Consider the following 170,182-nt stretch of genomic DNA (forward strand, 5'->3'; position numbering starts at 1 on the left):
CGTCGCGGGCCAGTCCGCCCTCGGCATCGTCACGTCGATCACCACCGGGTTCGGCAACACGCTGGCCTCGATCGGCATCGTGATCGGGCTCGGCGTCGCGATCGGCAAGATCCTCGAGGTCTCCGGGGCAGCCACCGCACTGGCGAAGGCGTTCCTCAAGGTCTTCGGCAAGGGCCGCGAACCGTGGGCCATGGGCACCGTCGGGGCCCTGGTCTCCATCCCGGTGTTCTGCGACTCCGGCTACGTGATAATGAACCCGCTCGCCCGGTCGATCGCCCGCGTCAAGAGGGCTGGCTATGTCACCCTCGCCCTTGCGCTCGGTTGTGGCATGACCCTGACGCACCACCTCGTGCCGCCCACTCCCGGGCCGCTCGCAGTGGCGGGAATCCTCGGCGCCGATCTCGGTGCCCTCATCCTCACCGGGCTCGCGTTCACCGTGATCCTGCTGCCGATCGTCGTGCTCTACGCCCGCTGGATCGGCCCGAAGCTCGAGTCCTCGGTCTCCGAGGAGGTGCAGCGAGCCGTGTACGGAAAGGTGCGCACCGCCCGCAGCGGCGGCTCGGTCGACGGCAGCCGTTCTTCGGTGGCGGTCACCGAACGCACCACGACCGCCGATGACGACGACAACGACGACATAGCCGACCCGATCGTCGACCTCGGCACGCCGCCCGCCGGAGCGAAGCCGCACCGCGTCGGCGCGCTGCTCGGCTCGGTTCCCCTGGTGCTTCCGCTGCTGCTCATCGTGCTCAACACGGTCACCGGCGCCATCGACCAGAGCAACCAGGGCGTGATCGGCGGCGAATACACCCCGTCCGACTGGGTCGTACCGTTCGCCTTCCTCGGCAACCCCGTCGTCGCCCTCATCATCGGCGTTCTGCTCGCCGTCTACCTGCTGCTGCCGAGGTGGACTCCCCGCACCAAGGTGCAGGGCTGGTTCGCGGATGCCGCGGCATCCGCAGGCCTGATCCTGCTGATCACCGGGGCGGGCGGTGCCCTCGGGCAGGTACTGCGCGACTCGGGCGTCGGCGACGCGCTTGCCGAGGCCATCGCCGCGACGCCGCTTCCGGCATTCCTCGTGCCGTTCCTCGTCGCCACCCTCGTGCGCCTCGCCCAGGGCTCCGGAACCGTCGCAATGATCACGGCCGCATCGGTCACGGCCCCGCTGGTCACCACCCTCGGCATCGACCCGATCGTCGCGGCCATCGCCTGCACCGCTGGTTCGATGGTGTTCAGCTATTTTAACGACTCCTACTTCTGGGTCGTCACCCGCTTCACCGGGCTCAGCGGCACCGCCGCCCTCAAAGGCTGGTCGGGCATCACGACGGCGGTCTGGGCAGGGTCGATCCCGCTGCTGTTCCTCACCAACCTCATCCTCGGGTGATCCGGAATCACCGGCATTCCTCGCGAACTCGACGTATGTCGTGTAACGTAAGGCGGTCGGCTCTTGACACCGCGATCGTGCGGATGGGTTTGTAAGTCACTGTGGGCCGGTACCTCACCGAACGGATATGGACTCCGGGCGTGCGCTGATCAATAGCGTGGTGAGTTTTCACAATGTGTGTGAAACGGCCCCGAACGGTTCTGTTCAGGTGTGCGCTCGTGTTACGAGACACCTGTTCGATCTCTGACTGCTTGGGTTCTAGCAGCACGGGTCTACACCGGACCCTGCGTTGCCATGCAATGACAACAACCCAGAATCCCTTACCTATGGCTAATTTCAAGAAGCCCTACAACTCTGACTCCCGCGGTTCCGCGCCTCGCGGCGGTGGCCCGTCGTCGGCACCGAAGAAGCGCTGGACCCCGGATGACCGTGCTGCTCGCACCGGTGACCGCCCCGCCAGCGGCGGCCCCGCGACCGGTGGCCGACGTCCGAACTGGACCCCGGCCGAGAACCGTCCCGCGCGCGGCGAACGCCCCCAGCGCGGCGCATACGGCGACCGCCCCAACCGTGGAGACGACCGTCCCTCATACGGCGACCGTCCGAACCGCGGCGGCGACCGCACCGAGCGTCCGTCGTACGGCGACCGCAACGACCGCCCCCAGCGCACCGAGCGTCCCTCCTACGGCGACCGCAACAACCGCGGCACCGACCGTCCCTCGTACGGCGACCGCAACGACCGCTCGTCGAACGACCGCCCCGCATACGGCGACCGCCCGCAGCGCACCGAACGCCCGTCGTACAACAACGACCGCCCGCAGCGCACCGAGCGTCCGTCGTACAACAACGACCGCCCGTCATACGGCGACCGCAACAACCGCGGCACCGACCGCCCTTCGTACGGCGACCGCAACGACCGTGGCTCAGACCGTCCGTCCTACGGCGACCGCAACGACCGCTCGGCGAGCGACCGTCCCGCATACGGCGACCGCCCCGCATACGGCGACCGCCCGAACCGCGGTGCAGACCGCCCGGTGTACAACGACCGCCCGCAGCGCACCGAGCGCCCGTCCTACGGCGACCGCAACGACCGCACGTCGAGTGACCGCCCCCAGCGCACCGAGCGCCCGTCGTACGGCGACCGCAATGACCGCACCTCGTCGTACGGCAACAACCGTCCGGCCCGCGACGACGGACGCCCCTCCTACAGCGACCGCCCGACCCGTGGTTTCGAAGAGCGCCGCGCCCCGCGCAGCTCCGACATGTACCCGTCGCGCGACGCCAAGAGCGGCCCGCACGAAGACGTCGTGCTCGAGCGCCTCGAAGCCAAGGTGATCACCGCCAAGGACATCGAGGGCAAGACGTTCGGCGACCTCGGCCTCGGTGACAACATCACCCGCCAGCTCGCCACCATGGGAGCGGAGTCGCCCTTCCCGATCCAGGCCGCCACCATCCCCGACGTACTCGCCGGACGCGACGTGCTCGGCCGCGGAAAGACCGGATCCGGCAAGACCATTGCCTTCGGTGCACCGCTCGTCGAGCGCCTCATGGAGAACAACGGAGCCAAGGGCCGCAAGCCCGGCCGCCTCCCGCGTGCCCTGATCCTCGCCCCGACCCGCGAGCTGGCGATGCAGATCGACCGCACCATCCAGCCCATCGCGCGCTCCGTCGGCCTGTTCACCACCACGATCGTCGGTGGCGTTCCGCAGTACAAGCAGGTCTCCGCCCTCCAGCGCGGCACCGACATCATCATCGCGACCCCCGGTCGCGTCGAAGACCTCGTCGAACAGGGTCGCCTCGACCTGAGCAAGGTCACCACGACCGTGCTCGACGAAGCCGACCACATGTGCGACCTCGGGTTCCTCGAGCCCGTGCAGCGCATCCTCAAGGAGACCCAGGACGGCGGCCAGAAGCTGCTGTTCTCGGCCACCCTCGACAAGGGCGTCGCAACCCTGGTCAAGCAGTTCCTCGTCAACCCGTCGGTGCACGAAGTCGCCGGTGAAGACCAGGCCTCGTCGACCATCGACCACCGCGTGCTCCTCATCGAGCAGCGCGACAAGCGCTCCATCATCACCGAGCTCGCCTCGGGCGCCGGCAAGACGCTGATCTTCGCCCGTACCCGTGCGTTCGCAGAAGAGCTCGCCGACCAGCTCGAAGACGCCGGCGTTCCCGCCACGTCGCTGCACGGTGACCTCAACCAGTCGCGCCGCACGCGCAACCTCCAGCTGCTGACCAGCGGCCGGGTCAACGTGCTCGTCGCGACCGACGTTGCGGCACGCGGCATCCACGTCGACGACATCAGCCTGGTGATCCAGGCCGACGCCCCCGACGAGTACAAGTCCTACCTGCACCGCGCCGGCCGCACCGGTCGCGCCGGCAAGACCGGAACCGTCGTGACGCTCGTCTCCAAGTCGCGCAAGCGCCGCATGGACGAGCTGCTCGACCGCGCCGACATCGAGGCATCGTACGTTCCGGCTCGTCCGGGCGACCACGTGCTCACCGAGCTCGCCGCGCTGTAGCAAGCACCAGCCACGTCAGGCGTCCACTCTCGCGAGTGGGCGCCTGTCGTGCGTTAACCCGTGGGGTGCGAGGGCGAGTGGATGCTGCCGCCACCGTCCCTCGACGATGCGCGTCAGCGGTGCTGGTGAGCCTCGTGCTCCGCGTGCTCGGAGGGCTCGAGCTGGAACGTGGAGTGCTCGACGTCGAAGTGCCCGGCGAGACACTCCGACAGCTCGTCGAGCAGGCGGCCCGTGTCACCGGTCGCGAACACCTCGGGCGCGACAACGACATGCGCCGAGAACACGGCGACCCCCGGCGTGATGGACCAGACGTGAACGTCGTGCACGCCGACGACGCCGGCCGTGCCGAGCACGTGGTCGCGGATCATCGCCACATCTGTTCCCCGCGGTGCCGACTGGCTCAGCACCCGCATCGCGTCGCGCAGCAACAGCAGGGCGCGCGGAAGGATGAGGCCGGCGACCACGAGTGACGCGATGCCGTCTGCCGCGACGAACCCGGTCAGCAGGATGACCACTGCCGAGATGATCACGGCGATCGACCCGATGAGGTCGCCCAGCACCTCGAGGTACGCGCCGCGCATATTGATCGAGTCGGCGGCGCCCCCGCGCAGCACGAGCAGGCTCGCCACGTTCGCGGCAGCACCCACGACCGCCACGACGAGCATCGGCAGCGCGAGGATCTCGACCGTCGAGGGGTCGACGAGCCTTCGCACCCCCTCGACGGCGACGAATCCGACGATTCCGAGCAGCAGGGCGCCGTTCACCACGGCCGCGAACACCTCGACCCTGCGATTGCCGTAGGTGCGGGTATCGGTCGCCGGCCGCGCCGCGATGCCGAGCGCCACCAGGGCGACGACGAGGCCGGTCAGGTCGGAGAGCATGTGACCGGCATCGGCGAGCAGGGCGAGGGAGCCGGATGCCACGGCCCCGACCACCTCGACGACCAGCACGACCGCGACGATGCAGATCGCGATCACCAGGCGTCGACGGTTGGTGAGGCCACCACCATCGTGTCCGTGCGCATGCCCCATTCCGCCCAGTGTAGGAACCCCGGATGGGACTGGCTAGGGAGTCGGCGCTGTCGGGAATGACCACCGTTCTCAGCATGGCCGTGGTTCTCGCCACACACTGCCCGAGTTAACGCCACGTGAAAGATTCGACATTTGCTGGAGCGCAGCGACCTTCGCGGGATAAGGTCACCGGGTGCCCCCCGAATGGGGGCGATCACGCCGTCGACCCCCACGAAGAGGCCACACCTATGCCAGCTGCCCCGCCCCCCGTGTTCCGCTCCACCCGACGCCGCCGCGGTCGCACCGCGGTCGCGACCGGTGTCGCCGCCGCCGTCGCGCTCTCCGGATTCGGCGCGTCCGCGGCATCCGCCGTCGTCATCGAGCCCGAGGTCACCGAGATCGACATCGTGTCGATCAATGACTTCCACGGCCGCCTCGAGGCGAACGGCGCCGCGGCCGGCGCCGCGGTGCTCGGCGGTATGGTCGACTTCTACGAGGCGCAGAACCCGAACACGATCTTCGCGTCGTCGGGCGACTCGGTCGGCGCGTCGACGTTCACCTCGTTCATCCAGAACGACGAGCCCACGATCGACGCGCTCAACAGCATCGGCCTCGACGTGAGCGCCTTCGGCAACCACGAATTCGACCAGGGCCAGGACGACGTCAACGACCGCCTCATCCCGCGCTTCGGCGCCGGGTTCGTCGCCGCCAACATCTACGCGGCAGGCACCACCACCCCGGTCTACGACGAATACGAGATCATCGAGGTCGACGGCGTCAGTGTCGGGTTCATCGGGGCCCTCACCACGAACATGCCGTCGCTGGTCTCGCCCGACGGAATCACCGGGCTCGAGTTCGGACCGGTCGTTCCCGCGGTCAACCGCGTAGCCGACGAGCTGAGCGACGGTGACGACGCCAACGGCGAAGCCGACGTTCTCGTGCTCCTGGTTCACGAGGGAGCGAACAGCCCCGAGCTTGCGGCATCCACCGACGCCTCCGCATTCGGGGACATCGCTACCAACACCAGCTCCGATGTCGACGCCATCATCTCCGGCCACTCGCACTTCGAGTACGACTTCGACATCGCCGGCCCCGACGGAACCCCCCGGCCGGTCATCCAGTCGGGTGAATACGGTGAGGGGTTCGCCCACACCTCCATTCAGGTGGATGCCGCGACCAACGAGCTGATCAGCATCAGCTCGACCCGCGAGCCACTGGCCAGCGCCGCCCGCACCACGGCGGGACTCACGCCATTCGCGCCCGACCCCGCGGTCGAGGCCATCGTCGCCGCAGCCGTCGAGGTGGCTGCCGTGGAGGGTTCCGTGCCGCTCGGCGTCATCACCGACGACGTCAACCGCGCGCAGCAGCCGGGCACCGGTGACCGCGAGGGAACCCTCGTCGAGAACCGCGGAGGGGAATCCACCCTCGGCAACCTCGTCGCCGACGTGCAGGCATGGGCGACGCAGGAGGCGGGGGCAGAACTCGCCCTGATGAACCCGGGCGGCCTGCGCACCAACCTCGAGGCCGGTGACGACGGTGTCGTCACCTACGCGGAGGCCGCCGGCGTGCAGCCGTTCGCCAACACCCTCGTCGCGATGGACCTCACGACCGAGCAGCTCACGGCAGTGCTCGAGGAGCAGTGGGCGCACGGCACCCGCACCGCGTTCCTCAAGCTCGGTGTCTCCGACGCCCTCGGCTACACCTACGACCCGGCCGCCCCCTACGGCAGCCACATCACCGCCATCTTCAAGGACGGCGTCGAGGTGCTGCCGGGCGAAACCCACCGCGTCACGGTGAACTCCTTCCTCGCGAGCGGAGGCGACCTGTTCAGCACGCTCGCCGAGGGAACCAACCGCGTCGACACCGGACAGGTCGACCTGCAGGCGTTCGTCGACTACTTCGAGGCATTCGAGACCATCTCGCCGTCGACCCCGCAGCGTTCGGTCGGCGTCACCCTCCCCGCGGGAGGACTGGTCGAAGGAACCGAGGCGACGATCGAACTGTCCTCGCTGCTGTTCAGCGGCGGCGAGTCGTTCAACTCCGGAGTCGTGCAGGCCGCCATCGGCGACACCGTGCTGGGCTCGGCCGAACTCGACCCTGCCGCTGTGCCAGGAACCGACGAGGTCGGGCGCGCGTCGCTCACCTTCACCGTGCCGGCCGGGCTGAGTGGCGACCAGTTGCTGTCGCTCACCGTCGCCAGCACCGGGACCCAGCTCGCGGTTCCGGTGACCATCACCGCCGCCGCGGTCGTTCCGCCCGTCGTCCCCCCGGTCGACCCGCCGGTGGCCCCGGCCCCCGGCGCGGGAACCGGCGCCGGATCGGGAGCAGGAACGGGAGCGGGCACCGCCCCGATCGTGGTGCGGGTGGACGCCGACGAGCTCGCCGCAACGGGAGCGAGCACCGAGGGTCTCGTCGCCCTCATGGTGCTGCTGCTGGGTGCCGGTGGCATGCTCGTCGGTGCCTGTCGTCGCATGACCCGCGACGGCGTCACCGCCGAGTAGCACGAGGCGGGCGTCGCGAGACGCCCGCCAGAACGACACAGGGATCCGCCTCCGCGCGGGTCCCTGTGTCGTTGCGGCGGGAATATTCGCCCAGATCCAGGCCTTCCCCATAGGAGATGCGGTCCCGCACGGGGCAGCGTCGCCGCACGCGGTGCCGCCGTCGGTACCGCCGCCATAAGCTGGACCACCATCGACCGCTCCGAGCCCAGAAGGACTTCGACCATGGCCAAACGAATCTTCTCGAACATGACCGAGCTCGCCGGGAACACCCCGCTCGTGCGCATCAACCGCCTCGCCGAGGGCCTCGACGCCACCATCCTGGGCAAGTTGGAGTTCTACAACCCCGCGGCCAGCGTGAAGGATCGCATCGGAGTCGCCATCATCGAGGCCGCAGAGAAGTCGGGCGAGCTCAAGCCCGGCGGCACGATCGTCGAGGGCACCAGTGGAAACACCGGTATCGCCCTCGCCATGGCTGGCGCGGCCAAGGGATACAAGGTCGTCATGACCATGCCGGAGACGATGAACAAGGAACGCCGCACCATCCTGCGCGCCTACGGCGCCGAGATCGTGCTCACACCGGGCGGCGACGGTATGCGCGGGGCCGTCGAGAAGGCGCAGGAGATCGTCGCGAACACTCCCAACTCCATCTGGGCGAAGCAGTTCGCGAACGCCGCCAACCCGCAGATCCACCGCGAGACGACGGCAGAGGAGATCTGGGCAGACACCGACGGGGAGGTGGACATCTTCGTAGCGGGCATCGGCACGGGAGGCACCATCACCGGCGTCGGCCAGGTGCTCAAGGAGCGCAAGCCCGACGTGCAGATCGTCGGGGTCGAACCGCTCGACTCGCCACTCCTCACCGAGGGCAAGGCTGGACCGCACAAGATCATGGGCATCGGCGCCAACTTCGTTCCCGAGATCCTCGACCGCGATGCATACGACGAGATCATCGACGTGAGCCTGGCCGACTCTCTCGACCTCGCCCGGCGCATGGCCACCGAGGAGGGGATTCTCGCCGGCATCTCCTCCGGTTCCATCATGTGGGCAGCAATCGAGCTGGCCAAGCGCCCCGAGAACGCGGGCAAGACCATCGTCGCCATCGTGTGCGACACCGGGGAGCGCTACCTCTCCAGCGTGCTGTTCGAGAACCTGCAGGACTGATCTCCGCGGGTGCCTGCACTGACGACCGGTCTCGCCTCCCGCGTATTCGCGGCGATGCGTGAGGATATCCGCACCGCGCGCCGCCGCGACCCGGCGGCGCGCTCGAACCTCGAGGTGATGCTCGCGTACCCCGGAGTGCATGCCGTCTGGGGCTACCGGGTAGCCCACCGCATGTGGCTGGCCGGGGCGCACCTGCCCGCGCGCCTGCTCTCCCAGGGGATCAGGGCCGCGACCGGGGTGGAGATCCATCCTGGCGCGACCATCGGGCGGCGCCTGTTCATCGACCACGGCATGGGCGTCGTGATCGGCGAGACCGCCATCGTCGGCGATGACGTCATGATGTACCACGGGGTCACCCTCGGTGGCCGGTCGTCGGACCGAGTCAAACGGCACCCGACGATCGACGACGGCGTCACCGTGGGTGCCGGCGCGATCGTGCTCGGCGCAGTTACCGTCGGGGCGGGCAGCATCGTCGGAGCGCAGGCCGTCGTCGTGCATGACGCCCCTCCGGGGTCGGTCCTCACCGGCGTCCCTGCCCGCGTGCTTCCCCAGTCCGATCCCGAAACCGTCGACGGTGGTTTCTTCTCGATTTGACTCGAGTTGACCGTTGTTTCGGGGTTTTTGTGCCCCCTACTGGGGGCGTTTACCCCCGCCTCAGTTAACCTCCCGTTAACATAAGACCCCGGATACCCCCGTAGTCTCGAAGCACCCTAGTTACACAAGCCGCCTCGAAGGCGCCTTTGACCGCTCTCCCGAGCCTGGTCTACACACCCCCCGCCCAACTCCCGACGCATTACCCGAAGCAACACCAGCACCACCGGACGCCCCCAGGCCGGTGCCACAATCCCCGTCGTGCACATAACGCCGCGTCCGCACCACAGGATCGCCTGAGCTAGCCGGCTACCCCGCCGCCAGCCGACAGCATCCTGACGCCCCCCACCCGGCATCGATGCCACGCCCCAGCTGCCGTCCCGTGTCCCCGGATGACAAACCTGGGCACGCGCATCCACTGCACCCTGGAGTTCCCCCATGTCCTCAGTCCATCCCGTTGTCCCGCGGTCGGAGAATGTCGAGGCGCCCGCGGCGTTGATGATCGTTCCGACCTATAACGAGGCGAAGAACATCGTCCCCCTGTTGGAGGCGCTGTTCGCGCTGCCGATGGTGGAGGAGACCGGCTGGCAGCTGCACGTGCTGGTTCGCGACGACTCGTCCCCCGATGGCACCGGCGACATCGTGCGCGACCTGATCGAGACGACCTACCCCGGACGCCTGATCCTGTCGACGGGTACGAAGGACGGCCTGGGCAAGGCCATGAAGGCCGCCTTCGACGAGTCGCTCGAGCTCGGGTACGAGGTCATCATGACGATGGACGCGGACTTCTCGCACTCGCCGCTGGATGTGCCGAAGCTGGTCGCCGCGATCAACGACGGGGCAGACGTCGCCATCGGATCCCGGTACGTCGACGGCGGCCTCATCCCCGGCAACTGGCCGCTCGGATACATCGTGCGCACCCGGGTCGCCGGAGCCGTCGCCCGCCTGCTCGGCGGTGTCGACCCGAGCATCCGCGAGCTGACCACGAACTTCAGGGCCATGCGCCGTTCGGTTCTCGGCGCGATCCCCTACGGCACCGTGGACGCCAAGGGATACGGATTCATGATCTTCCTCGCCAACGCCTTCGTGATGGGTGCGTGGACGGTGAAAGAGGTGCCGATCAGCTTCTACAGCCGCGCGAACGGCAGCTCGAAGGCGCGCCTGAGCGACATCTTCGAATTCTTCAAGATCGCGTACCGGCTCAACGACGACTCCCCGTTCAAGCAGGTCGCGAGGTTCCTGACAGTCGGTGCCAGCGGCACGGTGGTCAACCTCTTCGCGCTGTGGCTGCTGCGCCGGGTGGTGCCCGAGGACGCATCGGTCATCTGGCTGTCGATCGCGGCGATCCAGATCAGCATCCTGTGGAACTTCATCCTGCACGACCGGTTCACCTTCAAGTCCTACCGCAAGGCATGGAAGGGCCAGTCGACGCTCAAGCAGTACGGCAAGAACTTCCTCCGCTACGAGGGCACCAGTGCGCTCACGCAGACGGTGATCTTCACCGCGTTCGTGCTGCTGTCGAACCTGGGCGTGTTCTACCTGCTGGCACAGCTGCTCGGCATCGGCATCGCGTTCATCGTGAACTACTACGTCTCGAGCACCTACATCTGGGTCTTCCGCAAGAGCACCCCCCTCACCCTCGTCGACGCCCCCGTCGATGCCCCGACCGCCACGCGCACCGTACGGCCGGCCCATGCTCGCTAGCGTCCTCTACGCCGTCATCGTCCTCAGCGCCCTCGTCCTCCTGATCCAGAGCATCGTCAGCATCCAGCAGACCCTCTATATCTGGAACGACCCCGACCGCATGAAGGCCTCCGGCGTACCCGACACCTTCGAGCAGCCCGAGCTCGGCTTTACCGTGCTGCTGCCCGCCCGACATGAAGCGGCGGTGATCGGAGAGACGCTGCGCAAGCTCGGCGCCGCGCACTACCCGAAGGACAAGGTCGAGCTGATGGTCATCTGCTCCGAAGACGACCTCGAGACCATCGCCGCCGCCGAGGCGGCCAAGTTCGAGCACAAGCTCATTAACGTCACCGTGCTGGTCTTCGATGGCGCGCCCGGCAAGTCGAAGGCCATGAACCTCGGCCTCGCCGCTGCCAAGCACCCCATCGTCACGATCTTCGACTCCGAAGACGACGTGAGCCAGGACATCTTCACGATCGTCAACACCATCTACCTCCGCCGCAATGTCGACGTCCTGCAGTGCGGCGTGCAGCTCATGGACTACAACAGCCACTGGTTCTCGGCGCACAACGTGCTCGAGTACTTCTTCTGGTTCAAGTCGCGCATGCACTACTACGCCAAGCTGCAGGCCGTACCGCTCGGCGGCAACACGGTGTTCTTCCGGGCCGACGACCTGAAGGAGGTCGACGGCTGGGATGAGGTCGGACTCACCGAAGACGCCGACATCGGCATCCGTCTCAGCCTCAAGGGCAAGGTCTTCGACGTCATGTACGACCCGCGCCACGTGACCCGCGAAGAAGTCCCGCACACCACGAAAGCATTCGTGAAGCAGCGCACGCGCTGGAACCAGGGCTTCCTGCAGATCCTCCGCAAGGGCGACTGGCTCAAGCTGCCCCGCCCCGAGCAGAAGCTGCTCGTCGGCTACGTGCTCACCGCCCCCACCTACATGGCCCTCGTGATCGCCTCGGCTCCGCTCCTGGTGCTGCTCGGTGCGACCACCAAGCTGCCCGTCGCGGTGAGCCTCTTCACCTTCGTTCCGCTGTTCCTCGCCGTCGTCATGCTCATGGTGAGCCTCCTCGGGCTCCACGAGTTCGGCAAGGACCAGAAGATCAAGGTCAAGCCGTGGAGCTACGCGTTCCTCGCCATCACCTTCATCCCGTACCAGGTACTGCTGCTCGTCAGCTCGGTGCGTGCCATGATCCGTGAGGCCCGCGGCAACCGCGGGTGGGAGAAGACCGTGCACCTCGGCGGACACCGCACCGCAGAGCACGCGCAGCCCGTCTTCGCGCCCGTGGGCATCGCCGCGAGCGAAGTCGCATGAGCGTCGCACACCGCGCCAAGCCGAGGCCGCTGGCGACCTGGCTGAACACGCGCCGCGGCGAGGTCATCCTCGTCGCCCTCGTTGTCATCGCCGGCGGCATCATGCACGCGTGGGGCATGTTCTCCTACCCCTACCTCGAGAATGACGAGGCGACCTACGTCTCCCGCGCCTGGGCGTTCGTCACCGAGGGTCGACTCGACGTCTACACCTACCGCTACGACCACGCACCCGTCGGCTGGATGGCCATCGGTGGGTGGCTGTTCCTCACCGGCGGTGACGCCTTCTTCGGATCCATGCTGGAATCCGGGCGCGTCTTCATGCTCGTCGTCCACCTGATCAGCACCGTGCTCGTCTACCTGATCGCCAAGCGCTTCTCCAACGGAAGCATCACGGCCGGCGTCATCGCGGCCCTGATCTTTTCGGCCTCGCCGCTCGGCATCTACTTCCAGCGTCGCATCCTGCTCGACAACCTGATGGTCATGTGGCTGCTGCTGAGCATCCTGCTCGCCGCACGCAAGCGCGCCACCCTCGGCAACTACGTCGCGAGCGGCATCTTCTTCGGCATCGCCGTGCTCACCAAGCTCAACGCGGTTTTCTTCGGACCGGCATTCCTGCTCCTGCTGTGGTTCGGCGCCGCCGCACACCAGCGCAAGCACGCGATGGCCCACTGGCTCGCCTTCGGCGGCGGTACCGTGCTGCTCTTCTTCATGTACGCGCTGCTGAACTCCGAACTCTTTCCCGCGCCCCTCGGTGCCGACGGCGAACCGCTCCGCGTCAGCCTGATCGACACGTTCGCGCTGCAGCTCGGCCGCGGCGACTTCGCCTGGCCATGGGACCCCGCCGGAAGCTTCCTTACCGCGCTCGGATCGTGGGCGGTGAAGGACTCGTTCACCCTCGCACTCGGCCTGGTGTCGACGGTCGCCGTGGCGATCATCGCCATCGTGCAACGCAAGAAGACGGTCTACCCGCTCGCGCTGCTGACCTTCATCCTGTTCTACGTCTTCTTCCTGGCCCGCGGCAAGATCGTGCTCGACCTCTACGTCACGCCGCTCCTTCCGCTGCTCGCCATCGCCGGCGGTGTCATGGTCGGCTACGCACTCAAGGTCACCCCGAAACGGGTGGAGAAGGTCGTGCGGCCCGCCCTCGCGGTCGTCGCCGTCGGATCGCTCGCCGCGACCTATGCGGTGCTCGTGCCCAACCGCCCCTATGTGATCGACGAGGTCGGAAACCAGAACCTCGCCCTCGACTGGGTGACAGACAATGTGGCATCCGATGCCGTCATCGCCACCGACAACTACATCTACCCGGCGCTGGCGCAGGAGCGCGACTACGACAACACCATGTACTTCTTCAGCGCTGAGTACGACCCCGAGTCGCAGACCAAGTACGGCGACGACTGGCGCAACATCGACTACCTGGTGCTCACGCACGAAGTGATCGCGCAGATCTACGCAGGCACCGTGCCGAAGATGCGGGAGATACTCGACCACTCCGAGCTGCAGGCGAGCTACACCGAGGGCACCACCAGCTTCCTCGATATTCCGAAGTACATCTCGACCAACGGCGACTGGGTGCAGGTCTACAAGACCAAGTCCCGCAACGACATCGTGCTGCAGGACACCTGGGACCACTACCGCGGCGAGTTCGTCATCGACTACGGCCAGGTCATCGACACGGTCAACGACAACACCACGTCGACCGGCCAGGCCGACGGCATGACCCGGGCGATCGAGGAGGACGACGAAGCGACGTTCCGCGGCATCTGGCAGTGGACGCAAGACCACCTACAGCACCGCTCGACCGACTCACTCATCTCCTGGTTGTGGGCGAAAGACGCGACCGGCACGTTCGGAGTCGCGAACAGCGACACCGTCTGCGGCGCCGACCAGCGCATCATCGGATCCCTGCTGCAGGCCGGCGAGAAGTGGAACGACCCCGAGCTCACCGCCGAGGCCACCACGATGGCCGGCGACTGGTGGGCCGCGTGCACCTTCGTCGCCGACGACGGCAAGCGCTACATCGACTCCTCGGCCGACGGTTCGCAGGACGACCAGCTCGTCAACCCGTCGTTCTTCGACCCCACGTTGTACCGCTACTTCGAGACCACCCTGCCGCAGTACCCATGGGCCGAGGTCATCGACGGCGGCTACACGCTGCTCGAGCGCCTCATCGCCGAACGCGGCACCGTACCCGACTGGGCCGTGGTGTCGGAAACGAACGAACTCGAGCCGGCTACCAGCCTCATCGGGCCGGGTGCCGACTCCCTCGGGCAGGACACCCTCCGGCTCGTCCCCAATCTCCTCCTCGAAGAGGTTGCGGGAGAAGCCCGCAGCACCGCCATCCTCGACGTACTCGAGCCGCAAGTCATCGCCTACGCCGACGCCGCCCCCGGCATGGGCGCCAGCGTGACCTCCGCAATCCTGAGCCAGCTGCGCGACACCGGCCTCGACGGCCAGACCATCTACGAGAACGACATCTTCGGCAACTACGACGCCGAAGCGGGCTACTGGTTCGACGGAGTCAACTTCGTCGACCAGACCTGGGCGTGGTCGTGGCACGAATTCCAGTCACAGCTGCCCGAACAGCTGCAGATGCCCCTCGAATAGGACACGCACATGACCACTCCACACTCGACATCGGCGGCCAGCAAGGTGCGCGGCCTGCTGCACCGCTACCGCAGGTTCCTGATCTACGGCATCATCGGCGGCGGCGCTGTCGTCATCGATGTCGCACTGTTCTGGGCCTTCACCCACTACACCGACCTCGGCACCGTGCCTGCGAACGCCCTGTCGACCGGCATCGCGCTGGTCTACAGCTTCCTCACGAACACCTTCTTCAACTTCAAGGTGCGCAGCCGCCTCTGGCTGCGGTTCCTGAGCTTCGCCATCGTCAGCGGGTTCGGGTTCGTCGTCAGTTCCCTCATGCTCTACGTGCTCGCCGACCGGATGGGCTTCGACCCGATCCTCATCAAGGTGCTCTCCCTTCCCGTCGTGCTCGTCGTGCAGTTCTTCCTCAACAGCCGCATCACCTTCGCAACCCGAACACCCGATACAGCGATTACCCCAGAGCCGCTGTCGCAAAGGAGCACAGTATGACCGAGACACGCATCACCCCGACCGTCGCCGTGGTGGGAGGAGGCTTCACCGGCCTCACCGCCGCATACGAGCTCGCCAAGCAGGGCTACTCGGTCGACGTGTACGAAGCCGCACCGCAGGTGGGCGGGCTCGTCGCCGGATTCACCCTCGACGACGGGTTCCCGCTCGAGAAGGCGTACCACTTTCTCTACACGACCGACAACCACATCATCGACATGGCCAAGGAACTCGGCGTCGACGACAAGCTCGACTTTCACCCGAGCTCCATCAAGGCGTTCTACAAGGGCGAGAAGTACGGCTTCACCACGCCGCTCGAGCTGCTCTCGTTCACGCCCCTGTCGTTCATCAACCGGGTGCGCACCGGCGTCACCGGCCTCGTGCTTCTGCGGCTCAAGAACTGGAAGCCGCTGACCACCATCACGGCCTACGACTGGCTGTGCAAGGTCAACGGCAAGAAGGCCACCGACCTGGTCTGGAAGCCGCTGCTGCAGGGCAAGTTCGACATCTACTGGGACAAGATCACCATGGCATGGCTGTGGACCCGCATCCACGTGCGCCAGACCTCGAAGATCAAGGGCGAGCGCACCGAACGCCTCGGCTACTTCAACGGCGGATTCCGCATCGTCGTCGACCGCTGGCTGCAGGAACTCGAGAAGCGCGACGCCCGGGTCTATACGAGCTCGCAGATCACCTCCTTCGACGAGAAGGACGGCAAGCCCATGATCACGGTCGGCGGAGAGCAGAAGCAGTACGACGCCGTGCTCGCCGCGCTGCCGAGCAACGCGTTCGCGCGCATCGCGGGTGACCACCCGTCGATGACGCCGACCTACCAGAAGCAGCTGCTCGACATCGACTACCTCGCTGCCGTGCTGCTGGTCGTCACCACCACGAAGCCCATCACCGACACCTACTGGCACCAGATCCACGATTTGGATGCCCCGTTCCTGGTGTTCCTGAGCCTCGACAGCCTCATCGGCACCGAGAACACGGGCGGGCGCTACATCTACTACATCGGCGACTACACCCAGAACGACAGCGAGCTGATGGGCCTCACCGACGACCAGATCCGTGAGCGCTGGTATGCCGGCGCGAACCGCCTGTTCCCGGAGTTCAGCGAGGACATCGTGGTCGAGTCGCACGTGTTCAAGTTCAAGAACGCGCAGCACATCGTCGACGTGACCTACGAGTCCCGCCTGCCGGAGATGCGCACCGACCTGCCCGGGTACTACCTCGCCAACTTCTCGCAGATTTTCCCCGAAGACCGCGGAACCAACTACGCGGTACGCGAGGGCCTCAAGGTCGCCGAGATGATCACGAAGGACCTCGGACGCGCCGGCCTGGCCATCGAGGACAGCTCATCGTCGGGCCTCACCATCGCCGACCTGGCCGCGGAGACCGCGGGCCTCGACAGCGACGGTAGCGACCGCCAGAAGGGTCTCGTCGGCTGACGCCAGCATCACCCCGTGGGGTCCGTCGGTCACCGCCGACGGGCCCCACGCCCTGTTAACCGGGTCGCGCTACTCGCCGCCGAACGCCGACAGCTCGGCCTCGTACGAGTCCGCGTAGACGCCGCTCTCGTTGCCGTCCCAGTAGTGGTGCGCCTCGTACCTGAAGTTGTCGGCCGGGTCGTCGATCCAGCCGTCGGGGTGGTTCGTCGACCAGCGGGCGAGGCTCGAGTAGTCGTAGCCGCCGACCATGACCAGCGTTTCGTCTCCGCTCTCGCGGATGGCCGTGAGCACCTCCTGCGACACGTCTTCCCACAGGCCGGCCGCGGCCTGCTGGTCACCCTCGAAGCCGAACGGCTCGTTCATCAGGCCGTACGCCAGCAGTGCCGGGTGGTCGCCGAACTCGGCCGCGAGCTTGAGCCATACGTCGGACAGCGCGCTCGCGGGCAGGGCATCGGTGCCCACCTGCAGCTCGCCGGATTCGGTGGCGTACTTGCCGTAGTTGTGCAGGTCGAGCACGACGTCGACGCCGTTCGCCTCGGCGGCATCCAGCGCGTCGCGCACCAGGGCCACGTCCTCCGGTCGGAGGTCGCCGTACGGTTCGGCCTGCAGGCGCTCCCACATCACCGGGAGCCGCACCAGGTCGACGCCCCGGTCGGCGAGGAACGAATACGACGCGGCAGGCTCGTCGAAGTAGGTCTGGCCGAGAACACCGGGGGCGACGTTGCTGTATCCGTCACCGGTGCCGAAGTCGAGGCCGGAGAGGTTGACGCCGACCCGGACATCGGTGGATGCCGCGAACTCCTCGACCACGGAGGCCTGGGGCCCCGCGGCGTCGAGACCGCTGAGCCGCTCACCGCCGTAGACGGTGAGCGGGTAGTCGTCCGACCAGCTGCTGCCCGCCGCCCACGTGGTCGACCAGAGGCCCTTGTCTTCGGCCACGGTGTACCACTTCTCGGCGAGGGCGTTCCAGGCGTCGGCATCCACCTCGTTCTTCGGCCACCCCATCTCGCCGACGAATGCGGTCGCGCCGTTGTCGTCGAGCCACTCCGAGTAGTCGAGCAGTTCGCCGATGCGCTGCTGTTCGAGGAGGTTGAGGTCGACTCCGTCGAGCGCCGACGGCGAGGGCGACGGCCTTCCGCTGGGATCGCTGCTCGCACCCGGCTGCTGCGGGCCATCCGGGCCGGCGTCGTTCTGGCCGAACACGATGACCGCGAGAATGACGGCCGCGACCAGCGCCACGACAGCGGCGATGATGATGGCACGCCTGCGACGGCGCTTCGTGGTGTCCATTCGGAGAGACCCCCTGCTTACGGTGCAGTTCCCATAACGACAGAACGTGCGCGTACGGGTGGTACATCGGAACACGGACCGCGACGACGCGCCGTTCGTCCATGCTACCGAATGGATCGGCCGGCCCTTTCGCTACCCGATCCGTCGTGCCAGCGCCTCGAGCCTCGCACCTCGCTGCAAGGGGAGCGCCCTAGGCTCGCCTCGTGAACTTCGCCTACCACCGCCTCGCCCGCTCCTGGCCGAAATATCGCTGGTGGAAGGCCCTCGTCACTGGTCTCATCGCCGTCGCCCTGTACCTGGGATTCAGCATCGCCGCCGTCGTGGTGTTCATCGTTCTCTCCGTCGCGCTGCCCGACACGTTCGGGGCCAGCGTCGAGTCGATCGCGGCGGTGGAGCTCGACCTCTCCGACCCGATCGTCTTCTCGTTCGCGCTCGGGTCGATCGCGCTGATGCTGCCCTCGGTGCTCATCGCGGCGCTGATCATGGGACCACGGCCGCTCGGGTTGCTGTCGTCGGTCGAGGGACGCCTGCGCTGGGGATGGCTCGGACGCTGCATCCCACCGGCCCTGGTCATCTACGGCGTAGTGTTCGCCGCATCGTTCCTGCTGGAGCCCGCAACCGGGGGAGAGGCCGCTCAGCCGGTGATCACCGCCGCGACGTGGGCGCTCATCGTGTTGGCGCTCGTACTCACGCCCCTGCAGGCGACGGCGGAGGAGTACGTGTTCCGGGGATACCTGATGCAGGCCATCGGCGGCTGGCTGAAGCATCCGGCCTGGGCGATCCTGCTGCCCGTTCCGCTGTTCGCCATCGGGCACGACTACGACGTCTGGGGGCTCCTCGACGTGTCGGTGTTCGGGGTGGTCGCCGCGTGGCTGACCTGGCGCACCGGAGGACTCGAGGCCGCGATCGTCGCGCATGTCGTGAACAACACCGCGCTGTTCCTGCTGGGGGCGGTCGGGCTGGTCGACATGAACGCCGACACCGGGTCTGCGGTCGGGCTGCTGTCGACCGTCGTGATCCTCGGCGCATATTCGTGGTGGGTGGTGCGCATGGCGAAGCGGACCGGCCTGCGCACCGAACGCACCATGCAGCCGGTGGAGGAACCCGCCGGTGCCCCTTACGGGCCCGCGCCGACCGGTGCTCCCCAGTACGCGCCGCTCGACGATCCGCCGTCACCGGCTCCTCGTACAGTAGGGTCATGACTCAGCCAGACTTCGGATCGTCCGTCGTACCCAGGGCAGTCGCCACCGAACCCGTCGCGCGCGTGACGACGGGGGCGACCCCCGCCGAGGCGCTGCACCGGGTATTCGGGTACGACGAGTTCCGCGGCAACCAGGCCGAGATCATCGACCACGTCGCCGGCGGCGGCGACGCCCTCGTGCTCATGCCCACGGGCGGCGGAAAGTCGCTGTGCTACCAGATCCCGTCGATCGTGCGACAGGGCACCGGGGTCGTCATCTCCCCGCTGATCGCCCTCATGCAAGACCAGGTCGATGCCCTGTCGCTCGTCGGAGTGCGCGCCGCGTACCTCAACTCGACCCAGAGCGTCGACCACCGCCGGGCCGTCGAGCAGGCCTACCTCGCGGGCGAGCTCGACATGCTCTACCTCGCCCCTGAGCGGCTGCGCGTCGAATCGACTGCGGCCCTCCTTGACCGCGGAACGATCGCGCTGTTCGCCATCGACGAGGCGCACTGCGTGTCGCAGTGGGGGCACGACTTCAGGCCCGACTACCTGCGGCTGTCGATGCTGCACGAGCGCTGGCCGACCGTGCCGCGCATCGCGCTCACCGCGACCGCCACCGAGAAGACCCACGCCGAGATCGTCACGCGGCTGCAACTCGAGGGCGCCCAGCACTTCGTGGCCAGCTTCGACCGGCCCAACATCCAGTACCGCATCGCGCCGAAGAACCAGCCGCAACAGCAGCTGCTGCAGCTCATCCGCACCGAGCACCCCGGCGACGCCGGCATCGTCTACTGCCTCTCGCGCGCGTCGGTCGAGAAGACGGCCGAATTCCTCGCCGACAACGGGGTGCCTGCGCTGCCGTACCACGCCGGCCTGCCGACCCACGTGCGTGCCGCGAACCAGTCACGGTTTTTGCGCGACGACGGCATCGTGATGGTCGCGACGATCGCCTTCGGCATGGGGATCGACAAGCCAGACGTGCGGTTCGTGGCGCACCTCGACCTGCCGAAATCGGTGGAGGGCTACTACCAGGAGACCGGGCGGGCTGGGCGCGACGGCCTGCCGTCGACGGCGTGGCTCGCCTACGGGCTGCAGGACGTGGTGCAGCAACGCCGCATGATCTCGGAGTCCGAGGGCGACGCGGCCCACCGCCGCACGCTCAGCGCCCACCTCGACGCGATGCTCGCGCTGTGCGAAACAGTGCAGTGTCGACGGATGCAGCTGCTCGGCTACTTCGGAGAGACCTCGACCGCCTGCGGCAACTGCGACACGTGCCTCTCGCCTCCCGAGTCGATCGACGGCACCGTGCCGGCGCAGAAGCTGCTCTCGACCGTCGTGCGCCTCCAGCGCGAACGCAACCAGAAGTTCGGCGCCGGCCAGCTGATCGACATCCTGCTCGGCAAGCGCACGCCGCGGGTCGAGCAGAACCAGCACGACAGCCTGAGCACCTTCGGCATCGGAACCGAGCTCAGTGAGCAGGAGTGGCGCGGCGTCGTCCGACAGCTGCTCGCGCAGGGCCTGCTCGCCGTCAGTGGCGAATACGGCACCCTCGGCATCACCGACGACAGCGCCGCGGTTCTCTCCGGCCAGCGCCCGGTCGCGCTGCGCCGCGAACCTGAGCGGGCGGCCAAGCGGTCGACCCGGCGCGCGGCGGGGGCGACGTCCGACCTCGCCCCGGCGGCGGCCCCGGTGTTCGAAGCGCTGCGCGCGTGGCGCGGCGCCCAGGCGAAGGAGCAGGGCGTGCCCGCCTACGTGATCTTTCACGACGCGACGCTGCGTGAGATCGCCACCGTGCGACCGACCGACCGCGCGACCCTGGCGACCGTTACGGGCGTCGGCGAGGCGAAGCTCGACAAGTACGGCGACTCGATCCTCGAGACGCTGGCTGCGGCGGGGTAGCCGCGGCGCCGTAGCCCGCGGCGCCGTAGGCTGCGGTGCCGTAGCCCGCGGCGTCCCAGGCCGCGGTAGCCGGGCGTCACCCGTGCCCGGCGGCTTTCATTATTCAGGAGGGTGTTGGGGTGGGGTAAGAGAGGGGCGGTGGATGCCGCGTGCGGAACGCAGCATCCAATCGATATCTATGCCGCGACGCACGATTCGTGCACGCGTGCCCCTGCCAGCTCGCCCAACTCCTGAATGATGCGAGAAACCGTAGACCTGCTCCTGAATGATGAAAGCTAGCGCGGCCCGCTGCGACCCGTGTTGGCCGAACTCCGAGCGGAACGGGGTGTTGGCCGCACCACGCAGAAGCGGCCCGCACGTGGCGGGCCGCTCCTGTACTGGCGTGATGCTGTACTGCCGTGGTGCTGTACTGCTGTGTTGCCGTGCTATTCCGGTCGCACCGGCGCGTCATCCCGAATATCGATGCGGGTCACGCCGTTCGGGCGTTCCGTCACCTCGACACGGGGAGCCGCATCCGCCTCGGTCGACTTCGGCGCGGTCGTGAGCTGGTCATGCCGCTTCTCGTCGAAGTCGTCGGGGCGACCCGAGTCAGCGCCCGTCACGGGGTGGGCATTCCACCGTTGACGTTGAGGGTCTCGCCGATCACGTAGCTCGACTCACCTGACGCCAGGAACACGTACGCCGGCGCAAGCTCGGCAGGCTGTCCCGGACGGCCGAGGGGGGTCTGCTCGCCGAACTCGGGGAGCGCCTCGGTGGGCTGTCCGCCCGCGGTCTGCAGCGGGGTCCAGATCGGGCCGGGAGCGACCACGTTCACGCGGATGCCCTTCGGCGCGAGCTGCTGCGCGAGTCCCTTGGAGAACGCGTTGATGGTCGCCTTGGTCGACGCGTAGTCGACGAGGGTCTCGGAGGGCGAGTACGCCTGGATCGACGAGGTGTTGATGATGCTCGATCCCGGGGCGAGGTGGGGCAGTGCCGCCTTGGTGATCCAGAACATGGCGTAGACGTTGGTCTTGAACGTCTCGTCGAACTGCTCGTCGGTGATCTCGAGCAGGTCGGGCTGCGTCTGCTGCTTGCCCGCGTTGTTCACGAGGATGTCGAGTCCGCCGAGTCCCTCGACGGCGTCGGCGACCAGCTTGCGGCTGAACGCGGCGTCGGTGATGTCTCCGGGGAGCGCGACGGCGGTGCGGCCGGCCTCCTCGATGAGCTTGACGACGCCCTTGGCGTCTTCTTCTTCCTCGGGGAGGTACGAGATGGCGACGTCCGCACCCTCACGGGCGTAGGCGATGGCGACGGCGGCGCCGATTCCGGAGTCTCCGCCGGTGATCAGTGCCTTGCGGCCCTCGAGGCGGCCGGTGCCGCGATACGAGGTCTCGCCGCGGTCGGGGGTGTTGTCGAGGTCGGCGTCGAGGCCGGGGCCGCCCTGCTTCTGCGCGGTCGGCTTGATGTCGTCGTACTTGGTAACGGGATTCTCGAATACGTACTGGTCGTTGCTCATGTATCCATGCAAACAGTCGGCTCGAATATCGACAACCCGCTTCCGCTGAGGCCCGGGGAGCGCTACACGGACCTTCGACGTGGTGGATGCCGCGGCATCCACGACATCATGGGGCATGCTCACGACCGACCGTCTGCTCCTGCGCGACTGGACCACCGACGACCTCGCACCCTTCGCCGACCTCAACGCCGACCCCGACGTCATGCGGTACTTTCCCGCCCCGCTCGACCGGGCGGCAAGCGACGCGCTCGCCCGGCGGATCCGCGACCGCCTCACCCGGTCGGGCTGGGGGCTGTGGGCGGTGGAGGTGGCCGACCCGGGGTCGGAGCTCGACGGGGAGTTCATCGGGTTCACCGGGCTGATCCGCCAGGACTTCGCGGCCCACTTCACCCCCGCGATCGAGGTGGGCTGGCGACTGCGCAGGGCGGCGTGGGGCCACGGCTACGCGACGGAGGCGGCGCGGGCGGTACTGCACCACGGCTTCGTCGACCGGGGGTTCGACGAGATCGTGTCGATGACCGCCAGGGGCAACGCGCGCTCCCGCGCGGTGATGGAGCGCCTCGGCATGACGCGCGACCCCGCAGACGACTTCGACCACCCCTCGGTGCCCGCAGACAGCGACCTCGTTCGGCACGTGCTGTACCGGCTGCCGCGGCCGACCTGGCAGGCGGCCGCCGTGGCCCGGCCGTAGTGGCCTAGCGCGCCCGGTTCAGCCAGGGCTGCAGGGCGCGCGTCACGAACGGCAGCACCCAGTAGGCCATGATCGGCGTCAGCACGATCGTCGTGATGAAGACCTTGGCGAGCGTCCACAGGTCGTCCCAGCCCGGAACGACAGCGACCGCGAGCAGGGTGAAGGCCAGGTTGACCGGAAAGAAGCCGAGCCAGATGCTGATCGCCTGCTTCCAGCGCGGCGGGCGCACCTGCGGCTCGGGTTCTGTGGAGCCCAGCTCGGTGGTCGCCGACGGGGCGTCGAACCAGCCCTCGATGCCGGTGCGCCGGTTGACCCGGCGCTCCTCGACCATCCCGCGGCCGAGGTCGAGCCATGCGCTGCGTTCCCCCGAGTTCTCCCACGCGTCGAGGGTCTCGGCGTCGTCGAAGCGGTAGAGCATGTGCCATTCGTCGGAGGACGCCGATTCGCGCACCCACCCCGACCCGAGAAAACCCGGCCAGGTGTTGGCGAGGTTCACTCCGGACTGCACCCAGCGGGTGACCTCCGGAACGCGATCGGGGTCGACGGCACGCGTGATGGAGACGGTGACGGGAGCGCTCATTGCTCCAGTATCGGCGGTCGCCGCTGATCGGATGGTTTCGCTGGTTTCGCGAGCTCGCGCGCATGGGCCGCGAGGCGGTCGGCGGCACCGCGAAGGTAGCGGCTGATCACCTCGCGCTCGGCCTCGGTGAATTCGAGCGACAGGTCGTCGAGGGCCACGAAGAGCGGGCCGAGTTCGCCGAGGATGCGGCCGACGGCCTCGCCGCGCGGCACGAGCGACACCCGCCGCCGGTCCTGCACGTCACGCGTCCGCGAGATGTGCCCGGCCTGCTCGAGGCGGTCGGCGAGTTCCGTCGCCGAGCCCGTGCTGATGCCCAAGCGCTGGCCGAGCTGGGCGGGCCCGAGCTGCGTGCCCTCCTGGTCCATGATGTGGCCCATCGCCGCGTAGTCGAGGTGGCGCAGGCCGACCCGGGTGGCGAGGGCGTGGTCGAGGGAGACCGACGCACGGTTCACCGAGCGCAGCGCCCACGAGAGTTCCTCGGCCGACATGCGCCCGCGCTCGACGGCTTCCGCCCTGTCGTCGCCTGCCCTGTCGTTGCCTGCCCTGTCGTTGCCTGCCCTGTCGTTGCGTGCCGTGTCGTCGCCTGAGCTGTCGGTGCCCGTTCCGGTGCCCATCGCCGCGTCATCCATGCCCACATACTACTTGACAATTACCTCCGCAATGGAGAAACTCGGAAACGGAGCTACACGTCTTCACCACCCATCTCGATCCATCCCCTCACCCCGGTTCGACCAGGAAGGCGACACCATGACCACCCCGTCCACGCCGGCAATGGATGCTGCGCCCCCCGCGTCCTCCGCTGCCCCCGCCCTCACCGCGGCGCAGCTGCGCTCCCTGCTCATCGTGCTCTGCGCCGGCCTCGCGCTCGTGGTGGCCGGCAACTCCGCGCTCGCCATCGCGCTGCCCGATATCGCCGCAGACCTCGGAGCCGACCAGTCCGAACTCACCTGGATCATCGACGCCTACGCGCTCACCTTCGCCGCGCTGCTGCTCACGGCGGGCATCGCGGCCGACCGGGTGGGCAGGCGCACGATCCTCGTCATCGGGCTCGTGATCTTCGGCGCAGCGTCGCTCGCGGCGGCGTTCTCTCCCGACCCGGCCTGGTTCATCGGGCTGCGCGCCCTCTCTGGCATCGGTGCCGCCGCGGTCTTTCCCGTGACGCTGTCTGCCCTCGTCGACGCCTACCCGGAGGAGCGCCGCACCTTCGCCATCGGGGTGTGGTCCGGCGTCAGTTCGGCCGGCGCGGTGGCTGGCACCATCGTGGCCGGCGCCATGCTCGAGGTGTTCTGGTGGGGGAGCGTGCAGCTGCTGTTCGGCGGCGTCGCGCTGCTGCTCATCGTGCCCGTGCTGCTGCTCGTCGCCCAGAACCGCAATCCCGCGCTGTCGCTCGACCCCCTCGGTGCGCTGTGGTCGGTCGTGGCGCTCGCCGGCCTCGTGCTGGGCGTGGTCGAGGGGCCGCAGCGGGGTTGGCTCGATCCGGTGACGGTGGTGGCGCTCGTCGTCGGCGTGATCGGATTCGTGGCCTTCGTGGTGCACCAGCTCCGAGCATCCATACCGTCACTCGACGTGCGGCTGTTCACGAACCGTGGCCTGGCCGCGGGGTCGGTGATCGTGACCGTGCAGTTCTTCGCGTCGCTCGGGTTCTTCGTGCTGTCGCCGCAGTACCTGCAGATCGTGCTGGAGTACACGCCGCTGGGTGCAGCACTCGCCCTGCTCGTCGTGCCGGTCGGAGTCGGCGCGGGCATCGGCGCTGCCGCTGCGCTGAGCAGGAGGTTCGGCGCGAGGGTGCCAGGCGCGGTCGGCCTGCTGCTCATGGGCGTCGGGTTCGTCATCTTCGGCGTCGGCGTCACCGGCGGGCTCGATCCGTCGCTGTGGATGCTGGGGGCCGGCGTTCTCGTGTTCGGGGTGGGCTTCGGCATGGGAATCACCCCCGGCACCGAGCTCATCATCGACGGCCTTCCGGCGGACCGCCGCTCGGTCGCGAGCGCCGTGAACGACATCACCCGCGAGGTCGGCGGCGTGCTCGGCATCGCCGTGCTCTCCAGCGTGCTGGTCTGGTTCTACCGCGACGACATCGCACCCGTGCTCGGCGGGTTGCCCACCGAGCTACAGGAGGTGGTCGACGCGGGGGCGGGCGCTGCCCTCGGCGTCGCGGGCTCGCTCGGGCCAGGGGGAGAGGCGCTCGCCGACGCCGCACGCGAGGCATTCGCCGTGGGGCTCAGCGCGTCGATGTTCGTCGGCGCCGTCGTGCTGGCGGTCGCCGCGGTCATCACGGCGGTGGTCGCCCCTCCGCGGACGCGCGAGGGGAAGGCGACATAATCGAAGGGTGGAGTTCTTCGAGAGGCTGCGGCGACCGGCGACCACGCCCCTCCACGTTGCGATCGACGAGGGGTCGGGACCGGTCGTCGTGCTGGTGCACGGCATCGCGTCATCGGCCGTGACGTTCGAGAACCTCGTTCCGCTCATCGTCGACCGGCACCGGGTTATCGCCGTCGACCTGATGGGCTTCGGCGAGTCGGTCGCCCCGGACGACGCGACGTTCACGATCGAGGAGCACGTCTCGGCGCTCGAGGACACCCTCGACACGCTCAGGCTGCGCGACCCGTTCGTGCTCGTCGGCCACTCGATGGGGTCGCTCATCGCGAGCCGGTACGCGGCCACCAACCGCAGGCGCATCTCGAAGCTGGTGCTGGTGAGCCCGCCCATCTACGTCGCCCCGACCGCGATCGGCGATCCGATCGAGCGGGCAGCGATGGGCCTGTACCTCAGGGCCTACGAGTACCTGCGCCTGAACAAGACGTTCACGATGCGCAACGCGGCGTTCCTCGCGCGAATGTCGCCGATCAAGAACGTGCTCGAGGTCAGCGAACGCAACTGGACGGCGTTCGTGCAGTCGCTGCAGCAGTCCATCGAGTCGCAGACCGCGGTGAGCGACATCGCGTCGGTGCGGGTTCCGGTCGAGGTGGCCTACGGAACCCTCGACCCGTTCATCTTTCCCGCGGGGCTGCGCATCGTCGAGCAGATGCGGCACGTCACGGTGCACAAGGTCGACGCCGGCGACCACCTCGTGCGCAAGCGCCTGGCGCGGGTGGTCGCGGCCGCCATCGGCTAGCTGCCCTCCGCGAGACGCGGCTCACGCGAGGTGCGGTGCCCGCACGCGCAACACGACGGTGACCGCGACGACCGCCACCACCGCGACGATGGCGGCGACGGCGGCCGGTGTCGACAGCAGGTCACCGCTGAGGCGGGCGACGGCCACCCAGGCGAGGCCCCAGCACAGTGACGCGGTCGGCGCGAGGCGACCCCGGCCGTAGACGGCGAGCAACAGGCCAACGAGTCCGGCCACGGCGATGATGACGACGGCCCAGGCATCCATGCCCAGTCCGAAACCGTCGAACCCCTGCGCGACGAGCAGCGCCGTGGTGTTCGCGGCGGTCGCGACGCAGACCCAGCCGAGGTACAGCCCGACCGTGCCGTCGGCCACGATCGCCTCGACGATGCCGCCGGGGCGGGTCTCGACGGTGATGAGGAACGCCCATACCAGCACGGCGAGCAGCAGCACGATGACCGGCACGCTCAGGGGCAGCAGGTCGAACTGGATGGAGAGGATCCACGCGGCATTGAGGATGAGGGAGGCGGCGATCGGGTAGCCGAGGCGCCGCTGTCGGGGGGCGCTCTTCTGCGCGGGCAACAACTGCCAGATCGCGTAGGCGATGAGGCCGAGGTAGATGACCGACCAGATGCCGAATGCGGGGCCCCCCGGCGCGATCGGGGTCGCGTCCGCCGCGAGCGCCCCGCCCGCGGCATCCTGGATAGGGGTTCCCCCGGCGGCGCCCGAGCCGATGAACGACCCGACGATCGCGACAACCGCGCTGGCCAGAACGGTGAGCTGGCGCGCCAGGTCGTTCGGGGCGGTCGTCACGTCGGGGTTCGTCGGGTTGAGGTTCGTCATGGCGCCGATCGTAGCGGTGTACCCCGTCTGAGTACGCGCCGACCGGCGCCGTGGCGCTACTCGGCTGCGGGGGCCTGCTTCTTCTGCTCGGCGATCTTGGCGTGCACGTCGTCCATGTCGAGGGCCTTCACGGCGTCGATGACCTGCTCGAGGGCGGGTGCCGGCAGAGCGCCGGGCTGCGAGAACACGAGCACCCCATCGCGGAACGCCATCAGGGTGGGGATCGAGGTGATGCCTGCGGCGCCGGCGAGCTGCTGCTCGGCCTCGGTGTCGACCTTCGCGAAGGTCACGTCCTGGTGCTGCTCGCTGGCGTTCTCGTAGATCGGGGCAAAGGCCTTGCAGGGGCCGCACCAGTCGGCCCAGAAGTCCACGAGGGTGATTCCGGGTGCGGTGACGGTCTCTTCGAATGCTTCGGTGGTCAGGGTGACGGTGCTCATGGTGCCTTCCTTTCGTAGGGGGCGCTGGGCTCGCACGTGCCGTCGGGCTCGGTGCCCGTGACTGCGATGCCTGTGGGGGTCAACGCGTGACCCGGCCCGAAAAGTCCCTGACTGCTCAGCCGACGGTCAGCAGGTCGGTGAGCGGAAGGCGGGTGCGCGGGGCGATCTCGCGCTGGCGCGCGGGTTCGGCGAGGGCGTCGGCGGGCCCGACGACCCCTACCGCCGAGATCGACATCGGCGCGAAGCGGTCGGGGAGTCGCAGGGCGACGCCCAGGCCGGTGGCGTCGAACCCGCCGATCTGGTGCACGTGCAGGCCGTCGTGGTGCGCCTGGATGGTGAAGTGGGCGACGGCGCCGCCGAGGTCGTAACGGGCCCACGGGCGGGCTGAACCGTCGGCGCCCTCGAGCTCGGCGATGTTGACGACGAGCAGGGCGGCGGAGCCGGCCCACGCGGCATTGAAGCCGACGAGGTGGGCGACGATGGTGTCGAATTCGGGCGTTCCGCGGCGGGCGACGATGAACCGCCATGGCTGGCTGTTCGAGGCCGACGGCGACCAGCGCGCCGCCTCGAGCGCCGCAGTGACCTGCGCGTCGGTGACGATCGCGTGCTGGTCGAACGACCGGGGGCTCCAGCGCTCCGCGAGCACGGGGTGGATGGGTTCGCTGGTGTGGGCGGTACGGGGAGCGGGAGCCGGAGCGGGGGCGGCCTGGGCGGCCTCGGTAGCGGCGGGTGCAGCAGTAGACACGGTGATGTCCTTCCGTCAGAGCGATCGATGCGGAGCCACCGACGTCATTGGGGTCACGCTCCGCTGCGATCAAACTGCGTGGGAGACCGGTGTATTCCTTTGCATGAGAATATTCGCCGGGGTCAGGCCGTGCCGATGACCGACAGCCAGCCGGCCAGTGCGAGCAGGCTGATCGCCAGCACGGGAATGGTCAGCACGATGCCGACCCGGAAGTACTTTCCCCAGCCGATGTGGATGCCCTTCTTGTCGAGCACGTGCAGCCACAGCAGGGTCGCGAGACTGCCGATCGGGGTGATCTTGGGCCCGAGGTCCGATCCGATGACGTTGGCGTAGATCATCGCCTCGTGCGTGAGGCCGGTCGCCCCTGCGGCGCCGATGGCGAGGGCGGCGATAAGCACGGTCGGCATGTTGTTCATCAGCGACGCGAGGATCGCGACGACGAAGCCGACGCCGAGCGCGGTGGCGAGCACGCCGTTGTCACCGAAGATGCTGAACAGCTCGGCGAGGCGGTCGGTCAGGCCCTGGTTGCGCAGGCCGTAGACCACCAGGTACATGCCGATGCTGAAGAGCACGATCTGCCAGGGGGCTTCCCGGAGTATCCGGCCGACGGCGATGGGCCGGTACGCGGTCTGGGTCGCGGTGGGGCTGGAGATCGAGGTGCTGTCGGTCGCGTCCGCGGCCGCGGTCGTCGCCATGGCGTCCCTGGCGGCACGTCGCTTCGACATCGACCGGGGCCCCGAACCGCCACGCCCCGAACCCGCGTGCCCCGAACCCGCGCGCCCGGAGCCACCGCGCCTCCGGAACAGGATCGCGGGCTGTCGCGATGCCACGACGATGAGCCCGAGCGCCGCCACGCCCGTCACGACCGAGAGGGGAACGTGCAGCGGGTCGGCCGCGAAATACCCGACAAGCAGGAACCCCAGAACGACCCACCCCGCGCGAAAGGTCACCCGATCGGTGATCGCGGTGGCGGGGAGCGGGAGCGCTGAGGCGTCGTAGGTGCGGGGGATGCTTTTGAAGAAGTACAGGAACAGCACTCCGAGGCTCGCGAGCACGGTGACGATCCCGACCGGCACCATCACCATGGCGTAGCGCGCGAAGCTGATGTCGAAGAAGTCGGCCGACACGATGTTGACGAGGTTCGAGACCACGAGCGGCAGGCTGCCGGCGTCGGCGATGAAACCCGTCGCGATGACGAAGCCGAGCGACGCCTTCGTCGAGAACTTGAGGGCGAGGAGCATCTGGATGACGATCGGCGTCAGGATGAGGGCCGCGCCGTCGTTGGCGAACACCGCCGCGATCACGGCACCCAGCAGCACGATGAGCATGAACAGCACCCGGCCGCGTCCGCGACCCCAGCGGGCGACGTGCAGGGCGGCCCATTCGAAGAACCCCGACTCGTCGAGGATCAGCGAGATGATGATGATCCCGATGAACGCCAGGGTCGCGTTCCAGACGATGTCGAACACCGTCGGGATGTCGGAGAACTGCACGATCGTGGTGGCAAGGGCCAGCACAGCACCGCCGAGTGCGCTCCAGCCGATGCCGAGCCCGCGGGGCTGCCAGATCACCAGCGTCAGGGTGACCACGAAGATGAGGACGGCGACGATGGTCATGCGGGCAGTCTCCCTGGGTGGATGCGGCAGCAAACGGCGCGTGCCGATATTGTCATACCGAAACCATAGATGATCACCTATGCTTACCTCATGACCGACAAGCCCACAGTCCTCTTCGTCTGCATCCACAACGCCGGCCGCTCGCAGATGGCCGCCGGCTACATGCGCGAACTCTCCGGCGGAGCCGTCGAGGTTCGCTCCGGCGGGTCAGAGCCCGGCGACCAGATCAACCCGATGGCGATCGAGGTGATGGCCGAGGAGGGCATCGACATCTCGCAGGCCATTCCACAGCTGATGACCACCGAGCAGGTACGCGACTCCGACGTCGTCATCACCATGGGGTGCGGCGACGTGTGCCCGATCTTCCCGGGCAAGCGCTATGAGGACTGGGAGCTCGTCGACCCCAAGGACAAGAGCGCCGACGAAGTGCGCCCCATTCGCGACGACATCAAGTCGCGCATCGAGAAGCTGCTCGCCGAGCTCATCCCCGCGAAGGCCTGACCGTGGACGTCAGCGGGGGTGCTGTTCGTGTGCAAGCGGAACGCCGGCCGGTCGCAGATGGCGGCGTCGCGGTGGTCAGGACTCGCTAGCAGTTCGGCTGCGCGCCCGCATCACCTCTCGTGGTGCGGGTGCAGTTCTGCCCGCATGCGAGCGATCTCTGCGGGACCGACCCGGCAGCACCCGCCCACCAGGCTGGCACCCTCAGCCCACTGGCCGGCGGGTGCGAGGCCCGGGCGTCCGTGCCAACGCCGTGCCGCCGCATCCCATCGTTCACCGGAATTGGGGTAGACGACGATCGGCCGGTCGGTGACGGCCGCGGCGGAAGCAATCGCCTGCGGCACTTCGTCGGGATGCGAGCAGTTGATGCCGACCGCAACGATCTCGTCGGCAGAGTTGGCGAGCGCGAACCCCTCGGCCATCGGCTGGCCGGAACGCAGCCGCCCGTTCTCGACGGTGAACGACAGCCAGGCCGGGTGACCGGAGCCGCGCACGAGGTCGACCAGCGCGGTGCCCTCGTCGAGGGACGGCACGGTTTCGAGGGCGAGGAGGTCGGCCCCGGAGTCGGCGAGGATGGCGAGGCGTGGCTCGTGCCAGCGACGCAGCTCGTCGAGGGTCAGTCCGGACGACCCGGAGTACTCCGACCCGTCGCCGAGCGTGGCACCGTACGGCCCGACCGAGGCGGCGACCCACAGCGGAGTCTCGTCTTCAGTGGGGTTAGTGCCGGTGCCGGCTGAACCGGTGATGGCTGCAGTGGAAGAGCGGGCGAATGCCGCGAGCTGCACGCTTCGCCGCAGCAATGCCTCGGTGTCTGCGCGAGAGAACCCGTGCCGCTCGAGCAGCTCGAAGCCCACCTGGTACGAGGCGGTGATCGCCACCTGGGCGCCGGCCGCGAAGTACTCGGCGTGTGCCGCCTCGATCGCACTGGGGGACTCCGCGAGCAGTCGGGCGCTCCACAAAGAGTCCGAGAGGTCGTGGCCGCGCGCCTCGAGCAGGGTGCCGAGGCCCCCGTCGAGCACGACCGGAAAGCGGGAGAAGTCCATCGATGCAGTCTGCCCCGGATGGACCTAGAAGGGCGGTGGGTCGTCCGCGTTCGGCGTGCACTGGCGTGCACGGGCGGGGTCCCGACCAGAGCGCGGCGGCCCCGCTGCCAGCGTCAACCCGTGTTCTGCAGCCCTGCCGCGACCCCGCTGACCGAGAGCAGCAGCAAGCGCTGCAGCTCGGGATCGACGGTTGAGCCATCCGGTGCTTCGCGCAGGCTGCGCAGCGCGCGCAGCTGGAGCATCGACAGCGCATCGACGTAGGGGCTGCGCATCTTGACGGCCCGCTGCAGCACGGGGCGGTTGGCGAGCAGCTCGCCGCCGCCGGCAATGCGGATCACCCACGATCGCGTGAGGTCCATTTCTTCGAGCACCAGGGAGGCGAGATCGTCGCGGTCGCCGAGGGCCAGGAAGAGACGCGCGATGCGGCCGTCTGACTTGGCGAGGCCCATGGCGACGTTGTCGATCATGGTGCGGAAGAGCGGCCATTCCGAGTACGCAGAGATAAGGAGTGCCTCGTCGCCCACTGCATCCAGTGCGCTTCCCAGGCCGAACCAGCCTGCGAGGTTGATGCGAGCCTGGGTCCACGAGAAGACCCACGGGATGGCGCGCAGGTCTTCGAGGGACGAGACCGACAGGCCACGGCGGGCCGGGCGTGAGCCGAGCGCGAGGAGTCCGACCTCCTCCATCGGCGTGACGGTGGCGAACCACGACGCGAACTCGGGGGCGTGCACGAGCTCAAAGAAGCGGGAGCGGGAGACCTCGTCCAAGGTGGCGGCGACGCCCGCGAAACGGGTGGCGGCATCCTCGTTGCGCTTCTCGATCGACGGGGCGGAGGCGAGCAACACGGCCGCAGCGACCTGGTCGATGTGCCGCATGGCGATGTCGTGGTCGCCGTAGCGGGCGAAGATGACCTCGCCCTGTTCGGTGAGCTTGAACTTGCCGTCGACGGAATGCGGCGGCTGCGCGAGGATGGCCGAGTTGGCGGGACCGCCACCGCGGCCCAGGGCGCCACCGCGACCGTGGAACAGCGTGAGGGTGATGTCGTTGTCGATCGCCCACCGGGAGATCTCGCGCTGCGCCTCGTACAACGCCAGGGTCGCGCCGACGGGGCCGACATCCTTCGAGGAATCCGAGTAGCCGAGCATCACCTCGAGGCGACGGTCGGTGGCGTCGAGCCTGGCAGCGAACTCGGCATGCTCCACTATCTCGGCGAGGATGCGCGGCGCCGCCTGCAGGTCGGCGAAGGTCTCGAAGAGCGGGATGACGTCGAGCACGGGCGGAGTGCCGTTCGCCCCGACAGCGGCGCGGGCCAGCCGGTGCACATTCGCGAGGTCCTCGGCCGACTGGGTGAACGAGACGATGTACCGACCCGCAGCGCGCGGGCCGTAGCGCTCCTGGATCTGCGCGATCGCGCGCACCACCTCGAGTGCCTCCTCCGCCACATCGCTGAGCGGCTCACCAGACTCGATCTCTTCGAGAACCGACCGGTGGACGGCCGAGTGCTGGCGCACCTCGAGCTCCGCCAGATGGAACCCGAATGTCTCCACCTGCCAGATGAACTGCTGCAGTTGGCCGTACGCGTGACGCCCGGCGCCCGCACCCACCAGAGAATGCTGCACGACCTGGAGCTCGGCGAGCAGCTGCGCGGGGTCGCGGTACGCGAGGTCGGCGTCGCGGGTGCGGGTGGCGGCGATGCGGCGGGCGATCAACAGCAGGACCCGACTGTGCGGCTCGTTCGGGGACCGCTTGGCGACCTCCCGGGCCGCCTCCTCGTCCGCTGACTTCAGCCGCTGCCAGAGCGCGAGCAGCTCGTCCGTCGGGGGAGTCGTGGTCGCGTCGAGGGTGAGGCCACGCCCGACCCGACTCGCGGTGCGTTCGAGGCCGAGCAGTGCGTGCTCCGCCGCGATCCCGACGGCCTTCTTGGTGACAGACGCGGTGACGAAGGGGTTGCCGTCGCGGTCGCCGCCGACCCAGGTACCCAAGCGGATGAACGAACGCACTACCGGTGCTTCATCGCGCTCGCGATCGCCGTGCACCAGGTCTTCGATGCGCCGGTACACCTCGGGGATCGACGTGTAGAGCGTCTCGTCGAAGACCGCCATGATGGAGCGCACCTCATCGACGGGCGACGGCTTGTCCGTGCGGAGTGGTGTCGTGCGCCAGAGGGTATCGACCTCCTCGAGCATTGCCCGCTCGATACGCGTCTCGTCGGTGCTTCCGTGGGTGAGGTCATGCTCGGCGAGGAGTTTGGACAACCGGCGGATGCTGCTCGACACCGCGCGCCGCCTCGCCTCGGTGGGGTGTGCGGTGAAGACCGGGTGAAAGCGCATGGTCTGCAGGCGCTCGGTTGCGGCATCCACCCCGATCTCCTTGCTGAGCTGTGCGAACGCGCTGCCGATCGTGGCCGACGGATCGGCAGTGGAGGTCTGCCCATCACGCTCGCGCAGTACCCGCACACGCTGGTGCTCCTCCGCCAGGTTCACGAGGTGGAAGTAGGCGGTGAAGGCTCGCGCCACCTCACCCGCGCGTTGGATGGTGAAGGTCTCCACGATCTCCTCGGCGCGAGTGAAAGCCTCGGACGTCTCATCCGTGTAGGCCTGGATCGTTGCGAGCCTCAACCGCTCCACGTCGTCGTACAGCCCGTCCGACCCACTCTCCCGCAGCACCCGGCCCAGGAGGTCGCCGAGGAGACGCACATCGGCGCGCATGGTGCCGGGGATCTGATGGCCGGCCTCGAAACGCCCCACAAGGTCGATGGAGCCTGTTGCTGTCGTATAGCTCATGGGTCAACGCTAGCTGTCAGATGTTTCACGTTTATTCCCTGCGGCATGCCCGGGGTGTCGTCGGTCGATACGACGCCGTCGGCTCGTTCATGGCCCGCTTTACAGTGGGTCGATTACTCCGCAGTCGCCGTGGCGAGTGACTCGACGAGCTGGTCGAGGCCCCACGGGAGACTGATTGCCGTGGGCGGGGAGACCGCCGCGACGTTCTGGGTACCGACGAGCTGGGCTACGGCGCCGGACTGCACGGCCGGGATCACCGAGGTTTGCGGTGAGCCGAGGAACGTGTCCGCCTCCGCCTGGGTCGCCGCGTAGCTGAGCACGACATCCGCCTCGAGCTGGTCGAGCTGCTCGTAACTCAGCGTGTAGAAGAACGGGGAGTCGCCGTTCGCGAGCTCCTCCACTGCAGGGGCGCTCACGAAACCGAGGTCGAGCATGAACTCGACGCGCGGGTCCGCGGGCTTGTAGACGTAGAAGGTGCCGCTGAAGTCCGAGACGGCGGCGATGGTCTTGCCGGCGAACTCGGGGTGCGCTGCAGCCTGCTCAGCGATCTGGTCCTCGATACCGGTGAGCACGGTGGCTGCCTCATCCGACCGACCGAGGGCCTCGCCCACGGTGGTCACGACGTCCCGCCACGGGGTACTCCATGCCTCGCCCGGGTAGGCGACGGTCGGCGCGATCGCGGAGAGCGTCTCGTACTGCTCCTCGGTGATGCCCGAGTAGACGGCGAGGATGACGTCGGGGTCGGCTTCCGCGATGGCCTCGTAAGGCGGCTCGTCCGGCGAGTCCGGGAGGATGGTCGGAAGTTCGGCGCCGGCGTCGGCGACGGCCTCGGCGACCCAGGGGAGCACGCCGTCCTCGTCTCCGGCGTACGAGTCGAACGGAATGGCGACGGGTATCACGCCAACCGCGATGGCGGCGTCGGTGCTGCCCCAGCCGAGGGTGACGACGTTTTGCGGGTCGGCGGGAACGGCCGTCTCGCCGAACGCGTGCTCAATAGTGACGGCCTCTCCCGAGCCCGCGGTCGAGTCGTCGGCGGTGTCTGTGGCGGTGCTGCATCCGGCGAGCAGGACAAGTGCGGTGAGGGCGGATGCTGCGCGGACGACGTGTCTCATGCGACGAGGCAAGGGGGCTCCAGTGAGTCGGGAAACGATTTGTATTTAGGTGAGCCTACCCTAACCTTCGACGTGCGGGCGCACAGAGACTGCGGACGCGGCGGATGCCTCAGTCCTCAACGAATGAAACCTCCCCATCGGAACCACCATCGGCGACCCGCTGACCGGGTCTGGCGCGACGAGGGCCTCGAGTCCGAACGCCTCGGCGATCACCTCTCGGGTGATGACGGCCGCGGGCGCTCCCTCGACGACGATGCGTCCGTTGGCCATGACGACGAGGTGGTCGGCGTATCGGGCCGCGAGGTTGAGGTCGTGCAGCACCATCACGATGGTCACCCCGCGTTCGCGGTTGAGCTCGTGGAGCAGGTCGAGTACCTCGATCTGGTGGGTCACGTCGAGGAACGTCGTCGGCTCGTCGAGCAACAGGATGTCGGTCTCCTGCGCGAGCGCCATGGCAATCCAGACGCGTTGGCGCTGCCCGCCCGAGAGTTCGTCGACCGGACGTGCCGCGAGATGCAGGGTGTCGGTCGACCGGAGCGCGGATGCGACGGCCGCTTCATCCTCTGCCGACCACTGTCGGAACAGCCCCTGGCGGGGGAAACGCCCGCGGCCGACGAGGTCGCCGACGGTGATGCCCTCGGGGGCTATCGGCTGCTGGGGGAGGAGTCCGACGACCATCGCGAGACGTCTGGTCGGCAGGCGGTGCACGTCGGTGCCGTCGAGGGTGACGATGCCGGCGTCCGGTCGGAGCAGCCTCGCGAACGAGCGCAGCAGGGTCGACTTGCCGCACGCATTCGGCCCGACGATGACGGTGACCTGACCGTTCGGCACCGCGAGGTCGAGCCCCTCGACGACGCGGCGTCCGTCGTAGGCGAGGGCGAGCCCATCGGCGCGGAGGTCGTGCGAGGTGCCGTCGGGGGTCATAGCGTTCCTCTCGAACGGTTACTGCGGGCGACGAGCAGCAGGAGCACGGGCGCGCCGACGATACCGGTGACGATGCCGACCGGTACCTGCAGGCCCGTGATCGCGTGCTGGGCAAGCAGGTCGGCGCCGCTCACGACGACCGCGCCGACGAGGGCGCTCGCCACGAGCGCCGGCCCGCGTCCGCCCAGCAGTCGTCTGGCGATCGGCGCCGCCACGAAGGCCACGAAGGCGACGGGCCCGGCAGCCGCCGTCGCAAGGGCGGCGAGGCCGACCGCGACCAGCAGCAGCATGAGACGGGTGCTGCGGGTGCGGACGCCGAGACCTGTCGCGGCCTCATCGCCGAGCTGCAGCATCCCGAGCCTCGTCGACAGCGAGACCAGCGCGAGCACGAGCACTCCGCCGCCGACGACGGCAACGAGGAGGTCCGCCGGCTGTACGGTGCCGATGCTCCCGACCAGCCATACCAGGGCGGACTGCGCATCGCGCACGTCAGAGCGTGTGAGTAGATAGCCGATGAGCGCCTGCGCGAGGAACGCCAGTGCTATTCCGTTGATCACGAAGCGGTCGCCCGCGGCGTCCGCTCGCCCGGCGACGAGCAGGATGAGGGTGGCCACGACGACGGCACCCGCGAAGGCGGAGAGTGAGACGGCGAGGCCGCTCCATCCGGCGAGCAGGATGGCGGCAACCGCAGCCGCGCTCGCACCCTGCGAGATCCCGATGAGATCGGGGCTCGCGAGGGGATTGGCAAAGAGTGACTGGAAGACGGCGCCGGCGAGCCCGAACATGGTGCCGACCATCAGTCCGAGCAGCAGCCGCGGCATCCGGAGTCCGAGCACGACGAAGCTGTCGCCACCGGTCCCCTGGCCGACGAGCGTTGCCAGCACGTCGCCGGGCGCGATGACGCGGTCGCCGAGCATGAGCGCCAGAACGGAGACCACCACGAGTACCCCGACGAGAGAGAGGCAGACGGATGTCCGTCGCCGACGCCCCACCCGGCGGACCGTCGCTACGACCGAGGCGTCCGACCCGATGTCGGCAGCGGTCTGAGTGCGGATGTCGATCCCGCTCATCGAATCATCACCTGCCCCCGACGCACCATCGCCATGAGCACCGGTGCCCCGATCACGGCGACGACGATGCCCGCCTCGAGTTCGGCGGGCTGCACGATCAGTCTGCCCAGGGTGTCGGCGAGCACCACGAGCATCGCGCCGATGGGGATCGAGTAGGCCAGGATCCACCGGTAGTCACTCCCGACGAGCCTGCGGGCGGTGTGCGCGGCGACGAGCCCGACGAAGACAAGTGGGCCCGCGAGCGATGTTGCCGATCCGCACAGCACGATGATCGCGAGCCCCGCGGCGAGCCGCGAGAGTCCGACGCGCTGGCCGAGGCCGCGGGCGAGGTCGTCGCCGAGCGCGAGTCCGTTCAGGCTGCGCCCGAGCAGCAGCGCGATTACCGTGCCGGCGAGGAGGAAGGGTGCGAGAGTCCCGATGGTGCCGATGTCTCGGGCAACGAGCGAACCGACCGACCAGAACCGGTACTGCCCGAGGGTGTCCAGATCACGCAAGAGCACGAGCGTCGTCACCGACGTGAGCGCGGCGGCGACGGCGGCTCCCGACAGGGTGAGCCCGAGAGGTGTGGGGCCAGTCCGACCGGATGCAACGGCGTACACGGTGACCGCTGCGACCGTCGCACCGAGGAACGCGAACCACACGAATCCTGACGGTGCGGTCACCCCGAACATGGAGATCGCAATCACGACGGCGAGCGAGGCGCCGGCGTTGACTCCGAGTAGGCCGGGGTCGGCGAGCGGGTTGCGGGTGAGTCCCTGCATGAGCGCACCCGCGAGCCCGAGGGCGGCACCCGCGACGAGACCGATCATCGTGCGGGGGATGCGCAGGCTGAGCACGACCATCTGCTCGGTGGCGTCGGTCGGCTGCCCGGTCAGCGCGGCGAGGACCGTGGAGACGTCGATCGAGCGCGACCCGACGAGAAGGCTTACCCCGACGGCGACCACAACGCCGCCGATCAGTGCGACGAGGCCGAGGGGCCGCCTCGCGGTCCGCCGCATCCCCGCCGCCGGCGTCGACTCGGGAACATAGGTAAGCATTACCTAAGTATGGCAGGTGGTGTATCCGGCACGCCGACCGCTTCGTCGACGACCTCGACGCCGCAGCCGACCGTCTCGATCGGCACGCCACGGATTCGTTCGTGGCCATTCCGTGGTCAGGTGGCCCGTACGAGAGGGCGGATACCGCCTGCTGAGGAGGCAAGTTCGGCCCGTTCATTGGACTCTTCGAGGTGGCTCCGACGGGCGTCGATCCCGTGACCTCACGATTTTCAGTCGTGCGCTCTACCAACTGAGCTACAGAGCCAGACAGTCGATGCCGAAGCACCTGCCGTCATAGACGAAAAGCCCCTCCTTTCGAAGAGGCTTTTCACCAGCGACCCTGACCGGACTTGAACCGGCGACCTCCGCCGTGACAGGGCGGCGCGCTAACCAACTGCGCTACAGGGCCAAGCTATTTAGTTCTGAATGTCTGGTGACCCCAACGGGATTCGAACCCGTGTTAACGCCGTGAAAGGGCGCCGTCCTAGGCCACTAAACGATGGGGCCATGAAGTTCAGGACTTCGTAGCAACCGAAAACCAAGCATAGGGGTGTGCGGGGGTTCTGCCAAACCGGCCCGACCGCGGTGACCAAAGCGGCCTGACCGCAAAAGCCGAACCGGCCCGACCACGGTGAAGACAGCGCCAGATCGCGATGCCCGTTCCAGCCCCAGAACTCGGGCAGTTGACGCAGCGAAAACCCCCGAGATAACAACACGGACACGCCTCCGCGAGTCGGAGTAGCGGTGTCACCAGAAGAGGTGGTAGGGACTCAACTGGTGATTCGAGGCCCGCTGTCCTACTGTTACACGTGTCAAGAGTGTGAACGGCGGGCGCCCGATACCGCCTCCATCGAATAAATGGGGATGAATGAAGCGTCACAACCGTCACGGGGAGAAGACTGTGCCACGCACAGTCCATACCGTCGCGCAGCGATTGCGCCACGCGAAACTGGTCGCCGTCGTCGCGATCGCCGCCGTCGCACTGACCGGCGGCATCGTCGGGCAAGCAGCATCCCCGGCCTATGCAATCGAATACCCGAGCTGGGAAGACGTACAGAACGCCCGCTCGAGCGAGTCGGCCAAGCAGGCCGAGATCACCCGCATCCAGGACCTGCTCGCGCAGCTCGAAACGACCGTCACCGACACCCAGGCGGCGTCCGTCGCCCGCGGTGAGGAGTACCAGGTCGCACAGGACGCCTTCGACGAGGCCGACTTCAAGGCCAGCCAGCTGCAGGAGGACGCCGACGAAGCAGAGGCCGTCGCCGCCGATTCCAAGCTCCGCGCCGGCCAGCTCGCCGCCCGCATCTCTCGTGGGGGCAGCGACGTCTCCGCCACCCTGTTCTTCGACAGTGGCTCGGCCGACGACCTGCTCTCCCAGCTCGGCATGGCCAGCAAGATCACCGACCAGTCCGCTGGCATCTACACCAAGGCCACCCAGGACCAGAACGCCGCCCAGTCGCTCACCGACCAGGCCGAAGTCGCCAAGGACGCCCTCAAAGTTCTGTCGGATGCCGCGGCCGAAGCCTTCGAAGCCGCCCGCGTCGCCGCGGTCGCCGCGGAGACCGCGCTCACCGAACAGCAGGAGAACCGGGCAGTGCTCGAGCAGCAGCTGCTCGTCCTGTCGGAGAACCGGGCAGCCACCGAAGCCGACTACGCAGTGGGCGAGCAGGTCCGAGCCGTCGAGGCCGCCCGCGTCGCCGACCTGGCTCGCCAGGCGCGCGCCGCAGAAGCCGCCTCCTACGCCGCGATGTCCGCCCGCTCCAGCGCTGCCAGCGGCGGCGGTGGCGGCGGTGGCGGAGCCCCCGCTGGCGTCGTGTCGTCCAACGGCTGGGCGCTGCCCGCGGCCGGTCCGGTCAGCAGCTCCTACGGCTACCGCATCCATCCCCTCACCGGGGTCCGCACGTTCCACAACGGCACCGACATCGCGCCGGGGTGTGGACTACCCATCTACGCGGCACACAGCGGAACCGTCACCTACGCCGGCAACAACGGTGCCTACGGCAACTTCGTGCAGGTCACGGGCTCCGGCGTCACCACCGGCTACGCCCACATCATGAACGGCGGTGTGCTCGTGCGCAACGGCCAGAGTGTCAACGCCGGTGACCTCATCGCCCGCATCGGCACCACCGGCGCATCCAATGGCTGCCACCTCCACTTCGAGGTGCGCGTGGGCGGCAGCCTGACCGACGCCGTGCCGTTCCTCTCCGCCCGCGGCATCCGGATCGGCTAGGGGCACCCGACCCAGCCAGCCAGCGCGGCATCGCCATCGGCAGACGCCGTCGCGGCGGCATCCACAACAGCATCACGCACAACGAAAAAACCGGCACCGACTCCATCGAGTCGGTGCCGGTTTCTCGTGCGGCGGAACTAGACCGCGTGTGGCGCCTCGGCGGCGAGCTTGTCGATCCCCGCGATGACGATGGCCTCGGCCTCTGCGGCGTCGCCCCAGCCCTCGGTCTTGACCCACTTGCCGGGCTCGAGGTCCTTGTAGTGCTCGAAGAAGTGCTCGATCTCCTTGCGCTGGTACTCGGGGATGTCACCCAGGTCCTGGATGTGCGCCCAGCGCGGGTCCTTGGCCGGCACGGCGATGACCTTGGCGTCGGATCCGCCGTCATCGGTCATGTTGAACACGGCGACGGGGCGAACGGCGACGCCGACACCCGGAAAGAGCGGGTAGTCGAGCAGGATCAGCACGTCGACCGGGTCGCCGTCGAGCCCGAGCGTGTTCTCGAAGAACCCGTAGTCGGTGGGGTAGACGAAGGTCGTGAACAGCACGCGGTCGAGGAACACCCGACCGGTCACGTGGTCGACCTCGTACTTGTTGCGGCTTCCCTTGGGAATCTCGACGATCGCGTCATAGCTGGCCATGGCCGGTCCTTTCGTGGAACCCGCACGAGGTCGTGCCTCAGCGCGTGGGATTCCGGAGAATGTGCCGACACCACGTCGGTACGTCGGCTGCCATAACGTTATCGGATGACCGACAGACCCCGGCTGACGCCCGCGATCGCCGATATCCGCCGGGCGGTGCGGGGTGCGCTCGAGGGCCAGCAGCCCGGTGCGCTGGTGCTCGTGGCGTTGAGCGGCGGACCGGATTCCCTCGCGCTGGCCGCCGCGTCCGCGTTCGAGGCGCCCCGGGCCGGCCTGGTGGCGGGGGCCGTGATCGTCGACCACGGACTGCAGGAGGGGTCGGTGGATGCCGCGGCCGCAGCATCCACCACCGCCAGGGCACTGGGGCTCGACCCCGTCGTGGTGAGGGCAGTCCGCGTGGGCACCGCGGGCGGACCGGAGGCCGCCGCCCGTGACGCCCGCTACGCCGCCATCGAGACCGTGCGGCGCGAGACCGGGGCGACGAGCGTGCTGCTCGGCCACACCCTCGACGACCAGGCCGAGACGGTGCTGCTCGGACTCGCGCGGGGCAGCGGCACCCGCAGCCTCAGTGGCATGGATGCCGCGAGCGGCGCACTCCTCAGGCCGCTGCTCGGCATCCGTCGGTCGACCACCTTGGCGTTCTGCGACGATGCGGGCCTCACCCCGTGGCACGACCCGCAGAACGACGACACCGCATACACCAGGGTGCGCGTGCGCGCGACGGTGCTGCCCACGCTCGAGAGCGAGCTCGGCCCGGGTATCGCCGAGGCCCTCGCCCGCACCGCCGAGCAGGTGCGCGAAGACGCCGGGGCGCTCGACCACTTCGCCGAGGAGATCATCGAGGAGCTCGCCGAACACGCCGAGGCCGGGATCGCGCTGCCGGTCGCGTCGCTCGCGAGCAACCCGCCCGCACTGCGGCAGAGACTGGTGCGTCTCGTCGTGCACGGCGAGTTCCACCGGACGCTGTCGCGCGCGCAGACCCTCGAGGTGTGCCGCCTGGTCACCGACTGGCACGGGCAGGGGCCGCTCGACCTGCCCGGCATTAGGGTGGAACGGCGCGGGGGGCGGATAGTGTTCAGCGCGCAAAGACCGCCGACTGACCCGGCCGTCCCAGCACCAGCCACGACCACGGAGCCCCAATGGAACTGACCGACATCGCCGACGACCTGGCCGCGACGCTCTACACCGAGCAGCAGATCCAGGACAAGATCGAGGAGCTCGCGAAGCGCATCGACGCCGACTACGCGGGCGAGAAGCTGCTGCTGGTCGGCGTGCTCAAGGGCGCGGTGATGGTGATGGCCGACCTGGCCAGGGCGCTGACGTTGCCGATCGAGATGGACTGGATGGCCGTGTCGTCGTACGGCTCCGGAACCCAGTCGTCGGGCGTCGTGCGCATCCTCAAGGACCTCGACACCGACCTCACCGGCCGCAAGGTGCTCATCGTCGAGGACATCATCGACTCGGGGCTCACCCTCTCCTGGCTGCGCGCGAACCTCAGCAGCCGGGGCGCGGAGTCGGTCGAGATCTGCGCGCTGCTGCGCAAGCCCGATGCCGCGAAGGTCGTGGTCGACGTCAAGTACGCCGGTTTCGAGATCGCCAACGAGTTCGTCATCGGGTACGGGCTCGACTACGCGGACAAGTACCGCAACCTGCGGGGGATCGGCGTGCTGGCGCCGCACATATACGCCTCATAGCCAATGGTCGTTACGCCGCCAGCAAACAGTGGGGTGACGCCAATAGCGCTGCAGGTACCCTTGCAGTCACATTCTTCGTCAGAAAGGCGCCGGGCACGCCGTCCGGGACACTATGGATTTTAAGAAGCTCCTGCGCGGCCCCCTGGTCTACATCCTTCTTGCCGTGATCGTCGTGTCCGTCGGATTCAGCCTGCTGAGCGGCAACGGGTTCCGCGAGGTCAGCACCTCCGAGGGCCTAGAGATGCTGAGCGACAACGAAGTCGAGTCGGCCACCGTGATCGACGCCGACCAGCGGGTCGACCTCGTGCTCACCCAGGATGGCGACGAGGGCAACCAGGTGCAGTTCCACTACGCCACCGCCCGCGGCGAAGAGGTCATCAACGCGATCAACGACTCACAGCTCAACACCTTCGACGACGAGGTGTCGACCGGCAACTGGTTCACCTCGATCCTCGGCTTCGTCATCCCGTTCGCGATCATCGGCCTGATCTTCTGGTTCCTGCTCTCGAGCATGCAGGGCGGCGGCAACCGCGTCATGCAGTTCGGCAAGTCCAAGGCCAAGCTCGTCTCCAAGGAGAGCCCCAAGGTCACCTTCGACGACGTCGCCGGTGCCGACGAGGCCATCGAGGAACTCGAGGAGATCAAGGACTTCCTCAAGGAGCCGGCCAAGTTCCAGGCCGTCGGAGCGCGCATCCCCAAGGGCGTACTGCTGTACGGCCCTCCCGGGACCGGCAAGACCCTGCTCGCCCGCGCCGTCGCAGGCGAGGCCAACGTGCCGTTCTACTCCATCTCGGGTTCCGACTTCGTCGAGATGTTCGTCGGCGTCGGCGCGAGCCGCGTGCGCGACCTGTTCAAGGAAGCCAAGGAGAACTCGCCGGCCATCATCTTCGTCGACGAGATCGACGCCGTCGGACGCCACCGCGGTTCTGGATCGGGTGGCGGCCACGACGAGCGCGAGCAGACCCTGAACCAGCTGCTCGTCGAGATGGACGGCTTCGACGTCAAGACCAACGTCATCCTCATCGCCGCGACCAACCGCCCCGACATCCTCGACCCCGCACTGCTGCGCCCCGGTCGCTTCGACCGCCAGATCGGCGTCGACGCCCCCGACATGCTCGGCCGCAAGAAGATCCTCGAGGTGCACGGCAAGGGCAAGCCGCTCGCCGCCGGGGTCGACCTCGAGGTGCTCGCCCGCAAGACGCCCGGGTTCACCGGCGCCGACCTCGCCAGCGTGCTCAACGAGGCCGCGCTGCTCACCGCGCGCTCGAACGCCCAGCTCATCGACAACCGCGCCCTCGACGAGGCCGTCGACCGCGTGATGTCCGGCCCGCAGCGCCGCACCCGCGTGATGCGCGACCAGGAGAAGCTCATCACCGCCTACCACGAGGGCGGCCACGCGCTCGTGGCGACCGCGATGAACAACACCGACCCGGTGACCAAGATCACGATCCTGCCCCGCGGGCGCGCGCTCGGCTACACGATGGTGATGCCGGTCGAGGATCGCTACTCCGTGAGCCGCAACGAGCTGCTCGACCAGCTCGCCTACGCCATGGGTGGCCGCGTCGCCGAGGAGATCGTCTTCCACGACCCGACCACCGGGGCATCGAACGACATCGAGAAGGCCACCTCCACGGCCCGCAAGATGGTCACCGAGTTCGGCATGAGCGCCAACATCGGCTCGGTCAAGCTGGGCTCAGGCAACAGCGAGATGTTCCTCGGCCGCGACATGGGCAGCCAGCGCGACTACTCCGAGCGCCTCTCCGAGCAGGTCGACGCCGAGGTGCGCGAGCTCATCGAGAACGCGCACGACGAGGCGTGGAACGTGCTCAACGAGAACCGCGACATCCTCGACGCGCTCGCCCTCGAGCTGCTGGAGAAGGAGACCCTCGACCAGACGCAGCTCGCCGCGATCTTCGCCGACGTGAAGAAGCTCACCCCGCGGCCGCAGTGGCTGTCGAGCGACCGCCGCCCGGTATCGGACCGCCCGCCCATCCCCATGCCGGAGAAGGCGCCGATCGACCTGGGTGCGACCGACGGAGCGATCGACTCCGAGCCGGCCCCCAAGCCGACCCGGGTCACCCGCCCCCGCCGGGCCCCCGATATCGCCCCGGCCTAGGACCCGTGACCGGCATTGACACCGGCCGCATCGCGGCAGCGGTCGCCGAACTGCTCGAGGCCATCGGCGAGGACCCGCAGCGTGACGGCCTCCGCCACACACCGCAGCGGGTCGCCGATTCGTATCGCGAGTACTTCGCCGGCATCGGCGTCGACCCACTGCGGCACCTCGACGACCTGCTGCCCGTCGAGGAGCCGGGCGAGCTGGTCGTCGTGCGCGACCTCGAGTTCAGGTCGACCTGCGAACACCATCTCGTGCCGTTCACCGGAACCGCGCATATCGCCTATGCACCCGAGGCCAGCCTCGTCGGGCTGGGCAGGCTCGCGCAGGTCGTCGAGACCCTCGCCGCCCGGCCGCAGCTGCAGGAACGCCTCACCGACCAGGTCGCCGGCACCATCGACGCCGGGCTCGCGCCGCGCGGGGTGCTCGTCGTACTCGACGCCACCCACTCGTGCCTCGCCGCCCGCGGCGCCCGGCAGGCCCACAGCACCACCGCGACGATGGCCGCGCGCGGCATCATGACCGATGCGGTCAACCGCGCCGAAGCGCTCGCCCTGATCGGTGCACACCGTGGCTGAGCATGCCGCAGGGCGCGCCGCCGCACGCCCTGAGCGTGCCGCAGCGCGCCCGGTCATCCTCGGCATCCTCAACGTCACGCCCGACTCCTTCAGCGACGGGGGAGTGCACGCCGACGTCGACTCCGCGGTCGCCGCAGCCCACCGGATGGTCGTGCAGGGTGCCGACATCATCGACGTCGGCGGCGAGTCCACCCGCCCTGGCGCCCAGCGCGTACCGGTCGAGGTCGAGCGACAGCGCATCGAACCGGTGGTGCGCGAACTCGCCGCCGCCGGCATCGCGGTGAGCATCGACACCATGAACGCCGCCACGGCGGCCATCGCCATGCAGCACGGTGCGAGCATCGTGAACGACGTCTCCGGTGGACTCGCCGACCCCGACATGGCCGGCGTCGTGGCGGCCGGCGGCGCCCGCATGGTCGCGATGCACTGGCGCGGCCCGAGTGCCACCATGAATGATCGCACCGACTACGGCGACGTCGTGGGCGACGTGATCGCAGACCTCGATCGACGGATGCAGCAGCTCGTCGCCGAGGGGATCGACGAGTCCCGCGTCATCCTCGATCCCGGAATCGGGTTCGCGAAGAATGCCGGGCAGAACTGGCGACTGCTCGCGGCCATGGACCAGTTCACCGCGCGCGGCACCCCGGTGCTGGTCGGGGTGTCGCGCAAGAGGTTCCTCGCAGACCTGCTGCCCGACGGGGAGCCTCCGGTGGCGAGGGATGCCGCAACCGCCGTCATCAGCGCGATGATGGCCTCCGCCGGCGCGTGGGGCGTGCGCGTGCACGACGTCGCGGCGACGGCCGCGGCCCTCGACGCGTGGAGTGCCATCGAGGGCGCGCGATCGTGAGCGCCGTGCCGCGCGACAGCATCACCCTGACCGGGCTCCGTGCCCGCGGCAACCACGGTGTCTTCGCCCACGAGCGCGAGGACGGCCAGGAGTTCGTGGTCGACGTGACGGTGGCGGTCGACCTGGCGGGCGCCGCGGCATCCGACGACCTCTCGAGAACGATCCACTACGGAGTGCTCGCCGAGGAGGTGGTCGCCGCGGTCGAGCGACACCCCGTCGACCTGATCGAGACGGTCGCGGAACGCATCGCCGCCGTCGTGCTCGCCCACCCCGCCGCCCACTCGGTGCGGGTGACCGTGCACAAGCCGCAGGCGCCCATCACGGTACCCTTCACCGATGTCGCCGTGACGATCGTCAGGGACCGGCAGTGAGACGGCCATGGTGACGGAGACGACGATCGAGGCAGGGGTGGTGGCACCGTGGCGGTGAGACAGCAGCGCATGCGGGCGCGCCTCCCGGCCGTCATCGCCCTGGGCAGCAACCTCGGCGACCGCGAACGCACGCTGCGCGACGCCGTGCGCGCGATCTCGGCACTGCCGGGGGTCACGGTGACCGCGGCATCCGACATCGTCGAATCGCCGGCGCTCAAGCCCGACGGCGTCGACGACCAGGCACCCGCCTACCTCAACGCGGTCATCACGGTGCGCTCGGCCATGAAGCCGGAGAACCTGCTCGCCGCACTGAACGGCATCGAGGCCGACATGGGGCGCGTACGTGCCGAGCGGTGGGGCGACCGCACCATCGACCTCGACCTGATCACCGCGGCCGGAACACAGGTCACCAGCGAGAACCTGACGCTGCCGCATCCGCGGGCATACCAGCGCGCGTTCGTGCTGGTGCCGTGGCTGCAGATCGCGCCGCTCGCGAACCTGCCCGGCTACGGCCGCATCGCCCAGCTGGTGCAGGAGGTCAGCGACGTGGTGCACCCGTACGCCGCGGCCCCGCTGATGGACGAGGTCCGCTGATGTCGCAAAGACCGGCCCGAACCCGCTTCACCGGCCACGCCGCCCCGCTCGCAAACGAGGTTCGCTAGATGACCCGCACCCGCATCTCCAGCCTGCTGCTGCTCGCCGCGATCGGCCTCGTGGTCGGTGGCATGACGCAGCTCGCGCTCGCGTCGGCCGGGCGCCCAATCGTGATCGCACCGATCACCCTGCCCCTCGCCCTGATCGCCATCGGGGCGATCGTGGTCTGGATGGCGGTGCCCATTCGACGGATGACGCGGGGGCGCGCACCGGCGAAGGGCCCCGTCGACCCGTTCTTCGCCACCCGCGTGGTGATGCTCGCGAAGGCCAGCGCCCTCAGCGGCGCGCTGCTCGCCGGCGCAGGCGGAGGGATGCTCGCGTATCTCCTCACGCGTTCCGTGGTGCCGGGGGTAGGCTCGCTGGCGTCGACGATCGCCACCATCGTGGGTGCGGTGGTGCTCCTGACCTGCGGTTTGGTCGCGGAGCACATGTGCCGCATCCCGCCAGACGACGACGAAGACAACGACGGACAGCGACCGGCGAGGGCACGCTCCTAAGCGGGCCGATCCCGCCGGCGAGGCACCAGCGACCAGAGGATTCCAGTGAGCACACGCCTTGACCTTCCGACGCTGGCCTGGCACCGGGTGTCACCGAAATACCTCACGGCGGAGTTCATCGGGCTTGCCGTCACCGCACTGGTCGTCGCGGGGGCGACCATCCCGCTGCACCTGTTCGGCTGGGACTACGCGTGGTGGGCCACCGCGGCCGCGGTACTCGCGGTCCTGGTCTACGCGGCGTTCACCCCACGTCGCATCCGCGCGATCGGCTACGTGCTGCGTGATGACGACCTGGTGTTCCGCAAGGGCATCCTGTTCCAGCGCTTCGTCGCGGTTCCCTATGGACGGATGCAGCTCATCGACGTGAACCGTGGACCGTTGTTGCGCGCCCTCGGGCTCAGCGACCTCAAGTTCGTCACTGCCGCGGCATCCACCAATGTCATCATTCCCGGACTGCCCCAGCACGAGGCAGACGAGCTGCGCGATCACCTCGTCGCGCTCGCCGAGAGCCGCCGGGCCGGCCTGTGAGCGACGAGCAATACCCGTCGGGACCCGTCGCGGGCCCCGCGCCCGCGGCGAACTCCGCCCCCGCGCCCGAGACGAACCCGGGCACCGCGCCCGAGGCGGGCCCCGCGCCTGACGAGGTCGTCGCCCGCACCCCCGCAGCGCTGCCGGGCGAACCCGTCACCGCGCTCGCCGCGTCACTGAGCGACGGCGAGTGGCATCGGCTGCACCCCGCGTCACCACTCCTCAAGGGCGGAATCGCGCTGCTCGCCATCATCGGCGTGATCATCGCCAACCTGCGCGAGCGCCTGATCGAGATGTTCGTTCCGCAGGCGGGGTACGGCGCCGGGGACCCGATCGACCTGATCCTCGAGAGCGGTTACCTGCTGCCCGCCATCGGAGCCGTGCTCGCGGTGCTCGTCGTGCTGGTCATCGGCTTCTACGTTTCGTGGCGCATGCACACCTTCCGCATCACCGACGAGGTCGTCGAGGTGCGCTCCGGCGTGCTGTTCCGCACCAACCGCAGGGCCAGGCTCGACCGCATCCAGGGCATCAACATCGTGCGGCCCGTGATCGCACGGCTGTTCGGGGCCGCCAAGCTCGAGGTCAACCAGGCCGGGCAGGACGCGAACGTCAAGCTCGAGTACCTCGGCTCCGGTGCGGCCGACGACCTGCGGCGCGAGATCCTACGCCTCGCATCGGGCAGCCGCGCGGTCGCGCAGCACGGGGCCGCAGCCACAACGGCCGAGGGGTCGATCGTCGACCGGCGGCTCGGCGAGTTCCTCGCGCCGGAGCTGGACCCGAATGCCGCCGAACCGGAGTCGGTGGTCAAGCTCAGCGTCGGCCGGCTGCTCGGCTCCATCGCCCTGAGCGGCGGCACCATCTTCCTCGTGCTCATGATCGTCGCCGTCATCGTGACCTCGATCTTCGCGAGCGAGGCACTGTTCGGGCTCATCGGCGTGATTCCCGCCGCCCTCGGTATCGGCACCTTCTACGTCCAGCGGTTCCTGAAGTCGCTTCGCTACACGATCGCCGGCACGCCGGACGGGGTGCGCGTCGGCTTCGGCCTGCTCACCACGAGCAACGAGACCCTGCCCCCCGGCCGCATCCACTCCGTCAAGGTCAGCCAGCCGATCCTGTGGCGCACCACCGGGTGGTGGGAGGTCAAGGTCAACCGTGCAGGCCACTCCTCGGCGTCAGGAGCCGCCGGCCAGCAGAACACCACCATCCTCCCGGTCGGCAACCTCGACGACGTGCGCCGCGTGCTCGGCCTCGTGCTGCCCGAGTTCAGCGCCGAGGAGGCGCTCGCGATGGCCGAGACCGGCATGATCGGCCGTGGAACCGACGACGACGGCTTCGCCAACTCGCCCCGCCGCGCGCGCGTGCTGCGCTGGTTCTCGTGGCGACGCAACGGATTCGCCGTCGGCCCCGGGTCCGTGCTGTTGCGCAAGGGCAAGATCTGGCGCGAGCTCGTCATCGTTCCGCACCCGCGCCTGCAGAGCATCGCGCTCAGCCAGGGCCCGCTCCAGCGCCGCCTGTCGCTCGCCGCCGTCTACCTGCACACGGTCGCCGGCCCCATCACGGCGCAGCTCGGCGCGATCGACGCCGACACCGCCACCGCCTTCTTCGACGATGTCGCGGCGGCCGCCGTCTCCGCGTCGAGCACCGACACGTCGCACCGATGGCGTTCGACGGAGGATGCATGACGCCGGCGCCGCAGCAGAGGTCGGGTCGCCTCGGGGTCGGCATCGTCGGGGCTGGCCTCGTCGGCCCGGTGCTGGGTGCCGCCCTCGCCGGGGCCGGCCACGCCATCGTGGGCATCTCGGCCATCTCTGAGGCCAGCAGGGAACGCGCGTCGGCGATCCTGCCCGGAGTGCCCATGATCGACGTGCCCGCCCTCGTCGAGCGCAGCGAACTGGTGATCCTCGCCGTTCCCGCCGACGAACTCGAGGGTCTCGTCGCGGGGCTCGCCGCGGTGAAGGCCTGGCAGCCCGGCCAGCTCGTGGTGCACACCGCGGCGCGCTTCGGCACCGCCGTGCTCGCGCCGGCCATGGCGCAGGGAGCGATCCCGCTCGCCATCCACCCGGCCATGGCGTTCACCGGAACCTCGATCGACGTCGCCAGGCTCGCCGAGACCTGGTTCGCCGTGACCGCCCCCGGGCCCGTGCAGCCCATAGGGCAGGCGCTCGTGGTCGAGATGGGCGGGGAACCGGTGATGATCGCCGAGGCCGACCGGGAGGCGTACGCCGAGGCCATTAGCACCGCGACCAGCTTCTCGCACGCCATCGTGGCCCAGGCCACCGGAATCCTCGCCGAAATCGGCGTCGAAGCACCGGGCCGGCTGCTCGCGCCACTCGTGCGATCCTCGGTCGAGAACGCCCTGCGCACCCCGCCGCCCAGCCTGTGACCTGCGGAGCACCGGTAACATCGTCAGGTGTCCGTCGTCGTCGAAACCATTGCGGGCATGCGCTCCGCACTCCGCCACCTCACCGAAAGCGCTGACGGAGGCAGGAAAGTCGCCCTGGTGCCCACGATGGGTGCCCTGCACGACGGCCATCTCGCCCTGATCGACCGGGCCCTCCAGATCGCCGACATCGTGGTCGTCTCGATCTTCGTCAACCCGCTGCAGTTCGGGGCGGGCGAGGACCTCGACACCTACCCGCGCACCCTCGACGCCGACCTCGCGGCCCTCGAGGCCCGCGGCGTGCCGTTCGTATTCGCCCCCACCGCCGACGAGATGTACCCGCGGGGCGCGAGCGAGACCCGCGTCACCTCGGGGTCGATCGGCGGCCGATACGAGGGCAAGTCGCGTCGCGGACACTTCGACGGCGTGCTCACCGTCGTCGCGAAGCTGCTGAACATCGTCGAGCCCGACGTCGTGGCATTCGGCGAGAAAGACGCCCAGCAGGTCTTCCTGGTGCGGCGCATGATCGGCGACCTCGACCTCGACATCGCGGTCGAGGCCGTCGAGACGGTGCGCGACGTCGACGGCCTCGCACTGTCGAGCCGCAACCGCTTTCTCGACGACCGCCAGCGCCGCGCCGCCGTCGCCATCCCGAATGCCCTCGAAGCGGCGGAGTCGTCGGCCGATCGGGGAACCGACGCCGTGCTCGCCGCAGCGCAGTCGGTGCTCACCGGCGACTCCGACGTGCAGCTCGACTACCTCACCGTCGTCGACCCCGCCACCTTCCTGCCGGTCGACGAGGGCCACCACGGCCGCGCGGTCGTGCTCGTCGCCGCCCGCGTCGGCGACACCCGCCTGATCGACAACCAGGCCATCTACATCGGCTGAGTGCCGCAACTACCATTGGACGGTCGGCCAGCCCGACGCCCGCACCACACCTATTCGCACGCAGGAGAGCCATGACCGAGCCCAGCACCCCGATCCTCTCCGACGATGAGGCACTCGAGCTCGAGGTGTCGGAGCAGAAGTCCGTGCGCCTCGCCAAGCGGGCGCGACTCATCGAGTCCGGCGCGGGTGCCTACCCGGTCGGCGTGCCCGTCACGACGACCATTCCCGCGGTGCGCGCCGCCTACCCCGACCTGGAGCCCGATGTCGCCACCGGCGACGTCGTCTCCATCGCCGGTCGCGTCGTGCACTCGCGCAACACCGGCAAGCTCTGCTTCGCGTCACTGCAGTCCGGAGACGGGTCGCGAATCCAGGCCATGGTGAGCCTGGCCGCGGTCGGCGAGGACTCGCTGCGCGACTGGAAGGAGCTCGTCGACCTCGGCGACCATGTCTTCGTCTCGGGCGAGGTCATCTCCAGCCGACGGGGCGAACTCTCCGTGATGGTGAACGAATGGCAGATCGCCTCCAAGGCCCTGCGCCCGCTGCCCAACCTGCACGCCGAGCTCAACGACGAGACCCGCGTGCGCAGCCGTTACCTCGACCTGATCGCCCGGGAGGGCGCCCGCGAGATGGTGCGCTCCCGTGCCGCCGTCGTGGCATCGCTTCGGAAGACCTTCGCGCTGCACCACTACGTCGAGGTCGAGACCCCGATGCTGCAGGTCATGCATGGCGGGGCATCCGCCCGCCCGTTCGCCACCCACAGCAACGCGTTCGACACGGAGCTCTACCTGCGCATCGCGCCCGAGCTGTTCCTCAAGCGCGCCGTCGTCGGCGGCATCGAGCGGGTCTTCGAAATCAACCGCAACTTCCGCAACGAGGGCGCCGACTCAACACACTCCCCGGAATTCGCGATGCTCGAGGCCTACCAGGCCTACGGCGACTACCACCAGATGGCCGACCTGACCCAGCAGATGGTGCAGAACGCGGCGCTCGACGCCACCGGATCGCACGTCGTCACCTGGGCAGACGGCACCGAGTACGACTTCGGCGGCGAGTGGGACCGCGTCAGCATGTACGACTCGCTCTCCGCGGCATCCGGCATCGCCATCACCCCGGAGACGCCGCTCGACGAGCTGCTCACCCTCGCCGGGTCGCTCGACATCGAGGTGCACCTGCCCACCCACGGCAAGCTCGTCGAAGAGCTCTGGGAGCATTTCGTGAAGCCCGGGCTCGAGCGCCCGACCTTCGTGATGGACTTCCCGGTCGACACCTCCCCGCTCGTACGCGCGCACCGCTCCATCCCCGGCGTCGTAGAGAAGTGGGACCTCTACGTGCACGGCTTCGAGCTCGGCACCGGCTACTCCGAGCTGGTCGACCCCGTCGTGCAGCGCGAGCGGTTCGTCGAGCAGGCAAAGCTCGCCGCGGGCGGCGACGTCGAGGCCATGCGCCTCGACGAAGAGTTCCTCCGGGCGCTCGAGCACGGCATGCCGCCCACCGGCGGAATGGGTATGGGCATCGACCGCCTGCTGATGGGCATCACCGGGCTCGGCATTCGCGAGACCATCCTGTTCCCGCTGGTCAAGTAAGAGAGAGAACCATGAGCTACCTGCCTCCCGAGAAGAAGAAGCGCTCCGACCCGCCGACCCCGATGCGCATGCTGCTGTGGGTGATCGTCGCGGGAGTCGGGCTCTACTTCGTCGGAACGGGCATCGTCGGGATCCTCGGGGGCTGAGTGCCGCGGCATCCACCCTCCCAGCCGGCGCGCGTATCCTAGGGCGGTGCTAGAGAACTTCTGGGCGAATGCCGCCTTTTCGGTCACACCGACGATCCTGGTCGGAATCATCTTCTGGATTGTGATGCGGTCGATCCTGCGGGCCGACCGCACCGAACGCAAGGTGTACTCCGACATGGAGACCGAAGAGCGTGCCCGCCGCGCGGCGAAGGCCGCCGAAACATCGAAGTAACACCGCTCACATAGCTTGGGGCAAGGTACACACCCCCAACAGAGCGGAAAGCATGACGTTCACGCGCGTCATCGCTGGAACTGGCGGCATTGCCGTCGCCCTTTCAGCGATCGTCCTTACTCCATCCATCGCCCAGGCAGACCCGGCAACGACCGCGACGCCGATAGTCCGCGCCACGTCGAGTTACATCGACATGCCGGAGAGCTATCCGTTCCAGCCCGAGCTGGAGGTGACCCCCGACCTCGCCACGGATGCATCGCTGCAACGTGGCCTCACCCCCTACGACGAGATCGCTCCCCAGCTCAATGAGTGGATGGCCGAGAGCGACCTCATCTCCAGCCAGGTGGTCGGCAAGTCCGGCCTCGGCCGCGACATCCACCTCGTCACCATCACCGCCCCGGAGACCCCGGAGCAGACAGCGCAGCAGAACGCATGGCGCGACGAGGTCAAGAACGACTCCGCCGCCGCGGCCGTCGACACCGAACTGCTCGATGGCTACAAGATCCCACTGTGGTTCAACGCCAACATCCACGGCAACGAGTGGGAGGGCACCGACGCGAGCCTCAACTCGATCGAGCAGCTGCTCACCGACGACTCCGCGGAGACCGCGGAGCTGCTCGCCGGCAACCGCATCTACTTCACGCTGACCAACAATCCAGACGGCCGTGCCCTCGGGCAGCGCGCGGTCGCGGCCGGGTTCGACGCGAACCGCGACTTCATCACGGGCGCGACGGCCGAGGCATCCATCGTCCGCGACCTGGCGAGCATCATCCAGCCGACCAACTTCATCGACATCCACGGCTACACCGACGTGCTGCAGGTCGAACCGTGTGGTCCGCCGCACGGCGAGAACTACGAGTACGACCTGTTCCTGCCGTACGCCTACGACGCCGCGCTCGAGATCGAGCAGGCCGTCGTCGCCGCGAACGTCGAGGGCAACACCTACCTCGCCGCCGATGGCTCGACGACCACGGAGAACACCGGCAAGATCAACATCCCCTACCGCGACATCCGCGCGGGCTGGGACGACTGGCCGCCGATCTTCGCGCCCCAGTACGTCGCATACCAGGGAGCGATCACCAACACCGTCGAGCTCCCGCTCGGCCGCGTGCAGAACGACGTCACCGAGGGCACCCGCCGCGGCGTCGTGAACACCGAGGTCGCCGAGATCGTCATCGACACCACCGTCGGTTACGTCGCCGACAACGGCAGCGCGCTGCTCGACAACCAGATCGAGATCTTCCGCCGCGGAGACGCCGGCGAGCCGATCGAGACCATCCCCACCGACCTCGACCCCGCCACCGTTCCCGAGCCCAACCAGTGGGCCGAGATCTGGGACGAGACCGACGTCTACCCGACGTTCATCCCGCGCGCCTACGTCATCCCGGTCGGCGAGGGGCAGCGTTCTGACACGGATGCCGCCACCCTCGTCGACCAGCTGCTGGTCAACGACATCGAGGTGCAGAAGACCACGACCGCCCTCACGGTAGACGGCGTCACGTACCCCGCAGGGTCGTACTTCGTCGACATGCACCAGCCGCTGCGCGGGCTCGCGAACGTGCTGCTCGCCGATGGCACCGACATCTCCGAGCGCGTGCCGAGCATGTACGACATCTCGGCGTGGAGCCTGTCGCTGCTGTGGGGAGCGGATGTCGCGGCCGTCGGCACCACGACCGACCCGGCCATCGCGGTCTCGGCCGTGCCGATCACCGACACCCCCGTCGACGCCGAGCTCCCCGCCGAGGGCACGTACCTCGAGCTCGAGGCACGCGGCGTCGCGGAGTTCCAGGCGATCAACGAGATGCTGTTCGACGGCATCGCCGTCTCGCAGTTCGCCGACGGTTCGGTTATCGTCGGGCCCGACGCGGCATCCCGTGCCGCCGCGGCGAACGTCGTCACCGAGTACGGGGTCTCCTTCACCGGAACCGACGGTTCACGCCTCGGCACCGAGGAGAGCACCGCTCTGTCGTCGCTCACCGTCGGGTACTCCGGCAACCAGGACGACCGCGTGACGCTCGAGAAGCTCGGGTTCCGCGACATCGTGCTCGTCACCTCGGCGACGATCAGCTCGGGTGCAGTCGACCTCGGCGGCATCGACGTGCTGTGGGTCGGCGGAAACCTGGCCTTCGACGCGGCCACGCAGGGGACCGGCATCGCTGCGGTCACCGCGTACCTCGCCGACGGCAAGGGCGTCGTCGGACGCGGTGCCGCCGGAGCCGCATTCGCGAACTCGTTCGGCCTGCTCGCCTCGACCTCGGTCAACGGCACCGGCGGTTCGAACGGCATCGTGAACATCGACACTCCCGACACCGGGCTGCTGTCGACCTACGCGCAGGACACCGCGTTCGTATCGCCCGCGACCTGGTTCACGGCTCTCGGAGCCGGCGTGACCGTAGAGCAGAGCTACGACGCGGCCGAGCCGTTCGTCTCCGGACACTGGCGCGACGCGACGCAGAACCCGAACACCCCGGCGATCCCGCCTGGCAACACCGGACAGGCAGATGCCGCCGGCCAGCCGGCTGCGGTCTCCTCCGAGTCGGCGACCGGGTCGCGCACGTTCCTGTTCGGCACGTACCCGACCTACCGCACGCACCCGGTCGGCGCGTTCAGCGACGTCGCCGAGGCGCTGCTGTGGGCGGGACCCGAGGGCACGGCAGTCGCCGCTCCCGTCGTGGAAGAGGAGCCGGAGCCCACTCCGGAACCGACGACCGACCCCACCCCGGTGCCCACGCCCGACCCCAGCCCGAGCGTTCCCGCGCCAGGCAACGGCGGCGCGGTCGGCGGCGACGGCAGCAACGCCGGTAACGGCGGCGCTGGCAGCGGCGCTGGCAGTGGCAATGGCAGCGGCTCCGGCAGCGGCAGCACCGCGGGCGGATCGAACGACCCGCTGGCGATCACCGGCTACGAGGCAACGGGGCTGGTGACCCTCGCGGGCCTGCTGCTCCTGCTCGGCGCCGGCGTGTTCGCCATCGGACGCCGCCGCCTGCAGACGGGCGCGACCACCCAGTAACGGCACCACGCAGAAGGGCCGTCACGCGACAGCGTGGCGGCCCTTCGTCGTTCCCGGGTGCGTGCGGTAGGCGGGTTGCGCGGGGCGCGTGTTGCGCGGGGCGCGTGTGGCTTTCATTATTCAGGAGGTTATGAGCCGGCAAAACAGAATATTGCGGATGCTGCGTGCTGAACGCAGCATCCATTCTTCTGAGCCGCTTCCACACAAGAATCGTGCAATCGTCAGCCCGAAACCCCTGTCGACTCCTGAATAATGAAAGCCGCACGGGCCACCCGGCCGTTCCCGGTCAGTCGTCGCGGTACGAGGAGGCTCAGCCGCGGGCGCGCAGCCGCACGCCGGGCATGGTCGGCGCGGCGAGCGGCTGCCCGTCGTAGTCGACCGCGCCGAATCGTCCGCCGTCGTCGAGCCCGGTAATCACATCGGCCTGCCACGCCTCGCGAAATTTGACGATCTCGTCGTGGCTGCGCCCGATGAAGTTCCACCACATCACGATCTGCTCGCCCAGCGGCTCGCCGCCGAGCAGCAGAAGCCGGCACGCCCCGTCGGCATCGAGCGTCACGGTGTCGCGCCCCACCGGCAGGTACGCCACGTCGACGCGCGGCACGGGCGTTCCGTCGACCACGAGGGCGCCGCGGTCGACCAGGATGCCGTACTCGAAGGCCGGGTCGAGCGGCACCGCGATCGGGTCACCGGCCGGCAGGTCGAGCTGCGCGCCGACGAGCGGGCTGTGGGTCGGCAGCGGCGAAGTCTGGCCGGCGAGGGAGCCGAGGAATACCCGCACCGTCACGTCACCCCAGGCGACGGCCTCGGGCGCGTAGTGCTCGAACGCCGGCGAACAGTGGCGCGCGGCATCCGGAAGGGCCACCCACAACTGCACGCCGTGCAGCTCAGACGTGTCGTCGGTGGAGACCTCCGAGTGTTGGATGCCGCTGCCCGCCGTCATCACGTTGACCTCGCCCGGCCGCACCGTCGCGATGCTGCCGAGACTGTCGCGGTGTTCGACCTCGCCCGAGAACAGCCAGCTCACGGTTTGAAGACCGGTGTGTGGATGCGGCGGCACGACCATTCCGCGTCCGCCCCGCACGTCATGCGGCCCGTAGTGATCGATGAAGCACCATGCGCCGATGAGCGAGCGACCGCGCTGCGGCAGGGTGCGCCGCACCGACATGGCCCGCGGCCCGCCGAGGGGAACGTCGCGGGCCGAGAGTACCTCGACACCGGAGCCGTCGGGGCGATCCTCGAGCAACAGCTCGGCGGGTCGCTTCTCGACGTTGCTTATGGCATCGATGCTAGGCCCGTCGGCTGTACGGGGGAATGCGTCGTGACCAGCAGTTCTCCTATCTCGCAATCGAGCGCGACGCAGATGGCAGACAGGGTGGAGAAACGGATGGCGCGTGCCCGGTCGTTCTTCAGCACCGACAGGTTCACGATGCTCACGCCCACGAGCTCGCTCAACCGGGTCAGGGTCATGCCGCGCGCCTGCAGCAGCTCGTCGAGCCGGCAATGGACCCCGGTCGGTTCGTCGTCGACGGGTGGCATCAGACCAGGCCCCTGGCGTCGTGTTGCAGGCGTTCCCCCGCACGGAACAGCACCGCGAGCGTCACGAGGGCGAGCGCGACGCCGATCGGCCAGAACTCGATCGTGGCGGCGAGGCTCGGCTCCGGCAGGCCGGACCCTCCCAGCCCGAGTGACCAGTTGCGTTCCTGAATGTCTTCGCCCTCGAGCGCGTAGCCGCTCGTGCGGAACATCTGCTCGGCGGCGAGGTTGCCCGCGATCGTGAAGCACACCTGCCACACCACCCCGCCGACGCCGAGCACGACGCCGGTTTTAGCGAGCAACCCGCTCAGCGGGCGGGAGAACGGCTCGGTTTCGAGAGCGCGGCCAGCGAGGGCCGCCACCAGCACGAGGACCAGCACCACGGTGGCCCCGTTGGCGAGGTGCCCGGCTGCGAGCCATGCGCGCGCCGCGGCATCCAGTCCCTCCACGTCGAAGGTGCCCCTCTCGAACCCGGGCCCACCGACGACCTCGGCAGTCGGTCCCTGTACGTCGAAGACGCCGGGGGAGGTAGCCGGCTGGAACGGGCGCACGAGCACGTCGAGCGTCACCCGCTCGGCGACGGTCGCCTGCACGATCGCCACCACGGTGCCGATCGCGACGAGCAGGGCGCCGATGATGGCCCACCCGTTGACCAGTTTCGCGACGCGCGAGCCGTCGGCCGCCGGGGGAGTTCCGGTGCCCCGGCGGCGTTGCCGTGCCGGTCGCGCGGCTGTGGCCAGCACGGCGATGGCCCCGAGTCCGACGAGAACGGGAATGAGCCAGGAGGGTGAGGTCGAGAGCATCAGACCAGCCCCGTGGTGTCGCGCTGCAGCGACGCGGCGTATTCGAAGGCGAGGGCGACGAGTAGCAGCCCCATACCGAGCGCGATCATGCCGGGGTCGAACCCGGCGACCATGGGCCAGAACCCGTCGATCCCGGCGGCGCCATTGAGCTCGCCCACCGTCGTCCACACGGTGGCGACGTGGAGTCCGGCGGCGATGATGCCGCCGATGAGGGCGGTGGCTCCTGCGGTTGCGACGGTCTTCCACAGCACCGTGGTGAAGAGCGTTCCGTGCAGTAGGCGCCACGCGATGACGGCAAGCCCGACGGCGAGGAGCACCGAGGCGAGTGCGCCCACGACGGTCGAGATGGTGGCCAGGACCAGGGGCGTCGCCGACAGGCCGTCGACGACGACTGCTGCGGTGTCGTAGCCGCCGTTGGCGATCGACGCTCCGCCGTTCTCGACCGCGTCGGCAGGCAGGGGTTCGTCCACCTCCAGTGAGATGGCGAGCTGGCCGGTAGCCAGCATCTGCGTGACGGTCGTGCTCACCGTCACCGCGATCGCCAGGCCGGAGACGCACGAAGCGAAGAATACGAACCAGACAACACCCCGTGCAAACCGCGCTGTCCATCCGGTGCCCTGCAGTTCCGTTCTCGGACTCATGCTCACTCCCTTAACGACAATCAATAACAACGACAATCGTTAACATAGCGATTATCGATAAGACTGGCAAGGTATCGGCTCCCTCCATCACGCCTAGGGCGAACAGGGGCATCAAATGCCAGAAGCCGTCGTTACTGTCTCTATATCGGCACGAACCCTGCACCGTGCTTAGGGAGACACCATGTTTGAAAGATTTACCGACCGAGCTCGTCGCGTTGTCGTTTTGGCCCAGGAAGAGGCCAAGATGCTCAACCACAACTACATCGGCACCGAGCACATTCTGCTCGGGCTCATCCACGAGGGTGAGGGCGTCGCCGCCAAGGCGCTCGAGTCGTTGGGCATTGCGCTCGACGCCGTGCGCGAGCAGGTCCAGGACATCATCGGCCAGGGCCAGCAGCAGCCGACGGGGCACATCCCGTTCACCCCCCGCGCCAAGAAGGTGCTCGAGCTCTCGCTTCGCGAGGCCCTGCAGCTCGGCCACAACTACATCGGCACCGAGCACATTCTGCTCGGGCTCATCCGCGAGGGCGAGGGCGTAGCCGCCCAGGTCCTCGTCAAGCTGGGCGCCGACCTCAATAAGGTCCGCCAGCAGGTCATCCAGCTGCTCTCGGGCTACCAGGGCAAGGAACAGGTTGCCGTCGGCGGCAACGACCAGGCCGCACAGCAGGCCGGAAGCCAGGTGCTCGACCAGTTCGGTCGCAACCTGACGCAGGCCGCGCGCGACGGCAAGCTCGACCCCGTCATCGGGCGCGAGAAGGAGATGGAGCGGGTCATGCAGATCCTCTCCCGCCGTTCCAAGAACAACCCCGTGCTGATCGGTGAGCCCGGCGTCGGCAAGACCGCCGTCGTCGAGGGCCTCGCCCAGGCCATCGTGCGCGGAGACGTGCCGGAGACGCTGAAGGACAAGCAGCTCTACACGCTCGACCTCGGCTCGCTCATCGCCGGGAGCCGCTACCGCGGTGACTTCGAGGAGCGCCTGAAGAAGGTCACCAAGGAGATCCGCACCCGCGGCGACATCATCACCTTCATCGACGAGATCCACACCCTCGTCGGCGCCGGTGCCGCAGAAGGCGCGATCGACGCGGCGAGCATCCTCAAGCCGCTGCTCGCCCGTGGTGAGCTGCAGACGATCGGTGCGACCACCCTCGACGAGTACCGCAAGCACTTCGAGAAGGATGCCGCCCTCGAGCGTCGCTTCCAGCCCGTCCAGGTTCACGAGCCCTCCCTGCCGCACACCATTAACATCCTCAAGGGGCTCCGCGACAAGTACGAATCGTTCCACAAGGTCTCGATCACCGACGGCGCCATCGTCGCGGCCGCGAACCTCGCCGACCGCTACGTGGCCGACCGGTTCCTGCCCGACAAGGCGATCGACCTAATCGACGAGGCCGGAGCACGTCTTCGCCTGTCGATCCTCTCCGCCCCGCCCGAGCTCCGCGAGTTCGACGACCGCATCGCGGCCGTCCGCGGGCAGAAGGAAGGTGCAATCGAGGGCCAGGACTTCGAGAAGGCCGCATCCCTCCGCGACGAAGAGAAGCAGCTGCTCGGTGAGCGCCTGCGCCTCGAGAAGCAGTGGAAGAGCGGCGAAGCCGGCTCGACCGGCACCGTCGACGAGGGTGTCATCGCGGAGGTCCTCGCGGCCGCCACGGGCATCCCGGTCTTCAAGCTCACCGAAGAGGAGACCGCGCGTCTCGTCTTCATGGAGCGCGCCCTGCACCAGCGGGTCATCGGACAGGAGGAGGCCATCTCGGCTCTCTCCAAGACCATCCGCCGCACCCGCGCAGGCCTCAAGGACCCGAAGCGCCCCAGCGGTTCGTTCATCTTCGCCGGCCCCACGGGTGTCGGAAAGACCGAGCTCGCCAAGGCGCTCGCCGAGTTCCTATTCGACGACGAGAACGCGCTGATCTCGCTCGACATGAGCGAGTACGGCGAAAAGCACACCGTCTCGCGCCTGTTCGGTGCCCCTCCCGGATTCGTCGGATTCGAAGAGGGTGGCCAGCTGACCGAGAAGGTCCGTCGCAAGCCGTTCTCCGTGGTGCTGTTCGACGAGATCGAGAAGGCTCACCCCGACATCTTCAACTCGCTCCTCCAGATCCTGGAAGAGGGACGCTTGACGGATGGCCAGGGTCGCGTAGTCGACTTCAAGAACACCGTGATCATCATGACCACGAACCTCGGTACGAAGGACATCACGGGAACGCCGATCGGGTTCACCTCGGCCTCCGACACCGCAACCGGCTACGACCGGATGCGCGGCAAGGTCGTCGAAGAGCTGAAGAAGCACTTCAAGCCCGAGTTCCTCAACCGCGTCGACGAGACGATCGTCTTCCCGCAGCTCAACCCCGTTGAACTGCTGCAGATCGTCGACCTGTTCGTCAAGCGTCTCTCGGACCGCCTGCTGGACCGCGACATGACGGTGGAGCTCACGCTCCCCGCCAAGGAGCAGCTCATCAAGGTCGGGTTCGACCCGTCGCTCGGAGCGCGTCCGCTGCGTCGTGCCATCCAGCACGAGATCGAGGACCGCCTGAGCGAGCGCATCCTGCAGGGTGAACTCAACGCGGGTGACCACGTTCACGTCGACTATGCCGACGCCGAGTTCATCTTCACGACCAGCCGCCAGGCCGGCCGCGAAGCCATCGAAGAGGAGATCGCCGCCGTCGAGGCGTAATCCACCAGCACGACACCGAGGCCCGGGAGCATTGCTCCCGGGCCTTCGTCGTGCCCGGGCCGGGTGACAGGATGACCCCATGGATTCCGACCAGAACTCGTTCATCGAGACGTTCCGCACCTTCCTCGAAGACGTCATCCAGTCGTCGCATCGCGACTCCCGGCTGACCCCGATGGGTGAGCTGGTCGAGCAACACCTGGGGGCGGATGCCACGGCTGTTCCCGCGGTGACCGAGACGATCCTCGGGCATCGACTGGTGGACGCCGATCTCGCCATGGCCGAGTTGCGCACCCGTTCCGAGTCGCGTCTCGTCGGTATCTCGCATGGGCAGATGCGCATGGGCGAGGACCTCCCCGGGTTGCTCACGAACAGCCACGTCTCATTCGCGCCCGGACCGGTCGACTACGTGTCGATCGCCACCGGGCCCGACACGGAACGCCAGGTCGTGGCATCCGGCCTGCACCTCTTCGAGTTCCGGGGGCAGCCGGTGGCCGTGTTGCAGCGTGAGGCGCGCCCGCAATTCGGCCAGGAACACGCCCGTCTCGAAATCATGGCAACCGACCCTGCCATCACGGCAGCACTCATCCGCGAGGTGCGGCAGCTGATGGTGCACCTGAGCGTGCTGCGGGGCCAGGTGCTGTCGCTCACCGGTAGCGAATTCGGCAACGGGGCGGCGGGCGCCGCCTTCCTCGCGCGGCCCACGGTCGCCGCGGGCGACGTCGTGCTCGCGGACGGCGTGCTCGACCAGGTCGTGCGGCACGTGGTCGGTATCGGCGCGCAGCGGGAGCGCCTGGTCGCGGCCGGCCAACACCTCAAGAGGGGCGTGCTGCTCTACGGGCCGCCGGGAACGGGCAAGACGCTGACCGTGCGGCACCTGCTCGCGCGGACGCCGGGCACGACAGCCGTACTGCTCACCGGCCCCGGCATCCGGTTCATCACCGAGGCAGCCGAACTGGCGAGGGCGATGCAGCCCGCGATCGTGGTGCTCGAAGACGTCGACCTCGTCGCGGGGGACCGGGAGATGCATTTCGGCCCCCAGCCCCTGCTGTTCTCGGTGCTCGACGCTCTGGACGGACTCGACGGCGACGCCGACGTCACTTTTCTCCTCACAACCAACCGGGTCGAACTGCTGGAGCGCGCGCTCGCGGAGCGCCCCGGCCGAGTCGACCTCGCCGTGGAGATCGACCTGCCCGATGCGGATACCCGGCGACGCCTCTTCGCGCTGTACTCGAACGGCCTGCCATTCTCGTCGGGTGCGGTGGTGGCCGCTGCGGACCGGGCGACCGGGGTCACCGGATCCTTCGCGAAGGAACTCGTGCGCCGGGCAGTGCTGACGGCAGCCGAGGCATCCCGCGACGTCACCGACGACGACCTCGCCGACGCACTCGAGCAGCTGTTGTCGGCGCGGGAGGCGCTTACTCGGAGTCTCCTCGGGGGACCCGGCGGCGACGAGCCGGGGATCGACTTCGGCCAGGGCGATGACGACGATGGCATCACGTTCGAACCCAGGTAGCGGCGATCGCCCGGTCCAGCGCCGCCGCCGCACCCGCCACTCGACGAAAACGAAGGAACTATTCACTGGGTAGTCTCGAAACGCGTGCAATTGCCCGGTTCGCGCGAGTTTCTCCTTCGTTGTCGTTTTCGTTCTCTTCCTCGCCAGTCGTCAGGTGGTCCCGCAGTGTCCCGGTCAGAATCGCCCCGGTCCGATGCCCCGCGGTCGGATTTCGTCGTGCGCGGCCCCCGCACCTCAGACGTTCCGCACATCCAGCGGCTGATCGGGCCGCTGGTGAACCGGGGCATCCTGCTCGGCAAGGAGTCCGTGGTGTTCTACGAGGCGATCCGCGAGTTCCGCATCGCCCAGAACGACATGGGAGTGCCCGTTGGATGCGGCGCGCTGCACGTGATGTGGCAGGATCTCGGCGAGATCCGCACCCTCGCCGTCGACCCCGAGTGGATGCACCGTGGCGTCGGGCATTCCATCCTCGAGCGACTCGAAGCGGACGCCCTCGAGCTCGGCCTCACGCGCCTGTTCTGCCTCACCTTCGAGGTCGACTTCTTCGAGAAGCACGGCTATTCGGTGATGGGCGAGGAGCCGATCGACCCGGCGCTGTATTCCGAGCTGCTGCGCAGCCCCGACGAGGGTGTGGCCGAGTTTCTCGATCTGGCCCGGGTAAAGCCCAACACGCTCGGCAATACCCGAATGATCAAGCATCTCTCGCTAGCCTGATGAGTATGTCGACCTTCCGTAATCCCGTCGGCCCGCAACCGAGCAAGGTGTACTGGCGTCGTCGCCTGGTGGCCCTGCTCGTGCTCATCGCGGTCGTGGTCATCGTCATCCTGTTGCTCTCCCGGCTCTTCGGCGGTGCGCCAGACGAACCGGTCGACGACACCGCGGCGGCTGCCCCGACGAGCAGCGATGCCGCCGTCGCACCGTCGCCGAGCTCGACGCCGACGCTCATCGAAGGTGCGGACTGCCTGCCGGAGAACGTCACCGTGACCGCGATCACCGACTCCGAGAGCTACGGCTCCGACGAAGAGCCCGGCCTCGCCTTCACCATCGCGAACACCGGCACCGCCGCGTGTACCTACAACGTCGGCCCAACGCAGCAGACCTTCACCGTCACGAGCGGCGAAGAGCAGTACTGGTCGTCGAAGGACTGCGAGACCGACCCGATCGACGCAGACCTGATGCTCGAGCCGAACGTGCCCGTCACGTCGGAGCCCATCACCTGGGACAAGACCCGATCGTCAGAGGACACCTGCGGCGAGGAGCGCCCGGCCGCTCCGGGCGGGGGCGCCACCTACTACCTGAACGTCTCGGTCGGAGCCGTCGAGTCCGAGCCCGTCGCGTTCATCCTGCAGTAGGCCGCGGCAGCCATGAGCACTCCAGGATCCGCGCCGGAACCCGGCGAGACGCCCCTCTCAATCGCCCTGCAGACCAGTGACAGCGCTGCCGTCGCCTTCGCGCTCCGGCAGGAACCGGTCACGGTGCCGCTGGTCTCGAACGACGACGCCGACCTCGTGCGCGTCTTTCGCGCGCCGGGAGCCGACACGAACGCGCTGCTGCTGTTCTCCTCGCACCAGACCTACGTGTGGATGCTGCCCGACGAGACCGATCACCGCTCCACGGACTTCACGCCGGAGCAGCTGACTGACTACCTGCGCACCCACCTCGACGAGCTCGACGTGGTGTGGTTCGACGTCGCGGGGCCGTTCCCCATGCAGGCCGACCCGGTCGACCTGCTGCGTGCGCTGACGCTCTAAGACTGCGCCTACCGCGCGAGCGTCTCGTTGGCGTGCCGGAGCGCCTCCTGCAGCAGCTCGAAGTCGATGCGCACGTGCTCGCGGGCGATCTCGCTCGCCAGGTCGCCGTCGCGGTCGGCGATCGCCGCGACGAGTCGGCGGTGGTCGGCAAGCGCCCGCGCCTCCATGGCGCGCATGCCCGCCGGGCTTCCCCACAGGTGTGCGGGGGCGACGATGCTGATGCGGGATTCCAGTTCGAGCAGCACCGAGCTGAGCGTCTCGTTGCGGGCCGCCGCGCTGATCGCGAGGTGCAGCAGCGTGTCGGCGCGCTGGGAGTCCTGGCCGGATTCCGCCGCCGCGAACGCCTCTACCAGCGAGTGCAACCGGGTGACGTCGTCATCGTCGCGGTTCTCGGCGGCGGCCCTCGCGATGGTGCCGTGCAACCGGCGTACGGCTTCGCTGGTGTCGGCGAGCGACTCCCAGCGTGACGTCAGGGTGCGCAGTACGGCACCGCTGGATGCGTCGGGCCACTGTTCGCGCACGAACGAGCCACCGCTCTTGCCGCGCTGAGTCTCGATGAGCCCGCGTTCCAACAGTCGCGCCAGCGCTGCCCGCACGGTCATCCGGCCGACGCCGAGCGCCGCCGCGAGCTCGCGTTCGGCTGGCAGCCGCGCTCCGGGCAGGTACTCGCCGATGGCGATGGCCGTCACGAGTCGATCGGTGATCTCGTCGACCCTGGATGCCGAGCGCAGCGGCTGCACCAGGAGCTCCGGGGGAGCGTCGGAGACCCGGGGTGCCGCCCGCGTGCTCGCGTCGCTGCCCTGATCGGCCATGCGCGGGTCCTCGCCTTCGCTGGGGGCGTGCTGGGCGGTGCTGGGCGGTGCTGTGTCGTGTTGTGGTGCCGGGTCGTGCTGTAAGTCGGAGTGCGGTAGTTCGCAGCGGTGCAGGCGACGGCCCGTTACAACCATGTTAACGCTGCCTAATGGTCTTGATCCAAGACCATGAAAGGCACACTATTGCCCTCGGCGCTCGCATCAGTGAGCGCCACTCCTCATCCTCCCTCCCCCCTGGAGCGTGCCGTGCAGCCCACCGTCGCCGTGTCAGAGCAGTACATTCCGTTCGGCGAATGGCGAACCTGGGCGCGCATCACCAGGCCGGGCGAGCAGGCGCCCGAACAGGCGGGGCAGCCGGCCGCAGGGCGCATACCGGTCATCGTGTTGCACGGTGGCCCCGGCATGGCGCACGACTACGTGCAGAACTTCTCGCGCCTCGCGGACACGGGGCGCGCCGTCATCCACTACGACCAGATCGGGTGCGGACGCAGCACGCACCTGCCCGACGCGTCACCCGACTTCTGGACGGTGCAGCTGTTCGTCGACGAGTTCGTGAACCTCGTCGAGCACCTCGGAATCACCCAGTACCACCTGGTCGGCCAGTCGTGGGGTGGGATGCTGGCTGCCGAGCTCGCTACCCGCAGGCTCCCCGGGCTGCGCAGCCTCGCGATCTGTAACTCGCCCGCCTCGATGGAGCTGTGGATGTCGGGTGCCGCGAGCCTGCGTGCGCAGCTGCCCGAAGCCGCCCGCACGGCGCTCGACCAGCACGAGGCCGCTGGTACCACCGACCACCCCGACTACTTCGCCGCGACGCAGGTGTTCTACGACCGCCACGTCTGCCGCATCACCCCGACGCCCGCCGACTTCCAGGCCAGCGTCGACCAGATGGAGGCCGAACCCACGGTGTACCACACCATGAACGGGCCGAACGAGTTCCACATCGTCGGGTCGCTGCGCACCTGGAGCGTTATCGACAGGCTGCCCGTGGTCGCCGTGCCGACGCTCGTGGTCGCCGGAGAATTCGACGAGGCGACGCCCGAGACCTGGGCGCCGTTCGTCGACCGCATCGCCGGTGCCCGCCAGCACGTCTTCGCCGGGGGCAGCCACTGCGTGCACCTCGAGCAGCCGGACACCTTCTTCGCCGTACTCGGGGCGTTCCTCGCCGAGAACGACGGCTGACCCGTCCTCCCGACTCACCCCTCCGAACCCACCCCTCCCGCCATCCCACCCCACCCCTCACCCCGTCGAAATCCCCGAGAAAGAACCCCATGAGTGAATCGTCTGCGCGCCGCGCGAAGTCATCCCAAGAAGAACTCGAGTCCTACGGCTACACCCAGCAGCTCAAGCGTTCGGTCTCCACCGGCGACCTGCTCATCTACGGGCTCATCTTCATGGTGCCGATCGCCCCGTGGGCGATCTTCGGCACCGTCTACAACGCGTCGTCTGGCATGGTGCCGCTCGTCTACCTGATCGGGCTCATCGCCATGATCTTCACGGCACTCGCGTACGCGCAGATGGCGAAGTCCATTCCGCTTGCGGGGTCGGTGTTCTCGTACGTCGGCCGAGGCATCCACCCCACCGTGGGCTTCTTCGCGGGCTGGGCCATCCTGCTCGACTACCTGCTCGTGCCCACGCTGCTCTACGTGTTCGCGGCCGAATCGATGATCGGAATCTTTCCGGAATCGCCTCGCTGGCTGTGGGCGCTCATCTTCGTTGCGATCAACACCGTCATCAACCTGCTCGGCATCAGTTCGATCAAGCGCATGAACCGCGCCTTCCTCGCCATGGAGCTCGCGTTCGTGGCCATCTTCATCGTGATCGCGATCATCGCCCTCACCAACGGCGTCATTCCGGGGGCCGAGTTCACGACCGACCCGATCTGGACCCCGAGCGAGGTATCCGGGCCGCTCATCGCGTCGGCCCTGTCGATCGCCGTGCTCAGCTTCCTCGGCTTCGACGGCATCTCCACCCTCGCCGAGGAGTCGACCGGTGGCCGCAACAGCGCGGGCAAGGCCATGATCGGCGCCCTGCTCATCGTCGCCGTGCTGTTCATCGTGCAGACCTGGCTCGCCAGCTCGCTCGCCGCCGGACGCGACGCGTTCAGCGACGACGAGGTCGGCAACGCGTTCTTCACGATCGTGCAGGCCGCGTCGAGCACCGGATGGATGACGGCGTTCCTCGTGGTCAACGTGCTCGCGATCGGCATCGCCAACGCCATGGCCGCGCAGGCCGCCACGTCGCGCCTGCTGTTCTCGATGAGCCGCGACCGGCAGCTGCCCGCGTTCCTCAACAGGGTCAACAAGAACCAGGTGCCGCAGGCCGCCATCCTCGTCGTCTCCAGCCTCTCGGCCGTACTGGTGCTGTTCTTCGTCGGCCAGATCAACCTGATCTCGTCGCTGGTGAACTTCGGTGCGCTGTTCGGCTTCATGCTGCTGCATGTGTCGGTCGTCGTGCACTACATCGTCCGCAAGAAGTCGAAGAACTACCTGCTGCACCTCGTCGTTCCGACGGTCGGCTTCCTCATCATCGGCTACGTGCTCATCAATGCGAACGCCGAGGCCAAGATCGGCGGCCTGGTCTGGCTCGTGCTCGGCGCCGCAGTATTCGCGTACTACAAGGTCACCGGCACGAAGACGCCGCTCACCAGCCCGACCACCGAACCCGAGCTCGACGTCGCGGGTGTGGAGGGCGACCGATGAGCGAGCACTTTCTCGCGAACACCCTCGGCCAGCCCGGGTTCGACGCCACCCTCGAGCCCGTGCTGCGCATCCAACCCGGCACCGGCGAGCACATCGCGTTCGAGACCAGCGATGCCGTCTACGCCGAACTGCACGACCACCACGACATGGCGAAGCTCACCGCGCAGATCAACCCGGTCACCGGCCCCGTCTACGTCGAGGGAGCGATGCCCGGCGATGTTCTCGCGGTGACGATCCACGAGATCCGGCTGACCGATGTCGGCTGGTCGGTGAGCCTGCCCGGTGCGGGCGCGCTCCAGAACGTGATGGGCGACGGCATATTCACGCGCCGCGTTCCGATCGACGCCGAGGGCGTGCACGTGACCGGGCGGCACGTCTTCGACGCGAAGCCGATGATCGGATGCATCGGCACGGCGCCCGCCGCCGGTGTCGGCTCCACGATCATGCCGAGCTACCCGACGGGCGGCAACATGGACCTCACCGAGTGCCGCCCCGGGTCGACCGTCTACCTGCCCGTGATGGTGCCAGGCGCCTACCTGTCGATCGGCGACATCCACGCGATCATGGCCGAGGGCGAGTCGTCGTTCGTGGCCATCGAGGCGCAGGGTACCGCGGTGGTGAGCGTCGACATCGTGCGCGGTCTGGCGCTGCGCGCCCCCCGGGTCGAGACCGAGGACGAGTGGGTCTTCGTCGGGCTCGGCGACCCGGTGCAGGAGAGCATCCAGCGTGGGTACGAAGACGCCTTCTCGTTCCTCGTCGACCAGAACGGCTGGGAGAAGGGCGACGCCTTTGCGGTGCTCAGCGCGGTCGGGCACTCCCGGCTGGGCGGGCCGACCGGGTCGCTCGACCCCGATCCGCTGCACCCGTTGACGCCAGCGGGATCGGTGACGGTGCACCGCATTCCGAAGAGCGTGCTGTAGCGGCGGCCTCGCCGCCCAGACAGCGCGGCCCGGCACCGCGGCAAAACGCCGCGGCGCGGCATCGCAGCCGGGCGCGTGCGCCCCTAGAAGTTGGGGATGCGCACGCGCTCGGTCGCGTCGGCGCCGGTGAGGAACGCGAGGCGCACCGCCTCGCCGATGTGCCCGGCCTCGGCGTCGAGGATGGTCGTGAAACCGAGACGCCGGGCTTCGGCTGCGCGCTGCTTGGTCGACGACGCGGGACGCACCTCCCCGGCGAGGCTGATCTCGCCGACCGCCGCAAGCGACCCCGCGAACGGCTTGTCCTTGTAGGCGCTCGCGATCGCGAGGGCAATGGCCAGGTCGGCGCCCGGTTCGGTCACGCGGATGCCACCGACCGTAGAGACGTAGACGTCGTAGCCGCTGAGCGCGAGTGACGCGCGCCGCTCGAGCACCGCGAGCAGCATCGCGACGCGGGCGGAATCGACGCCGTTGACCACGCGCCGCGGCTGCGGCGCCGACGACTTGACGATCAGGGCCTGCATCTCGACGGGGAGCGCGCGGCGCCCCTCGACCGCGATGGTCACGCACGTGCCGGAGACGGCGACGGCGCCGCGGGAGAGGAAAAGGCCGCTGGGATCGGAGACTTCGGCTATTCCGTCGCCCGTCATCTCGAAGCATCCCACCTCGTCCGTCGATCCGAAGCGGTTCTTGTGGGCGCGCACGAACCGCAGGGCGGTCTGCCGGTCGCCCTCGAACTGCAGTACGACGTCGACGAGGTGCTCGAGCAGGCGGGGTCCGGCGATGGTGCCGTCTTTGGTGACGTGGCCGACGAGCAGGATGGGGAGGTTGCGGTCTTTCGAGACCCTGATCAGGGTCGCGGCGACCTCTCGCACCTGCGATGGCCCGCCCGCGAGTCCCTCGGAGAGGGACGACGACACGGTCTGCACGGAGTCGACGATCACGAGCTGCGGCTGCACCTGGTCGATGTGGCCGAGGATCGTGGCGAGGTCGGTCTCCGCCGCGAGGAACAGCGACGGCTGCAGCGCGCCGGTGCGCTGGGCGCGCAGGCGCACCTGGTTGACCGATTCCTCGGCGGTGACGTAGAGCACGGTCGCGCCGGCCTTGGCCGCGCGGGAGGCGACCTCGAGCAGCAGGGTGGACTTGCCGACGCCCGGCTCGCCGCTGAGCAGCATCGTCGCGCCCGGCACGATTCCGCCCCCGAGCACGCGGTCGAACTCGCCGATACCGCTCGGCCAGTGCGCCACCGACTCTGCACCGATGTCGACGATGGAGCGTGCGGCCCTGGCGTCGTCGACGGCCGCGGGGCGCACGGTGCGGGCGGAGCCCACCGACTCCGGCATGGTCTCGACGACGGTGCCCCACTGCTGGCACTCGCCGCAGCGGCCGGCCCACTTGAGGGTCGTCCAGCCACACTCCGTACACCTGAAGTTCGAGGCGGATGCGCGCGTTCGTGACTGGGCCATCAGCCCAGCCTAGGCAGGACGGCCGACATCGCCGGGCGACCCTCCACACGGTCAGCGGACGCGCGCTCGCGGGGCTGTGGCCAGCCGGGTGTGGGGCCGGTGTGCGTGCCTGTGGCGGGTGCCCGTGCCGTGGACCTGGCCTACGCCCGCGCCTGCGGCTCCTCGGTCGGGCGCGCGTCGGCGCGCTTCTCGATGGCGCGCAGCCGCTCGGCCACCAGCGGCTCGAACGCCGACGCCCAGACGGCGTATCCACGATCGTTCGGGTGGAAGAAGTCGGCCGCGACGTCGCGCAGTGCCGTGCGTGCCGCGGTGCGCGCCCGGGTGATGCGGTGCAGCGGGGCGACCACGAGCCCGAGCTCGCCCGCCACCCGGTGCACGATCTCGTTGGCCACCCGCACCTTGCGCTCGGCGTCGCCGTAGTAGAACGACGGCAGGTCGGCCACGATCGCGAACTCCGGAAGCGCCGCATACAGCTCCCTGATCTCGCGCTCGAAACGCTCGGGGTCGAACTCGCCGACATCGTTCGCGCCGATCGACACGGTCATGATGTCGGGATTGAGCCGGGCGAGCGCGGGCAGCTGCTCCAGCGCCTCACGCACCCGCGCCCCGGACTGGGCGAGGTTGACGACCCGCAGCGTACCCCCGGTATGGCGACGGATGCTGCGCGCCAACAACCCCACATAGCTGTGGTTCGGGCGGCTCGCGCCTATGCCCTGCGCCGCGGAATCGCCGATGGCCACGTACAGGTGGTCACCGGTCTTGCGGCGCTGTGCCCGCCAGAACGCCGAGTTGACCGGGATGGCCTCGGCGAGGCGCTCCATGCCGCCCGCCCGCCGCCGGATGACGAGGTGCCGGCCGACGAACACGGCGCCGGTCAGCACGCCCGTGACGCCGGCCGAGATGGTGACGGCCCGAAGTGCAGTTCGCATGCCAGAACTGTAGCCGCGTCATCCACCCCGATGGGCCTGCCTATGGCCGCAAAGACGTGAAAAAACCCCGGAATCGCGGGGATTCCGGGGCATTCACATGGCGGTACCGGTGGGATTTGAACCCACGGTGGGCTCTCACCCACACAACTTTTCGAGAGTTGCACCTTCGGCCGCTCGGACACGGTACCGCCGTCGATCTTAGTACAGGTCTGGGGGTGTCGTTTCGCGGGGCGATACCAGCCGCGAATGGAGCCGGATCAGTCGAATGCGACGACGAGCTGTTCGGTTAGCGAATGCCGCTGCGGGCGAACCCCTGCACGAAGTAGCGCTGGAAGACCAGGAAGAGCACGACCATCGGCAGCACCGAGATGAGGGTGAGAGCCATGCTGGCGCTGTAATCCGGTGTCGACTGCCCCTTCAGGTAGAGCAGCCCGATGGGGAGCGTGAACAGCTCGTTGTCCTTCAGTGCGATGAGCGGCCACGCGAAGTCGTTCCAGCTGCCCAGCAGGGTGAGCAGCGCCAGCACCGCGATGAGCGGCTTGCTCAGCGGCAGCACGATCTGCAGGAAGACGCGAATATGGCCGGCGCCGTCCATCCTCGCCGCCTCGATCAGCTCCTCCGGTATCGACAGGAAGAACTGCCTGGCGAGGAAGATGCCGAACGCGGCCGCGGCGCCGGGCAGGATGACCGCCCAGTAGGTGCCGTAGAGCTGCAGCCCGGTGACGAGCCGGAACTGCGCGACCATGATCGCCTGCACGGGGATCATCATGGTGGCCAGAGACAGCAGGAACAGCAGGTTGCGGCCTGGAAACCGCAGGCGGGCGAACGCGTAGCCGGCGAGCAGGTTCAGCGCCACGGTGAACGCCGTGACGAACGCGCCGATGACGACCGAGTTGACGAACCACTCGGCGACCGGGAACCGGGCGAAGACCGACTCGAAGTTCTCGAGCGTGATCGTGCTCGGCCAGAACCTCGGCGCTCCCGGTTCGAACACCTCGCCGCTCGGGGAGAACGCGATGACCAGCATCCAATAGAGCGGGAAGAACACGATGGCGGATGCCGCGACCGCGAGCACCAGGCGGGTGATCCAGGCTCCCCGCGAACCGGTGCGGCCCCGCGCGGGACGGGTGGGCACGCGGGTGCGCGTGCGGGCCAGGTCGGCGGCGGGGGCGATTTCTGTCAGCTGTGACGACGTCATTCTCGGTGTCCTATTCGACGAGGTCGCGCGTACGGTTGGTGCGCCACTGCACGAAGGTGAAGGCGAGGGTGATCAGGAGGATCACGATGCCCAGGGCGGCCCCGTAACCCTGCTCGCGAATCTGGAACGCGTTGCGGTAGGCGTAGGTACCCAGCACGGAGGTCGAGAATCCGGGACCGCCGCCGGTCATCACGAAGATGATGTCGAAGACCTGGAACGAGGCGATGACGTTCATGATGAGCAGGAAGAACGTCGATGGCCCGACGAGCGGCACGGTGATGGAGCGGAACTGTTGCCACGAGTTCGCGCCGTCGATACGGGCCGCCTCGTAGAGCTCAGGCGAGACGCTCTGCAGGCCCGCGATGTAGATGACCATGTTGAAGCCGATGCGCAGCCAGATCGAGGCGATGATGACCGAGACCATCGCCGCGGCACCGTCGGATTGCCATGCGACGGGGGAGCCCCCGAGCGAGACGAGCACCTTGTTGACGATGCCGGAAGACTCGCTGAAGATCGTCACGGCGATCAGGCCGGACGCGACGCCCGAGATCACCAGCGGCAGCACGATGATCGTGCGGAAGACTCCGCGTGCGGGGAGGACGGAGTTGAGCAGCACCGCGAGGCCCAGCCCCCCGATGAGCTCGATGGGCACGGTGATGGCGGTGAAGAGCAGGGTGTTACCCAGGCTCTGCCAGAAGATCGGGTCGGCGGCCATCCGGGTGTAGTTCTCGAACCCCACCCACTCCGGGGTGCCGAATCCCCGGGTCTCCTGCAGCGACAGCTGGATCGCGTAGAGGATCGGCACGAAGAGGAACAGCGCCATCAGCAACATGTTGGGTGCGAGGAACCCGAAGCCGGCGACGGCCTCACGCCCTCGCGCCGAGCGCAGCCGCACAGCCGTTGACCGGCCGGTGCGGCTGCGCTCAGACACCGCGGTCATCAGCTGGTGGCCTCTTCGATGGCGGAGCTGATATTCGCCAGCGTCTCGGCAGTGCCCTGCCCGCCGACGAAGGCCTGTTCGAGCTGGTCCTGCATGGCGACCGAGATCTCGGCGAGGAACGGCGACGTGAGCTGCTTGACGTCGGTGGGCTCGATTGTCGTCGCCTGCTCGACGAACACGGGCATGACGTCGGGGCGCACGGCGAAGTCGATCGATGCCGGGTCGATGTCGACGCGGGTCGGCAGCTCGTTCGTGGCAGCGCAGAAGGTGCTCATGTTCTCGGCGTTGGACATGAACCGGAGGAACTCGGCCGCGAGCTCCGGGTTCTCCGTTCCCGCGGTGGCGACGAGGGCATTGCCGCCGAGGTCGGTCGCGCCGCGCTCGTTGACCGGCATCGGCGTCGCGATCCAGTCGAAGTCGGCGAGGTTCTCGACGTCGGGAACGAGGAAGGACCCGACGAACGACATCGCGACGGTCTGCTCGGTGAAGAAGGCATCGGCGTAGGTCGCGGACTTGACGGAACTGGTCGGCGGAACCCACTGGTTCTCGAAGAAGCTCTTCGTGAAGTCGAGGGCCTCAGCGCCCGCGGCGGAATCGATGGCGGGCGTGGTGCCGTCTTCTTCGAGCAGGGCGCCGTCGGCTTCGAACAACCAGCTCAGCCAGCGGGGAGTGCCGCCGAGCTGCCAATTCGACGCGAAGGGGTATTGCTCCGCGGGGAGCGACGACCGCAGGGCCGTCGCGACATCGGCGAACTCCTCCCAGGTCCACGCCTCATCGAGGGTGGTGGGGATGTCGGTGATCCCCGCGGCCGTGAGCAGCGGCACGTTGACGAGCAGTGCAGAGACGTCGGTCTGGTGGGGAACGCCATACGGCGTGCCCTCGAACGAGACCGCCTCCCAGAACGCGGGAGTGAAGGCCGCGACCTCGTCCTCGGTGAAGTAGTCGGTGAGGTCGAGCAGCTGCTCCTGGCTGGAGTAGACGCCCACGTTGCCGTAGTCGGCCCGAAAGATGTCGGGCGCCTCGCCCGAGCTCAGCTGTGCGTCGATGTTGGTGAACATCTGGTCGTATGGCACCACGTTGAGCTCGACCTGTGCGCCGTCGTTGGCGGCTTCGAATTCGGTGATCAGCGACTCGAAGGCCGCCTGTTCGGATTCGCTGGCCCAGGTGGTGAAGGTCAGCGAGCCTTCGGAGTCGGCGTCGCCGCCTCCGCCGCCGAAACCGGCGCATCCGCTGAGGGCGGTCGTCGCGGCGAGGGCTGCGGCGACGAGGGGAATGGTGCGTTTGGTAGTCATGTCGAACCTCTTAGCGCGGGGGGTGAGGGGATATTGGCAGAGGCTGGCAATTCAACAAACCCAACCAGTGGGCTGCCCGTGTGCGCGCTGTGAGGGTCGGGCAGGTTGGTGTGCCTGAGGGAGATGTGCGCGCCTACTCGGCCGAGCTGTAGATCACGATCTCACCGGACGGTTCATCGAACACGAACTGCAGCGCGGTGCCGATGGGGTAGTCGCTGCGCAGCTCGTCGGGCATCTGTTCCGTCACCTTGATGGCGATCGCTGCGGGAAACGCGTTCGCCGCGCAGCCGGTCAATACCAGCCCCTGCACGGAACTGGTGGCGAGGTCGAATCCGGCGGCCGTCGTGATGAACAGGCATTCGTCGACGTACCCGTCGGTGACGATGCCGTCGGGCACGACGACGGCGCGCATGCCGCGGAACTCGGAGAACACCCGGGGACTCGAGGTCCCACCGAAGGTGAAGTACGCCGGAATGTCGACGCCGCTCTCCTCGCCCAGCCGGATCACCTGCGTCGCCCCGAGGCCATGCGGATCGGGGGTGTCGCGTTGGATGACCGCGGCCGACCCGAGCACCGCGGCGATGATCGCGGTGACGAGCGATAGTGCCCAGAGCACGGGCAGGCTCCACCGCGACGGGGTGGGCGCGGTGTCGGGGGTGGACGCGGTGTCGTCATCCGGGGCGGTCGCCTTCGGAACGGGCGGCTGCGGGGCGGCGTCGGCCTGCTGCCCGGGCTGTGGGCCAGCAGTCGCTGGCTCGACGGCAGGCGCGGTGGCTGGCGCCGCGGCATCCACTGGTTCACCCTGCGTCGAGGTGGCCCGCCGCTCGAGCGCCTCGAGTTCGCGCAGTCGCCCGAGGGCCGCTGCGTCGGCGTGGATGTCGGCGCCCGGACCGTATGCGCGCGCCCGGAGCATCCGCAGCTCGTGAACCGCCTCGGGATCCACGCCTTATCGCCGCCGGGCTGCCGGCGCGAGAGTCGCGGCGCCGTAGCTGTTGTCGTTGGGGTTGATCGTGACGCCGGGAGCGACGATCGCGTCGATGCGGTCGAGGGTCTCCGCGCTCAGCGTGACGTCGAGGGCGGGCAGCTGCGATTCGAGCTGCTGCATGGTGCGCGGGCCGATGATGGCCGACGTCACGCCGGGGTGCCGGATGACGAACGCGATCGCGAGTTCGATCATCGAGATGCCGGCGTCGTCGGCAACCGCCGCAATGTCGTCGATGAGGTCGAGCTTGCGCTGGTTGGCGGCGTACTCCATGTCGAAGCGGTGCCCGGGGCGCGCCGCCGAGGCCGAAACCGGCGGGTTGTCGCGGCTCCACCTCCCCGACAGCCAGCCGCCGGCGAGCGGACTGTAGGTGAGGGTTCCCATGCCGTGCCGCTGCGTGGTCGGCAGCACGTCTTCTTCGATGCCGCGCACGAGGATCGAGTACGGCGGCTGCTCGGTGACGAAGCGTTCCAGGTTGCGCTCCCTGGATACCCACTGCGCCTCGACGATCTCGCTGCCCGAGTACGACGACGAGCCGATGTAGCGCACCTTGCCCTGCCGCACCAGGTCGGTGAGCGCGCCGAGGGTCTCCTCGACGTCGGTGGTGGGGCTCGGCCGGTGCACCTGGTACAGGTCGATGTAGTCGGTGTCGAGGCGCCGCAGCGAATCCTCGACGGCGCGCATGATGTACTTGCGCGACCCGCCGCTGCGGTTGGGGCCGTCGCCCATCGGGATGAAGAACTTGGTCGCGAGCACCACGTCGTCGCGGCGCCCCGTGAGGGCTGCGCCCACGATCTCTTCCGAGCCCCCTGCCGAGTAGACATCGGCGGTATCGACGAAATTGATGCCAGAAGCGAGGGCGTGATGGATGACGCGGATCGCGTCGTCGCGGTCGTCATTGCCCCACGGCCCGAACATCATCGTGCCCAGGCACAGCGCGCTCACCTCGAGACCGGTGCGGCCGAGTAGGCGGTACTCCATGGGTGCTCCTTCGCAGTCGGGTCGTGCCGGCGCTCGCGGCACGCCACGACACCCCACGAGCACCCTAAGCAATTCTCGGCTGAACGGCGCCCGGGAGGGCACCTGCGGCTGCCGCGCCCGTAGCATCGGGTCAATGGATGCGGCGGTGGGGCGAGTGCGGGTGCGGTCGCGGAGGCGCATTGCGCTCGCCGTGCCCGTGGTCATCGCCCTGGGGCTCGTGCTGCGCTTCGGGCTGTCCGGATACGTCGCGGATGCCTCGGGCGGGGTGCTCTACGCCCTGCTGATGTACCTCGCCATCGCGTTCATCGCCCCGCGCCATGCGGCCATCCGGGTCGGAGTCATCGCGCTCGGCGTCTCGGTCGGCGTCGAGCTGCTGCAGCTGACGCGCATTCCGCTGCTGCTGGCGGAGGCGTTCCCGCCCGCCGCGCTGGCCCTTGGCACGTCGTTCGCGCTCGCCGACCTGCCGCCGTATGTGGTCGGTGCGCTCGCTGGCGTGCTGCTCGACCGGTTCCTGGCCTCAGGCCGTTCGGCCGGGCGTCGCTAGGCCAGTCGTCGTTCGCCAGGGCGACGCCAGGTCAGTCCTCCAGCGACTGGCCGCGCAGGTCGGGCAGGGTGAGCGCTGCGATCGCCGCCACCGCGAACACCACCGCGAACACGCCGAACGGCAGCGCGACACCGCCGAGCGCGAGCAGCGGGGGAACGCAGAGCGGCGCGATGATCGATGCCAGTCGCCCGAACCCCGCCGCCGAGCCCGCACCCGTTCCGCGCACCCTGGTGGGGTAAAGCTCCGGCGTGACCGCATAGAGGGCACCCCATGCGCCGAGGTTGAAGAACGACATCAGCGAGCCGAACACCAGGATGGTGGTGACGTCTCCCGCGGTGCCGAACAGGCCGGCGGCGATCGCCGACCCGGTGAGGAACGTGGCGAGGGTGGCGCGTCGGCCCCACCTCTCGACGAGCCACGCCGACACGGCATACCCGGGCAGCTGGGCGAGCGTGATGATCAGCGTGTATTCGAACGACCGCACGAGCGAGAAGCCCTGGGCGACGAGCAGCGTGGGCAGCCAGATGAATGCTCCGTAGTAGGCGAAGTTCACGCAGAACCACACGATCCACAGCGAGATCGTGCGGCGGCGCAGCGACCGGCCGAACAAGCCGGGGCGGGGTTGCCTGGGAGTCAGGGCGACGGTGCGGGCATTTACCTGCCCTGCCGGGCTGGGGACGGATGCGGCATCCTCGAAGTTCCTCACGACCTGTTCTGCCGCGGCGTGACGGCCTTTAGCCTCGAGGAACCGCACCGATTCGGGCAGCCCGAGGCGCACGTAGATCGCATAGACGGCGGGCACCGCACCGAGCGCGAGGGCCCAGCGCCATCCGTCGTCGCTCGTCGGCACGACGAAGTAGCCGATGAGCGCGGCGGCGGTCCAGCCGACCGCCCAGAACGATTCGAGGATCACGACGACGCGGCCGCGAATGCGGGCGGGCGCGAACTCGCTGACCAGGGTGGAGGCGACGGGGAGCTCGGCGCCGAGGCCGAGGCCGACCAGGAAGCGCAGGGCGACCAGCGCGCCGATAGACCAGGAGAGCGCAGACAGCCCGGTGAAGAGGCCGTAGACCAGGAGGGTGAGCGCGAACACCTGGCGGCGGCCGAGCTTGTCGGCGAGGAGCCCGCCGAGGCTCGCGCCGATCGCCATGCCGAGGAAGCCGGCGGAGGCGACCCACGAGAGTTCGGCCGCCTCGACGTTCCACACGATGACCAGCTGGGCGATGACGAACGAGATGAGTCCGACGTCCATCGCGTCGAGCGCCCAGCCGATGCCGCTGCCGCCGACCAGCTTCGAGTGCTTGCGCGTCCAGGGCAGGGAATCGAGGCGCTGCGACCGGGTGCGGGTGGTGGTGGCGTTGGTCATTCTGGAATCGTATTGGTCCCGTCCAGTGCCGCGCGTCACCCTTCGGCAGGTGCACACGGGCCGCCGGGGTGTTGTTCAGCGGCCCTCGGCCTCGGCCTTCTTCTCGAACAGCTCCTTCGTGCGCAGCAGCCGGAGCGCCGTCACCAGGACCAGGCCGCCGAGCATGTTGAACAGCAGGGTGTACCCGAACCAGCCCAGCCACTCCAGGTAGGTGATCGAGGCGCCGGTGTGAATGGCTCCGAAGATCAGCAGCGAGTCGAGGATCGAGTGGAACAGCTGCAGTCCGGCGAGCAGGAAGCCGCCGATCACCGTGGCGACGATCTTCGCCACCTCCGATTCGGTGCCCTGCTGCATCCGTGTCATCAGGGTGATGGTGCTACCGCCCAGGATGGCCAGCACGATGCTCTGCAGGCCGAAGGGCGCGTCGGTGAAGTGGCGCGCCGACTCGACGAGCGTGTCGTGCCACTGCGGGAACGCCTGCACGACGAGCCACATGAAGAGCCACCCGCCGGCGAGGTTCGCGACGAGGGTGCCGATCCACAGTCGCGCGAGCTGGGCGATGGTTCCCTCGCGGGCGACGATCGCGGCGACCGGCATGAGGAAGTTCTCGGTGAACAGCTCGCTGTGCGCGAGCATCAGGGCGATCAGGCCCACGCTGAAGGCCAGGCCGGCCAGCAGGTGGTCACCGGTCTGGTCGAGCACAGCGAGGTAGGCCATTACTCCGAGCCCGACCTCGATACCGCCGAAGAAGCCGGTGATGAGCACTACCCGCCACGTGCGGGCCAGTCGCTCGGCGCCCTCGGTGATGGTGTTGTCGAACGACTCGGCGATCTCGTCTTCGACGGGATCGTCGCGGTCGCCGATTTCCTTGCGGCGGGCGTCACTCATCGGGCAGCTCGTTGCGTGTCATGCTTCACTATCTGCGCGTGGATGCGGCGCATGCAATCCCCTCCCCTGATCCCCGCGGTGGGGTTGAATCGTGGTATGAACGACGGCCAGCGCACCCAGCTCCTGCGGCGTGAGATGGTGCGCCGGGTGAACGATGGGTGGAACGTCACCGAGCTGAATCCGTTCGACGTGACGCTCGTGCATCCGGTCGACGCGCCATGGTGGCGATTGCTGCTGGTCGCGGTGAACCCGGTGTTCTGGTTCACCGGCTTTCCCCTGCTGCCGAACGTCGAACGGTGGCTGGCGGTCACGATCGACGAGGACGGCACCCTGTGGAGGTCGACGGTCGGCGACGTTCCACCATCGTGGCAGCGCGACTTCTCGTGGGAAGTACCCGACGGGCCGGTGCCGCACGCGACGACGGTGTGACACTCGCTTTTCGCGTGGGCCGCGGCCAAGCTGGACGGGTGAGCATGCACGAGATACTGGACGCCATCAGGTTATTCGACGGGGTAGTGGAGTTCGCGCCCACGGAGGGCAGCGATGTTCCGCCCATCGCCTGGGGTGACCACTTCTTCTACTACTCCCCAGACGGCAGCATCCCCGCTACCACCCAGCCATACGCGACCATCGTGACCAAGGACTACCCCGATGACACGACGTCACGGCTCGGCGTCGACGGCCGCTGGAGGTTGAACGTACAGGTCGATGCGACGACCTTCGCCACGCTGACCGGCGGCAGGGGACCGGATGCCGCGCCACACGACCCCGCCGAGGCCGACGCCGTGCTGCGGCATCCGGTCTATGGCGCCCTGGATTGGGTGGCGATCATCAACCCGGGGCCGCGCACGCTGTCGATGGCGAAGACACTGCTGCGCGACGCGCATGAGTCCGCCCGCCGGCGTGCTGAGCGTCGGGATGCGGTGGGCCGCGGTTCCGAGGGCGGGGGTGAGGGTGACGCGCGTGAGGGCGGCGAGGGTGAGGAGGACGCCCGTGTCACGGGCGCCGGAGGGCCCGCGTCATGACCGACCCGACACCGTTACCGCCGATCGGACGACCCGCCACCCGGGCGCTGGCCGAGGAGGGCATTAACAGCCTGGACGACCTGCGCGGCCGCGACATCGACGAGTTGGCGTCGCTGCACGGCGTAGGGCCGAAGGCGCTGCGGTTGCTGCGCGAGGTGCTCGACGCGCCGGGGGCGGCCGGGGCGTCGGGGGAGTCGGGCTGAGCGGCGTCAGGCGGCGCCAACCCAGCGATCGTGTAGCCAGTCGGCAGCAGCGATGGCTTCGCTGCGTTGGAACGCCCGGAGCGTCGGCATGTTCGGTAAGGCCGGTTGCGATGCCTTGTGAAAGAACCCGCCGGCCAATGCGGCCAGTACCGAGTTGATGGCTTCGTCGGAGACCCCGGCGAACAGCGGGTGCGCCTCAAGTACGCCATCGGCGTCGAAGCTTTCCTGTCGCCGTCGGGCATCCAGCAGGTAACAGGCGCCGTCCAACCAGCGCGCGCCGACGCTTGCCCACGGCCAGTCGATGATCCAGGCCGTCCCACCTGGGTCGATCAACACGTTGTCGGCTCGGCAGTCGAGATGCACAAGAAAGTCTCCTCGGGCGGCCGATGCGACAGTACTGGCGGCGGCCTCGAGGCGGTCGAAGGAGGCGCGAACCCACTCGGGCAAATCGTTGGTGCTGTTGTCGCGGCGAAGTTGAGCCCATCCGTCGGCTTCGCCAGCGAGTTCATCGGCGGCGTTCGGTAGGTCGCGAAGCGAAGACCCCCTGACGGTCGGAAGGCTCGCGAGTGCGTCGATGACGGCTGAGATATCGGATCCGTCTCGCGCGGCTCCGGGATGTCCGCCGTCGATGTCTTCGAGAACCAGCGCGACCCATTCATCCGACTCGTGAAAATGCAAAAGCCGCGGCGCGTGGACCGACTGCGGCAAGGCTGCCAGCACGCGCGCCTCACGGCGATGCAGCTCGGCCGCGTACGCATTCCGCCCGTAATGCACGGCTTTGACGAATGCACGGTAGCCGTCGATCGTTATCACTCGGTCTGCGCTGCCCGGGGAGAATCCGTGGTGTTGGTTCGATGCGCTGATGACGTCGCTACCGAGAATGGATGCCACCGCCCTGTGCAGCTCGTCGGGCAGATCCGACCACGACACTCGGGAATGCTCTGCGTGCGTCATCGCATCACCGTAGCTGGCGTCGTGGGCGCCCACCCGTTTCGCTAGGCGGCGCCGCGCTTCCTCATGCGCAGCTGCCGCACCGACGAGTAGACGAAGGCGGCGGCGACGAGCAGGTAGAACGGGGCAGCGATCGGCGCGACCGCGGCGGCATCATCCCCTCCCGTGGGGACGACCAGGAAGTACGAGATTCCCTGCAGGGCGAAGAGCGCGGCCATGACGAAGCCCGAGGGCGGCCCGCCGGTGAGCCGCCACCACGGGCGCGATGGCTCGACCGGTTCGCCCGCGCCGCGAAAGGTGCGGGTGCAGAGCACCAGCAGGCCGACCAGCAGGGCGATGGTCGCGGCAGCCGCAATCGTGGGGCTCCCCGTGGCAACGACGGCGAGAAGCCCGGCGAGCAGCACGATGATGTAACCGACGACGACGGCGGCGACTTTGCCGACGGGTGTGGTGATGCGCATGTGATTCCTCCTCGCGCTTCACCCCAGTATTGCCGGGTGCGGGCCGCGGTGCGTCGCGCACGGTGCCGCGCTACCGCAACTGGGCGACCCACCGCGCGATGAGGATTCGCACTTGGGCGAGCTGGTTGTCGGTGATCGGCGCTTCGGTGAACGTCGCGACGAGCCGGTTTCGGTCGGCGCGACGCACCCATTTCGCAAGCGGGCCCACGTCGATCTCGGGGTGGTCGGGCTTCGGCCTGGCTCCGGTGTGCAGGATCAATTGCACGGCCGTCGGCCTGCGGAGGTTCATGGTCGCGAAGTCATCGGTCAGTGCGTAGTTCGGGGCATTCCACTTGACGCTTTCGGTCACACCGGGAACCGCGAGCAGCTCGTTCCTCAGGGACTCGATCGTCGGTAGCAGCGGATGCTGCAGTTCGCCGAGCAAGTCGTCCACCTCTGGTGCCCTCATGCGGCGAACCTACCCACAGCGCGCTATCCCCGTCGAGGGCGAGTCGAGGCTGCGTGGGTGACTGTGGTCTCGGCAGCTGCGCCGATCTGACCCGCGCGAAGCTTTCATCATTCAGGAGGGGACGGTGCCGGCCTGGGGCGTCGAGGTTTGAGATGCCGGCTGCAGCAGCATCCATTCTTCACACTGCGGCTTGCAAGTGGCCCATTCCTACGCCCGTTCCTGAATGATGGCGAACTCGAGCCGCCCGTTCCTGAATAGCGAAAGCCCAGCTAGCCCGCGAACAGCAACACTGTCGGCACGGCGACGAGGGCGAACGACCCGGCGAGCACGGTCGCGCGGCCCGCGGTGCCGAGTCGGTTGCCGTGCCGGATGCGGTCTACCCTGGCGGCGGTGTCGGTCGACCGTGCACCGTGGGTGCTGCCGAGGGATTCAGCAGGGGGCATCCGCTGGTCCGCCGACGCAGCGGCCACGAGGTCGATCGCCGACGATAGCGAGGCGTCGTCGACGGTCGCGCGCGCGTGGTCGTCGGCGACCATCTCGATGAGCATTCCCACCTCGCGCTGCGAGGTGTTCGCGATCGGGAACCACGGCAACGACGTGTGCCAGGCGTCGAACGCGAGGAGCACGAGGTAGTGGCGCTGTGACAGGTGGGCACGTTCGTGCTCGATGACCGCGGCGAGCTGGTCGGCGTCGAGCAGTTCGAGCAGTCCGGCGGAAAACACCGTGACCGAGTGCGCCGACCCCGGCAGGCAGTAGGCGACAGGCAGCTGGAGGTCGATGAGGCGCGAGTGCGGCAGGTCGGGGATCGGCGAACTGAGCAGCTCGACCAGCTCACGGTGCCGGCGCCGCTGGCGGTCGATGCGTACGACGGTGAGCACCAGGTTGAAGACGAGGTGGGCGCCCAGGAGGAGGCCGGCGCAGAGCGCGATCACGTGCCAGACGGGCACGGCCGGGGTGACTCCGGTCACCGCGACGTTGCGCACGAGGGCAGCACTGGCCGGCACGATGCGCTCGCCGAACGGCACCAGCCCGAAGGTCAGGAGCGCCCCGATCATCGAGAGCCCGCCCGCGAGCGCGATCGCCTGCCACAGCACGAGGGCGGTCGCGGGTGCACGCGCGGGCCACGCCGCGCGGGCCAGTGCCAGCGGCACGGGCCACGCCAGCGCGATCGCGAGCAGCCCGAGCAGTACCGATGCGGTCAGCACGATGCGGTGAGCGGCGGCGTCAGGCGCCGAGCAGCTTGCGCAGGGTCGCTGCCTCGCTCGCGCTCGCCTGGCCAACGAACCGCTCGAGCACGGCGGTGCGGTCGTTCGCCGTGCCGAGCACCTCGTGCATCAGCTCTGCCATGCGGTCTTCGCGCGTTGCCGCGGCGACGAAGCGGTGTGGGCGTGCCGTGCGCTCCCGGGTGACGAACTTCTTCTTCTCGAGCCGGCTGAGCACGGTGAGCACCGTGGTGGCGGCGAGGGGCTTCGACGCCTCGCCGCCGCCGCCACCGGCGGCCAGGGTCTCCTGCAGCTCGTAGGCCGTGAGGGGAGAGTCGGAGGTCCACAGGATGTCCATGACCGATCGCTCGAGGTCGCCCAGTGTTGGCATCGGGTGGCTCCTGTCCCAGACGGTGGATGACGCGGTGCCCAGGACTTTCGCCCCTGCCCCACATCGTTCTTCTACGATAGCGTAGAAGCTACTTCTACGTATGCGTAGAATTGAGTTCTACCTGACGTAGAAGTACACCCGACGATTGGCACCACGTGGATCCCCTCGAGATTGCCCGCTGGCAATTCGGCATCACGACCGTCTACCACTTCTGGATGGTGCCGCTGACCCTCGGGCTCGGCCCGGTCGTCGCGATTTTCCAGACCATGTGGGTGCGCACCGGCGAGGAGCGCTGGCTGCGCATGACCAAGTTCTGGGGAAAGCTCTACCTGATCAACTTCATCCTCGGCGTCGCGACCGGCCTGGTGCAGGAATTCCAGTTCGGCATGGCGTGGAGCGAGTACTCCCGTTTCGTCGGCGACGTGTTCGGTGCCCCGCTCGCAATGGAGGGGCTGCTCGCGTTCTTCTTCGAGTCGATCTTCCTCGGGCTGTGGATCTTCGGCTGGGGGCGCCTACCCAAGAGAGTGCACCTCGCCACGCTGTGGATCGCCGTGGCGGGATCCGTCGTGTCGGCGTACTTCATCATTGTGGCGAACTCGTGGATGCAGCATCCAGTCGGCGTCGAACTGGTCGATGGACGCCCGGTCATGACCGACATCTGGGCCGTGCTCACCAACAACACCGCCATCGCGGCGTACACCCACACGATCTTCGGCGCGTTCGGCGTCGGCGCAGCCTTTCTCATCGGCATCTCGTGGTACCAGCTGTGGCAGCGTCGCCGCGACGGAGTCGATGAGGTGGATGCCACGGGCCGCGTGATCGTCGGAGAGGCCCCGAGCATCCCGGGCCGCGACCGCACCGACCACTCGGTCTGGATCCGGTCGCTGCGCATCGGTACCGTCGTCGCGATCCTTGGCTTCGGTGGGGTCGCCATCACCGGCGACGTGCAGGCAAAGCTCATGTTCGACCAGCAGCCGATGAAGATGGCCGCGGCCGAAGCCGCCTGCCACACCGGCACCGCCTTTTCGGTGTTCGCGATCGGCGACCTCGGCGCCCAAAGCTGCGACGACGTCGTCAACGTGATCGAGGTGCCCGGGCTGCTCTCGTTCCTCGCTCACGGCGACTTCGACACCCAGATCAAGGGCGTCAATGACCTCATCCCCGAGTACCAGGAGGCCTACGGCACGACGACCGCCGACGGCACCGAGATCAACTACGTGCCGATCATGGCCGTGACCTACTGGGGCTTCCGGCTGATGATCGGCTTCGGCGCACTCGCCGCATTCGCCGCCGTTGTCGCGCTGTGGATGACCCGCAAGGGAACCGTTCCGCGGTCGAAGTGGATCATGCGGCTCGCCCTGCTCGGCATCCTCGCGCCCTTCGCGGCAAATTCCGCCGGGTGGATCTTCACCGAGATGGGCCGCCAGCCGTTCGTCGTCGCCCCCAACCCGAACCCGAGTGGTGTCGACGGCGTGTTCATGTTCACCGCCGCGGCGGTGTCACCGACCGCGACCGTGGGGGAGTTGCTGTTCTCGCTGATCAGCCTCGCGACCGTCTACGGGGCGCTCATGGTGGTCGAGGTCATCCTGCTCGTGAGGTTCGTGCGCGGCGGGGTCGGATCGGCCATGCCCGAACTTGCCCCGCACGACGACGACCACGGTGGCGGCCACGACCCCGATGATCCGGACGCGCCCAAGTCCGGCGACGTTCTCGCGTTCGCGTACTAGGAGACCGACATGGACATCCTCCCCACCATCTGGTTCATCGCGATCGCGGCCCTCTGGATCGGCTACTTGCTCCTCGAGGGATTCGACCTCGGCGTCGGTATGCACCTGTTCCTCACGGCCCGCGGCGATCGCCAGCGTCGCGTGATGATCAACACCATCGGCCCGGTCTGGGACGGCAACGAAGTGTGGCTCATCACCGCGGGTGCCGCGACGTTCGCCGCGTTCCCGTTCTGGTACGCGTCGCTGTTCTCGACCCTCTACATCCCGCTCACCCTCGTGCTGCTCGGCCTCATCTTCCGTGCCGTGTCGATCGAGTGGCGCGGCAAGGGCCGCACTCCACGCTGGGCGAGGAGGTGGGATATCGCGATGGCGGCCGGCTCCTTCGTGAGCGCGTTCGGTGTCGGCGCGATGCTCACCCTCACGACGACCGGCCTCCCCATCGACGCTGACGGCAACCGGGTGGGCGGCCCGTTCGCGTGGCTCACCGGCTACGCGGTGCTCGGAGGCTTCGCGGTGGTCGGGTTCTGCCTCATCCACGCCGCGATCTTCCTCGCACTCAAAGCCGACGGCCCGGTGCGCGCGGCCGCCAGAACGTTCGCCGTTCGCTGGAGCCCGATCGCCCTGCTGCCCATCGTTGCGTGGGTGCTCATCATGCAGCTTCGCAGCGGCACCGTCGTCACGTGGACCCTGGTCGCGGTGGCCGTCCTGGCGGTGCTGTTCGCGTGGCTCAACGCCCGCGCCGGGTTCGAGGGACGCGCCTTCGCCGGTACGGCGGTCTTCCTCATCGCGGGTGCGGCGTCGATCTTCGCCGCGGCATACCCCGTCGTGCTCCCGTCGACCATCGACCCGGCATTCGACCTCACCGTCGCGAACGCGGCGAGCGGTTCGTACACGCTCACCGTGATGACCTGGGTCGCCGCATTCGGTCTCCCGGTCATCATTGCCTCCCAGGTGTGGACGTACTGGGTGTTCCGCCACCGGGTCAGCGAGAAGCACATCCCGCTCGCCCATGTCTTCACGGCTGCGGTGCGGCCGCAGGGAGAATGAACCGGCTGCTGCCCGCGGGCCTCGGCGCGTACGGCACGCGCGCGATGTGGGTTCTCGGTGCACTCGGTGCGCTGAAGGGCCTGGCGATCGTGGTCATCGCGGAATCGGTGGCCAGGGGCATCGTCGCCGTGATCGACGGCTCAGACGCGTGGCGCATCGCCGTGGCATCCGGAATCATCGCGGCCATCGTGCGCGGCGCGGTCTCGTGGGCGACCGGAGCGTACGCTGCCCACGCGGCCATCGGCACCAAGGAGCGCCTGCGGCACGACCTCACCGACCGCGCTATGGCGGGCGGCACCGGCCCCGTGGGCTCGCTCGCAACCCTGGCCACCCACGGGCTCGACGACCTCGACCACTACTTCGCCCGGGTGCTGCCCGCGGTGGCCACCACCGCGACCGTGCCGCTGATCGTCGGCACACGCATCCTGGCCGCCGACTGGGTGAGCGCACTCGTGATCGTGCTCACCGTTCCGCTCATCCCCATCTTCATGGCGCTGATCGGACTCGAGACTAGGGACAGGGTGGATGCCGCATCCGCCGCCCTCGCGAGGCTCTCCGACCACCTCGTCGAACTGGCCCGCGGCCTCCCGGTCCTCGTCGGCCTCGGCCGTGTCGACGAGCAGTCCGCCGCGCTGGATCGCATCTCGCGCGACTACCGAACGCGCACCATGGCGACCCTGCGCACGGCATTCCTGTCGTCGCTCGCCCTCGAGCTGATCGCGACGATCTCGGTGGCCGTCGTCGCGGTATTCATCGGGTTCCGGCTCGTCGACGGGTCGATGCCGCTCGAGATCGGGTTGCTCGTGCTCGTGCTCGCACCGGAATGCTACGCGCCGTTCCGAGACGTGGGCACCGCATTCCACGCGGCGAGCGATGGGGTGGCCGCGGTCGACCGCGCAACCGCGGTGATCGAGTCGACTGCCCCGGTGCCGGTGCCGGTGCCGGGCATGGCTGGGGTCGCTGGCGCCTCTGGCGTGAGCGTGCGCGGGCTGACAGTGACGCGTGACGACCGCGGGCGCGTCGTCGGACCGCTCGACGTCGACCTGCCGGTGACCGGCATCACCGCGCTCGCCGGGGCGAGCGGTCGCGGCAAGACGACGGTGCTGCGAGTGCTCGCGGGCCGGCTGGGCCGCGGTGACGGCGTGCGGGTGGCCGGAAGCGTGTGCGGGATCGGGGCCGGCGATGTGGCCTGGGCGTCGCAGCATCCATCGACCGTCAGTCCGACGGTTGCCGACGAGGTGCGGCTCTACGGTGCGAGCGATGCCGCGGCGGTGCTGCACAGATTCGAACTCGGGCACCTCGCCGGCAGCGACCCCGCGCAACTCAGCCCCGGCGAGTTGCGCCGGCTCGCGATCGCCCGCGTGGTGGCGCGGGTCGAGGGTGGGGCGCGGGTCGTGCTGCTCGACGAGCCGACGGCGCACCTCGATGATCGCTCCGCAGCTCTGGTCGAGCGGGAGATCCGGATGCTGGGCGCGGTCGCCACCGTGCTCGTGGCGAGCCACGAGGGGTCGGTGATCGCGCTCGCCGATCACGTCGTCTGGCTGGGGGATGCTGCGGCGGGGCGCGCGGCGGGCCACAGGACCGGGGGGCTCGACGGCAGACGCCTCGAGGCCGGCGTTCGTGCCGACGACACTGTGGCGCCCGGCACTGATCGTGCACTCGCCCGCGGCCACCTCGACCATGACGCCACCATCCATCCCGGCATCGCCACGGCACCCGCGGTCTCGCCGATCCGCATCCTCACCACCCTCTTCGCTCCCACGCTGCCCCGGCTGCTCGGCGCGGTCGCACTCGGCACGCTCGCGGCGCTGTTCGCCGTCGCCCTCACCGCGGTATCGGGCTGGCTGATCGTTCGGGCGAGCCAGCAGCCCGCGATCATGTACCTGATGGTGGCGATCGTCGGTGTGAGGTTCTTCGGCATCGGACGCTCCGTCATCCGCTACGCCGAGCGGCTGCTCACACATGACACCGTGTTCCGCTCGGTCGCGTCGTTGCGGGCCCGACTGTGGCGCGGGTTCGCCACCCTGGGGCCTTCCTCGCGGGTGCTCTCGCAGGGGGGCCGTGCGCTCGACTACCTGGTCACCGCGGCCGACGCGATCCGCGACCTCGTTCCCCGCGTGCTGCTGCCCCCGCTCGTCGGTCTCGCCACCGCGGCGAGCGCAGTCGTGGCGTTCGCGATGATCGCTCCCGCGACAGTGCCGGTATTGCTCGGATGCCTCGCGGTCAGCCTCATCGGCGGACCCGCGCTCGCGCTGCTTGCCGACCGTCGCGCCAGCCGCCTCGGACTCGCCGTCCGGTCGCAGTCCATCCGCGGTATCACCCGGCTGATCGGCGCCGCAGACGACCTGCGCGCGAACGGCGTCGACGGTGCGGCGCGCGCGGCGCTCGACGACCTCGACCGGCGGGCAGGCGATTACGCACGACGCGGGGCGTTCGCGCTGGGGCTCGGACAAGGTCTCGTGGTCGCGACCGGGGGAGTGGGCGCGATGCTCGTGCTCGCGGCATCCGTGGCCCCCGTCGGGTCTGGGGCGATCGCACCCGAGCTCGTCGCGGTTCTGGTTCTCGTGCCGCTCGCGCTCGTCGACCCGCTGCTCTCGGTGGTCGACGCGGTGCAGCAGTGGCCGACCCTGCGCGGCGCCCTGCGGCGGGTGGGCGAGCTCGAGGGTCAGGTGCCGGTGCCGCCCCGACTCATGGTCGCGGCCCCGGCGACGCGGGCACGGTCACTTGGGCCGGTCGTGTCACTCGACCTCGACCACGTGTCGGTACGGTGGCCGGGCGCTGAGGCCCCCGCGGTGATGGATGCCACGGCCCACGTCACCCGCGGCCAGTGGCTCGTCGTCAGCGGCCCCTCCGGTTCTGGCAAGTCGACACTGCTCTCGATGCTGCTCGGGCACCTGCCGGTCGACGCGGGTCGCTATCGGCTGGGCGGTGTTGAAACGGGCGGTGTCGACGCGGGCGACCTCGGTGCCGAGGAACTTCGACAGCACGTCGCCTGGTGTCCGCAGGAGTCGCACCTGTTCGACTCGACCCTGCGGGGCAACCTGATGCTCGGGCGCCCGCGCGACGATGCCACCGCGGAAGCCGACCTCGTCGGGGTGCTGCACCGGGTCGGTCTCGGCGCCCTGCTCACACGGCTACCGCTCGGGCTCGACACTCCCGTCGGCCCCTCGGGCGCATTCCTGTCGGGAGGCGAGCGGCAGCGGGTCGCGGTCGCGCGCACCCTGCTCACGCGCGCCGACGTCGTACTGCTCGACGAGCCGACCGCCCACCTCGATGCGGAGGCGGCCGAGGCAATGTTGGCCGACCTGCGGAGCGCCCTCGCCGACCGCATCGTTGTGCTCGTCACCCACCACCTCGACGAGGTCGACGACGCGGACGTGCACCTCGATCTCGGGGTGCGGCCCCGGCAGCTCGTGAATGACTAGTCCCGGCGCTTTCATCATTCAGGAAGTGGTGGTGGGTGCGGAACAGTGCTCACTGGGGGAATGACTGCTGCGGCAGCATCCATTGCTCGAGATCTCTGACTCGGGCGAATTCTTCCTGAATTCTTCGCAACTGCGGCCAATCGTTCCTGAATGCCGCACAACTGCAGCGCACCGGCTCCTGAATGCTGCGCACCTGCAGCGCACTGGTTCCTGAATGCTGCAAGCCCGCAGCGCACTGGTTCCTGAATGATGAAAGTCAGCCCACCCTCAGCCGGCCAGCGCGCGGTGCACGGATGCCACGGCGCTCGAGCCTTCGCCGACGGCCGCCGCGACGCGCTTCATCGATCCGCGACGCACGTCACCCGCGGCGAAGATGCGCGGAACCGAGGTCTCGAACGGCAGCGGTTCCCGCCCGAGCGGCTGCCAGTCCGCGAGCAGCTGCGTGCCGATGTCGGTGCCGGTGCGGATGAACCCGTCGGCGTCGCGGTCGAGGCCTTCCAGCCACGAGGTCGCGGGCTCGGCGCCGATGAAGCAGAACAACCCGCGCGCATCGACCTCCCCGACGCTGTCGATCGTCACCCGCTCGAGCGACTCGCCGCCGTCCAGCGCCACCACGGTCGACCTGGTGTGCACCTGCACGCGCGGATCCTCGCGCAACCGGTCGACGAGATACGACGACATGCGTGCCCCGACGTCGTTGCCGCGCACGACGAGGCGCACGTCGCATCCATTCGCGGCCAGGTACAGCGACGCCTGTCCGGCCGAATTGGCCCCGCCGACGACGACCACGGGGGAGCCCGCCACCTGCCGCAGCTCGAGCTGCGTCGCGGCGTAGTAGATTCCCGACCGTTCGAAGTCGGCCCACCGGTCGAGCTTGAGGGTGCGGTAGGCGGCCCCCGAGGTGACGATCGCGGTTCGGGCATGGATGACGCGGCCGTCCGACAGCGTCAGCTCGAGTTCGTCGCCCGTCGACCGCAGCCCCGCGGCCTCGCACGGTGCATAGACCCGCACCCCGAACTTCAGCGCCTGCAGGCACGCCTGGCCGGTGAGCGCCCCGCCGCTGACACCGAACGGGAACCCGAGGAAGTTCTCGATCCTGGATGTCGCGGCCGCCTGACCCCCGGGCGCCAGGGCGTCGAGCAACACCGTGCTCAGACCCTCGGACGCCCCGTAGATCGCGGCGGCGAGCCCGGCCGGACCCCCGCCGATCACCACGAGGTCGACCACGTCGTTGGCCTGCGCCTGGTAGCTGAGGCCCAGTCGCTCGGCGACGAGGCCCGGGGTCGCGTTCGGCATCGGCTCGCCCTGGATGAACGCGACCGGGAGGTCCTCGGTGGTGAGGTCGTGTCCTGGCAGGGCAGCGATGTCGCCCGGTGCCAGTTCGACCGCGAGGTGCACGAGGTCGAGTCGCTCGGCGAACCGGCGCAGCGACATCAGCTCGCGCGAACCCTCGGTGCCCACGAACTTGAGGGTCATCGCGGCCGGACCCCTGCGCAGCGCCTCGCGGCGGGCCCACAGCGCGTGCAAGATCACGTCGCCGAGTTCGTCGTCCTGCTGCATGATCCGCCGCAGCACGGTCCGGGAGATGCGGGTCATGCGCCCGGCCTGCGTCGCCCGCGCCGAGAGCAGCGCCCCCTGCCCGTTGAGCAGGCCGAGCTCGCCGACGAACGAACCCGGGCCGGCCAGCGCGATGCGCGTCTCCGGCAGCCAGCCTAGGGAATCACGCACGATCTCCACCTCGCCCGACGCCACCAGGATGAGGTCGTATTCGCGGTCGCCGGAGCGGAACAACGCTTCGCCGACCGCCACGTCCTGCGCGTCGCCGAACGCCAGCAGGCGCTGCCACTGCGCGTCGGTCAGCGCCGGATGCTGCTCGGCCCCGCCCCCCGCCTCCCTTTCCGCTTGCCTGGTCGCCTCGGTGGCCTGCGCAGCGTCGATGTGGCCGTCGATCGTGGTCATGGTCGTGCCTCCGGTGTCGTGGGTGCGGGCTGCGTGTCGGCGCGACCCGGGTTCTCGGGGTGGTCGTGCTGGTCGGGGTGCTGGGGGCGCTCCCGCTGCTCGGGCTGCTCGGGGTGCACGGGCTGCTCGGGGTGCTCGGGGTGCTCCTGCTGGCCGGTCTGCTCCAGCGCGCGGATCAGCGATTGCGCGTCGTAGTTGCCGCGGTGCCGGCGGCCGTTGATGAACAGGGTGGGAACCGACGTGATGCCCATCGCCTCGGCGTCGAAGATGTCGTCCTGCACCCGGCTCGTCACGTCGGGGGAGCGCAGGTCGCGTTCGAAACGCTCGACGTCGAGGCCCAGCCGCTCGGCCAGCCGCACGATGTCAGACGGCCGCTGGTTCTCCTGGTCGGCGAACAGACCGCGCTCGAACTCGAAGAACATGCCCTGCAGGGCGGCCGCCTCGGATGCCTCGGCGCCCGCCACCGCGTTGGGGTGCACGTCGGGCAGCGGAGCATGCCGCCAGACGTACCGCAGGCGGTCGCCGAGCTGCTCGTAGACCTCCTGGATCGAGCCGGACGCCTTGAGGCAGAACCCGCACTGGAAGTCGCCGTATTCGACGATCGTGAACGGGGCATCGACCGCCCCGTACACGTGGTCGCGGGCCGGGTCGACCGGGCGCGCGAGGGTCAGCCCGGTCTCGTGCGCCGGGCGGATCATGTCCACCAGTCGAAAGATCAGCGTCGCCAGCAGCAGGGCGATCACGGATGCCGCCAGCACCCCGACGCGGGCCTCGTTCTGGGCGGATGCGTCGTCGATTGCGATATCGACGATGAACAGTGAGATCGTGAACCCGATTCCGCACAGCGCGGCCCCGCCGGCGACGCGGTCGAGCCGGAGTCCCGCCCCGAACTCCCCGACCCGCAGCGCCCGTAGCGCGGCGGCGGCGCCGAACACCCCGACGAACTTGCCGACCACGAGGCCGACGACGATTCCCCAGGTGAGCGGCGACCGGATGGCCGCCGCGAGGATCTCGGGGGTGACCATCACGCCGGCGTTGGCGAGCGCGAACAGCGGCAGGATGACGTAGGCGACGAACGGTGCGTATGACGATTGCAGGCGCTCGTTGATCGAGATCGACTCGCGGAGACTGTTCGCGGCCGCGCGCGCGAACTCGGTGTTGGGTGACTGCCGGAAGGTGCGCGCCAGTTCGAGCGCGTGTTCCACGTCGCGCCGGTCTGGCCGGTACACCGGAACGAGGAGGGCGATGGCCACCCCGGCGAGGGTCGGGTGCACGCCAGAGGCGAGGAATGCGAACCACACGATGATCGCGAGGGTCGCGTAGACCGGACCACGACCGCCCCGCAGGTAGCGGGTGAGGTACACCCCGACCAGGCCGATCGCCGCGACGACCAGGGGCATCGGGGTGAAGCCCTCGGTGTAGACGAGGGCGATGATGCTCAGCGCTCCGATGTCGTCGACCACGGCGAGCGCCAGCAGGAACACCCGCAGGCGCCCCGGAACCCGTGGCCCGATCAGCGCCAGCGCCCCGACCAGGAACGCGGTGTCGGTCGAGATCACGATGCCCCACGCGCCCGCGTGCCCGGAATCCCGGGCGATGAACAGGAACAGCAGTGCCGGGATCACGAGTCCCGCGATTGCCGCGACCACGGGGACCACGGCCCGCGACCAGCTGGTGAGCTCGCCGATCGCGAACTCGCGGCGCACCTCGAGGCCGACGGTGAAGAAGAACACCGCCATCAGGGCGTCATTGACCATGGCGTGCAGGGTGAAGTCGAGCTGGATGTCGCCGACCCCCACGGTCAGGTGGGTGTCCCACAGCGCTTCGTAGGATGTGGGAAGGGCATTGGCCCAGATGATGGCGATGGCCGTCGCGACGAGCAGGATCAGGGCGCCGATCCGGTTCTGGCCGACCGTGCGGATGCGGTCGGCGATGGATCGGGTGGTGCGCGACCGTGCGCCCGACTGCTCGGGGCCCGGCTGCGGGGAACGTGCGGTGACGGTGAGGTTGGACACGGGTGACGTCCTTCGGGCTGGCGTGATTCGGGAGATCGTCCTCGCCCCCCGGATAGTCGAACACCGGGCCTTCTCCTCCGGGAGACTCGGACGCACCACGGGTTGCTACAACCGTGGGTCGCGCCGGTCCACTCGGCGTGGGGAGACTGGCGGGCATGCCAGCCAATGAGCCACTCCGCGAATTCCTGCGTGCCCGGCGATCCCGGGTTCGTCCAGACGAGGCCGGTATCCCGGCCGGGGTGACGGTGCGGCGGGTGGCCGGCCTTCGACGCGAGGAGGTCGCGCAGCTCGTCGGCGTGAGCGTCGACTACTACACGCGGTTCGAGCAGGGACGGGTCTCCCCGTCGGGAGCCATCCTGGAGCGGGTCGGCGCCGCCCTGCACCTGGGGGCGGATGGCGTTGCGCACCTCGGGGCCCTGGTGCGCGGTGGTGACGTGAACGGTGGCAGCGCGCGGGGTGGTGGCGCGCGCGGTGTCTCCGCGGGCTCGCAGACCGTCCGTGCCGAGCTGGGCTGGATGCTGGACTCGATGCGGGCGCCGGCGTTCGTCGTGGGCCGCGGCCTGGTCGTGGCCGCCAGCAACGAGGGCGCCCGCAGGCTGCTGCCCGGCCTGCCCGGCACGGCCGGCGCGCTCGAGTCGTCTGAAGCCGACCGTTCGCTCGCGCGGTGGGTGTTCCTCGACCCCGATTCGCGGCACCTGATTGTCGACCATCGAGACGTGGCCCGCGACGTCGTGGCCGCGCTGCACCGGCAGCGGGCACTGTTCGCCGACGACGGCACCATCGGTGCGCTGGTGCTTGAGCTGTCGGCAGGGTCGACGGAGTTCTCGGGGCTGTGGGCCGAGTTCGACGTGGTGCAGCGGCGGCGCGGGTACCGGGCGCTGCGGCATCCACTCGTCGGAGACCTGACGGTCTCGTTCGAGTCGTTCGCCATCGCCGAGACCGACGACCAGGCGCTCATCGTGGTCGCTGCGGAACCGGGGTCACCGTCGGCGGACGCCCTCGCCCGGCTTACGGGCTGACCGGGCGGGTGACCGGGTAGCCGTGACTGCCGCGGGTCGGCATAGTCAGGCGGGAACGTTGTCCACGCTCTCGACGACCCAGCCCGAGCGGGTCAGCGCGATGTCGCTCCAGCTGCCGGTCGGCATGGCGAGCCCGGTGCGGCTCGGGTCGATGAACTGCAGCACGGGCCGGATGACCGCATCGTGGGTGACGATCGCGACCGGGGCGCGGTGCCTGATGACGTCATCGAGGGCCGGTAGCACGCGGGCGAGCACCCTGTTCGTCGACTCGACGCCCGGGGCGCGGTCGATGCTTCCCCAGCGCGAGACCACCTCGCTGGTGAGGTGCCCCGTCCACGAGCCGTAGTCCCGGTCGTTCAGCCGGTCGTCGGTGTGCACGGCGACCGCCGCGGCCCGCGCGACGATATGGGCGGTCTGCTGCGCGCGGTCGAGCGGGCTGCAGACCACCGCGGTGATTCCCGCGCTGGCGAGGGCCGCGCCCAGGCGGGTGGCTTCGGCGATGCCCGCGTCGTCGAGCGGCGGGTTCGCGAGGCCGCGCAGCCTGCCCTCGGCGTTGAGGGCGGTGCGTCCGTGCCGCGCCAGCAGCAGGTGGGATGCCTCGGTCACGGTGTCCTCCTTCGCGCTGCGGGTGCCGCGGCATCCATCACCGTGCCCACGGCCGCCGCATGCAGCACCATGGTGGCCACCTGCCGAGGCGGGGACAACCGCTCGATAGAGGATTCTCTGCGAGTTAGAGCGCGAGCTCCCGGCCGTCTGACGCGGTGTGGTCCGTCGTGTCGGGCGCGTGGTCGTGCGCCAGCTGGATGCCCGCGCCCCCGGTGAGCGGGTGCGCGAGGCCGATCACGGCGTCGGGCAGGTCGGGGAGGAATCGCCAGAGTTCTGTTCGCGCGAATTCGGCGAGGTGCGCCGCGGCGTCGGTGTCGATGTCGTCGGCGCGGATGCGGGGCTGCGAGTCGACGATGCAGACCGACCCGACGATCGTGCCGGAGGCGTCCTCGATCGGAAAGCCGGCGTAGAACCGTGCCCAGGGTGCGGCGCGACCGGCGAGGAACTCGCGGAATGCCGGGCTGGCCTGCAGATCGGGACTCACCACTGGCTCGGAGCCACGATCGGTGAGCAAGCGCACGACGTCGGCGCGCAGCGAGGTGTCGTCAGTGCCCAGGGCGCGTTCGACCTCGCGGAGCCGGTCGAAGTCGACGATCGACAGCAGCGCGGAGCCGGCAGGGATCATGTTGCACGCGAGTGCGACGACGAGGTCGAGCGGGTAGGCGTCGGGGTGTTCGGCGGCGGCGAGGGGCAGCATTCCCGGGGGCACGTGGCGGGTGTGGGCGCTGGCGCGGCGAACGCTTCGCCGGTCGCCGTCGGGATGGTATCGCAGGGCGAGCAGCGGAACGAGGTGCTCGGCGAGCGCTTCGCCCCAGCGCGAGTAGTCGTCGGCGGTGGGGTGCTCGCCGTCGCGAACCGCCCCGCAGACCGGGAGGTCGATGTAGGTGACCCTGGCCATGCCGCGGGTCAGTGACTGGGTCTCGCGGTTCAGCAGTACGCGGTGGCGTTCGGCAATCCGGCCGAAGAGGGTGTCGACCCACGACGCACCAGATACCGGCTGGATGCCGACGACGACGACCTCGATGTCAGCGGCCGCCTGGTCGACGAGCGAGACAAGCAGCCGCTCCATGCCGTCGTGCCACACCCTCGCCGGGGTGAGGTCGAAGATGTCGGTGTCGCCGAGCGCGAGGATGATCGCGTCGAAGCGTGCCAGGTCGTGGTCGGCAGCCCTGGCCAGTGCCAGCGCGGGATTCATGGCGGTGTCGGCGGCGAGGGTGACGTGGCTGCCGCGTCCCGTGCGGGTCGCGACCGCGCGCGCGAGGGCGCCGGGCAGGGCATGGTCGTGGGATGCCACCCCGAGGCCGACGGCGGATTCGGAACCGAGCACGAGGATGCGGTCGGCGTCGTGGCCCGCGACGCTCGCTACGGCGGGGTCGTCGGGGCGGAGGGCGCCCGCCATGATGCGTGCCCGAGCGGCGCGGGCGAGCCTCGCGATGGGGTTGGAGAGAGCTGAGCGTCGTGACGAACCGCGCACGATGGCCTCCTGAACGGCCTGGCCCACGATGGGGGCCGACGATTGCCGGTCTCTTCCTGGTGGCCCCGTGCAACAGAACGTGCACGGGGTGTACCGGAAGAGTAAGGCGGGCCGACGACAAATGCCAGTCGGGTGGTGCCCCAGTTCGGGGAGGAGCAACCTCGGCGCTGGCCGGATCCGAAGATCGACAGCCAGCGCCAGGAGGGTCCGAAAAAGGGGGATGATTCGGTGCCCCGGTTGTTCGCCGCTGGGGGGAGCGGCGAATCGCAACCATAGCACGACTGAGGACAGACAAGTCGGTATGTCCTCAGATCGGTAAATTCGGGTGTCGGGGGCGAGGGGCAGAATGAGCAGCATGTGCGGACGCTTTGCTGTCGACAAGTCGACCAACGACTACCTTGAAGGGCTGGTCGATGAGCACGGGCCGGGTGCGATCCGTGACTGGCAGCAGTATTGGCCGCCGAATTACAACGTCGCGCCGACCGACCAGGTGGCGGTGGCGCGCGAGGTCGACGGGGTGCGATCGATCGCCGGAGTGCGATGGGGAATGGTCAGTCCGTCGTCGCGCACCTTCGGTGGCGGCAAGCCGGTGATCAACGCGCGCATCGAGACGGTGGCGACGAATGGCCTGTTCACGCGCTCGTTCGCCACCCGTCGCTGTGTCGTTCCTGCCCTGGGGTACTACGAGTGGCAGCAGCGCGACGACGGCAAGCAGCCGTTCTTCATTCGACAGCGGGGCGGTGAGCCCATGGGGCTCGCGGGCATCGTGGGCGCGTGGCGGGACCGGAGCAGAGACGACGACGATCCGGACGCGTGGCGGTTGTCGATGTCGATCATCACGCTCGATGCCCACGTGACGCCCGGCGAGGTGCACGACCGCATGCCCGCGTTCCTGCACCCGGAGGCGGTCGACGACTGGCTCGGCGACACCCTCGCGACACCCGACCTGCTGCGGCTGCTCGACGGGTCGTCGGCGGCGATGGCCGACACCCTCGAGTTCTACGAGGTCTCCCGGTCGGTCAACAAGGTGCAGGTCTCGAAAGGCGTGCCGAACAACGGGCCCGAGCTCATCGAGCCGGTTGCTGCGGCGGGGTAGCGCCGGCTGTCGGCCGCCCGGGTCGCAGTCTGCGATGCACGGGGGCGGTAGCTGAGTGCGCAGCGGCGGGGTGGGGATGATACCCACATCTCCTGCGCCGTCGAGGGGTGCGGCAGCGGTACCCGTCGACCTAGCGTTGACCGCGGACGCCACACGAGCGGCCAGAATCCAGTGAGGAACTATGTCTGACATCAGTGCCGTGCCCGAGAGCGAAGAGCTCCGCAATGCCACCACGAACACCGCCGCAAGCGAGCGTGACGTCCAGGCGTCGCAGGACGAAGAGGTCACCGACAGCGCGACGGCAGCAGAGAGCGACGTCGACGACAGCCAGGTGCAGGTCCTGCCCGGCACCGGCGGACCGGACGACGTCGGCGAGATCGAGGTCGACCCGAGCGAGCTGAACCTCAGCGGCGACTCAATCCCCGGGCACCCGAAGCCGGGCAGCCCCGAAGACACCGCGAGCAACTAGCGGTTCCGGCCGGCGGATCTCTAGTCGCGGGCCCGCTGTTCGGCGAGGGAGCGCTTGGCTGCGGCATCCGCAGCGATTCGCTCCTTCTCCGCCCGCACCTCGGCCTGGGTGGCGCGTTCCTGCACGAGCCACGCCGGCGGCGCCTCGAGCAGCGCCTTGATCTGCGCGGTGGTCAGCGGCTCGGTCACCTCGCCACGGGCGAGCCCGCTGATCGAGACACCGAGCTTGCCAGCGACGACGGGGCGTGGGTGCGGCCCCTCGGCGCGAAGGGTCACGAGCCACTCCGGCGGGTTCGCGTTGAGCTCGTTGAACTCGGCACGCGTGATCGCGGATTCCTGAAACTCCGGCGGTGCCGACGGCAGGTGGATTCCGAGCTTCTTCGCCGCGGTTTCGGCCTTCATCGTCTGGGGTGTCTTCGCCGGTGTCATCAGGCCAGCGTAGCCACTACCGCCCGGTGCAATAGCCTGTAGGCGCTGCGGGAGTGCCGCTGTGGATGCCGGAGGCGCCGTGTCGATGACCGAGGGGCAGCCCTTCACGATCGCTGCCGTGCCCGGCGTCACGCCCACGAAATGGACGCGGGCCTGGGAGCAGCGCCGCCCCGAATGGCCCCTCGCCGTCACCCGCACCGCCCAAGCCGCGCAGCTCGATGACGTGCGCGCGGGCCACGCCGACATCGCGTTCGTTCGGCTGCCCATCGACGACGACGCTTCGCTGAGCGTCATCCCGCTCTACGACGAGCAGCCGATGGTGGTCGTCTCGCAGGATCACGTGATTGCCGCGCTCGATTCGGTGACCATCGCAGACCTGGCCGACGAGTCGCACATCGGCGGCGACTGGGCCGAAGCGGTCGAGGTGGTCGCGGCCGGTGCAGGGGTCGTCGTCATGCCACAGTCTGTCGCGCGCCTGCACAGTCGCCGCGACGTCGTGGCGAAGCCGGTGATGGATGCCACCGCCACGCGCATCGCGCTGGCCTGGGTCTCGGCGCGCACCACCGACCGCGTGGAGGAGTTCGTCGGAATCGTGCGGGGCCGCACCGCCGCCAGCTCACGTGCGACCGCCCCGGAGGCGGGCCCCACGATCGCCGTGGACTCCCGCAAGCCGAAGAAGGGCGCCACCGGCAAGGGTGTCGCGGGCTCCGGTGCTGCGGGCCGCGGCGAGAAGAAGCGCGCCCCGCAGTCTGCGGCAGACGCGCGCCGGCAGGCGAACCTCCGCAAGCGGCGCATGCGCTGAGGCGCCGCGCTACTCCTCGGGTGACCGACGGTCGGGCGCGCGCCCGCTCGAGCGTTCCGCCACCGCGAGGGAGCGCTCGGCGAGGCGACGCTGCACGCTGGCCTGCGCGTCGTCGATCAGCTGCTGGTCGAGGTGCGGGTTCTCGTGGTCGTTGCGGCCGTGGTGCTTCTCGATGTACTTATCGAGCGCCGGCCCCGACTCCCACGACGTGATGAGCGAGTAGCGGGGTTCCGGTCCCTTGTGCCACACGGCGTGCCAGAACCGCTGGGTGTCGACGATGATCTGCGAGCCCGCGGGCAGCGGAATGCGGATCTCGGTCGACGGGTCGAAGCGGTCTTCGCGCAGCGTCATGAACGAGTCGGGGTCGTCGCTGAGGTTGAAGAACGCCCGAACGATCCACCCGCTGCCGTCGGGGTTGAGGCGGTTGTTGTCGTCCTGGTGCAGGTTGTAGATGGTGTTCGCGTACTCGTTCGGCTGCAGCTCGATCACGCGGCACCGGCCGACGTTCGCGCCCGGCTCCTGGGCGCGGGCGGTGAGGCGGGGTGCGGCGGACACCTGCGACTCGATCCAGACGCCGTCCTTGTCGGTGCGCGGCGGCGTGTAGTTCCAGAACCCGTTGACCTCCAGGTCGCCCGCGGCGCTGGTCAGCGGGGCGAACCGGGTGATGCCCGACGACTTCCAGTCGACGAACTGGAGGTCTGTCCACTCCTGCGGGTCCTGCGCCTGGTCGTAGGGATCCAGGATCACGAAGCCCTTCTCGTCGATCAGCGAGGACTTGATGTAGCTCATCGTGACAGTGCGCCTTCCGTCCGGGAATCAGCCCAGTCGAGCAACTCGACTTAGGTCACCCTAACAGCGTCGTTCTCCCGGGGTCGTCGGATGAGATGGATGCCACGGCAGACGCCTGCGGGCGCCCCGACCCGCGCACCCACAGATCGGCGCTGGCTAGAATCTCGCACAACGGGACGGAGCCGCAATGGAGCAGGACCAGGGTCGCAGTGACCGGGAGCGACGCGCGGGCGAGAGTGCATTCGATCCACGGTTCGACCCCGCGTTCCAGCCCGGTTACGACGCGTCGGCCGACCGTTCGCGCTCCCGCGGCGGCGCGCCCGTGCGACCCCTCTCCCGCACCGCGTCGGCATCGGATAGCGGTGCTCGCCGCCCGATGACTGCGCCGCCCGTCATTTCCGCCCGGATGCCGCCGTCGGTGGCTGAACTCCGTGCCGCCGAGCAACGCGCTGCCGAACAGCGGGAGTTCGAACAACGCGGGTACGCCGCGGCACAGGGGCCGGCGGCATCCATGGTCACCGCGCCTCGCGCGACCGGCGACGCGCAGGTGCACGCCACCGCAGACCCCGACCGCGACCACAACGACGACGACGACGCCGCCGATCCCGCCGGATCGCGGCGCAACCCGTTCGTCATCGTGCTGTGGGTAATCAGTGCGGCACTGATACTCGGGGGCCTCGCGCTGCTGCAGTGGCTGCCCGAACTGGAACGGCTCATGCAGCGCGGGCAGCTGGGCGACGGATCGTCGACGATCACCTATGCGTACTACCTGTCGGTGATCGAGATGGCGCCGCTCGTGCTGGTGCTCGGCGTGGCCACCGCTATCGGCCTGCTGTTCCTGCACGCGGCGCGCTGGCAGCGGCACCCGCAGCGGGGGTGACCGGCCGGCTCAGGTCTGGCAGCGCGGGCACCAGAACGTCTCGCGTTCCTGCAGCACCGTCTCGCCGAGCAGCCCCTCGCGGATCGGGGTACCGCACCGCAGGCACGGCTTGCCCCGACGCCCGTGCACCCAGTCGGTGGCCCCGCGCAGGGTGCCGGTCGTGGTGCGCTCGACGCGGTCCTTGTTGGCGTGGATGAGCGAATAGGCGAGCGCAATCAGCCGGCGCGGGTCGTCGACCTGGCCCGCGGGGCGGGTGGGCAGGATGCCCCGCAGAAAGCAGAGTTCGTTGCGATAGACGTTGCCGAGCCCGGCGAGCACGCGCTGGTCGAGCAGAGCGAGCCCGATCGGCCGCTCGGGGTCGGCCATCATGCGGCGCTGGGCCTCGTCGGCATCCCAGTCCGGTCCGAGCAGGTCGGGCCCGAGATAGCCGACGATCGACTCCTCGTCATCGGTCGCCACCACCTCGACGACGCCGAGCGAGTAGCCGACCGCGACCCAGTCGGCGGTCTCCAGCACGGCCCGCGCACTGTGCGCAGGCCTTCGCCACTTCGTGCCGTGGCGGTACAGGTGCCAGGAGCCCTCCATTTTGAGGTGCGAGTGGATGGTGTGGTCGCCGATTCGCATCAGCAGGTGCTTGCCGCGGCTCGACACGTCGTGCACCAGCTCGCCGCTGAGGTCGACGGTTGCGAACGCGGGAACCCTGATGTCGCACCGGGTCAGCACGCTGCCCGCGATGGCCGCGTTCAGGTTCTTCGCGGTGCGGTAGACGGTATCTCCCTCTGGCACGCGCTCAGCCCCGCAGCCTGAGGCCCTGCGGCGTGGTCGAGAAGCCTGCGTCGACGAGGGCGTCGCCCAGCGGCGTGCCGATCACGAACTGGCCGTCGACGCGCTCCACCCGCAGCCTGCCGCCTGTGCGCCGGATGACCTGGGCCAGTGAGGTGGATGCTGCCGCCACGGCCACCTCGCCCGCCCCGAACGTCAGCACGGTCTTGCCGCCGCGCTCGACGTACAACGCGAGCTCGCCGTCGACGAGCACCACGAGCGCACCTGCCTTGCGACCGGGACGATGCCCGCGCTTCTCGGCCTCGGTGCTGTCGTCGGGAATGGGCGCGGCCGGCCAGGGCAGTGCGGCCCCGTACGGGTTCGCCGGGTCGGTGGCCGCGAGGGTCACCGCGATGGGGTCGTCTGTGGCATCCACCTCTCTCGTGAATGCCCTCAAGCGGTCGACGGTGGCTCCGGTCGCGAACTGGGCGGCGCCGAGCCCCTCGACGAAGTAGCCGCGGCGGGCGCGGCCGGTCTCCTCGAACCCGCTGAGCACCTTGTAGACGAAGCCGAAGCCGCCGCGCACGTTCTCGCTCATCACCGCGCCGCGGGTGACGACGCCGTACCGTTCGAGCAGCAGCTCGCCGAGGGCGAGCCCGCGCACGGTGGGGTCGGCTTCGGCGAGGGGCAGCAGCGACCAGCGGCCGGAGACCGTGGGCGGTCCGCTCTGCGTCGGCAGCACAGGGCGGGAGCGGCCGCGGTATGCGCGCACCCGGGTGGTCGGGCGCCGGGTCGGCGCCGGCCCGCCGATGAACGCGCGGAGCGGCGAGAACGTGTCGTTCGTGATCAGGCCGGACCACACCAGCTGCCAGAGCGCCTCGACGAGCTGCTTGTCGTCGGTGCTGCCGACGGCGCCGGAGAGCTGGCGAAAGAAGTACGCGCCGCCACCGGCGAGCGATGCCAGCACGGAGCGTTGCAACTCGGTGGTCTCGTCACCGGTGGGCTCGGCGAGGGTGACCTGGGCGGATTCGGCGAGGTGCAGGCTGATCCATCCGTCGGAACCGGGCAGCGATCCGGCGCCCGACCAGATCACCTCGCCGGTCGCGGTGAGCTCGTCGAGCATCGTGGGGGAGTAGTCGCGCACCCGGGTGGGCAGCACCAGGGTCTCCCACGCCGAGGCGGGCAGGGCGACGCCGGAGAGCTGGTCGATGACCTGCGCGACGCCGTCGATGCCGCGCAGCGGCTCGGTTGCATGTTGCCACGCGGGGAGGAAGCGGCCGAGGGTGGCGGTGTCGACCGGTTCGACCTCGTGGCGGAGCGCGGCGAGGGAGCGGCTGCGCAGGCGGCGCAGCACTTCGACATCGCACCACTCGCTGCCGGAGGAGCCGGGCCGGAACTCGCCCTCGATCACCCGGCGCTGCTTCTCGAGCTTGCGCAGCGTGTCGATGACCACGGCGGTGCCGACGCCCAGGCGCTCGGCGACGGCGGCGACCGTGAACGGACCGTGCGTGCGGGCGTAGCGGCCGATCAGGTCGGAGAAGGGTTCGGCGACCGGTTCGATGAACGCGGCGGGGATGCCGATCGGCAGCGGGGTGCCGAGCGCGTCGCGCAGCCGCCCGGCGTCTTCGATCACGGCCCAGCGGTCGGCGCCGGCCTTCCACACGCGATTGTCGCGCGCGAGTGACGTCAGCCAGCCGGGAACGTCGGTGGCGGCATCCGGCAGCACCTGCACCCTGGCCTCGAGCTCGTCGACCGACATCGGCCCGAGGATGCGCAGCAGGTCGACCACGCCCTCCGCGCCCTTGACCTTGCGGTCGGCGGTGAGGCGCTGCAACTCGAGCTCGGTCTGCTCGATGACGCCGGCGTCGAGCAGTTCGCGCAGCTCTGCGCGGCCGAGCAGCTCGGCAAGCAGTGTCGAGTCGAGCGAGAGCGCGGCGGCCCGCCGCTCGGCGAGGGGCGAGTCGCCCTCGTACATGAACGCGGCGACGTAACCGAACAGCAGCGACCGGGCGAACGGCGACGCCTGCTCGGTCTCGGATTCGACGATGCGGATGTGCCTGCTCTCGATCTCGCGGGCGAGCTGCGTGAGCGCTGGCAGGTCATAGACGTCCTGCAGCACCTCGCGCACCGCTTCGAGCACGATCGGAAAGCTCGGGTACTTCGCGGCGACGGAGAGCAGCTGGGCGGCGCGCTGGCGCTGCTGCCACAGCGGCGACCGCTGGCCGGGGTTGTAGCGGGGCAGCAGCAGGGCCCGCGCGGCGCACTCCCTGAACCGGGAGGCGAACAGGGCGGAGCCGCCGACCTCCTCGGTGACGATGTCGCGCAGCTCGTCTGGCTCGAACAGGAACAGGCCTGCGCCCGGCGGCTCGCTGTCGGTGTCGGGGATACGCGCGATCACTCCGTCGTCGCTGGCCATCGCCGCGCCGTCGAGCCCGTACTGGTCGCGGATGCGGGCGCCCACCGCGAGTGCCCACGGCGCGTGCACCTGCATGCCGTACGGCGAGTGCAGGATGACGCGCCAGTCTCCGAGCTCGTCGCGGAACCGCTCGACGACGAGGGTGCGGTCGGATGGAACGTGCCCGGTCGCCTTCTTCTGGTCGTCGACGAACGCGATGAGGTTGGTGATGGCGCGCTGGTCGAGGCCGGCGGCGCTGACCCGGTCGCGGGGTTCGTCGCCGGAGCCCGTTGCGATCTCGCGGGTGAAGGCGCCGATCGCCCTGCCGAGCTCGGCGGGGCGGCCGAGCCCGTCGCCCTTCCAGAACGGCACCTTGCCCGGCTGGCCGAAGGCGGGCGTCACGAGCACGCGGTCGTGGGTGATGTCTTCGATGCGCCAGCTGGTCGCCCCGAGGGCGAAGACGTCGCCGACGCGGGATTCGTAGACCATTTCCTCGTCGAGTTCGCCGACCCGGCCACCGGTGCCACGGGCCTTGCCCGGTTCCGCCCCGGTGCCGGCGGCGGGACTGCCCACCATGAAGACACCGAACAGGCCGCGGTCGGGGATGGTTCCGCCACTGGTCACGGCGAGGCGCTGTGCACCGGGGCGTCCGGTGATGGTGCCCTTGACGCGGTCCCAGATGATGCGGGGGCGCAGTTCGGCGAACTCGTCGGAGGGATACAGACCGCTGAGCAGGTCGAGGGTCGCGTTGTAGGCGCTGCGAGGCAGCTGCGCGAACGGGGCGCAGCGGCGAACCGTCTCGTACCAGGCCTCGACGTCGATGGTGTCGAGGGCGACGGCGGCGACGGTCTGCTGGGCGAGCACGTCGAGCGGGTTCGCCGGAATGGTGATGGCCTCGATCTGCCCGGAGGTCATGCGCTCGCTGGCCACCGCGGAGTGGATGAGGTCGGCGCGGTGCTTGGGGAAGATGATGCCCCGCGAGACCTCGCCGACCTGGTGGCCGGCCCGGCCGACACGCTGGAGCCCGCTGGCCACCGAGGGCGGTGCCTCGACCTGGATGACCAGGTCGACGGCGCCCATGTCGATGCCGAGCTCGAGCGACGAGGTGGCGACGACGCAGCGCAGCCGACCGCTCTTGAGGTCGTCTTCGATGTAGGCACGCTGGTCTTTCGAGACCGAGCCGTGGTGCGCGCGAGCGAGCACGGCGGTGTTGTCGTGCGCGGCATTGCTCGGGGCGTCGATGACCGCGGTGGCGGTTGCGGTGGCGGTCGACGTGCCAGTCCCGGCCGTGGCTGTCACTCGATCCCCGCTGCCGCCTCCGCTGCTGCTGCCGCCTCGGATATCGCCAGCACCTCCGGCCCCATCGGCATCGTCGTCGCCCTCGACGGGTGGCGCGTTGCGATCTGCCCAGATTTCGTTCAGCCGGGCGGTGAGCCGTTCGGCCAGTCGCCGGGAGTTGGCGAACACGATGGTCGAGCGGTGTTCGAGGATGCGGTCGACGATCGCCTCTTCGACGTGCGGCCAGATCGACGCCTGCTGCGGCTCCGAGCTGCCCGCGGCGGAGCCCTCGCGCACTGGTGCGGTGCCGAGCTCGGTCATGTCGTCGACGGGCACGACCACCGACAGGTCGAACTTCTTCGTGGAGACGGGAGCGACGATCTCGACCGGGGCGCCGCCGGCCAGGAACCGGGCGACCTCTTCGCGCGGACGCACGGTGGCCGAGAGCCCGATGCGCTGGGCGGGCTTCTCCAGCAGGTCGTCGAGCCGCTCGAGCGACAGGGCGAGGTGTGCGCCGCGCTTGGTGGCGGCGACCGCGTGCACCTCGTCGATGATGACGGTGTCGACCCCGCGCAGTGTCTCGCGCGCAGATGCCGTGAGCATCAGGTAGAGGGACTCCGGGGTGGTGATGAGGATGTCGGGTGGGGTGCGCTGCAGCAGGCGCCGATCGGACGACGTCGTGTCGCCAGAGCGCACGCCGACGGTGACGTCGGGGGGTGACATGCCGAGCCGTCGCGCGGTCTGCGTGACGCCGACCAGGGGTGCCCGCAGGTTGCGCTCGACGTCGACCGCGAGGGCCTTGAGCGGGGAGATGTAGAGCACGCGGGCGCGGTGGTTCGCGTCATCCGGAACCGGGCTCGTCGCGAGGCGGTCGATCGACCACAGGAACGCGGCGAGGGTCTTGCCCGACCCGGTCGGTGCAACCACGAGTGCGTGCGACCCGCTCTGCACGGCCGTCCACGCTCCGAGCTGCGCCTCGGTGGGTGCGGGGAACGCCCCAGCGAACCATTCACGGGTCGGTGCAGAGAAGTTGTCGAGCGGAGAGCCCATGGCACCATCCTTACCCATGCCACCGACAGTTCCCGGTGCGGTGACTGCCGCCCCCGGGTCGGTCGTGCAGGGATACGTGCGTAAGGCTGGTGGTGGTCGCTGCCGCCCCCGGGTCGGTCGTGCAGGGATACATGAGTAAGAATGGAGCATGAGCTCCGTAGGCACCCCCGATCCGAACTCAGGCTGGCTCTCCGATGAGGAACTCGCCGAAACGCGCCGCCGCCTCCCCCTTCTCTATGTCGAAGCCATCCCGGTGCGCGTCGACGGGCTCGGGCAGGTCATCGAAGTGGGCATCCTGCTGCGGGCCAACGCCGCGGGAACGATGACCCGTACCCTGGTCTCCGGCCGGGTGATGTACGGCGAGACCCTGCGCGACGCGCTGTTCCGCCACCTCGAGAAGGACCTCGGCCCCATGGCGTTCCCGCTGCTCCCCGCCAGCGCGGCGCCCTTCACGGTCACCGAGTACTTCCCGTTCCCGGGCGCGCAATACACCGACACCCGGCAGCACGCCGTCGCCCTCGCCTACGTCGTGCCGGTCACCGGCACGTGCGAACCGCGGCAGGACGCCCTCGAGCTCACCTGGATGAGCCCCGCGGATGCCTCGTCCGACGCGATCGCCGCCGAGATGGAGGGTGGCCGCGGCTCGCTGCTGCGCGCTGGCCTCGCCTCGGTGGGACGCCTCCAGTGACCTCCTCCCCCGCAGTTTCTTCCCCGTCAATGCCGCACCAGAATGCCGCGCATTCCCGGGGCCCCGCAGCAAAGCGTGTACTAATGAAGGAACACGTCGACACCGTGCACGACCAGGTAATAGATCGGACCACATCATGACCCGCGAGAACCCCGTCGTCCACGAGGCCGACGAAACCGAGATCGAAGTAAGCAAGCCGAAGGACTGGGCGGCAGGAATGCCCGCGGTCGTGATCTCCATGAAGCCCGCCATCGAGCACATGGGCGTCGGCCGCACGATGAAGACGATGCTGAACCTGAACCAGAAGGGCGGCTTCGACTGCCCCAGCTGCGCGTGGCCCGACCCCGGGCACCGCAGTTCGTTCGAATTCTGCGAGAACGGTGCCAAGGCCGTCACCTGGGAAGCGACCCCCGTCGTCGTGTCCCGCGAATTCTTCGAAGAGAACTCCATCACCGACCTGCTCACCCGCTCCGAGTACTGGCTGGGCATGCAGGGTCGCCTCACCGAGCCGATGTTCAAGGCCGCCGGCGACGACCACTACCGCCCGGTGAGCTGGGACGAGGCGTTCCGCATCATCGGCGATCGACTGAACGCCATGGACTCGCCCAACGAATCCGCCTTCTACACGAGCGGTCGCGCATCGAACGAGGCTGCCTTCGCGTACCAGACCTTCATCCGCGCCTTCGGCACGAACAACATGCCCGACTGCTCGAACATGTGCCACGAGTCATCCGGCTGGGCGATGGGCCAGACCATCGGCATCGGCAAGGCGACAGTCGCGTACGACGACTACGCCAAGGCCGACCTGATCATCGTGATGGGCCAGAACCCCGGCACCAACCACCCGCGCATGCTGACGGCCCTCGAGGACTGCAAGCGCGCCGGCGGCAAGATCGTGGCCGTGAACCCCCTGCCCGAGGCCGGACTCCAGCGCTACAAGAACCCGCAGAAGCCCCGCGGCGTCATCGGTCGCGGTACCGACATAGCCGACCAGTTCCTGCAGATCCGCAGCGGCGGCGACATGGCCCTGCTGCAGTACATCTCCAAGCGCGTGTTCGACGCCGAGGCGAAGAACCCCGGAACCGTTCTCGACCACGACTTCCTCACCAAGCACGCCCACGGTCTCGATGACCTGCGCACCCACCTCGGCAACCTCGACGTGAACGCCGTGCTCGAGGCGACCGGCCTGAAGCTCAAGGACATGGATGAGCTCGCCGACCGCTACCTCGCGTCGGACAAGGTCATCATCACCTGGGCCATGGGCATCACCCAGCAGAAGAAGGGTGTCGCCACGATCAAGGAGATCATCAACCTGCTCCTGCTGCGCGGCAACATCGGCAAGCCCGGTGCCGGCGCATCGCCGATCCGCGGACACAGCAACGTGCAGGGCGACCGCACCATGGGTATCTGGGAGCAGATGCCGCCGGCGTTCCTCGACGCCATGCAGCGCGAATTCGACTTCGACCCGCCCCGCGACCACGGCATCGACGCCGTCGAGACCATCCACCAGATGCTCGAGGGCAAGATCAAGGTATTCGTCGCCCTCGGCGGCAACCTGGTCGGCGCCATCTCCGACACTCAGGCCGCCGAAGAGGCATTCCAGAACACCGGCCTGACCGTGCAGATCTCGACCAAGTTGAACCGCTCGCACGCGGTCGTGGGTACCGAGGCGATGATTTTGCCGACCATGGGTCGCACCGAGATCGACATCCAGAAGTCCGGCGAACAGTTCGTCACCGTCGAGGACACCGTCTGCGCGGTCCACGCGTCGTACGGCAAGGTCAAGCCGGTCGCGCCGAATGCCCTGTCGGAAGTAGCCATCGTCTCGCGCATGGCCCGTGCCACGCTCGGCGACAAGGTGTCGGTCGACTGGGAAGGCTTCGAGGCCAACTACGACCTCATCCGCGACCACATCGCGAACGTCGTCGACGGCTGCACGGACTACAACCGCAAGGTACGCCAGGAGGGCGGCTTCGTTCTGCCCAATGGCCCGCGCGACTCGCGCACGTTCAGTACCCCGCTGGGCAAGGCCATGATCACGGTCAACGACCTCGAGTACATCGAACGCCCGCAGGGCACGCTCATCCTGCAGACGATGCGCTCGCACGACCAGTTCAACACCACGATCTACGGCCACAACGACCGGTACCGCGGAATCAAGAAGGGCCGTCACGTCATCTTCGTGAACCCCGACGACCTCAAGGAACTCGGCCTCAAGGACGGCGAGTTCGTCGACGTGCACGGCCTGTACCAGGACGGCCGTGACCGGGTGCTCAAGCAGTTCCGCCTGGTGTCCTACCCGACCTCACGCGGCTGTGCCGCCGCCTACTACCCCGAAGCCAACGTACTGGTGCCGCTCGACAACATCGCCGAGGGCAGCAAGACGCCGGTCTCGAAGGCGGTGCTCGTCAAGCTCGAGCGCAGCGCGAACCAGTTCGCGGTGCCCAGCACCGAGACGATGGTTGGCGCCTCCGCGTAGTAGCAGGCAAACCACAACGAGACCGCCCTGGCGACAGGGCGGTCTCGTTTTGTGCATCCCGCCCCGGCGGCGACGATGCTCCCGGGGCGGTGCTGTGGTGCTACTGGGCGGTGCCGGTCCAGCCGTCGGCGGCGGGAGCCTCGTCGCTCGTGCCGGTCTCGGCGAGGGTCAGCACGGTCTCCGCGGCGGTCTTGACCGCGTCGTTGCCCGACTTGACGTCGGAGGTCTTGGAGAGTCCCGCGGCGTATCCGACGAAGAAGGTGGCCAGCGGCCCGGCATCGGGAACCATCGAGTCCGACGACTTCTGGGCGACCTGGCGGATGAGGTCGTTGTCGACGGTGAGGTCGAGGATCTGCAGGGCCTGCGTGAGACGCTCACTCCACTCTTCGAGCACGCGCTGGTTGTTGTCTTCAGTCATGGGGTCTCCTTTATCGGCGGCGTATCAACCCTAGGTGACCGGTGCAACGCGAAAGCCCCGCCCGACCGAAGTCGAACGGGGCTTCCGCACAGCGCGGTTATCGGCTACGGCGGCGTCCGCCACCCTGCGACATTCCGACCAGTCCGCCACCCGAACCGGCGCGGCTCGCGCCGCCGTTCGAGCCATTTCCACCGGAGCGACCGCCGCGGTTGTCGTTACGACCCTCGCTGCTTCCCCCAGTGGATGACGCGCCCTCACCAGACGACGTGCTGTAGAAGCTCTTCGAGCCACCGACCGCGGCGGAGCGTCCACCGGAGCGGGCGCCACCCGACGCGGGGCCTCCGCGTCCCGAGCCTCCGGAACGCCCGGCGGGGGCACCATCGCGGGCGCCGCGCTTGCGCTGGGCGTTGGCGCCCTGCGAGCGTCCTCCGCCGGCGCGCGGTGCGCCCTGAACCTGCGGGGCCGCACGGGGTGCCGACGTCACGTACGCGGCGACCTCGCCGACGAGCGCGGTCACGGCGGGCGACGACGCGGTGACCTGCTGCGGGGTCACGGTGATCTCGGCCTTGCGCAGCAGCTGCGCGGTGTCCTTGCGCTGGGTCGGGAGCACGAGGGTCACGACCTCGCCCTCCTTGCCCGCGCGGGCGGTGCGGCCGGAGCGGTGCAGGTAAGCCTTGTGCTCGGCGGGCGGGTCGACGTGGATGACGAGCTCGATGTCGTCGACGTGAACGCCTCGGGCCGCGACATCCGTCGCCACGAGCACCCGGGAGGTACCCGCGGAGAACGCCGCGAGGTTGCGGTCGCGCTGAACCTGCGACAGGTTGCCGTGCAGGTCGACGGCGGGGATGCCGGCGTCGGTGAGCTGCTTGGCCAGCTTCTTGGCGTGGTGCTTGGTGCGCATGAACAGGATGCGGCGGCCGGTGCCACCGGCGAGCTTCTCGACCAGCAGGCGCTTGGCCTCGGGCGACTCCACCTCGAACACGTGGTGGGTCATCGCCGACACGTGCGAGGTGGCCTCGTCGACCGAGTGCAGCACCTGGTTGTGCAGGTACTTGCGAACGAGCTTGTCCACGCCGTTGTCGAGGGTCGCGGAGAACAGCATGCGCTGTCCGCTGTTCGGGGTCTTGTCGAGGATGCGGGTGACGACGGGCAGGAACCCGAGGTCCGCCATGTGGTCGGCCTCGTCGAGCACGGTGATCTCGATCGCGTCGAGCGACACGATGCCCTGCTTCATGAGGTCTTCGAGGCGTCCTGGGCAGGCGACGATGATGTCGATGCCGCTCTTGAGGGCCGCGACCTGGCGCTGCTGCGAGACACCACCGAAGATCGTGGTGATCTTGAGGCCGTATGCCGAGGCGAGGGGCTCCATCGCGGTCGAGATCTGCGTGGCGAGCTCGCGGGTCGGGGCGAGCACGAGGGCGAGGGGGCGACCGGTGCGGCGCTGGCCGCCGGCGAGCTTGCCACCGAGGCGGGCGACGATCGGAATGGAGAACGCGAGGGTCTTGCCGGAGCCGGTCTTTCCGCGACCGAGCACGTCGCGCCCGGCGAGGGTGTCTGGCAGGGTGTCCTGCTGGATGGGGAACGGCGAGTCGATGCCGGACTTGGTGAGAGCGGCGACCAGGGGTGCCGGTACGCCGAGCGCGGCGAATGTTGTTTCAGACAAGGGGTGCCTTTCGGGCAGAACCATGAGGTCTCGCGGCAATACCGCAACTAGGACCGTCAGTGGTGGGATGGCGAAGGTGGCGACAGCCACATCCGTTCGCCGCTAGAAATCGTCTACGAACCGGAGATGCCTGGGGCATCGACCCGATGAGAAGAAGTGGTGTTCCACGACGCACGGTGCCCTGAATCAGGCACACGAGTCCTTCAACCATAGCAGCGCTCCGTGCGCTGCACGGTCAGTGCTGCGGAGACCCGTACCGTTCGCCGACCGGGATCTCGACCGCGACGGTGCTGCCGGGCTGCGCGAGCGGACACGCCCACGCCGGGTCGTACGCGCACGACGGGTTGTAGGCGAAGTTGAAGTCGAGCACGAGGCTGCGCGGGGCGCTGCCCGGTCCGAGGTCGGCGCCCTTGATGGTGTCGAGCAGATACCGCCCGCCGCCGTAGGTGCCGCCGGCCAGCCGCGACAGCGCATCCTTGACCGGCACGAAGACACCGCCGCCGTAGACCGCGATCTTCCAGACGTCGAGTTCGCCGACACCGGGCACGTCGACGACCCCGATGCGGTCGAACGGCACGACGCCGTCGGTTCCGGTCTCGAAGTCCATGTGCTTCTCCTCGGCGGCTTGCACCTCGACCTCGAACCGCCACGCGGGGTCGTAGGGAGGCACGCGCAGGCCGGTGAAGGCCGCGAGGTCGTCGGCGAGCAGGGGAGACGACGGATGTTCGGCGAACAGCGAGTCGCGCTCTCGTCGCCACAGGTCGTGCGCGGCGGGCAGGTCGGTCGCCAGGCGAACCTCGGCATACATCGCGAAGACGCGGCGCCGCCAGTCGAGAAGCGCGAGTGCAGACGCCGGGGTCACCACGTGCGGGCCAGGTGCCGCATGCGCAGCGCGCGCCACTGCCAGAACAGCCAGTAGCCCGGCCACAGCAGAGCCGACAGGTAGCCCGCGTCGAAGACGAGCTGGTCGCGGTACAGGGTGCGTCCGTCGGGCAGCGGTGCGACCGCCATGGTGTGCTGCCACTGCGTCGTGACGGTGAAGATGCCGGAGAGTCCGTAACCGGAGTCGCGTATCAACCGTGCGCCCATGCGATCGCGCGGGTAGCTGATCGCGATGACCTGCTCGCCGACGGGAACGATACCGAGGCCGGCGACGGCGACCCGGTGCTCACCTTCCGGCCAGAGCTCGGGAAAGCCGTCTGCCTCGAGCGACTGAAAGTCGAGCAGCGGCGACGACACCTCCTTCAGAACGGAGGGGGAGCGGATGGCGCGCCACGCGACGTCCGCGTCGCAGTCGAGCACCAGCTTGAGGAGAACACGCATGACTCCAGTGTCGGTACTGCGGGGTCGCAAAGCCGAGAGGCGGGGCCGTGTCGCCGACGCGATACTGTCGAATGGTGGATTCGACGCACTCGCAGAGCCAGTACCAGGTCCGTTTCGACTGGGGAGTCGCGGGTGCCGCAGACGTCGGCGACGGGGTCGACGTGACGGTGTGGGTCGACGCCCTCGAGGCGGTCGGCGCCGCGGCATCCATCGACGACCTGCCGGGCACCGTGGTGACCGCGACCCTGCGCAACCGCAGCGCCGTGGCCGACTGGGTGCTCGCGCGGCAGGCGGAGAAGGGCGACCGGTTCGTCGTCGCGATCATCGCCGCCGGTGACACCAGGGCCGATGGCAGCGCCCGCGTCTCGGTAGAGGACCTGCTCGCCGCCGGTGCCGTCATCGACGCGCTCACCGAGCGGGGCATCGACCACTGCTCACCCGAGGCGGCGGCCGCATCGGCGGCGTTCGCGGGGCTCCGGTCGGCGACCAGGCACCTCGTCGGGGCGTCGGGTAACGGGCGTGCGATCGCCGCGGCCGGCCGCCGTGACGACGTGCTGCATTCGGCCCAGCTGGATGCCAGCACCGAGGTCATCGCGCGGGGGAATGCGCGGGGCGACCAGCACGGTTGACATACACGGGCCCCCGGCCCGAACCGCCGCCGGGCCTGACTACCGTTCATCGTTTCGTCGTCGATACCCAGGAGGCATCCCATGAAGGCCACACTCAACGGCACCGTGATCGCCGAGGCTCCGAAGGAGGAGCTCGTGATGATCGAGGGCAACTGGTACTTTCCGCCGGCCAGCGTCAACACCGAGTACTTCTCCGACTCGCCCACCCAGTACAACTGCCCGTGGAAGGGCGACGCCAAGTACTTCGTGGTGAAGGACGGCGACACTGGCCTGCAGGACCGCGCGTGGAGCTACCCGACCCCCTACGAGACCGCCATCCAGCGCGTCGGCTCGGACTTCAGCGGGTACGTCGCATTCTGGAAAGAAGTAAAGGTCACCGAGTAGTCGGTTGCGGCGCTACCGAGTAGCGGACTGCCGGTGCGGGCCGACCTGGCGTTCCGTCCAGTGGATCAGGAACGCCGGGTCGAACCGCTTCGAGCATCGACCGCACGCCATCGGCCGCGCCGGGCGGCGGTAGCGGTAGTGCGTGTGGCCGCCCGGACACTGCCCGACCCACGGAGCGAGGTCACCCGCGATCGCGCCGTCGTGCAGTCTGCTGCCGACGTAGCCGATGTCCCTCGCCACCGATTTCCATTTGGCACCATGCCCCGCCCGCGACCCCGCGATGGCGTGCGCCACCTCGTGCAGCAGCACCTGGTGGATCTCGTCGTCGGCGTAGCGAGCGGCGAGGTGACGGGACACCGAGATGCGCCGGTCGGTGTAGTTGCAGAGCCCGGCCCGCGTCTTTGCCGAGTCGAAGCGAAAGCTCCATGAGGTGTCGAGGTGCAGTGCGATGAGGGCCTCTGCCCACTGCCGCACCCGGTCTAGTTCAGCCACGCGACGAACCTAAGCCCGGCGACCGACGTCGCCGCTGGACCCCGGCATAGGCGGGCAGTGTCCGGATGAAACGCGAGTGGGCAGGACTAGTCGCGCTCGGCGATGGCGCCGCGCTCGATGTACTCGAGGGCGCTGTTCAGCGACTGCAACTGCTCGTGCGGTGCGCGCTGCGCGGTGCGCAGCTCGATCAGCTCGACCAGGGCGGTCTTGGCATCTTCGAGGCGCCCGAGGTCGACCGACAGGCTGGCCTGCTGGAACAGCGCGGTGGATTCGAGTTCGCCCCAGCCTTCGGTGCGGGCCGACTGGCGGCACGCCTTGACCTCGGTGATCGCACGTTCGAGCGACCCCTGGTCGTGCAGCACGCGGGCGCGGCGGAGCCGGGCTTCGGTGACCATCTCGCGGTCTCCCGTGAAGAAGGCGAGCCGGTAGCTCTCTTCCGCCGTGGCCAGGGCCTCGTCGAGGCGCCCGAGCACGCGCAGCAGCTCGGCCCGTTCGGCGACGGCGTCGGTGCTGCGCGCGGTGCCGAGTTCTTCGAGGCGCGCGCGGGCGGCTTTCTCGTCCGTCTGTTCGCGGAATGTGTTGCTCATCATCGTCCTACGAGATTAGCCCGCCGCCGGGGGTTCATCTTCCCTGCACCGGTGCGAGTTGAACTTGGATGACCTGGTCGTCGCCGTCGCGAGGCGATCCGTTGCCGTCGGTGTTGCTCGTGAGCACCCACAGCGTTCCGTCGGGGCCGGCCGCGACATCCCGGATCCGGCCGTACGTCTGCTGGAACCACGGCACCGTCGTCGCGCCGCCGTCGTAGATCGCCCACACCCGCTGGCCGCGCAGCGACGCGAGGAAGAACGTGCCGCGAACGTGGGCGAGGCCGCTCGGGCTCGCCTCGGCGGTCGACCACTGTGCCGCGGGATTCACGTAGGCGGGGTCGTCGCTGACGCCCTCCACCACGGGCCAGCCGTAGTTGGCGCCCGGCTCGATGCGGTTGAACTCGTCCCAGGTGTTCTGCCCGAACTCGGCCGCCCACAGCTGGCCGTCGTCGTCCCACGCGATGCCCTGCGGGTTGCGATGCCCGAGGGAGTAGACGAGCGACCCCGCGGTGGGGTTGTCGTCAGGGGCCGCGCCGGCCGGCGTCATCCGCAGGATCTTGCCGTTCAGCGAGGCAGGGTCCTGTGAGCTGGTACGGATGCTGGCATCTCCCGTCGTGGCGTAGAGCATGCCATCAGGGCCGAACGCGATGCGGCCGCCGTTGTGGTTGCCCGCCTTGACGATGCCGGTGAGCACGTTCTCGCTCGCGCCGAGCGTGAGTGCTCCCGCGGCGCCCTGCAGCGGCATCCGTACGATGCGGTTGTCCGACGCCGAGGTGTGGAACGCGTACAGCCACGTGGTGTCGCCGTCGACGAGGGTGTCGAGGCCGAGCAGGCCGCCCTCGCCGCCGGGCACCGTGTCGGCGATTACCCCGACCTCGCGCAGGTCGCCGGCCGCGGTGCGTTCGAGGATGCGCCCGGTGTCGCGCTCGGAGATGAGCACAGAGCCGCTGTCGAGGGGAGCGAGCGACCACGGGGTCTCGAGTCCCGTCGCGACCTGGATCGGCTCGCCGACCGGCTGCACGGGGCCGGGATCGGGGGCAGGAGCGGGGACGGGCTCGGCGGGAGCCGCGGAGTCACCCGGCTCGCTCGGGCTCGGGGATGGCGAGCTGGGGGCCGGCGGAAGCGGTGTCGCCTGCTCCTGCGCGGCGCACCCGGTGATCGCCATCGTGCCGGCCAGCAGGAGGGCGGCGCCCGTGGTTGCCCCACCGCGCCGCCTGGTTGCGTTGCCCCGTGTGCTCATGCACCCCATTGTCGGCGACCCGGCTGGGCGGCCGGTCAGCTGTCGGCGACCCGGCAGCGCGGTCGGTCAGCTGCCGCGGCGCACCTGGAAGATGTTCTTCGACGGGGGAGGCGACGGGATCGCGGTGGCGTCGGTCACGATCGGGGCGCCCGCGATGAAGTCGTCGAGCTCTCGACCGGCGACCATCTTCGACGGGTGTGGTCCGCCGGCCAGCAGCCGTGGCATCCACTCCAACGGCAGTTCGTCCCGGGAGCCGACCAGCACGATGTTGCCGAACCGGCGGCTCTTGAGGATCTGCGTCTCGGCCAGCGCCGCGACGTTGCCGAGGGCACACTGCAGCGTCGCCGCCTGCCCGCGCGCGAATGCGAGGCCGGGACCGTCGGCGACGTTGACCACCACGACGCCGCCTGGCGCGAGCAGCGTCGCGACCTCGGTGTAGAACTCGAGGCTGGTCACGTGCGCGGGAGTGCGTGCCCCCGAGAAGACGTCGACCACGACGAGGTCGGCGCTGCCGCGGAGCCCGGGCGGCAGCTTCTCGAGCACCTCGCGGGCGTCGCCGTGCCGCACCCGGATCGACGCCTGCTTCGGCAGCGGCATCTCGGCGCGAACGAAATCGACGAGGTCGCTCTCGAGCTCGATCACCTGCTGGCGGGAACCCGGGCGGGTCGCCTCGATGTAGCGGGGCAACGTGAACGCGCCAGCCCCGAGGTGCACGGCGGTGATAGGGGAGCCGCTGTCGCCCAACTGGTCGATCACGTGCCCGATGCGCTGGATGTATTCGAAGAACAGCTGGCTGGGGTCGTCGAGGTTGACGTGTGACTGCGGGGTTCCGTCGACGGTGAGGGTCACGCTGCCCGGTACGAAGCGATCCGGGGCGATCTCGGCGAGGAATCCGCTCGATTTCAGCACGATGGAGGGGTTATCTGGCACGCTCCGACGATAGCCCGCGCCGGTGACCGGCGAGTTATACCCCGAATTTTGAAACAGGTCAAGGATCAACTAGACACGGCGCGTCTGGGGACCTATGCTTGTTCTTTGCGCTCCTGGAAGATCTACGCCTTCATATTGCGGTCGGCCCTCGCGTGAGCAGTCAGATTCTGCCACGACGATTCCATGGAGCAATCACCACACCGACTGTAACTGGCCACGAGGCCCACCGGAGGTTATTTCCTTGGCTGCTGCTCGCAACGCAACCACCAGCAATTCCCACAAGAACGGTCGGACGGCATCCCGTCTCTCGTTCGCCAAGATCACGGACAACCTGACGGTACCCGATCTTCTGGCCCTGCAGACCGAGAGCTTCGACTGGCTCGTCGGCAACGACATCTGGAAGAACCGGGTCGCCGAAGCGCAGGCCCAGGGACGCCAGGACCTCGCATCGCGCAGCGGCCTCGAGGAGATCTTCGAAGAGATCTCCCCCATCGAGGACCTCGGCGAGACGATGCAGCTGTCGTTCGCGAAGCCCGAGCTCGAGCCCGAGAAGTACACGATCGACGAATGCAAGGAGCGCGGCAAGACCTATTCCGCTCCCCTCTACGTCGAGGCCGAGTTCATGAACCACCTCACGGGTGAGATCAAGACCCAGACCGTCTTCATGGGTGACTTTCCCCTGATGACCGAAAAGGGCACGTTCATCATCAACGGCACCGAGCGTGTCGTCGTGTCGCAGCTCGTGCGTAGCCCCGGCGTCTACTTCGACCGCGCGCAGGAGAAGACCTCCGACAAGGACATCTACTCCGCCCGCATCATCCCGAGCCGCGGTGCATGGCTCGAGTTCGAGATCGACAAGCGCGACCAGGTGGGCGTCCGCATCGACCGCAAGCGCAAGCAGTCGGTCACCGTCTTCCTCAAGGCCCTCGGCCTGACCAGCGAAGAGATCCTCGAGGAGTTCAAGGGCTTCTCGTCGATCGAGCTGACCCTCGAGAAGGACAACATCCTGACGAAGGATGAAGCCCTCAAGGACATCTACCGCAAGCTCCGTCCGGGAGAGCAGGTCGCCGCCGAGGCAGCCCGCGCGCTCCTCGACAACTTCTACTTCAACTCGAAGCGCTACGACCTCGCGAAGGTCGGTCGTTACAAGATCAACCGCAAGCTCGGTATCGAAGCCGACCTGTCGAACTCGGTCCTGACCAACGAAGACATCATCGGCACGATCAAGTACCTGGTGTCGCTGCACGACGAGCAGAAGACGATCGCCGGCGTTCGCGACGGCAAGCCCGTCGACATCCGCCTCGACATCGACGACATCGACCACTTCGGCAACCGTCGTATCCGCGCGGTCGGCGAGCTCATCCAGAACCAGGTGCGCACCGGCCTCAGCCGCATGGAGCGCGTCGTTCGCGAGCGCATGACCACGCAGGACATCGAAGCGATCACCCCGCAGACCCTGATCAACGTGCGCCCCGTCGTCGCCGCGATCAAGGAGTTCTTCGGAACCTCGCAGCTGAGCCAGTTCATGGACCAGAACAACCCCCTCGCTGGCCTGACGCACAAGCGTCGCCTGTCTGCGCTGGGCCCGGGTGGTCTGAGCCGTGAGCGTGCAGGCGTCGAGGTGCGAGACGTTCACCCGTCGCACTACGGCCGCATGTGCCCGATCGAGACCCCGGAAGGCCCGAACATCGGCCTGATCGGATCGCTCGCATCGTTCGCCCGCATCAACGCGTTCGGGTTCATCGAGACCCCGTACCGCCGCGTCGTCGACGGTGTCGTCACCGAGACCATCGACTACCTGACCGCCAGCGAAGAAGACGAATTCATCGTCGCGCAGGCCAACGCCCCCCTCACCAAGGACGCCCGCTTCGCCGAAGCCCGCGTCCTGGCGCGGAAGAAGGGTGGAGAGGTCGACCTCATCCCCGGCGAAGACATCGGATACATGGACGTCTCGCCGCGCCAGATGGTGTCTGTCGCGACATCCCTCATCCCCTTCCTCGAGCACGACGATGCGAACCGCGCACTCATGGGTGCCAACATGCAGCGCCAGGCCGTTCCGCTGCTGCGCAGCGAGAGCCCGCTCGTCGGAACCGGTATGGAGGGCTACGCGGCCATCGACGCCGGAGACGTGCTCACCGCCGACAAGGCGGGTGTCGTCTCCGAGGTCTCGGCCGAGGTCGTCACCGTGCAGCTCGACGAGGGTGGGACGCAGAGCTACTACCTGCGCAAGTTCGACCGCTCCAACCAGGGCACCAGCTACAACCACCGCGTGATCGTGAGCGCGGGCGACCGCGTCGAGGTCGGCGAGGTCCTGGCAGACGGCCCCGCGACGGAGAACGGCGAGCTCGCGCTGGGCAAGAACCTCCTCGTGGCGTTCATGCCGTGGGAGGGCCACAACTTCGAAGACGCGATCATCCTGAGCCAGAACCTGGTGAAGGACGACGTGCTCTCCTCGATCCACATCGAGGAGTACGAGGTCGACGCCCGCGACACCAAGCTCGGCAAGGAGGAGATCACCCGTGACCTCCCCAACGTCAGCCCGGAGCTGCTGGCCGACCTCGACGAGCGCGGCATCATCCGCATCGGCGCCGAGGTCCGCCCCGGCGACATCCTCGTCGGCAAAGTCACGCCCAAGGGCGAGACCGAGCTGTCGGCCGAGGAGCGCCTGCTGCGCGCCATCTTCAACGAGAAGAGCCGCGAAGTGCGCGACACCTCGCTGAAGGTTCCCCACGGTGAGCAGGGCACGATCATCGCCGTCAAGGAGTTCAACGCCGACAACGACGACGAGCTCGGCTCGGGCGTCAACCAGCGCGTCGTCGTGTACATCGCCCAGAAGCGCAAGATCACCGAGGGCGACAAGCTCGCCGGACGCCACGGCAACAAGGGCGTCATCTCGAAGATCCTGCCGGTCGAAGACATGCCGTTCCTCGCGGACGGAACCCCGGTCGACATCGTGCTGAACCCGCTCGGTATCCCCGGACGAATGAACTTCGGCCAGGTTCTCGAGACCCACCTCGGGTGGATCGCGAAGCAGGGCTGGAACGTCGAGGGCAGCCCGAAGTGGGCAGGCCGTCTTCCCGAGCAGGCGCACTCCGCCGCCCCAGGCACCAAGGTCGCGACCCCGGTGTTCGACGGTGCGCTCGAGGAAGAGATCGCAGGTCTGCTCGACTCGACCACCCCGACCCGTGACGGCGACCGCCTGATCGACTCGACCGGTAAGACCCGCCTCTTCGACGGCCGCTCCGGCGAGCCGTTCCCCGAGCCGGTCTCCGTGGGGTACATGTACATCCTCAAGCTCCACCACCTCGTCGACGACAAGATCCACGCGCGTTCGACCGGGCCGTACTCGATGATCACGCAGCAGCCGCTGGGTGGTAAGGCGCAGTTCGGTGGACAGCGCTTCGGTGAGATGGAGGTGTGGGCCCTCGAGGCCTATGGCGCCGCCTACGCACTGCAGGAGTTGCTCACCATCAAGTCCGACGACATCCTCGGCCGCGTCAAGGTCTACGAGGCGATCGTCAAGGGCGAGAACATCCAGGAGCCCGGTATCCCCGAGAGCTTCAAGGTTCTGATCAAGGAAATGCAGTCGCTGTGCCTGAACGTCGAGGTCCTCTCGGCAGACGGAACCACGGTCAGCCTGCGCGACACGGATGACGAGGTGTTCCGCGCGGCGGAAGAGCTCGGAATCAACATTTCCACCCGGTTCGAGAACTCGTCGATCGACGAGATCTAACCGCGGCCTGATCCAGACTTTCGTTCCAAAGAGAGAAGAAAACATTGCTCGACGTTCACGCGTTTGACGAAATCAAGATCGGTCTTGCGACCGCTGACGACATCCGTCGTTGGTCGCACGGCGAGGTAAAGAAGCCAGAAACCATCAACTACCGCACGCTGAAGCCCGAGAAGGACGGCCTCTTCGGAGAGCAGATCTTCGGGCCGAGCCGTGACTGGGAGTGCTCGTGCGGCAAGTACAAGAGGGTGCGCTTCAAGGGCATCGTTTGTGAGCGCTGCGGCGTCGAGGTCACCAAGTCCGCGGTTCGCCGCGAGCGCATGGGCCACATCGAGCTCGCAGCCCCCGTCACCCACATCTGGTACTTCAAGGGCGTACCCAGCCGCCTCGGATACCTGCTCGACATGGCGCCGAAGGACCTCGAGAAGGTCATCTACTTCGCCGCGTACATGATCATCTCGGTCGACGTCGATGCCCGCCACGCGGACATGCCAGGGCTCGAGAACGAGCTGCGCCTCGAGATTAAGGAGCTCGAAAACCAGCGCGACACCCGCATCGCGGATCGCCTGAGCCGTCTCGAGACCGACCTCGCCGCACTCGAGGCCGAGGGCGCCAAGAGCGACCAGAAGCGTCGCACCAAGGACGCCGCCGAGAAGGAGATGAGCCAGGCCCGCAAGAGCCTGGACGAGCAGATCGCCCACCTCGAGCGCGTGTGGGATGACTTCCGCAGCCTCAAGGTCGGCGACCTGAAGCCGGAAGACGCCGTCTTCCACGAGCTCCAGGACCGCTTCGGCATCTACTTCGAGGGCTTCATGGGCGCCGAGGCGATCCAGAAGCGCCTGCAGGCATTCGACCTCGCGGCAGAGAGCGAATCGCTCCACCTGCAGATCGCCGAGGGCAAGGGCCAGAAGAAGATCCGCGCGATCAAGCGACTGCGCGTGGTCAACTCCTTCCTGCAGACCGGCAACTCGCCGGCCGCGATGGTGCTCGAGGTCGTTCCGGTCATCCCGCCGGAGCTGCGCCCGATGGTGCAGCTCGACGGTGGCCGTTTCGCGACCTCCGACCTCAACGACCTCTACCGTCGTGTGATCAACCGCAACAACCGCCTCCGTCGACTGCTCGACCTCGGTGCCCCCGAGATCATCGTCAACAACGAGAAGCGCATGCTGCAGGAGGCCGTCGACGCACTGTTCGACAACGGTCGCCGTGGTCGCCCCGTCACCGGTACCGGTAACCGCGCCCTCAAGTCCCTGAGCGACATGCTCAAGGGAAAGCAGGGTCGTTTCCGCCAGAACCTGCTCGGAAAGCGCGTCGACTACTCCGGTCGTTCGGTCATCATCGTCGGACCCCAGCTCAAGCTCCACCAGTGTGGCCTGCCCAAGCAGATGGCACTCGAGCTGTTCAAGCCGTTCGTGATCAAGCGCCTCATCGACCTCAGCCACGCGCAGAACATCAAGAGCGCCAAGCGTATGGTCGAGCGTTCACGACCGCAGGTGTGGGACGTGCTCGAGGAGATCATCCGCGAGCGCCCCGTGCTGCTGAACCGCGCACCGACCCTTCACCGCCTGGGCATCCAGGCGTTCGAACCGCAGCTCGTCGAGGGCAAGGCCATCCAGCTGCACCCGCTCGTGTGTGCCGCGTTCAACGCGGACTTCGACGGTGACCAGATGGCAGTCCACCTGCCGCTGTCGGTCGAGGCGCAGGCCGAGGCCCGCGTGCTGATGCTCGCGTCGAACAACATCCTCAAGCCGTCAGACGGTCGCCCGGTGACCCTGCCCACGCAGGACATGATCATCGGCCTGCACCACCTGACCACGCTCAAGGACGGCGTCGAGGGCGAAGGGCGTGCATTCTCGTCGGTCGCCGAGGCGATCCTCGCGTTCGACCAGCACTCGCTCGACCTCAACGCCAAGGTGCGCATCCGCCTCGATAACCTGCACTTCGCCGATGGTGAAGCGCCGGAGGGCTTCGTGCAGGGCCAGCGGTTCCTCAAGGACACCACGCTCGGCCGCGCACTGTTCAACGAGGCACTGCCGTCGGACTACCCGTTCATCGAGGCCGTCGCCGACAAGGGACAGCTCTCGGCGATCGTGAACGACCTCGCAGAGCGCTACCCCAAGGTGGAGGTCGCCGCAGCACTCGACCGCATCAAGGACGCCGGTTTCTACTGGGCCACCCGCTCCGGTGTGACCGTCGCGCTCTCCGACGTTCTGACCCCGCCGAACAAGCGCGAGATCATCGGCAGCTACGAGAAGCAGGCCGCCAAGGTCCAGACCCAGTACGAGAAGGGACTCACGACCGACGCCGAGCGTCGCCAGGAGCTCATCGAGATCTGGAACAAGGCCACCGCAGAAGTCGCCACGGCGATGGAAGCGAACATGCCGGAGAACAACAACATCAACCGCATGGTCACCTCCGGTGCCCGTGGTAACTGGATGCAGGTTCGCCAGATCGCCGGTATGCGTGGACTGGTGTCGAACCCCAAGGGTGAGATCATCCCGCGTCCGATCATCTCGAGCTACCGGGAAGGCCTGTCAGTCGCCGAGTACTTCATCGCGACCCACGGTGCCCGTAAGGGACTCGCCGACACCGCGCTGCGTACGGCCGACTCCGGGTACCTCACCCGTCGTCTGGTCGACGTCTCGCAGGATGTCATCATCCGCGAGGACGACTGTGGAACGGTGCGAGGCCTCAACCTCGTCGTCGCGACCGCAGACGCATCCGGAGAACTGGTTCGCGACCCGAACGTCGAGAGCGCCCTCTACGCCCGCAGCCTTGCTGAGGACGCCGTGGATGCCTCGGGTACGGTCATCGCCAAGGCCGGGGACGACGTCGGCGACGTGCTGATCGAGGAGCTCATCGAGGCTGGGATCACCCACGCCAAGGTCCGCTCCGTGCTGACCTGCGAGTCGACCGTCGGTGTCTGTGCTGCCTGCTACGGCCGCTCGCTCGCCACGGGACTGCTCGTCGACATCGGTGAGGCCGTCGGCATCATCGCGGCCCAGTCGATCGGTGAGCCGGGAACCCAGCTCACGATGCGTACCTTCCACACCGGTGGTATCGCGTCGGCCGACGACATCACGCAGGGTCTGCCCCGCGTCACCGAGCTGTTCGAGGCTCGTACCCCCAAGGGTGCGTCCCCGATTGCCGAGGCCGCCGGTCGCATCACCATCGAGGACACGGACCGCAGCCGCAAGCTGATCCTGACCCCCGACAACGGTGACGAGGCCATCGCTTACCCCGTGCTCAAGCGCGCGACGCTCCTCGTCGAAGACGGAGAGCACGTCGAGCTCGGCCAGCAGCTGCACGTCGGCGCGATCGACCCGAAGGAAGTCCTCCGGGTTCGCGGTGTCCGTGCGGTGCAGGAGCACCTCGTCGGTGGAGTGCAGGGCGTCTACCGTTCGCAGGGCGTGCCGATCCACGACAAGCACATCGAGGTCATCGTTCGCCAGATGCTCCGCAAGGTCACCGTCGTCGACCACGCCGACACCGACCTGCTCCCCGGAGAGCTCGTCGACCGTCTCAAGTACAACGAGATCAACCGGGCGGCACTCACCGAGGGCAAGAAGACCGCGTCGGCTCGCCAGGAGGTCATGGGTATCACCAAGGCATCCCTCGCGACCGAGTCGTGGCTGTCGGCCGCGTCGTTCCAGGAGACCACCCGGGTCCTGACCCAGGCGGCCATGGAGGGCAAGTCCGACTCGCTGATGGGCCTGAAGGAGAACGTGATCATTGGAAAGCTGATCCCGGCCGGAACCGGTCTCCCGAAGTACCGCAACGTGTCCGTCGAGGCCACCGAAGAGGCGAAGGCCGAGCGCTACCCGAACCGCATCTTCACCGATGACGCGTCGTTCAGCGAATCCGACCTGTCGTTCGTCGACTTCGACAGCTTCAGCTCCGACGACTTCACGCCGGGCACCTACAGCTGACCGGTCTCACCACCGACAGCCAGTGACGACTGATGGCCCCCTGCTTCGGCGGGGGGCCATCGGCCGTTAAGGGGCCGGCGGGAGCGGTGGCGGCGGGCGCAGCATCCACTTCTATGCATCCGGCATGAATCGGGGGCCGCGGCGGTTGTGTAACCCGACGACACATCCGCGCCCGCGTTCGGCCGGCCCGGGTACCGTGTCATTCTCCCCACATACGAAGGACATCCATTGCGCCGCGCCAGCTCGTTCTCTGCCACCAAGCTCTCTGCCGTGATCGCCATCACCGCATCTGCCGCACTCGTGCTCAGCGGGTGCGCCGGTGGGGCGGATGATTCGGCCGGCGGGTCGGCGGGCGGCTCCGCCGAGGCGAACTCCCTCGCGGCCGTTCAGGAGTCCGGCGTTCTCGTCGTCGGCACCGAGGGCACCTACCGGCCGTTCACGTTCCACGAAGACGGGACGGGCGACCTCACCGGCTACGACGTCGAGATCATCACCGCCGTCGCCGACGAGCTCGGCGTCGAGGCGCAGTTCGAGGAGACCCAGTGGGACGCGATCTTCGCGGGCCTCGAGTCCGGTCGCTTCGCCGTGATCGCGAACCAGGTGTCGATCAACGACGAGCGCGAGGCCGCCTACGACTTCTCAACGCCCTACACCGTGAGCCCCGGCGTCATCGTCGTGCCGGAGGACAACACCGACATCACCTCGTTCGACGACCTCGCGGGCAAGACCACCGCGCAGTCGCTCACGAGCAACTGGTACGAGCTCGCCACCGAGAGCGGCGCCAACGTCGAGGCCGTCGAGGGTTGGGCGCAGGCCGTCGCGCTGCTCGAGCAGGGCCGCGTCGACGCGACCGTCAATGACAACCTGACCTTCCTCGACTACGAGCAGCAGCAGGGGGACACCGGGCTCAAGATCGCGGCCGAGACGGACGACCCGTCGCTCAACGCGTTCGCCTTCGCCAAGGGCAACACCGAACTGCGCGACGCCGTCGACGAGGCACTCGAGACGCTCCGCGCCGACGGCACCCTCGCCGAGATCTCGGAGAAGTACTTCGGGGTCGACGTCAGCGAATAGTCTCGCTGCATGCAAGAACCGATTGCAGACCTGCTGCTGCGGTCTCTGCTTCCCCTGATCGAGGGTGCCATCCTCGGCACGATCCCGCTCGCGCTCTCGTCGTTCGCGATCGGGCTCGTGATCGCGCTCGGCATGGCGCTCATGCGGCTGTCGAAGAACCGCCTGGTGTCGGGCATCGCCCGGGCGTACATCTCGGTGATCCGGGGTACACCGCTGCTGGTGCAGCTGTTCGTCATCTTCTACGGCCTGCCGTCCATCGGCCTCGTCGTCGACCCGTGGCCGAGCGCGATCATCGCGTTCTCGCTCAACGTGGGCGGCTACGCGGCCGAGGTGATCCGGGCGGCGATCCTGTCGGTGCCCAAGGGGCAGTGGGAGGCCGGGCACACGATCGGCATGTCCCGCGGACGCACCCTCGTGCGCATCATCCTTCCCCAGGCCGCCCGGGTGTCGGTGCCGCCGCTGTCGAACACGTTCATCAGCCTGGTCAAGGACACCTCGCTCGCGTCGCTCATCCTGGTGACCGAGCTGTTCCGCAACGCGCAGGAGATCGCCGCGTTCAGCCAGGAATTCATGGCGCTGTACATCGAGGCCGCGGTCATCTACTGGGTGATCTGCCTCGCCCTGTCGTCGGTGCAGGGATCACTCGAGAAGAGACTGGACCGCTATGTCGCCCACTGACCCCATCGCTGCCGATCCGTCGGGCGCCGACCCGTCGCCGGCCGGCCAGGCCCTCCTCACCGTTCGCGGGCTGAGCAAGCGCTTCGGCGACAACGAGGTGCTCAAGTCGATCGACCTCACCGTGCAGCCCGGCCAGATCGTCGCGCTGATCGGCCCGTCGGGCTCCGGCAAGACGACCGTGCTGCGCTCCCTCAACGGCCTCGAGGTGCCGGATGCGGGTATCGCCGACGTCGCGGGCGAGGTGCACGTCGACTTCGCCGCGTCGCCGTCGCGCGCCGAGATCAACGCCCTGCGCGACCGCTCGGCAATGGTGTTCCAGCACTTCAACCTGTTCCCGCACAAGACCGTTCTCGAGAACGTGATCGAGGGCCCGGTGCAGGTTCAGAAGAGATCGAAAGTGGATGCCACGGCAGACGCCCTCGCCCTGCTCGCGCGCGTCGGCCTGAGCGACAAGCGCGACGCGTACCCCTTCGAGCTCTCCGGCGGGCAGCAGCAGCGCGTCGGCATCGTGCGCGCGCTGGCCCTGAAGCCACAGCTGCTGCTGTTCGACGAGCCGACGTCGTCGCTCGATCCGGAACTCGTCGGCGACGTGCTCGACGTCATCCGCGAGCTGGCCGGCGAGGGCTGGACCATGCTCATCGTCACCCACGAGCTGCAGTTCGCGAAGCAGGTGGCCGACCAGGTGGTGTTCATGGACGGCGGGCGGGTCGTGGAGCACGGGCACCCCCGCGACGTGCTGGTGAGCCCGCAGCACGAGCGCACCCGGCAGTTCCTGCGGCGGTTGCTGGACCGCTGAGGCGGCGCCGCGGCATCCACCGGCCGCTGCCGGACGTACCGGGTACCGCTCAGTCGAACATGTCTCCCATGTCGCCGAGTCCCTCGAGCAGGCCACCGATCGCGAGGCCGCCGATGACGCCGCCGAGCATGCCAGAACCGCCGCCTCCGCGACCATAGCCGCCGCCGTATCCACCGCGACCGTACCCGCCGCCGTATTGCTGCTGTTGCTGGTACTGCGCCTGCTGCTGCGCGCGCTGGATGTCGGCGTGGGCGAGGTTGGCCGCCTCGGAGGCGCGGGATGCCGAGCGACGCACCGTGGAGAGCGCGGCCTCCGGGTCGTTGTCGCGGAGGTCGTCGGCTGTGACGAGGTCGCGTTCCGCCTCGGCGAGGCGCGTTCGGGCATCGGCGCCGACGGGCGCGCTGTAGTCGTTGATGATGTTGCGGGCGGCGGCGATCTGCTGGCTGGCGTCGTCGCGTGCTGTCGCGTATGCGGCACGGAGGCGGGCCGCACGTTCCGCGCGGTTCTCGCGCTCGGCCATGGCGTCGTCGAGGGCGGTGTTGGCCTGGCGCACGGCAGACAGTGACCCGATCGGATCCTGGGGTGCGTTGCGCGCCGGCAGGTCGCGCAGCGCGCGGTCGAGGGCGGCGATGGCGTTGTCGATGCCGCTGCGACGCTCGACGGCCGGGAGCGCCCGGGCCACGGCGAGCTCCTGGCGCGATTCGGCGATCATGTCGGCGAGGGTCGCCTCGGCGCTGATCGCCTCGACCTCGAAGCGCTCGACGGCGTCGAGCAGCCCCTCGGCGCGGCTGGTGGTCTCCGCGGAGGCGCCGACGGTCGCGAGGGCCTCGTCGTCGCGCCCGGAACCGAGGCGTGACTCGGCGACCTGCGCGCTGCGTTCGGCGAAGTCCAGGAGGTGGAGTGCCTGGTCGGCATTGCCCGAGATGGGTGCGAGCGCGGCATCCGAATACCGCAGGGAAAGGCGGTCGATCGTCTCGCTTGCCGCGGGGATGGCCGAACGCACCCGCTCGATGTCGCGGCGCACGGCCACGATGCGGTCGGGGGTGCGCTTGGCCTCGAGGCGGCGCTGGCTGAACGACGCCTGCTGGCGGGAGAGGTCGGTGTCGATGGCCCCGCTCATGGCGATGATGCGCTGCGTCCACTCGTCGCGCTGGGCGTCGGTGTCGGGCACGTGGTCGCTGAGCAGCTGGTTGAGGTGGAATGCCTCGCTGAGGGATTCCCGGGCCGCGCGAATGGCGGCATCGAAGTCGGTCGTGGCACTCGCGCCGAAGTCGGCCTTGGCGAATTCGAGGTCGTCGGTGGCGAGCCGCAGGCGTTCGTCGGCCCGCATCAGGGCGGCGCCGGCGTCGCGGGTGAGCTCGGCGAACCGGGCCTCGGCCTGCGAGGCCAGCTCGGCGCGGCGCTCGCGCCCCCTGCGGCGAAAGACGACGATCGCGGTGGTCGCGGCGACGCCCACTGCCGCGAGGCCCGCAACGAGGATGATCACGAGCAGGGTTTCCATGACCTGATCCTACGGCGCGCTTTCCTAATGGCCGGTGGGGATGCTGCTGCCGTCGCAAGGCGCTGCGCCGCAGCATCCATCACCCAACGACAACAGCCGCCCGCCCGATGGGCGAACGGCTGCGGCCGATGGAGCTCGTGACTAGTTCAGTTCGTACTTGGTGAGGAAGGCCTCGGCGACGTCGGCGCTCGACATGCGGTCGACCTGCACCATGGCGAGGTACTCGGTAAGGTTCTCGGTGGTGAGCACCTCGGAGACCGAGTTGAGCGCCGCGGTGACCTCGTCGGTCACCTTGGACTCGCGGATGATCGGAACGATGTTCTGCGCGAGGAACAGGTTCTGGGTGTCCTCGAGTGCGACGAGGTCGTTGACCTCGATCGCGGAGTCGGTGGAGAAGAGGTTCGCCACGTCGACCTGCTCGGTGAGCAGCGCGTCGAGGGTGAGCGGGCCACCGGCGTCGAGCGGGGTGAACTCCTGGAAGGTCACGCCGTAGAGCTCTTCGAGGCCGACGAGGCCCTGGTAGCGCTCGGCGAACTCGGGACCGGCGGCGAGGGTCAGTTCGCCGGCGACGGGGGCGAGGTCGTCGATGGTCTCGAGGCCGAATTCCTCGGCGGTGGCGGGGAGCACGCTCAGCGTGTCCTTGTCTTCGGCTTCGGCCTGCGGCAGCGCCACGATGCCCTCGGGCATGACCTCGACCAGTGCGTCGTAGACCTCCTCGGGGGTGGTGACGCCCTCGGGGGCGCCGCCGTCGACGAGGGCGGCGAGCAGCGCGCCGTTGTACTCGGGCAGCATGTCGATCGAGCCGTCTTCGAGGGCGGCGAGGTAGAGCTCGCGCGCGCCGATGCCGAACGAGCGCTCGACCTCCACGTCAGCGGCTTCAAGGGCCTGGGCGTACATCTCGCCGAGCAGTTCGCTCTCGGGGAAGTTGGCGGAGCCGATAATGATGGCCGAGGTGTCGGCCGAGTCACCCTCGGTGGCGTCGCCGGCGAGCGGGTCGCCGCCACCGGCGCATCCGGTCAGCACGACGCCGGCCGCACCGATGAGTGCGATCGAGCGGAGGAATTTGCGGGACATGGTTGGTGCCTTTCGGTTATCCCGCGCTGGCTGTGCCGGCACGGGGCTGTGTAGGAGAAACGGTAGGGAATGACTTCGACGGGCGCGTGAGAGCCCGCCCCGAGATTCCGGGGGAGACCACGAGCCGCTGGATGCCCTCGGCGACGAGGTCGATCACGATCGCGAGCACGGCGACCACCACGGCGCCGGCGACCACCCGGTCGTACTGGTTGAGGGCGAGGCCGTCGACGAGCAGGCGACCGAGGCCGCCGAGGCCGACGTAGGCGGCGACGGTGGCGGTAGCCACGACCTGCAGCGCCGCGCTGCGGAGGCCGCTGATGATCAGGGGCAGGGCCATCGGGATCTCGACGCGGAGCAGGATGCCGAGCTCGCGCATCCCCATGCCCTTGGCAGCGTCGACCGCGGCCCGGTCGACCGCGCGCAGTCCCGCGTAGGTCGACGTGAGGATCGGCGGGATGGCGAGGATCACCAGCGCGATCAGGGCCGGAATCAGCCCCAGCCCGAACATCGTGACCAACAGGCTCACGAGCCCGAGCGTCGGCAGCGCACGCCCGGCGTTGCCCGCATTGATCGCGACGAACGCGAGCCGCCCGGTGTGCCCGATGTACAGGCCGACGGGCACGGCGATGAGGATCGCGATCGCGAGGGCGAGGCCCGTGTAGTAGAGGTGCGTGACGATGAACGAGGGGATGCTGCCTGCCGCGCCGAACTCCCAGTTGGCCGGGTCGAACAGGTACGGGGTCTCCTGGGTGGTGCTCACGAGCGGCCTCCGATCCTCGACCACGGGGTGAGCTGTCTCTGCACCAGCACGATGATCACGTCGCAGAGCACCGCGAGCAGCACCGACAGCACGATGCCGACGATGATCGGGTCGATGTAGCCGAGCTGCAGCCCACGGGTGAACAGGGCCCCGAGACCGCCGACGCCGATCAGGGCGCCGACGCTGACCAGGCTGACGTTCGAGACCGCGGCGACGCGGAGCCCGGCGAGGATCACCGGGAGGGCGATGGGCAGTTCGACGCCGAACAGCCGGCGCACGCGCCGGTAGCCCATGGCCGACGCGGCCTGCGTGATCGTCGGGTCGACCGAGTTGAGCCCGTTCGCGACGACCCGCACCATGAGGGCGACCGTGTAGATGGTGAGCGCGGCGATGATGTTGATCGGCGACAGGATGCGGGTCCCGATGATTCCCGGCAGCACCACGAAAAGCGCGAGCGACGGGATGGCGTAGAGCAGGCCGCTCACGTTGATCAGCGGGTGGTACAGCCAGCGGTAGCGCACGGCGAGGTAGCCGAGCGGCAGCGCGATGATCACGCCGAGGATGACCGGCACGATCGCCAGCACCACGTGTTGGCCGAGCGCGGCCAGGATCAGGTCGACGTTGTTGGCGATGTAATCCATCAGCTGGTCGACTCGGCCTCGGCCCTGCGCCTGCGGCGGGCGTTCAGCTGGCGCACGAGGCTGTCGTGGCGCAGTACGCCGTCGGCCCGGCCGGTCTCGTCGACGCGCACGGCGATCCCGACGGGCGAGCTGATGGCGAGGTCGGTGACGAGTCGCAGGCTGTCACCGGTCACGAAGGTGCCGCCAAGGGGGGTGGGGTTGCTCGTGCTGCCGAGGCCGGGGCCCGTCCAGCCGTGCGGGTGGCCCGCGCCGTCGAGCACGAGCACCTCGCCGCCGGTGGCCACGGAAAACAGGTCGTCGACCTCGAGTGCGGCGGCGGTGTCGAACGAGAGGCTGCGGAATCCACGGTCGCGGCCGACGAAGTCGGCGACGAAGTCGTTCGCCGGTCGTTCGAGCAGCTCCTGCGGGGTCGCGAACTGGGCGAGGTGCCCGCCCTGGCGGAACACCGCGACCATGTCGCCGATCTTGATGGCCTCGTCGATGTCGTGGGTGACCAGCGCGATGGTCTTGCCGAGTTCGCCCTGGATGCGCAGGAATTCGGCCTGCAGCACCTCGCGTACGATCGGGTCGACGGCGCTGAACGGTTCGTCCATGAGCATGACGGGCGGGTCGGCGGCGAGTGCGCGGGCGACCCCTACGCGCTGCTGCTGGCCGCCGGAGAGCTGCACGGGGTAACGGTCGGCCATCGACTCGTCGAGGCCGACACGGTCCATCAGCTCGAGCGCGACGGCGCGGGCCTTCTTCTTGTTCACGCCGTTGAGGTGCGGAACGGTGGCGATGTTCTCGGCGATGGTGCGGTGCGGAAAGAGCCCGGCGTGCTGGATGACGTAGCCGATCCTGCGCCGCAGCAGGGCGTCGTCCTGGCTGGTCACGTCGTCGCCGTCGATCAGGATGCGGCCGGAGGTCGGCTCGATCATCCGGTTGATCATGCGCAGCGACGTGGTCTTGCCGCAGCCGGACGGCCCGACGAAGACCGTGATCTTGCCGGTGGGCAATTCGAGGTCGAGATTGTCGACGGCAACGGTGCCATCGGGAAAGACTTTGCGTACCCCGTCGAATGTGATCACGGTGGCGCTCCCGGTATTCGATCAGGCAGCCCTGGCGGACCTGCATGAGTGGCTTGACCCATCGTCGATGAACCCGTGATTACCAGCGGCGACTCCCTCACGATAGGCGAGTTAGTGGCCGTAGCGCAGCACGAAGGCGCTACTTTAGCACCCGATCTTTTCGTCGACGAAGTCACCCGAATGCGGGAATGCCTCGTTCTGGCCGGAGACTCTGGCGCGGAGGGCCGCGCCCAACACCGGTGGCGGCGATGTTCGCCATATGCTGTGAAATCACTGAGCGATGGTCAGAAGCGTCTGTTCCTGTCTGTCGTGCGCGGGGAGGAGAGGCGGACGGCGGCGACAGTGCGCCCCGGGCCCCTCGGCGTCGAGTTGGTGCGTGACCGATGTGAACCGCTTCACGCCCGTCATAAGTGAACCGGTTCACATGCGCCCGTGTCAAGGGGGCGCTGCGGGGTCGCCCCCGTAAGCTGGGCGGGTGACGGGGCCCCAACGACGAACGCTCCAGGACGTGGCCGATGCGGCCGGGTTGTCGAAGGCGGCGACGTCGTACGCGCTGCGAGGCATCCGCGGATCAGAACAGACGATGGCGCGGGTGCAGGCCATCGCCGTCGAACTGGGTTACACCGCCGACCCGATCGCCCGGGCGCTGGCCAGTGGGCGCACCGGCAGCGTCGCGATCGTCGGCTCGCTGCGCGACATGTGGCAGCAGCAGCTCGCGGTGATGCTGTCGACCGGCCTGCGCGAGCGGGGGCTGTCGGCCACGATCGCCGACGTCGCCGCATCGCCCGAGCGTGAGCACGCGGTGCTGCGTGCGCTCGCCGCCCAGCGTATCGACGCGATCGTGACCCTGCCCGTCGACCCGTCAGCCGCCTACTGGGCCGAGGTGCCGTCCGACGTGCGCGTGGTCTCGATCGGCGACGCCCTGACCGAGCGCCCGGATGCCGGCTGCGTATTGTTCGACAACGACTCGGGCGTCGGCGCCGCGCTCGCGCACCTCGCCGACCTCGGGCATCGCTCGGTCGCGGTGATCGCCCCGTCACTGCCGACGACACCGGGGCGCCCCGCCGAGATTCTCGCGCGCAGTCACGGGGAGTTGCTCGGGGTGCGGGTGACCGTGGCATCCTGCCCCGCCTCTGTCTCGGATGCGGCCGCCATGCTCACCCCGCTGCTCTCGAGTGCGGATCGGCCCACCGCGCTGTTCTGCCTCAGCGACTCGATCGCGTTCGGGGCGTACCGGGCGGCGCGTGACCTCGGGTTGGCGATCCCCGGCGAGCTGTCGATCCTCGGATACGACGACAGCGAGCTCGCATCGCTCGTTCACCCGCAGCTGTCGACGTTCGGGTGGGACGAGCAGGCGATAGTGGATGCCGCGGTCGCGAGTATCGACGCGGCAGAGGCGGGTGTGGTGCCGGGCGGTGCGGAGCTCGTGCAGGGGGAGTCGGCGGGTGCGGGGCCGGTGCAGGCCGAATCGGGTGGAGCTGGGCAGGTGCGGCCCGTGGTGTTCCGGCCGGAGCTGATCGTCCGGGCGTCTACGGCGGCGCCGGGTCGCGCCTGAGGATTACAGGGCGTTCGCGCCCCACCCACTGTCGAGCAGCGCGGCCAGCGCGTAAATGTCGCGGCCGAAGGGGCGGTCGGCGACCCCGGCGGGAAGCGCGGCGTCCGCAGCGGCGAGCAGCGCGGCGAGCTCGGGCGGGAGGGGGGCGGCGGCGGCATCCATCACCCCTTCGGTAGCGCCAGCCGCAGCCAGCCCCCGCAACCGCACCGCCTGCATCACCGCGAGCAGCTCGCAGGCGAGCACCTCCCGCGCCGACCCGCCCGCGTCGATCGCACGCACCGCGGCTTCGACCGAATAGCTCTGCGCATCTTCCTGCCCGAGCGAGGTCTCGGTCGTGCCGACGCTCACCGGGGTCGCCGCCCCGACCATCGCGTGGGTCACCCCGACCGCGCGCTTGTGCACGGCGGCCATGCCGGCGTTGAGTCCGGGCTGGGCCGACAGCTGCCGGGGGAGCGACGTGATGCGGTCGTCGAGCATGCGGTGCAGGCGCGTCGCCGAGAGCTCCGCGAGGTGGATCGTCGACAGTCGCAGCGCGTCGAGGTGCGCGGCGAGGTCGAACCCGTCGAAGCCGGCGGTTCCGAGGAACACGCCGACAGAAGCCGGGTCGGCGGATGCTGCGCCGTCGACGAACGCCGGTGAATCGGTCACTCCTTCCAGCGCCCGCGCTATCGCACGGTCGAGCGACGACACCGTGCGCGAGTGGTGCGCGATCGCGTGCCCGGTGACGCGGAACGAGACCGGTGCCTGAAGGGCGGCCGCTGCGGGGTTCGATGCGTCGGCCTCTGCTGCCGTGAGTGGTTCGCCCGCCAGCCGTCGGATCGCTGCCAGCGCGTCGCCGAGTTCGTTATCTCCGCGTGCAAGCCGAGCATCGAGCGGATCCCGAGTTGCCCCCACCACCACGAGCTCGGCTGCCACGATGACCGCGGATTGCGCGGCGACGGCAAGGGCGTCCCGGGACGCGAGGATCGCGAGGGCGGCCGTTACTGGAACCCCCTCCAGCATTGCCACGCCCTCCTTCGGCCCGAGCTCGAGCGGGGTGAGGCCCGCCGCGGCGAGCGCCTCGGTCGCGTCGATCGTGCTGCCGGTGCCGCCTGACTCGCCCGTGCCTCCCGTCTCACTCGGCCTGAGGAACTCCCCTGATCCGGTGACGCACCCGCCGAGGTGAGCGAGGGGGATGATCTCGCCGGCCGTTCCGATGCCGGTGCGGGGGATCGCGGGCAGGAGATCGGCGTTCAGGAGGTCGACGAGCCGTGAGCACAGTGCGGGGGAGGCGCCGGCGTCACCCGTGAGGAACGTGCGCAGGCGAGCCGCGATCACGGCACGCGTTTCGACCGGGGTGAGCCAGGGCTCCGAACCGACGGCCCGGGCGAGCATGAGGGTGTTCTGGTGGAGTGCCTGCGCCGCGGCATCCAATCGGATCTCGCTGGCGGCGCCCATGCCGGTGGTGACTCCATAGACCGGGCCGGCCGCCTCGAGGGCTCGCAAAACGAGGGCCCGACGCGATTGAAGGGTGTGCAGGAGGCCGAGGGAGAGCGAGAGGCGGACGCCGTCGGCGACCCGGAGGATGCCCGCGGCGTCGAGGTCGGCGGGGGTGTCGATGACGAGGGCGCCGGGGTGGGCGGTCATGGAGTCAGCTCTCTGGTCGACGCGGTGGCGTGCCTGATAAACCCTAGGCTGACCGGTCCTATCGGCAACCGCGCGACCGCCGGTCGACGGCGGCTAGCAGCGCTCACCCTCGCGTACCCCATTTCGCCCCCACGTACCCCCATCTTGAGGGTCTGGCGAACCTCGCGGGGTGGGCATAACGTGACCCATGGTGAATCTCACCAGTGTTTCCCGAGCCCGAACTCACGTTCCCGCCCGGTTGTGGAGTGCCGGGGGGCATAGTGGCATATCTGACAGATATTCTGATCGTGCGCGGAGTGCTGCCGATGGAGTATCTCGACAACCTGCATCGCGGTGAAGACGACGTCCCCCAGATCCGTGCGCTGGTCGACAAGGGTGTCATTACCGAGTCGCAGTTCGCGTCGGCGCTTGCCGAGAAGATGGGCTTGCCGTTCGTCGAGCTGACGGATTACCCCGTCGATCGCGTCGCCGTGAGCCTCGTTCCCGCCGCGGTCTGCCGCCGCTACAACGTGCTGCCGCTCGCCGTCACCGAGAACCGCCTGGTGCTCGCGATGGCCGACCCGACAAACGTGTTCGCGCTCGACGACGTTCGCGCCGCAGCCCGCATGGCCGTGAGCCCCGTCATCGCGGAACGCGCGGACCTCGCCGCCGCCACCGACCGCTACCACCGCGCCGACGGCGAGCTGAGCGACCTCACCTCCGCTATCGAAGAGGACAGCGCCCCGGCCGAGGCCGACCTGTCACTCGGCGACGGCATCGAAGACGATGCGCCCATCGTGCGGTTCGTGAACCTCATCGTGAGCCAGGCCATCCAGGACCGCGCATCCGACATCCACATCGAACCCACCGAACGCGACCTGCGGGTGCGGTACCGCATCGACGGGGTGCTGCACGAGATGCAGCACGCCCCGAAGACGATCCAGAACGGCGTGATCTCGCGGCTCAAGATCATGGCCGACATCGATATCGCCGAGCGGCGCAAACCACAGGACGGCCGTATGTCGATCCGGCATGCGGGCCGCACCATCGACCTCCGCGTCGCGACGCTGCCGACGGTGTGGGGCGAGAAGATCGTCATGCGAATCCTCGACAACGCCGAGTCCGACATGAAACTCAGCGACCTCGGGCTGCTCGAGCGCAACGCCGAGGTCTACCGGCAGTCGTACACGAAGCCGTACGGCATGATCCTCGTCACCGGTCCGACCGGTTCGGGCAAGTCGACCACGCTCTACACGACGCTGCACACGGTGTCGCGACCCGAGATCAACGTCATCACGGTCGAGGACCCGGTCGAGTACCGCATGGCGGGAATCAACCAGGTGCAGGTCAACCCCAAGGCCGGGCTGACCTTCGCGAGCGCGCTGCGGTCGATCCTGCGATCGGACCCCGACGTCGTGCTGCTCGGTGAGATCCGCGACCACGAGACCGCCCAGATCGCGATCGAAGCCGCGCTCACCGGTCACCTCGTGCTGTCGACCCTGCACACCAACGACGCGCCCAGCGCGATCACGCGACTCACCGAGATGCAGATCGAGCCGTTCCTGGTCGGCTCGGCTCTCGACTGCGTGGTCGCGCAACGACTCGCGCGTCGTCTCTGCGGCCGGTGTAAGGAGCCCTACGAACAGGAGCCAGAACTGCTGGTCAACCTGCGCGTCGGGTTCGATCCGTCGAAACCGGTTCCCACCCTCTACCGCCCGGTGGGATGCACCCACTGCTCCAACACCGGATACCGCGGGCGCATCGCCATCCACGAGATCATGGCCGTCACCGAGGAGATCGAGAGGCTCGCCGTCGCGCGCTCCTCGGCCGCGGAGATCGGGCAGGTAGCGAGGGACCAGGGGATGCTGACGCTGCGCCAGGACGGGTGGGCCAAGGCACAGCTCGGCGACACTTCCATCGACGAAATTCTGAGAGTAGTGGCCTAGCGGCCACCGGGGGACAACACAGTGGCTGTATACGACATACCGACGAGCGGCGATCAGCAGGATCGCTGGGAGGCGTCGGCGCAGGCGACCGGCGCAGCAACCTACCCGGCCGAGGCCGACCATTCCGAAAACCTGGCCGAGGTCGCGGTCGTCCGAGCGCCGGGAATCGACCCCGACCCCGACTTGATGAACGCGCTCGCCGAAGTGGTCCACCTCGGGGCATCCGACCTCCACATCACGGTGAAGGCGCCACCGATGCTCCGCGTCGACGGTGGCCTCGCCCCGATCGAGGGTGCCCCGGTATGGACGAAGGAGAAGGTCTGGGAGGCACTGCGCAGCATCCTCACCCCCGCGCAGCGCGAGACCTTCGACGCCGAACTCGAGTTCGATTTCGCGTTCACCCTGTCAGCCAAAGCCCGCTTTCGCGTGAACTTTTATCAGCAGCGTGAGTCGATGGGGGCGGCGTTCCGTCTCATCCCCACCGAGATCAAGCAACTGAAAGACCTCGGCGTGCCCGACGCGGTCGCCCAGTTCGCCGAGCTACCCCGAGGACTCGTACTCGTCACGGGCCCGACAGGTTCGGGAAAGTCCACCACCCTCGCCGGCCTCGTCGACCTGGTCAACCGCACCCGCGCCGACCACATCATGACCGTCGAAGACCCGATCGAGTTTTTGCACAAGAACCACAAGTCGGTCGTCAACCAGCGCGAGGTCGGCGCCGACACCCACAGCTTTGCCGCCGCGCTCAAGCACGTGCTGCGCCAGGACCCCGACGTGATCCTCATCGGCGAGCTTCGTGACCTCGAGACCATCTCGGTGGCCCTCACCGCCGCCGAGACCGGCCACCTCGTGTTCGCGACCCTCCACACGCAATCGGCGTCCCAGACCATCGACCGCATCATCGACGTCTTCCCCCCGCACCAGCAGGGGCAGGTGCGCACGCAACTGTCGGCGACGCTGCAGGGTGTGGTCTGCCAGACGCTGGTGAAGAAGGCCGGCGGCAAGGGCCGCGCGGTGGCCACCGAGATCCTCGTCAGCACCCCCGCGATAGCCAACCTGATTCGAGAGGGCAAGACGTACCAGATCCCCTCGGCACTGCAGGCGGGCCGCAACGTCGGCATGCAGACGATGGACTACCACCTGTCGCAGCTGGTCAACACGGGCGTGGTGAGCTACGACGACGCGCTCGAAAAGGTCGGCGACATCGCGACCTTCAAGCAATTGGCGACCGGCAACGCCCCGCGGGCGGGCTCACTCGACTTCACCGACAACTTCGGCGGACGGTACTGATGACCCTCACCACCCAGAGCTTCACCTACAAGGGACGCAACGCCGCAGGCAAGCTCGTCAAGGGCAAACTCGACGCCGCGAACGAAGCGGCCGCAGTCGTGCGCATGCGCACCATGGGGCTGACGCCCGTTTCAGTGGATGCCGCCGGCTCGGGCACCGGTCTCAACAAAGACATCTCGTTCGGCATGTTCGAGAAGAACGTGGGCCTCAAAGACCTCGCCGTGATGAGCCGCCAGCTCGCCACCATGATGTCGGCGGGATTGTCGCTGCTGCGCGCCCTCACCATCCTGTCGAGCCAGACAGAGAACCAGAAGCTCGCGAAGACCCTCAACGAGGTGCGGATGCAGGTGGAGGCCGGGTCATCGCTGTCGGAGTCGTTCGCTAAGTACCGACAGGTCTTCCCGCCGATCATGACGCACCTGGTGCGAGCGGGTGAGACTGGTGGGTTCCTCGACCAGGCGCTCGAATCGATCGCGGCGACGTTCGAAGCTGACGTGAAATTGCGCGCGACGGTAAAATCGGCCCTTACGTACCCCGTCGCAGTGCTCGCGATGGCGTTCCTCGCCGTGATCGGCATGCTGATTTTCATCGTGCCCGTGTTCCAGCAGATGTTCGAAGACCTCGGCGGCGAGCTGCCCCTCCCGACCCAGGTTCTGGTCGTGCTCTCGGAGCTGATGATCTATATCGTTCCGGCGCTCGTCATAGGATTCGTGTCGTTCTCTATCTGGTGGCGCAAGAACAAGCACACCGACCGTGTGCGCAGCGTGTTCGACCCGCTCAAGCTCAAGCTGCCGGTCTTTGGCGACCTGTTCAAGAAAGTGGCTATAGCGCGTTTCACTCGCAACTTCGCCACGATGACGGGGTCAGGGGTGCCGGTACTGCAGTCGCTGGCGATCGTGGGCGACACCTCGGGCAACTGGGTGATTGAGCGGGCCCTGAGGAACGTAGCGGAATCCGTGAGATCCGGTCGCACCATTGCTGAACCCTTGGCGGCAGAGCCGCTGTTCCCTTCGATGGTGGTTCAGATGATTGCGGTCGGCGAGGATGCCGGCGCGCTTGAGCAGATGCTGCACAAGATCGCGGACTTCTATGACGACGAGGTGCAATCCACCACAGAGCAGCTCACTGCTCTCATCGAGCCACTGATGATCGGTGTTATAGGCGTGGTCATCGGCGGCATGATCGTCGCGCTCTACATGCCGGTCTTCACCATCTTCAACGAAATCGGCTGACCGTGAAGCACCGGGTTAAAGCGGTCGGTGTGGAAGACACGGGCTTCACGCTGATCGAGTTACTGGTGGTGGTGCTCGTTATTGCAATCCTCGCAGCCATTGCTATTCCGGCGTACCTGGGCCAACAGAGACGCGCCTTCGACGCGGCGATACAGTCGGACCTCGGAAGTGCCAAGACCGCAATGGTCGCCTACGCGGCAACGCACGAGGGTACATATCTCGGGGTAAGCAACGTCACAACAACCACTGTGGAGCTGCGGGCGCATGGCTACGCTCCTTCCGCCGGTAATGCCACAGATGTGGCTGTCATCACGGGCGGGCCGGATTTCTGTCTTCAGGGCACGTCTGGGTCCTCTGCGACCTTCCGAGTCCGATCCTCGGGCGCCATCGCCGCAGGCGCTTGCTAGCGAGTAAATCGATGGCTTCGACGCGGTTCCCCGAACTGGGGCCACGTAAGAACTACTTTGCCCCCGTATGAGGGCTGTACCCCATCTCCCCATTCGCGCAATATGTGTTGTGGGGGCCAAAACACATTGGGGGGCCTCTGTCCGCACCACTATGACAGGGAATGGAAACACCATGATCACCGCAATTCACAAATCGATGGCCGCTAAGCGCGACGCCGTCAACAACGATGAAAAAGGCTTCACGCTCATTGAGCTGCTCGTAGTCGTCCTCATCATCGGCATCCTCGCTGCAATCGCTATCCCTGCATTCCTGGGACAGCAGAATCAGGCGAAGGATGCAGCAGCGAAGTCTGACCTCGGTAACGCAAAGGTTGCCCTCGTCTCGTATGCAACCGCGAACGACGGCGTTTACACCGGGGCGACTGCAGCAAACCTCGGACCGTACGGGTACACCAAAAGCAGCGACGCCGGACAGATCGTCATCTCGATCGGTAGCGGGGGCAAGTTCTGCATCCAAAGTACCTCTACCGCGGCCTCGGCAACGGTATTCAAGGTGACAGCTTCGAGTGCCGTCACCACCGGTGCTTGCGCGGCTGCCGATATCGCCTAAGTCGACGTTCTATCTGCTGGAGGAGCGGCTCATCCAAGGCGCTCCTCCAGCGACTTCCGCAATACAAGAACGAGAGGCTCGCAAATGACGCTCTATGCGCCGAGCCGAACCGAACCAAATGACGAGGGCTTCGGCCTAGTCGAGGTCCTCGTGTCGATGGTCATCCTGTCGCTTCTCGCCATCGCATTCGTGCCGATTCTCGTCCAGGGAATATCCCAGTCCGCACAGAACGCCGCCATCGCCACGTCCACGCAGATCGTGAATGGGCAGCTCACGCTCGCCGGTTCCCAGACTCCGAGTTGTACGGCGGTGCGGGCTCTCGCCTCGACAGCAACCACGACGGACTCCCGCGGGGTCCCGCTCAAGCGAACCACCACCACGGGAAGCTGCCCGTCGGTCTACCCGGGAACGGTCTCAGTAAAAGTGATTGTCGTCCGCACCGACACGGGCCGCACCGTCGCGTCGGCCGACACCCTCATATTCGTATCGGCAGGCTGACGTGACTTTGCAGCGATCCCGGCGAGACAGCCGCGATGACCAGGGGTTCACCCTCATCGAAATGCTCGTCGCTACCATGATCCTCACCCTCGTGATGTCCATCGTCGGAGGCCTTGTCATCAGCATGGTCAAGACTGATCGTTCCGTGCGAGCAACGACCGCAGCCACTACCCAGGGACAGCTCGTTACCGAGTCGATCGAACGTGGTATTCGCAACTCGATGCTGAGCACGACGCCCGCGTTCGCCTTGACCGCGCCGGTCACCGGTGACCAGTTCCTCGTGGCGCGCACCGCTGGCTCCGCGTCCACACTGGTCTGGCGGTGCACGGCGTGGTATTACTCGGCTTCGGAGCGCACCATCCGGTCCTTCTCCTCCACAGCTCAGATCGCAGCACCATCGTCGGCGACCCGGTCGGGTTGGACCCTCCTGGCGGAAGGTGTCCGCCCGGCGGTTTCTGGTGGCACTGTGTTCTCCCAGAGCAGTTCGTCGACAGGCCAAACGCTGCAACTCGCTCTGACCGTCGACGCCGGAACCAGCCCCCGGGTCGCTTTCACCACCTCAGCCACGAGCCGCGTCGGAACTGTGACGGGGGCGCCGACATGCTTCTGAGAGCTCGCGTCACGAAGTCACGGTTAGTCGCCGATGACCATGGCGCCGCGATGGTGGCGGTGTTGGGCGTCATGGTCGTGGGTCTCCTCATCACGTCCCTAATTCTCTCCTCAACCGTGAGCGCACTGGGCACAACGACCTCTACTCGAGCCGGTGTGCAATCCCAGGCTGCGGCCGAGGCCGGTATCGCCGTCGCGACGGTTGCCCTCAAGGGAGCGGCATCCGCTTGTACGACGCCCATGACAAGTTCCACTGCGCCGGCCTACACGGTGTCGGTATCCCGTACGTCGAGCTCGAGCGCAGGCAGTGGCGCGGTGTGGGTGCCCGGATGTCCCCTGTCGGGTACGACTTTCATCAAGATCACCTCAAAGGGATTCGCAAGCGCCAAGGGTGTTGGCGGCAACACCAGGGGCGACGACAGCGTCGTGGAGGCGATCTACGCGAACAACTCTGTTCCGGCGGGGATCCCCGCCAGCGGTTCCGCCATCTACACGTTCAACGCCGGCACCCTCAACACCGCCAAGATCCTGTCGGACGGCACCCGAACCGCATCCCTCAGCGTGCGTAACGGCGACGTGAGTTGCACCGAGACAAGTGAGATCCAGGGTGACGTGCGGGCGCAGTTCGGCTCGGTCGCTATCGGCGGAAACTGTGCGGTTGCGGGAAGCGTGGCTGCCGGGGGCGAGGTGAGCATATTTGGCAGGATCGGTGCAAATGTCTCGAGCGCGTCGACTCAAACATCCACGATCACTCCTGATGCGCGCATCGGTGGTGGGGTCACGCTGGCCGGACCCCTCAACGCGTGGAGCCCCCGGTGCTCGTCACCCAGCACGTGGGACAACGCGGGCAATGCTTGCGCGGCCAAACAGTCATCTGGCGCCACCTCCGTCACGACAAACATGACGGGATCCTCCCGGCCCGTTGCGCCCGTCGTCCCCGGGTGGGTCGATTTCAACTTCGTGGCGTCCGACTGGACGAGCCGCGGCTACACCGTCGTGACCTGGCCGGACAACCGTGACTACTGCAACATCGACAACCGCACAAAGAGCCTGAGCCACGTCACCGCGATCCCGGGGTACACCACCCCTACCGTGATCGACGCTCGTGCCTGCAACAGCCTGACATTCTCGAACTCAGCAGCCTTGACGCTCCAACTCGGAGCCGACGTCGCCTTCGTTGCGAAAGCATTCAACATTGAGAACTTCACCGCGAAGTCGACGACGAGCGCCCCCCGGGAATTGCGGTTCATCGTTCCCGACACAACGGCCAATGGCACGAACACCTGCTCTGGCGGTGACGTCGACATCAACAGCGGGGTGCGTATCGAGTCCTCGGTCTCGGCGCTCATCTACACGCCATGCGAGATATCCAACTCCACCGTTAACTGGCGTGGCCAATTTTTCGCGGGCAAAGTCTCGTTCAACAGCAACTCAGGACTCACCTATGCGCCCTTAGGGCTTCCCGGCGTCGATCTGGGTGGTGCTGCAACGGGTGGCACCGCTCCCGGAACGCCCTCACTCGGGGATCTACAGTCCATCCGGGATGTGAACTAGTGACTAGATCTGTCGTTCGCCCTATACCTTCCATCACTCGCTCGATTGCTCCACAAAGGGACACCGCATGACCTCCACCATTGTGGGAATCGATATCGGCAGCGTCGGCGTGCGCGCCGTCGAGATCAAGAACGCGGCGAAGGCCGCACCCACCGTGGTGCGGTACCACGAGGTGCCTCTGCCTGATGGTTCGGTTCGCCGGGGCGAAGTGCTCGATGTGCAAGCGGTCTCTGGCGCGATCAAGCAGCTCTGGGCCATGGGCGGTTTCTCGAGCAAGGACGTCGTGCTGGGCATGGGCGGGCCGCGAGTGCTCTCCCGCGACCTCACGATGCCCAAGGCGCCGCTGAAGCAGCTCAAGGAGGCGCTGCCATTTCACGTACAGGACATGCTGCCCGTACCGGTTGCGGATACCCTCCTCGACTTCTACCCGATCGCCGAGGTCGAGACGCCCACGGGTCAGGCAGTGCGCGGACTCTTGGTCGCTGTCATCAAGGACGCGGTCAACGCCAACATCGACGCGGTGACTCAGGCCGGCCTGCGTCCGGTTCAGGTCGATCTCATCCCGTTCGCCCTGACCAGGGCCATCGCGCCATCATCGCTGCTCGGCCTGTCCGCCATGGTGAGCGTCGGCGCCAACACCACGAACGTCGTCGTGGTGCGAGATGGGGTGCCTCAGTTCGTTCGAATTATCGCGGCGGGGGGAGACGACATCACCCGGGCGCTGGTCAGCCAGCTCGGATTAGACGCGCCGGAAGCCGAGAGACAGAAAAGAGGCATCGGACTCGACGGCCAGACTCTCGATGGGATGCACGGTGGAGCGACCACGGTGATCAACTCCACCGCCGGCGAACTACTGACGAGCATCCGCAACACCCTGTCCTACTTCGTCAACACCACTCCCGGTTCCGTCATCGAACGAGTGGTCCTGTCGGGGGGAGGGTCGCAGTTGCGTGGGTTTGCCGCCGGGCTGAGAGAAGTCACCCGGCTGCCCGTGGACCGCGCGGAATCCATCGGCACAGCGCGGTTGTCGAAAGAACTGGAGAAATCGTTGGCCGACGATCACCGTTTTGCCCTCACCACCGCCTTCGGGCTCGCTCTCGGGAGCCACACATGAAATTCTCACTCACCAAATCACCAGATCTCGTGCTCGGCGGCGAACCCCGGGTAAACCTGCTCCCCCCGGAACTCGCCCAGAAGGCAGTCTTCCGCAAGACGCGGTCGACGCTCGCCGGAGTGGTGATCATCGCTCTCGTTGCAGTGGGTGCCGGGTTCGGTGTCGCCCAGTATCGACTTATGGCGGCGCAGTCCGACCTGGCCGCGGCTCAGCAACGCACCACCGAGCTCCTGGCCGAGCAGGGAACCTACGCCGACGCCGTGTCCGCTACTGCGCTCGTGGCGTCCGGAGAACGGGCGCGCACCCTGGGCACGTCGACGGAAGTCCTGTGGAACGACATGTTCGGCGCCATACAGGCGTTCCTCCCCGATGGCGTCACGATCGTTTCCGGGACGATGACCGGCCGCGCTCCATGGGAACCCGAACTGCTCCCCGCGGGTCCGCTCCGCCAGCCCCGGGTGGGTACGCTCACGCTCGTCGTGAGCAGCCCGACCGTGTTGGACGCCACGGACATAGTCCGTCGACTGTCGGCGCTCGAGGGGTTCGCGGATGCCACGCCCGCAGGCGTCACGATGGAAGAAAGCACGTACATGACGACCATCATGCTGAACGTTGGAGAAGAAGCCCTGTCGGGGCGCTTCGCAACAGAAACACCCGTCGCGGAGGCCCAGGGATGAACAGCACACGGACGTTGACCATGGGTGCAGTCCTCGCTATCGTCGCCATTCTCGCCTTGGGCTGGTTGCTCGGTGTGGCACCCGCGGCGAGCCAGGCGCGTGAAGCGGTCACCGAAAGGGAATCAGTCGAAGCCCAGAATGTGGCACAGGAAGCGGTGCTAGTCCGTCTGCGCCAGCAACTAGCCGATATGAACCAACTCAATGGTGAGCTCAACGAGCTCCAGGAGGAGGTTCCGCCGGAAGCCGACGTAGAGACGTTCATCGACGAGGTGACACTACTCGCGGCCGAGTCCGGAGTGATTTTGACGGCGTTCACCGCCGAGGAACCGATCATGTTCTCGGGCGTAGCCGTCCCTGAGGGTGAAGCGGCCGCGACGACAGAGCAACCAGCCGAGGTTGCAGCGCCCGACGCGGCAACAGCGACGTCGACCTCTGCTGCTTCCGCGACCGGACTCGAGGGTCGCCTGTTCACTATCGGGGTGTCGATCGAGGTGACCGGGTCGCCTGAGCAGGTACTCGACTTCACCGGCGCCGTGCAGGAGGGCAACAGGTTGTTCCTTTCCACTGCAGTCGAATTCGCCGCCGACGCCGACCCCGCGACCGGAACTATCGCTGGCTACATCTTCGTAGTGCGCAGCACCCCCGGCGCGGTCGTAGAAACCCCCGCAGGCTAACCCCCGCGTGACAGCCCTCCTCCTCACCTTCATCGCGTTGTTCGGCCTCGCGATCGGGTCGTTCCTGAACGTGGTGGTGTGGCGGGTTCCGCGCGGCGAATCGCTGAATCATCCACCCAGCGCATGTCCGCGTTGCGGGCACGCGATTCGCGCGCGCGACAACATCCCCGTGCTCGGCTGGCTGCTGTTGCGCGGCAAGTGCCGTGATTGCGGGGAGCCCATCGCGCCGCGCTACCCGCTCGTCGAGGCGCTCACCGGCGTGGTGTTCGTGCTGGTCGCGCTCGAGCTCGGGCTCGACGCCCCCGGGCTCGCCGCACTGCCCGCGTTCCTCTACCTCGCCGCAATCTCGATCGCCCTCGCGCTCATCGACCTCGACACGCATCGGCTGCCCAACGCGATCGTGCTGCCGTCGTACCCGGTCGCCCTGGTGCTGCTCGCCGTGGCATCCGGGGTCGCGAACGACTGGGGAGCCCTGCTGCGCGCCGTCATCGGGGGAGCGGTGCTGTTCTCGGCCTACCTGATCCTCGCGCTGGCCGTGCCCAGGGGCATGGGCTTAGGCGACGTCAAGCTGGCCGGAGTGCTCGGTATCTACCTCGCCTGGCTCGGCTGGGGCTCACTCGCGGTCGGCGCTTTCGGCGCGTTCCTGCTCGGCGGCATCTTCTCGATCGGGCTGCTCGTCACGAAGCGCGCGTCGCGCAGCTCGGGCATTCCGTTCGGCCCGTGGATGATCGGCGGCGCGGCCCTCGGGTTCTTCTTCGGGGAGCAGCTCGCCGACGCATACCTGGTGCTCGTCGGCATCCGCTGACGCGCCCCCAGCCAGCGCCGCATTCGGTAACCCCGTTGTTAGGCTGGCTGCGTCTGGCAGCTGGCCGGCGCAAAAGAGGAGCAGTACTCGTGAGCGATGACACCACCAACCGCCCATCGGACTCACCGCCACCCCTCATTCCGCCGCCCGTTCGCACCACCGACACCGCCGACCTGACCGGGGCCGTGCGCGGTACCGACGGCACCGTCGGCACGAACAACCCCGACGGCAGCCCGGTCTTCGTGCAGCCGGGAGAGCCATACGCCACGCCCTCCGCTGACGAGCGAACCAGCGACATGGATGCCGCCGCGCCACGCGACGACCAGCCCGCGGGTGACTACGCCGACGAGCCCGTGCCGGCCGAACAGCCCACGTACGAGCAGCCCACTACCGACTTCGGTGACGCCGACACTACGAGCGCCGAGTCCACCTACCAGCAGCCCCTTGCGAACTTCGGCGACGATAACGCCCCCGCCGACGAGAGCCTGCCCGCCGAGCTCGCGAACGACACGAACGCGGAATCCGGGCGCACCGAGGCCGACTCAAACGTCGACACTGACGCGAACCGCGACAGCGAGCACGCCAATACCTTCGGCGACGGACCAGAGGCCCTCAGCGACAACGCCGACGGAACCCCTCCGCTGCCCGCCGAGCCCGCGCGCTCCGAGCTGCCCATGGTCGACCCGCCGCTGGTGATCCCCGCGAGCGACACCCGCGACGACGCCGATGCGCGCGATGACGACAGCGACACCCGCGACAACGCCGATGCGCGCGACGCAGACTCCACCGTCACCGCCGACCAGCCGTACAACGAAGACCTCGACGGCGTCGACGACCCCGCTCCCGACACCCGCGCGTTCGACGAGCCCGGCACCGAGTACCGCGACGACGACACCGCAGCGGCCGGCAGCGCCGCCGCCGCCGCCAGCACGATCGACTACGCCGGCTACCAGGACGACGACAACGACGCCGACCGCGACGCAGACCGCCGCAGCGAGACCGTCGACCTCGGCACCCGCCGCGATGAGCAGCCGGCCGAGGTGCCCGTCACCCCGTCCGCCGAGCAGCAGCCGTACACGCCGGTCGTACCCGCATCGACCGCGGCCCCGGTCGCCGCAGCGGCAGCCGCGATGGGCCCGGGCAACCAGAACGGGGGAGCCGCGGCATCCACCGATCCGACCGCCGACACCGCCCGCTACGAGCAGCAGGCCGAAGCCGCCCAGGCCGCGCCCCCGCGCGACCAGCAGGCCGACACCCAGCGTTACGACACCGCCGCCGCGCCGACCCGCGACCAGCAAGCCGACACCCAGCGTTACGACACCGCCGCCGCGCCGACCCGCGACCAGCAAGCCGACACCCAGCGTTACGACACCGCCGCCGCGCCGACCCGCGACCAGCAGGTCGACACTCAGCGCGCAGACACGCACAACTATGGCCAGCCACCCGTCGCCCCGCAGTCCCAGCAGCAGCGTGGCTTCGTCGCCCCGCCGGAGCAGCCCAAGAAGAAGGGCAACCGCGGCATCGGAACCCTCATCGCGATCGTCTCGGTCATCGGCTTCGCCCTGCTCTACGCCATCGTCGCCGCGATCATCATCTCGGTCGGCGCCCCGACCCAGTCGCTCAGCGACACCCTGGTGCGCTTCTTCTCCGACCCGGTCTTCTACTTTCCGGCCATCCTCTTCGTCGTCGGCTTCGTGATCGTCGTGCTGCTGGCCAACCGGGCCGGCTGGTGGGCACACGTGCTCGGCAGCCTCTTCGTCGGGGCCTTCGTCTACTTCGGCTCGATCGGAGGGGCGCTGCTCCTCGACAACGTCGTGACCATGACGATGGATGAAGCGGTCGCCCGTTTCACCGATTACGCGGCCAACCCGTTCGTCATTGCGGCAGGGCTCGTAGCCCGCGAGGTCGCCCTCTGGACCGGATCGGCCATCGGGGCCCGCGGCCGCCGCATCAAGGCGCGCAACGTCGCCGCGAAGGAAGAGTACGAGCGCAAGACCGCAGAGCACCGAGCGGAGTATGAGCGCAGCTACGCCCCCGCCTCCTGAGCTGCCGGGCCGCGGCCTGCTGGCCATCATGGCCACGGTGCTGCACTTCGCCCTGGTGGTGTTCTCGTTCGGGATGCTCAGCCTGGTGCTCGACCGCGACGTGATCGGGGAGCCGGACGCCGGGTACTTCGTCGGGCCGGCGATGGTCGTCACGGCGTGCGCGATCACCTTCCGGTTCGTGTTCAGGGGCGACGGGGAGCGGCTGGCCGGACCCGCGCTGTCGGCGGGACTCGCCGTGCTTCTCGGGTCACCCGCGGTCGGGGCCATCGTCTACGCGATCGTGCGCGAGAGGGTGGGCGTGATCCCGGTGTTCTTCGGCACGCACCTCATCGACCCGTTCGTGGCGGCATCCGCCATCATCTCTGCCGCTCTGGTCGCCTCGGTCGCCCTTCTTCGCCGGCGACCAGGCCCACCGCAGCTGCCCCACGACTGACCCGCGGTCATTTGACCGCACCCGCGACCCCGGGCTACTATTGTTGGGAGTGCGTTTTGCTGTGCGCTCGTATTGTTCGACAGTCACTGTTCGGGTCTCAGATCTCGAGCAGGCACCGTCTGGGGATGCGGCAGCACCACTGAAACCACTGCACCATGTTGGGCGACATCCAGCCCCCACGGCATACCCGCCAGCACCTGCGAGTCATCGCGAAGCAGACGGGTCCATCGGAACTCCCACTACTCCCGCGAGGGATTCGTGCGAATGCGAACAAGCAGTAACTGTCACCGTGCAGTAATAACAAGGAGAAGCAGTGCCAACCATTCAGCAGTTGGTCCGAAAGGGACGTAGCCCCAAGGTCGTCAAGACCAAGGCTCCCGCCCTCAAGTCCAACCCCCAGCAGCGCGGTGTTTGCACCCGTGTCTACACGACCACCCCGAAGAAGCCGAACTCGGCCCTGCGCAAGGTAGCCCGTGTGAAGCTGTCCAACGGTACCGAGGTCACCGCCTACATTCCCGGCGAGGGACACAACCTGCAGGAGCACTCCATGGTGCTCGTGCGCGGCGGCCGGGTGAAGGACCTTCCCGGTGTGCGCTACAAGATCATCCGCGGCGCACTGGACACCCAGGCCGTGAAGAACCGCAAGCAGGCTCGCAGCCGCTACGGAGCGAAAATGGACAAGAAGTAATGCCACGTAAAGGACCAGCACCGAAGCGTCCCGTAGTTGCGGACCCGGTCTACGGAGCACCCATCGTCAGCCAGCTCGTCAACAAGATCCTTCTTGACGGCAAGAAGGGCCTCGCCGAGAAGATCGTCTATGACGCTCTCGCCGGCGTTGCCACCAAGAACGGCGCCGACGCCGTCGTGACCCTCAAGAAGGCGCTCGACAACGTGCGCCCGACTATCGAGGTCAAGTCGCGCCGTGTCGGTGGATCGACCTACCAGGTGCCGGTCGAGGTCAAGCCTCACCGTGCCAACACCCTCGCGCTGCGGTGGCTTACCACCTACGCCAAGGGCCGTCGCGAGAAGACGATGACCGAGCGTCTCACCAACGAGATCCTCGACGCATCGAACGGCCTCGGCGCCGCAGTCAAGCGCCGCGAGGACACCCACAAGATGGCCGACGCTAACAGGGCCTTCGCGCACTACCGCTGGTGATCTACAGGGTCCCTGGCGTGAGAGCGTCAGCGGTACACCCTGTGCGGGTAGCCTGCGACCCAGGTCGCGGGCTGCCCGCCCCCAGCATCCACTCATCGAATCTTTCGGAGGAACTCCGTGGCACAAGACGTGCTCACCGACCTGAACAAGGTCCGCAACATCGGCATCATGGCCCACATCGATGCCGGCAAGACCACGACCACCGAGCGAATCCTGTACTACACGGGAATCACCCACAAGATCGGTGAAGTCCACGATGGCGCAGCCACCATGGACTGGATGGCGCAGGAGCAGGAACGTGGCATCACGATCACGTCCGCTGCCACCACGTGCTTCTGGAACAAGAACCAGATCAACATCATCGACACCCCCGGCCACGTGGACTTCACCGTCGAGGTGGAGCGTTCGCTCCGCGTGCTCGACGGCGCGGTCGCGGTGTTCGACGGCAAGGAGGGCGTCGAGCCCCAGTCCGAGACCGTCTGGCGCCAGGCCGACAAGTACGACGTTCCCCGCATCTGCTTCGTCAACAAGATGGACAAGCTGGGCGCCGACTTCTACTACACCGTCGACACCATCATCAAGCGCCTGGGCGCCAAGCCCCTCGTGCTGCAGCTCCCGATCGGTTACGAGAGCTCCTTCGAGGGCGTCGTCGACCTGGTCGAGATGCGCGCGCTGACCTGGCGCGGAGACTCCAAGGGTGACGTCGAGCTGGGCGCCAAGTACGCCATCGAAGAGATCCCCGCCGACCTCGTCGAGAAGGCCAACGAATACCGCGCCATGCTCATCGAGGTCGTCGCCGAGACCGATGACGCGCTCCTCGAGCGCTTCATGGAGGGTGACTCCGACTTCTCGGTCGCCGAGATCAAGAAGGCGATCCGCAAGCTCACCATCAACAGCGAGATCTACCCCGTGCTGTGTGGTTCGGCATTCAAGAACCGCGGCGTGCAGCCCATGCTCGATGCCGTCGTCGACTACCTGCCGACCCCGCTCGACGTCCCCGCTGTCGAAGGACACGACGTGCGCGACGAGTCGATCATCATCGAGCGTCACCCCGACCCGAAGGACCCGTTCGCGGCCCTCGCATTCAAGGTCGCCGTGCACCCGTTCTTCGGTCGCCTCACCTACATCCGCGTCTACTCGGGAACCATCGAGTCCGGCTCCGGTGTCATGAACTCGACGAAGGGCAAGAAGGAGCGCATTGGAAAGATCTTCCAGATGCACGCGAACAAGGAAAACCCCGTCGAGAGCGTCACCGCCGGGCACATCTACGCGGTCATCGGACTGAAGGACACCACAACCGGTGACACCCTCTCCGACTCGTCGCACCAGGTCGTGCTCGAGTCGATGACCTTCCCTGAGCCCGTCATCGAGGTCGCTATCGAGCCGAAGACGAAGGCCGACCAGGAGAAGCTGGGTCTCGCGATCCAGAAGCTCGCGGAAGAGGACCCGACGTTCCGCACCGAGCAGAATCAGGACACCGGCCAGACCGTGATCAAGGGAATGGGCGAGCTCCACCTCGACATCCTGGTCGACCGTATGAAGCGCGAATTCAACGTCGAGGCGAACGTGGGCAAGCCCCAGGTCGCCTACCGTGAGACCATTCGCCGCATCGTGGCCAAGCACGACTTCACCCACAAGAAGCAGACGGGTGGATCGGGACAGTTCGCAAAGGTCCAGATCTCGCTCGAGCCGCTCGAGGTCACGCCAGACACCACGTACGAGTTCGAGAACAAGGTCACGGGTGGTCGCATCCCCCGCGAGTACATCCCCTCGGTCGACGCCGGAATCCAGGACGCACTCCAGGTGGGCATCCTCGCCGGATACCCCATGGTGGGTGTCAAGGCGATCCTGCTCGACGGTGCGGCACACGACGTCGACTCGTCGGAAATGGCCTTCAAGATCGCCGGTTCCATGGCGTTCAAGGAAGCAGCGCGCAAGGCAGACCCCGTTCTGCTCGAGCCGCTGATGGCCGTCGAGGTGCGCACGCCCGAGGAGTACATGGGCGACGTCATCGGCGACCTCAACTCGCGTCGTGGACAGATCCAGTCGATGGAGGATGCCACGGGCGTCAAGGTCGTCAAGGCCAACGTTCCGCTGTCTGAAATGTTCGGGTACGTCGGCGACCTCCGGTCGAAGACCTCTGGCCGTGCTGTCTACTCGATGAGCTTCGACAGCTACTCCGAGGTGCCGCGCGCGGTCGCCGAGGAGATCGTGCAGAAGAACAAGGGCGAGTAGCGCTTACAGCGTCTCAGCCCCGGGGCCGGAGCTCACGAGTAACGGCCCCGCTAGCAGTTCCAGTAACATAACTACGCAAACCCCGTAGATCGATCGGGCGCAGCCGCGCCCGGAGAACTACATGAAGTCCTGAGGAGGACCCATTGGCGAAGGCAAAGTTCGAGCGGACTAAGCCGCACGTCAACATCGGCACCATTGGTCACGTTGACCACGGTAAGACCACGTTGACCGCGGCTATCACCAAGGTGCTGCATGACAAGTACCCCAACCTCAACACCGCTTCGGCGTTCGACCAGATCGATAACTCGCCTGAAGAAAAGCAGCGCGGTATCACGATCAACATCTCGCACGTCGAGTACCAGACCGAGAAGCGCCACTACGCCCACGTAGACGCCCCCGGCCACGCTGACTACATCAAGAACATGATCACCGGCGCGGCCCAGATGGACGGCGCGATCCTCGTGGTCGCCGCCACCGACGGCCCCATGCCCCAGACGCGTGAGCACGTGCTGCTCGCCCGCCAGGTCGGCGTGCCGTACATCGTGGTCGCACTGAACAAGACCGACATGGTCGACGACGAGGAGATCCTCGAGCTCGTCGAGATCGAGGTTCGCGAGCTGCTCTCGAGCCAGGAGTTCGACGGAGACAACGCACCAGTCGTGCGCGTCTCCGCACTCAAGGCACTCGAAGGCGACGCAACCTGGGCCGAGACCGTGGCCGACCTCATGGACAAGGTGGACGAGTTTGTTCCCGAGCCCGTGCGCGAGACCGAGAAGCCCTTCCTCATGCCCGTCGAGGACGTCTTCACGATCACCGGTCGTGGAACCGTCATCACCGGTCGTGTCGAGCGTGGAACCCTCCACCCGAACGACGAGGTCGAGATCGTCGGAATCAAGGAGAAGTCCTCCAAGACCATCGTCACCGCCATCGAGATGTTCCGTAAGACCCTCGAAGACGCGCGCGCCGGTGAGAACGTCGGACTCCTGCTCCGTGGAACCAAGCGTGAAGACGTCGAGCGCGGTCAGGTCGTCGTCAAGCCCGGTTCGGTAACCCCGCACACCGAGTTCGAGGCGAACGCCTACATCCTTTCCAAGGATGAGGGTGGCCGTCACAACCCGTTCTACGCGAACTACCGCCCGCAGTTCTACTTCCGCACCACCGACGTCACCGGAATCATCCAGCTGCCCGAGGGCACCGAGATGGTCATGCCCGGTGACACCACCGAGATGACGGTGTCGCTGATTCAGCCCATCGCCATGGAGGAAGGCCTCCGCTTCGCAATCCGTGAGGGTGGCCGTACCGTCGGCGCCGGCACGGTCGTGAAGATCCTCAAGTAACACCCGCACCAGCAACGGGGTCGGTCCTTCGGAACCGGCCCCGTTTCGCGTTGGCGGGGTGCGGCAGCCGCGCAAGGCATTCAGGCCAGTGGATGCTGCGGCCGGGCGCACCGCGACACGCCCGGGTTTGCAGCCTGCGACGGGATGTGGCAAACTCGTCTAGTTCAACATTCCGGCACGAAGTGCGCGGATCACTGCCAGGCAGTGCATAGAGCTGAGGCCCAGGGCCCGGTTCTAGGCCGCGGGTAGCAGAACAGCCAGATCACAACCTCAGAACATGCGGCAACGCGTGTACACGTTCAGGGCGACACGCCCGAGCGCGGGGGCCGGTCTGGATCCGTAGTTTTTGACAGATAAACAGTGGTGCGACAGCAGAAGTGCTCGAGCCCCGTGTGTGTCCGTACGGGATACGCAAGGAACAAAGAGAGTGAGTCACACATGGCGGGACAGAAGATCCGCATTCGACTTAAGTCGTATGACCACGAGGTCATCGACAGCTCGGCGCGCAAGATCGTCGACACGGTGACCCGTGCCGGCGCGACGGTCGTCGGCCCGGTGCCCCTTCCCACGGAGAAGAACGTGATCGTCGTGATCCGTTCCCCCCACAAGTACAAGGACAGCCGCGAGCACTTCGAGAAGCGCACCCACAAGCGTCTGATCGACATCATTGACCCGACGCCGAAGGCTGTCGACTCGCTCATGCGACTCGACCTGCCCGCCGACGTCAACATCGAGATCAAGCTCTAGAGGAATCCCAATGTCTATCACTAAGACGAGCAGGGGTCTGCTGGGCACGAAGCTCGGCATGACCCAGGTCTGGGACGAGAACAACAGGCTCATCCCGGTCACCGTTATCGAGGTCACGCCCAACGTCGTGACCCAGTTGCGCACCCCCGAGGTCGACGGCTACAGCGCCGTGCAGATCGCGTACGGCCAGATCGACCCGCGCAAGGTCACCAAGCCCCTCACCGGTCACTTCGACAAGGCAGGCGTCACGCCTCGCCGTCACGTCACGGAGGTGCGCACCGCAGACGCCGCCGAGTACACGCTCGGCCAGGAACTTGCGGTCGACATCTTCGAGGCCGGCCAGAAGGTCGATGTCGTCGGCACCAGCAAGGGCAAGGGCTTCGCCGGCGTCATGAAGCGTCACAACTTCAAGGGCGTCAGCGCTTCGCACGGTTCGCACCGCAACCACCGCAAGCCCGGCTCCATCGGCGCATCCTCCACCCCCAGCCGTGTCTTCAAGGGCATGCGCATGGCCGGACGGATGGGTGGCGACCGCGTCACCGCGATGAACCTCAAGGTTCACGCCGTCGACCTCGAGAAGGGCGTCATCCTCGTGAAGGGTGCCGTTCCCGGAGCTCGCGGCCGCATCGTTTTCGTACGCAACGCAGTGAAGGGGGCGTAACGCATGGCTGAGAACACAAGCCTCGACGTCATCGACTCGAAGGGCGCGAAGGTCGGCACCGTCGACCTCCCCGCAGAGACCTTCGACGTTCAGACCAACATCCCGCTGATCCACCAGGTCGTCGTCGCCCAGCGCGCCGCGGCCCGCCAGGGTACGCACAAGACCAAGGGCCGCGGAGAAGTCTCCGGTGCCGGTCGCAAGCCGTTCAAGCAGAAGGGAACCGGTCGCGCCCGCCAGGGCTCGATCCGCGCCCCCCAGATGACCGGTGGTGGAATCGTCCACGGACCGACCCCGCGCGACTACGCACAGCGCACCCCCAAGAAGATGATCGCCGCGGCACTGCGTGGCGCGCTCTCCGACCGGGCCCGCGGCGGACGCATCCACGTCGTCGACTCGCTCTCCGTCGGAGACGTGCCATCGACCAAGACCATCGTCGCGCTGCTGGGCGGCATTGCCACCAGCAAGCACGTGCTGATCGTGCTCGACCGTAACGACGAGCTCAGCCGCAAGAGCGTTCGGAACATCCCGTCCGTTCACGTCCTGCCGTACGACCAGCTCAACGCCTACGACGTGCTCGTCTCCGACGACATCGTCTTCACGAAGAGCGCCTTCGACGGCTTCGTCGCTGGACCGATCGCCGGAGCATCCATCAAGGACGCCTCCCCGCTCGGCAGCAAGAAGCGCGTCAGCCCCGAGAAGTCGGCGGCGTCGAGGGATGAAGCCAAGAAGGAGCAGGTCAGCGCATGACCGGAATCAACAAGGACCCGCGCGACGTAGTTCTGTCGCCCGTCGTGTCTGAGAAGAGCTACAGCCTGATCGACCAGGGCAAGTACACGTTCATCGTGGACCCCCGCTCGAACAAGACCGAGATCAAGCTCGCTATCGAGAAGATCTTCGGTGTCGAGGTCGCGTCCATCAACACGATGAACAAAAAGGGCAAGACCCGTCGCACCAAGTTCGGGATCGGAAAGCGCAAGGACACCAAGCGCGCGATCGTGACACTCAAGAGCGGTTCCATCGACATCTTCACGGCTGTCGGCTAAGGAACAGAGGACAAAAACCATGGCTATTCGCAAATACAAGCCCACGACCCCTGGTCGTCGCGGTTCCTCGGTTGCAGACTTCGCCGAGATCACCCGCTCCACCCCCGAGAAGTCGCTGCTGCGCCCCCTGTCGAAGACCGGTGGCCGCAACAACGCCGGACGCATCACGACCCGTCACATCGGTGGTGGCCACAAGCGCCAGTACCGCGTCATCGACTTCCGTCGCAATGACAAGGACGGCGTGAACGCCAAGGTCGCTCACATCGAGTACGACCCCAACCGCACTGCACGGATCGCACTGCTCCACTTCGTGGACGGCTCGAAGCGCTACATCATCGCGCCGAACAAGCTGAGCCAGGGCGACATCGTCGAGTCGGGCGCCGGCGCGGACATCAAGCCGGGCAACAACCTCCCGCTGAAGAACATCCCCACCGGTACCGTGATCCACGCGATCGAGCTCAAGCCGGGCGGTGGCGCCAAGATGGCCCGCTCCGCCGGGTCCAGCGTTCGTCTCGTCGCCAAGGACGGCCCGTACGCGCAGCTCCGCCTGCCGTCCGGTGAAATCCGCAACGTGGATGCGCGCTGCCGCGCCACCATCGGCGAGGTCGGCAACGCCGAGCAGTCGAACATCAACTGGGGCAAGGCCGGACGCATGCGCTGGAAGGGCGTTCGCCCCACGGTTCGTGGTGTCGCGATGAACCCCGTCGACCACCCGCACGGTGGTGGTGAGGGCAAGACCTCCGGTGGACGTCACCCCGTCACCCCGTGGGGCCAGTCCGAAGGACGCACCCGTCACGCCAACAAAGAGAGCGACCAGCTCATCGTTCGCCGCCGCAATGCCGGCAAGAAGCGCAAGTAGGAGTTGTAGAAGATGCCACGCAGTCTGAAGAAGGGCCCCTTCGTCGACGACCACCTGCTTCGCAAGGTAGTCGGCGCGAACGCCGCCAGCAGCAAGAACGTGATCAAGACCTGGTCGCGCCGCTCGATGATCGTGCCAGCCATGCTGGGCCACACCATCGCGGTGCACGACGGTCGCAAGCACATCCCGGTCTTCGTTACGGAGACCATGGTTGGGCACAAGCTCGGTGAGTTTGCTCCCACCCGCACCTTCCGTGGACACGAGAAGGACGACAAGAAGGGTCGTCGCCGCTAACGCGGCGGCGAAGGAGGAGAGAAATGGTGGAGTCGATCGCACGCGTGCGTCATATCCGCGTCACCCCTACGAAGGCTCGTCGCGTCGTCAACATGATCCGCGGCAAGCAGGCTTCTGAGGCCCTGGCCATCCTGAAGTTCGCGCCCCAGGGTGCGAGCGAGCCCGTCTACAAGCTCGTCGCGTCGGCCATGGCCAACGCCCGGGTCAAGGCGGATGCCAGCAACAGCTACCTGGACGACCAGGACCTGTTCGTCTCGTCGGCCTACGTCGACGAGGGCACGACACTCAAGCGCTTCCAGCCGCGAGCACAGGGTCGGGCGTTCCAGATCCTGAAGCGCACCAGCCACATCACCATCGTCCTGGCCACGCCGGACGAGACCGATGCTGCTGCACCGAAGCGAACCGCGAAGGCAGGAAAGAAGTAATGGGCCAGAAAGTAAACCCCTACGGCTTCCGTCTGGGAATCACTACCGACCACGTGTCGCGCTGGTTCTCCGACAGCACGAAGGAAGGTCAGCGTTACGCCGACTTCGTCGCCGAGGACATCAAGATCCGCAACCTGCTCAAGACCTCGCTCGATCGTGCAGGAGTTGCACGCATCGAGATCGAGCGCACCCGTGACCGCGTTCGCGTGGACATCCACACGGCGCGCCCGGGAATCGTCATCGGTCGCCGCGGCGCCGAGGCGGAGCGCATCCGCTCCGACCTCGAGAAGCTGTCGGGCAAGCAGATCCAGCTCAACATCCTCGAGGTCAAGAACCCCGAGGCCGAGGCACAGCTCGTCGCCCAGGGAATCGCGGAGCAGCTCACCGCTCGCGTCGCGTTCCGTCGTGCGATGCGCAAGGGCCTCCAGGGCGCCCAGCGCGCCGGTGCCAAGGGTGTCCGCATCCAGGTGTCCGGTCGTCTCGGCGGCGCCGAGATGAGCCGCTCGGAGTTCTACCGCGAGGGACGCGTTCCCCTGCACACGCTGCGCGCCAACATCGACTACGGCTTCTACGAGGCCAAGACGACGTTCGGCCGTATCGGCGTGAAGGTATGGATCTACAAGGGCGACATCACCGACAAGGAGCTCGCGCGCGAGCAGGCGAACGCCAAGTCGTCGCGTCCGGAGCGTCGTGGAGACGACCGTCGCGACAGCGGCCCCCGTCGCGGCGCCGGTGCTCCCCCCAGGACTGAGACTGCCCCGGCAGCAGTAGGAGCAGAGGCATAACCATGTTGATTCCCCGCAAGGTCAAGCACCGCAAGCAGCACCACCCCGGTCGTAGCGGACACGCTACCGGCGGCACCACGGTCGCGTTCGGCGAGTACGGCATCCAGGCCATCACTCCCGCCTACGTCACCAACCGCCAGATCGAGGCCGCGCGTATCGCGATGACCCGTCACATCAAGCGTGGTGGAAAGGTGTGGATCAACATCTACCCCGACCGCCCGCTGACCAAGAAGCCCGCCGAGACCCGCATGGGTTCCGGTAAGGGTTCACCCGAGTGGTGGGTCGCGAACGTCAAGCCGGGCCGAGTGCTCTTCGAACTGAGCGGCGTCTCTGACGACGTCGCCCGCGAAGCACTCACCCGTGCCATTCACAAGCTGCCTCTCAAGGCACGCATCATCAAGCGCGAGGAGGGCGACGCATAATGGCGATCGGATCCAAGGAGCTCGCCTCAGACGAGCTTGACACCTTCGAAGACGAACGACTCGTCGACGAACTCAAGAAGGCCAAGGAAGAGCTGTTCAACCTGCGCTTCCAGTCGGCCACCGGCCAGCTGGACAGCCACGGACGCCTCCGTGCCGTGAAGCGCGACATCGCGCGCATCTACACGGTCATCCGCGAACGCGAGCTCGGCATCCGTGCCACGCCCGCACCGCTCGAGGTAGCCCCGAAAGCCACCAAGGCGAAGGCTCCCAAGAAGTCCAAGGCGACGGCGGATGCCGCAGCCGACGACACCACCACCGAGACTGCCACTGACAAGAAAGAGGAGGCGAAGTAATGGCCACCAAGGAAACCAGCACGGTTTCGTCGGAAGGCGTGCACGCTGCTCATGACGTCAAGGACGCGACCGCTCGCGGATACCGCAAGAGCCGTCGTGGCTACGTGACCAGCGACAAGATGGACAAGACCATCGTCGTCGAGGTCGAAGACCGTGTGAAGCACCCGCTGTACGGCAAGGTCATCCGCCGCACCTCCAAGGTGAAGGTCCACGACGAGGCGAACTCCGCCGGTGTCGGCGACCTCGTCATCATCAGCGAAACCCGTCCGCTCAGCGCCACCAAGCGCTGGCGCCTGGTCGAGATCCTCGAGAAGGCTAAGTAAGCGCCCGCGCTTACTTATCAGTAGGAGAAACAGATGCTTCAGCAGGAATCACGGCTCAAGGTCGCCGACAACACGGGCGCCAAGATGCTGCTCACGATTCGCGTCCTCGGTGGCTCAGGCCGTCGCTACGCCGGCCTCGGCGATGTCATCGTCGCGACCGTCAAGGACGCCATCCCCGGCGGCAACGTCAAGAAGGGTGACGTCGTTCGCGCCGTCATCGTCCGCACCAAGAAAGAGACTCGGCGTCCCGATGGCTCTTATATCAAGTTCGACGAGAACGCCGCCGTCATCCTGAAGGCAGACGGGGACCCCCGCGGTACCCGCATCTTCGGGCCGGTCGGCCGCGAGCTTCGTGACAAGAAGTTCATGAAGATCATCTCGCTCGCACCGGAGGTTATTTAACTAATGGCAAACATCAAGAAGGGTGACCTCGTTCAGGTCATCAGTGGCGCAACCCAGGCCCGCGGCGGAGACCGCGGCAAGCAGGGGCGCGTCCTCGAGGTGCTCGTCGAGCGCAACCGCGTGATCGTGGAGGGTGTCAACTTCGTCACCAAGCACGTTCGCGTCGGCCAGACTCAGCGTGGCTCCAAGACCGGCGGCATCGAGACGCACGAGGCACCGATTCACGTGTCCAACGTGCAGATCGTCGACCCGTCGACCAAGAAGCCGACCCGCGTCGGCTTCCGCACGGAGGTAGTGGAGAAGGACGGCCTCAAGAAGACCGTTCGCATCCGCTACGCCAAGAAGTCTGGTGAGGACCTGTAATGACTGACACCACCACTGCTGCGCCGGCTGTCAAGACTCAGCCGCGCCTCAAGCAGAAGTACAAGAACGAGATCTCTGCCCAGCTGCAGAAGGACTTCGGCTTCACCAACGTGCACCAGGTGCCCGGACTGGTCAAGGTCGTCGTCAACACCGGTGTCGGCGAGGCAGCTCGCGACGGCAAGATCATCGATGGGGCCGTCAAGGACCTCACCGCGATCACCGGCCAGAAGCCGCAGATCACCAACGCCCGCAAGTCCATCGCGCAGTTCAAGCTCCGCGAGGGCCAGCCGATCGGCGCGCACGTCACCCTCCGCGGCGACCGTGCGTGGGAGTTCCTCGACCGGCTCGTGTCGCTCGCGCTTCCCCGTATCCGCGACTTCCGCGGCCTGTCCGACCGCCAGTTCGACGGACACGGCAACTACACCTTCGGTCTCAACGAGCAGTCCATGTTCCACGAGATCGACCAGGACAAGATCGACCGCGTGCGCGGCTTCGACATCACTGTCGTGACCACCGCCCGCAACGACGACGAAGGACGCGCGCTGCTCAAGGCGCTCGGCTTCCCGTTCCGCACGGCCGAGAACACCCCGTAACCCACGCACCACCGATCGCACAGGTCGGCACTCGTGTACCGGGTGTCGAAACCGTACGAGATTAGGAAGCAATCGCATGACAATGACCGATCCGGTCGCAGACCTGTTGACCAGGCTGCGCAACGCGAACTCGGCGTACCACGAGACTGTCTCGCTCCCGAGCAGCAACCTCAAGTCGCACATCGCCGACATCCTCACCAAAGAGGGCTACATCGCCGGGTGGAAGGTGGAGGACGCCCGCGTGGGCAAGACCCTCACCATCGACCTCAAGTACGGCCCCAACCGCGAGCGCTCCATCGTGGGCATCAAGCGCGTCTCGAAGCCCGGACTGCGCGTCTACGCGAAGTCCACTGAGATCCCCAACGTTCTCGGTGGCCTCGGCGTCGCAATCCTCTCGACCTCCTCTGGCCTCCTCACCGACCGCCAGGCAACCTCGAAGGGCGTGGGTGGGGAAGTCCTCGCCTACGTGTGGTGATCTGATGTCCCGTATTGGACGACTTCCCATTCCGATCCCCACCGGGGTCGACATCACCGTGAACGGCTCCGCCGTCACCGTCAAGGGACCGAAGGGCGAGCTCGCGCTCACCGTCGCGAGCCCCATCGCGGTAGCCCTCGACGAGGGCCAGCTGCTGGTCACCCGCCCGGACGACGAGCGCGCATCGCGTTCGCTGCACGGCCTGACCCGCACGCTCATCGCCAACCAGATCATCGGCGTGACCACCGGTTACTCCAAGGGTCTCGAAATCGTCGGTACCGGTTACCGCGTACAGGCCAAGGGAGCGAACCTCGAGTTCGCCCTCGGCTTCTCGCATTCCGTGACCGTCGAGCCCCCGGCCGGTATCTCGTTCACCGTCGAAGGCAACAACAAGCTGACGGTGCACGGCATCGACAAGCAGGCCGTCGGTGAAGTGGCCGCAAACATCCGCAAGCTGCGCAAGCCAGAGCCCTACAAGGGCAAGGGTGTGCGCTACGCCGGCGAAGTAGTCCGCCGCAAGGCCGGAAAGAGTGGTAAATAATCATGGCTCTCGGAACTAGAGGCAAGAGCAAGTCGGCCGCCAAGGCTCGCCGACACACGCGTCTTCGCAAGAAGGTCGTCGGAACCGAGGCGCGTCCGCGCCTCGTGGTCACGCGCTCCGCGCGCCACGTATTCGTTCAGGTCGTTGACGACAGCAAGGGCTTCACCCTCGCATCGGCATCCACCCTCGAAGCCGACATGCGCACGTTCGATGGAGACAAGACCGCCAAGGCCCGCAAGGTCGGCGAACTCGTCGCCGAGCGCGCCAAGCAGGCAGGCATCGACGCCGTGGTCTTCGACCGCGGCGGAAGCCGTTACGCGGGCCGTGTCGCGGCCATCGCGGACGGCGCCAGGGAAGGCGGGCTGGACCTGTGAGCGACGCAACAACGAACAAGGAGCAGGCCGTGGAGTCTGAAGCAACCACCGCTGCAGCAACGCAGCCGGCCGGCGCCGACAGCGCCGCCGTCGTGCAGCCTGCGGTCGTCGAGACCGCAGCCGGCACCGAGAGCAACGCCACGGAGCCCCGCGAGGCCCGCCGTGGCGGACGCGAACGCAACCCGAACCAGCAGCGCGGCAGCCGCGACAGCGAGAAGAGCCAGTTCCTCGAGCGCGTCGTCACCATCAACCGCGTCTCCAAGGTCGTCAAGGGTGGTCGTCGCTTTAGCTTCACCGCCCTCGTCGTCGTCGGAGACGGCAACGGACTGGTCGGCGTCGGATACGGCAAGGCCCGCGAGGTGCCTACCGCTATCTCCAAGGGCGTCGAAGAGGCCAAGAAGAACTTCTTCCGCGTTCCCCGCGTCGCGCAGACCATCCCGCACCCCGTGCAGGGTGAAGCTGCAGCCGGCGTCGTGCTCCTGCGTCCGGCATCCGCCGGTACCGGTGTTATCGCCGGTGGCCCGGTTCGCGCCGTGCTCGAGTGTGCAGGCATCCACGACGTGCTGAGCAAGTCGCTCGGTTCGTCGAACACCATCAACATCGTCCACGCCACCGTCGCTGCCCTCAAGCAGCTCGAAGAGCCCGCAGCGGTCGCCGCTCGCCGTGGCCTTCCGGTCGAGGACGTTGTGCCGGCGCGCCTCCTGCGCGCACAGGCCGACGCGAAGGCAGGTGTCTGATGGCTGCTCGCCTGAAGGTGACCCAGATCAAGTCCAAAATTAGCGAGAAGCAGAACCAGCGCGACACGTTGCGGAGCCTCGGGCTCAAGCGCATTGGCGATGTCGTGGTTCGCGAAGACAATTCGCAGAACCGCGGCTACGTCAACACCGTCGCTCACCTGGTCAAGGTCGAGGAGATTGACTAATGGCTGACGAAACTACGCCCAAGAAGAGCGAGTCCACCGAGGCCCGTCCGCAGGTGCTGAAGATGCACCACCTCCGTCCCGCCCCCGGTGCCAAGAAGGACCGCATGCGAGTCGGCCGTGGTGAGGGATCCAAGGGTAAGACCGCGGGTCGCGGTACCAAGGGAACCAAGGCGCGTTACTCGATGCGTCCCGGCTTCGAAGGTGGAAACATCAACTTCGTCATGCGTGCTCCGAAGCTGCGCGGGTTCAAGAACCCGTTCCGCGACGAGTACCAGGTCGTGAACCTCGAGAAGCTCGCCGAGCTGTACCCGACGGGCGGGGATGTCACCATCGCCGACCTCGTCTCCAAGGGTGCCGTGCGCAAGAACGAACTCGTCAAGATTCTCGGCACCGGCGACATTGCGGTTAAGCTGAACGTCGCAGTAGACAAGGTCTCCGGCTCGGCAGAGCAGAAGATCGTCGCTGCGGGAGGTTCGGTCAAGTAACACGGCGCCCAGGCGCCGCGGAGGCCGAACCGGCCACCACATGCGAGAGTGAGTGGAGTCCCTGATCAGGGGCTCCACTCACCTGCATTTACAACAGACAACTTGGAGGCCTCGTGTTCAGAGCCGTCGCGCGGATCTTCCGCACCCCCGACCTGCGGAGGAAGATCGGCTTCACGCTCGGTATCGTGGCCATCTTCCGGCTCGGATCGTTCATCCCCGCGCCCTATGTCGACTACGGCAACGTGCAGACCTGTATCGCGTCCAACGACGGAACGACCGGTCTCTACGAACTCGTCAACCTGTTCAGCGGTGGAGCACTACTGCAGCTGTCGGTATTCGCGCTCGGCATCATGCCGTACATCACTTCCTCGATCATCGTGCAGCTGCTGCGCGTGGTCATCCCACACTTCGACACCCTCCACAAGGAGGGCCAGTCCGGCCAGGCCAAGCTGACGCAGTACACCCGCTACCTCACCATCGCGCTGGCGATCCTGCAGTCGACCACCCTCGTCACCGTCGCCCGCAGCGGCGCACTGTTCCCCTCCACCAGCGGCGCCCCCGAGTGCGCGAACCTGATCACCGACCCGTCGTGGTACGCCACGCTGCTCATGGTCATCACCATGACCGCGGGCACCGGGCTCATCATGTGGCTCGGCGAGCTCATCACCGAGCGCGGCATCGGCAACGGCATGTCGCTGCTCATCTTCACGTCCATCGCGGCGACCTTCCCCACCGCCCTTTGGGGCATCGCGATCAGCCAGGGCTTCGAGGTCTTCCTGCTCGTGCTCGCGGTCGGCATCGTCATCATGGGCGCCGTGGTCTTCGTCGAACAGTCGCAGCGCCGCATCCCGGTGCAGTACGCCAAGCGCATGGTCGGCAGGCGCACCTACGGTGGCAACAACACCTACATCCCCATCAAGGTCAACATGGCCGGCGTCGTGCCCGTCATCTTCGCCTCGTCGCTGCTCTACCTGCCTGCGCTCATCGCCCAGTTCAACCAGCCGGCCGACGGCAGCCCGCCCGCCCCGTGGGTCACCTGGATCTCGAACAACCTGACCTCCGGCGACAACGTGCTGTACATGGTCATGTACTTCCTGCTCATCGTCGGGTTCACCTACTTCTACGTCGCGATCACCTTCAACCCAGAAGAAGTCGCCGACAACATGAAGAAGTACGGAGGGTTCATCCCCGGCATCCGTGCCGGACGCCCCACCGCCGAGTACCTCGATTACGTGCTCACCAGGGTCACGCTGCCAGGATCGCTCTACCTCGGCTTCATCGCCCTCATCCCGCTCATCGCCCTCGCGACGGTCGGCGCCAACGCGAACTTCCCGTTCGGCGGCGCCAGCATCCTGATCATCGTCGGTGTCGGGCTCGAGACGGTCAAGCAGATCGACTCGCAGTTGCAGCAGCGCCACTACGAAGGACTACTCCGATGACCCGCCTGCTGATCATCGGCGCCCCCGGCTCCGGCAAGGGAACCCAGGGCGCCACCCTCGCCAGCGACTACGGCATCCCCGCCATCGCGACCGGCGACATCTTCCGCCACCACATCAAGACGGAAACCGAGCTCGGCCAGCAGGTCAAGGCGATCGTCGACGCGGGAAACTACGTGCCCGACTCGCTCACGAATGAGATCGTCAAGGACCGCCTGCTCGAGGACGACGCCCTCGACGGCTTCATCCTCGACGGCTACCCGCGCACGCCCGACCAGGTGACCTACCTCGACGAGCTGCTCGCATCGGGCGGGCAGAGCCTCGACGCCGTCATCCAGCTCAAGGCCGACACCGACGAGGTCGTCGAGCGCCTGCGTAAGCGCGCCATCGAACAGGGCCGCCTCGACGACTCCGAGGAGGCCATCCGCCACCGGCAGGATGTCTTCGCCCGCGAGACGGCACCGCTCGTCGCGGTCTACCGCGACCGCGGCCTGCTGATCGAGGTCGACGGCCTCGGCCAGATCGCCGACGTCAAGAAACGCATCACCGCATCGCTCGCGGAGCGCGGCGTGGCGCGTCCCGAATCCGCCACCGCCTGAGCCCGCGATGGCCAGGCGCCCCTCGATCTACAAGACCCCGGCGCAGCTGCGCGCGATGAGGGAGCCCGGCCGCATCACGGCGGTCGCGCTCGAAGCCGTGCGTGCAGCCATCGCCCCCGGGGTGACGACCCTCGAACTCGATGCGATCGCCGAGGCATCCATTCGCTCCAACGGGGCCGAGCCAAACTTCATGCTCGTTCCCGGTTACCGGCACACGCTGTGCGTCTCGGTGAACGAGGAGGTCGTGCACGGCATCCCCGGTGGCAGGGTGCTCGCCCCCGGCGACATCGTGTCGGTCGATTGCGGCGCCCAGTTCGAGGGCTGGAACGGCGATTCGGCGATCACCGTGGTGCTCGACGACCCGGGTAGCCCCGAGACCGTCGCGGAGCGCGAGAACTTGTCCGCTGTCACCGAGGGCTCGCTGTGGGCCGGCATCGCCGCCCTTGCGACCGCCAAGCACCTCAACCAGGTCGGCGCCGCGATCGAAGACGAGATCGACGCCCGCGGTACCTTCGGCATCCTCGAGGAGTACGTCGGCCACGGCATCGGCGAGACCATGCACGAGGAGCCGCCGGTCTTCAACTTCCGGGTGCGCGGCAACGGGCCCGCCGTCAAGCCTGGACTCGTCGTCGCCATCGAACCAATGGTCACCCTCGGGGGCATCGACACCGCGACGCTCGACGACGACTGGACCGTCGTCACCGCCGATGGCTCGGCCGCCGCGCACTGGGAGCACTCGGTCGCCGTGCACGCCGACGGCATCTGGGTGCTGACCGCGCACGACGGGGGAGCGGCGGGCCTCGCCCCCCTCGGCGGGACGCCCGTACCCATCCCGTAAGGCGCAGCCGGGCCGGCACCCAGCCGCCGGGGCCCAGCCCGAGGGGGGGGCTGGCTACTTGTCCATGCTCCGCCCGATCTCCCCGATGAACGA

The 170,182-nt window shown here is 68.1% G+C and carries 162 protein-coding genes and 4 tRNA genes (1 of these 166 only partly in view); 104 read left to right on the top strand and 62 right to left on the bottom strand.

Annotated features, from left to right (window positions below):
* Both G5S38_RS00800 and G5S38_RS00805 read left to right on the top strand, forming a co-directional pair.
* Positions 1-1,381 carry the 3' portion of a GntP family permease gene (locus tag G5S38_RS00800; RefSeq protein ID WP_201276541.1) on the top strand. Its footprint begins 119 nt before the window's first position, so 1,381 of the gene's 1,500 nt are visible here — the last part of the coding sequence; its start codon lies beyond the left edge, outside the window; its stop codon occupies positions 1,379-1,381.
* Positions 1,382-1,707: 326 nt separating this feature from the next.
* Positions 1,708-3,897, top strand: a complete 2,190-nt coding sequence (locus G5S38_RS00805) for a DEAD/DEAH box helicase (protein WP_165063280.1) — start codon at positions 1,708-1,710, stop codon at positions 3,895-3,897.
* Positions 3,898-4,010: 113 nt separating this feature from the next.
* Here G5S38_RS00805 and G5S38_RS00810 read toward each other — a convergent pair whose 3' ends face one another.
* Positions 4,011-4,928, bottom strand: a complete 918-nt coding sequence (locus tag G5S38_RS00810) for a cation diffusion facilitator family transporter (protein WP_165063281.1) — start codon at positions 4,926-4,928, stop codon at positions 4,011-4,013.
* Between the two features lie 227 nt (positions 4,929-5,155).
* Here G5S38_RS00810 and G5S38_RS00815 point away from each other — a divergent pair, with 227 nt between their 5' ends.
* The 8 genes from G5S38_RS00815 to G5S38_RS00850 all read left to right on the top strand — a co-directional run bounded on the left by G5S38_RS00815 (position 5,156) and on the right by G5S38_RS00850 (position 16,707).
* Positions 5,156-7,408, top strand: a complete 2,253-nt coding sequence (locus G5S38_RS00815) for a bifunctional metallophosphatase/5'-nucleotidase (RefSeq protein ID WP_165063282.1) — start codon at positions 5,156-5,158, stop codon at positions 7,406-7,408.
* 222 nt (positions 7,409-7,630) lie between these two features.
* Positions 7,631-8,569: a cysteine synthase A gene (gene cysK / locus G5S38_RS00820; protein ID WP_165063283.1), complete on the top strand. Its 939-nt coding sequence runs from the start codon at positions 7,631-7,633 to the stop codon at positions 8,567-8,569.
* A gap of 54 nt (positions 8,570-8,623) precedes the next feature.
* Positions 8,624-9,163 (top strand): serine O-acetyltransferase EpsC, encoded by a 540-nt coding sequence (gene epsC / locus G5S38_RS00825; RefSeq protein ID WP_165063514.1) that lies wholly within the window; start codon positions 8,624-8,626, stop codon positions 9,161-9,163.
* Positions 9,164-9,598: 435 nt separating this feature from the next.
* Positions 9,599-10,864 (top strand): glycosyltransferase, encoded by a 1,266-nt coding sequence (locus G5S38_RS00830; RefSeq protein ID WP_165063284.1) that lies wholly within the window; start codon positions 9,599-9,601, stop codon positions 10,862-10,864.
* Complete coding sequence (locus G5S38_RS00835; RefSeq protein ID WP_165063285.1) at positions 10,854-12,164, top strand: glycosyltransferase; 1,311 nt, start codon at positions 10,854-10,856, stop codon at positions 12,162-12,164. The genes G5S38_RS00830 and G5S38_RS00835 overlap by 11 nt, the downstream gene beginning before the upstream one ends.
* Entirely contained in the window at positions 12,161-14,770 is a 2,610-nt protein-coding gene (locus tag G5S38_RS00840) for a glycosyl hydrolase family 8 (RefSeq protein ID WP_165063286.1), read from the top strand. The genes G5S38_RS00835 and G5S38_RS00840 overlap by 4 nt, the downstream gene beginning before the upstream one ends.
* Before the next feature lie 9 nt (positions 14,771-14,779).
* Positions 14,780-15,259: a GtrA family protein gene (locus tag G5S38_RS00845; RefSeq protein WP_165063287.1), complete on the top strand. Its 480-nt coding sequence runs from the start codon at positions 14,780-14,782 to the stop codon at positions 15,257-15,259.
* Positions 15,256-16,707, top strand: a complete 1,452-nt coding sequence (locus tag G5S38_RS00850; protein ID WP_165063288.1) for an FAD-dependent oxidoreductase — start codon at positions 15,256-15,258, stop codon at positions 16,705-16,707. The genes G5S38_RS00845 and G5S38_RS00850 overlap by 4 nt, the downstream gene beginning before the upstream one ends.
* Before the next feature lie 69 nt (positions 16,708-16,776).
* Here G5S38_RS00850 and G5S38_RS00855 read toward each other — a convergent pair whose 3' ends face one another.
* The gene (locus G5S38_RS00855) at positions 16,777-17,997 is read right to left on the bottom strand and encodes a glycoside hydrolase family 5 protein (RefSeq protein ID WP_165063289.1); all 1,221 of its coding nucleotides are present in this window, start codon (positions 17,995-17,997) and stop codon (positions 16,777-16,779) included.
* 203 nt (positions 17,998-18,200) lie between these two features.
* On the opposite strand from G5S38_RS00855, the gene G5S38_RS00860 reads away from it, so the two are divergent.
* On the top strand, positions 18,201-19,199 hold the full coding sequence (locus tag G5S38_RS00860; protein ID WP_165063290.1) for a CPBP family intramembrane glutamic endopeptidase: 999 nt from the start codon (positions 18,201-18,203) through the stop codon (positions 19,197-19,199).
* Positions 19,196-21,079: a DNA helicase RecQ gene (gene recQ / locus G5S38_RS00865; RefSeq protein WP_165063291.1), complete on the top strand. Its 1,884-nt coding sequence runs from the start codon at positions 19,196-19,198 to the stop codon at positions 21,077-21,079. The genes G5S38_RS00860 and recQ overlap by 4 nt, the downstream gene beginning before the upstream one ends.
* A 425-nt stretch (positions 21,080-21,504) precedes the next feature.
* Here recQ and G5S38_RS00870 read toward each other — a convergent pair whose 3' ends face one another.
* A complete protein-coding gene (locus G5S38_RS00870; protein WP_165063292.1) occupies positions 21,505-21,681 on the bottom strand; it encodes a hypothetical protein in 177 nt (58 codons plus the stop codon).
* On the bottom strand, positions 21,678-22,574 hold the full coding sequence (locus G5S38_RS00875) for a glucose 1-dehydrogenase (protein ID WP_165063293.1): 897 nt from the start codon (positions 22,572-22,574) through the stop codon (positions 21,678-21,680). Before G5S38_RS00875 ends, G5S38_RS00870 begins: the two co-directional genes overlap by 4 nt.
* 79 nt (positions 22,575-22,653) lie before the next feature.
* Here G5S38_RS00875 and G5S38_RS00880 point away from each other — a divergent pair, with 79 nt between their 5' ends.
* Positions 22,654-23,265, top strand: coding sequence for a GNAT family N-acetyltransferase (locus tag G5S38_RS00880; RefSeq protein WP_235928826.1), 612 nt, complete (start codon positions 22,654-22,656; stop codon positions 23,263-23,265).
* A 4-nt stretch (positions 23,266-23,269) separates the two neighbouring features.
* Here G5S38_RS00880 and G5S38_RS00885 read toward each other — a convergent pair whose 3' ends face one another.
* Both G5S38_RS00885 and G5S38_RS00890 read right to left on the bottom strand, forming a co-directional pair.
* Positions 23,270-23,845: an antibiotic biosynthesis monooxygenase gene (locus G5S38_RS00885; protein WP_165063294.1), complete on the bottom strand. Its 576-nt coding sequence runs from the start codon at positions 23,843-23,845 to the stop codon at positions 23,270-23,272.
* Positions 23,842-24,474, bottom strand: coding sequence for a MarR family winged helix-turn-helix transcriptional regulator (locus G5S38_RS00890; protein WP_165063295.1), 633 nt, complete (start codon positions 24,472-24,474; stop codon positions 23,842-23,844). The genes G5S38_RS00885 and G5S38_RS00890 overlap by 4 nt, the downstream gene beginning before the upstream one ends.
* A gap of 118 nt (positions 24,475-24,592) precedes the next feature.
* Between G5S38_RS00890 and G5S38_RS00895 the strand changes: the two genes are divergently transcribed.
* Both G5S38_RS00895 and G5S38_RS00900 read left to right on the top strand, forming a co-directional pair.
* Positions 24,593-26,164: an MFS transporter gene (locus G5S38_RS00895; protein ID WP_165063296.1), complete on the top strand. Its 1,572-nt coding sequence runs from the start codon at positions 24,593-24,595 to the stop codon at positions 26,162-26,164.
* A 7-nt stretch (positions 26,165-26,171) separates the two neighbouring features.
* A complete protein-coding gene (locus G5S38_RS00900) occupies positions 26,172-26,957 on the top strand; it encodes an alpha/beta fold hydrolase (protein ID WP_165063297.1) in 786 nt (261 codons plus the stop codon).
* 21 nt (positions 26,958-26,978) lie between these two features.
* Here G5S38_RS00900 and G5S38_RS00905 read toward each other — a convergent pair whose 3' ends face one another.
* From G5S38_RS00905 to G5S38_RS00920, 4 genes are all read right to left on the bottom strand, one after another.
* On the bottom strand, positions 26,979-27,797 hold the full coding sequence (locus G5S38_RS00905; RefSeq protein WP_165063298.1) for a tryptophan-rich sensory protein: 819 nt from the start codon (positions 27,795-27,797) through the stop codon (positions 26,979-26,981).
* A 56-nt stretch (positions 27,798-27,853) separates the two neighbouring features.
* Positions 27,854-28,234 (bottom strand): thioredoxin, encoded by a 381-nt coding sequence (trxA, locus tag G5S38_RS00910; RefSeq protein WP_165063299.1) that lies wholly within the window; start codon positions 28,232-28,234, stop codon positions 27,854-27,856.
* A gap of 115 nt (positions 28,235-28,349) precedes the next feature.
* Positions 28,350-28,979 carry a nitroreductase family protein gene (locus tag G5S38_RS00915; RefSeq protein ID WP_165063300.1) on the bottom strand — a complete coding sequence of 210 codons (630 nt, stop codon included), beginning with the start codon at positions 28,977-28,979 and terminating at the stop codon, positions 28,350-28,352.
* 122 nt (positions 28,980-29,101) lie between these two features.
* Positions 29,102-30,595, bottom strand: a complete 1,494-nt coding sequence (locus G5S38_RS00920) for an arsenic transporter (protein ID WP_165063301.1) — start codon at positions 30,593-30,595, stop codon at positions 29,102-29,104.
* A 90-nt stretch (positions 30,596-30,685) separates the two neighbouring features.
* Here G5S38_RS00920 and G5S38_RS00925 point away from each other — a divergent pair, with 90 nt between their 5' ends.
* Positions 30,686-31,096: an arsenate reductase ArsC gene (locus tag G5S38_RS00925; protein WP_165063302.1), complete on the top strand. Its 411-nt coding sequence runs from the start codon at positions 30,686-30,688 to the stop codon at positions 31,094-31,096.
* Positions 31,097-31,206: 110 nt separating this feature from the next.
* Here the strand turns inward: G5S38_RS00925 and mmuM are convergent, their stop codons facing one another.
* The 9 genes from mmuM to G5S38_RS00970 all read right to left on the bottom strand — a co-directional run bounded on the left by mmuM (position 31,207) and on the right by G5S38_RS00970 (position 39,569).
* Entirely contained in the window at positions 31,207-32,136 is a 930-nt protein-coding gene (gene mmuM / locus G5S38_RS00930) for a homocysteine S-methyltransferase (RefSeq protein WP_165063303.1), read from the bottom strand.
* Positions 32,137-32,249: 113 nt separating this feature from the next.
* The gene (locus tag G5S38_RS00935) at positions 32,250-34,919 is read right to left on the bottom strand and encodes a phosphoenolpyruvate carboxylase (RefSeq protein WP_165063304.1); all 2,670 of its coding nucleotides are present in this window, start codon (positions 34,917-34,919) and stop codon (positions 32,250-32,252) included.
* 113 nt (positions 34,920-35,032) lie between these two features.
* The gene (locus G5S38_RS00940; RefSeq protein ID WP_165063305.1) at positions 35,033-36,031 is read right to left on the bottom strand and encodes an iron-siderophore ABC transporter substrate-binding protein; all 999 of its coding nucleotides are present in this window, start codon (positions 36,029-36,031) and stop codon (positions 35,033-35,035) included.
* Between the two features lie 60 nt (positions 36,032-36,091).
* A complete protein-coding gene (locus tag G5S38_RS00945; protein ID WP_165063306.1) occupies positions 36,092-36,955 on the bottom strand; it encodes an ABC transporter ATP-binding protein in 864 nt (287 codons plus the stop codon).
* A complete protein-coding gene (locus G5S38_RS00950; protein ID WP_165063307.1) occupies positions 36,952-38,025 on the bottom strand; it encodes a FecCD family ABC transporter permease in 1,074 nt (357 codons plus the stop codon). The genes G5S38_RS00945 and G5S38_RS00950 overlap by 4 nt, the downstream gene beginning before the upstream one ends.
* Positions 38,022-39,062, bottom strand: coding sequence for a FecCD family ABC transporter permease (locus tag G5S38_RS00955; RefSeq protein WP_165063308.1), 1,041 nt, complete (start codon positions 39,060-39,062; stop codon positions 38,022-38,024). The genes G5S38_RS00950 and G5S38_RS00955 overlap by 4 nt, the downstream gene beginning before the upstream one ends.
* 192 nt (positions 39,063-39,254) lie before the next feature.
* Positions 39,255-39,327, bottom strand: a tRNA-Phe gene (locus tag G5S38_RS00960).
* 70 nt (positions 39,328-39,397) lie between these two features.
* Positions 39,398-39,471: transfer RNA gene (locus G5S38_RS00965), tRNA-Asp, on the bottom strand.
* Positions 39,472-39,493: 22 nt separating this feature from the next.
* Positions 39,494-39,569, bottom strand: a tRNA-Glu gene (locus G5S38_RS00970).
* 394 nt (positions 39,570-39,963) lie between these two features.
* On the opposite strand from G5S38_RS00970, the gene G5S38_RS00975 reads away from it, so the two are divergent.
* Positions 39,964-41,292: a peptidoglycan DD-metalloendopeptidase family protein gene (locus G5S38_RS00975; RefSeq protein WP_235928827.1), complete on the top strand. Its 1,329-nt coding sequence runs from the start codon at positions 39,964-39,966 to the stop codon at positions 41,290-41,292.
* Positions 41,293-41,429: 137 nt separating this feature from the next.
* Here the strand turns inward: G5S38_RS00975 and G5S38_RS00980 are convergent, their stop codons facing one another.
* Positions 41,430-41,930 (bottom strand): inorganic diphosphatase, encoded by a 501-nt coding sequence (locus G5S38_RS00980; RefSeq protein WP_165063310.1) that lies wholly within the window; start codon positions 41,928-41,930, stop codon positions 41,430-41,432.
* A 105-nt stretch (positions 41,931-42,035) separates the two neighbouring features.
* Between G5S38_RS00980 and tilS the strand changes: the two genes are divergently transcribed.
* From tilS to G5S38_RS01055, 16 genes are all read left to right on the top strand, one after another.
* The gene (gene tilS / locus G5S38_RS00985; protein WP_165063311.1) at positions 42,036-43,079 is read left to right on the top strand and encodes a tRNA lysidine(34) synthetase TilS; all 1,044 of its coding nucleotides are present in this window, start codon (positions 42,036-42,038) and stop codon (positions 43,077-43,079) included.
* A complete protein-coding gene (gene hpt, locus G5S38_RS00990) occupies positions 43,070-43,624 on the top strand; it encodes a hypoxanthine phosphoribosyltransferase (protein WP_165063312.1) in 555 nt (184 codons plus the stop codon). The genes tilS and hpt overlap by 10 nt, the downstream gene beginning before the upstream one ends.
* 112 nt (positions 43,625-43,736) lie before the next feature.
* Positions 43,737-45,740: an ATP-dependent zinc metalloprotease FtsH gene (gene ftsH, locus G5S38_RS00995; RefSeq protein WP_165063313.1), complete on the top strand. Its 2,004-nt coding sequence runs from the start codon at positions 43,737-43,739 to the stop codon at positions 45,738-45,740.
* A gap of 5 nt (positions 45,741-45,745) precedes the next feature.
* Entirely contained in the window at positions 45,746-46,318 is a 573-nt protein-coding gene (folE, locus tag G5S38_RS01000) for a GTP cyclohydrolase I FolE (protein ID WP_165063314.1), read from the top strand.
* The gene (gene folP, locus G5S38_RS01005; protein ID WP_165063315.1) at positions 46,311-47,165 is read left to right on the top strand and encodes a dihydropteroate synthase; all 855 of its coding nucleotides are present in this window, start codon (positions 46,311-46,313) and stop codon (positions 47,163-47,165) included. Before folE ends, folP begins: the two co-directional genes overlap by 8 nt.
* On the top strand, positions 47,162-47,536 hold the full coding sequence (folB, locus tag G5S38_RS01010; RefSeq protein ID WP_235928828.1) for a dihydroneopterin aldolase: 375 nt from the start codon (positions 47,162-47,164) through the stop codon (positions 47,534-47,536). The genes folP and folB overlap by 4 nt, the downstream gene beginning before the upstream one ends.
* A gap of 48 nt (positions 47,537-47,584) precedes the next feature.
* Positions 47,585-48,130 carry a 2-amino-4-hydroxy-6-hydroxymethyldihydropteridine diphosphokinase gene (folK, locus tag G5S38_RS01015; RefSeq protein ID WP_235928829.1) on the top strand — a complete coding sequence of 182 codons (546 nt, stop codon included), beginning with the start codon at positions 47,585-47,587 and terminating at the stop codon, positions 48,128-48,130.
* 68 nt (positions 48,131-48,198) lie between these two features.
* On the top strand, positions 48,199-48,687 hold the full coding sequence (locus G5S38_RS01020; RefSeq protein ID WP_165063316.1) for a DUF3180 domain-containing protein: 489 nt from the start codon (positions 48,199-48,201) through the stop codon (positions 48,685-48,687).
* A 45-nt stretch (positions 48,688-48,732) separates the two neighbouring features.
* Positions 48,733-49,215, top strand: a complete 483-nt coding sequence (locus tag G5S38_RS01025) for a PH domain-containing protein (protein WP_165063317.1) — start codon at positions 48,733-48,735, stop codon at positions 49,213-49,215.
* Positions 49,212-50,897: a PH domain-containing protein gene (locus tag G5S38_RS01030; RefSeq protein ID WP_165063318.1), complete on the top strand. Its 1,686-nt coding sequence runs from the start codon at positions 49,212-49,214 to the stop codon at positions 50,895-50,897. The genes G5S38_RS01025 and G5S38_RS01030 overlap by 4 nt, the downstream gene beginning before the upstream one ends.
* Complete coding sequence (locus tag G5S38_RS01035) at positions 50,894-51,598, top strand: Rossmann-like and DUF2520 domain-containing protein (RefSeq protein ID WP_165063319.1); 705 nt, start codon at positions 50,894-50,896, stop codon at positions 51,596-51,598. Before G5S38_RS01030 ends, G5S38_RS01035 begins: the two co-directional genes overlap by 4 nt.
* 27 nt (positions 51,599-51,625) lie before the next feature.
* Positions 51,626-52,483 carry a pantoate--beta-alanine ligase gene (gene panC / locus G5S38_RS01040; RefSeq protein WP_268921030.1) on the top strand — a complete coding sequence of 286 codons (858 nt, stop codon included), beginning with the start codon at positions 51,626-51,628 and terminating at the stop codon, positions 52,481-52,483.
* Between the two features lie 71 nt (positions 52,484-52,554).
* Complete coding sequence (gene lysS / locus G5S38_RS01045) at positions 52,555-54,066, top strand: lysine--tRNA ligase (protein WP_165063320.1); 1,512 nt, start codon at positions 52,555-52,557, stop codon at positions 54,064-54,066.
* Between the two features lie 11 nt (positions 54,067-54,077).
* Complete coding sequence (locus G5S38_RS15810) at positions 54,078-54,212, top strand: hypothetical protein (RefSeq protein WP_268921031.1); 135 nt, start codon at positions 54,078-54,080, stop codon at positions 54,210-54,212.
* A gap of 46 nt (positions 54,213-54,258) precedes the next feature.
* Entirely contained in the window at positions 54,259-54,444 is a 186-nt protein-coding gene (locus G5S38_RS01050; RefSeq protein WP_165063321.1) for a hypothetical protein, read from the top strand.
* 52 nt (positions 54,445-54,496) lie between these two features.
* Positions 54,497-57,454, top strand: a complete 2,958-nt coding sequence (locus G5S38_RS01055; RefSeq protein ID WP_235928830.1) for a M14 family zinc carboxypeptidase — start codon at positions 54,497-54,499, stop codon at positions 57,452-57,454.
* A gap of 310 nt (positions 57,455-57,764) precedes the next feature.
* Here the strand turns inward: G5S38_RS01055 and G5S38_RS01060 are convergent, their stop codons facing one another.
* From G5S38_RS01060 to G5S38_RS01075, 4 genes are read right to left on the bottom strand one after another with little or no spacing between them, the layout of a single operon-like run.
* A complete protein-coding gene (locus tag G5S38_RS01060; RefSeq protein WP_328796044.1) occupies positions 57,765-58,700 on the bottom strand; it encodes a pirin family protein in 936 nt (311 codons plus the stop codon).
* A 29-nt stretch (positions 58,701-58,729) separates the two neighbouring features.
* Complete coding sequence (locus tag G5S38_RS01065) at positions 58,730-58,993, bottom strand: helix-turn-helix domain-containing protein (RefSeq protein WP_165063322.1); 264 nt, start codon at positions 58,991-58,993, stop codon at positions 58,730-58,732.
* Positions 58,993-59,793 carry a hypothetical protein gene (locus G5S38_RS01070; RefSeq protein ID WP_165063323.1) on the bottom strand — a complete coding sequence of 267 codons (801 nt, stop codon included), beginning with the start codon at positions 59,791-59,793 and terminating at the stop codon, positions 58,993-58,995. The genes G5S38_RS01065 and G5S38_RS01070 overlap by 1 nt, the downstream gene beginning before the upstream one ends.
* Positions 59,793-60,434, bottom strand: coding sequence for a hypothetical protein (locus G5S38_RS01075; protein ID WP_165063324.1), 642 nt, complete (start codon positions 60,432-60,434; stop codon positions 59,793-59,795). The genes G5S38_RS01070 and G5S38_RS01075 overlap by 1 nt, the downstream gene beginning before the upstream one ends.
* A 181-nt stretch (positions 60,435-60,615) precedes the next feature.
* Between G5S38_RS01075 and G5S38_RS01080 the strand changes: the two genes are divergently transcribed.
* From G5S38_RS01080 to G5S38_RS01100, 5 genes are all read left to right on the top strand, one after another.
* Positions 60,616-63,102 (top strand): ATP-dependent Clp protease ATP-binding subunit, encoded by a 2,487-nt coding sequence (locus G5S38_RS01080; protein WP_165063325.1) that lies wholly within the window; start codon positions 60,616-60,618, stop codon positions 63,100-63,102.
* 79 nt (positions 63,103-63,181) lie between these two features.
* Entirely contained in the window at positions 63,182-64,615 is a 1,434-nt protein-coding gene (locus G5S38_RS01085) for an AAA family ATPase (RefSeq protein WP_165063326.1), read from the top strand.
* Between the two features lie 216 nt (positions 64,616-64,831).
* Entirely contained in the window at positions 64,832-65,329 is a 498-nt protein-coding gene (locus G5S38_RS01090; RefSeq protein WP_235928831.1) for an amino-acid N-acetyltransferase, read from the top strand.
* A gap of 5 nt (positions 65,330-65,334) precedes the next feature.
* Positions 65,335-65,967, top strand: a complete 633-nt coding sequence (locus tag G5S38_RS01095) for a hypothetical protein (RefSeq protein WP_165063328.1) — start codon at positions 65,335-65,337, stop codon at positions 65,965-65,967.
* Positions 65,968-65,979: 12 nt separating this feature from the next.
* On the top strand, positions 65,980-66,366 hold the full coding sequence (locus tag G5S38_RS01100) for a dehydrogenase (protein WP_165063329.1): 387 nt from the start codon (positions 65,980-65,982) through the stop codon (positions 66,364-66,366).
* A gap of 8 nt (positions 66,367-66,374) precedes the next feature.
* Here G5S38_RS01100 and G5S38_RS01105 read toward each other — a convergent pair whose 3' ends face one another.
* A complete protein-coding gene (locus G5S38_RS01105) occupies positions 66,375-67,178 on the bottom strand; it encodes a FadR/GntR family transcriptional regulator (RefSeq protein WP_165063330.1) in 804 nt (267 codons plus the stop codon).
* Positions 67,179-67,424: 246 nt separating this feature from the next.
* Here G5S38_RS01105 and G5S38_RS01110 point away from each other — a divergent pair, with 246 nt between their 5' ends.
* The 3 genes from G5S38_RS01110 to G5S38_RS01120 all read left to right on the top strand — a co-directional run bounded on the left by G5S38_RS01110 (position 67,425) and on the right by G5S38_RS01120 (position 70,797).
* Positions 67,425-68,357 carry a proline iminopeptidase-family hydrolase gene (locus G5S38_RS01110; RefSeq protein WP_165063331.1) on the top strand — a complete coding sequence of 311 codons (933 nt, stop codon included), beginning with the start codon at positions 67,425-67,427 and terminating at the stop codon, positions 68,355-68,357.
* An 89-nt stretch (positions 68,358-68,446) separates the two neighbouring features.
* The gene (locus G5S38_RS01115; RefSeq protein ID WP_165063332.1) at positions 68,447-69,877 is read left to right on the top strand and encodes an APC family permease; all 1,431 of its coding nucleotides are present in this window, start codon (positions 68,447-68,449) and stop codon (positions 69,875-69,877) included.
* A complete protein-coding gene (locus tag G5S38_RS01120) occupies positions 69,874-70,797 on the top strand; it encodes an acetamidase/formamidase family protein (protein WP_165063333.1) in 924 nt (307 codons plus the stop codon). Before G5S38_RS01115 ends, G5S38_RS01120 begins: the two co-directional genes overlap by 4 nt.
* Positions 70,798-70,880: 83 nt before the next feature.
* Here G5S38_RS01120 and radA read toward each other — a convergent pair whose 3' ends face one another.
* The 8 genes from radA to G5S38_RS01160 all read right to left on the bottom strand — a co-directional run bounded on the left by radA (position 70,881) and on the right by G5S38_RS01160 (position 78,582).
* Positions 70,881-72,260, bottom strand: a complete 1,380-nt coding sequence (radA, locus tag G5S38_RS01125; protein ID WP_165063334.1) for a DNA repair protein RadA — start codon at positions 72,258-72,260, stop codon at positions 70,881-70,883.
* Between the two features lie 140 nt (positions 72,261-72,400).
* Positions 72,401-73,189 carry an SGNH/GDSL hydrolase family protein gene (locus G5S38_RS01130; protein WP_165063335.1) on the bottom strand — a complete coding sequence of 263 codons (789 nt, stop codon included), beginning with the start codon at positions 73,187-73,189 and terminating at the stop codon, positions 72,401-72,403.
* A gap of 98 nt (positions 73,190-73,287) precedes the next feature.
* A tRNA-Ser gene (locus G5S38_RS01135) sits at positions 73,288-73,377 on the bottom strand.
* Between the two features lie 98 nt (positions 73,378-73,475).
* Entirely contained in the window at positions 73,476-74,387 is a 912-nt protein-coding gene (locus G5S38_RS01140; RefSeq protein ID WP_165063336.1) for a carbohydrate ABC transporter permease, read from the bottom strand.
* Between the two features lie 10 nt (positions 74,388-74,397).
* Complete coding sequence (locus G5S38_RS01145) at positions 74,398-75,327, bottom strand: carbohydrate ABC transporter permease (RefSeq protein ID WP_165063337.1); 930 nt, start codon at positions 75,325-75,327, stop codon at positions 74,398-74,400.
* Positions 75,327-76,619: an ABC transporter substrate-binding protein gene (locus tag G5S38_RS01150; protein WP_165063338.1), complete on the bottom strand. Its 1,293-nt coding sequence runs from the start codon at positions 76,617-76,619 to the stop codon at positions 75,327-75,329. Before G5S38_RS01150 ends, G5S38_RS01145 begins: the two co-directional genes overlap by 1 nt.
* 133 nt (positions 76,620-76,752) lie before the next feature.
* Complete coding sequence (locus G5S38_RS01155) at positions 76,753-77,562, bottom strand: hypothetical protein (RefSeq protein ID WP_165063143.1); 810 nt, start codon at positions 77,560-77,562, stop codon at positions 76,753-76,755.
* A 3-nt stretch (positions 77,563-77,565) separates the two neighbouring features.
* On the bottom strand, positions 77,566-78,582 hold the full coding sequence (locus G5S38_RS01160; protein WP_165063339.1) for an aldo/keto reductase: 1,017 nt from the start codon (positions 78,580-78,582) through the stop codon (positions 77,566-77,568).
* 133 nt (positions 78,583-78,715) lie between these two features.
* Here G5S38_RS01160 and G5S38_RS01165 point away from each other — a divergent pair, with 133 nt between their 5' ends.
* Positions 78,716-79,126 (top strand): ribosomal maturation YjgA family protein, encoded by a 411-nt coding sequence (locus G5S38_RS01165; protein WP_165063340.1) that lies wholly within the window; start codon positions 78,716-78,718, stop codon positions 79,124-79,126.
* Positions 79,127-79,157: 31 nt separating this feature from the next.
* On the opposite strand, the gene G5S38_RS01170 is transcribed toward G5S38_RS01165, so the two are convergent.
* Both G5S38_RS01170 and G5S38_RS01175 read right to left on the bottom strand, forming a co-directional pair.
* Positions 79,158-80,492 carry an MFS transporter gene (locus G5S38_RS01170; RefSeq protein ID WP_165063341.1) on the bottom strand — a complete coding sequence of 445 codons (1,335 nt, stop codon included), beginning with the start codon at positions 80,490-80,492 and terminating at the stop codon, positions 79,158-79,160.
* Positions 80,493-80,567: 75 nt separating this feature from the next.
* Complete coding sequence (locus tag G5S38_RS01175) at positions 80,568-81,380, bottom strand: formate/nitrite transporter family protein (RefSeq protein WP_165063342.1); 813 nt, start codon at positions 81,378-81,380, stop codon at positions 80,568-80,570.
* Between the two features lie 96 nt (positions 81,381-81,476).
* Between G5S38_RS01175 and G5S38_RS01180 the strand changes: the two genes are divergently transcribed.
* The 3 genes from G5S38_RS01180 to G5S38_RS01190 are packed head-to-tail and all read left to right on the top strand — an operon-like array spanning position 81,477 to position 82,608.
* The gene (locus G5S38_RS01180) at positions 81,477-81,809 is read left to right on the top strand and encodes a hypothetical protein (protein WP_165063343.1); all 333 of its coding nucleotides are present in this window, start codon (positions 81,477-81,479) and stop codon (positions 81,807-81,809) included.
* A gap of 44 nt (positions 81,810-81,853) precedes the next feature.
* Positions 81,854-82,405: a DUF6194 family protein gene (locus G5S38_RS01185; protein ID WP_201276544.1), complete on the top strand. Its 552-nt coding sequence runs from the start codon at positions 81,854-81,856 to the stop codon at positions 82,403-82,405.
* A complete protein-coding gene (locus G5S38_RS01190) occupies positions 82,402-82,608 on the top strand; it encodes a helix-hairpin-helix domain-containing protein (protein ID WP_165063344.1) in 207 nt (68 codons plus the stop codon). Before G5S38_RS01185 ends, G5S38_RS01190 begins: the two co-directional genes overlap by 4 nt.
* 6 nt (positions 82,609-82,614) lie before the next feature.
* Here G5S38_RS01190 and G5S38_RS01195 read toward each other — a convergent pair whose 3' ends face one another.
* From G5S38_RS01195 to G5S38_RS01215, 5 genes are all read right to left on the bottom strand, one after another.
* Positions 82,615-83,562 carry a phosphotransferase family protein gene (locus tag G5S38_RS01195; RefSeq protein ID WP_165063345.1) on the bottom strand — a complete coding sequence of 316 codons (948 nt, stop codon included), beginning with the start codon at positions 83,560-83,562 and terminating at the stop codon, positions 82,615-82,617.
* A 41-nt stretch (positions 83,563-83,603) separates the two neighbouring features.
* Entirely contained in the window at positions 83,604-84,020 is a 417-nt protein-coding gene (locus tag G5S38_RS01200; protein ID WP_165063346.1) for a hypothetical protein, read from the bottom strand.
* A 70-nt stretch (positions 84,021-84,090) separates the two neighbouring features.
* On the bottom strand, positions 84,091-84,468 hold the full coding sequence (locus tag G5S38_RS01205) for a DUF1801 domain-containing protein (RefSeq protein ID WP_165063347.1): 378 nt from the start codon (positions 84,466-84,468) through the stop codon (positions 84,091-84,093).
* A 269-nt stretch (positions 84,469-84,737) separates the two neighbouring features.
* Positions 84,738-85,673 (bottom strand): M56 family metallopeptidase, encoded by a 936-nt coding sequence (locus G5S38_RS01210; protein WP_165063348.1) that lies wholly within the window; start codon positions 85,671-85,673, stop codon positions 84,738-84,740.
* Positions 85,674-85,692: 19 nt separating this feature from the next.
* Entirely contained in the window at positions 85,693-86,061 is a 369-nt protein-coding gene (locus tag G5S38_RS01215; RefSeq protein WP_165063349.1) for a BlaI/MecI/CopY family transcriptional regulator, read from the bottom strand.
* A gap of 155 nt (positions 86,062-86,216) precedes the next feature.
* On the opposite strand from G5S38_RS01215, the gene G5S38_RS01220 reads away from it, so the two are divergent.
* From G5S38_RS01220 to cydD, 3 genes are read left to right on the top strand one after another with little or no spacing between them, the layout of a single operon-like run.
* Positions 86,217-87,788, top strand: coding sequence for a cytochrome ubiquinol oxidase subunit I (locus G5S38_RS01220; RefSeq protein WP_165063350.1), 1,572 nt, complete (start codon positions 86,217-86,219; stop codon positions 87,786-87,788).
* 9 nt (positions 87,789-87,797) lie between these two features.
* Positions 87,798-88,835, top strand: coding sequence for a cytochrome d ubiquinol oxidase subunit II (cydB, locus tag G5S38_RS01225; RefSeq protein WP_165063351.1), 1,038 nt, complete (start codon positions 87,798-87,800; stop codon positions 88,833-88,835).
* The gene (gene cydD / locus G5S38_RS01230; protein WP_165063352.1) at positions 88,832-92,260 is read left to right on the top strand and encodes a thiol reductant ABC exporter subunit CydD; all 3,429 of its coding nucleotides are present in this window, start codon (positions 88,832-88,834) and stop codon (positions 92,258-92,260) included. Before cydB ends, cydD begins: the two co-directional genes overlap by 4 nt.
* A gap of 267 nt (positions 92,261-92,527) precedes the next feature.
* Here the strand turns inward: cydD and G5S38_RS01235 are convergent, their stop codons facing one another.
* Together G5S38_RS01235 and nhaA are read right to left on the bottom strand one after the other, a co-directional pair.
* On the bottom strand, positions 92,528-94,219 hold the full coding sequence (locus G5S38_RS01235) for an FAD-dependent oxidoreductase (RefSeq protein WP_165063353.1): 1,692 nt from the start codon (positions 94,217-94,219) through the stop codon (positions 92,528-92,530).
* Complete coding sequence (gene nhaA, locus G5S38_RS01240; RefSeq protein ID WP_165063354.1) at positions 94,216-96,234, bottom strand: Na+/H+ antiporter NhaA; 2,019 nt, start codon at positions 96,232-96,234, stop codon at positions 94,216-94,218. Before nhaA ends, G5S38_RS01235 begins: the two co-directional genes overlap by 4 nt.
* Positions 96,235-96,389: 155 nt before the next feature.
* Here nhaA and G5S38_RS01245 point away from each other — a divergent pair, with 155 nt between their 5' ends.
* Positions 96,390-97,253: a helix-turn-helix domain-containing protein gene (locus tag G5S38_RS01245; RefSeq protein ID WP_165063355.1), complete on the top strand. Its 864-nt coding sequence runs from the start codon at positions 96,390-96,392 to the stop codon at positions 97,251-97,253.
* A gap of 45 nt (positions 97,254-97,298) precedes the next feature.
* On the opposite strand, the gene G5S38_RS01250 is transcribed toward G5S38_RS01245, so the two are convergent.
* A complete protein-coding gene (locus G5S38_RS01250; RefSeq protein ID WP_165063356.1) occupies positions 97,299-97,859 on the bottom strand; it encodes a histidine phosphatase family protein in 561 nt (186 codons plus the stop codon).
* Positions 97,860-97,983: 124 nt separating this feature from the next.
* The gene (locus G5S38_RS01255; protein ID WP_165063357.1) at positions 97,984-99,360 is read right to left on the bottom strand and encodes an SGNH/GDSL hydrolase family protein; all 1,377 of its coding nucleotides are present in this window, start codon (positions 99,358-99,360) and stop codon (positions 97,984-97,986) included.
* Between the two features lie 328 nt (positions 99,361-99,688).
* Here G5S38_RS01255 and G5S38_RS01260 point away from each other — a divergent pair, with 328 nt between their 5' ends.
* Both G5S38_RS01260 and G5S38_RS01265 read left to right on the top strand, forming a co-directional pair.
* The gene (locus tag G5S38_RS01260) at positions 99,689-100,429 is read left to right on the top strand and encodes an SOS response-associated peptidase (protein WP_165063358.1); all 741 of its coding nucleotides are present in this window, start codon (positions 99,689-99,691) and stop codon (positions 100,427-100,429) included.
* A 181-nt stretch (positions 100,430-100,610) separates the two neighbouring features.
* On the top strand, positions 100,611-100,898 hold the full coding sequence (locus tag G5S38_RS01265) for a hypothetical protein (protein ID WP_165063144.1): 288 nt from the start codon (positions 100,611-100,613) through the stop codon (positions 100,896-100,898).
* 20 nt (positions 100,899-100,918) lie between these two features.
* On the opposite strand, the gene G5S38_RS01270 is transcribed toward G5S38_RS01265, so the two are convergent.
* The gene (locus G5S38_RS01270) at positions 100,919-101,326 is read right to left on the bottom strand and encodes a DUF5997 family protein (protein WP_165063359.1); all 408 of its coding nucleotides are present in this window, start codon (positions 101,324-101,326) and stop codon (positions 100,919-100,921) included.
* 85 nt (positions 101,327-101,411) lie between these two features.
* On the opposite strand from G5S38_RS01270, the gene G5S38_RS01275 reads away from it, so the two are divergent.
* Entirely contained in the window at positions 101,412-102,128 is a 717-nt protein-coding gene (locus G5S38_RS01275) for a substrate-binding domain-containing protein (RefSeq protein WP_165063360.1), read from the top strand.
* Positions 102,129-102,137: 9 nt separating this feature from the next.
* Here the strand turns inward: G5S38_RS01275 and G5S38_RS01280 are convergent, their stop codons facing one another.
* Complete coding sequence (locus G5S38_RS01280; RefSeq protein WP_165063361.1) at positions 102,138-102,917, bottom strand: hypothetical protein; 780 nt, start codon at positions 102,915-102,917, stop codon at positions 102,138-102,140.
* 187 nt (positions 102,918-103,104) lie between these two features.
* Between G5S38_RS01280 and G5S38_RS01285 the strand changes: the two genes are divergently transcribed.
* Positions 103,105-103,797: a hypothetical protein gene (locus G5S38_RS01285; RefSeq protein WP_165063362.1), complete on the top strand. Its 693-nt coding sequence runs from the start codon at positions 103,105-103,107 to the stop codon at positions 103,795-103,797.
* A 9-nt stretch (positions 103,798-103,806) separates the two neighbouring features.
* On the opposite strand, the gene G5S38_RS01290 is transcribed toward G5S38_RS01285, so the two are convergent.
* Both G5S38_RS01290 and G5S38_RS01295 read right to left on the bottom strand, forming a co-directional pair.
* Complete coding sequence (locus G5S38_RS01290; RefSeq protein ID WP_165063363.1) at positions 103,807-104,583, bottom strand: Fpg/Nei family DNA glycosylase; 777 nt, start codon at positions 104,581-104,583, stop codon at positions 103,807-103,809.
* A gap of 4 nt (positions 104,584-104,587) precedes the next feature.
* Positions 104,588-109,282: an ATP-dependent helicase gene (locus G5S38_RS01295; RefSeq protein WP_165063364.1), complete on the bottom strand. Its 4,695-nt coding sequence runs from the start codon at positions 109,280-109,282 to the stop codon at positions 104,588-104,590.
* Positions 109,283-109,430: 148 nt separating this feature from the next.
* On the opposite strand from G5S38_RS01295, the gene G5S38_RS01300 reads away from it, so the two are divergent.
* Positions 109,431-109,970, top strand: a complete 540-nt coding sequence (locus G5S38_RS01300; protein ID WP_165063365.1) for an NUDIX hydrolase family protein — start codon at positions 109,431-109,433, stop codon at positions 109,968-109,970.
* 136 nt (positions 109,971-110,106) lie between these two features.
* Positions 110,107-112,449, top strand: a complete 2,343-nt coding sequence (locus G5S38_RS01305) for an FdhF/YdeP family oxidoreductase (RefSeq protein ID WP_165063366.1) — start codon at positions 110,107-110,109, stop codon at positions 112,447-112,449.
* Between the two features lie 100 nt (positions 112,450-112,549).
* Here G5S38_RS01305 and G5S38_RS01310 read toward each other — a convergent pair whose 3' ends face one another.
* From G5S38_RS01310 to G5S38_RS01325, 4 genes are all read right to left on the bottom strand, one after another.
* Positions 112,550-112,867, bottom strand: coding sequence for a DUF6457 domain-containing protein (locus tag G5S38_RS01310; protein ID WP_165063367.1), 318 nt, complete (start codon positions 112,865-112,867; stop codon positions 112,550-112,552).
* Positions 112,868-112,964: 97 nt separating this feature from the next.
* On the bottom strand, positions 112,965-114,554 hold the full coding sequence (locus G5S38_RS01315; RefSeq protein ID WP_407943817.1) for a DEAD/DEAH box helicase: 1,590 nt from the start codon (positions 114,552-114,554) through the stop codon (positions 112,965-112,967).
* Positions 114,555-114,765: 211 nt separating this feature from the next.
* A complete protein-coding gene (locus G5S38_RS01320) occupies positions 114,766-115,338 on the bottom strand; it encodes a DUF1684 domain-containing protein (RefSeq protein WP_165063524.1) in 573 nt (190 codons plus the stop codon).
* Positions 115,339-115,388: 50 nt separating this feature from the next.
* Positions 115,389-115,853, bottom strand: coding sequence for a hypothetical protein (locus G5S38_RS01325; RefSeq protein ID WP_165063369.1), 465 nt, complete (start codon positions 115,851-115,853; stop codon positions 115,389-115,391).
* 71 nt (positions 115,854-115,924) lie between these two features.
* Between G5S38_RS01325 and G5S38_RS01330 the strand changes: the two genes are divergently transcribed.
* Together G5S38_RS01330 and G5S38_RS01335 are read left to right on the top strand one after the other, a co-directional pair.
* On the top strand, positions 115,925-116,482 hold the full coding sequence (locus tag G5S38_RS01330) for a 2-phosphosulfolactate phosphatase (protein WP_165063370.1): 558 nt from the start codon (positions 115,925-115,927) through the stop codon (positions 116,480-116,482).
* Positions 116,483-116,563: 81 nt separating this feature from the next.
* Positions 116,564-116,866 (top strand): DUF427 domain-containing protein, encoded by a 303-nt coding sequence (locus tag G5S38_RS01335; RefSeq protein WP_165063371.1) that lies wholly within the window; start codon positions 116,564-116,566, stop codon positions 116,864-116,866.
* Positions 116,867-116,878: 12 nt separating this feature from the next.
* Here the strand turns inward: G5S38_RS01335 and G5S38_RS01340 are convergent, their stop codons facing one another.
* The 4 genes from G5S38_RS01340 to G5S38_RS01355 all read right to left on the bottom strand — a co-directional run bounded on the left by G5S38_RS01340 (position 116,879) and on the right by G5S38_RS01355 (position 120,115).
* Positions 116,879-117,358 carry a SprT-like domain-containing protein gene (locus G5S38_RS01340; protein ID WP_165063372.1) on the bottom strand — a complete coding sequence of 160 codons (480 nt, stop codon included), beginning with the start codon at positions 117,356-117,358 and terminating at the stop codon, positions 116,879-116,881.
* A gap of 86 nt (positions 117,359-117,444) precedes the next feature.
* Positions 117,445-117,945: a hypothetical protein gene (locus G5S38_RS01345; RefSeq protein ID WP_165063373.1), complete on the bottom strand. Its 501-nt coding sequence runs from the start codon at positions 117,943-117,945 to the stop codon at positions 117,445-117,447.
* A gap of 34 nt (positions 117,946-117,979) precedes the next feature.
* Positions 117,980-119,185, bottom strand: a complete 1,206-nt coding sequence (locus G5S38_RS01350; RefSeq protein WP_165063374.1) for a PQQ-dependent sugar dehydrogenase — start codon at positions 119,183-119,185, stop codon at positions 117,980-117,982.
* 66 nt (positions 119,186-119,251) lie between these two features.
* Positions 119,252-120,115 (bottom strand): spermidine synthase, encoded by an 864-nt coding sequence (locus tag G5S38_RS01355; protein WP_165063375.1) that lies wholly within the window; start codon positions 120,113-120,115, stop codon positions 119,252-119,254.
* Positions 120,116-120,356: 241 nt separating this feature from the next.
* Here G5S38_RS01355 and rpoB point away from each other — a divergent pair, with 241 nt between their 5' ends.
* From rpoB to G5S38_RS01380, 5 genes are all read left to right on the top strand, one after another.
* On the top strand, positions 120,357-123,848 hold the full coding sequence (rpoB, locus tag G5S38_RS01360; protein WP_165063376.1) for a DNA-directed RNA polymerase subunit beta: 3,492 nt from the start codon (positions 120,357-120,359) through the stop codon (positions 123,846-123,848).
* 44 nt (positions 123,849-123,892) lie between these two features.
* Complete coding sequence (locus tag G5S38_RS01365) at positions 123,893-127,774, top strand: DNA-directed RNA polymerase subunit beta' (protein WP_165063377.1); 3,882 nt, start codon at positions 123,893-123,895, stop codon at positions 127,772-127,774.
* A 228-nt stretch (positions 127,775-128,002) separates the two neighbouring features.
* Positions 128,003-128,848, top strand: coding sequence for an amino acid ABC transporter substrate-binding protein (locus G5S38_RS01370; RefSeq protein ID WP_165063378.1), 846 nt, complete (start codon positions 128,003-128,005; stop codon positions 128,846-128,848).
* A gap of 9 nt (positions 128,849-128,857) precedes the next feature.
* Complete coding sequence (locus G5S38_RS01375) at positions 128,858-129,526, top strand: amino acid ABC transporter permease (RefSeq protein ID WP_165063379.1); 669 nt, start codon at positions 128,858-128,860, stop codon at positions 129,524-129,526.
* Positions 129,513-130,322 carry an amino acid ABC transporter ATP-binding protein gene (locus G5S38_RS01380; protein WP_165063380.1) on the top strand — a complete coding sequence of 270 codons (810 nt, stop codon included), beginning with the start codon at positions 129,513-129,515 and terminating at the stop codon, positions 130,320-130,322. Before G5S38_RS01375 ends, G5S38_RS01380 begins: the two co-directional genes overlap by 14 nt.
* A 49-nt stretch (positions 130,323-130,371) precedes the next feature.
* Here G5S38_RS01380 and G5S38_RS01385 read toward each other — a convergent pair whose 3' ends face one another.
* The 5 genes from G5S38_RS01385 to G5S38_RS01405 all read right to left on the bottom strand — a co-directional run bounded on the left by G5S38_RS01385 (position 130,372) and on the right by G5S38_RS01405 (position 135,365).
* Positions 130,372-131,823, bottom strand: coding sequence for a hypothetical protein (locus tag G5S38_RS01385; protein WP_165063381.1), 1,452 nt, complete (start codon positions 131,821-131,823; stop codon positions 130,372-130,374).
* Positions 131,824-131,964: 141 nt separating this feature from the next.
* On the bottom strand, positions 131,965-132,897 hold the full coding sequence (locus tag G5S38_RS01390) for an ABC transporter substrate-binding protein (RefSeq protein ID WP_165063382.1): 933 nt from the start codon (positions 132,895-132,897) through the stop codon (positions 131,965-131,967).
* 16 nt (positions 132,898-132,913) lie between these two features.
* Positions 132,914-133,657, bottom strand: a complete 744-nt coding sequence (locus G5S38_RS01395; RefSeq protein WP_165063383.1) for an ABC transporter permease — start codon at positions 133,655-133,657, stop codon at positions 132,914-132,916.
* On the bottom strand, positions 133,654-134,298 hold the full coding sequence (locus G5S38_RS01400) for an ABC transporter permease (RefSeq protein ID WP_165063384.1): 645 nt from the start codon (positions 134,296-134,298) through the stop codon (positions 133,654-133,656). Before G5S38_RS01400 ends, G5S38_RS01395 begins: the two co-directional genes overlap by 4 nt.
* Positions 134,298-135,365, bottom strand: a complete 1,068-nt coding sequence (locus tag G5S38_RS01405; protein ID WP_165063385.1) for an ABC transporter ATP-binding protein — start codon at positions 135,363-135,365, stop codon at positions 134,298-134,300. Before G5S38_RS01405 ends, G5S38_RS01400 begins: the two co-directional genes overlap by 1 nt.
* Positions 135,366-135,873: 508 nt before the next feature.
* Between G5S38_RS01405 and G5S38_RS01410 the strand changes: the two genes are divergently transcribed.
* Positions 135,874-136,920, top strand: coding sequence for a LacI family DNA-binding transcriptional regulator (locus G5S38_RS01410; protein ID WP_235928833.1), 1,047 nt, complete (start codon positions 135,874-135,876; stop codon positions 136,918-136,920).
* A 3-nt stretch (positions 136,921-136,923) separates the two neighbouring features.
* On the opposite strand, the gene G5S38_RS01415 is transcribed toward G5S38_RS01410, so the two are convergent.
* Positions 136,924-138,546 carry an aromatic amino acid ammonia-lyase gene (locus tag G5S38_RS01415; RefSeq protein WP_165063387.1) on the bottom strand — a complete coding sequence of 541 codons (1,623 nt, stop codon included), beginning with the start codon at positions 138,544-138,546 and terminating at the stop codon, positions 136,924-136,926.
* A 260-nt stretch (positions 138,547-138,806) separates the two neighbouring features.
* Here G5S38_RS01415 and G5S38_RS01420 point away from each other — a divergent pair, with 260 nt between their 5' ends.
* The 41 genes from G5S38_RS01420 (at position 138,807) to map (ending at position 170,089) form a co-directional block, all read left to right on the top strand.
* Complete coding sequence (locus G5S38_RS01420; RefSeq protein WP_165063388.1) at positions 138,807-140,471, top strand: GspE/PulE family protein; 1,665 nt, start codon at positions 138,807-138,809, stop codon at positions 140,469-140,471.
* A gap of 21 nt (positions 140,472-140,492) precedes the next feature.
* Positions 140,493-141,761, top strand: a complete 1,269-nt coding sequence (locus tag G5S38_RS01425) for a type IV pilus twitching motility protein PilT (RefSeq protein ID WP_328796055.1) — start codon at positions 140,493-140,495, stop codon at positions 141,759-141,761.
* Complete coding sequence (locus tag G5S38_RS01430; protein ID WP_165063389.1) at positions 141,761-142,993, top strand: type II secretion system F family protein; 1,233 nt, start codon at positions 141,761-141,763, stop codon at positions 142,991-142,993. Before G5S38_RS01425 ends, G5S38_RS01430 begins: the two co-directional genes overlap by 1 nt.
* A gap of 2 nt (positions 142,994-142,995) precedes the next feature.
* Positions 142,996-143,400 (top strand): prepilin-type N-terminal cleavage/methylation domain-containing protein, encoded by a 405-nt coding sequence (locus G5S38_RS01435; RefSeq protein ID WP_235928834.1) that lies wholly within the window; start codon positions 142,996-142,998, stop codon positions 143,398-143,400.
* 172 nt (positions 143,401-143,572) lie between these two features.
* On the top strand, positions 143,573-144,010 hold the full coding sequence (locus tag G5S38_RS15895) for a type II secretion system protein (protein ID WP_165063390.1): 438 nt from the start codon (positions 143,573-143,575) through the stop codon (positions 144,008-144,010).
* Between the two features lie 84 nt (positions 144,011-144,094).
* Positions 144,095-144,508 carry a type II secretion system protein gene (locus G5S38_RS01445; protein ID WP_165063391.1) on the top strand — a complete coding sequence of 138 codons (414 nt, stop codon included), beginning with the start codon at positions 144,095-144,097 and terminating at the stop codon, positions 144,506-144,508.
* A gap of 1 nt (position 144,509) precedes the next feature.
* A complete protein-coding gene (locus tag G5S38_RS01450; RefSeq protein WP_268921032.1) occupies positions 144,510-145,118 on the top strand; it encodes a PulJ/GspJ family protein in 609 nt (202 codons plus the stop codon).
* Positions 145,119-145,168: 50 nt separating this feature from the next.
* A complete protein-coding gene (locus G5S38_RS01455) occupies positions 145,169-146,671 on the top strand; it encodes a hypothetical protein (RefSeq protein WP_165063393.1) in 1,503 nt (500 codons plus the stop codon).
* 67 nt (positions 146,672-146,738) lie between these two features.
* Positions 146,739-147,785: a type IV pilus assembly protein PilM gene (pilM, locus tag G5S38_RS01460; RefSeq protein WP_165063394.1), complete on the top strand. Its 1,047-nt coding sequence runs from the start codon at positions 146,739-146,741 to the stop codon at positions 147,783-147,785.
* Positions 147,782-148,462, top strand: coding sequence for a hypothetical protein (locus G5S38_RS01465; protein ID WP_165063405.1), 681 nt, complete (start codon positions 147,782-147,784; stop codon positions 148,460-148,462). The genes pilM and G5S38_RS01465 overlap by 4 nt, the downstream gene beginning before the upstream one ends.
* A 188-nt stretch (positions 148,463-148,650) precedes the next feature.
* Positions 148,651-149,136 carry a hypothetical protein gene (locus G5S38_RS01470; RefSeq protein WP_165063407.1) on the top strand — a complete coding sequence of 162 codons (486 nt, stop codon included), beginning with the start codon at positions 148,651-148,653 and terminating at the stop codon, positions 149,134-149,136.
* 7 nt (positions 149,137-149,143) lie between these two features.
* A complete protein-coding gene (locus G5S38_RS01475; protein ID WP_165063409.1) occupies positions 149,144-149,941 on the top strand; it encodes a prepilin peptidase in 798 nt (265 codons plus the stop codon).
* 89 nt (positions 149,942-150,030) lie between these two features.
* Positions 150,031-151,986 carry a hypothetical protein gene (locus G5S38_RS15815; RefSeq protein WP_165063411.1) on the top strand — a complete coding sequence of 652 codons (1,956 nt, stop codon included), beginning with the start codon at positions 150,031-150,033 and terminating at the stop codon, positions 151,984-151,986.
* Positions 151,958-152,419, top strand: coding sequence for a DUF6121 family protein (locus G5S38_RS01485; protein WP_165063413.1), 462 nt, complete (start codon positions 151,958-151,960; stop codon positions 152,417-152,419). The genes G5S38_RS15815 and G5S38_RS01485 overlap by 29 nt, the downstream gene beginning before the upstream one ends.
* Before the next feature lie 313 nt (positions 152,420-152,732).
* Positions 152,733-153,107, top strand: a complete 375-nt coding sequence (rpsL, locus tag G5S38_RS01490) for a 30S ribosomal protein S12 (RefSeq protein ID WP_165063415.1) — start codon at positions 152,733-152,735, stop codon at positions 153,105-153,107.
* Positions 153,107-153,577 (top strand): 30S ribosomal protein S7, encoded by a 471-nt coding sequence (gene rpsG / locus G5S38_RS01495; protein WP_165063417.1) that lies wholly within the window; start codon positions 153,107-153,109, stop codon positions 153,575-153,577. Before rpsL ends, rpsG begins: the two co-directional genes overlap by 1 nt.
* Positions 153,578-153,694: 117 nt before the next feature.
* Positions 153,695-155,812 carry an elongation factor G gene (gene fusA, locus G5S38_RS01500; RefSeq protein ID WP_165063419.1) on the top strand — a complete coding sequence of 706 codons (2,118 nt, stop codon included), beginning with the start codon at positions 153,695-153,697 and terminating at the stop codon, positions 155,810-155,812.
* 143 nt (positions 155,813-155,955) lie between these two features.
* The gene (tuf, locus tag G5S38_RS01505; protein ID WP_165063421.1) at positions 155,956-157,149 is read left to right on the top strand and encodes an elongation factor Tu; all 1,194 of its coding nucleotides are present in this window, start codon (positions 155,956-155,958) and stop codon (positions 157,147-157,149) included.
* A 438-nt stretch (positions 157,150-157,587) separates the two neighbouring features.
* The gene (rpsJ, locus tag G5S38_RS01510) at positions 157,588-157,896 is read left to right on the top strand and encodes a 30S ribosomal protein S10 (RefSeq protein ID WP_147783478.1); all 309 of its coding nucleotides are present in this window, start codon (positions 157,588-157,590) and stop codon (positions 157,894-157,896) included.
* 10 nt (positions 157,897-157,906) lie between these two features.
* Positions 157,907-158,557, top strand: a complete 651-nt coding sequence (gene rplC, locus G5S38_RS01515) for a 50S ribosomal protein L3 (protein ID WP_165063423.1) — start codon at positions 157,907-157,909, stop codon at positions 158,555-158,557.
* Positions 158,558-158,560: 3 nt separating this feature from the next.
* Entirely contained in the window at positions 158,561-159,304 is a 744-nt protein-coding gene (gene rplD, locus G5S38_RS01520) for a 50S ribosomal protein L4 (protein WP_165063425.1), read from the top strand.
* Entirely contained in the window at positions 159,301-159,600 is a 300-nt protein-coding gene (rplW, locus tag G5S38_RS01525) for a 50S ribosomal protein L23 (RefSeq protein WP_165063427.1), read from the top strand. Before rplD ends, rplW begins: the two co-directional genes overlap by 4 nt.
* 19 nt (positions 159,601-159,619) lie before the next feature.
* On the top strand, positions 159,620-160,459 hold the full coding sequence (rplB, locus tag G5S38_RS01530; protein ID WP_165063429.1) for a 50S ribosomal protein L2: 840 nt from the start codon (positions 159,620-159,622) through the stop codon (positions 160,457-160,459).
* 12 nt (positions 160,460-160,471) lie between these two features.
* Complete coding sequence (gene rpsS / locus G5S38_RS01535) at positions 160,472-160,753, top strand: 30S ribosomal protein S19 (RefSeq protein WP_165063432.1); 282 nt, start codon at positions 160,472-160,474, stop codon at positions 160,751-160,753.
* 23 nt (positions 160,754-160,776) lie between these two features.
* Positions 160,777-161,178 carry a 50S ribosomal protein L22 gene (gene rplV / locus G5S38_RS01540; RefSeq protein ID WP_165063434.1) on the top strand — a complete coding sequence of 134 codons (402 nt, stop codon included), beginning with the start codon at positions 160,777-160,779 and terminating at the stop codon, positions 161,176-161,178.
* A complete protein-coding gene (gene rpsC / locus G5S38_RS01545; RefSeq protein ID WP_165063437.1) occupies positions 161,178-161,963 on the top strand; it encodes a 30S ribosomal protein S3 in 786 nt (261 codons plus the stop codon). The genes rplV and rpsC overlap by 1 nt, the downstream gene beginning before the upstream one ends.
* A 2-nt stretch (positions 161,964-161,965) precedes the next feature.
* On the top strand, positions 161,966-162,385 hold the full coding sequence (gene rplP / locus G5S38_RS01550) for a 50S ribosomal protein L16 (protein ID WP_165063439.1): 420 nt from the start codon (positions 161,966-161,968) through the stop codon (positions 162,383-162,385).
* Entirely contained in the window at positions 162,385-162,738 is a 354-nt protein-coding gene (rpmC, locus tag G5S38_RS01555; RefSeq protein ID WP_165063441.1) for a 50S ribosomal protein L29, read from the top strand. Before rplP ends, rpmC begins: the two co-directional genes overlap by 1 nt.
* Complete coding sequence (gene rpsQ / locus G5S38_RS01560; RefSeq protein ID WP_165063443.1) at positions 162,738-163,061, top strand: 30S ribosomal protein S17; 324 nt, start codon at positions 162,738-162,740, stop codon at positions 163,059-163,061. The genes rpmC and rpsQ overlap by 1 nt, the downstream gene beginning before the upstream one ends.
* A gap of 33 nt (positions 163,062-163,094) precedes the next feature.
* Positions 163,095-163,463 (top strand): 50S ribosomal protein L14, encoded by a 369-nt coding sequence (gene rplN / locus G5S38_RS01565; protein ID WP_165063445.1) that lies wholly within the window; start codon positions 163,095-163,097, stop codon positions 163,461-163,463.
* Positions 163,464-163,466: 3 nt separating this feature from the next.
* Positions 163,467-163,826, top strand: coding sequence for a 50S ribosomal protein L24 (rplX, locus tag G5S38_RS01570; RefSeq protein ID WP_165063448.1), 360 nt, complete (start codon positions 163,467-163,469; stop codon positions 163,824-163,826).
* Positions 163,826-164,419, top strand: coding sequence for a 50S ribosomal protein L5 (gene rplE, locus G5S38_RS01575; RefSeq protein WP_165063450.1), 594 nt, complete (start codon positions 163,826-163,828; stop codon positions 164,417-164,419). The genes rplX and rplE overlap by 1 nt, the downstream gene beginning before the upstream one ends.
* 76 nt (positions 164,420-164,495) lie before the next feature.
* Positions 164,496-164,894: a 30S ribosomal protein S8 gene (gene rpsH, locus G5S38_RS01580; RefSeq protein ID WP_165063452.1), complete on the top strand. Its 399-nt coding sequence runs from the start codon at positions 164,496-164,498 to the stop codon at positions 164,892-164,894.
* A 4-nt stretch (positions 164,895-164,898) separates the two neighbouring features.
* On the top strand, positions 164,899-165,435 hold the full coding sequence (gene rplF / locus G5S38_RS01585; protein ID WP_165063454.1) for a 50S ribosomal protein L6: 537 nt from the start codon (positions 164,899-164,901) through the stop codon (positions 165,433-165,435).
* A 2-nt stretch (positions 165,436-165,437) separates the two neighbouring features.
* Complete coding sequence (gene rplR, locus G5S38_RS01590) at positions 165,438-165,809, top strand: 50S ribosomal protein L18 (RefSeq protein ID WP_165063456.1); 372 nt, start codon at positions 165,438-165,440, stop codon at positions 165,807-165,809.
* Between the two features lie 92 nt (positions 165,810-165,901).
* Positions 165,902-166,546 (top strand): 30S ribosomal protein S5, encoded by a 645-nt coding sequence (rpsE, locus tag G5S38_RS01595; RefSeq protein ID WP_201276550.1) that lies wholly within the window; start codon positions 165,902-165,904, stop codon positions 166,544-166,546.
* Positions 166,546-166,731: a 50S ribosomal protein L30 gene (gene rpmD / locus G5S38_RS01600; RefSeq protein ID WP_022883265.1), complete on the top strand. Its 186-nt coding sequence runs from the start codon at positions 166,546-166,548 to the stop codon at positions 166,729-166,731. Before rpsE ends, rpmD begins: the two co-directional genes overlap by 1 nt.
* A complete protein-coding gene (rplO, locus tag G5S38_RS01605) occupies positions 166,731-167,216 on the top strand; it encodes a 50S ribosomal protein L15 (RefSeq protein WP_235928835.1) in 486 nt (161 codons plus the stop codon). Before rpmD ends, rplO begins: the two co-directional genes overlap by 1 nt.
* Positions 167,217-167,329: 113 nt before the next feature.
* Positions 167,330-168,655, top strand: a complete 1,326-nt coding sequence (gene secY, locus G5S38_RS01610) for a preprotein translocase subunit SecY (protein ID WP_165063460.1) — start codon at positions 167,330-167,332, stop codon at positions 168,653-168,655.
* Positions 168,652-169,251, top strand: coding sequence for an adenylate kinase (locus G5S38_RS01615; protein WP_165063462.1), 600 nt, complete (start codon positions 168,652-168,654; stop codon positions 169,249-169,251). Before secY ends, G5S38_RS01615 begins: the two co-directional genes overlap by 4 nt.
* A 7-nt stretch (positions 169,252-169,258) precedes the next feature.
* Positions 169,259-170,089, top strand: coding sequence for a type I methionyl aminopeptidase (gene map, locus G5S38_RS01620; protein WP_165063464.1), 831 nt, complete (start codon positions 169,259-169,261; stop codon positions 170,087-170,089).
* Positions 170,090-170,182: the final 93 nt, after the last annotated feature.

The organism is Marisediminicola senii (assembly GCF_011057645.1).
Taxonomy (GTDB): domain Bacteria; phylum Actinomycetota; class Actinomycetes; order Actinomycetales; family Microbacteriaceae; genus Marisediminicola; species Marisediminicola senii.

Coding starts and splice junctions, on each gene's coding strand:
- G5S38_RS00805 (WP_165063280.1), top strand. CDS start 1,708: ATGGCTAATTTCAAGAAGCCCTACAACTCTGACTCCCGCGGTTCCGCG.
- G5S38_RS00810 (WP_165063281.1), bottom strand. CDS start 4,928: ATGGGGCATGCGCACGGACACGATGGTGGTGGCCTCACCAACCGTCGA.
- G5S38_RS00815 (WP_165063282.1), top strand. CDS start 5,156: ATGCCAGCTGCCCCGCCCCCCGTGTTCCGCTCCACCCGACGCCGCCGC.
- cysK (WP_165063283.1), top strand. CDS start 7,631: ATGGCCAAACGAATCTTCTCGAACATGACCGAGCTCGCCGGGAACACC.
- epsC (WP_165063514.1), top strand. CDS start 8,624: ATGCGTGAGGATATCCGCACCGCGCGCCGCCGCGACCCGGCGGCGCGC.
- G5S38_RS00830 (WP_165063284.1), top strand. CDS start 9,599: ATGTCCTCAGTCCATCCCGTTGTCCCGCGGTCGGAGAATGTCGAGGCG.
- G5S38_RS00835 (WP_165063285.1), top strand. CDS start 10,854: ATGCTCGCTAGCGTCCTCTACGCCGTCATCGTCCTCAGCGCCCTCGTC.
- G5S38_RS00840 (WP_165063286.1), top strand. CDS start 12,161: ATGAGCGTCGCACACCGCGCCAAGCCGAGGCCGCTGGCGACCTGGCTG.
- G5S38_RS00845 (WP_165063287.1), top strand. CDS start 14,780: ATGACCACTCCACACTCGACATCGGCGGCCAGCAAGGTGCGCGGCCTG.
- G5S38_RS00850 (WP_165063288.1), top strand. CDS start 15,256: ATGACCGAGACACGCATCACCCCGACCGTCGCCGTGGTGGGAGGAGGC.
- G5S38_RS00855 (WP_165063289.1), bottom strand. CDS start 17,997: ATGGACACCACGAAGCGCCGTCGCAGGCGTGCCATCATCATCGCCGCT.
- recQ (WP_165063291.1), top strand. CDS start 19,196: ATGACTCAGCCAGACTTCGGATCGTCCGTCGTACCCAGGGCAGTCGCC.
- G5S38_RS00875 (WP_165063293.1), bottom strand. CDS start 22,574: ATGAGCAACGACCAGTACGTATTCGAGAATCCCGTTACCAAGTACGAC.
- G5S38_RS00885 (WP_165063294.1), bottom strand. CDS start 23,845: ATGAGCGCTCCCGTCACCGTCTCCATCACGCGTGCCGTCGACCCCGAT.
- G5S38_RS00890 (WP_165063295.1), bottom strand. CDS start 24,474: ATGGATGACGCGGCGATGGGCACCGGAACGGGCACCGACAGCTCAGGC.
- G5S38_RS00895 (WP_165063296.1), top strand. CDS start 24,593: ATGACCACCCCGTCCACGCCGGCAATGGATGCTGCGCCCCCCGCGTCC.
- G5S38_RS00905 (WP_165063298.1), bottom strand. CDS start 27,797: ATGACGAACCTCAACCCGACGAACCCCGACGTGACGACCGCCCCGAAC.
- trxA (WP_165063299.1), bottom strand. CDS start 28,234: ATGAGCACCGTCACCCTGACCACCGAAGCATTCGAAGAGACCGTCACC.
- G5S38_RS00920 (WP_165063301.1), bottom strand. CDS start 30,595: ATGACCATCGTCGCCGTCCTCATCTTCGTGGTCACCCTGACGCTGGTG.
- G5S38_RS00925 (WP_165063302.1), top strand. CDS start 30,686: ATGACCGACAAGCCCACAGTCCTCTTCGTCTGCATCCACAACGCCGGC.
- mmuM (WP_165063303.1), bottom strand. CDS start 32,136: ATGGACTTCTCCCGCTTTCCGGTCGTGCTCGACGGGGGCCTCGGCACC.
- G5S38_RS00935 (WP_165063304.1), bottom strand. CDS start 34,919: ATGAGCTATACGACAGCAACAGGCTCCATCGACCTTGTGGGGCGTTTC.
- G5S38_RS00940 (WP_165063305.1), bottom strand. CDS start 36,031: ATGAGACACGTCGTCCGCGCAGCATCCGCCCTCACCGCACTTGTCCTG.
- G5S38_RS00945 (WP_165063306.1), bottom strand. CDS start 36,955: ATGACCCCCGACGGCACCTCGCACGACCTCCGCGCCGATGGGCTCGCC.
- G5S38_RS00950 (WP_165063307.1), bottom strand. CDS start 38,025: ATGAGCGGGATCGACATCCGCACTCAGACCGCTGCCGACATCGGGTCG.
- G5S38_RS00955 (WP_165063308.1), bottom strand. CDS start 39,062: ATGCTTACCTATGTTCCCGAGTCGACGCCGGCGGCGGGGATGCGGCGG.
- G5S38_RS00980 (WP_165063310.1), bottom strand. CDS start 41,930: ATGGCCAGCTATGACGCGATCGTCGAGATTCCCAAGGGAAGCCGCAAC.
- tilS (WP_165063311.1), top strand. CDS start 42,036: ATGACCGACAGACCCCGGCTGACGCCCGCGATCGCCGATATCCGCCGG.
- hpt (WP_165063312.1), top strand. CDS start 43,070: ATGGAACTGACCGACATCGCCGACGACCTGGCCGCGACGCTCTACACC.
- ftsH (WP_165063313.1), top strand. CDS start 43,737: ATGGATTTTAAGAAGCTCCTGCGCGGCCCCCTGGTCTACATCCTTCTT.
- G5S38_RS01020 (WP_165063316.1), top strand. CDS start 48,199: ATGACCCGCACCCGCATCTCCAGCCTGCTGCTGCTCGCCGCGATCGGC.
- G5S38_RS01035 (WP_165063319.1), top strand. CDS start 50,894: ATGACGCCGGCGCCGCAGCAGAGGTCGGGTCGCCTCGGGGTCGGCATC.
- lysS (WP_165063320.1), top strand. CDS start 52,555: ATGACCGAGCCCAGCACCCCGATCCTCTCCGACGATGAGGCACTCGAG.
- G5S38_RS15810 (WP_268921031.1), top strand. CDS start 54,078: ATGAGCTACCTGCCTCCCGAGAAGAAGAAGCGCTCCGACCCGCCGACC.
- G5S38_RS01055 (WP_235928830.1), top strand. CDS start 54,497: ATGACGTTCACGCGCGTCATCGCTGGAACTGGCGGCATTGCCGTCGCC.
- G5S38_RS01065 (WP_165063322.1), bottom strand. CDS start 58,993: ATGCCACCCGTCGACGACGAACCGACCGGGGTCCATTGCCGGCTCGAC.
- G5S38_RS01070 (WP_165063323.1), bottom strand. CDS start 59,793: ATGCTCTCGACCTCACCCTCCTGGCTCATTCCCGTTCTCGTCGGACTC.
- G5S38_RS01075 (WP_165063324.1), bottom strand. CDS start 60,434: ATGAGTCCGAGAACGGAACTGCAGGGCACCGGATGGACAGCGCGGTTT.
- G5S38_RS01080 (WP_165063325.1), top strand. CDS start 60,616: ATGTTTGAAAGATTTACCGACCGAGCTCGTCGCGTTGTCGTTTTGGCC.
- G5S38_RS01085 (WP_165063326.1), top strand. CDS start 63,182: ATGGATTCCGACCAGAACTCGTTCATCGAGACGTTCCGCACCTTCCTC.
- G5S38_RS01095 (WP_165063328.1), top strand. CDS start 65,335: ATGTCGACCTTCCGTAATCCCGTCGGCCCGCAACCGAGCAAGGTGTAC.
- G5S38_RS01100 (WP_165063329.1), top strand. CDS start 65,980: ATGAGCACTCCAGGATCCGCGCCGGAACCCGGCGAGACGCCCCTCTCA.
- G5S38_RS01105 (WP_165063330.1), bottom strand. CDS start 67,178: ATGGCCGATCAGGGCAGCGACGCGAGCACGCGGGCGGCACCCCGGGTC.
- G5S38_RS01115 (WP_165063332.1), top strand. CDS start 68,447: ATGAGTGAATCGTCTGCGCGCCGCGCGAAGTCATCCCAAGAAGAACTC.
- G5S38_RS01120 (WP_165063333.1), top strand. CDS start 69,874: ATGAGCGAGCACTTTCTCGCGAACACCCTCGGCCAGCCCGGGTTCGAC.
- radA (WP_165063334.1), bottom strand. CDS start 72,260: ATGGCCCAGTCACGAACGCGCGCATCCGCCTCGAACTTCAGGTGTACG.
- G5S38_RS01130 (WP_165063335.1), bottom strand. CDS start 73,189: ATGCGAACTGCACTTCGGGCCGTCACCATCTCGGCCGGCGTCACGGGC.
- G5S38_RS01140 (WP_165063336.1), bottom strand. CDS start 74,387: ATGACGTCGTCACAGCTGACAGAAATCGCCCCCGCCGCCGACCTGGCC.
- G5S38_RS01145 (WP_165063337.1), bottom strand. CDS start 75,327: ATGACCGCGGTGTCTGAGCGCAGCCGCACCGGCCGGTCAACGGCTGTG.
- G5S38_RS01150 (WP_165063338.1), bottom strand. CDS start 76,619: ATGACTACCAAACGCACCATTCCCCTCGTCGCCGCAGCCCTCGCCGCG.
- G5S38_RS01160 (WP_165063339.1), bottom strand. CDS start 78,582: ATGGAGTACCGCCTACTCGGCCGCACCGGTCTCGAGGTGAGCGCGCTG.
- G5S38_RS01165 (WP_165063340.1), top strand. CDS start 78,716: ATGGATGCGGCGGTGGGGCGAGTGCGGGTGCGGTCGCGGAGGCGCATT.
- G5S38_RS01170 (WP_165063341.1), bottom strand. CDS start 80,492: ATGACCAACGCCACCACCACCCGCACCCGGTCGCAGCGCCTCGATTCC.
- G5S38_RS01175 (WP_165063342.1), bottom strand. CDS start 81,380: ATGAGTGACGCCCGCCGCAAGGAAATCGGCGACCGCGACGATCCCGTC.
- G5S38_RS01180 (WP_165063343.1), top strand. CDS start 81,477: ATGAACGACGGCCAGCGCACCCAGCTCCTGCGGCGTGAGATGGTGCGC.
- G5S38_RS01185 (WP_201276544.1), top strand. CDS start 81,854: ATGCACGAGATACTGGACGCCATCAGGTTATTCGACGGGGTAGTGGAG.
- G5S38_RS01190 (WP_165063344.1), top strand. CDS start 82,402: ATGACCGACCCGACACCGTTACCGCCGATCGGACGACCCGCCACCCGG.
- G5S38_RS01195 (WP_165063345.1), bottom strand. CDS start 83,562: ATGACGCACGCAGAGCATTCCCGAGTGTCGTGGTCGGATCTGCCCGAC.
- G5S38_RS01200 (WP_165063346.1), bottom strand. CDS start 84,020: ATGCGCATCACCACACCCGTCGGCAAAGTCGCCGCCGTCGTCGTCGGT.
- G5S38_RS01205 (WP_165063347.1), bottom strand. CDS start 84,468: ATGAGGGCACCAGAGGTGGACGACTTGCTCGGCGAACTGCAGCATCCG.
- G5S38_RS01215 (WP_165063349.1), bottom strand. CDS start 86,061: ATGCCAACACTGGGCGACCTCGAGCGATCGGTCATGGACATCCTGTGG.
- cydB (WP_165063351.1), top strand. CDS start 87,798: ATGGACATCCTCCCCACCATCTGGTTCATCGCGATCGCGGCCCTCTGG.
- cydD (WP_165063352.1), top strand. CDS start 88,832: ATGAACCGGCTGCTGCCCGCGGGCCTCGGCGCGTACGGCACGCGCGCG.
- G5S38_RS01235 (WP_165063353.1), bottom strand. CDS start 94,219: ATGACCACGATCGACGGCCACATCGACGCTGCGCAGGCCACCGAGGCG.
- G5S38_RS01245 (WP_165063355.1), top strand. CDS start 96,390: ATGCCAGCCAATGAGCCACTCCGCGAATTCCTGCGTGCCCGGCGATCC.
- G5S38_RS01260 (WP_165063358.1), top strand. CDS start 99,689: ATGTGCGGACGCTTTGCTGTCGACAAGTCGACCAACGACTACCTTGAA.
- G5S38_RS01265 (WP_165063144.1), top strand. CDS start 100,611: ATGTCTGACATCAGTGCCGTGCCCGAGAGCGAAGAGCTCCGCAATGCC.
- G5S38_RS01270 (WP_165063359.1), bottom strand. CDS start 101,326: ATGACACCGGCGAAGACACCCCAGACGATGAAGGCCGAAACCGCGGCG.
- G5S38_RS01275 (WP_165063360.1), top strand. CDS start 101,412: ATGACCGAGGGGCAGCCCTTCACGATCGCTGCCGTGCCCGGCGTCACG.
- G5S38_RS01280 (WP_165063361.1), bottom strand. CDS start 102,917: ATGAGCTACATCAAGTCCTCGCTGATCGACGAGAAGGGCTTCGTGATC.
- G5S38_RS01285 (WP_165063362.1), top strand. CDS start 103,105: ATGGAGCAGGACCAGGGTCGCAGTGACCGGGAGCGACGCGCGGGCGAG.
- G5S38_RS01295 (WP_165063364.1), bottom strand. CDS start 109,282: ATGGGCTCTCCGCTCGACAACTTCTCTGCACCGACCCGTGAATGGTTC.
- G5S38_RS01300 (WP_165063365.1), top strand. CDS start 109,431: ATGAGCTCCGTAGGCACCCCCGATCCGAACTCAGGCTGGCTCTCCGAT.
- G5S38_RS01305 (WP_165063366.1), top strand. CDS start 110,107: ATGACCCGCGAGAACCCCGTCGTCCACGAGGCCGACGAAACCGAGATC.
- G5S38_RS01310 (WP_165063367.1), bottom strand. CDS start 112,867: ATGACTGAAGACAACAACCAGCGCGTGCTCGAAGAGTGGAGTGAGCGT.
- G5S38_RS01315 (WP_407943817.1), bottom strand. CDS start 114,554: ATGGTTCTGCCCGAAAGGCACCCCTTGTCTGAAACAACATTCGCCGCG.
- G5S38_RS01320 (WP_165063524.1), bottom strand. CDS start 115,338: ATGTATGCCGAGGTTCGCCTGGCGACCGACCTGCCCGCCGCGCACGAC.
- G5S38_RS01325 (WP_165063369.1), bottom strand. CDS start 115,853: ATGCGTGTTCTCCTCAAGCTGGTGCTCGACTGCGACGCGGACGTCGCG.
- G5S38_RS01330 (WP_165063370.1), top strand. CDS start 115,925: ATGGTGGATTCGACGCACTCGCAGAGCCAGTACCAGGTCCGTTTCGAC.
- G5S38_RS01335 (WP_165063371.1), top strand. CDS start 116,564: ATGAAGGCCACACTCAACGGCACCGTGATCGCCGAGGCTCCGAAGGAG.
- G5S38_RS01345 (WP_165063373.1), bottom strand. CDS start 117,945: ATGAGCAACACATTCCGCGAACAGACGGACGAGAAAGCCGCCCGCGCG.
- G5S38_RS01350 (WP_165063374.1), bottom strand. CDS start 119,185: ATGAGCACACGGGGCAACGCAACCAGGCGGCGCGGTGGGGCAACCACG.
- G5S38_RS01375 (WP_165063379.1), top strand. CDS start 128,858: ATGCAAGAACCGATTGCAGACCTGCTGCTGCGGTCTCTGCTTCCCCTG.
- G5S38_RS01380 (WP_165063380.1), top strand. CDS start 129,513: ATGTCGCCCACTGACCCCATCGCTGCCGATCCGTCGGGCGCCGACCCG.
- G5S38_RS01385 (WP_165063381.1), bottom strand. CDS start 131,823: ATGGAAACCCTGCTCGTGATCATCCTCGTTGCGGGCCTCGCGGCAGTG.
- G5S38_RS01390 (WP_165063382.1), bottom strand. CDS start 132,897: ATGTCCCGCAAATTCCTCCGCTCGATCGCACTCATCGGTGCGGCCGGC.
- G5S38_RS01400 (WP_165063384.1), bottom strand. CDS start 134,298: ATGGATTACATCGCCAACAACGTCGACCTGATCCTGGCCGCGCTCGGC.
- G5S38_RS01415 (WP_165063387.1), bottom strand. CDS start 138,546: ATGACCGCCCACCCCGGCGCCCTCGTCATCGACACCCCCGCCGACCTC.
- G5S38_RS01430 (WP_165063389.1), top strand. CDS start 141,761: ATGACCCTCACCACCCAGAGCTTCACCTACAAGGGACGCAACGCCGCA.
- G5S38_RS15895 (WP_165063390.1), top strand. CDS start 143,573: ATGATCACCGCAATTCACAAATCGATGGCCGCTAAGCGCGACGCCGTC.
- G5S38_RS01445 (WP_165063391.1), top strand. CDS start 144,095: ATGACGCTCTATGCGCCGAGCCGAACCGAACCAAATGACGAGGGCTTC.
- G5S38_RS01455 (WP_165063393.1), top strand. CDS start 145,169: ATGGTGGCGGTGTTGGGCGTCATGGTCGTGGGTCTCCTCATCACGTCC.
- pilM (WP_165063394.1), top strand. CDS start 146,739: ATGACCTCCACCATTGTGGGAATCGATATCGGCAGCGTCGGCGTGCGC.
- G5S38_RS01465 (WP_165063405.1), top strand. CDS start 147,782: ATGAAATTCTCACTCACCAAATCACCAGATCTCGTGCTCGGCGGCGAA.
- G5S38_RS01470 (WP_165063407.1), top strand. CDS start 148,651: ATGAACCAACTCAATGGTGAGCTCAACGAGCTCCAGGAGGAGGTTCCG.
- G5S38_RS01485 (WP_165063413.1), top strand. CDS start 151,958: ATGAGCGCAGCTACGCCCCCGCCTCCTGAGCTGCCGGGCCGCGGCCTG.
- rpsG (WP_165063417.1), top strand. CDS start 153,107: ATGCCACGTAAAGGACCAGCACCGAAGCGTCCCGTAGTTGCGGACCCG.
- rpsJ (WP_147783478.1), top strand. CDS start 157,588: ATGGCGGGACAGAAGATCCGCATTCGACTTAAGTCGTATGACCACGAG.
- rplC (WP_165063423.1), top strand. CDS start 157,907: ATGTCTATCACTAAGACGAGCAGGGGTCTGCTGGGCACGAAGCTCGGC.
- rplD (WP_165063425.1), top strand. CDS start 158,561: ATGGCTGAGAACACAAGCCTCGACGTCATCGACTCGAAGGGCGCGAAG.
- rplW (WP_165063427.1), top strand. CDS start 159,301: ATGACCGGAATCAACAAGGACCCGCGCGACGTAGTTCTGTCGCCCGTC.
- rplB (WP_165063429.1), top strand. CDS start 159,620: ATGGCTATTCGCAAATACAAGCCCACGACCCCTGGTCGTCGCGGTTCC.
- rpsS (WP_165063432.1), top strand. CDS start 160,472: ATGCCACGCAGTCTGAAGAAGGGCCCCTTCGTCGACGACCACCTGCTT.
- rplV (WP_165063434.1), top strand. CDS start 160,777: ATGGTGGAGTCGATCGCACGCGTGCGTCATATCCGCGTCACCCCTACG.
- rpsC (WP_165063437.1), top strand. CDS start 161,178: ATGGGCCAGAAAGTAAACCCCTACGGCTTCCGTCTGGGAATCACTACC.
- rplP (WP_165063439.1), top strand. CDS start 161,966: ATGTTGATTCCCCGCAAGGTCAAGCACCGCAAGCAGCACCACCCCGGT.
- rpmC (WP_165063441.1), top strand. CDS start 162,385: ATGGCGATCGGATCCAAGGAGCTCGCCTCAGACGAGCTTGACACCTTC.
- rpsQ (WP_165063443.1), top strand. CDS start 162,738: ATGGCCACCAAGGAAACCAGCACGGTTTCGTCGGAAGGCGTGCACGCT.
- rplN (WP_165063445.1), top strand. CDS start 163,095: ATGCTTCAGCAGGAATCACGGCTCAAGGTCGCCGACAACACGGGCGCC.
- rplX (WP_165063448.1), top strand. CDS start 163,467: ATGGCAAACATCAAGAAGGGTGACCTCGTTCAGGTCATCAGTGGCGCA.
- rplE (WP_165063450.1), top strand. CDS start 163,826: ATGACTGACACCACCACTGCTGCGCCGGCTGTCAAGACTCAGCCGCGC.
- rpsH (WP_165063452.1), top strand. CDS start 164,496: ATGACAATGACCGATCCGGTCGCAGACCTGTTGACCAGGCTGCGCAAC.
- rplF (WP_165063454.1), top strand. CDS start 164,899: ATGTCCCGTATTGGACGACTTCCCATTCCGATCCCCACCGGGGTCGAC.
- rplR (WP_165063456.1), top strand. CDS start 165,438: ATGGCTCTCGGAACTAGAGGCAAGAGCAAGTCGGCCGCCAAGGCTCGC.
- rpmD (WP_022883265.1), top strand. CDS start 166,546: ATGGCTGCTCGCCTGAAGGTGACCCAGATCAAGTCCAAAATTAGCGAG.
- rplO (WP_235928835.1), top strand. CDS start 166,731: ATGGCTGACGAAACTACGCCCAAGAAGAGCGAGTCCACCGAGGCCCGT.
- G5S38_RS01615 (WP_165063462.1), top strand. CDS start 168,652: ATGACCCGCCTGCTGATCATCGGCGCCCCCGGCTCCGGCAAGGGAACC.
- map (WP_165063464.1), top strand. CDS start 169,259: ATGGCCAGGCGCCCCTCGATCTACAAGACCCCGGCGCAGCTGCGCGCG.